This is a genomic window from Paenibacillus sp. A14, from assembly GCF_036864815.1.
Taxonomy (GTDB): domain Bacteria; phylum Bacillota; class Bacilli; order Paenibacillales; family Paenibacillaceae; genus Fontibacillus; species Fontibacillus sanfengchensis.
This window is the reverse complement of sequence record NZ_JBAGJD010000005.1, coordinates 1-230,686: the sequence shown is the minus strand read 5'-3', so window position 1 is coordinate 230,686 and position 230,686 is coordinate 1. Positions and strand designations below refer to the sequence as shown.

The window sequence follows — 230,686 nt, the reverse complement described above, 5'->3', positions numbered from 1 at the left end:
TGCGAGCGCCGATCCGCGGTAAATGTCATAGCCGGTTACCCCTACATTATCCGTGGACGCAGTCCAGGCAAGGGTTACGGTCGTATCGGTTTTGGAGGAGACAGCAAGATTGGCGGGAGCGGAAGGGGCCGCAGTATCAGGCGTGCCGTCCGGACCGTACACTTCAAATTCCCAAAGAGAATAGCCCCACTGAGTGCCCCTTTGCGTTCCGTACATCCTCACATACCGGGCGGACTTCGTTTCAAAGGAGATTTGGTCTATTCCCCCGTCCCCTTCCGTTGTGGAATAAACGGTGTCCCACTGTTGATTGTCCAAGGAGGTTTGAATTTGATAGGATTTTCCGTAAGCAATTTCCCAGTTCAGCAGGACCCCGTTTATCTCACGGACCGTTTCCAGATCGACGCTGATCCAATGCGGATCGGAATAAACGGATGACCACCTCGTTGAAGCATTCCCGTCGAACGCCATGGCCGGTGTTTTATCGGAATCCTCCACAGTGCTTGCCGCCGCCGGCTTGTTTTGGGCCAGATTGACCGCGGCCGCTCCAGCTCCCGCATTCATTGACGGTATGAGGCTAAATAGCAAACCAAATACGACCACACAGGCTAAAATCCTCTTCATTCCTTGACCTCCTATTTATGGATTACTTTTTGAAACACCTTACACTTTGTGTCTCCTGTCATTCGTTCGAAGTGCTTTAAATTTTAATTAATCTACGACACATCCCCCCTTTCACGAATTCTTTTAGTAAGCGCTATCATTTTTGATTTGACAAAAAGCGGGTGTAAGGTGCTCAAACTTATATAAATGTTTTCAATTAGGTTCGTTTGAAAACATCTAGGACGTTTGCTGCGGTTTGGTGAAATGCTTCCTGTAGTTTCGTGTCAAGGGATTGAAAGTTTATTCCGGATTGAGAGTGATAGGCGGGATGTATTGGGGATTATGCAAAGTAACGGTTAAGCGCTTGCATCCGTTGAATTATCCATAATTTATATCCTGTTATAAGGAAAGTCAATGTACTTAAATAACAAATTTAAAAAAAGTTATCATCCCCTTTCATTAAGAAGAGAAATGACCTAAGAAAAACAAGGAAAATCCTTTAATTTGGTTAAGGTCGGTCCCTTGAAAAGATGGTATGATCTGGTACCGAAAGGAGGGAACGTTCTTCACAATATGTAAGCGCTTTACCTTGTTGTTGTGAGACCATATCACTGAGGGGAGTGCCATGAATGAGTAAAAGGATGAAGCCCACCATCATGATCCTGCTCGCCGCAGCCTTGTTGATCCCGTCAAGCTGGCTTGCTCCGGATGCGCGCGCTGCGGCGCCGATCCCGGAGGCAGGCACGGTTACGGTGTATCATGAAACGTTTGAAGACGGCCGGGGAGTCGCTACCCGCGCGGAAGCGGCGGTTATTCTGTTTCGGTTTTGGAATTTGTTTTAGGGTACTCAAAAACCCGCTCTATGAGCGGGTTTTTGAGCAGCGACACACGCTTGAAGGGACGGTACCCCAATTAACGGGAATTCCTCCCGTTAATTGGGCGCCTATGCGGTTACAGAGGTGAATTAGCTGGAAAACCTCCTGCTAATTCACCTGAAATTTGGTTTCCGGCCGTTTGGGCTGCGAAATAGATGGAGTTTTTCCAGCTAAATCAGATCCAAGAGCCAATAGCGGTAAATTAACGGGAGGAATTCCCGTTAATAAGGGATTAAGTCAACCCCATATATCTAAAACTATTGATTCCGAATCATATAATCAAATGCGCCCAAGGCTGCTGTCGCGCCTGATCCCATCGAAATGATAATTTGTTTATATGGAGTATGGGTGCAGTCCCCTGCGGCGAATACGCCAGGAACGTTGGTCGCGCCGTGACTGTCTACGACAATCTCGCCCATGCGGGTGCGCTCTATCGTATCGCCTAACCAATCCGTATTCGGCACGAGACCGATTTGGACAAATACGCCCTGAAGCTCGATGTGCTTCTCTTCTCCGGTCGCACGCTCGATGTAAGTTACACCGTTTACTTTAGTGTCACCTGTGATTTCCTTCACTTGGGCGTTTTTGAGGACGGTCGTATTCGGCAAACTGTTAAGGCGATCCTGCAGTACGGAGTCGGCTTTCAATTCCGGCATAAATTCCAGCACCGTAACATGCTCCGCGATCCCGGCAAGGTCGATCGCCGCCTCAATCCCGGAGTTACCTCCGCCGACCACCGCGACATGTTTGCCCGCGAACAGAGGGCCGTCGCAATGCGGGCAGTAAGCCACGCCTTTGTTCTTGAATTCCGCTTCGCCCGGTACGCCGAGATTGCGCCAACGGGCCCCGGTGGAAATGATGACGGTCTTACTCTTCAGAACCGCACCGTTCTCCAATTCAAGTTCAACGAGTTCTTTCTTCTCCAGACGCTTCGCACGCTGTCCCTTCATGATGTCGACGCCGTATTCCTTCGTATGCTCTTCCAGGCTGGCCGCGAGCTTGGGACCTTCTGTGTACTTCACGCTGATAAAGTTCTCAATGCCCAGCGTATCGTTCACCTGACCACCGAAGCGTTCGGCTACAATCCCGGTGCGGATGCCTTTACGTGCCGCATAGATCGCTGCACTGGCACCGGCAGGCCCGCCGCCGACCACCAGCACGTCATACGGCTCTTTACCTTCGAACTCGGACGCGTCCGAAGTGCCCATTTTGCCGAGAATATCCTCAATGGGCATACGTCCGCTCTCGAAAAATTCGCCATTCAGGTGGACCGTCGGTACCGCCATAATTTCTTTGCGTTCCACTTCTTCCTTGAATGCCGCGCCGTCAATCATCGTGTGGGTGATGCCGGGATTCAGGACACTCATCATGTTCAGCGCCTGCACCACATCGGGACAATTATGGCAGGTCAGACTGACATAGGTTTCGAAGTGGTACTCGCCTTTGATGCTTTTAATCTGGTCGATAACGCTTTGTTCCACTTTGGGCGGTCTTCCGCTCACTTGCAGCAAAGCCAGCACCAAAGAGGTAAACTCATGGCCTAACGGTACTCCAGCAAAGGTAACCCCCGTATCTTCCCCTACCCGATTGACGCTAAAACTTGGAGTTCGGGGCAACGTGGTTTGTTCAACTGAAATTTTGTCCGACATGCCGGACAACTCTTGAACGAGGTCCAGCATGTCGTTGGATACAGAATCGGCTCCTGCACTGACTTTCAGCAGAACATTGCCTTCCATGAGCTGGAGGTATTGTTCCAGTTGTTGCTTTATATCTGCATCCAGTTTCATGATTTTAACGCTCCTTAGATTTTGCCTACAAGGTCAAGGCTTGGTTTCAGAGTTTCGCCGCCTTCTTTCCATTTCGCAGGGCATACTTCACCTGGATGGTTGCGTACATATTGCGCGGCTTTGACTTTGTCGATCAATGTGCTTGCATCGCGGCCGATGCCTTCCGCCGTGATCTCGATCGCTTGAACAACACCGTCCGGATCGATGATGAACGTACCGCGGTTAGCAACGCCTTCTTCTTCAACCAACACATCGAAGTTGCGGGAGATCGTATGGGAAGGGTCGCCGATCATAATGTAAGTAACTTTGCCGATCGCTTCGGAGCTGTCGTGCCAAGCTTTGTGTACATAATGTGTGTCTGTCGAAACGGAGTAAACTTCAACACCCAGATCTTTCAGCGTGGCATATTGATTTTGCAGGTCCTCAAGTTCAGTAGGGCAAACGAACGTAAAGTCAGCCGGATAGAAGCAGAAAATACTCCATTTTCCCTTAAGATCGGCCTCGGTAACCTCGATGAATTTTCCGTTTTGATAAGCTTGTGCTTTAAAAGGCAGGACTTCTTTTCCAATCAATGACATGATTTTCGTACCTCCTGGAAATTTGGTTTCGTAAAACAGCATAGAGTTAGAGATAGTGTATCCCATTCCCTTAACTTGCTATGCTTTATATTTATACTAATTATTATATGCGAACCGTTCTCAATTACAAGCAACTTCATAAAGTCTTCATGATTTAATGTGAAGTGAACAAAAAATATGCCGATTAGCTGCTTCAACATTTTCAACGCTGGTTCAAACTGTCTCCATAAAATACCGACCATGATATCGTTCATGGATATCAACTCACTTCCAAATAAGAAGATATTAAACATATTCTTGGTCTCCAAAACCAACTCCTCCGCATCCCCTATTTTGTTTGTGGCGTATGTATGAATTTCTCCGCCACCCCCCCACCCTTCTCATGGTCAAGCAGCCATTGTTTCCGGGATAGGCCTCCCCCATAACCGCCCAAATCGCCGTTCGAGTTGATCACGCGGTGACATGGAATCATGATCGCCAACTGGTTGGCTCCATTGGCTTGGGCTACGGCGCGATAAGCACTTGGCTTTCCCATCGCCGCGGCCAGGCCGGCATACGAAGCCGTCTGACCCGGCGGAATTTTGCGCAGTTGTTCCCACACCTCTTGCTGAAAAGACGAGCCCAGCAGTTTCACCGGAGTTTTGAATTCCGTTAGACAGCCTGCGAAATAATCCGTCAGCTCCCTTTCGATCGAAGCGATCGGCGGTGTGCTGCCCGGAATGATTGCGGCTTTTGTGCGTTTTCTCAAGCGCTCTATCTCGCGCTCCAGTCCTCTGCGGTCCACGAATTCGAGCAAATATAGGGCTTGTTCGTCGGCGATGGCGACCATTGGACCCAGGCGCGTATCCAACCACGAGGCCTTCAAAATCTGCTGCTCGCCCAGTTGGGCAGGCGCGGCTCCCATAATCCGCGAAAACGCGTCCCTAAACCCGCTGCCCGATTCATACCCCGTGGACAACTGCGCATCGATAACCGCGCTGCCGGACCGGATCTGCTTTAAGGCGATGCCCATGCGCCGGGCTCTCGCATATTCAACAAACGTCATTCCGAATCTTTTCTTGAACTGCCTGCGAGCCGTTGACGCATCCACGGATAATCTGCGAAAATCTTCTTCTTTCCAGCGATGTTCCGGGTTCTCTTCTACCGCTTCGACTAATTTGCGGACAAGCTCCGAGACATGGTTTGGATGAGACAAGGGGCGGCAGCGTTGACAGGGGCGGAATGAGGCCAGCAGAGCTTCCTTGGCCGTCTCATAAAATTCGCAGTTTTCAAATTTAGGCTTTCGCGCCGGGCATGTAGGTCGGCAAAATACCCCGGTTGTCTTCACCCCGACATAAAAAATCCCTTCATACTCCGACTTTTTATCGATAAGCGCCTGATAATACACTTGTTTCTTGTCGGCCGGTATCATCCTGCTCCTCCTTTTTTATGCGGTTTTGAAGGTTGAAGCACCTTCACGAGTAACAATTCCGATTATAACGTGTCCGGAGACATCGTTCCGCCGAAAATCGGGCATTGATTTTTTTGCCTTCAGCAACAAAAAGCAGTGACTCCGAAGTGTCAGAGTCACTGCTTTTTGTTGGATGCTCCCCGGTATCGTCAAGCGGCAGATGATATGGACCAGAGTTAAAGATCCGGCGGAAGACTTTCCACGGTAGTAAAAAACACATCCAGCAGCTCTACGCCAAAGGTTCCATTTACGTATTCACCGATCTTCTCCAGCTCCTCCGTACTGCCATACTCCAAGCACGGACGTCCTTCGCTCCACAACACCCTGCACGGGAACAAATCCGTCACACGCTCAATAATATAATCTTGTGCCACGGGGCCACGGCGGATTGCCATGTTCTCATGCCTCCTTCACAATAGACTTTCTCTAGTATTATTATAGGTACTTCTATTATTTTAAATTTGAACATTATTTACGGTGATGTTTATCACACCAAATCAAAAAAGCCCATTTCCAAGAGCGGAAACCGGCTTTTTTTGATCTACCCAAGCTCCTTCATCAGGATTCGTTACCAGTCGTTCCTCTGTAGGCATGGACATGGGGGATACGCCCATTCACCGTGGTATGGCCCTCAAAGTGGTGGACATGGCCTCCATTCGGCAAAGGAATAGCCGGTCCGGTCCTTCCTCGAATGATATGCTCATGCCCATCGTTAAACGAGGTAACCGCAAAATAACCATGAACATGCGGCACACCATTGGGAGCGGGTTCTGTAACCCCGGCGTAGTGGTGATCATGACCGACATCGAAGGAAGTCACGCCCTTGAACGGATGGGTATGAACCGGCCGACCGTCCCAAGACGTAATGAACAACTTATGCGAATGCTTTGAATCGTTATCATGCTGATCCATCAAATAACCCTTTACGGGAATGTTTCTCATACGTCACCTCCTCTCATACCACATCTTATGAGAAAAGGTGCGTTTGCGTACGAATTAAACGGCCGACCAGCCGCCATCCACAAATAAAGTTTGGCCTGTCGTATAGCTGGAAGCATCCGAGGCAAAATATAGGGCCGCCCCATTCAATTCTTCGGGATTTCCGGGTCTTCCCATGGGGCATAGATTATTGTACATTTTCAAAAAATCGCCTTTGTATAATGCGGCTTCCGTCATTTCCGTTCTGAACAGGCTTGGACCGATCGCATTCACGGTGATGCCGTCCTGTGCGTAGGAAGCTCCCATGGCTCTCGTTAAATTGACCACCGCTCCCTTGGACGCCGAATAGGCGTGAAGGGGCACGGCTTTACTCCCTACAAGCCCGCAAACGGAAGCCATGTTAATGATCTTCCCGTATTTTCTTTGCTTCATATACTTGACGACATGCTTGGACATGAGATAGATGCCCTTCAGGTTCGGATCGACCACGGCGTCCCATTCCGATTCCTCCAATTGATCGACCGACCCGGCCCCCGCAACGCCCGCGTTGTTCACGAGAATGTCTATTTTTGAAAATGTATCCAACACCCTGTTAACGGCCTCCCTGACCTCCTCTTCCTTCGTCACATCGCAGGGGACAGAAATCGCCTTTCTTCCGCAATCCCGGATTTTCCCGGCCTGGGCTTCCAGATGATCCGCCTTCTTATCAAGCAGCGCCACGTCGGCCCCCTGGACAGCAAAAACTCTGGCGATTTCAAAGCCAATTCCGCCGGAACCGCCTGTAACCACGGCAACTTTGCCGGTTAAATCAAACGGATTCTCCATATCGTCCATCTCCTCCTTCTGCGGGAGTATCCTCCCACCAATCCCATCTCAGATACGAATATGGCAGAAATTCATCGGGCTTCAGTTGCTCCAGCATCGTCCCTTTTAAGAGAACCGTATCGCTGACCGTGTATACACCCCCCAGCAAATTTACGACTTCCAACTCCGCCCACGGATCGTGCGGCGAATCCTGCATGCTGATTTCGACTTCCCCTTTTCGAAGCACACGAACGTCCATCGTTGTATTCTGTTTTACAAGCGTTGGCTTTAAATCGAATCCACTGCCGTCTATAGCTTGGGAGTATTTAATATTGAAGACCGCCAAATCATGGCCATAGTATTCATCGATAACCTTCTGTCCGTCTTCCGCATTCATCTTCCCGTTCAAATGGGCTCTCACCCGAAAAAAGTCGATCCCATGCCGCCTTACCGTTCCTTCCACAAGATTTCCGTCCTTCTTCATCTCTATATCCGCGATCTTCTTGGGAAAGCCGCAAATCTCTCTTCCCAGCCCCATGGCCACGTCATCGCTGATGGGCATGGACAAGCAATAGGTGCCGACCTCCCCATGATAGTCCGCCAGTACGAATAATGCCGCTTCGCTGTAAGGAAGCGAGAAGCTGGTTCTGGGATAATGTGCGACAAAAGCATGAACCAGCGGCCTACTGGCCGCTTTGAGCGGCGCCGGAAGGATCCGTTCAATGATCTCACGCCGGGTCTCCCAATAAACCGTAAGAACCTCCGCATCATAAAATGTTTTCGGTCGGTTATTGAATCTCATGATCGCCTTCGGGTCTTTCACAAAACTTCCCATCCTAGTGCCTCCCTTGCTTTAACAGGATTTTCAACACAACACCAAACTCTGGTTCAATCCCAGGATAATGTCAATATATAACAAATTATATATACAATTTATTTCTAATGTATAAAAATTATACATTAGAAATAAATTGTATATTTTTTCAAAGTATTCTGCCAACCTGGGCTTCTAACCTCATGGGGAAGCATTTCGTCAACAAATCGGCAGGATTTTCCGAAACTTAAGGATGAAGTCCCAAATACAAAGTGCTATACTTGGAAACTGACGAAAGGAACAGGATGTATTGCGGCACTTTTACATAGCGTCGTGAAGAATGACCAGCAAAGGGGATGCAGTTTTGACAACGACCGTCATTGAAATTTTTCTGATCGCCATATTGGCGGGGATCGTGGGCTCGATTCTAGGTCTGGGCGGGGGTATTATCGTTACGCCTGCGCTCACTCTGCTGTTTGGCGTCGACATTAATCATGCGATTGGGGCAAGCGTCATATCCGTGATCGCCACGTCCAGCGGTTCGGCCGTGGCGTATTTGCGCGACCGGATCACGAATTTGCGGGTCGGCATGTTTCTGGAAATCGCCACGACCGTCGGGGCGATTACGGGGGCTTTTCTCGGGGCGCTGATCGCGCCGCGGTTTTTATTTTTCATCTTCGCGGTGCTCTTGCTTTATTCGGCTTACGCCATGATCAAAAAGGGCAAGGAGGAAATCCCGGCGAACGTCAGGCTTCACCCCGTCGCGGAGAAGCTGGGGCTGCAGGGAGAGTATTACGACAAGGCGGTGGGCAAGCAGGTAGCCTACAATGTCGACCGGGTCTATGAAGGCTTCGGGGTCATGTACGGTGCGGGCGTCGTTTCAGGCTTACTGGGCATCGGCAGCGGCAGCTTTAAGGTGATGGCGATGGACGTGTTCATGAAAATGCCGCTGAAAGTATCCACGGCCACCAGCAATTTTATGATGGGGGTTACGGCGGCGGCCAGCGCGGGCATTTATTTGCTGCGCGGCGACATCATTCCGATTATCTCGGCCCCGGTAGCGCTGGGCGTTCTCGTCGGGGCAACCGTCGGGTCGCGCATCATGCAGCGGATGAAAAGCAAAACAATACGCAAGCTGTTCATTCCGGTGATGATCTATATCGCGTGCCAAATGATCTATCAGGGATGGAGGGGTTAACATGAACGAAGGCCATCCGGCGGAAAAGAAACGCGCCTTTGAAGTTGAAATCATCATTAGCAAAATGCTGCGAATCGGCGTCCTTTTGGCAGCCGCGGTGATCATCACCGGCCTGCTGCTATTCCTGGTGACTGGGGACAGCGGTTACCCGGAAGATACCTTCCCTACCGATTTTGGGGACATCATGACAGGGCTGTTCGCCCTAAAGGCGGCCGCAGTGATCCAGGCCGGACTGCTGCTGCTCATCCTGACCCCGGTGTTCCGCGTTTTCGTATCGCTGTTTGTGTTTTGGGCGGAAAAAGACTACCGTTTTGTCCTGATCACAGCAGTCGTCTTCGTCATTCTGATCGCCAGCTTCTTGCTCGGCAAAGCAGGTTGAGGTTAAACGCTGGAACAGAAATAGACCGTACCTTCCTGTGGGCGGTCTATTTTTTTGTCAGAAGTCCGTTAATATCTTTAGTAACCGTAATACTCAGGAAGGAGATTCTTCCCTTCCTTCACGCTTTTATTCACGATATCAATCAGCTCTTCCATGCTTCCATATATTTGTTCTGTGGGAATAACGTCGCCAAAGTGCTCCTCAAAAGTATGATTGGATGCACATTAATTGTTTGGTTCAAATTAACGGGAATTCTTCCCGTTAATTTGGTGCGCATGCGGCTGCAGAGGCGATTTAGCTGGAAAACCTCCCGTTAATTCGCCTGAAATTGTGTATATACGCAATTGGGCCGCGAAATAGATGGAGCTTTTCCAGCTAAATCCGATCCAAGAGCCAAGAGCGGTACATTAACGGGAGATTTTCCCGTTAATGTGTAGACTCCGGCGGTGGCACTTTAAGAAAACAGCCATAGACGCCAAAAGCCAAAGAGCTAAGGGAAAACAGACCACTTAGCTCTTTGGTTTTTACGATAACATCCTATTTTGTTGGTGAGGGTGTTCCAAAGTTTTCTTTTGGGACAGCTTCTTGTTAGTGCACTTGGCGGCACGTCGACTGGGGAGGTCCTTAGTCCTCATTCATAGATTCTCCGGGACGCGTTGAATGAAATCGGAATATACCTTGTAAGGGCTAGTAAAGGTGCCTTCTTTTCTCCCTTCTTGCCAATAATCTGTGGTAATCCCGTTCCCTGTTCTGGAAAACTTCACCCCTGTCTGAATTAAAGGCTCCAAAGCAGGGTCACTCAACAGAAACACCGTACCTGCTGTCCCCAAATATTCATTGCCTTGAGGGGATTGAATCCATTGACCCGCCAGAATGGCCTTGCCATCTTTAATCTCTATCACAGAGGTCGTATATCCATCGTAAAACGCATAAACATCGGCCCTTCCGCCCGGAAAAAAGTAGGCATGATCTTTATATGTCTTAGCCGCAAGAGGCTTAAAAGGGGTGGTAATCGGCAGCGAAATCGCTGTTGCGCGCGCAATCTGCAAATCATTCTGCTCCAACAGACGGCGATCCGTCTGGTAATCCGGGGATGTGATAAAAACAAAGCTGCGAATGGATTCATACTGAACCCGATAGCCCAGCGCCTCCGTTACAAATCGGGCGGGAACCAGCACGCGTCCTGCTTGACTTCGGGCAGGCGTCTCCATGCCGAGCGACTTCCCGTTCTTTGTGGCTGTTTTCTGATCCACGGTAATTTTTAATTCGTCCCCTGCCTTGTTTTGAACCACAGCCGTCTTGGAGCCGGGCTCCCACCTATAAGATAATCCCAAAGATGACAGCGCCCGGATCGGCAGGTATGTATAGTTGTCGATAACGGCGGGAGGAACCTCCATCCGCACAAAGTTGCCGTTCACAATCACTTCCATCTCACTGGCCGCCATTTCTGCCGCCGCAACCTGGAATGAACTTATCGCATCGATCAGCAAAATAAACAACACCGTCATTTTTTTCATCCTAATATCCCTCCAGAAACCCTATAGCGTCAACCTTACTCCGCTTCTGCACTATCCTTTCTGACAGTAGCTATCAAAAAAGTGCGTACTTCTTTTTGCCGTCCTCTCCTTTTATACTGACCTTACTTTCAGATAAAAGGAGAGAACAACATGGCTCAAGTAAAAATGTACAATCACGATCTTTGGGATCACGGCATCTCCCAAGGTTACAGCGTCAACGGAACGGTCTACATTTCGGGGCAATTTGCCCACGACATGAAGGGGGCCTTCATTGGCGAGGGCGATATCGAGGCGCAAACGCGGCAAACCCTGGAGAATCTCGACCGCGTATTGAGGGAATTCGGTGTAACCAGATCGAACCTCGCCTATGTGGAAGTTTATCTGACCAACGCGGAAGTGCATGCCGAGCCGGTCATCGGGCTGTTTAAGGAATACATGGGACAACATCGGCCAGCCGGCAGTCTCATCGGTGTATCCTCCCTGGCGTTTCCCGAGCAGTTAGTCGAAATCAGCGCTATTGCCCATACCGACTAACTCCGCTGACGGGGGCGGTGCGTGGGAAGCAGTCGTACTTTTCGAAAAAAGTGCAGCCGCTAGATTCGCGGAAATTTCAGGTCATCCCCAGCCCCCGGCATTCCGCTCAACCAGCCCTGCCAAGAAATCCAGCCATTCCGGCTGATCATTCAGGCAGGGGGCATAATGAAACTGCTCAGCCCGCCCGCCGGAAGCACAAAAGTGATCCCGTCCTTCGATATCCAGCTCATGCAGCGTCTCCAGACAATCGGCCGCAAAACCGGGGGCAAAGATCAGGAGATGGGCGACTCCGTGTTTCGCCAAACTCCCGATCACATCATCCGTGGAAGGTCCAACCCACTCCTCCGGGCCAAATCGGGATTGAAACGCTACCTGCCACTGGTCCTCCCGCCAGCCCATAGCTTCAGCGAGCAGCCGCGCCGTCTCCATGCAATGTTCAGGGTAAGGATCTCCGGTGTCCACATACCGTTTGGGAATCCCGTGAAAAGACAGCACCACCCGATCCGGCTCCCGATTCAACCGCTCCATATGGCGGAGCAAGTGCGCCTTCATCGCAGAGATATATCCCGGGTCCTTGTAATAGGGCTCCACAAACCGGAGCGCCGGAACATGCCGCTTGAGGGCCGGCGCCTTGGAACTGGCACGGCCAAGCGCGGCAAAACAGGCCTGATCATAGACGGAAGCCGTTGTTGTTGAAGAATATTGGGGAAACAGCGGGACAACGAGAACGCGGCCGATTCCCGCTTGCTCCAAGCGCTGCATGGCCTTTTCTATGCTATGGTCACTGTACGCCAGTCCCAGCTCCACTTGAAACTTCGGACCCAATCTCTCCTGTAAAGCGGATTGTTGACGAAAAGAGTTCACCAATAACGGAGACCCTTCCTCGGTCCAAATTTGTCGGTACAATCGGGCCGACTTTCGGGGCCGCGTCCGAAGGATAATTCCCTGGAGGATCGGCTGCCACAGCCAGGGACTCCGGTCAATGATTCTCCGGTCCGACAAAAATCGCCGCAAATAAGAACGCACCGCCTTCGCTTCCGGCATGGACGGCGTTCCAATTTGGGCGAGAATAACACCGATCGATGGATGGGTTGGCACAGACAACAACTCCGTTCGTATCGCTTTTTGCCTTATTTTCCACCATCCGGGCCTCCCAGGCTATTAGTCTGCTCACAAATTCGCTCTATCCCATCAATCACGAGAGGGACTAATCTCTATTTCCCTCATGTAACGAGTAATTGGAAAACAATCCTCCAAATCTTCCCCCTCCAGCGACCAATATAAAATGGTATTCACATGGATTTGCATATCTTCTTCAAGAAGATGCCTGATTCTGTTCCAGATCACAATATCAAAATCATATTCACTAAGGTGATCATTAAATGAAGATACGATAATCACCATAAGAGCAAATTTTTCTTCACTATTCAGTGAACCTTTTCCATAAAATGCAAGAAACTCTTCTAAACGGGATGAGTTCGCAACAACGTATTCCCAATCCTGACAAAACTCATCAGGCTCAGGTAACCCTAATTTTTCAATAAGGGATTCTCTTGCTGATTTACAAACATATCGGGGGCTGTTTTCCATAATTTCTCCACCTCCCTCAACCTCCGGATACGCGTTTATCCAATTGTACATACTACGATTTTTAGAGAAAGTTACTTTCCTGCAGAAGGAGTGTCGCCCGTGTCTCAAACCTTCTATGTGATTCGCCATGGTCAAGCCTCCGGCAATGAACCCGAAGCTCCCTTGACGCTTAAAGGAATTGAACAAGTGGAGCGCTTGGTAGATTTGCTGATTCAACAAGGTTTCACCGATTTTAGCCGGATTGTTACCAGCCCTTACTTGCGTGCGGGACAAACCGCGGTTCTTTTGGCACGAAGATTGGAAAAAGAAATGAAAGCCGACCCGCGATTGGTGGAACGCAATTTGGGCAGCGCCCCTGAGGATGGAAGCGTACTGCTGGACGAACTGCGGAAGCACGATGAAAATGTGGATTTGCGGTTCCCTAACGGGGAATCGAACCGGGAAGTGGCCTCAAGGGTGCTTGAACTGACGCATGAATTGCTTAATCTCAATGAAGGGTTTCTTCTGATTACGCACCGGATTTCGATGGCGCTGTTGATCCGGCAGTATGAGCCCGCTTTTTCTTTCGACCGGATGATGGCGCTCGCTAACCCTGCTGCCTATTCTATCACCCACAACAACGACGGTAACCATTTTGTAAAACGCATATTGTAAAGCCCCTTGGCAAAAAATACTTCCGAATCCCAATGAACCCCAAGGAGGTATTGGTTTGCAAGAGTTATTCAATAAAAATGTGACGAACCGGATCGCCGTAAATACGGTGGACATTTCCAATTTGGCCGTTTGCATCGAAGATGTCAGAAGAGCGGTTTTGACCCCTCTCCAGTCCCCTGAGCCGCCAACCGACTTTCACGAGCTTCGGGGCCGATTGGAAGCGGTCAAGGACAAGCTGCCCAAGCTTTATCAGGAAACGGTGGTCAAGCCCTTCCTGAGAAAATTGGACGAGCTGGGACCGCGGGGCTTCGTAGAGATTCTGATTCGTGATCCCGAACGGAATTCCAGCGCCCGATTGATGTTGGACATCGCCCAATCCATTCTCCAGCACGGCGAGGGTTACTTGCCGCTGGCCACGGATGCTTTTCAAGAGGTCGTAAGCGACCTGTACGACGGATTCCTGAGCGCCGCCGACCGTGTAGGCGTGAAGCCGCCGGACTTAAGCGTTATTCCGGCGCTTGTGAAATGGGGAAGCCCGGAAAGCGGCCCCTACACCTGGCCGATCGACGCTACCTCGGTTTTCGACCTGCAAGCCGCTATCGTCAGCCTGCCGCCCATTCATGCGAATGCCGGGGTCCTCTCCTGGTCCAGCCTGCCTCATGAGGTATGCGGCCACGACATTCTTCATGCGGATATCGGTTTGCTTGAGGAACTTTCGCAAACGGTTTGGACCGAACTAAACCGGGCCAATGTCGGTCATAATCTGCCTGATTATTGGGCGTCCCGGATCGACGAAACCGCTTCGGACGTGCTCGGCGTATTAAATGTGGGACCCGCGGCCGCCATCGGTTTGATCGGCTATTTTCGAGGGATGAATGCCGCGTTCACGGGAAATGCCGCGCTTAGAAACATAGGCCCGGCCAATGATTCCCACCCCGCCGACATTCTAAGGGGGTATTTGGGAGCCTTCGCGACCGGCCTCTTGGAATTCTCCGGAGCCCAGGAGTGGCAGCGCGTGATTCTTGCGGAAACCGACAAAGACCTTGCTTCGATTCGCCTCGAAAATCGCGCTGTCGACGCGAACGCAGCCAGGGAATCGGCCCGGATTGTGGCGGAAACGATCATGAAAGCCAAGCTGAGAAGCTTGGAGCATACCAGCCTCAGCCAGATCCAGAACTGGAGAGACCGGGATGAACAAATCATCCTTGCTTTGCGCCCTTTATTACAAACCACGGGCACGCCGCTTCCGGCTCTATACAGAGATGGTTTCTATGCGGCGCATGTCGTTGCGGCCGCCGTTACAGAAGCTCTATCCAAGAATGCAAATCCGGAAATCGTCTTCCAACGGATGGTTACCCTGCTGAAATTGATGCATGACGCCAACCCTTCGTGGGGCCCGTTGATCGTTACGCACCCTGGGGATATTTTCAGACACTTCACGTATATTCCCGTCAATGAAGCGCAGAAGGATGTGCAGCTTTATGTGTAGTATCGGAGAACAGGGAGAGTCGTTCTAACCCCGATGCTGCCAGGTAGAGATTAAACCAGCTTAGGCTGGTTTTTTGTATAGGTGAATAAACAACGGGGAAAGCGGGATGGGGTCATTGAAGGAAGATGGTCGTCAGTGGTCCTCCCCGTGAGGAACATGCCGAGTCCATTTTGCGAATGGATATTACTCACCCTCTCTAGAAAGCCTCTTCTTCATAAGGATAATTCAGCAGCGCCAGATTTTCCTTTGCCATCAACCATGTCCGATAATCTAAATGACTATTAATCAGCAAACGCCTTTGAACTCTTTTGAATAAAGGATACGAGGTGTCGTCCAAAACAAGCAAATCCAGATTGTTTAAGCGCAACAGCTTTTCAATGACTTCAAGAAATTTTACCCATCCGATCTCAAAGATGTACGATTTAAATTGAATACTAATAAAAACATTCGTATCCACCCCATACGCCTCGAGATTGGCCTGCCGATAACGCTCCATATAATCATCCTCATCTTCTAAATCAATGCCCATTGAAAAATAGGTGCACCCGACACTTACTTCTTGACCATAAGAGTGATTCCATACTTCCGCCTCATAATCGATTAATTCTACAAATAATACCTCGAACATCATATTGTAGAGCAACTTCCCCAATCCTTCTTTAGGCAAATCAAAACCCATGTTTAATGAAAAATCCATTAGGTATACCTCCGGAACCGCTCTGGTGCCCCATTAGATATCGTAGTTTGCAACGAAAAAGAGCTGATCCTGTCCAGGTTCGGCGGAATTTCCTTATCCTTGCCTCTGCTCAGAAAATGAAGATGCCTTAGAATAAGTCAGCTTTATGATATTTCCCAGGAGCATAATCGTTAAAACGATCCACCGCTTCAATCAAGAAGGGATAGCCTCGCTTAAACCTAATTATGTAGGAGGTTAACCTCGAACGTTTACGGAAAAACAGTGTTCTCGAATTGTTGAACTGGCACAGATTCCTCCTCGCACGCTGAGCTATCAGTTTACGAATTGGTCTCTATCTAAAGCTGAAAGAAGTAGTAGAGCAGAAGGAGAATGCCTATCGATCCCCATTGAAACCATCCGTGTGATTCTGGACGAAGCCAAGATTACCTACCAGAACACTAAGACATGGAAGCAGTCCGATGATACTGAATTTGAAAGTAAAAAACGAATCGAAGCCCTATACAACAGTTCTCCAAAAGACGGTAAGGTGATCTGCGGTGATGAGTTTGGCCCACTTTCTCTTCAACCTTATCGCGGTAAAAGTTAGGTTCAGCAGCACTCCGAAACGTGTTTGCGGGCACCTATACACACAAAAGAGGAGTTAAGCACTTACTCTCTGCGCTGGACTTGAGATCGAACCAGTTGTATGGCCACACTTCACAGAGTAAAAAACACACGGGTAATCTGCGCTTTTTCAGGATACTCCGCCGCCGTTACCATCGTTCCGAGCGTCTTTATTTCATCCTGAACAACTTCTCCCCGGAACATCACCATGGAGTAATTTCGAGCCTCTGAGTACAAGGATCTATCTTCTGCCATCCAGGCATATCTTAGCTGCAGAAACAAAAATAAGCGTCACGGAGCTATCTTACGCGAACAAACAAGATCAAGGTCGTCTGATAGGACACTAGTAAAAGACAAGCGGTTCCACTTGATGAATTGGAGCAGGCGCTTAGCACTTTATTAAAAATGTGTTCCCTCCCTGGTCTTCCTTTGGTTTTCTGCTGGCTACCGCCATGGCTTCTCCGTTCGCTACCGCCGCTCGCACGATTCGCTCCGTGCCCATTAGCCTCAGCCCCTCAGAATCTGACCTACTGCAGAGCTTCTTCCTTTCAACTGGTCTTTCTCTGTCGGCTGCCGCGCCAGATCCTTCAAACGAAAGTTACCGACGGTTCTGTTCTTCCGGATCCGTTCCGAGGTAAGTGCCTAAAACTTGACTAAAACAGAAAAAAATATAATATGTAATTAAGATCATATTTTTCTAATTTTAATAAATAAATGAAATCAATATGATATTGGAGGTTTTTTTTTGGAAAAATACGTAGGGCCTATGGTTTTATTGGTAACAGGATATTTATTGTTAAATCTTTCCCCAACATTAGAACCTTTATTTTTGTTTAAAATGTTCTTCGGTTTTTTCTTTTCAAACATTGAACTATACATTTTACACGCCTTGAATATTACAGGATTAATACTGGTTATTTATTCGACAGTAATGATAATTTATAAATCTGTAAAAAAATAAACTGCTTGAAGAGATGCCCTTATTTTGCCAATTTGGCAATATAAGGGCGTCTCTTTATTGATTGATATCTTCAGTAAAAGTTGTTAATTAAAAACAACAGAATCCTGATCGGAGACACCCCATTGTGATGGAGTTCTTGTAAATGTTGCATTCAAACTAAAAGGGTAGCTTAAAGTAAGACTTGTTAAAGTTGCACTTAAAGTATTCCAAGTGTGGACCCATTGCGACTTCATATAATAAGATTTTCCACTGGTTGGTTTAGTTATATAAAACCATGCATAGCCATGCATACCTTGCCCATATGCGTAGTTGTCAGCAAAAGTATAAGTTGCACCTGAATTCTGATAACTATAAAGAGAAGCACCGTTAGTATATTTGGTGTAATCTTTATCTTGCATCACGATGCCACCGTTTGTTCCTTGAGCATTAACCGATCTACCGTTTTCATCTGTAATAGCTATACCTAAAAAGTCGTACGCCGATCCTGATGTAGTATCCCAAGTATTATTTGTACCAGTATAGTCCCAGAGTACTTCAACTAAATATGTCCCAGGTTTATCAGGGTTTCTCATGAAGTAGTTAGTAACCTTCCCATCACCAGGAAGGCTTTGCGGTGAAATTGAGTCATTACCCTCCGAAGTTTGAACTTCCCATCCAAGTTTTTTTAACTCCTCTAAGCGATCTTTCTGAGTTAGTGCCCCTGATTCTCTTAGAATCTTGTTGGTTTCCCGCATCAGTTCTTCCCCCCCCCTTTCACTCGTAGGAGCTGCAATTGCTTGCGAAGAGAGAACTAACGCTGAAACAACAGTAGCCAACATAACAGACTTCAGAAGCTTTTTCATAATTTAATATCTCCTTCCTAAAATAGGTTATATATGTAATATACTACATTCATTTATATAATCCTCTTTTTTTATAAATATTTACAAGGATAAATTTAGAAATAAATTATTATTGCAGTTTTCCTCAGCTCTCTCTCCAGAACTTAATCTCTTTTCCATCGACGACTACAAATAGAGATATTGGTCGTGTTTTCATTGGATCTGCCACCGCCTCACCCCCTAAGGATCTGACCAGTTACAGGGCTCCTTCCAGGGACTCTGGTTCTTCTGCCGGCGGTTAGTCGGATCTGCTCCGTTGCCATCGGCCTCATTCCTATCACTCACTCCAACACATCCCTCTCCCAGTCCAAATTTAATCAGCGTTTTAATTGAGCTACAGGGTGTACTACATTAATCCAAACGGGGCAAAATGGAATTTTACACCCGAGCATATCAATAACGGTTTCTAAGTCAAATTCTCTCCCACTTAAGTTTTAATCATTTAACATCCAACGATGTAGAGAATCATCGGTAGAATTAAGCCTTTTTCCATGCTCCATTTTAGGCACAACTATGAACTTACACGTTTCGTCGATCGTAATATTTTGACATATGGAAATTTCATTCAAGGTTTGCAACAGGTGTTTCTTAAACATGGTTTTATTTATATTCAATGCGACCATACCATCACTCCGGTAAAATGGATATTCCATTACAATATAGGTTCCCTAAATTCGGTAGTTGATTGTTTGATTTCACCTCATACTTCCATATAGATATGGATAATTAAGACTCTTAAGATTTTCATTTGTTATAAAACTTGATTGATGTGCATCCAAATCATCGCTTACGAATAGAGTACCGCCAGCTCTTTTCATGATAGGGCTTGACCCATCGTCCAAAAGCAGCATTTCACCCTCAACTTCTCGCAGGAACTTTCCAATAACCTCAAGAAATTTCAACCAACCTAAGCCAAAATTCCTTGAGACAAATTGCACACTAATTACCCAGCTTGATTCAATACCAAAATCTTCTTTACTACACTCTAAAGTATCAGTCATGTCGTCGTCATCAAGGGTTATTGTCAAAAGAAAGTATTCACATCCTATATTTATATATCGATATCCATACCTATGCTGATACTTATTAAATGTCGGGGATTCTTTCAGAACTTGACTCAATAGCTTATAAAACAACTCCCCTAACATTCCACCATCTAAGCTTGTATTTATAAATAACGAATAGTCCATTTTTTTCACCTCTTATAAAACTTCGTTACTTTACCTTCTTCAATCCACCTTTCGTATCCAAGGTTATGTTGATACTGAAGAGCTTACCATTGCTCAATAGCTAAATCAGGATCAAGCATTTTGTCCGCACTATTTTCTTTAATAAAAAAGTAAATTAGGTCAATAAACAGTCGTAAATCCTTGTTTTGTACAATAAAGTGCCAGTTGACCATTTTGTCACCTTCTATACTGTACTCAATCCCTCTTTCCGTTACTTCTTCATCAAAATCCCACATTATCATCGGCATAATGATATTAAAACCTTTGTAATTTAGATAAATATGTATGCGATCTTCTTCTGTTATTAGCTTTAATTGGCATAAATCACTTGTATACCATAGGATGTTCTTATTTTCCTCGATTCTCCAAATCATCTTTTATGTCCCCCAGGATATATAGTAGTATAAGCGGACCTTGCGTTATAAAATGAACGAAAAAAACAGATCAATCCCGGTGGTATCTGACCATGATGGATCGACCTGTTTCGTGTAACGCGATTTCGCTAGTAGGTAGACATCTCGTACACCCTAATTCATGGTGACTTCTTACCTGCCAGATTGAACTACTGTTCAAGCTTATAACGGCTTCTATACTCGGCTATTCTGTCATGAACAACATAATAGCTTGGGTCTTCCTCGCCTATTTCCCGAGCCGATGCCGTGACAAGATCACGCAAAAAAGCCCATTCCACTCATATATTAAGTTGGAAGAGCTTATAAAAGTTTATCAAGTGTTTGAACTATTTAATGTTTAGTTTATTGGTTGTACAATCTAGTTACTGGTTATAAATAGGCTAACACAAAAATGTTGACAGCCCCTTACTTGATTTAAGACCCAAACTCTATAATGATATTTTTTACTTTTTCTAAATGTAAAACTCTGTTGAATACTTCTGCATCATTTATCCCTTCTTCTTTCCAATAATCCACTAATTTCTTATCGTTTATAATACTAAGTGCCTCTAATTTAATCTCATCTCTCAAACAATCGTGCTTTATACCTATCTCGGCTAGTAAAACTGTAAACATCCACCTGACATCCTCATAGTCATCTGTTTGGTTTTCATACTCGTTGATTAACCTTGAAACAGCTTGAATTGAAGATAAACCGTCGGATACAAACTTATCAAAATCATTTGGAACATACTCCATTAATTTCTCGCAAGTAATTTTTTCAAACATTCAACTCACCTTCCATTATCTTTTTTGCTCTTTACAAAGTACACAAACACCTCGATATCAGGGTACTTCGCTTTAAATTGTTCGATTATCGGACTACAGCTCGCACAAGGCTCACGGTCAGTGTTAACTTCAGCTATACCAAAGTTACCGCTTTTACGAATTCCTTTTTGGTAACTCTTTTCTTAATTCTTTACCTCTTCTTGCTAAATCTCCACCTATCCCTTTTGAATTTATATCTACTTTTTCTAAAGTGTAGCTGTTAGATTTATTATTACCCGTCCCCCGACCATCCCCAAGCTCCCTCTCCCGCGTCGGTCCAAGGTCATCCACCTTGGGCAATGTTTAATTGTCTGTACGCCAGATATTATAGTAATTTCAACAGGCAGTGAAAAGTCGGCATAACAGAAAACAGATCGATTAATGGTAATACCTTCCCATAACCGATCTGTTAAATGTAAAAGCAATCATTCTTCGCATAGAGCCTAACACTCCATAAGGATCGAATTTGCGCTGCTTACAGCGTAACAATTTAATAATAAAAACCTATAATGAATGTTTATAGCCAAACAGATTGAGACTTTAAATGAAAGATAGCTTCATCGTTCTTTATTATTTTTTCTTCATCAAAGTTTCCTATATTTAAATTATTACCAACTTTTTTTTCATCAAAATTTTGAATATTAATAAAACTTAGATTTTTTACCGACGCACAATAGAAATTCAATTTTTCAAAATCTATATCATTAAAGGTGATACCATCTAAACATGAATAAGCAAAACAATCGTACAATTTACAATTACAAAAATTACTGTTTATATACTCCGTTTCATTAGTCTGACATCTCCAAATTTGTGAACCTTGAAAACTACATTGAACAAATTTACTATACGAGAGATTTGCTTTAACCATGTTAATATTATTAAAAGCTACATTATCAAACTTGCAATCACACAATAGGCAATCGAAAAATTCGGTATTCTCAAAAACGTTATTCTTAAATAATGAACTTGTAATTTGGGCGTCTATAAAAGTAACTCCATTGAATGATAGATCAGAAAAGTCAACATGATCTAGTATTATCTTTTCCCCTTCTTCTCCTTTTGTATTAATATAACTCATATGCTTAGCAAACTTTTCATCCAATTCGCTTTGAGATATTTTTATCATTGACTACAACACACCTCTTTATTTCCAAATAATCTTGTCGTACAATCCTGCACTCTTTAAAGCATCTATCAATTGCCTTACATGCTCTTCTTCTACCTTTCTTGTGTTTATGATAACAAAATCCATGCCGTTTACATCAAACTCTTTTATAATATCTCGCATTGCATTAGATAATTTAAATGCTCCTGCTCTCGGATTAGTGATTTTATTTCCTTGATTATCCAAAGGGTATGATTGGAAGCTCTTTATATCATAATTAAGTCCTGTTACTTCGTCGATATAATCACCTTGGCCAATTGTGTCTCTAATTGCTCTTTTTATTATTCCCTCCTCTTCTAATTCAAGAATCACTTCTCGTTCGATTTCAGATCCCTCTGTAGTTTTCTTTTTATGTGGATCATATGCTAAATCAGCTAATTCCTCGGGTGTTCTCCCTCCGGTATATTTACCAGATTCATCATATAGATTTAACTTTCGCACTTCCCCCGCCCCCCGACCATCCCCAAGCTCCCTCTCCCGCGGCGGCCCAAGGTCATCCACCTTCGGCACCGTTAAATCGCCGGTACGCTCCGGGTTCAGGGCTGGAGGTTTCAGGGGTTCCTCGAGTTGGGACAACGTTTTGTCCACCTGTTTGGTTACTTTGGAGGAGACTTTCGCGCCGGCCTGGGCCGCCGCCTTAACCAGGGCGGCAACTTCCACCGCCTTGGCCAGCGCCCGCCCAAAACGCTGACTTTCCTCGTAGGAGGCCTTGCCGCTCAGGACTTTATCGTACAGCTCCCGGATATCCCGAAACGGCACGACAAATTCCGCGGCCGCCGCCTCGCCGATCGCAGCCTTGATGTCTTCGAAGGTCATGTCGCCGCTATAAACCGCTTTACCAAAATCGTAATAGGCGGGAACGGTTTCTGTCCAGTATTGGAGGGTTACGGGGTTCGTCTTATACGCGAATTGGGCCGCATCCCATGTGTCGGTGAGGAGCTGGCTAGCAATCCCATCGCCTACCCCTACTAGCGTCACGGAAGCCGCGAGGCCGCCGGCTTTCACATCCGGGTTATTCCAGATGCCCAGCCCTCTTTCCGCAGCCGCCAAATCCAGCAGTTCCTGCGTGATTTTCCCGTTTACCTCGAACTGATAGCGGTCTAAATGAAACATGTCCCGCCGGACGGCAGCCACGGAACTAACGGTATTGCCGATATGCTGATAGCCCGCAACAGCGACTAGGAACTCCAGATTGTATTTCCCGGTAATCTCCCCATGGTAGAGATTCATCTCTTTCAGATGTTCCTGCATTTTGCGGATATCCTTGGCCGAAACTTCTTTATTGTACTGCTCCAGAACCTGCTCCATCCGCTTGCGCTGCTCGACCGCCTTATGTACCGCTGCCTCAATTCGAGGATAATGCAGGGCAGCCCACTTCCGATACGCGGGGTTAAACAACCCGGCCGCAATGACAAATCTCAATTCGCTTTCCAAGGGCATGCGTGAGAAATCATTATTTAGTGGGTTATAGTCACAGGCGTTTAACGGCGACCCTTTGTAAAAAGAGGACAAACTTCCCCCTTCGCCATACCACTCCTCCGCTACGCCCAGATCGGCCAATCGGCTGCGCTGCTGATCCATCCGTTTATGGATGTACGCCATGTACTTCTCATTTTGATAGGTTTCATAAATTCGATAGGCCGACCGATCGCGGGCGATTTCCTCAAGCGTTCCGACGATGTCCTCCAATTCTCCCCTTGCCCACTTCTGCGCTTCAGGAGACCCGTAATCCAGCATGTCCAGCAGGGATCCGATGCGCTTATCGGCTTGGACCGGGCTTAAACGCCCCTTCAAGGAGATGTCCTGGACTTCCAGTAGCGCTCCCTTCAAAATTTGCAGCAAGGACAGCGGGGTGTTCCGCGCTTCGGCCACATTGTTCCGGCTATACCGATCGAAGCGGCTTGCCAAACCTAGCGCAAAGCTTTTTAACGTAAAAACGGCCCCCCGCTTTGCCTGCGCAAGCGCAAAGACTTCGCGTTCCGTTTGCAGGTACGCGCTAGCCACCTCGCCCAGCGCCCTCACCTTGTCGTACAGCCGGTCGTCCAACTGTTTTGCCATCCTCATCATCTCCCCAAGCTGTGCCGTCACCTCACGCACCGCGTCGCGGACCGAGGGTTCGGGATAGGAAGATTCCACCTGGCTAATCAGGCTGCTTAACCTCCCGGACAGATGGGTCAGTGAATTCTCCAGGTTCTGCCTCAAACGGCTCAAATCGCTTGATAATTGCTCTATCTTTTGGGTATCCGTTTTTTGCATCCCACTCGCCTCAACATTCCATACACCGAATTCAGGATATTTTACCAAAAACCTGAATTGGGAGGAATAGGAATAAGGTTCCGTTTGGATGGAACGCGGAGTAGGTATAATGGGTTATGGCGCGGGCTCATTAACGCCTTAGTCGGCAACCGACGGTAACACAGCCCTTCGAGGGGAGTGACTCAGCTCATTCCCAGCTCATAAGGCCTTTAATGCAGGCAACCAGTTTTTTCGCCGCTTTGGTATGCGTCGCATGCGACGGATGGTAGTTGACGGTATATCCGTCCTCCGCCGACTGCACGTCAAACTTCATCGTGGAGATGTGGGTATCCCCCGTTTCTTTCGTGTACTCGCGAACCGCTTGTTCCACCTTGGGATATAACCGGTCTCCCATGATCCCGAGCGTACAAAGGATCGTCGCACCCGCATTCTGCGCCCTGACCCGTTTCAGGAATTCGACGTATTGTCCGGCGTATTCCGCCTGTCTGTCGGCATCTTCCTTCGCGTAGGTATCATCATTCGTTCCAAGGTTAATGACGATCAGATCGGGGACAAACTGCCGGAAATCCCAGCGAAGCGATGTAGGGTCCAGAATGCCGTCAAATCTCCCCTCGGACTTGGCCACCAAGTCGTAATAATCCGGCAGAAGATGCGTCAGCAGTTTTTGATCGTTATCCGTAAATCCCGAGATTATGCCATACCCGCTATACGAAACCATGCTGTAGTCCGCCTGAAGGGCCTGGGCGGTTTGGTAGGCATAGGTTTTCGTGGCATCTTCCGTCGCCGTGGAAAAAACAGACTCCACCTTCTCATCATCCATCCCATAGCCGCAGGTGATCGAATCGCCGATAAACTCGATTTTACGCGCCTGTTCCGGGGTGGGCTTGATCCCCTCTTCGGCTTCCACCGTAATCTCCTGAATCCCCACCGTGGACATCGCCGCCTCCGACAGCTTCACGATCCTTACCGTAACCTGCTGCTTCACATCACTTTCGAAAAAAGTATACGTTTTCAAGGGTTGATTCACCAGATCATCGACAACCCGTTCTCCATTCACCTCGATGCCGATGCGGGCCAGATTCTCCTCGCCTGACGCGATATTATCGCCCTTTATCGTCACTTCCGCTTTTTTGCCATAAAACGTGAATTCCACGCCACCACCGGACAAAGCCAGCCATAGCGCATCATTGTAAACATAAGTCCGCCCCAGCCTTTTGACATGCTTTCCTGTGGCTTTAAACGTTTGGACGCCCCCGACATTGGTGCTCATATTGAACCTTCCCCCTCTAATTTAGACCGTGGCTGTATGCCGATCAATTTGTTCCATAGGTCGTCAAAATGATTTGTACGATACCATTTTATTAAATTCTCGCTTATGATCACATACTTTTTCTCGGATTGTTCCGGATGCAATTCGATGCCACCGGATGGTCCAAAAAACAAAAGTTTCACCCTCGTATGATCTTTGAACAAAATCGCCGGTATTGCTCGCACCATAGGCATTGCCTGGCTCGAAGGGGCTAAGCTCCGCCGCTTGTATCATTTCGATGACCGTGTCTGTCTCCTCTTGGGTTAAGGTTACAGGGTGGGTCATCCCGATATTGATTTCTAACACCCGATCTGCGGAAAGTTTTTCTTTAAAACGCGCGCGGCCATCCATCCGAGGATCTCCCGGATTCAAAGCAGCTCGAAACAAGCAGGATGACGCCGACCATCACCAGCATAAAACCCGCAAAACGTTCCCTACGTAACGCTAGAGCACTGGGCTCCGCGTCTTTAAACTTCCATCCAAGTTGCAGATACCATACGGATTAAGGCCGTATTGCGGCTATAAGTCCCAATATAATGAACAAAAACCCAAAAAAGCCTGCCATATAAGCCCCCTTATAAAGTCCCGCCGTCGGAGTCTACACACTAACGGGAAAAGCTCCCGTTAATTTACCGCTCTTGGCGGATTTAGCTGGAAATTCTCCATCTATTTGGCGGCCTAATTTCCGATAGACACAATTTCAGGCGAATTAACGGGAGGTTTTCCAGCTAATTCGCCTCTGCAGCCGCACACGCACCAAATTAACGGGAAGAATTCCCTTTAATTCGTACCAAACCCTTTTACATTCATAACATCTAATGGAGATGGTTTTTCCGGCTATAAGCGGGGTATACGCAAAAAGAAGGACCCGGAAAAAATTCTTCCGGATCCTCTCCATCAAGGACTTCTCATGCTCCATCGTTTAGTCCTAGGGTCAAAACTCCTCGTACTCGCTCGGATCCTGCCCCCATAACCGCCCGTCTTCGCGGCTGAAGGACGAGATGACTTCCATCTCCTCCGCCGACAGCTTGAAATCGAAAATATCAAGATTAGCCTGCTGATGCTGTACGGAGCCTGATTTCGGAATCGGAATCGCCCCGAGCTGGGTGTGCCAGCGCAAAATCACCTGAGCGCCCGTTTTTCCGTGGGCCTGTCCGATCTTGACGATTTTCTCGTGCTCCACAATATCATTCCCGCGCCCGAGCGGACTCCAGGATTCCGTCACGATGCCAAGCTCGGCATGCTTCCGCCGCTGATCGGCCTGGTCGAAGAAAGGATGCAGCTCCACCTGATTCATACTCGGAGTCACGCCAGTTTCTTGAATCAGGCGCTCCAGATGCTCGGGAAGGAAGTTGCTGACGCCGATCGACCGGATATAGCCTCGCTTCCGGGCCTCGATCATCGCCTGCCAAGCTTCCACGTACAGATCCGTCTTGGGATTGGGCCAATGGATCAGATAGAGGTCATAATAATCCAGATCGGCCCGGTACAGCGATTCCTCGATGGTCGCGAGCGCCTCTTTGTAGGCGTGACGGCGTCCCGGCAGCTTGGAACAAATCAACAGCTCTTCCCGGGGAACGGAACTCCGCTTGATCGCCTTCCCGACTGCCCCCTCGTTCTCATAGTTAAAAGCCGAGTCAATTAACCGATACCCCGCATCCATCGCGGCGGCCATCGCCTTTACGCCCTCTTCCCCCTTCAGGCTATACGTGCCAAGCCCGATCGCGGGGACCTTTAAGCCATCGTTTAGCGTATGTTCCGGGATGTTCCGATTCATTTTGAGCAGCCTCCTTACAGAAGTGATGGAATCTTAACTCCTACTATTATAAACGATGTTCAGGAGTTATTACCCCATAACCCGTACTTCAATGAGGCTAGAGAATTTCGTAATCGGCTACTCCGAGCATAAATCTTACACGATCGGCCACCTGCTCGGGTTTTCCGTTCTTTTCGCGCATCAAATCCCCGGTTCCCTTGGAAGGATCAAAGTTGATGATGTAGTAGAGACCGCTGGATTCGTTATAGTCAAAAGCGTGGACATGCTCCGAAATTTTGACGGACTTTCCGTTGCGATAACGGTATAAAGTTCCGGCCCGTTCTTCCAAATCGTAATCCGCTAAATAGTAAAGCTCGTCCGTCTGCGAATAGTATTTATTGGAACTGTAATCGACGCCTTTAAAGATTTGGTGGCTTGCCCCATTGGCATAGGCATAGAGCGTAGATTCCTCGCCTGAAATTTTGAAATAGAACAGCTTGTCTCTGTTTTCCCCTAGAGGCAAAAACAAGGAAACATCCTCATCCAGCACTTTACGGTGAACAGGTAAGCCTTCCTCCAGATCGTAAGAAACAAACGTCTTTCCTTCTTCATTGCCATAGAGCTTTTTGCCATCCGGGCTTAATGCAGCCTGTATCAGCAAGGAGCCCGAGTCCTTATCCAGCTTGACCGCGCCGGTGCGGGGCGTATAAAGATAAACCTCCGAAGCCTCGTCCAGTTTTTTCTTATAATCGGCTTCCGCCTGCTCCGGGAATTCCACCTCCGATAACGGAATTTTAGGTGCCTTGGTATAATCGGGCAATTTCTTGTAAATGATTAGGCCCGTTTTGGCGTCGACCAATAGCATGCGCTCATATCTATCCGTTACATCCACAGATTGTCCCCCGCTGAAATAATGTAGACTTCCAAAGGTGCCCAGGCTCCTTGTCTTGAGGACACTGCGTAATCTGTCCCGTTCGACCTTCTTGTCATACGCCTCTTCGGCCTTGTCAAAGCCCGATTCATCGAAAACCTCCACATCCGCTTCATAGGGCTCGCCCGTCCAGTAGTTAGTCAGCGTTCTCTTTTCTACGCTCGCATAATCCTCTTCCTTCGGTTTTATGATGGCCGCATCGCTTTCCTTGAGATCGTCGACCACCACATCGTAAAGCGTCAAATTCGTTGGCTCGGTCGCGCGATAGAAGAGCGCCCCTTCATGCACTTCCCCTACCTCATAATCCACATTAGAGATCAGTTTGACCGGGGATTTGCCGGGCATCATGCTGTAAAGATCGTTCGATCTGTTTGACGTCTTTTTCAAGTAATGGATTTCCCCGGATTTAGTATCGATATTCGATATACGGGACACATTCGTATCAATAACCGCCTGCTTATGGAAACCCCTACGTTTGGCCATTTTAAGAGTCCGTTGGTTCTGGTCATCCAGGGTTATGTAGTATAGCAGTCCAGGCTCATCGATATAGTTGTAGATGACTATCCTCTCATCGATTAAAGTTTCCTTGTCCAGATTATGTACATAAAGAGCTCCCCTGTCGTCATCCTTCAAGTAAAAGGCGAACTCACCGTCGCCGCTGATCTCGAAAAAACTCGAATTCATTTCACTGATGCCGGAAGCCAGGTCTGATCCGGGTTCACTGGCGGAGGAACTTTTGGACAAATCACGGTAAGATAAGACAGCTTTACCATCCTTCGTAATCTCCCTTACAAAAAACATCCTGCTCCGCCGTTCATTTACCTTGATCAGTCTATCTTTCATATACCTCTCCACCGAAGAGTGCGGCCACGGCCTTAATTCGTCCTCCGGCAAGGGTCCACCCAACTCGAGCGGCTGCTGCTCATCCTCTTGCATCATCATGAGCAAGTCGTCTCTGACAAAGACGACGGGACTCTCCAAGGCGGAACCTGCTCCCCATGGTTTGAAGATCCATAGCACCACCAATACGGCCACCCCCGCAAAGGCGAGGAGCAAGGAAACCGCGAGCTTTTTGTGTTGGCGTAAAACTTGCAAAACTATTCCCTCCTGTATGTATAAATGATGAAACAAAATTACATATTATAACACAATACCTTATAACCCCCTTCCCTTCCATGATTTTTTTGTCGTATTCGATCAATATATGTCATAGAATCCGCTGACAGCACAAAAAGGGACCCGGAGAAAGGCTTTCCGGATCCGCCAAGAGTAAATTTCACATTTTCATTATTTATATTCAGCCATGACAGCGTTTCGTAATTCGTTGTACTTTTGTAGTTGCTCTTTTTTTGTTGTGATTATCGCCCAATCCTTTACTTTGGAATACTTAATCCCATTATCTAGTTCCTCTCTGGATAAGGGCTGGTTTGTTTTTTCGTTAGAAGTCTCCTCGAACTTTCCGTAATAAGTAGAAATGGGTACGAAGCTGACATCCTCATCTCCCTTATATTTATATCCCTCTGGCTTTTTAAGATGTTTTAAAAAAGCAATATATTCGCCATCATCCTGCATAATATTGTAACCGCCAAAAGATAGATAATTCGGACCAAAAAAATAACTTGGTTCATAAATATAAATCTCATGTTTCCCTTCTAAATTCGCTCCTTTATAAACCTTCATGACTTCGACTTTGGTTTTGATGGTTTGCGAATAATTTAATCTGTTCTTCGTTGCTTTAACTTTAAGAATTAAGTCAGAATGATCAATCAATTCATTAAGTGAGTCTATCTCATTATTAAAATAAGTGGAAACCAAGGTCTCATCCTCTATAAGATTAAGGCGAATTTCACTTTGTTTGGTGTATTCCTGAACAGCCAGATTATTTTCAAATGACTTGGATGTTACTATTCCCACCACAATAGAGACCATTAAGATTATAACCAACAACCCGAAATATTTACGCATCGTTGTCAGCCCCCATCTTTAAGCCGCCTGCCTCGATCTCTTCCTTGAGACTCCCATTTCTCATTAAATACCTCTTATCAGCCAGGATCTCCAAATCTTCTTTATTATGACTAGCAATTAAAACTGTCGCTCCGCGTAACTTTTCTTCCAGAATAATATTCCTAATACGTTCGACGCCTTCCTCATCCAACGCATTTGTCGGCTCATCCAAGACCAGAATATCCGGCTTCTCCATAATCGCCTGTGCCATCGCTAAACGCTGTTTCATCCCTAGGGAATACTTCTTATAAACACGCGAATCCTTTGGATCTAATCCCACTCTGTTTAGAGCTTCGGATATTTCCTCATTACTTATTTTATTTTGAATCGATGCCAGAACCTTCAAATTCTCAAAGCCCGTATACCGATCCCAAAACCCGGGTGATTCAATGATCACTCCAAGTCCCTGAGGAAAAGAAAGATCTCGATGCAAAGTTTTCCCGTGAATGATAATTTCGCCTTCAGTAGGTTTTACCAAACCGCAGACTACCCTAAACAGCATGGTTTTCCCAGAACCGTTCGCTCCAAAAAAAGCGTGAATTTTATTATCCTCAAGGGTCAATTGTATATTATTTAAGACCTGTTCATTCCCTATAGTCTTACTAACATTTTTGAGTATAATCACTAAAGAGCCTCCTTAGCTAAAATATCTTGGTTTCTAATCCTCCAGCAGCCGAACAGTACGATTACTATCAAAAACGTTGCTAAATAAAAAAACGGAAAGTACAAATCAGACATTTTTATATGTAGTAAGTCTTCGGATTGCCAACCCACAATGTTTTGAGTAAAAGGGAGCCATTTTGTAAAATTTGTGTCCCCACCCCATATTCCGCCGATAAGGATAAATAGAAAATTTAAAGCAATTATCAAACTCGAACTATAAATTACATTCATAATAATGGAAAGAACATTGACAAGTAATATAGAAACAACTAATCCGAGCGTACTAAAGATGAATATTTGTAATATAAGAACCAGGAACGAGGAGATGTTAACAGGGCTTAAATTATACAGAACCCCCAAAGATAAAGTAGCGGTATATACGACTATTTGAAAGAACAAAATATATATTAGTACGGTAGTAACTTGTTGTAGAAACCACTCAATCCTTTTATTGGTTCTAGTAAAAATATAGACAGCATGTTCACCCATTTGTTTATGAATATGGTTACCAATATAGAAATTGAGTATTAATAACGGTAATAACCATATGAATAACGGAATCACCCAAGTAATACTTTCGCGATTTATATTACCGTAGGATTCCATAATGATCCCTTCTAGATCAAATCCATAATTTAATGTTCGGTAAAACGAAAACACCGCAAGCGATACTCCCCATAAAAGAAGCTTTAGCAAAAGCTTAATATCTATAAGAATTCTCATATTTGCTACTCCCAATAAATATCCTTTTCTTTTATTAAAACCAACCCCAGAACATATAATATTATAGTGGCACTAAAGCATATGCCCACATGGACCGCATCCGAGAAATTCACCTGCCCAAAGGCAGTGGAATTAGAGCTATACTTATAACTAATGGCCATATATTGATCCAATGTAATCCAGGTTGCTTTAAAAACCCACTGGACCGTTTTAATAATAAAAAGCAACACTATGGGAAGAATTATCCCCCAATAGTGTTTCCGAAAACATAACACAATAATAAAACTTGCCTCTCCTAGCAAAACAAACCCGCTTAGGAGTGTACATGTTATTAAAATACCAATCGGTAAATAGATATTAACAATAGCATTTAAAGATAATCCGCCAAATAACAGCATCGAGATCATTACCAATTGGATGATGAGTGAAACCGTCGCGGAAAATAGAAAAATTAAAAATACACTATTTAGCCACCATTTCGAAAAGTTTCCGTACTTCAACAAAACGTTACTTTTAAATAAACTGAAAACAAAATTTAGTATAAACACCAAAAACATAGGGATATATAAAAATAATACTATATTCTCGTTCATCATCCCCGTAAGCACATTTAAAAGTAGATTGTGATCCCCAACTTCATCAACTTCCACACGATGGATGGAGTAACCCCCTAAAATAACAAGAAAGAATATAAAAAAAAGGGTTAGTTTAGTTTTTAAGGCTCGTAACCAAAGTTGAAGTTGTAAATTCATAATATTAATCCACAGCCTCCATTAACGATGAATTCCCAATTCAATGCGCCGTGCTTTAAACAGGACTAGACCAGAACTAACCACAAGTAATCCGGTTATCCATAAGCACAAATCTATAAGACTTCCTTTTGTAGCAGGTGTTAGTAAGCTTGTGTAGCTTAACCGGTTTGAACCCAGTAAAGAAATAACCAGATTTAATATGGTTATAAAAAGAAACACACCTGTAAAAATAGAGAATTGGTTATAGTTAAACGTTAAGAACGCCGCAAACGCAAATATAGAGAAGAGCGATGCCATCAAACTGATTAAAACCATAAACACCATGTTATACAATAACGGATGGCCTAATCGGAGCACATCCATGATCGCCTGCGAATCATAATTTTGAATGCCAATATCATATGAAGGTAAAGCAAACCGATTATCATAACCCACTTGAGGAAATGTAATTAAACATAGAATTTGATTAATAAATAAAGGAATAAAGACTGTAAAAAAGCTCACTAAAAAAGTCACCGAAACTTTTGCCCAAAGATAAGTTTTTAAATCGGATCTTGTCAGGATGTTCTTATAAACTCCGGATCGCAAGTCAGTAATTAGAGAATTGGAATAAATCACGGGAATAATCAAAGGGAGCAGCACTAGTAGAATATTCATCATAATCTTAGTCGATGTCCCTTGTAATATTGACATTTCATAAGCTGATCGAATAAAGGTTAATTCCGATCCGTATACAATGTAACAAGCTTCTATAAAAGTTCCGATAGATATAAGAAAAAACACTAAAAATACAACCTTAAATTCTATTCGACTAAGACAATTTTTCAACTCCATCTTCCACAAATTCACCGATAAAACCCCTTTAAAATGAATTTAATGAAGCGTTCTCAAAAGAACGCTTCATTTGTTTTCAAAATAAAATTCCTCCTTTATTGGAAAATCATAGTTTGCAAACTGTAATTATAATACAATATTTACCTGTTTTTAAGTATGGGTAAACTGGACTTTTTATTTCAAAAATTTATTTTATACTATTCGTTATCCCAACTCTCCTTCTTTTAAAATCTCTTAAGCGTTTTCAATTGGGCATTGGGAAAAGTCCCAGTCAGGAATATAATAGCAAAAGATGTGGCCTTTCGAAGGGTACGATACATCATAGGTAACGGTGCAAATCAGGAGTTTTTTCATGTCTACGGACAAGGGAACCTGGTCATGATCGTGGGGGGCAGCCAAAGTAGTGCTGATCTGCGCCACTTGCTGGTAATGCTAAAACAAAAACAAGGGCCTAGGGCAGCAACGATATTAACATCTTTTTCATTCAAATCCCTTCCTCTCATATTTTGCTTATTTATGCTAAAATAGGGAGCACAAAGGAGGATGATTAAATGGGTTCATTTGGTTCGTTTATATACGCAGGAATCTTCTTTTTTCTATTATTTCTAGCAGCTATAGGAGTGGGAATCTGGGCTTTAATCAAGTATACAAGGAGAAAATAGCAATGATCCCGGGTCAGCTTTGAACGTCCTACCCTTCTAGAGCCCACTCGTAAAAGTACGGCCCGACCCTTCAAGAATAAGCATACCTCATATCGACACTCGTCTGATAATCCTGTACCCTTCCTTCAAAGATCAGTTGAAAATTGGCAAAATGGGGCAGCTCGCCGGGTTCAACCAGCGCAGGGTCTTTGTCAAAATGAAGGACCTCCCCCTCCTTCAGCACAGACGCCACAAACTGAAAGCAGAAGAAAGCATGCTTTCTCGGGATCGGTTTTTGCAGCATCACGCCAAATAATCCGATGAAATTATAGCGGTAACGTTCTTTTTGCGCGGCGACTTCCCGGATATAGCGATGCATCCTATGATATTCATCATGGGTTACAGTTAAAGCATAGATCGCACATTCCGCTTGCATAAACAGGACGGAGTGAAGATTCTCTCGGACGAATCCGCCTATAAAGGGGTTATTTGCCGTCTTTCTCCCAAAACTATATACCTCGCTCAATCCGGCATCAAAGGCAATGGAGGCATGATTATAAGGTTGTCCGGTATAGGACTTAATCATCCGGTTTAACACCGTCCCCGTATCCGTCAAAAGGAGATATATCATTGGTTCTCCGGTCAACTTCCTCACCTCAACTTACATCCTCTCGTGCGACAAGGGATTGGTTATTCCTCACTTTGGTATTCCAAAATATCGCCGGGCTGGCACTCCAAAGCCTGACAAATCGCTTCCAGAGTTGAAAAGCGGATCGCCTTGGCCTTGCCGTTTTTCAAAATAGACAGATTCGCCATGGTGATTCCGACCCTCTCCGAAAGTTCCGTTACACTCATTTTCCGCTTAGCCAGCATCACGTCAACATTGATTATGATCGCCATTGTGTTCACCTCAGACCGTTAAATCATTTTCCGATTTGATATCGATGGCATTCTTTAACAGCTTTTGAAGCACCGCCGCAAAGACCGCAATCACAAACGAGGCAAAAATAATGACCAGCCCGATCACAATCAGCCCCGGCGCATCGTCTTTCTCGGCCATCAAATAGAGAAAAGGCTCGCTTGCCGCAAACAGGATACTGATCGCGAACGCACAGTATTTTATATTTTTCAAAGTGCCGACGGCCAACTCCGAAAACGCCTGATCCTTGTCAATATAGCTCAACAGCCGAAACGCCTGAAACAAGGCGAAGTAGAACGGAATCACCGAGACGTAGATCAAGATAAACACCGGATACACCCAATAGGGAGAAAAATACTCCGCCGCCTCACCGACAATCCTGGGCAACCCCAATACGCACAAAGCAAGAACCGGAAGTCCGATCAGAACCACAACGGCCTTTAAAAACAGCGTCTCACGCTTCACCAAAAGCACCTCGCTTGAAAATTCGATAATTTGATTATACACAGAATTTATTGTTTTTCAATAAATAGTTATTAATTAACGTTAAATTATTATTGATAAAACAGAAAAACAAACCAATAAAAATGCACCCCTTAGATGGCATCGGTAGAACCTAAGGAGTGCACTTTTCAATTTTAATAGAAGGGCCTCGGGCTGATTTCGCCTCGTCGCTGGATGAGGCAGTTCCCCCCCTTCGCGGACGGGGACTTTTTCGTCTATTTGTCCATCCTCTCCGCATACACCTCAAACACCATCGCCGCCCCAAGCCTAAATCCCTGCGAAAAAGAAGCCGCCAGCTCCATCCCCTGAATCTGTTGGTACAGATCGAGCAACGCCTCGAGTTCCTTGAGGTCCTCGTCGGAAAGTTTACCTTTCCAAGCCTCTATGGACTCGGATATTTGCCGGCCCATCTGGCGATACTTCGGATCTTGGGGTACGGCCGTTTCATGGGGGATTAGGTTGCCATAGTATAGGGATTCGAGGAAGGTTGGCATAAGAACACCTCCGTTTTCTTTTTATAGTAACAAAGGTGGGGTGAGGGTGTGGTACGTGTATGCGTATAGTAGTTAACAAAAAAAGCACCTCGTGGGTGCCTATTACTGCGACTGATCGGCAAATTCTCGGGCCACCGTGATAATATAGTCGACACCTTTGGCGGGGAAGTTTTGTGAAACCGAGATTTGTCCGTCCTGCTTGACCTCTGGGATCGTAGGGTAGAACGGCTTGCTGTAGGAATCGGTCGCGAAGCCTCCACCGGCGCTTTTTTCGTAAGAAACCAGGGGGTGGATGTCAGACTTTCCTTTGGGCAAGGCGTGCCCAGTTACGTTCGCCGCGTTAATGGTGAGCCGGAAAGTGCTGTTACTTTTGGAAGTGATCGTATAGCTGTCGATGCGAAAGGCTCCGTCCTGGCTGTTGCTGTACAAATCGTTTCCGTCAAAGTTTTTGAATGGCTGCCCGGTGAGGATCTTCTCATCATCCAACACCAACACCTGCAACTTCTTATCCCAATGACTCTTTAAGTCCGCACGGTCCAGAAAAATACGAATCGGCAAAAACACGGCCCCACTCTTCAGTACAGGTTCAGTGTCCATAACCACGGTTTGTCCATCCATCTCTGCTTTGTTAGATCCGACAGTGAACTGAAACTGGTGGTCCAGCCACTCGAGTTGAGCTGTCTTGGAGGTGGTAGAATAAGCCACCTTTCCGCCGAACAACTCCTCGAAAATACGGAGTGGAACCAGTAGACGCTGGTTCTTATCCATAAACGGCGCTGCCGGTTTTGTGTACAGGATGAAGAACTTGCCGGCCTTGAGGTAAACTGCGGACTTGGAAGGCAGAGCCGAAGCGGAGGCCTCCTTAAGCTGACTAAAAGGCAAAATTATAGAGAGACAGAGCAAGGTTAAAAGTATCTTTTTCATATTAGTGATCACCTCACCGTTTTATTGTACCTTAGACGTGTTACTGCATGTTGAAGTTGCATTAACAGCCCGAGCCAGCGCTTTCATACTTTACTTAGGAACCTGATAGAATTACGATTGGGATATATTAGAAATGGGTGTAAGCGAGGGTGATGTAATGAAAATGTTTAAAAAGAAATGGTACCTGTTAGGATTCATAATAATGCTTCTCGTATCACTCTCCGCTATATTTTTACTATTACAAAGAGAAACCTATAGCAAAATAATGGACCTCCATATTGAGCAGCTAAGAGAAAAAGAAAATATTGAAGTACTTGATGTAGTAAAAAATAACGATCTTGAAGAACCCTTTGCATTTGTATCCTACAGGCAACGCCAAAAAATCGGAGCTTATGTAGTAAGGGTTATTAATGAGAGGTTAGAATACGGTATCAATATCAAGAATAGTGTGGATCCAAGCAAACCTGTCCAAGTTTATGGATCCCGAACAGGTTTCCCTATGCTAATGGTTCAGATCAATGATGATAATCTACTCAGCGAAGGCACCTATATTTATGTAACTTTCAATCAAGAAAAATGGCATCGACTAGACATGGAAAAGTTAAAAAGAAACTACATCATTTCTGGAGACTATGGTGAGGCATCAATAGGGAGGTCATCTGTTCAAATATACAATGGGAACCATGAAATGATATTTGAGAGTGGGTGAAGTTGGCCTCGAAAAGAAAATCGAGCAGATGTAAATTAGCAGTTAGTACGTGTCGCGTATAGTTTGGGGCTAGCAAAGAAGGCACCTCGTGGGTGCCTTTTAGTAACTGCTGATATTCGCTATAATTAGGGTGGGTCTGATACAGATACATCGTCTCGATATCCTCTTCCTCTGACCGGGCTGCTTGTGTTTCATCCACTAAGGAGTGCCTTCAAGGGCTTGATTTACGCGGTATTTTGCATCAAGACTATATTTCTTCAATCACCCCGTCATTTATTTTAACGTCATCACATTATCCGGTCTCTGCGCCAACGTAGAAGTGGTGACTCCCTTAGGCAAGGAATTATTAGTAGAGAGGGAATTTTTTAATTCAGTCACTAATATCAAACCGTTGAATGACTTCAATCATTTTTACATAGAGATCTTGCTGTAAATCTTCTCGGTGTTCGGTTGGCACTTGATAAAGCTCTGCCTTTATTTTTGGGGTAAAGAAATCAAGAATCTGCATTGTTGCATCGGGATCATGCAATTGCTGCGCTCTCATTAACAACTTGGTCATCATGGACACCTTCACCCTTTCATTTTTTTTGAATTTCATTCTTCAAGTCATTAATCGCCTGACATAAATCGGATATTTTTCTTTCAAATCGGATTAATAAGAATGATGTAATAGCTATGGGAAAGCCCAAATTAGCAATAAGTGTTGGAAGGTCTATTTCATTCATTTTTTTTCACTCCATTCAACTCTTGACGTAATTTCGATAGAGCATTTAAGCGATGCTTTGAAATATTTTGTTGGGATACATGCATGAGTTGGGCTATTTCCCTATCATTCAACTTTTGAACATATGCATACGACAAGATTAGCTGTTGATTTTTAGGTAGTTTCTCATAAGCTTGATATAGGAAGGGATCAGTTATGTGATATTTTAAGTTTGCTGAAGCAGGCTCAGAAGCAGGCTCAGAATCAAATACAGCCATTAATTCGGATCCAAGATTTTTTTCATTGTTATCCAGTGTCAAAATAAATCTACTGGCTTTCAATCGCCTCTTTTTGTCATAGTTAATAGAGTTGTAATGAATTAAATTGGCCATGTACTTAATAAATCTACGGTTTGCTTGATCATTCATTATAGTATTTAGACCCCCTTTTTAAGAGATCATTCCTACACTATAAAGAGATATAAAAACACATTTTTACAACCATTTTCCATCAAAGGAACAAATGTTCTGTTTTTATCTATAGATTTACCATTCCCCAGCATAGAAATAATGAAAAAGCACCAAATGTTAGGGGTAACAAAAACAATATTTTTACATTATATATACTTGTTGTATAGCATATATAATTTCTATGCTAGTGCTGAAGGTAGGACATTCGTGGTGGCAATTGATTTGGTGAGCGGCGAAGTATTGGGTTCGTCGATCGCTAAGATTCGATGTGTGGCCGGGCTGTATGACACGTATAATCCTTGAGAAAAAAACTATCCGTTCGATTCAAACAAAAATAAGCCAGCTTCAGGAGCTGGCCAAAGACTTGAGCTAAATTAAAAGAGATGAACACTAGAAATCACGATCCCGTTTTATAGTTCAATGGGACCGAATCATCAGCCCCTTCTATCTTTAATTTTCTACCCAAAATTGACAGTAGTAGAATAATGAAAACTCTCGGGTTGGATGCGCCTCACTAGCCTTTTGGCGATGTTCGGGTAATTGGCTTTGAAAAGGGGGGAGATCGAGCGGCCTTTGTTGCACTAATGGGACACGTTTAAGTTGAATCAAACAACGAAAGTCTGGACTTTGTATTTACCATACATTTGTCGTGATGTGGATAAAGGATGGTCTTCAATAATCTAAAGACCATCCTTTGTCGGTTTTAGGGGATCGTGGAGAAGCCATGTTCTTGGCGGCCTCGTTTTCTTGGGTTATTAAGCTGTCGTCCCCTTTATGGAACATTATTGCTGATCTCGGTCAGAAAACCGTTATTTGAGGCTGTATCAATTAACTGTTGAATTTCTCGATGTGCTTTGTAGTTAAACATATACCATTGGTTTACATTCGCTTCATAAATTAAAGCCTCGGGATCCTGGTCCTCATCAAATGTTTGAACTTTAGTATAAATGTCAAAACGCTTTATGCTATTCCCTTCTTGGTCTAAAAAGTCATATTGTCCAGCTTTATAGTAGTCGCCAGTTGTGAGGTAATTAAGATTCCAGGAGTAATTAGAAGGTTCTTCGACCTTTTTTCCTTTGTTTTCTACAAAAACATGATATATTGCTTCATTATAGGCATTTCCATTGATATGATTTACTATGCCGCCCATAGTCATGTGTACTTCTTGTTGCAATGTTTTCACTTTTACACCATCAATGACTAATGGCTTGTTTTCGACAGTAACTACAAAATTGCTATACCCGACATTGGAGCCAAACATCTCTGCAATAAAACGAAGTGGAACCATCACGTGCTTTTTCTTAAGATATGGTTTGGCATCAAGCGGCACCTTTTTACCATTTTTCATTGCTGTATTACTATTCAATTTCAAGACTACATTTACATTACTTCTTTTGAGCACGATTTCTGAATCTGACCAGTTGACCCTAGCTCCCAAATTCTCACTGATCACTCGCAGAGGTACCATTGTTCGATTGTCTTTAAATTCAGGCTTCACATCGGAGGAAATAGTAACACCTTCAACTTTTATCTTCATGTCTGCCGCATATGTAGGTAATGCGGTAATCGATAAAATCAATGCAGTGAATATTCCTGCGAGAAGCTTTTTCAATTACTTCACTCCTTTTATTATATTTTGCCGTACCGCTCTTCCATGGGAGCTTAACGAAGAAGTTGTAGTATTTCATTTGTTCACTGGCAACCCATATTATACCTTTTTCTGCAAGATATTACTACCCCTCCATTGCTAAAAAAGTCTCCCCAAAAAAACTGGGAGACTTTTATTGAATTTTTTATTTATAAATTTTTCAAAGACGCATACACATCAGCGTTACCAATCCATGTCTTATCCAAAATATACTTTCTCCTGTCAGGTGTGGCTACACCTAGAGGCCACTCTTCTGTCTGTACTTTATTCCCCATGGTAAAGGCAACCCAATTATTTGAGCTATTTTTATATTTCATTTCATAAGCTCTCACCTGGTCATGGAAAACACTCCATTGTTTTAGTGGTGGGGTATATCCCGTATCTTGATTAGTAGCAATGACTAATCGTGCAGAGTTAACAACATTAGTGACTGTTTCATCGAAACTTCTAAAAACCGCATCATTGACCTTGTATACAACCTTATTCTGTTCGTTTAGTTCGATTGAAAGTGTGACAATATCACCGTCATTAAAAAAATCTCCACTTTTTTCTCCTTTTTTTGTATTACCTTCTCCATTCGCAAAAATGCGCCATTTCCATGCACCATTAGGTTTAAACTCAGTTCGGTCTGCAATAGATATTCCACATTCATAACCATTAATACCCACATAGAAATTAATATAGTCATACGCTCTTGGCAAGGTTTTACTGTTTGGTAATTTTATTTTTGCTTTGAACCCTCTGTCGTTAAGATTATCAGTTTTGATTCTTACAAGCTTTGCATACTCAGTATTAAATGCCATAGTCAACCATTCCTCTCAATTAGTTTTTGATAACCCTTTTTAACGTGTTATCACTAATATAAAGAGATAATGAAAACCGATTTTACAACCACTTCCGAACCTATTTTTAAAGAGTCATATACGGTTATCTCAACATGCCATCCAATGAGTTTATTCATCTTCAATTCACTTCATTTTGAAGACATGGTACAAGTAATACCAGATGAAAAAGCAAAAACCGCTCAGTGAGCGGTTTTTGCAAGTGGATAAAGGATGGTCTTCAATAATCTAAAGACCATCCTTTGTTGATTTTAGGGGATCGTGGAGAGGCCATGTTCTTGGCGGCCTCGTTTTCTTGGGTTATTAAGCTGTCGTCCCCTTTATGGAACATTATTGCTGATCTCAGTCAGAAAGCCGTTATTTGAGGCTGTATCAATAAACTCTAGAATTTCTCGATGTGCTTTGTCGTTAAACATATACCATTGGTTTACATTCGCTTCATAAATTAAAACCTCGCGAACCTGGTCCACATCATCCATTGATCGAACTTTAGTATAAATGTCAAAACGTTTTATGCTATTCCCTTCTTGGTCTAAAAAGTCATACTGTCCAGCTTTATAGTAGTCGCCAGGTGCGAGGTGACCTGCATGCGAGGAGTAAACAGCAGGTTCTTCGACCTTCTTTCCTTTGTTTTCTACAAAAAGATTATATATTGCTTCATTATAGGCATTTCCATTGATATGATTTACTATGCCGCCCATAGTCATGTATAATTCTTGTTGCAATGTTTTTACTTTTACACCATCAATGACTAAAGGCTTGGTTTCGATAGTTACTGCAGAGTTACTGTGACTGACCATGCAGCCAAACACTTCTGCAATAAAACGAAGTGGAACCATCGTACGATGATTTTTTAAATATGGTTTGGCATCCAGTGGCACCGTTTCACCGTTTTTCACTGCTGTATTGCTATTCAGTTGCAAGATTAACTTCACCTTACTTTTTGTGAGCACGATTTTCGAATCCGACCAGTTGACCCTAGCCCCCAAATTTTCACTGATTACTCGGAGAGGCACCATTGTTCGATTGTTCTTAATTTCGGGCTTCACATCGGAGGAAATCGTAACACCGTCAACTTTTATTTGCAGGTCTGCCGCATATGTAGGTGAAGCGGTAATTGTTAAAATCAATGCAGTGAATATTCCTGCGAGAACCTTTTTCATTCTACTTCATTCCCTTTTCAACATATTTCGGCATACCATTCCTCCATGGGAGCATACGAAGAAAATAGGAGTATTATTTATGCTCGCTTCCAATCCATATTATACCTTTTCATTACAGGAATTTCTAGCGATCACTTTTAAAAAAGTGCCGAGCCCCTACTCCTCCACCCGAATCTCCACCACCGACTCCGCCAAATCCACATCCTCATGATCGAGCCGCACTTTGACCTTGCCGACTCTGCGAGCTTCGCGCCATTTTCTCAGGTCTTCTTCATTCTCCAGCTTCAACTCCGCAATTTCGCTAGCCCGATCAAACATGTACTTGCTCGTATACAGACATGTATAAATCCCTTGCCCTCCTAGAGCAATGGGCTTGTCCCGACGATCCCAACGTTCAATCGTAAATTTAACATAAAGCTCCTCTTCTGTTCCGGGGCGAGCGGGTCGCTCCGTGATCTCCCGTCTCCGAACTACCTTCCAATCCTGAACGCGGCCGAACCATTGAATCCCCGTGTCCCCTTGTCCTTGGAACTTTTTGCGCGACTGACACATCGCGATGTATTCGATTTGGGTAAGGAGCTTGTGGTCTGCGATATTCTTAAGCGGCATATGGTAGAAACGATGCGTCAAAGCCATGTCCAGTTGGGATGGCCCCCTTAGTGAACCGACAAGAACATTTTTGCCGGCAAACTTGTTGTAATAATACTCCATCGTTCCGCGGGGGCGGGTGGAACGTTCGTAGGCTTTTTCCGGGCTGTCTTGGATCATCTCGTCAAGAAGTTGCTCCATGAGATTTGTAGCATTCGGCAGAAACGGAATCGCCCCGATGTTAACTAGCTGAATGCTTTTATAAAAAGGATGCTCCCTAAATTTCACCTCATCCGGATACGGAAAAAGCACATACGCCCCAAACATACTCCGCTCGAACTCCCCGTTCCGCTGATCTTTGTACACAATCGCATCCCGATACCGATGCATCGTGTTAATATCCTCTTCCTCTGGCCCAGGCTGTTGATACTTCCTCCAGTAAGGTGTCCCTTCATAAGCTGGATTTAAGCGGTATTTTGCATCAAAAATATATTTATACTCGATCGCCGCGTCATTCTTTTTCAACGTCAGCACATTATCCGGTCTCTGCGCCAACGTAGAAGTGGTGTCTTCCTTAGGCAAGGAATTATAGTAGAGAGTAAAGACCTCGCCATTCCGCGGATTTCGATAAACCATCTTCGCCTTTTGCCCACGCTCCAGCGTCACAAAAAGACCATTACGATTCACCTTAATCAAATCCTGGCTAACCAGCTCATATTTTCGCTGCATTAACTCGTGGATTTTCAGGAAACACCAGTACTCATACAGCTGCGCCAAGTCCTTCATCGATAACCGGAACAAATCCCCTTGAATGGATAGGCCCTTCATCAGCAAAAGATAAATCCGATATACCTCCCGATACCCCGGAGCCATCTGCAAGACGAGCGTCAACGAAACCTGCCTCATATCCCCCACTTGTAAAAAGTCCTGCTGCAACAGCCGCTGTAACTGCGAACTCATCACGTCAACTTTTTTTAGTAATACGGGATCTGGACTCCCCTTCTTCGCTACGTTTGTTCTGAGTTCCTTTAACTTCGAGGTGATGCGTAGCAATGCCCAGCGAATAAACCGATTTTCCGCCGTATCAAAGTCCATATATCGTCTGGTTTCAAGCACATGGGTAGGTTGCTGCAGCCCCGGAACAAAAAGCTCCGGCCTTTTGCGCAAAAAAGCAATATTTTCCTTCCCTACCCGCTTCGCCCTCGACGCCTCCACAAGATGAGATTCGCGTCGCATTTTGTAATGGGGTGCATTTTTGATGCGTTCAATACCTTGGGTTAGCTGCCCAAAAACCTGCTGCAATATCGTAAAAAACTCCGTCACACTCTGATACCGAGTCTCTCTCAATCCCGTTAAGTGAAACGTCTTGCGAAGAAAGTCAAAAGACAGATTATAGATCTGCTCATTAACCTCCCGCAAAATCACTTCGTAATCGTGCTTGTAGTCCATTTTTGACGGAAACACTTCCAGTTGGAGCTTAAAGATTACCTCCCCATGCAGGCGAAGCTCAAGTTCCGTCAAGCCTACTTCATTTTGAAAGTTAAGCACACCCGACAAAATCCTACTGCCCAAGGGTTTAACAGCCTGCCGAAGGTGAAGATTCTCATGAAAAAAGACAATCGGTAGATCCTGCTTCTTCTCCACGACGAGTTCATAGCTTTGCGTTTCATAAAACAAGGGCTCTGCCTGATCACCAGGATTCCATGCTTGGAGGCCCATTGTCTGGTGAGAAAACACTTGAACCGAACGAATCTCTACCCTAGAAGTGGGGACCTCCACATGAAAATGGGCATCCGCCCAGACATCACCCTCCTGACGATGGAGCTGCAAAGTCTCAACGGTCGGATGAAACGGCTTCCCTTGAATATATAGATTAAAAAGATTGCTCTCGATTCGCAGCAGCTCAACCGGTGCATTACGATAACCAGTAAGAGGTGAATCCATCTTCTTCAAGCCTCCGTAACATCGAAGCGATTTTCCTTGCACTCAGCGGATACTTGGCCTGATTTAACAGATCACTGAGCTTGCGGCCCTCGAACAATAAAGCTGCATCGTCCATATAGTCGTTGACGACAAAAGAGGAGCCCACACACTCCCGCATCAAATTCAGGAGAACCCTCCGGATGGATGTGCTGCTGCCTTGAATGCGTGGCAGTATTTTTTGAAGCAACTGATGATCAAACGCCTCTTCTTCTGAAAATAACCCGAACCGCTCATTATAGAGCATATAAAAGCATACCGCATCCCGAATCCGAAACCCGACATGGGCATGGATCTCCTCTAGAATACGATTGATTTGCACTAGTACATCCGTTGTCTTCGTGATGAGTGCTTTCGATTCGGCATGATAGGCATCGACAAGCTGAAGATAGTCGCTTCTTAGGAACTGATTTGAAGTAGGCTCTGGACCTAGCTCTGAACCCGGGTCCTCATCAGGAAATTGAGCTAAAAAGATATCATTAAATTCTATCGTATTCGCCCGGTCAAGCACCTTTTTGCTAAAAGGATGTGTCGTCTCGTCCATATTGACCGTTCCGATCAAATACACATTTTCAGGAATCGACAAATTGCCATACACCGCCTGATCCTCATCCTGCACAAGTGAATTGCCGTGAATGATTGGAGCAGTTGTAATACGACCATCCTTCCATTCCTGTGTCTCCAGAATACTGAGCATATCGCTGAAGTAGTGCTCCACTCGAGCCAAGTTCATTTCATCAAGGCAAATGAAGTAGGGTTTGCTCGGGTTTTGGGATGCCTCCAACAACACTTCGGTAACGCGACCTGGACGGAATTTGCCCGACAAATCACTATAGCCGATCAGGTCGGATGGATCGCTCCAGTCTGGACGGACAGGGATCAACGTAAACTGACCATTCTGCGCAGTGGCTCCCATCGCCTCAGCAAAAAGCTTGATCAGCTTCGTTTTCCCCGTTCCCGACACGCCTGCCAGGATAACGAAGGGTTTGGTTTTGAGGGAGAGGTAGAAGTTTTCGATTAATCCGGGTGGGTATGCGAAACCTTTATGTTTAATGTACGTTTTGATACTATCAAGACGCTCGCGAACTACCTCATCATCCATTATCTCTTCCACCGTTTCCACAGGATATTCTGGATCATCTGCCTGATCTGTTTGAAGCTTCCGATCGACGTACTCTTGATAAGTCGTCATCAGTTGCTCTAAATCTGCAATTAATTGATCGTCGCTTGGAATATTAGAAGCATCATACCGCTTATAAGCGGCAGTAGATACTTGGTAATCACGACCCAAACCGGCTGAAGTGAGATGGATATTCTCATCTGTAGAAAAACCCTCAAAATCCAGGCTTTCTCTTAGTTCAATCACCTTTTGTTCTAAGAAAGCATAACCTTCCCTTTTTCCTAGATCAGTTTTTGGCTTCGTGACTCCCTGGTTAAAAGTCAAGTAAACCGCGCTCATGTCCTCCGCAAATAGATAAACAACATATTCCCCGTACTGTGTTGACTTCGTAATTCGCGTATCCATGAGTGCTATCCATGGCACCCCCGCCCAATTCCCCTTCCCCACCGATCCTTGAATTCGAATGTGCTCAGAAACAAAAGGAAGCGATCGAAGCTGTTCTGGTAGTTTTCTTCTGAATAGAGCACCTAATGGATGATTAGCAAAGGGTTCAGACTTAGCCCCATGATATGTATGTAGAATATGATCTAGGCTTTCTTTAAGAGAGAAGTTAAATCCTTGCTTAGATCCAAGCTGACTATGATACAAGTCTAATTCTCGATTTGCATAATCCTGAAGCTCAGACAACAATTCTTCCCCCTGCGACCATACTGAATCCGCAAATGTCAAAAAGGCCCCCTCCGATTGTTTAACAACAACCGAACGAAGCGCTTCTATTGGAGTTTCGAGTAAGGATTTTACTTGTGGAATACTCATGAACTCCCACCGATCTGTAACCTTCGGCGGTGGTGAGTCCACAACAAGATTTTGAGTCTCTCTATATTGGTAATAGGTCAGGAACCGTCTCGCCACATCATCAAGTTTGAGCATTTTGTCGTGTGTTTCCTGCCAGGTCTCAATCATTGCAAACACAAGCACCATTTTATAGGACTTTTGCTTTGAACGAAAAATAGAAGAAAGTTCGACTGGAAGTGACATGCTTTGTCCTCCGGGATAGTGATAGGTTTTTGGCACAATTTATTAATTAGGAATAGTTACTTTTAATTTTATTAGTTACCCCCTTCTAAATTTATCTTGACGCCAATACGGGAATAGTAGCTTAGCCCCAAAGCAGCAATTAAGATGAATTAAAGGATAGACGATAGAACACAGCCATGGGATAAAGCCAAAAGCCTATGAAGGGTACCGGCGAGCTTTGCCTGAATAAATGCCATTGATGAGATCTGCAAACTCTAAATCCCCTTGTTCAACCATCAGCATATTGGTCGAACTTATCAAGCGCATTGTTTATCAAACTTGACATAGACCATCCTCCAAGACAGCCGGCAAAGCTCACGAGGGAGCAGCGCAGTCACTAGTCGTCATATCAGTAATTTATAAAACCAATCATTCACAACTGATAAAACGATAGACTACCACTTCCAAACTGTGGTTATACTCAGTTTATATAACCAAATCCCCCTTTGAAATCCACTGTTTCTACTCCTCATGTAACTTACACTCGATCGAAATCATTTAATAAATTTAAATATAAGTCTTGTGCTAAATGAAGCCGTATCTCTGGCCTTCTATGAAATCTGGGAATTAAAAACCTTGTTTTAAAGTATTCCGTGTACTCTTGGAAGGGGAGAAACAAAAACTCTGGTTTTGATGTTTCGCCTTTTAAATATTCCTTAAAATTAGTAGCAAGTGGAGAGATGAACACTTCTCTTTTAATTCCATGTTGAAGGACTGGTGTCCTAGAATATCCTAAAATCTCCATAGTTTTTTTTATAACTCTCATTCTCCAATTTGGCCCATTACCAAATTCATGCCCGTCAGCATACTTTTCGTCTCGTTCAGATAAAAATTGACGCATTAATCTAAACACTTCCTCTGAGACATGAAAATGTCCAAACCCAGCTGTAAACCCAATTTTCTTCAATAGGAGTCTCCGACTTTCTCCTTTATCAAAATATACTCGATTGTAAACAGATGATTTTCCTAGAGCCGAAGTTGTGGTGATTAAGACTAAATCAGCCGGCTTGCTCTTCCCTTGAATAATGGTCTGCTTATCTTTATATTTACCTCCAAAATAGCCCCTTACCTCATTTGTACTTAAAACCCCTGCTAAATATTTTCCAACAAGCAGTTGGTTATATGGAGGAATGGCACCTAATACATAGGCATCCATTACATTGAATAGTCGTTCTTTACGGTCCTGAGCATTCCACCCAATATAGTCATCACGTACTTTTAAATTAAAAACAGGGTCTCCTAGAGCTATTATCCCCGCAAGCTTTCCGTTACTCCTATCCATGACTAAAAATCTCATTCTTCTTCCATAACCCTTACTCACAGGGACACTCCAAAGTAAAGTTGCTATTCTAAAGAGTCTTCCTGTCCAGTCGTTTGAGGATACTGGTATAAGCTCAGGTCTAAATTTTTCCGGGTCAATCTCTACTCCGTTTGCAAAGTAGGCATTAATAAGATATTTCCCATACTCTTTAAAAAGTTTAATATCCTCCATATGACGAGTTCGCTTTTGCTGATGATGTAGTCTTCTAATGTCCTCTTTTGATGTTAATACAGGAGGTCGAATTTGATCACCAAGAATTAAATAACCTTGCTCTTCTAGGGATTCGAATAATGTATCCTTCATTTTCTTTTTTGTTATTTTTACTCGTGAAGAAGGCAACTTTATCCCCATCCAATCTAGTCTTAAAAGACAAATAAAAAGATTAATGGACACCACCATACTGGAGGGCAGGTGGTGTCCACATTTATGCTTCAAGCATACTCTTAATCTTGTTGTACACCAACGGCAGATTCCTGGTCAATAGGTATTCATTTTCAACAAACACCTTTAATCCATTTGAATGGGCTAATAACGGATGATAGTCTCTAATATTTTTAGAATCGAATAACGAATGATAGGTACCTACAGCTATTTTCTGCTTTTGTCCATATATTGTTAGAGGAATTCCATCTTCAATTGTTGTCACTTTATACCCGTCTAATTCTAATAAGCGTTTTAATGTAATCAGTTTTTCTGACTGCTCTTTTGCCGTTTCTATTTTTGGAACGTCACCATTGAATAAATGTTTTAAAAGCGCTGCACCTATAAAGCGATCTAAATTGGAATGCCAATACTGATTTTTGTAATGCCTCATACAATTTGTACAAGATCGATCACAATTACTCGGACAATGCTCTAAAAGATCCAATGTACTGTTAATTATAAACTCAAGTTGTTGGCCTGCTTGTTCTGCATAACCAGCTCCGCCCGATAATGTATCAAAAAGATAAATATCTGCACGTAACGGCTTGTTATCGGACCCAGCTTCAATTAACCGATAGCCCGCTTGAAATTCAGTTGGGTCGATATCCAACTGTTTACTTGAGGCTAACAATAAAGCTTCAGAAATGGTTCTGAGACCATCGTGTAAGATACTTAACGTTAATCTAGAGTTTGCATCCCTAACTAATGGTGAATCAATTTGTACCCTCAGTAATAATAAGTCGGTTTGAAATTGATGACCTAATACAACTTTCTTAAAGTGGCCATCGCACTTAGGTGTAACATTGATTCCCTCACGTGGCTCAACCTCATAGGGACGATGATGCGGACCCTTTCTAGGCTTCTCGCTATTGAATACCGATGCGGCCCCACATTTAACACAGACCGAGAAACCATCATTGGTTTCATCATCCCCTTTGTTTACCATAACTAAGCGCCGATCTTTTGCATATGTGAACTTAATATTTCTACCCAATTCACCCCAATCTGTTAGATCGTCTTCAGCAAGAGGAACTGGGAATTGAGCAGACGTCGCGTAGGTATAATCCTGTTCTTGATCGCCTTCAATAATTGCTCTTCCTTCTTCAGGGTGAAACACTTCCGGAATTAGCATTTCTGATTTGATTAACTTAGAATTACAAATTGGACAACTAGTTAGGATCCTTTGGTCAGAAATTATGTCTTGTACGAAAGTACACTTTTCACAGGTGACATAGGGGCGTATATTTCTTCTAAATAACGGAGCAGCCCTGTCTGGATCTGTTACGTGTGCATTATTTGCTGTTATACCACCTGAACGATAAGTAGTTTTATCGACAACTATCTGTCGGCCAGGTGCAAATTCACTTAGTGCTTTATCTATAGATTGCTGTGGCCTCTCTTTTACAAGAACCTTGAAACCACCTTTCCTCTTTAGCCTTTCTTCAATGATAAAACTACATAAATTCGTTGGAAATGCGTAACTAGGCAAAAGCCCCTCATCAAAAAGGTAGGCTAGTAACTCATCCTTAGAATCATTGTTAGATTCGTCAATGTCCTCATTATCGTCACTATCCTCGGATACTACAGTTTTTAGATTTGAGTCAAAAGAAAGCGACTTGATTTCTAAAATGTCTACCAATTCTTTTGTTACCTCTAGTACCCAGCTAGTATTATCATTCGAGATACCTTCAGGAATCCATTTCACCAAAGACTCTAATAGGCCGTCCTTATTCCTAAGCAATTGATCATTTATCCAGGTTTTGAATGATGACAATCTAAATGGATTATTTTCATTCTTACTAAAGAAATCAGATGTAGCTCCAAGTGTTGAGAACAGACTCCTGCTGCTTTCAAACTTTACACCTTCGTCTATTAAATGATGAAAAAAAGTTTGAAAGAGAAAAGCATGCACATGTCTTCGAGCAATTTTTTCATTATTTGTTTTAATCATAGGTTGTCTTGGTGTACCAGCAACGATTTCCTCTGGGTTATGGAAATAGTAACTATCATGGGGACCCCCTTGAGCAAAAGTAATTACTGTGGAAACTGCAGACCCCCTACGTCCTGCTCGCCCAGCCCTTTGTTGATAATTTTCACGTTGAGGAGGTACATTTCTCAGACCTACAGCAACTAAAGAGCCAATATCAATTCCAACTTCCATTGTTGTTGTGCAACTCAAAATGTCAACAGGGCCATTTTCGACATCTATTAAAACATCTTGAAAACGAAGTTCATATTTTTCTGTTGTTGCAAAGACAATCCCCGCGTCCCTATTTGATAACTGGGCCGTATGCTCTTCAGCTGTAACATGTTGGGGGCGTCTACCATTAAAAAGAGCTTCAACGACCGGGTTTCTTAAATAACCCTTCCTGGATTGAATATACTTATTAGTATTAGGGTCTATTATCTCTATGTCGGCACTTCCGCAATTAACACAGCAGTTCCCAATAGCCACTGGATGAATTTGGGTGCACAGATTACACGAATACCAAGGTGATTCAGTGTCTATCGCAAGTACTACAGCATCATTTTTGACTGAAAAAGCATTACCATCGGAATCACAGAGTCGCCTTCTTAAAATATCTTGTATGGAGTCTATTTGGAATTCACAACATCCGTATTTATCTACCAATAACCGTATAATTGTTTCACTTAGTTTCCCGTCACCTACCCAGCTTTTCTGGGGATATCCTGCTGCTTCTCGCCGTACCGAAGATGAAATCAAACTTTCAGTACCAAAAGCATATTCTTCTAGTAAGCTGTTTAGAAAACCATATATAATGGCGTCTACTGCATCACTCGGAATATCAGTAGATATTGTATTTATGTCTCTATAAATATTTTTGGGCTGAGCAGCTCTTACATATCCCAATAAAGCAGATTGTAATGAATATTCCCTATTGCATATTTGACGTAACAAAGCTTTATAATAACTTGGGCTAGGAAGTGGCTGCCAATCATTTTCTAATGCCTCTTCAAGAGATCCCTCATAATCAGATTGAAATTCCCTAACATCACTTGTAAGTCTTCTACGATCATCTCCATCAAAAAACTGTAAATTAAATTCAGCGACAACAGAAATAAACGATGCATAGAGCAGCGAGTTTAACTTTGGGTTTCTGTTCTTGATTTTATTATATTTAACAACTGCTAAAGCAATTACTTGTCTAAACGTATCCCATTCAACTTCTCGAGGAATGTCCCTTGCCAGCCTGGCTGCTTTCTGCCGGCCGTCAGAGAATAGTAGTACCTTCCTCCCCCCATTAGGATTTTCAACGGTCTCAGCCAATCTAGGAGGTTGTAAAAGAAGTTGGGATTTTACTAAATTCGCAAACGGAGCTTCACCCTTTGTAACCAGATCCATTATTTTACTCCGACCACGCCACTTTTTTAGACAGATAGGACATGATTTATATACATGTTCATTGGAATCTAATTTCGAAACAGGTCTGTAGACCTTAATAAATCCATTAAAATCTTTAGGCTCTTCTCTCATTAGATGACCCGTAGTGACATCAAGCCAAGAAGGTACACAATTAGCCATTGCATCACGGTGAGGCTCTCCATCAACTAATAATTGGATCTCCCTCAGGTGATGAGGTTCGTCATCCTCTATTCCTACTTCAGTAGTCGGTTCATTAAGTAAAAAGTTATCGGTTCCTCCCCGAATATACCCTCGAATGAATGCTGCCCCACAGTCTCTATGAGTTAACAGTTCATATACACGTCCCTTTTTATTACAGTTACAATGCAGTCGAGGGGTCGTATATAAACGTCCTAATATATACTGCTCGTTTTCTTCTTCTGAAAGCCGTTCTGTACAATAAGGATTTATACATGCATATAAACCAGGTAAGCCCCTGTAGAAGAGATGCAACCTTGTTGGCAAAAATACCCGATTATCCGTTGCCCTTTTGGCATAAGCTCCTAATGCAATCAAAACCTCGGTTGCCGAGTTAGCGGTTCTTAGAGAAACATTGGGAAATAAAGAAATACTTATTTCCTTTAAAGGCACAGCCCTGCCGCTAAGAGTGATTACCATCATTTCTGCTGGTCCCCAATTTTCCAGATGATTATAAATATAATTGGGAAGTTCATCGATGCTCTTAGGTATATTACTCCAACCAAGAGTTACTCCCAACTTCTCAATTTGACTTAAAGCTAATCCGGGATCTACAGCTGCATTTTGAAAACTAGTGAGGTCCACCTTAGCCAAGGCCTCAGCTTCAAAGGTAGTACCAGGAGATGCGCCACTTCTTTTTTCTTTTACCCCCTTCACCAGCTTTATTTTAGAAAAATCACTAAGGCCTGTAAGTTCAGCAGCAAACCTTTTCGTTGCAATCTCTGCCTCTTTGCCCTCTCCCAAACTTGCACTTGTTAGGATACATTTTAATCTATCTCTACCTATTCCTAAGCGGGCCATTAACCTTCTAATTAAAAGAGCGACTTCAGCACCACCAGTGCCTCGATACATATGTGCTTCATCCAGTACAAGAATTAATTTATTGTCGACATTACTTTCTAACCATGCTTTTGTCTGATTAAAAATAGGACGCTCAATAGGCCTAATTAACATATACTCAAGCATCGAATAGTTAGTAATAAGTATGTCGGGGCATGATTGGTGCATCTCGTGTCTGGTTAATAATTCCCTATCTGAAGGCTGAGTTTTTAATCTTTTATGCCAATTCCGTTTAATATAGTTTTTACCCGATTTCACCCCAGATTGATATACTGCTTGCTCCTCCTGTTCTTTAGCAAAGAAATTAACCAAATCCTTACTCGGCCATTTCCCTTTTTCTTCAAAGATTGAAACCATCTTAGAGTCGCTTACTTGCTTCAAATAGAAATCTTCAAAGAGGGGGGCTATATGAGTATTGTTTTTTGAATTACCAAATTCCCCTGGATACGGGGTTCGTGATGTATACGATCCAAACCTGATTGGACGATTGCGGGAACCTTTTAGAATTTCCGAAGACCTCTCGTTACCAAATAATCGTCTAATTCTTCCGAGTTGGTCATTAACTAATGCGTTCATTGGGTATAATAAGATTGCTCGGCAACCGAACATATTGGCAGTATCCTGTCTATCATAAGCTTCAATCGAAAGCTCCCCAATAATCGGCATTAAAAAACTTTCCGTCTTACCAGATCCAGTACCTGTTGCTACAATAATATCCTCCCCATTACCGAGAAATGCCTCTAAAGCTTCTGACTGATGTTTGTAAGGTTTCGGAAATACCCCCACACTTGGAGAAACTTTTGAAAGCCTAGTAAGAGTATCCTTTGCTGGCTTGGGAATATCCAACTCAGTATATGCACATCCCAATTCATAACTAGGCGTTGATTCAACAAACGGCTCTTGATGGATATATCCGATCGTTTGCAAGAGTTCTCTTCGCTCATTTATTAGTGATAGATTTCTAATATGATAAGTTGATTCAAGGTATAATCTTAAAGAATCATGAAGCGCTTTCGACATCCCAAATACGCCCAACGAATCGTTTGAAGTCATTTTACTTTTCCTCTCTATAAATAATGGAATAACCCAAACTTTTTAAAAAGGAGTTGACATATTCTCTATACTCAGGATGTATATAATACTTAGGATATCCTGACTTTGACGGAACTCGGTAAGAGAAAATAGATAAAAACCTATCGACAGACGTCGGAGTATGAATTAGATTTAACCCGTTTTTGTGCCATGTAGCCCTGATTTTGGACTTATGTAATAATTGAAGTCCGTTTGTTAACCATAATATTTTCTCTTTATCCTTTACTACAAATTCTCTCTTGAGAATTCCTTTTTCAAACACACCTAAAAAATAGTACCTAGGTCTATATAAAGTTCTGCACAGCATGACCTTGGATATTCCGAAGGATGCAAAGGTATCGTAACTCAACCACATTCGCTTTGATTTATACTGCAGAGAGTTATCTGAAAGAAATACCTCAAACCTATCAAAAGAAGATAAACTTGTACTACCATATCTCTGAGCGTAATTACATTCTATTTGTGCCCAACCCAAAGTGTCTGTCGGTATCCAACCTACCCAATCATTATATAATTGCCATAAGTTTGAATCTGACAATAAATCTACTGGGATATCCTCTTTCATTAATATTCTACCTAATCCTCGCGCCTTGACCTTGGGTAATATTGAATTAATCTCTTTAGTACTGCGAGTTCCAATTACTGCAACATAGCTTTCACCAAGATATCTAGGTAGTTCAACGAATCTTACCGGAGAGGGTAACCAAAACCCATTACGAACATAAGTGCAATCTCCAATTAAGGCTAAGTTCCATAATGTCCACTTCATTAAATCAGATGAATCATTGTGTTCTTCAGATTTAATTACTTCAGTATATTTTGTCAAATTTCTTGTCTTTAGTTCCGTCCAGATTCCTTCTAATTGAGCATTAACAACATTCAGCAACTTCATAATATAGACCGGTTCCACTTTATCTCTTTCATGCAATGAAAGTTTGTTAAGGGTTATTCGCAAATATTCTGCAATAACTATATATTTTTGAATCATTTTATTCTTTAATACAGGTTTTAGGGGAAGACCAAGATATTGAAATAAGATCTCCATGCCGGCTTCTATATTTATTGCTCTCATATCATTTCCTCTTGATTTACAATTAATTCAATTAACAACTTTGAACGGTCATCTAGTTCAATCTCACTCAGAAACTCTGATAATTTGCTTTTTCTACATACATATAGCATTGGTATCAACCACCCAAATGTGGTGTTAAGTCCGACTGTTTTATAGTGCATCCGTTCACATAATAAAGAACTTATTCGTTCAGCGCTTAACACAGCTTTCCGCCACAATACTCCAATAGCAATGCTATTTGACCAATTAGGTAGTCCTAGACCTTCTTCATCTAAAAGCATAGTAGATGAATCTTGCATAACCTCATCAATAATATTTGGATTAATTTTGCCATGTACTGGTGTAACCGCAAACTTATCTCCCCATTTTAACGCATCGGTATTATAAATTGGACCAATATCAATAACCCCTTTGCTTAAAGGTAAGGCACCTGCGCCTTCAGTTATTGTTGCTAAAATTATAATTTGTAGATTTGTATTGATCCTGAGTATTCTATCCGAAATAAATTTATGAAGTGCTGCCCCATAAACCTCAAATGTAGACCTATTTATCCCTTCAATTAATATAACAATAGGGCCTGCCTTTTTATTTGGAATGAGGCTCTCAAACGCCAATTCAAATGGAGTTGGACTCATCATCCCCAATGGGATTTTTATTACGTATATTGAATCTGATACCAGTGTTTTTGCAACTGTCTCCGCTACTGTGACTGCTAATGATCCCGAAAAGGTAACCATTTGTCCCGAAATAAACGCAGAAATAAGTTCTACTGAAAGTTTTCTTGCATGAGTCAAAATAATTCCTATTTTCTTAAGATTCTCTTCCAACTTGGAAACGGACTCTTCAATCCCCGTTAATAAAATCGGATCAGAAATGTCCTTTTGGAGAAGAAGAACAACTTCTAAGCCATTCGTATCTTTAGAAATCTGCTGAGTTGTGACGGCTGTATGCGCTACACTAGAGAACGTGTTCTCCAAATCGGTCTTCATTTGGAAGAGTTGCTCTAATACTTCGGTATAGGTCTCCCTTTGCCTTTCTATTTCTTCTGCCATTTCAATAAGCTTAGTATTAAAGGAATCTAATTGTATTTGAGAGATCCTCTCGACTTCTGAAATTCGACTGATTATTTGACTATTAATTCCTGTACTGTTTTTATCGAGCTCATATATTAGTTTTTTGCATTCATCAAGCTTACTTTCTAAATTTTTTTTTAGTCCTGAAAGTTTCCTTTCATAGGTATCAACATTCTTATATTCATTGACTCTAATATCCAATTTATTTATTTCTTCTTTAAACCCACTATATTCCTTAGTTAATTTTATTACTTGTTTCGTAGTGTTATCGTTTATTACTTTAATTTGTTGCCCTATGCTTTTTATTTCAGTTTCATTTTGTTTTAAGCGCTGGTCGAACGTATTAAACTTTAATCTTTGTGTTAATTCATCATGACTAGGGGCTAGTTCTAAAAGTTCCTCAACTTCTGAGTCAGGCAAAAAAGGACTGAATTCTAACCAAGTATTTAACGCTTCACGTGTTAAAAACTCACTACCACGTTGTTGAATTAGTTTCCTCACTAGGTCTTTTAAATTTTTATCTTCGTAATGGGAGTCAAGTTCCCTTACTAGTTCTACTTTAGATTTGAAATTTAAAGCATGCCGAAAAGATTCATTTGATTGTGTCCATGCCAACCATATCTCCTTCATGAGTTCCCAGTCTTTTTCAGTCCAACGAAGTATCTTTTTACAATATTTATTTATCTTCATCTCAACTTCTTTTTCCGGTCGGAATCCATTTACTTTAGGTAGCCGTTTTAAGAGCACTGTTAATAGGGGAGTTGAAACACCCTTAATAAAATTAACTAGCTTCTCTGTTTTAACTTTAGAGATTATATTTTTTTTTTCGATAGAATAAGTTAACGTCATATCAAGGTCCTCCTTAATTCTTTCTTCTATCTTCAACAGCCTTATTTAATTCCTTTATGATAGTTATGTATTGGCTAGAAAATTCGACCGGAATTAAAGAGTTTAAAAGCTTAATAACCAGAGTTTTGTCCAAGGCACACAAATAATTAAGATACTGATTATTCCAATATGGAGCAGTCCGAATATTTCTGAATCCATTTCCCATTGAGTGTACTAATAACCACTTTACTCTCATTCGCCAATCAGCACTCATATTTATTTTCTTATCAACTTTGGTCTTAAAATTCACACAAACCCTTCCATATTCTGTAGCCTCAATTACTAAATGAGTTAAATCCATTGATAAAAAATCATTTAAAAGCGCACAAAGTTGGTCAGCAACACTTGGACCCATACTGTTGTCGACTAAGTCTCTTTCATATGTTTTATTTTCACCAGCAACTCCCCACCTGATATTTATGCTCAAACGACTTGGCACGTCTATCTTCTCCAGGATAATATTTTTCGAGTACCAACTCTTAATGAACTCATACGTTTTAGAACTATGAAGACTTACAGAAACCAACTCGTTAGTGTCATGTTTATATCCAATAAATTTTATACTAGGACTTTCTAATGATACTTTTGGTTCGTGAGAAGCAACTGCAAGCTGAATTCCGTTTTCAAACTCATTGTCAATCCAAATATTAAATTTCCCATTCTCTAATCGACCTAACGATATTAAATATGGAGTTGCTCCATTACCTCTATGTCTCGTTATTCTATTTTCACTAGAAGAATGAAAAAATATTTCGTTCCATTTCTTTGAACTTGCCGTGCCTACCACCGAAATTAGAACATCACTCTGAGGTTCTATTACTAGCGAATTATCTGGTAGTCTCGTTAAGGGTACCGGAGTAACCAATGTTATATCAGTTGGTGGAAACTCTACCTTTCTCTTCAACCTCTGCCTTACCCACGTCTGCACAGCATTGTTGTAATTTATTGGAAGATTAATGATTATTCCGGTCCAAGAGTCCAGCTTGTATAGAGATCTTATAACTAATCCCTCTGCATTCGGATACCACCCGGGGTCTGCTCCAACTTTCCATAGAATTATATATGTCTTTCCCCAAAACAATGACTGATTTTGGCGAAGTCGTCTCCCACCTTGAGGGGAATATTTAAAAACTGTAAAATTAGACAGACCCTCAATAGGCTGAATAACTCTATTGTACCAATCACCCTCGGTAAGGTTATCAACAATCAACTTATAGGCTGATTCTTTAGGATTTACTCCAATCCGTAGTCCGCCTGATTTTATTTGATTAATTGGAATAGTCCTTTCCCCTTGCTTTTCATATGGCACCTTTAAACATCCATAAGTTCTGTCTGGTTCAGGTATACCAATTTCTAAACACCAATAATATCGTTCAGTATCTTCGAATATTCGAATATATAACCCTAGCGTCCTCGAAAGCACTTCCTGTTGAACTGCCTTTAACAGTAATTTTTCAGCATAAGTACCCGGCATATATTTTTCGCACTCGGGATTAGCTTGACCAATTGCATGTGCAAAATAAACACGTTTTTTACCTTTTCGAAGTTGAACAGGAGCTTCACAGCTGGGACAAAGATAACCGTGATACTTCGATATATTTTGATCATATGCACTAATTTCTTCGTTCGTTATTGGATCAATAGCCCAGTCCATTTTTTTCTCTCTTTCTAAATTAGATTAGTACAAGAGACATATTGACTTATCTTATATATTATTCCACAACATGACTATATGATCCTTTATAAATCAAAACTTTTTTAGTAAATAATTGAAATAAATAATGACCTTCTTGTTTACTCAGTTCAGAATAATTTGCAAGGAAATTCAGAAATTGACTCACAATTGTAGAGAACTTTCATGCTCTTATAGCAAGTGCGAATATAGAATGAATAGGGAGATAGTTTCACAAAATCTATCACACCTAATATTTCATTATGAAATTGGGGACAAGGGTATGGGCAAAGTCACATATGTTACACGGAAGATGTGCTCTATAACGCCGATTCAATAAACCTTCTTCTAATTCCCCTCTTACAGGCCCGTGCGATGAAACTACTACTACTCCATCTCATCCCAAATTGCTAAAGTATCAATCACCTGAATCCTTATACGGATCAAACTCATCCGCTCCGGCCATACAAACGCCAATCGGTTTCAGCCCATGCATAACCTCATGTTTTCCCTTGCTCGTTCAGCACTTCCTGGAGCAACTGGTACACAAAAGGGCTCTCGTCCGTGCCCGCGCCGCGCAGTTCCACGCCGAAATCCCGGACGGCCGCCAGCATCTGTTCGGTGGTGATTTGGCCGCCGCTGCGGGTGCGTGTTTTCCAGTTCATTTTTCCGGCCGCTTGGGTCCGGCTCATGATTCGTCCCGCTCCGTGATAGTGATGTAGTAGGGATCTCCTTCCATCAACACAACAGTATTAAAAATAGCGTGGGACGCCACCTCTTCATGTACCCAACAAAAAAAGAGCGCCATAATAGCGCTCAGTCTTTACTGTTCCTTAGATTTGTAACACCAAAAGGCACGTGGGCGGAAGGCGAGATACTTGATACGCCCTCAATATGACTGACTTGGTCATCAAAAAAGATATGGGGCCGGAACACCTTCATTACTCTCCCTTTATCAATTCCTCCTAAGAAGAATGCATCATCAACCCGTATTCCCAAACTCCTCAAGGTAGTTACAACACGTTCATGAGCCGGTGCATTTCTAGCCGTAGCAATGGCTACTCTAATCCGGGGAATATAGGATGCGTCGTTTTGTTTTTTCTCCCATTCCCGCTGCTGTAATCGCGCAACTTCTCTAATAAATTTATTTAACGGGCCCGGCGGAAGCGCCTCATTGGCCCTTTTTTTCTCATTCTCATGGAAACCCTGCATTCCAAGTTGTTGAAATATATTCTCTGACGAATCATCGGCAATAATCCCATCAAAGTCAAAAGCAATTCGCAATTCGATCTCATCATCGTCATCGATAAACTTAGTTGGGAATACCTGTGCAGCAGGAAGTCCATTTTTTAGAGCTTCTCTGACATCACTGGGATTAGCGGAAAGGAACAGCGAGGCGTTAAAGGCCTCCATATAAACATACGGATTGGACCCTGCCACAAAAGCAGCCCGAGAAATCGAAAGACCATAGTGTTCAATTGACTTAAACACACGAAGTCCAGTATCCGGATCATTTCTTGACAGCAGCACTACCTCGACCGGCTGCTCACTCGGCTCTTGGCTATTAATCGCTAATAGCCGCTTTATCAGCGGAAAAGCAACCCCGGGTTCCAATACAACTTGTTCGTGCTCATGCTGATATTTTCGGTACTCCTCCTCTCCTTTCTCCCTGAAAACATTATCAGATTCCTCGAGGTCAAAAAGAGCACTTGAGGCAACAGCGACAACAAACTTTTCATCTATAGGAAACGGCATATGATCCCCCACGCGAGTTGTTTTGGATAGTATATCATAGAACCTTTTGACATGAAGCAAACAAGGCACGAGAAGCATCTCTCTAGATGCTTACATGAGGTTCCAACACCGCCAACTTTCTTTTCTCCAAATCCTCTCTGATCTTCCCAATCATCTTTCCAACCTCCGGACCACGATAGACCAGAGATGTCTCGAATCGGCACCACTGACTTGATGGAACTCTCACGGCAGACAGCCAGTTAAACGAGCCTTCGATAAGCACATTGGAGTCTACCCATAACGCTTTACTATGAACTTTTTTAGTTAAATAGAGCTGGACCCCATGGTCCTGCAAAATTTGTTTTGCTTTAACATAATTGACTTTAAGCTCTTTCCTAAAATAATTCAGCGCTTCGTCCGTATATACGGTTACCGTCACGCCTCGCTTCACGGCTTCATCAAACATTGCCTCGAGCTGATCGGCTTTAATGGCCGCGGAAGACAGGAAGGGCGAGATGATGTGTATCTCTTTGTTAGCCGATTGAATACAATTTCTAAGAATTTGTCTGTGATCCTCCAGTTGATGAATATGCTCGACGGGGGCGCCATAACGCGTCTTAAAATAGTCGCCTAAATCCACATTCTTTATCTCGTTTTCTTCCTTGGCGAATAAATACTTCGCAAGTAAGCCGGAAGGTGTGGAAGTACCTGAAGAAAAGATCCCCATATCCCCAAAAACAAGAAAGCTATCTCTGGCTCGGGAGACGGCAACATTTAACATATAGACCCCTTGGTCGAAATAATAATCCGATTCATGATTGCTGTCGTATACGGGAGAAAAAATGACGATCGGACGCTCATCCCCTTGCAAAGTATGCACGGTCCCCGCTTTAACCCCTTTTAATCCGGCTTGTTCCAGCTTACTTTTGAGTAATCTTTTTTGTGGGGCAAACGGGGTCACAACCGCCACGATATCTTCGAGCCGCATAAGTCCTTCTTTGGAGTAATATTCAAGAAGTTTATCCTTGTTCCGGTCGATCCAACTCACAATGACTTCGGCTTCGAGCCTATTTTCGATGCTTCCCCCTCTCTTCTCCGAAGTGCCGGGAATATGAGCATATCCCATATGCGGTAGAAAGTAATCCTCTATGGATTTTCGTTTTGGTTCAAGTTTTCCATGATAAGCCAATTCATTACAATATTCGATGATCTCAGGTACACACCTCCGATGTTCAGTTAGCCAGAATCCCCCGTCCGACGCGGAGGTGGAGTATCTCGTTTGTCTTCTGGCCATTTCCATAACGGACCCGGACGATGCCAACATGCCGGTGTTCGTAAGATAGTCAAAGGTGTTCGATTGAGTTTGGAGTTCATAACGGTTCAAGTTTCCAATATCGACATCCGTAGGAATACTCCAGACCGGTTGAATCTGCAACGTATCCCCCACAATGATCGCTTTTTTGGCCAATGCGAAAGAGGCTCCCGCAACTTCGGGCACTACCTGACCTGCCTCGTCAATGATCAGCATGTCGATATATTCATACATCGGAAGTGTTTTTCCCTCCCATGCACTGAAGAAAGCGGGGAGCATGTATAAGGTTGTGACAAAACAAGGCGTTAACTTGGCCAATCTCCGCCAAAATAAAGAACGTCCCTGTCTTCCCTTATTCCGTTTATAGCCGGGGTCCGACAGCATTCTTTCTGTTTCCAGCAGCCATTGACCTTCCCAATAATGTACAGCAAGCTTAAACGCCTCGTAACGGACCGTTTTGTCCAGGTATTCCAGAATACTTTCGGTTTTGTCCATGGAAAGGCCGGAAAGAAGCTCGTCCCACTGATTTTTTGCAGAATAATATTCCGCCAGTTCCTTCTTTATATCGCCCAATCGCTCCTCGGATTCCACTCTCTCCCTGTTCAATCTTTCAAGACCATCTTTAAACCACTGATTAATGTGGTCTTCATCAGACAACTCCGGCAGCCGATTTACTGAGCAGAAATACTGGCCTCTTAGCTGCTTTTTACGCAGCGAAACGCTCTTCACCAAAGGAAATTTAAGCAGCAAAGAAACCCACCAGGGTTCTTCCATTAAAAACTTTCTCCACTCCATACCCAGCGTCTCTAGTTCGGCTAGTTCCTCCGCTGCTCGTTTTACCTTTTCGGTACGTTCATGGATCGCATTTTGAATGCCTTCGGGATACTTTTCCTGAATCGAGCGTTCCAATTCTTGATACAGCCCATGCGTGTTAACGATATGCTGAATTTCCAATAATTTTTCAACAAGCTTGCCATGCAATAAATCGATGGCTTCCTCGACTCTTTGAATATCCTGTGCCAAGTACCGAGAGCACTTCTCCAAATAATATTGAGAAGCCTGAGCCACAAAATCATTCGTTTCATATTCCTCAAAAAAGCCCTTAGGACCGCCTTTTCCATTCATAACAGTTAAACAGTTCGCGTTCACTTGTTCACTTTTGAAAGAGGATTTCAAGTAAGCCCCGTAACTCGCAATTTCAGGAATCCATCTGCCCGCAAGGGGTTTGTCCCCTACTTCATTCACCTTTCCAAAGCTACCGATGACGTTAGTAACCGCATTATTATTTGTGGAGGAAACCACAATTATAGGTGGATCCATTTTATAGAGGGCGTGGCGGACTACGGAAGTAGCGACAATACTCTGCAGAAGTGTGGTTTTCCCTGTTCCGGGCGGACCGTTTACCGCCAGCAAATCGCCGTCTTGTAATAGAGTCGCATGATGCATGGCTTGGCGCTGGGAAGGGGATAAACTAAACTGATTGCTCATCTGACCATAATGGTTGGCGGTTAACTTCTCCGATTCCGTATCCGGCAGTGATAGTAACGGTGATTTTCCTTCAATACTCGTGATCGTTGATAGCAAGGGGGATTGAATTTGATCCCTTTTAATATAATCATAGAGATCCCGCACGTTCTTAGATGTTCCGGTAACAAGCTCATTCGAAAAAAGATAGCTTTCGTCCGATAACTGATACTGATCATGCACCCATTCCAAAGGGGGTTGTCCCGTAACGTTTTTAAATAACTCAAGCGCAAAGCCGAAATATTCATTCCAGCACTCCCGATTTACTGAATGTTCCGAAAGATATTGATCAACTTGATCAATGGTACCCAGCGGCAAAACATCCGTTTCAACGGGCTCCAGATAGTCCCTGCAGATCCACGGCGTAAATCTCGGATGAGGCTTCAAACTCCCGGATATGTCCAGCATAGCCGGAATCCACAACGGAGCTATCACTTCCGGCAATTTATAATTGATCTGACTTCCATGTTGCTTTTTCACAAAAGTAACAGTGGGACACAGCATCACATCAAAGTTGGTTTTCTTCTTATCCTTCATTTTGGAAACAAACTGCTGCACGATGTCCAAGGGGATAACCCCTTGTTCAATCGCATCATATCGAATGAGATAGCCCCCAGGCTTCATCTTTTTAAAATCAGGATCTAACTGATCCGCGTCGGCTAAGCTGCTCTTCCAATACTTCAACACGTTGATCATAGTTGCCTAACACCTTTCCATGTCTAAAAATCTGTATCTTAAGGTTAGGGTTCGACATGATCTAGGAAAATCCTTCCTGATTTGTATGATCGACAGACAATCCTCGAATCGGAGCACGTTATATTCAATGTATAATATTTCCTCCATGGAGAATAGGAGACTATGGGATGGGGTATTCTAGGACTGCTTCTAAAGGGAACGCCAACTTATGAGGAAAAATTACTACCTGTTGATTGCCGCTGTATTTTTAGTAGTATGCGATTTTCTTTTATATTTGGTGCATTCCCATAATTATGAGGTCATTTTATTTAAAGGAACGGGGTATTTTATTCCGCTGCTATTAAATGTAGGCTTTTTAATGTATATTGCCCTTCGTTTCGGTAAGTGGTGGATGTATATTTTGCCTTCCATCCTTGCTTTTGTGCTGGGTATATATTTCGTTTGGATTTTCATCTTGAATTCTGTAGTGTCTTGGCAGCACGATTCTATTCGTTCCCCACTAGGCCGAGAAACGCTTACGATTGCTCACCGATCGGCTACTTTAGGGGAAACCACCTATTTTTATGAATTTTACAAAAGCTCTTTCATGGGGTTGATCGTCAAGAAACTGGATGGTATGGATTTTGAAATCATGATTCGGGATTCTCGGGAGAAGGGTGATCTTAAAGTGCTTAATGTTAAAAGTCCTACTTGGGTTAATGAAACTACGGTTATTTTCCACACCTTAAATGGTGACCGAACGGTTGTATTGGAATGATGCCTGAACTTTCATTGTATTCCTGCTTGTTCCCAACATGAGGCCCACTACTTCCTCCCCATCAGCAAAAAAAGCCCTTCCCACCGGTTACCCAACCGCGCGGAAAGGGCTCTCTTCATTCAATCGACCATCTTATCCAACAAAAGCACGGCATGGATATAGATCTTGATACCGTCCCAAATATCCTGCAACCGCAGGGCTTCATCCGGCTGATGGGGCCTCCCTCTTCCGGCGGGGAAGGGATTCCCGATATCGGAGCGGCTAGGGCCGAACGAGACGGCATGGGGGAGTTTGCGCGCGTGCGTGGCTCCTCCCATGACATAGGTCGGCAGGTCGGTCTTCAGCCGTTGATTGGCCAAATCGGCGAGGCTGCGGACGATCGGGTCCGTTTCGGGAATATAGAAAGGCGGGTTATCCTCGATATTCGCTAACGAAAATCCATACGCCGCCCCTTTCTCCCGCATACGATCGATCAACGTCTGAGCATTGGCCGACACCGGATACCGGAGGTTGACGTTGACGACCAGTTTGCCCGCCGTTAAGCGGACAAGGCCTGTCGTATGCGTCGTTTTCCCCGATACTTCGTCCTCGGCATCCACATGAAGTCCGTGGCCGTAATAGTCGGCAAAGGCGGAGGCGATAAAGGCGGCCGCCGTCCTGGCTTTTCCCGTCAACAATCCGCATTCCAGCAGCGCCCGCGCCAGCTTGGGAATCGGGTTGATCGTCCCTTCCGGAAAAGCCGCATGCCCTCCTATGCCCTCCGTCCGGACTAAAAGTCCGTCCGTGGATTCCGTGACCGCAAAGTCATCGCCGAGCGCGGCCTGCACCTCCAAAGCCGGGAAGCCCTGGATGACCGCCGAAGCCGAATGGGGAACGACATTCGATAATTCGCCGGCCGTGAACGACAGCAAATTGCTGCCGGATACATCCGCGACAAAGTCCGCGATCAATATGCCTTTTTCCCCGTTCCCCAGCGGGAAGAAACCATCGGACACCACCGAAAAGGAAGGCGTATCCGACCGCAAATAATGCTCGACATCGCGCATGCCGGACTCTTCGTTGCACCCCAAAAACGCGGTTATCGTATGGTTCAACCGGAGGTTATGGTCGCGCAGAAATTTCAAGACATAAAGCACGCCGATCACGGCTCCTTTATTGTCCGCAGCGCCTCGGCCGAACAGGTATCCATCCTTTACGAACGGATCATAGGGGTCAAAAGACCAGCCGCTGCCTTCCGGCACAACGTCGAGATGGGAGAAAAAACTGATCGTACGCTCGCTAACCCCCGGATAAACCGCGGAAATGCCGTAATAGTCATGCTCTTTGGCCTGAAGGCCGGCCAGCGTGATCAGTTCGCGCGTCAGATCCACCGCCTGCGCACAGCCTTCGCCGAACGGATGGGCTTGTTCGGGGAAGAAGCCTTCCCCCACACTACGGATGCGCACCAAACGTTTCATCGCTTCCAGCATCTCCGCCTGATGAGCAAGAATCCACTCGTCCACGAGGGCGTCGGTAACGACTTCATGAGGCCCGGTCATCTTGCGATCCCCTGTGCACGAGCGTAGAAGGCGTCGATGCGGCGGTCGATTTCCGTCACGAGTTCGCCGGACAGCTTGAGCTCGGCACCGCGAAGATTGTCTTGCAGATGACTTTCTTTGCGGGCTCCGAAAATGACGTTAATATGTTCCCCTTTGGCCAGCAAATAGGCGACCGCCAGGCTGGTACGGCTGCAATTCAGCCCCGTGACGATATCCTCCAAACCGTCCACAAATTCCAACACGGCGGGGTACAGTTCCGGTCCCCACAAGGGATCGCCTGCGCGGGAGCTGCCCTCCGGCGCCTTATAATTCCTGTCGTATTTCCCTGTAAGCAGCCCATTGGCCAGCGGGGAATAGGCGTGAAAGCCGATGCCGTTGGCTTGGCAAAGCGGCAGGATTTCCGCCTCCACTTCACGCGACAGCATGTGATAACGCCGCTGTACCATGGAGATTTCACCGAGCTCCAGATAGCTGTTGATATGATGCGGCTCGCAGTTGGAAGCCCCGATCGCCCGGATCTTGCCTTCCTTTTTCAAATCCGTCAAGACCCCAATCGTTTCTTCGATTGGCGTCAGGAACGGCTCGACCGCCGGATTATGCGTATAATAGATATCGATATAGTCGGTATTCAGCCGTCTTAAACTCTCTTCCACCTCCACGCGGATGGTGCGGGGACTGAGATTGCGTTTTACCCGGTGACCGTCCCAAGTAAAACGATAACTTCCTTCCTCATCGCCCCACCATAACCCGCATTTGGTCGAGAGGATGGTCCGGTCGCGTCTTCCCTGAATCGCTTTGCCTACAACTTCCTCGCTATGCCCGAAACCGTATACGGGCGCCGTATCGATAATATTGACTCCCGCGTCCAGCGCGGCGTGTATCGTGCGGATCGACTCGTTATCGTCGGTATCCGGAAACTGAAAACCTCCGCCTATCCCCCATGCTCCCAAAGTGACCGCGGAAGCCTTGATGCCGGAACGCCCAATCTCCCTATATTCCAATCGAAACGCCCCCTTCCTTAAGCCTGCTTGTCCAATCGGAGAACACCGCCCACGCCGACGTTTTCGTCAGCATGTTCTTTAACGATGACGATCGTCGTATAAGAGCTTCCGGAAAAAAACTCGTCCGCCGCCGCCTGAATGTTTTTGACCAGTGCGCGCTTGGCTTCAACCGGTTTGGGAGCCGTATACACGAAGAAGGTGATTTCCTCGTAGGACCTTTTCGTAGCGTAGGCTTTGGGAAGCTGATGAAGCGACACGCTCTTCAAATGATCCGGGAGCCCCAGCGAAGTGGTTACCGCCTTGCCGATCACCTCGATAAATTGTTCCAGCTGCTCTCCTGCCAATTCCGTATTGGAAACGCCAATTACAGTTGCCATTTTATATTCCTCCTGAGTGTTATTGTTGGATGATGCGTGCACGCCTATTAGTTCAGTGGTTGCTTCACCCCGTGATAGGTTTCCAGCAGCCAGTCGGCGTATTCTTGCGACGTCATGAGGGCAATCGTTTTGTCCAGCCACTCCGTATTCTCATATCCTTCTTTTACGACAAAAACAACGCCGCCGTAATTGCTGTAGACTTCCTTCGTTTCCTCGAACAACTTCACCACTTCCGGATCGTTCATTTGATAGACCGTAATCGAAGGCGCCGTCATCGCATCCAAGTCCGGGAAAATACCGACGCGGTTTCGAGGGTCCGTTTCCACAAAATTCAGCTTTTTCGGATTCTCCTCAATGTCCAGCAGGGTCGGCAGGTCGACGCCCTCTTTCAATTTGATGAGCCCATTGGCATCAAGCAATTGCAGTTCCCTTGCCCGGTTCACCGAATCGTTGGCGATACCTACCTTGGCTCCCTCAGGAAGCTCATCGATGGATTTATATTTCTTCGAGACGAACAGGACAGGCGTAGTGAAGATTTCCGGGCCATACGCCGCCAGGTGCGTGTTTTTGCTCTCGTTGAAGCTTTTCAAGTAAGGTTTGTTCTGAAAAAAGTTGGCGTCCAGGCTGCCATCCTCGGTAGCCGTATTCAGGGCGATGTTGTCGTTGAATACCTTTGTTTCGATGTCATACCCCTCCGCCTTCAGCTTGTCGGCCACAAATTGAACATCCGGCTGCTCGCGCGCAAGGAGGCCAATGACGATTTTCTTGTGATCCGGCTTATTCGATTCCTGGCCGGAGGAAGCTTCACCGGGAGAAGACGCCGCCGCGTTCTTCGTGCTGCTGCTGGAGCAGCCGGCCAGAACAGCGCTCCATATCAAAGCTGTGACAAGCAGAATAATCGTTGTATGTTTTTTCATCGGGTCGATTCCTTTCCATCGGGTTGTAGTTGGAGATCCATTCATTTGATTTTCTTATAGAGTACATTTCCTGAAATTTGCAAAATTTCGACGATCAGAATCAGAATCAACAAGGTGCTGTACATGATTTGATCGTTGAAATTTTGATAGCCGTAGGTTAATGCGACAGCCCCCAAGCCCCCCGACCCGACCGTTCCGGCAATCGCCGTAAAGCCCAGGATGGAAACGACGGCAAACGTCATTTGTGAGACGACAAGCGGAATGGACTCTTTCACGATCACATGGTACGTAATCTGCCAATCCGAAGCGCCGAAAGATTTGGCGGCCTCGATTAGACTCGGATTGATTTCCTTGAAGCAGTTTTCCAGCAATCTGGCGATCAAGGGCGACCCCGCTACGGCAATGGAAAAAATAGCGGGCCCGATCCCGATCGACGTCCCGCAGATCAGGCGTGTCAAAGGGATAATGGCGATGATAAGAATGACGAACGGAATGGAACGAAGGACGTTAATCACGACGCTGATCGATTCATAAATGGTCCGGTTCGGGCGAAGTCCTTTCTGATCGGTCGTAATCAAGACCAGCGACAGAAGAAACCCGCAACTGACGCTTGCGGCGAACGAACCGACCAGCATGAGGATCGTTTCGCGCAGGCCCGGCAATATGATTTTCATCAGCATGGTCTGCCAGTCATACTCATACATGCTATATCTTCCTCCATTCCACGCCACGGTTGTGCAGATGCCGCTCGACGACGGGGAAGTCTTCATCGCTGACCCGGATCGTAAATGATCCGGCCACCGTATCGCGGTACTTGTTGAGGCCTCCCCAAACCACCTCAAATTTCACTCCCGACTGAATCGCAAGATCCGAGAGAATATCCTCGTTTTCGCCAACCCGCTGAATGATTTCCAGATGAGTTTGCCGCTCCGGGCGGCTGCCGTTGCTCTCTTCGCCCATAAAGTCATCCATCATGTCCCGTTTGTTCAGGAATATATCCTGCACGTCGCCAGCCACCTTCAGCTTTCCTTCACTCAGTACCCCCATTCGGTTACAGATCTGCTTCACGACGGACATCTGGTGCGTAACGACGACGATCGTAATGCCGAGCTCCTGATTGATTTTTCGCAATAAGGCCAAAATCGACTGCGTGATGTTCGGATCCAGCGCGGAGGTAGCCTCGTCGCACAGCAGAATTTTCGGATTCGTGATCAAAGCGCGCGCAATCGCTACCCTTTGCTTCTGCCCTCCGCTCAAACTTCGCGGAAGCGCGTGAATCTTATCCGAAAGCTCCACCAATTCCAGGACCTCGCGAATTTTTTGGTCCAAGTCTTTGACTTTATAGTGCAGGCATTTGACCGGAAACCGTATATTTTCATACACGGTCTTTCGCTCCAGCAAGCTGAATTGTTGAAAGACCATGCCGATCTGGCTTCGAAGCAGCCGTAGCTGCTTCTTGTTCAACGCTTGAATATCGGTGCCGTCGACCGTCACCGAGCCGGAGTCAAACCCCTCAAGGCCGTTGATACACCGCAGCAGAGTGGACTTACCGGCCCCGCTGATGCCGACCAGGCCGTAAATATCTCCGGCTTCAATCCGGAGTTGGATGCCTTGAAGCACCGGCGGCTTTCCGTCATACGTTTTGGATAGATTTTTAATTTCAATCATGGACATTCCCCTTGCCTTCGAGTACCCGAACGGCGAGTTGTCTTAAAACCGCATCCTCCATCGGCGGATTATGAAGCCCGAACCGGACGTCGCGGTACATCCGTTGCAGCGGATGCGATAACGACAAGCCGTGGATGCCGACGATCCGCATCGCTTTGTCTACCGCCGACAACGCGTTTTGCACAACCAATACTTTGGCCGCGCCAAAATCCGTGTCCCAAGCCTGTACTGCATCCAACGATGGACTTTCATATTTTCCGGCAACCGAATATAAAAAGTGTCTGGCCGACAAAATCTCCAGCTCGATCTGCCCCAACGTTTGCTGAATATTTGGAAGACTGGCGATCGGATGCTTCAAGCTGTTCGGCTGATAGCTTCGGGCAAACCGCACGGCTTCATCTCGTGCCGCTTCGGCAATCCCCAGGTATACCGCCGGAATAAACAAAATGTACGGATTAGGCTGGAACACCCTGGAATGGTTCCTTTCAATGACCTTCGCGGCAAACGGCACGTTCACATCCCGCAGCACCAAATCGTGACTGCCCGTCCCCCTCATGCCGACCGTATTCCAGGTTCGGTCAATGGATAATCCCTGCGTCCCTTTCGGGATCAGAAAATCGGATACTCCTCCCGTTTCCGGTTCGAAGGCCGAGACGATGAAATAATCCAGAACGGGCGCAAGCGAAGTAAACCGCTTCGTCCCGGTAATGGTATATCCGTCCGGCGTGCGCTGTGCCGTAGTTTGCGGAACTCCGCCGCGCGAAGGGCTTCCGGTTGCCCCTTCCGAGTCGGCCCGGTTGATCAAAGCGCCGCTGCCAAGGATCTCCCCGCACAGCGCTTCAAAATCCGCTGCCCTCCAGGGGCGAACGGCTCCCAACTGCAGCACGGTGCTCATATGCCAACCGATCGCCAGTGCTGTAGCGCCATCCGCTTGCGCGATGCGCTCCTGGAACGCGAGGAAATCGGTCAAAGAAATGCCCCCGCCCCCAAAATCGGACGGCACCGCCAAGGCCGGGTAACCGATTCTCTTCAAATCGGAGATCAGCCCGTAATTCAAGTCGTTTTCGGCATCCGCCTTTTCGGTCCCCGCCGCGTGTTGTTCCAATATGGCATCCAATCGGGCAAGCCATTCCTGCTGTTTGTCTGTGATTCCCAGTTGCTGCCGTTCTAACGGCATTGGCTGCACCCCCTTATATGCGTTGGTTGAACTTTTTTTAAAACTATAACAGCCGGGATTCCGAAATTGAATGTCCAAAAGCGATTCACGCATTGTCCAAATGTGACTTATTTTTATTATTCATATATATTTACTTGGTTTTAAGCGAAAGTTCATCTTATAATAAGGCAAAAGTCATACTTGAATCTCACTCGGGAGGTGTATTTCATATGTCGACAAAAGCTGATGAACATATCCTCAATGTACCAAATAAGTATTTCTTTACTCCGACATCCTTCGAAAAATCGAGCGGCGCCTGGCCGATCAGGATCGGGATCAGCGAAGCCAAGGTCCGTCGTCCCGCTTTCAAGAGTCCGCGCATCGAGCCGCATTACAACCTGATTTTCATCCTGGACGGCAAAGGGATATTTATCCAAAAGGGTAAAAAATACCAGCTAAAAGGGAACGATTTATTCGGCGTGTTCCCCCAAATCCCCCATGAATATTTCAGTTTCGAGTGTGATCCCATGCACTATATACGTCTGACCTTCGAGGGATCGCAGTCGGTTCAATTGCTGGAAAGAATCGGGATCAAACGCTGCACGCCTTTCAAGGTCAACGGATACACCTCGTCAGCGCTATCGCATCTTCGCGAACTCATCGTACAAGCGGAAAACACGGGAGATCGCGACCGGGACCTGATGCGCTTAAGCACCTTCCTTCAGCTGTTCCGCTCGCTGTCCCGGCATGTTCCGGACGAAATCCGCAATATCGACTGCTCGGACGAATGGCTGGAGCGGGGGCGGGAACACATGGAACTGCATTATTCGGAGGATATAAGCATCGAAACCATCGCGAGGTATGTGGGGATCGAGCGTTCTTATTTTTCAAGAAAATTCAAAACAGCCTATGGAATCACGCCGTTAAAATATTTGCAGAACATCCGGATCAATGCCGCAAAAAAACTGCTCGAAACTACGGATTTAAGCCTTGCCGCCATCGCTCCGTCCGTCGGGTATGTCGATATTTTCTCATTTTCAAAAGCTTTCAAGAAAAATACCGGCATTTCCCCCGCCGAATATCGCGCCGCCGCGAATTGGCATGTATTGCGAAATGACAAAATGAACCTGCGCTAGAATTCATGTAGGTCCGCCCCCTGCGGATTAACCTGGCATACCCCAGGCCGAAGACTGCCCGGTCCTCGGTCTTTTTCTTTATGTCCGTCCTTCGATCCGCGCAAAAAAACACCGACCACCTATGTAGGCGACTCGTGGTAGGCCAACTCCACAATTCGCCGTCGCGCATTCACGCTATCCTACATTTGGACCTCCATGCTAGCCCAAGAAAGCAATAGAACGCTTTACTTTTTTGGCGAAATCAAGCGGTTTATCGATCGACTCCCAGTGGACATACATGAGCCGCGGTTTCTCGAACAGCCAGTGGTTGTGAACCGCCGTTACTTTAATTCCGTTATTGCGAAGATTCGTCAGCAATCGGTTGACCTGATCCTGGAAAAGGGCCGTTTCCCCTAAACAAAGTGCGCGCCCTGAACTGTCCAGCGATTCGAACGAGAACAGCTGATAACGGATCAATGGGGACGTGGTTTTTCTCCCCAGAATGGTCGCATTTATTTTTCTGTTTCGGCTTACAAAACAAACGGGGCCTTTGGTGATTTCATGCTCCGTTCCGCCTAAAATCGTGGAGAATTGGTTACAAAGTCTTCTAAACCGAGGGCTTGCTTTCACTTGTTCCATCAGTCGGGTTCATCCTTTCAAGTCGTATTAAAATGCAGCTTCACTACCAGTCCGCCTCAGCCCAGAAATGAGATCGATTCCTTGGTTTTTCTGGCGAAAACGACGGGATTCTCAATGGCTTCCCAGTGCATATACATTAAGCGCGGATTTTCGTTCAGCCAGTGATTATGAAGGGCGGTTACCTTGATCCCCCGTTTGCGGAGATTTGAAATCAGGCGATTCACCTGATTCTGATGCACGGCCGTCTCGCCCAAACAAAGCGCGCGGCCCGACTTATCGAGCGACTCGAACGAAAACATTTGCATTTGAACCAAAGGGGAACGCGTTCTTCTACCCAGAATCGTCTCGCTCAGATTTGTCATCCGCGTGACAAAACAAACCGGGCCTTCTTCGATTTCGGACTCGCCTCCCAGGATCTTACCGAATTGGGCGCACAGCCGCTTAAATTGCGGGCTTACCTTTGCCATGTAAATCCTCCTTTAATCGATTTCACAACATCCTATGACTAAAGCGGAAAAGCGAACAAGGCGGATACCCAGTGAATCGCAATAAAATCGGGCGGACCCAAAAAAGACCACACCCTCATGAGGATGTGGTCTTCTAGGCTGAGGCAAAACCCCTCAATCCTTATACGGATCAAACTCATCCGCTCCGGCCATGCAAACGCCAATCGGTTTCAGCACGTGCATAACCTCAATGGTTTCCGCGTGCGCGTCCAGCACTTCCTGGAGCTTGCGGTACACAAAAGGGCTCTCGTCCGTGCCCGCGCCGCGCAGCTCCACGCCGAAATCCCGGACGGCCGCCAGCATCTGCTCGGTGGTGATTTGGCCGCCGCTGCGGGTGCGCGTTTTCCAGTTCATTTTGCCGGCCGCTTGGGTCCGGCTCATGATTCGTCCCGCTCCGTGCACGGTACTGTAATAGGCGTCCCGGTTCTCCAGGCTGTCCTTCCCCTTCACGATCACGGAGATATCCCCCATGCTGCCGCCGATGAAGCCCATTTGGCCGGGTGCGGACGGGGTCGCTCCTTTACGGACGACGACAACTTCTTTTCCGTGGTGCGTCTCTTTCCAGGCATAGTTATGATGGTTATGCACTTCAAGGTCCGCTTCCGCTCCCAAAATGGCCAACACTTGCCCGATCACATAGTCCCTTCCCGCGTAAGCGTACCGTCCGGCCAGCTTCATCGCCCGATAATACATATCGCCAACTTCACTGCTCAAATCCAGCAGCACCGGCGGCTGATCCATCTTCTCGCCCGGTGCGCTTGCGAGGAACTCTCTCCCGGCGGCCAGGTTAATAAAGCCGCTTGCCGTTTTATGTCCGAACCCCCGGCTCCCGAAATGATTGGCGATCCACAAGCGTCCGGTTCCCTTTTCCTCCAGCAAGTCTACGAAATGGTTGCCGCTGCCGACCGTGCCGAGCTGGCTTTGCGCCAACCCCTTCAGCTTGTCGTGCTCCTGCCTGCCAATCGCCTTATACACCGCCCAATCGGGGTCATCAAAAAGCGGATGGTCCACCCTTTCCTGATTCACGCGACCCATCCCGAAGGAAATCTTACGGGCGATCTCATCCATGACTTTCGATAACGTCGGCTGGATGTCTTTGGCGAACAAATTCGTTCGCACCGCCTTATTTCCACACGCAATATCATAACCGACGCCGGAAGGGGAAATTTGCCCGTCATAGACCACCACCCCGCCGATCGGCTGGCTGTACCCTTTATGATGATCCGCCATCAGCAGCGTTTGAACCACGCGGCCGGTTGCCGCGCACGTTTTCGCTTGAGCCAGCGCCCCGGAGTCCGGATTTCCCCAGACCCGCACGCCGTCGATCTCTAAATAAGCCATTCGCTTTTTCAACTCCTACAATAATGTAAAAAATAATATGAGTGCATTCCCCGACTTTAGAGCCCTTTGGCCTCACGCAGTTGATGCAGACTTTCCTTGACCGAGTCGTCAGGTTCCGTCTGTGACAAGTAAATCACGGCCTCCACCAGCCGCTCTCCCCAAGAAGCCACGCTCCATCCCTCCAGCGCCCGGATCGCCATGTTCCGGTTTCGGACCACGGGGCTGTTCAACCCGGTAAGAATCAGTTCCCCACCGATTCCCTCATACTGGTCCAAACGCTGTAAAATGTGATCCAGACAGCTATGGGCCGCATATTTTTCGCCCAGCCCCATCTCATCTGCCGGCCCCGTGGCGATGTGCTCGAGGGGGAGATGCTGGACCGCGAACTCGACCAGCTTCCGAATCCGCTCCGGATTATCCGATTTCATCAGTTGGTAGAAATGATAGTCCTGCAGGGGATTTGCGGCAAGCTGCTCATAAAAAATATTCCAAACCTCGATACCGAGCTTCTCCGCGCAAGAGGCCCCATAATAACGTTCCGACGTGCCGCCAGAACGGACGGCTTCGATCACAAGGCTCGCCCACTTGCTGTCGGCCGCAATGGATTGAGCCGCCTCCCGAAGGTCCGCACGCAGCCCTTCGGTCCATCCCGCCGACATCCGCGCCGCCCACTTGTCCTCCTCATCCGCCAACCCCAAAAAATCGCAAATCCCGAGCATAACGGACAAATGCCGCACGGTGGTACTCATTTCCCGGGCCAGTCTGACATAGTCGGACAGCACCTGCGGCGCATGCTCATAATCATCGATATCCTCCGCCGGCCCGCCGCTTAACAACGCTTCGATGATATCGGTTGCCCCGTCAAACAAGACGTCATCGACCCGATCGGCTGCGAGCGCCTCGCGCAATCCGCCGTTCCGGGCGCAGATGCAGGCCAAATATTCGTTCATGACGCTGTTTTGGCAGCCTTGGCGCAACAGCCAGTCCCGGATCTCCTCACTTGCCGGCTCCAGCCGCTCCACGAGGTGGATTTTTCCCCAGCCATGAACCTGTTTGGCCAATTCGAATAGAACCTCATTGCTGTCTTCCATGCCATTTTGGATCGCCACCGCGGCATATAGCGTAAATTCATCATGTCTCCCCAACGTCAGGAGCAGATCCTTCACATCTTCGTTCTGAAAAAGACCCAGCAAAGCGATGCCGAATTTAACGGCATTCCGATGCGCCCCATGCTCCGCCAGCCAGACCGCCTCATCAAACACGGCACCCGGCTGGATCCCGGGCATCTTCCGCACTTCCGCCAAAATATCGTCGATCATGCTGCCGATATCCGTCTCCACAAGCTCTGCATACAGCAGTTTTCGGGTCGAGTTTTTTGGCTTTCGGGAATGCTTCGCCAGCTGTCGGGCCAGTTCCTGCGCCTTCTCCTTCTTCTCGCTGGGCATAGCATGATGCCCCAAAGCTCCATCCAGGCCGCCCGCGACCCATCTGAATTTACTGCCTGCCCAGAACTCCTCATCATCCGGCAGAGAACCGTCCACGGCCTCCCCCTGATTACGAATGTACGAGTAGATGGAAGCCTTGCCCTCCCACAGAGGACGAACCGCTTTATCCAAGAAAATAACCATGTTTGCATCACCTTTTTTTCATATACTACTTTCACCACGGACCGAAACGTCTCACAGGTTCCATCATCGCTCATTCCGGCATGAAGGAACATGGTGAAAGTATTACGACCGGGTATCCCCATTAGGCAGATAATGGACTCGCAAAATGGTATACTGGAAATAAACTAATCTACCTACAAGTTCAAGGAGGGATCACTATGATCTATTGGTTGTTTCCGGGACTAAATCCCCTTTTACCGTCACTACTATTCTGTCCTATTCTGGCTATCTTGATAGGAGCATGTTCTGCGCGCTTCCATGGAAAAGTCTATTTGGGATTAGTTATCGCTTTGTTGTTACCGCTTATTTTCATTGCTGCTGACTTAAAAACCCTTAAAGTGAATATAGATGCTTGGATGATCTATGGTATTGTCTACGCCATGATTACATTTGGAGTTTACAGATTGACACTTACCAAAAACTAGAGAAATCAAGCTCTATAAGTTGAATTATTGATGTACACGTAAGGCCGCTGTATGAAATGTTCTTACGACAGGTATTCTTCAACCTTCAAGCCAAAGAATTCTTCTCCCCATGGTATTCCATTTACTTTGCCGTCTCCGTACCGGATTTCAATATAGGCGACCCTCAAATTCCATTTAATTCTTCCGATATTTATATAAGCAATAAGATAATCCCCATTCCATGAGAAATGAGGGACATGCTTGCATGAATTAATGGCATGGGGGAAGGTACTCTGTACTTAAAGAAATGATTACATCAAGAGAGTAGCGTCGCTTGCCTCGTTAGGCCATCACGGACGCTGCAGAAGGAGGCAAAGATATGGTATTCGGCAAGATCAGGAAGGATTTAAGGGTCAAATTGTACTTAATAATGGTGATTCCCCTGCTGGTCATGGGCGCCCTGATTCTTTGGACGACCCAAACATCCAGCGAGAACGCATCCCTGCTCACGATCCAGCATAACAATCAGCGGCTGACCGAAAACACGGCCAAACTGCTGGGGCAAGATGCCGACGGCATCAAGAGGTTAAACAGCCTGGCGGCGGAGGATAACGATCAATATAAAAGTCTTAGAGACGAACTTGTGAAAACAAGTCTTCAATCCGGCGCACTCTATATATATATGTATAATCATAACTCGGACGGCTGGTTTTACACGGTCGACGGAGCCCCGTGGGATGACGAGGATTACAGCCATTATGGAGATGAAATGAAGTTCGACCCGGAGGTTGAACGGCAACTCCTGAACGGCAAGACGGTCACCACCGGTATCGTCCATGACCCGACCTGGGGGCCCATGCTGTCTTCCTTCACTCCGATCAAAGACGCTGGCGGGGAAGTGATCGGCTACCTGGGCATCGATATTTCGGCCAAGGCCGTACACGAGATCACCGCGGGAACGCTGGCCGGCTCCTATCGAAAGGTCCTGCCTATTTTTGCGGCCGTCCTGATCTTGTCGCTGTTCATGATCGTCCTCTTGATGAGAGGTATTTTGAAACAAGTCGGCGATATCAAATCATGTCTTGAGCAAATGACGGGCGGTAATCTGAAGGTTGTATCCAGACGGATAACCAAAGATCAGTTGGGCGATATCAGCGAGTTTATCAATCATTTGGTATCCCAATGGACAAAGATGCTTCAGGCCATTCAACAGGGATCGCAATCCTTGCAGCAATCCTCTACATATCTTGCCCGGACGACAGACGCGAACCATCGCCAGATCGGCGAACTCTCCCGGGCGATCGAAGAAATAGCGACAGGTTCCATGAAGCAAGCCGAGGAGACGGACTATTCGGTTAGGGATTCCGAGCAGCTCGGCGGCATCATGGATGAGGTAGGATCGTATGTCAATCAGTTCTCCGATACTTCCGAGCGGTTGTCCGGCGTTCAGACTCAAGTAACCCGCGAGCATGAGCTGCTGCTGGTGAAGGGCCGCGAGAACGCGGAGAAGGTAACCGCGCTTCAGGCCATTTCTCAAGCGTTAACCGAGAAGTCCCGGCTCGCTTCATCCATCAGCGACCAAATACATAACATCCTCAAGCTGACGCAAATCCTCTCGCTCAACGCTTCGATCGAGGCGGCCCGAGCCGGAGAGGCGGGCAAAGGGTTCGCGGTCGTTGCCGGCGAGATGGGCCTGCTCGCCCGTCAATCGGAACAGTCCATTCAAGAGATCGACACGATTCTCGAATCTTTTGTGCGGGAGACCTACGAGATGGCCAGCCATTTCAACGACAACCTTGCGGCGGTTCAAGAGCAAGAGGAGCAGATTGTGGACTGCCTGCGAACCTTCGGGCAGGTCAGCGAAATATCGGCGGAGATCCAGCAGCTGGCGCGCCGGCTGGAGAGCCGTACGACGGACATGCATGCCCTCCGGCAAAATGTGGAGCACCGCTTGAGCAGTATCGCCGCGGCGAGCGAGGAAACTTCGGCGATGACGGAAGAAGTATCGGCAAGCGCGGTGGATCAGAGCCAAGCGGCGGAGGAACTGTCCAAGGTTTCCGTGCAGCTTCAAGAACTCGCCGGAGAGCTGAAGGCCTATGCCGACCGATTCCAAATCCAAAACGCTTAAACCAAGCGGAAGTGGCGAATAAAATCAGGTGAGCCCACCTGATAAGGAATAAGGCTGTATCCCGGGATTTTATCGGACCTGGGGTACAGCCTTAAATGATTTGTAGCGGTGCCATACCCAATATCATGCTATAACGAAAAATCAGTAACCCCCTTTTTATACGCATATTTCAGAGTATAATCTTCTTCTTTTCCATAGGGCATGGTAGCAATTTTTATACGGGTATAATCAAGCCGGCTCTCTCTTAAGACTCGTTTTATCAAGGCGATACTCCGTTCTTCTTCCGCAACGACGCAAAATATATTAAGAGCATATTGTTTCGGGTCGGCAATGCATTTCCCCATATCAAAGCCATCGACATAACCTAAGTCAGCGTTCGCCAGAGAGATCTCCAGGTATTCCATTACTTTATCTCTTAACCAGTAGTCGCGTTGGCTGCCTTTTGCGCTTTTTAGGGGGTACTGTACCACTAGCCAGAATTGTTCGCTCATTCAGGTCACCTGCCAATTTTCGGTTAATATATCACATATAAAGGTATACCAGCTAGCCCCCCACGTTTCTTAAGCTGTTGTTGGTCTATACCTCCAATTGGGTAACACAACCCTTTTTATAGGTGCGAACCGCCACTAGCGTCGATGACCTGACCCGTAATCCAACCGCCCTCTGAAGATGCGAGAAATGCCGCGATATCCGCAATACCCTTAGGTTCTCCCCACCTTCCGAAAATCGAGAAGCTGGCGCCGAACTGACGGCTTTCAAAGAATCCCAGGAATCTAGAGTCATCTTTCCTATAGCTACAAACTCATTTTCAGAAATATATTTTTAAATAAACAAAAAGCGTTAGCAAGCTCCGTTGGTGTTGTGGTAAGCACGGTATTGTTGATCACTGCTTTCGGCACTCAATCGGCCCTACAAAAAGTAGCAGACCAAATTGAAGAAGTGAATACCTACGATTTAAACACATATCCAATCAATATTCGAATCCATCGTTCTATGCTACGCCCACTTATTTAAAGAGCTTTGGCATCGGCTACAGTCCGAGCTCGCTTCTCGTTGAAGCCAATAACGCAACCGACCTGATCCGCGTGCGTCACTTCTTTGAACAAGAGCCGCAAGTCGAGAACATCGCAGATAAGACGGATTTAAAGAAATCGGCTGATCTTTTTTGAGAACATCCTGCTTACTACCTTTGCGGTCATTATAGCGTTACCGACGGCGGCTATATGTATGCCATTGTTGTAAAGGCACTGTCGAGCACCCATCAACAAATCCCGGATCAATTAAATCCGGTCGTGATACTGACAGCCGTTATGCTCGCATCCGTGCTCACCATTCTCTCCAACCTGCTGCTTCGGAGAAAAGTGTCTCAAATCAACATGATGGAATCCTTAAAAAGTATAGAATAATATGATGTCTCCCTAGAGACTCCCGTCACCGGATTCCCTTCGGGTCAGCCCGGTTGTCTTCTTCAGCTAGCCGCAGGCGGAGACTGGACAGCGTATCCCACTCGAATCAAAATCTTCGATAGAACGCAAAGATACACCTCATCGCTGTCCTTTTTCCATAAGTATGAAAGCGCGCCGTGGTTTAGTAAATTCACAATGCGCCCTAACTATGAACTTTTCACTTCATTTCGTTCTTTTGCAAAAAAGCTAGATTGATTCCAAAAAATAAGCTGCCGCTTTATTTCGAAGATCTTCTACTACGGACTGGATCTGTAATTTGGAAAGCCCAAGTTGATTAGATACAGCAGAAATGCCTTGGTTATCCATTAGAAGTAAGACAGCACGTTGCTCTATAGACGACAAACTTTCAATAAAACACTTCACATCAAAAAGGGTTTCATCTTGTGGAATCGCACTTATACAATCCTGTAACTTGAGCGACCGGTCAGTTGCAATTGGCGGTGCGTCTAAGGAAATACGAGATTCTATTCTTTTTACAGCCCAAGCTTCCTTGTTTTTCTGCTTCATTAGTTCTCTAAGCTGCAAAAGCATATACTCTTCAAAACTTCCATAGTACGTTTTATAAGTGCGGATTGCATATAGAAGTGCGAGACTGCTCTCTACAATACGATCCTCCAACTCGATGCCTTTAAAAGAATTTTGGCATTCCTGTAGAACAAGAGTCATGTATGAATTCAAAACATCTTCTTCAGTAATTTGTCTCATCACTTTATCTCTTTTTTGGGCAACATAGCTTTAAGTCCGTTTTTTCTTGGTTTTTTGGGTATCTTCTTAGGAGGGGTTGTGGGCAGAATCTGAGGGGTTAATGACGCCTGCCAGAATTCATCTATTTTCTCAACTAAATATCTTGCCGGTAAATTAACTCCACGTGTTTTAATTTCTTGAACTAAGTTCCAGTCTTTAATAGTTCCATTCTTGGGGACACGATAGCCCTTCTCTGTTTCCTCTAAAATTCCAATTTCAGATCCATCTGAAGTTATACCTACTTTTATTCTCTCTGGAATGTTTCTTCGTAATTTCTCATTAATGCAAAAACCCTTCTCATCCGACACTGTGATTGAAAAAATCGGTTTAGGCGGGATAGGTAAAATCCAATCATATGCGGAATACCTGTCTTCTTCATTGTGAGCAGAAAACTTCTCCATAGATCCATCTCTCCTCTTCGTAATTAAATTTGAGATTCCCTTGATTTCATTATATATTTTGAGTAACTCAAGAATCAATATCCTATAAAAATATTTATATTGAATTGTCAATATTAATTATTGTATACTCGAATTGTCAGAGATAACTCCAACTCTGTGGATTGAAAAAATATTAATATTTTTATCGTTAATCAAATCAAAAGCTATCTTAAACAGTGCCCTTCTGTTGCAGATAGCTTTTTGATTGCTACTTTGCAGACAACCTACACCAACCCCATCCCTGTATACCCCATGGCCTTGTATCCCTTGACCCTTTTCTTGAACATGTTCATTAAAATCGGAACCTGCAGGTCTACGTAATCATAGATTTGAACTTCCGTTTTATTGGAATGGGAACGGTGCAGACGGCCTGCGTATTGCTGTAATGTTCCTTTCCATGAAATGGGGTGAACTAAGAACAACGTGTCTAAGCGCGGATCATCAAATCCTTCGCCGATTAATTTGCCTGTCGCAATTAACACACGCTCTTCATGATCTTGCACGCTGGCCATTTTTTGCCGCAGTGCCTCACGCTGCTTCTTTCCCATGCCTCCGCGTAGCACAATTACATTTTTCGCAAACTTCTCCAGCCGGTTTTGAAAATATTCCACATGACTCGTACGTTCAGCCAATAGGATAGGCGATCTGCCTTGATCCAGGCATTTCAGCAAATCATCAAAAATCATTTCGTTTCTTTCCTCATCGTTGATCAGCATCTGATAAATATCCTGTATACCAGGATTGGTTAACTGCTCTGATAACCGAAAAGTCGTGTATCTAGGGATAATTTTATGTTTCATTCCGCGGGCAGCCGCCTGTGACTTCGCATCTACCCGGAAACGAACAGGCCCACATTGCATAAGAACGATGGGGTGATGTCCATCTTGGCGGATCGGTGTTGCGGTTAAGCCGAACACGTACTTTGCCTTCGCTCTTTTCAGCACCTGCTCGAAGCTAAAGGCCGACACATGGTGGCATTCGTCAACAATAATTTGGCCATATTCATTGATATATTCTTTAATCGTGCCCTTTTGATTCAAACTTTGAATGACGGCGATATCAATCTGACCGGTGCGCTTTTCTTTACCGCCGCCAATCATGCCGATCCTTTTGGGATCGATATTCAAAAATGCGCTAAGCCGCTCTTTCCACTGATCCATTAGTTCACGGCGATGGACCAGCACTAAGGTGTTTACTTTTCTTTTGGCCATGATGGATGCAGCTACCACCGTCTTACCAAAAGCGGTTGTAGCCGAGAGGACTCCTGTTTCATGAGCTAAAATCGACCTTGCGGCCGTATCCTGCAACATCGTCAGAGTTCCATTAAACGTGATGTCAGCAAGGCTTCCTGTCACTCGCTCATCGGTAATCACCGATTCAATAGCGTGTTGATGCAGAAGATCCAGAACTTCCCGCAGACATCCTCTCGGAAGCGCGATATGTTTAGGAAAATTCTCCGCACAGCTAATAACACGCGGCTTACCGAATGTAGGCAACCTCATCGCCTGAGTCTTGTAAAAATCGGGATTTTGAAAGGAGGCCAAGCGAAAAATTCGGTTGATCATGGCTGGCGGCAGGCCATTTTTCTCGACATAGATCCTATCGGATAAAACAACCCCTATCTCCGCAGGCATCGGCCCATGGATTCGTTTATCGGCATGGGAGGGTTGCCGCTGTTCCCACGGATTTTCTCCGTCGTATTCGAATCTACGTATCCAACATTAAGAATATTCCCACTGCGGGCGGCGATTTGGACAAAATCCATAACTTGTTGCCGATCTATTTTCTTTATTTGGGCCAAGAATTTCCATTGATCCTCATAAGGCTGGAAATCATCATCGACAAAAACGCTATTGCCCTTCTTTCTAGGTACTCCTTGCAAAGGGAGCGCAATTAAATTCCCAAAGCCTCCTCTTGGTAGCGTGTCCTGGTTCGGAAAAAGACGATCATAGGAACATAAACCGACCTGGTATCTTCGGCTCATCGTAATCGTTAAAATTGCGCAGCCAAGCTTTCTGGCCATACCCGCATCGATGTTCTCCATGAAAAAGATCCAAATATGTCCTCCGTCCCCCGAACGGGAACGTTCTAAAGCGGCCGGGATGTCATGCTCCCTACACACTGTCATGACAGCCGAGGCGTCTTCCCGCCAAGTTTGTTTATCGAAATCCATGGCGAGAAACCAGCATGTCTCATCCGGGAGCATCGGGTAGACCCCGATTGTACGATTGACTCTCGGATCCAAATGCTGACTAATCACTTCGTCGGTTACGGACAAAAAATCCTGGTGTGAACATTCCGAACATTTCACTTGCGGCTTCTTACAAACCACGGTCCACTCGTTTCCGCAAGCGGGGGAGTAACCCGCTCTCCCGGCTTTGTTTTCCCAACGTACCGGGTAAACGTCTTCCCGCCCTTTGAATAAACTTCGAAACAACTCTACCTTATCTGCAGGAGATGAATAATTGTGAACGGAGCTAATCGTAATGTCATCCAATACGCTACCCTTATTTTCGGTATTCGCATTTTCAGTAATTGACGAGGTCGGCTGATATTGAGATAACTCTCTCCTCAGCTTTTCATTTTCTTGTTTTAATCGTTTAATTTCCAACAATGCGAGATGAAACTTATGTTCAATGCTGTTCATATCTCCTCCGGGAATATGCAAAAAGCCCAGCTGTTCCGGGCTACTTGTCAAGATATTTGCTGTTGAACCTGCATTTTCACCGTATCCATAACCAACCCGGCAGTAGTGATACAGTAAATTTCCACGAACCTGCGTAGGGTACGAATCCCCCCGGGAATTAACATAACAACAAAAATCGTGAATTGAATGGTTCATTAACCACAGCCTTGGTGTTGGTACACACATTATAAATGGCAGTTTGGACACTCGGCAGGAAGCCGAAAACCTTCACTCGTGTAATATTCAGGATTTGTCTCATCAAATACAAAGGGGTCGCCACATGACTGGCACGCCAAAATAATCGGGTACCGTGAGCGAATGATTAGGGATTGACCTCGCTCCGTCAATAACTGTTTCCATTCCGTGTCATCCATATCATCGCTCTGTTTCAACGCTAGGATCACATTGCGTATTTCAGCCTGTACTTTTTTATATTCGATTTGTTCCCACAACGTCAAAAACGGAATATACTTTTTATTCCTGGAGCATAAAATTTTATACAAAAATAAAAATATCATGCCTCGATTCCGATCTTTCAAATACTCCATATTGAGCGGAGCTACATTATTCTCCAGCCAACGATCCCATTCTTCTAAAAACTCTTGAGCCCGTCTTTCCTTTTCGATCACCCATCCATATGGGGTAAATACAACGGTGGGGTACTTACCATTGGCCTCCGTTTTCAGAAAACCTGTCCGAATCATGTGATCCACTTTATCCATAATCTGTTGTAATGTTAAATCTTGATAATAACCAAACGAAGGGTTTCGATCTAATCCAAGTTCCAGCAACTTTCGTTCTTTGGAGCCCTTCAAAATTTTCGAGAGAAGTGTCCTTCCGCCTTCGGCGATAATGTCGTCAGCAGCTCGCAGAATAACTCGCAGTTCAGGATCCGGCAATGGCAGTATGCGTGGTTTCATTGACATTCGGATTCCCCCGTTTCTTTTCTCTAGCTTGGTCAAAACTTCGTTACTGATAGGTCTGCCTTGGCGTAATACCGTAGAAATTGTTCCAGGTCAAAAGGCACCTCCTCGCGCTCCGACCTTTCGTTAATCAGCCAGTTCTCATCCAGAGGAGAGTGCGATGGCTTCCATCTTCGGGGGGAAGCGTAGCATTAAGGCTATTTTGATCGGATAGACTCTCCATTTCTGCCCAGGTAATACCATACGGAAACCCCCACTCCGTATATCCTGCGATAAATGCAAATGTCTCATCAGACCAAGGTGCTTCGGCTTCATACCGCCTTGCTGCTCTGGTTGTGATTGCGGCTTTTTTTCTGGCGGCTTGTTTTACTCTTGTCGCACTTTTCTTGTTCCCCAATGAGGTCCGTCCTCCCTTCTTTCACTTTGCAACTGGCGAATGTCGTATTACTGAAGTCAATCCACGCACCCGCATAGGGTGCGACCAAATTCATAGATTTCAAATAACTGTTGGCCTGTATTTCAATCCACGCACCCGCATAGGGTGCGACCAAATTCATAGATTTCAAATAACTGTTGGCCTGTATTTCAATCCACGCACCCGCATAGGGTGCGACCAATGAGAACAGCAAGGAGGAAGACATAGTGGAATTTCAATCCACGCACCCGCATAGGGTGCGACGAAAACATCGAGCAAATGACGGATGAAGAATTGATTTCAATCCACGCACCCGCATAGGGTGCGACCATTTGTTGCGGCTGTTTGTAGTCTTTCTACTTCATTTCAATCCACGCACCCGCATAGGGTGCGACGTCGGAAAATAAAGGAAATCACCACTTGATGTAATTTCAATCCACGCACCCGCATAGGGTGCGACCGTGATGTGGAGGAATGGGTGCAGCATGTCTTCATTTCAATCCACGCACCCGCATAGGGTGCGACGTCAACGATTACTCCAACAGGGCCTCGGTACGAGATTTCAATCCACGCACCCGCATAGGGTGCGACGTTCTGATTTGCCCAGGAGAAACAAGAGTAATTGATTTCAATCCACGCACCCGCATAGGGTGCGACAAGGGGGCCAGAGCAAAATGACACGGTTTGTAGATTTCAATCCACGCACCCGCATAGGGTGCGACATTGATTGCGGCGTATACCTATTTCAAGATCGAGATTTCAATCCACGCACCCGCATAGGGTGCGACGTATGCAAACGGATCATAGGCGGTAAATGGCAGGGTATTTCAATCCACGCACCCGCATAGGGTGCGACCCCGGAAGAAATAGCAGAGTATTGTAAATTGAGCATTTCAATCCACGCACCCGCATAGGGTGCGACGCATTAGACGTTTCGGTTGTAAGACTCATGGGAATTTCAATCCACGCACCCGCATAGGGTGCGACTCCGATTTTCAATATAGAATAAGTAATAAAATGAAAATATTACTAAAATTGTCTCTCTAATCAGCGAATCCTCATCTTTTCATCATATAATCAGCTAACTTTTATGTAAAATAAAGTAATTTTCTTGGTGCGAATCCCCCAGGAAAATCATGTTCGCTTCATATTCGCACCAACTAATGCATGCCCCTTTACAACCAACACGGTGTTGAAAAGATATTTATTTCATCCTATTACCAAAATAATATAAATCCCCTTTTTTAGAAAGCCTTAACGCTTATATCATCACTTGAAGTCTGATCGGGTTCGCTCGTTGGTTATTTCCTTACACCACTCTGTGGCTTCTTCCTTAGCTCAACGTCCTCAACCCTATTCCCAACAAATCCGTGCTCCTACTTGGAAATATCCAAAAACCCTTCTCCAAACACATCCCGCACATCGTGGATGGTGAGAAACGCGGCTTTGTCGATGGATCTGACAATCTTTTTAAGAGTGGACACTTCTTGCTTGTTGATGACGATGTATAGGACCTCTTTCGGATTTTTCGTATAGTATCCGTGGCCTGACAGAACCGTAACTCCACGGTCCATTTGGGTGATGACCATCTCGGCGATGTCGTTCTGTTTCTCCGAAATGATAGTAACGGCCTTTCTGGGATTCAGCCCCTCAATAATGAAATCCATCACCTTCGTACCCACATATAAGATTACGATCGTCAGCATCAGCTTCTCCGCACCAATAATAAAATAGGAGGAAAAAGCCACGATCAGATCGAAAAACAACAGCGCATAGCTGATATTCCAGTCGAGATATTTATTGGCGATCCGGGCCAGAATAACGGTTCCCGCCGTCGTTCCCCCGACCCGCACAATCAGACCGATTCCGATCCCCACCAGCACGCCGGCGAAAATCGCATTAATGGTCGGCTCATGCGAATCAATCCTCCAGTTTTCCGTTAAATGCAGAAACAGCGAGTTAAAGGCAACCGCAATCACCGTATACAGCGTCGTTTGCCGATCCAGAAATTTGTAGCCGACAATCAGCAGCAAGCCATTGATCACTATATTAACTACCGAAGGCGACCACTGAAACAAGTAGTATAGAATAATCGTGACCCCTGTAACGCCCCCTTCGCCAAACTCATTCGGGATGACAAACAAATTGACGGCCAGCGCAAATAAAAAGGCACCCACAATGATAAATGCGATATCCGCAATTTTCTTTTTCATAACTTTCTAATCCTCTCTCCTCTAACTGAATCGCCGGGCGGATTTGCCGACTCTGGGGTTGCAGCACACTTAACAACCAGATCATCGTATCCACTTACTTCTATAAAGTCAATATAACTTTGACACTTTAATTCGCTATCCAATTCACACAGAAAAGGACTATACCGACATTCCAATCTAAACTGACACGTTCCTCCGCGTTCGCACGTATGCTATGATTTTTAGATCGAACCTTGAGTTACATAACATGAATTTCGGGAGGAATTTTGCATGTTGAGAAGCAGAATCTTACTCGGTCTAGTCTCTTCGGCCTTACTCCCTCTGCAAATGGTTGATGTCTCCAACATACGTTCCAACGGACATGCCCATGTATACCCGGTTGTTATCGCCGCCATACCGGTATTTCGTCTGGTCACCCGCCGAGTCTCAGGGTAACGAAACTTTATATGTTATGTACTGGTTGCATTTTAAAAAAATAAACCATGCTTTTCTGCTACCTCTAGGAAGTTCTCAGGAATTGCAAATTTCAAAGAATTCTCCAAGTCGGCAAATAAAAAAAGACCCTCTTCCCTAAGGGGTAGAAGATCTTGCTTCACTAAGTATGTAGTGTCGCCTCTTTCGTTATATCAATATCTCAAATAATTCATGCACGTAATCAAAATATGCGTCATTCCAAAAATAGCGCACGGAACGAGGAGGACATAGTTTTTCATCCAAAGTCCGACAAAAAAGAAATACAAAGGTGGCATGGATGCAATTCCTAGGATGAGTAACCAAGGAGCAACCACCCCATTATAATAAAAAATCCAAGAAATATAATAGGCTGCCAAAAACAGCATGGCCAGTCCAATATAAAGGTTGCTGTTGCGTCCTTCGACTTTGCCTATCAGAACAACCATTAGAATGACCGTTATTACTCCAAACAATCCCTCTATAATATTCAGTATATTATAGGCAGAACTGTTTTTCGTAAGCACATTATTTGCTGGAGGCACAAGCTTCCAAATTATATTAGGAAGTAGCTGTAATGCGTATAACAAAAGACCTATCAGTGAAAATTGAAATCCATAATTTTTCATAATATCCCTCTAAATTCTTTAAATATAATAACATAATCTGCCGACTGCCGAATTGACAACAACAATGGTTGTTTTAGCCTAAATTTCAATCCCCTAATGTTCAAAGCACAGTCATTAATAGCAGACTTGCATATGTTAATTTTAGGAAGGGGGTAGAGCTCATGAAACCTCGCCATAAAATTGTTGTTATTATTAAACCAGGTCAGAAGGTATTGGTAGTTGCCAAAAAGCATAGAAAGCATCGCGCTTAATGTTTTATGCGGGCACCCTTTGGTGCTCTTTTTTTTATTTCAACAAAATACCGCCCGGTAAGGGGGCGCTGTCTGGTAATCGCCTGTTACTATAAGGTGTTCGTTTTTGAGTCTTTTAAATGGAGGCGAACCACGGCTGTGAATACCACAAATCGCCACAGTGTGTTGATGAGGTACGATACGCTAAGAAGTGGATTAAAAAAAGAGAGCTTCTAAAGCTCTCTATGCGCCGGCTGCATCATCCCTTGAGGGGACAGATCCTCTGTGTACTCAAAATATGGCGACTGCACGGGCTCATGCATTTGAGCTTCCATGGGCACGGACGGCCGCTGATAGGGCTCATCTACATACATGATTCTGCGCTGAATTTGCATGAGCCCATTCACGACGCGCAGCGCGACCCAGAAAAGTACAAGGCCAACGCCAACGTACAGGAGGTATTGCTGATTATACGTCCAATCTATATGGAAATAACTAAACAAGCTGTTTTCTAAAATATCCAGCTTCATTTCATTCATCAAAATGATATGCACGGCGGGGAGTGCAATAAACCCTAATCCCAGTGAAATCGCCGTTACCATAATAACAAAGAATACCATACCTGTTACGAATCTTAGTAATACGAGCAGCAGATTCCGAATGAAGAGCCCACCCTCAAAACCTCTCACCATGCGCATGAACCAGTTCTTCCCGGGTTCAGACTGCGGATTGGAGGTATACGAAACGGAAGGAGTAGGTAAACCCAAAATTTGTCTAATCATGCTTTGTTCAAAAAGCACAATCCCATTCAACAGCTTGGCTACCCCAAAAAACAGCGGTATACTGATAAATATGGGAGTTAAAGCGATGGATAGTGCAAGTCCTGTTATCGCTACTGTAAAATAAATAATCCCTAGCGGGAGAGCTAGCAATAAATAGAGAATCGTCGCATAGGTTTTTGGATTAAAAAGCACCCAATTCACCTTGCCTGCCCGCGCCATGTCGGTCGCTTCTGTTGCCTTCATTGTTCAAACACTCCTTTTAGCCTCATATATCACGTTCAGAAATATAAGTTCATTATATCCGCCTTATTTGCGTGACATAACCGTCTTAGGGGGTGTCTGAACCTAGACTTTAGACTAGGATACGGAGGGATAACCGCCTATGAAGCCAGTTTCATTTCCAAAAACCTTGATGACAAATAGAATTCCTGCATATCTGCATGTTTTTTTCTTGTTCGGAACAAAAAAATGAAAATTCCTGCAATTCTGCAGGAATTTTCGACGACACCGGCCCGTTTCTCTAAAATCGCTATAAATACCTGCAGATTTGCATCTTTTTTCGCATTCCCTCGAGAATCGGCTTAAATACCTGCAGATTTGCATCTTTTTGGAGTTGGAAGAGTTGTAAGAGTTGGAAAGTGCGCTAGGCAACTTGATCGCCGTGGGCCCCATACGATTTTAGTGTCTGATGAGGCACTAGTTCAGCTAACCAACTTTAGCCCTACGGCAGAACCGAGAACCATAGCTATAAATAAAATTCTTAAGAAGTTTCTGGGTTCCCCGTAAAATATCATCCCGAGGACGGCTCCTCCGGAGGCGCCTATTCCGGTCCATACCGCATAAGCCGTTCCCATCGGCAGGGTTTGCATGGCCCAAGACAGAAACAAAAAGCTTAAGCCAAATCCCGCAACCAATAACAGAAACGAGACCGCATTGCGATCTTTATTTAATTTATTCATCATAAGAACCCCGGTCATTTCAAAAATTCCTGCCATGATAAGATACACCCAGCTCATGAATGACTAGCCTCCCCTTCTTGTTTTTTGCTCAGCATTTTGAGACCAATTACACCTAGCAAGAGAACGCCGACAAGTATTAGTTTTACGGGTTGAACCGAGGACCCAAAGAGAATAAGATCCGCCAGAACGGTGCCGGCTGTCCCCAACCCAACGAAGACCGCGTAAACGGTCCCCACAGGAAGGAAGCGGGAAGCCCTGATCATTAATGTGAAGCTTGTTATGATGGCTACCACGGTAGCCGCCCATTCCATCATTCCACTTGCGTGTTTCAGTCCAATGACCCATCCCACCTCAAATAATGCGGCAATAATGACAGACAACCAGGTTTTATTCATGCCTTTCACACTCCTTGTTTAAAAATATTTATTTTATGGTGCCTTGCTAAATGGGGACAAAATACAAAAAGCCCGAGGAAATTACTGTTTGTTCAACAGTGATCTCCCAGGCTTTTCTCCTTCCGTGTCACAGCCAATGCTGTGGGTTTTCTCTCGGACCAGACCAGAATAGCTGCGGAACCCTAGAAAACCTAATCTATTCTATTGGGGCAGCACAGTTTTATTTACATAGATCCTCGACAAATTTAGGCAAAACAAAAGAGGCTCTATGGAGTTCAGGTGTATAATACTTCAAATCCATACCATAGAAGTGATCCGGGCTCACAGTCAACGGATCATGTGTCTTGGATCCTATGGTGAATGTCCACATCCCGCTAGGATACGTTGGAATGTTGCATATATACAGACGGGTTGTGGGGAAAATTTCCTTGGAATCCTGAATGGCCTTGCGAATCAATTCGGCCTTAAACCAAGGGTTATCGGTTTGAGCTGCGAAAATACCGTCTTTCTTCAGTGCATTAGCAATGCCAGCGTAGAACTCTTCCGTTTCAATCAGATCTAGCTGTTGGTAGGGAGTTTTTTCCGTGTGAAGCGATTTTTTGACTTTAGCGGTGATGCCAAAAGAATTCGTTTGCTTTTCCGTAAACCAAAGTTCCAATTCAATTCCCCCCAGTAAGCTAATCCTCGTTCAAGTTTAAGCCGATTTATTCCTGTTCCTCTTGTCTGATTCCCTGCCAAAAGACATGCCATGATGCTTCAAGTCTCTTCAATGCACGCTCTTTATCACCGTAAAGCATCTCAACAAATACACTGTCCAGAATCGCCATGTAAGCGCCGGTAGCCTGTTCAATCGATACGTTTAAGCCGATGGAGCCGGGATTTTCAGCTGATGTGAAAAGAACTCTGGCTAAATCAGTCATTTTATCGACATACCCCATGCTCAACTTCATGGATTCCATTCTCAGATGGGTTGGAGGAAAAAAGGACATTCTCAAAAAGAATTTAGTCTCCTCTTCACGCTCATAACGCTCCATATACTGAATTAAAAAATCGTAAAGTTGAGTTTTAAAAGTCGATTTACTATCGGGTTTCAGATACTCTTCAACAAAGCTAAGTTCTTTCGCGGCCACATCCTGGTAAACGGCCATGAACAATTCGTCCTTGCCCTTAAAGTGATTATAGATGGATGGTTTTTTAATCCCCACTTCGGCCGAAATATCACGAAGCGAGGCACCTTCATAGCCGTTTTGCGCAAAATGGTGAAGTGCTATTTCCATAATTTTTTTTGCCGTCATACAACCCCTCCACCACAAACTAACGATCGGTAGTTAGCTTAGCATATCGAACGAGAAAATGCAACCGATCGAACATTGTATTTACGCAAAAAAGCGACCGTCATAGGTCGCTTTTCGCATTCGTGCCGGCTTAGGAATTCGGATTCTGGCGCAGATTAGCCAGTTTCTCCAAAAAGACCGCTACGGTTTCCAACGACATTGCGTCGTAACTTGTTAATAATTCCATCGCTTTCTGATCCTGCTGCTGGTGAAATAACCGATGCAGTTCGGCCAATTCGGCACCAAGCGGAGTCACCGAGAAGTAAATTTCCTTCAGGTTATCCGGCAGCTGGGTTTTCCGAATCAGGCCCTGATCCAGTAATTTGCGGGTAATTTTGGAGACGGCGCCTTTCGTTATACCCATATCGCGGGCGATATCGACCCCTTTAATGCGTTCATGCGTATCGATAACGTCCAAAACGTGCAGACCTGAGATGGATAGGTGGGGTAACAGCTCTTTTAGCCGGTCGTCGGAGATGTGCTCCATGAGCCAAAGCCGATCCTGGTTCTCGTCGTTTTCGCTGATGAGAATCCGGTACAGTGACTTTTCAATGCGGTTTTTGAGTTGAAGTAAATCATCATTTATATGGGTCATAAGGCAAGCCTACCTTGTTTTCTATTTATTATACCATGGTTTCCTAGGAAACCATTTGACAGAACGTCTTTTTCTTGCTATTATGGTTTCCATGGAAACCATATATATGGAGGGAATTTGAATGAATGAGGTCATGCAAGTCATCAGCCGGCATCGGTCCATCCGTAAGTTTAAAAATATTCCGTTGACAGGCGAGCAAATCGAAGCCATAGTCGATGCCGCGCAAATGGCTCCGTCTTCGGCGCATATGCAGCCGTTCTCGATCATCGGCGTCACCGATCAGGAACTACGGAGGAAGATCGCGGTACATGCGAAAAATCCGCCGATTGAGGAATGCGGGTACTTTTTTATTTTTTGCGCCGATCTCCATCGGATGAGGTTGGCTGCCGGCCCGGACCAACAGGAAAAAATGGGCCAAAACCTGAGCTTCTCGTATTTTTACCAAACCGCTGTGCTGAGTGCCGCGCTTGCCCTGCAGAATGCCAATGTGGCGGCCGAGTCTATGGGACTGGGAGCCGTGATGATCGGCGGAATTAACGAGGCCCTCCCCGCACTGGACGAATGGCTGGGCCTTCCGGATTTCGTCATTCCTCTGGTCGGCCTTGCAGTAGGCGTTCCCGATGAATTTCCCGAGCAAAAGCCGCGGTTGCCACGGTCCGCCGTGTTTTTTGAAAACCGGTATGATGATCGCGATCTTAAGGCAAAGGTAGAAACCTATGACCGGGAAATTGAGGAGTATTACGGCGCACGAACGAACAACAAACAAAAGGCAAGCTGGTCCGGCAAATTCGTCGCCATGCTGAACAAAGATTTGCCGTTGGGCGGGTATACGGAATACGTAAAAAGCAAGGGTTTTGACATGAAGTAGATATCCCTGAAACGCAAAAGATCTCACTTATAAATCGGAGAATATGGTGGGATTTTGCCTAAAGACTTGATTTGTAGCAATATCTTAGTACAATGGTTTTATGACTACTCAAAAATCATTGAATAATGAACACAGGGTCAAAATGTTTCAAGCATTAGCTGATGTAACAAGATTGGAAATCATACGAGTTCTATACGCCAATAAGAAGGAGATGAATTGCGGAGAAGTTGGGGACATTTGCAATACTTCGAAGTCGAATACTTCGTATCATTTGCGTACTTTAAGGGAGGCGAAATTGATTAAGGTACGAAAAGAAGCTCAAACGAAGTATACGAGTATCGACATGGAGACCTTTGAATCTTACTTGCCGGGATTTCTTGATACATTGTAGAAGGAAATTCCTTTTTTCTCTTCATTAGTTCAAAAGTTGTTTTACAACGAAACTAAGATCGATAGGAGAAGATGATTCCCATGATTAAGTTAACAGCGTTACTTTTTCTTATCATGTTTGTTATCGGTACGGATACATTTTTGATTTCTCCGCTCATCCCCACCCTTCAGAAATTGTTTCATATCCCGACCGAATATGCCGGTTGGATGGTCGGGGCCTATGCGTTGGGATATGCCATATTTGCTCTGATAGCCGGACCGCTTTCCGATGGATGGGATCGCAAAAAAGTAATGTTTTCCGGCATGGTTTGCTTCTCGGTTTCAACCATTTTATGCGGCTTTGCGACAGGATTTTGGACGATGTTTTTATTCCGTTTTTTAGCCGGAGTCAGCGCAGCATTCACAGCGCCGCAAGTCTGGGCCTCTATTCCTGCTCTGTTCCCTGCGGCAAAGACCGCCAAAGTATCAGGAATCGTAATGGCAGGCTTGGCTGCTTCCCAAGCTTTCGGCATACCGATTGGAGGCTTGCTTGCTGCAACCCATTGGTCTTATCCCTTTTTTACAATCGGTGCATGCTCGTTGCTGGTGGCTATATTCATCCCCTATGCTTTGCCCGAAATGAAACCGAAACAAGACCTAAGAACCAAGCTTCCGATATTTAAAAGATACGTCCCGCTATTCATAAGCCGAATCGCGAGAAGGTCTTTCCTGGCTCATTTCTTATTTCAATGTGGATTTTTTGCTGCCTTTTCTTTCATTGGAAAATGGATGACGGACCGCTTTCACCTTTCGGTTGATCAAGTGGGGTACGTCATGTTTTTTCTTGGCCTAGGGAATATAGTGGGAAGCTTTAGCGGTGCATATGTGATCAAAATGTTGAATCGTTTCAATACGATGGTTGTGGGCATTCTCGTCTCTATTGCATGTTTTATTGCTTTGCCTCACCTGCCATCGGTTGCGTCTTTCGAAGGGGTATACTTTTTCATATTCGCAACCATGGGCATCGTCTTTCCGCTCATCATGGGAATGCTGAATTCATTAAATCCGACAATTCGTGGCACGATCTCTAGCTTGGCCAATTCGATCATGTACGCTGCGACAGCGCTCGGCTCTTGGTTCGCCGGCTTGATTTATGCGACATTTAACGGTTTTTCCGCCGTAGGCATATTTGCGGCTATATGCTTTGCCGGTTCGTTGTTCTCTTTTATAGCAAGTGGTATTTTGACTAATCACGCTAAAACAAAAAAGGATTATGCATCATAAATGCACAGAAGAAATTCAAATGGATATTCTAAATCTTCCAAAATTCAACATCCTAAGTATAAGTGAGACTGAATATGATTTTCTAATACAAGTGGTGACGAACTCCGAGATAACAACTTCCCGTTGTTCGATAATACGCCTCCTGTCAGTGTGATTCGTGAGTGTGGCGAACAGCCCGTGGTATCGACATTTCCACCTTGATTGAAAAATTGGAGAAGGGCGAATTATAAGCCCTTTTCCACTATAATTTCCGAATACCCATTTTTTTTTGGGGGGGTTGACATCAAAGGGGGGATCGAATATATTCGTTACATACCAACCGAATGTATGAAAGGGAAGAGTGAATGGCAAGAAATAAATATCCGGAAGAAACGACCAACCAAATCCTAACCGTGGCGCTTAATCTGTTCATCCAAAAAGGCTACGAGCAGACCTCCATTCAGGATATCATCAACGGACTGGGCGGGCTGACAAAAGGGGCTATTTATCATCACTTCAAGTCGAAGGAAGAGATCATGCAGGCCGTTATCGACCATTTGTTCAAAGGTGTTGACGAGATGCTGTCCGACGTCCGGGACGACAAGGAGTTAAATGGCCTGGAGAAGCTCCGCAAGATTTCCCGCGTCTCTCTCAGCAATCCCGCCCAGAACGAGATGGCATCGGCGGCACCCAACCTTTTGCGCAATCCGAAGCTGCTGGCGGCCCAGATCGAGCACATGCTCGAAAAAGCCTTACCCGTCTATATCCAGCCCATCATCGAACAAGGTATGCGAGACGGCTCGATCCGAACCGACTATCCTAAGGAGCTTAGCGAAGTGTTGCTGATTCTCACCAACCTGTGGCTAAACCCGGCGGTTATCCAAGCTTCGCCCGAGATGCTGGTGCGCAAGGTAAGGTTTTTCGATCAAATATTGAAAGGCCTGGGGCTTGACCTGTTCGATGATCAAATGTTTCAACGATACGAGGAACTGTTTCGTTTGTCAGCTAGAGAGGACAGCAAAGATAACTAAAAAACTAAACTGCCGAAAGGCAGTATATTTTTAAATCTATACATACCATCGGTTGGTATGAATATTTGCTTCAGGTTCAAAACGCTAACGCTTATTAGAAAACATATTATAAGGAGATGTGAATGTGATGAATCAGAAATTGACAATGACCTCCCGCTCGCTGGAACGGCAAGACGGCGCTACGATGGATAAACTGACCTTTGCTCTTCTCAAAGGCATAGATGCTGATTTGTCAAAAATTACAGTCATTTACGGGAGGGAAACTAAATGAAAAAGATGATGGAACAAAGCAACGGAGGCTTTTCCAAAACAGGGCTGCTCAGAATGCGCGACGTGCTGTCACGGCATGTCGAGTCCGGGAAAATTCCAGGGCTCGTTGCCCTGGTCAGCCGGAACGGTGAGACGCACGTCGAAGCGATCGGCACGATGCGCCATGACGGTGGCGCGCCGATGCGCCGGGACACGATCTTCCGGATGGCGTCCACTTCCAAGATGGTCGGGGCCGCGCCGGTGATGATCCTACTCGACGAGTGCAAGCTGCATCTGGACGACCCAGTAGACAAATGGCTGCCCGAACTCGCCGACCGGCAGGTGCTGAAACGACCCGACGGTCCGCTGGACGACACCGTGCCGGCGCGGCGGCCGATCACCGTGCGGGATCTGCTGACCTCTACGTTCGGGCTCGGAATGGATCTGACGTTGATGGGCTCCCCGATCCAGAACGCGATCTTCGAGAATGGATTAAATGACACGCCAGGGCAGGAATTGCCCGAGCCGGATGAGTGGATGCGCCGCCTGGGTACACTCCCACTGAGCTACCAGCCCGGAGAGCGGTGGCAGTACCACCTCAGTAACGAAGTGCTCGGCGTGCTCGTTGCCAGGGTCACGGGTCAGACATTCGAGACGTTCCTGCGCGAACGTATCTTTGATCCGCTGGGGATGAAGGATACCGGCTTCTACGTGCCCGAAGGCAAAATTGACCGGCTGCCGCCTGCCTACATCCCCGATCCGCAGACCGGAGAGTTTATCGTGTGGGACGAAGCCGCAGGCGGACGCTACATTAAGCCTCCGGCGTTCCAGGCAGGCGGCGGCGGGCTGCTCTCCACCGCCGACGACTATCACGCGTTTTTACAAATGCTGCTGAACCAAGGGATGCACGGGACCGAACGGATCCTGTCCCGGCCCGCCGTCCAGTTGATGACCTCAAACCGTCTCACGCCCGAACAACAAGCATTCCGAGACGACTTGGCCAAAAATAACGTCCATTTATCGCATGGTCAAGGGCAGCACGGCGGCTGGGGCTTCGGGATGGCGGTACGCACCTACCGCGGCGACTATGCTTCCATCGGCCAGTTCGGCTGGGACGGCGGAAGCGGCACCTCGGCGTACGCCGACCCGGACAAACAGCTTACCGGCATCCTGCTCACGCAGGTCGGGATGTCCACCCCGGATTCGGCGCATCTTATCCACGACTTCTGGACCATGGTCTATCAGGCAATCGAAGACTAACACCGAGCCCGCGCCGGGTATGCCCGTCCTCAACCCACGGCACCCAACGGTCAGTCGAACCGTCAGCCTATTGTAAAATCATCAAAAAAAACCGCAAGCCCTGGGGAGAAATCCCTTACGCTTGCGGTTCTTTCGTACTAGCGGCAACTTCAGCTATCTTAAATTAATAGTGGCCTTGTCCTCATCTTGTGCCAGATTTACAATCAAACTATCTTTTGATTTAGCTACTGCGTCAGGAACTTCCATTACAACAAATCCGGTTTTTGAAGATAGCGGCTTAATACTTTCATTGCTAAGGTCTTGCTCTATCATCGTGATCGTATATTTGTACTCATATTTGTCCTGAAATATCGCCTTCATTTCGACTCCGCCAACCATTGACGTAAAGTTGTCAGCTTCCGTCCCATTATTTGTAACCGTATACTTTAAAATTAAAAACTTATTGCCCTCGTCCGCACTAGAAGAAAAGTAATCATCACTGACTTTTTGGTTGAATTCAAAGGAGTCCAGCACAACTTCCCAATCTCCCAAATTAAACTTGTCCCCTACTTTGTAGACAACCTCTTTCGGCTCTTCAGGCTCCTTAGTCGGTTCAGCTGTAACAGCGGCATCTTTTTGCTCATTATTTACGTTCTCTGCAGTGCCTTGATCCTTTGCAGAAGTATTAGCATTCTGCTTTCCTGCTGATGTAGACGCAGTACCTCCACATGCAGTAACCAGTAATAACAGTGCCACAAGTAAAATTCCCAAACTAGTCTTTCTCAAAACCTTCTCCCCCTTTTCTACATATTACCACATATTACGAGCTTTTTGGTTCCTAAGTTTCATTTTCTCCAATTTTTTGCCTTTCTTTCGTCCCAAATTTGTTAGTCACTGCCTTAACGTAATTTTGCCATTTTCTATTTCATCAAAATAAAGAGTTGCTAATGCATTGCGCAACTTTTTAATTATATGAGGATGCAAAAAAGCGACCGATTAAGGTCGCTTTTTCTCGTGCTACATATGGAGGCGAGGGGAGTTGAACCCCTGTCCGAAGGCAACGCCACATAGGCAAGCTTCGCGTGGGTGAAGTGACAGTTTTGATGTCAATCGATTTTAAATAAATCGAGGACACCTTTTGACCAATTTGGTGCCTGATCTATCTTGTAAACTAATTGATTATTCCTTATTTCCGCAATGATTGCAGGTTCAAATGTGTTATCAATAATAATGAGCTGGTCTGCTATACTAACAGCAGGCTTTAGATTCTGCAGCGATTGCCCATACCGCCAACGGATATCCTCTTCAGCAATCCAATGACCTCCCTGCTCTACACGGGAGGCCACGCGGTCAATATGCATCTGGACATCCTGAAGACCGATATAGTAAATTACTATTTCATACCCTTCTACTTTCGCCAGTTGCATATGTCTTAAGAAAAATGTACCGGATAACGTAGTCTCAACAGCGAAATGACTATTGGAGTTAATCAGAGATCGGATTCTTTTGATCGCTTCTTTGCCTGCTGATAAATCCGCACTTCGCGGATTTTCGGGATTGAGCCGTATAGCAATTTGGTCGGGATCAACAACCTCCCCGATAAAGTCCCTCATTTGCAGGCTGATTGTACTCTTGCCAGCACCGTTGGTACCCGCAAATACCGTCATCACGGGTTTATGATTATTCAATATACTCCCGCTCCATCCGCTTTCCTTGGGAATCGAAAATGATTTCGAATTTATTGCCTCCCGCATCTTCACGAATACGTCTGTTGTTTTTTATATAGTATATGGATGCTCCTGATTGCTTGGCTTGTTCACGAGCACGCTGATTGGCCTTCTTGAGTATATTCTGAAGCTGTTCCCGATCTACTGCCATAACAAGGACCTCCTTCAATGCTTACAGTTAATTGTTATACGTTATTATACACAATTAAAAAGCCAACAACCACATCAATGGCTGAAGGCTTTTCGTCTTGCTGTGGAGGCGAGGGGAGTTGAACCCCTGTCCGAAGGCAACGCCACATAGGCGAGCTTCGCGTGGGTGTAGTGACAGTTTTGATGTCACCCGAAAGCATTGCGAAGCAATGCTAGCATCGTAAGCAATACTGAGACCCCGTCATCGGATTCCCTTTCGGGTCAGCCTGATTGTCTTCTTCAGCTAGCCGCAGGCGGAGACTAAACAGCGTATCCCACTAAAGTTGGGCCCTATTCCCGGCACGTGGGCCATGCAGAGATAGAGCTAGCACGCAGGTTGAGTTTAAACTTTATAACTGTTTAATTGTTAAAACGATTGAATATGATGATAAGGAGAGAATTTCTATGGATAGGATGTTTGAAATGGAACGAAAAGTGACCAAATTCGGAAACAGCTTAGGCATAACCATGACTGACGCTTTGAAGCAAATTGGATTGGATCAAGGCGATATCGTCAACATAGATGTTAACCCGGAATCAGGAGAAATTATTATTAAGAGGTCAACAAAAGTTTCATTACCAGAAGGAGTCAGTCCAGACTTCATGAGTACTTTGTCAGATGTTATTAAGGCATATGATCAAACACTGAAAGGTCTCAAAGATAGATGACTTCAACTCGTTTTTTATCTGTCCAAGAAGTAATAGCCATTAATGTTGCAATGATACAACGTTACAGTCCAGGTGAACTATTAGGAGTTAAAGAACCAGGATTGCTTGAATCAGCAGTCCATCGTCCTCAAACTTCTGTATTTGGCGATGATGCATATCCTACGATCTTCGAGAAAGCAGCGGCTTTATTTGAATCATTTGGTCAAAATCATCCATTTCACAATGCAAATAACCGAACTGCTTTTACAGCATTGGTAATATTCTTGCGATATAATGGACTACACTTTAAAATGGATGCAAAAAAAGCCGAGGATTTTACTGTAGATATGGTTAATCATCGTTTTCATTTTCAAGAGGTGGCTTCGATTATTAAAGACCACTGTTTATTCATCCCTTGAAAGTTATCTTAAGAATAAAAGGCTGTTCTTATCTGTATATCATCACTTAGTAGCAAAAAAGCGACCGATGAAGGTCGCTTTTTTGCTACTACATATGGAGGCGAGGGGAGTCGAACCCCTGTCCGAAGGCAACGCCACATAGGCTTCTACGGGTGTAGTGACAGTTTTGATGTCACCCTAGAGACTCCCCGTCACCGGATTCCCTTCGGGTCAGCCTGATTGTCTTCTTCAGCTAGCCGCAGGCGGAGACTAGACAGCGTATCCCACTAAAGTTGGGCCCTATTCCCGGCACATGGGCGATGCAGAGATAGAGCTAGCACGCAGGTTATTAAGCTGCGAAAGCTAAGTTGTTGTTTTGTTTGCCGTTTAATTGGCTTTAGCGTTGATAAAGCGGACGCGTCCCCACTACCCGCTACCCATGCTCGATCTACCCCCGTCGAATCCAAAAACGCCCCCTTAATAAAAAGGTGGTTCCTGGTTAAACGGCCGAGCATGAATGCTTTGATCTTTCCTTTACATTCATTAGTATACCACAAGTAACGCACGATTTGCCTGGTGAATACATGGCAGCCGTGCCAAGCGGTAGAAATAATTGTAGCAATGAACCGACGGAAAAGCAAGATTCACATGAAGGCGAAAATTATCGGGATTTGTATTTTTCTTCCTTTATTAATACAGAATCATCATGATAAGATCATACCATTCCAAAAAATAATGGAGGTTAACATGAAAATCAGTAACTACCACTACAGGTCCAAAAGGAAAAAACTTCTGCTATCCAGTCTGCTCCTGATGAGCATCCTCGTTATGCCCTTCAAAGCAACTGCAGAAGCCGTGCAAGAACCCGATCTAAACTGGGTCGAGGGTTCCGGACAGCAAGTGAGGCTCACTGATATTGCTGAATTGACGCTGCCGCAAGATTATTTTTTCCTCGATAAGGACGACACAATTGCTTTTATCAAAAGTTTCCACGACCTCCCTTCCTACAATGAAATCGGATATGTGGAGCCTGCGGATGAGAATGCCGTGTGGAGCGTTTACTTCGAGTACGCCGAATCCGGCCATATCGAAGATAACGAAAAATCGGATATTGATGCCGACGAGTTGCTCAAGAGCTACGAAAGAGGGCAGGAAGAAGCAAACAAGAAGCTGCCCGAATCCAATCAATTATTTGTGGACGGCTGGTTTAAAGAGCCTGCCTATGATGAGTCCGTCCGCAGCCTCACATGGGCTCTGCTTCTACATAATAACAACGGGGAAAAAATTATTAATTACAACGTGCGCATTCTTACTCGCGTTGGATACATATCGGCCATTCTGGTCTCCACTCCTGAAAATCTGGAGGCTGACCGCAACACGTTTGAGCAAGAGCTGCTCCCTCACCTTTCGGTAACTTCCGGCAATACATACGCTGACTTCGATTCTTCCACAGACAAAAAGTCCGCCTTGGGCCTGACTGGACTCATTTTGGGGGGAGCCGGCATTGTCACGGCCAAAAGGACGGGCCTTCTTGCCATCATCGCTTTATTCGCCAAGAAGCTCTGGTTCATTATTTTGGCGCCATTCCTTTGGATCGGCAAATTATTCAAGAGAAAGAACAAGAAGGGTCACCAACAGACAGATTACCCCTCTGCTTTCGATAGCCAGGAGGACAACCGCTTCAAAACTAAATTCGATGCGGAGAACGAACAAAAAAAGCCGCCCACTTCGTTGTAATAGAAAAAAATCTCAGGACGCAAGAAAAAACCGGGAGCCGAATAGCCACTCCCGGTTTTTGTATATCATTACCGCGCCACCTTCTGCTTCTCCCGCAGCACGCGTTGAATGTCGCGCTGGGCATCGCGTTTGGCGGCGGCGTCGCGCTTGTCGTACTGCTTCTTCCCTTTGCCGAGGCCGAGGAGCAGCTTGGCGTAGCCGTTCTTGATGTAGATTTTCAGCGGCACGATCGAGTACCCTTCCTGCTTGGACAAGCCCAGCAGCTTGTTGATCTGCGCCTTGTGCATCAGCAGCTTGCGCGTCCGGGTCGGGTCGGTCGGATTGTACCGGTTCCCCTGCTCGAACGGGCTGATATGCATGTTGTGGATGTGAATCTCGCCGTTCCGGATCGTCGCGAACGCGTCTCCGATGTTCACCCGGGCGTTGCGGATCGACTTGATCTCGGTCCCGGTCAGCACCATGCCCGCTTCGTACGTATCCTCGATGAAATAGTCATGGGAAGCTTTTTTGTTCTGGGCCAGCACTTTGCCGTCATTTTTCTTCGCCATGGTTCACCCTCCTCATCATCCCTCAACGATAATTAACCTTCCACAAATCCGCATCAGCGTGCCAGACTCTAATTGTAGCAACTCCGCCGCTTAAAATCAAGAAATGCCCTTGATTTACAAGGGCAAATCCCGTTTACGGAACAGCGCGACGGCCAAAGCGAACGCCACTAGGCCAACAGCGGCCAGTACACTAAAGCTGAGGCTCAAATCCGCCGTGCCGCCAATCATCTCACTCGGCTTATACAGCGTAAAAATCGTGAAATTCCGCAGCCACTCCAGTTTTTCGCTGAACTTGCCGACCAGATCCAGGCTGAAGAAGCCGAAGGTGATCAGACCGGACAATCCTGCCGCCTTTTTCTCGTCATTCGACAGCGCCGACACCAGGAACGCAATCCCGCCGATCGCAAAAAACAGCAGGAACGCCCCCGCGTTCAATTCCACGAAACGCTCCGTATCCAGCGGATAATCCCCCCGCAAAAACCACGCGCTCCCCGCGAACCCGGCCAGCGTTGTCACCGCCAGAATCAGGAACAGCCCGGTCGTCAGCACGGCCGCCTGTGTTAAAGCCACCTTCGCCCGGGTCGTCGGCGTAGACAGCAAATAGGCCATGCCGCCTTGATCCACCAGCTTCGCCATCAACTGCGTGGACAACTGCATGCACACGATCGCCAACAGTAGGATCAGAATCAGGCCGTAATACTCGCCCGAGATGAACGACTCCGCCGTGCCGAAACCGCTCAGCCCGAACGCCCGGCCCACGCCTTCCGGCATAGAGTTCACGAGTTGGTCGATGGCGCCGGTATTTTTCGCAATGCCGGGGTACAGCCAGAACATTAGCAAGATATAGAAAGCGGATCCCACCGCGTAATTCATAAAGCTCTTCATGTAAACCTTCAGCATCTGTTTGTACAGCACGGTATTCATTTTTCCGTCCCCTTCCGGTCATAATAATTCATGAATATGTCCTCCAGGTTCTGTGTAAAAATATCGATATTACGCACCCGGTACTTCGCCGTCTCCGCCATAAACCGGTCGTAGTTGCCCTGGACGGCCACGCGAACCCGGGCGCCTTCCCGGGATTCCACCGCCAATCCGGCCGCCAAGAATGCTTCCGCATCTTCCGGGCGCTCGAAGGTCACCTCAAACAGCTTCCGTTGCATGGATTGCAGCTCGTGAATATCCTTGACCGCAATGATCACGCCATCCTTGATGATAGCGGCCCGGTCGCAGGTCCGCTCGATTTCCGGGAAGCTGTGCGAGGACATAAGAAAGGTCGTGCCGCGCGCTTTTTCCTCCAGGACGAGTTCGATAAAAATCTTCTGCATCAACGGATCGAGCCCGGAGGTTGGTTCATCCAGAATAATCACCTGCGGATCGTGCATGAAGGCGGCGACGATGCCGACTTTTTGCTTCATGCCTTTCGACATTTTGCGAATCGGCGTACGTACATCGAACTGAAGCCGGTCGATTAGCCCGTCACGCTTGGAGAGGTCCTTAACGCCCTGCATGTCGGCCATAAAGTCGAGGAACGCTTTGCCGGTCATGCCTTCGATAAAAGCGATCTCCCCCGGCAGATACCCGACGAGGGTCTGCACCTTCCCCTGATCCTTCCACGTATCCAGGCCGCCAATCATCACGGTCCCCCGGTCCGGCTTCATAAAGCCCATGATATGGCGGATCGTCGTCGACTTCCCCGCACCGTTCGGCCCCAGAAACCCGAAGACCTCCCCCCGCCGGACCGAAAAAGAAACATCGAAAATCCCCTTTCCGTTCCCAAACTTCTTCGTCAAATGCTCCACCCGCAGCACCGCATCCACCTCCACAAGGTAAAAGAAATGAAATATTATGACTAAAATATTTCATATGTTATACTATACCTGCGGTTCTATTCCGTCAATGATTTTATGAAATTATTTTATTTATATATTTCATAAATTACATAACAATCCAAAACAAGGAGCCTAAATTCATGAATGGTTTTGAGAAACGCGCCAACCTGATCAAGCAAAAAATCATGCGCACCACGTTGAACATGCTGCGAACTGCGGACCCGAAACGCCTGCGGATCGCCGATATTTCCAAAGAGGCCAAGGTATCGCAGGTCACGATTTACAACTATTTCGGGAGCAAAGAAGCCCTGCTGCGCGAAGTATTCATTCAATTCGTGGACAACGCGATCCGCGAGTTCGAGGAATATATGAACGGGGAGCATACGCTGCGGGAGAAGATCGAACATATTATTTTTCTGGAAAAAGAGGCTTACCGCGAGATTCCTCCCGGCCTGATGAAGGAGCTCATTCTCGACGATCGGGAACTGGCCCATTATGTGGAAAATCTGTACCAAGAGGTCGCCGTCCCAGTCATGATCCGCATCCTGGAAGAGGGAAAAGCCAGCGGCGAAATCTCCCCCGATGTCGCGGTGGAGCACGTACTGGCCTTCATTCAGCTCTATATGAACCAGTATGAGACCATCCTGGAGATGGCCCAGCATAGCGGGGATTTGAACGGGTTTTTGGAAGGGATCGTGCATCTGTTCTTCTACGGGATTTGCGGAAAGCCGTAAGCATAAACGGTGCTAGAATCGGCTCAAGCCTTCCCGCGCGGCAGCTTGTCGGCGTAACGCTTGCGCAGCTCGCCCAATGCTTCCAGCTTGGACAGCACCTTGTCCCGGTTCATCAGGCCAATGCTCAAAATCATCTCCTCCACCAGCAGCAGCGGGGTCACCATGGAATGGAACTCCCCCATCTCCCCCCGGCTGACGTAAAAAGCCGCCTCCACCGGCGCGCCGTACCGGAACTCCTCCCGGTCGGTGACCATCACCGCCGGGCAGCCGGTCCGCTTCACGCAATCCAGAATCACCTCGGTTTCGGGGAGCAGCCGCGTGAAATGAAACAGCACCACCACATCATCCCGCTGCACATGCGCTAGCGATTCCAGCACCTCATGCCCGCTGGCCGCCATCATCCGCACCGACATCCCGAAGCGCGACAGCCGGTAGGACAGCAGCTCGCCCAAAGCAACCGCCGGACCCGGGGCATAGACATAAATCCGCCGGGCTTCCGCCATCAGGGAGGCGGCGCGCTGAAGTTCTCCGGGCTCCGTTTTTTCCGCCGTCTCGCGCAAGTGCAGCATCGATTGCTCCAGCATCTTCATTGGCAGACTGGACGGGTCGAGCTTCGAAATCGTCTTCTCCAGCTTTAGCGCCGGCGTCGTATCAAAGGCGGAGCGCAGCTTCAGCTTGAACTCCTTGCCGTTCTCATAGCCCGCCGCCCGCCAAAACCGCGACACCGTGGCGATGCTGGTGCCCAGCCGGTCGGCGATCTCCTGCTCCGTCATAAACAGCACCTCTTCCGGGTTGCGCTCGATGAAATCGGCAATTTTCAATTGCCCGGGCGAAAACCTTTTTTTATCGGGAAATCCGGGATTCCGGTTCATGGCGATTCAGTCCTCTCCGCATCATTATTCGCATCTTCTTTCTCCAGCTTAGCAGGACTTTGTAATGTAAGTTTTTTTTCATTGTTTTCACTATGTAAAAATAATTACATCCCGTTGACACAATACCGCTACTCTTTTAATACTCCTCCTCTACACTTAAGAACAAATTCAAGTCCAAGGAGGCGTTCCCCGCATGAGTCGCAAGTCGCTCTACACCCTGACCTCATCGCAAAAAATGATGATCTTCGTGCTGTCCATGTCCCTGTACGGCCTGTCCAACATGTTCACCGAACTGATCCCTTCCCTGCGGTTAGGCCCGATCGAACTGTCCGTCGAGTACTTTGCTTTCATCCCGCTGACGCTGTGCATGCTGTTCCATCCCTTCTATGCCGCCGTTGGCGCGGCGCTGGGCGAAGTCATCTTCGGCGAGCTGATGCTCGGGCAATTCGGCGGCCTCGGCGAGCTGGAGAAATTCCTCACCTTCTCATTCGCCATGTACGTCGCGGGCCGAATCGTCCGCAATCCGCAAAACCGCACCCAGGTCGGCATCGCCGCCATGACGGGCGTCATCATCCATCAACTGTGCAGCAGCCTGGTCGACATCGGCAAAGTCTGGATCGGCGTGGAAGAATTCGAAGCCGTGCCCGGCCTGGCCGAAAGCGTCGTGCTCGTGGAGGGCGTGAGCTTTTTGAATGACGTACTGTTCTCCGGGATTTTGTTTGCCCTGCTGCCGACGCTTTATCTGGTACCCCGACTCTATGGAAAAATAGAACCCCTGCTAGGCATCAAGCCCCGCGAAAAAAGCACCCGATACGAAGCAGCCGGTGTCGTGTCACCCAAGCTGGTCCTGACCGGGATCCTGCTTGCCCTGATCGCCTTCGGCGCCGAGTCCCTGTCCGAAACGGACTGGAATTTCGGGGAGTGGGACAGCGGCTTCGCCGAACAACTCGGCGATGGCGCGATTTGGCTGAGCATCGGCGCGGCGGCCGTCGTTGCGATCATCGTGCTCCTGGCGATGCGCGCCAAAAAAGCCCGCACCGCCGCCCAAACCGGCGACACCGGAGGCGTGCCTCATGTCTAACGAACAGCGCTCCCTTTCGGCAAGCGCCATGCCCGAAAAATCTGAACCTCCAGCGATTGAAATCATCGGTGTGTCGTTTACCTATCCCGGCTCCGATCAGCCGGTGCTGAACGCGGCCACCTTAAGCGTCGAACCCGGCAGCTTCACCGCCATCATCGGCGGCAACGGCTGCGGCAAATCGACACTGTGCAAGCTGTTTAACGGGCTGATCCCGCATTATTACTCGGGGGATTTCGAAGGAGAAGTGAAGGTGGGCGGCGTCCCGTCCCAAGGCCAAAGCGTCGCCGAGCTCTCGCGCAAAGTCGGCTACGTCTACCAGGACTTCGAGAACCAGCTCGTCCGGCCCACCGTGCTGGACGAGGCCTGCTTCGCGCCGCTGAATTACGGGCTCCCGGATTACCGTGAGCGGGCCCTCCGCGCGCTGAATCTGTGCGGCCTCACGCCGCTAAGCTCCCGCTTCATCTGGGAGCTTAGCGGCGGGCAAAAGCACCTCCTCGCCCTGGCCGGCGCCCTGGCGCTTGAGCCGGACATCCTAGTCGTCGACGAGCCGGTGTCCCAGCTCGATCCCCGGCATGCGCGCCAGGTCTATGAAGTGCTGCGGCGGCTCAACCGCGCCCATGGCAAGACGGTCGTGGTGATCGAGCATCATACGGAGTTTATCGCCGATTACTGCCGGGACGTCTGCCTGATGGAGCAGGGCCGCGTGCTGTGGAAGCTGCCGGTCGCCGAGGCGCTCAATCGCCTGGACGACCTGGAGCGCCTTGGCATCCAGCCGCCCGAGGCGACCCAGACCGCGGCCCGCCTGGCGGCGCTGCGGGGAGAAGCCGCGGCCCAGCGGGCCCGCTACCCGGTGACCACCGGGGAGGCCCTGCGGCACTTCGGCGGGCTGCTGGAGGGGCGGGCGGGCGAGGCGGACGAGAGAAGCCGCGCAACCGGCGCTATCGGCACGATCAGTGCGATCGATGCGACCGATGCGATCAGCGCAAGCCCCGCAGCCCGCGAACCCCTCGGCGAGCCCGCGCCGGAGCCGCATCCGCCCGCGGCGGTGATTCGCCTGAGCCAGGCCGCGCTCAACTACCGGACGCTCCGCAAAGCGGAGCACGCCGTCCTTCGCGGCCTGACCCTGGACATCGCCGAGGGCGAGCGCGTCGCGCTGGTCGGCAACAACGGCGCGGGCAAGTCCTCCCTGCTGCGCCTGATCGCGGGCATCGCCAGGCCGTCCGGCGGCTCCGTCGAGGTCCTGGGCCTCGATACGCACAGCACGTCCGTCGAAGAACTGTCCAAACATGTCGCCTTCGTTTTCCAGAATCCCGAAGACATGTTTATCGAAGACAGCTTACGCAAAGAAGTCGCGTACTGCCTCAAAAAACGCGGTTACCCCGAAGCCGGGGCCACCGTGAAAACCATGCTCCGCAGCTTCCGCCTGGAGGAGCTACAGGACCGCGACGCCCGCCTGCTCAGCGGCGGGCAGCAGCGCCGCGTCTCGCTCGCGATCGGCGCGGCGATCCGCCCCGCGGTCATGCTGCTCGACGAGCCGACGGCCAACCTCGACCTGGCCACCCGCGAGGAGCTGCTCGGCACGCTGCGGGAGCTGGAGCGGCATGTGCGCACCGTGCTCATCGCGACGCACGACATGCAGCTCGTCAGCAGTTGGGCCACGCGCGTCATCGTCCTGCACGAGGGGCTCGTGGCGGCCGACGGGACGGCGGCCGAGGTGTTCGCCGACCCCGAGCTGATCCGCCGCGCCGGCCTGGCCCTGACGCAGAGCATGGAACTGTCGGCCGGGCTCGCGCTTCAGCCGCCGTGCGCCACGCCGCAGGAACTGGCGGCCCGATTGCACCGCATTCTCGCAGAAAAGGAGGCCCATCCCCATGGAGCTCGTCCGCAACTGGTTTAACAAGCTATCGCTGGACCGGATCCAGCTCGAACTGATGAACACGGCGTACGGCAGCGGTCACGCTTCCCTGTCCCGGCTCGATCCGCGGGGCCTGCTGATCTGGTACCTTTTTTTCGCCATCGTGCCCTGGTTCGTCAACAGCCTGCCCGTCCTGGCCGGCATGTGCCTGTTTATGATCGTCACGACGATCCTGTCGCGCGTCACACCGTTCATCATCTTCGTCCTCTGCCTTGGCCTGATCGGGCAGGTGGGCTGGCTGTTTGTGATCTCGCTGTTTTTTGGCGGGGATATCTCCTCCGCCCTGCCGCTGCTGAAGCTGACGCTCAAGCTGTCGGTCGTGTCCCTGGCCAGCATCACCGTCTTCTCCGGCATGGACCCGGAAAAAATCAGCGACGGCCTGCTAGCGCTCGGCGTCCCCGCCGCCTTTTCGTTCAGCCTGTCCTACGGCTACCGGATTCTGCCCGTACTGTTCGAGGAGTTCCGCAACGTGCTATTGTCCTACCGGCTGCGCGGCAAAGCCCCCGAACACCCGGGGCTGCTCTACTGGCGCAAGGGCGCTTATTACTTGAAGCTGCTGGTCTACGCCTTCTTCCCGCTGATGCTGGCCACCGCCAAACGGTCCCGCACCACCGTGGAAGCCCTGGAGACGCGCGGCTTCTCCTACGGCCTCAAAAACCCGGCCGCCAAAAAACTGAAGCTCTCGCACCTCCGTTTCCAAACCCGCGATCTGCTGTTCCTGTCAGGATCGGCCGCGTACGTGGCGGTGCTGTTCTGGTTCGGGTAGGCGAGGGCGGCTACACCCGCCGTCCCCGCCGTCCCCGCTGTCCTTGTCGTCCTTGCCATCCCTGCCTTCCTGCCCGCTGCCAATAGCGGCCAAAAAGGGCGTTTTTGGGAGGCCAGCACAGCTCTGAAAGCGAAATAGCGGCCCGTAAGGCACTGAAGGTTGCATCAAACCTGACAGGGTGCTACTTATTTTGAACCTTGTCGCCTCGGTGTGGCGAGTTGGATCCGGCGTGCCCCATTTTCCTAACCGCCGTCGCATGAGCAGCCTTGCCAGAAAGACGAAAATTAACGCTAACGGTTGCCACAGCCGTTATTTGTCCTGAAAACGCCGATTTCCCATTCTAACGGTCGCCACGGCGCTTATTTTCGCATAAACAGGCTGTTAAGGTGAGAATCCAGGAGAATAACGGCGCTCACAACCGTTAGAATTTCGAAAGGGCTACTTTTTGCTAAATAGCGGCTGCTACAGCCGTTAGACTCCTCTCAGGCGTTAGAACCAGCCGGAAAACCTGACCTTTTTCAGGAATTAATACTCGATTATATCAATGCAGGTAAGTCTTGAAAGGTAAAAGATAATTTCCCGAAAAAAAGGAAGACTACGCCATGCGTAAGATAGGGATCATTTTTAACCACACTCTTCTTTCATGTTAGAGTTAGTGCAACGCCAGTGCCCGTAAGGCCCCTATTTGAACAAAGAAACATCATTTCGCGCCATTCCCACTTATTTTTGCCAAAATAATAACCCAAAAGGACGCTATTTCGCGGGGAACCCGCCATTTCGAGGAAATAGCGTTCCGAACGACCTTTATCCATATAAGTGCAGAAAAAACAGCGTCACCAAAAAAGAACTAATCAACCTCACCTAAGGAGTGTTAACCCATGCGAATCGACCTGCATACCCACGCCAAATTGTCCAAGGCGACCGATTTCTCGCCCGCCTATTACGAAGAAATGATCCGGGAAGCGGTGGCGAACGGGCTGGACGCCCTAGCCCTGACGGAGCACTTCAACACGCGCCATTTTTTCGAGGTCTACGAAAATATGGACCGGATGTACCCTTACAACGGAGAGTACTATGAAGCCGGCTCCCTGAAGATCTTCCCCGGGATGGAAGTGGATATCCGCGAGACCGGCCATATCCTGCTGATCGGGCGCAAGGAGCATATTCTGGAGGCACGTCAACAGCTCGAGCCCTACACGGAAAAAGGCGGCTTCATCCCTTTCGCCGACCTTCTGACCTTAGCCGAAGCCCACCCGCTGCTCAAAATCGGCGCCCATCCGTTCCGCGAATCCACGCCGCTCCATCACCTGGACCGGTCCGATCTCCAGCGCCTTGATGCCTTCGACCTGAACGCCAAGGACATGTACGAATACGGCTGCGAGCCCAACCGCGAACACGTGGAGCGTTTTGCGGCGGAACTCGGCAAGCCGGTGACCGCGGGCAGCGACACTCACCAGTGCCTGCAGTACGGCAGCGTGTACAATGAACTCCGCCAACCGTGTCACAGCGTGGCCGACTTGAAGCAGGCCATCTCCAGCGGAGCCTATGACATCCATGTCGCCGACAGCCTGCCCCTGCAGGTTAAAGCCTCCGTCATGCTGAAAAAGCTCCTTAAGCGCCTGGCGCAACTGGAAACGACCGAAGCGGCTTTTGAGCCTGCTCACGGCACCGCTGCCAGATCTTCGTCCATCTCAGCCTCTGTTTCCTAAAAAACCAGTGAGCCTCTCCATTCTTTGGGGGGCTCACTGGTTTTTACTGTAACACGACCTCATTACTTAAAAAAATTAATACTGATATTATTTTCCATATAACTTACAATACATTTGACGATACATTTAAATGTACAGTCAATGACTCAGGCGACAGTATCAAATCATGAACTGGATGATTTCTTTTAAGGAGGATAGAAATGCAATCTAAATTAAATAGTATTACTTTATTTTCTATGCTCATTGCCATGATCCCCTTCGGTGTTTACTTTTGTTATTACTCACAAATACCTCAAACCATTCCAATACATTTCAACGATTTAGGTGTAGCAGATCGATTTGTTAATAAAGCAAGTTTTGAAGTCTTGCTTTTATGTGGCCTTGGGTTAATAGGCTTTTTCATTATGAAGCTGCTAAGTGTTGTTATCGTAGGAGTAAGCACTAAGAATAGGAAAGAAAATAGCGATAATACGCGGACAATTATGGATTACGCAGCCCTGTTCGTTACCGTTCTATTTGTCGGCATGAGTATTTATTATATTTTCATTGTAACAAAATCCACTTTTAAATAAGGAACATAGACAAGCGATTCTAGGGCCAATGAATCCGGATTTGGTGATCAAACCGCTCGCCTGCAATTTGTTCGGAACACTTCAAACGCGACCGCTGCGATCCGGTGCATCAAGGCTACACGGTTGCTCGATTCCGGTTGGAATTTGTCCATTGCGCCGCTACACTGTTTCGCCATGGCTGACAGGTTGTCCTGAAGGCTGATGAAGGATTTTGCCGGCCGATCCGACTGTAAACCGAGTTTAGCCCCCGCGGCTGCCGCCAGCCATCCCTCACCGAGGGAGCCTAAACGTAAATTTGCATCCAAGGAATGGTGCCTGCTTCCCATGAAGCGAGCTCCATTTCTTTTTTTATATAGGCTGAACTATTGATTTGCATATTAGACAGCGGTGTAAAGGGTTCTATCCACACTCTTGACCTGCAACTATGCAACTAATTGTTTGGTTCGAATTAAAGGGAATTCCTCCCGTTAATTTGGTACGTATGCGGCTGCAGAGGCGATTTAGCCGGAAAACCTCCTGTTAATTCGCCTGAAATTTTGAACATTGGCCATTGGGCCGCGAAATAGATGGAGCTTTTCCAGCTAAATCCGATCCAAGAGCCAAGAGCGGTGCATTAACGGGAGATTTTCCCGTTAATGTGTAGACTCCAATGTTGGCGCTTTATATCTACAATTGTGGATGTTGCCCAACGTATCTCCGAAGCCAGTTCACATCCTTGCCCAACGCCAATTCTTAGTTCAACCTATATGCCGAGGGAGAAGGCAGGCTTGACGAATTATTACAGCTTTCTTTGAAAAAATACTGGAATAGATACGGAGGTGGAGAGTAAGAGGAAAAAAGCGACTGTCTCCCTATCGAGGACAAATCAAGAAAATATCCATCCTTATGTGGACAAAAAGACAAATACCACAGGCCGGGGCCCCGTCATATACGGAGTCCCCGGCCTGTTTGCCCGGTTATTTTTTCTTTTTGCGCACGAACGCCGCCGTTCCGTTGCCGCCGCCCTTGCCTTTTCCTTTGCCGCCCCGCTTTTTGCGCGGGGGTGTCCCGCCTTCCTCGGCGCCACCGCCGCCAGCGCCGAGGAAGATGCCGCTCGCGGACGTCTTCTTGCGCCGCGAGCCCGAACCTGAGCCGCTGCCTTCCCCGGAGGAGCGGTAGCCTCCGGAGTCGCGGCTCAGCGAGGCCGGCCCGGCGGCGTAGCCGCCCTTGCCGGAGCCAAACCCGAAGCTCACGGCCGGAGCGGCCCCGCCGCCCCCGGCCGTGTCGCTTCCGCCGCGGGCGCCGCGCTTCCCGCGCTTGCCGCCTCCGCCGGCCGCCGCACCCGCAGCCGCGGCGCCTTTCCCGGGCTTGCCGACACCGGCACCGCCCTTGCCCTTGCCCCGCTTGCCGCCGCGCCCGGCGGCGCCGTCAAACCCTGCGCCGCCGCTCCCGCCTTCCCGGCGGCGCGGCTTCATGTCGACCAACTCGAAGTCGATCGTGTGGTCGTCCATGTTGACGCGGGCTACGCGGATTTTCACCTCGTCGCCGATCCGGAAGATCCGCGACGTCCGCTCGCCGATCAGGGCCATATGCTGCTCATGGAAGTGGTAATAATCATCCGTCATCGCACTGAGACGGATGAGCCCTTCGACCGTGTTCTCCAGCTCGATGAACATCCCGAAGCTCGTCACGCTGCTGATAATCCCGGGGAATTCCTCCCCGACCTTATCCAGCATGAACTCCGCTTTTTTGAGCTGTTCCGTATCCCGCTCGGCCTCCACGGCCACCCGCTCCCGCTCCGACGATTGCTGCGCGATTTCCTGCATGCGGCTGGCGAGATACTCCATCCGCTGCTCCGGCAGGGCTCCGCCGTGTTCGATGACCTCCCGGATAATCCGGTGGATCACAAGGTCCGGGTACCGGCGGATCGGCGACGTGAAGTGCGTGTAGAACTCCGCCGCCAGGCCGAAGTGGCCGGTGCTCTCGGCATCGTACTTCGCCTGCTTCATGGAACGGAGCATCATCGTGCTGATGACCGTCTGCTCCTTCGTGCCGTGGATATCCTCCAGCAGCGTCTGCAGGGCCCGGGGATGCACTTTATTGCCCTTCCCACCCTTGACGGTGTAGCCGAAGTTGGCCACGAACGCCATAAAATTCATCAGCTTTTCCTGGTCGGGATCTTCGTGAATCCGGTAGATGAACGGCACCTTCAGCCAGTGGAAATGCTCCGCCACCGTTTCGTTCGCCGCCAGCATGAACTCCTCGATAATCTGCTCCGCGATGGAGCGCTCTCGCTTGACGATATCGACCGGCTTGCCGCTTTCGTCCACGATCACCTTCGACTCTTCAAAGTCGAAGTCGACGGCGCCGCGGCGCATCCGGTTGCCCCGCAGCTTCAGGGCCAGTTCGCGCATGAGCTGGAACGTCTCCACCAGGTGGCTGTAGCGCTCCGTGACTTCGGGATCCTCTTCCTGGAGGATTTTGCGTACATTGGTATAAGTCATCCGCTCGGTTGTGCGAATCACACTCGTAAAAATATCATGCTTCACGACCTTCATCTGGTCGTTGAATTCCATCTCGCAGGACAGTGTGAACCGGTCCACCTTCGGATTCAGTGAGCAGATGCCGTTCGACAGCCGGTGCGGCAGCATCGGAATGACCCGGTCGACCAGATACACGCTGCAGCCGCGGTTGTACGCCTCCTGGTCCAGCTTGGAGCCTTCGCGCACATAATAGCCGACGTCCGCGATATGGACACCCAGCCGGATATGGCCGTTCGGCAGCCGCTCCACATTGACCGCGTCATCGAGATCCTTGGCGTCTTCCCCGTCGATCGTCACGATGATTTTGTCGCGGAGGTCTCTCCGGCCCTGCTTGGCGATTTCCGCCTCCTCAATCACGTCGGGCGCCTGCTGCGCCTCCGCCATGACGTCGTCGGGGAACGCCTCCGGCAGCTGATGCTTGCGGATGATCGACAAAATATCGACGCCCGGGTCATCCTTATGCCCGAGGATCTCGATGATTTCGCCTTCCGCGGCGGAACGGCCTTCCGGATAGTTAACGATCCGGGCAACGACCTTTTCCCCGTCCACGGCGCCCCCAAAGGCCTCCTGCGCCACAAAGATGTCACGGTTAATCCGCTTGTCGTCCGGAATCACGAACCCATAGGTCTCGTTGTGCTGGAACACCCCGACCACCTGGGTGATCGCCCGTTTCACGATCCGCACAACCTCGCCCTCGAGCTTGCCGCCACCCGCGCTCTTGGAGCTGATCCGCACCAGGACCGTATCGCCGTTCATCGCGCTTTTCAAATCGTTCGCGTGGATGTAAACGTCGGGATGCTCCCGGTCATCGGGGATCAGGAACGCGAAGCCTTTCGCGTGGGCTTGGAGCCGTCCCCGGACCAGATCCATCCGCTCCGGCACGCCGTAGCGGTTCGTCCGGGTCAGGATAATCTGCCCCTCCTGCTCCAGCCGGTTCAGCAGCTTCAGGAACTCTTTAAAACCGGCGGCGTCCGCAATCTGAAAATGCTCCTCCAACTCCTGGTAGGTCATCGGTTTATAGGCCGTCTCCCGCATAAAAGCGAGCAGTTCTGTCTCTGTAATCAAATTCAATAAATTCACCTCAAACCGGCTTGTCCTGTAAGCCTGGATGTTTTATATTCGTACAATCCAAGAACTTCCTATATACGTATATAACCCTAGTATACACGAATTTCACATCCGGCATCCGTTTATCCGGGAATCCGCAAACGACGAACAGGCTCCGCCCGTCTGTAATAACGGGGGAGCCTGTTCGTTATAGTGAACTTACCACTTCGGAAACGCTCATTTGCTTAACACGCTTTAACGGCCCGACCACCGACAGCACCGTGACGCCTAGGATAATGAAGAAGATCAGCAGCATTTGCCCGGCAGGAAATCTCCAAATCAAATGAAGATCGGATAACATACCGTAAATTAACGCCCTTTGCAGCAGAATGCCGAGAACCAGACCGATAAGAGCCCCGGACAACGAGTAGACAGCCGCCTCCGTGACCACCATCCGGCTCAATTGCCCCCCGGACATGCCCACCGCCCGCATTACTCCGAAATAACGGACTTTCTGAGCTACGCTAGTGTTCATCGTGTTCACAATGTTCAAAACGCTAATGAGACCGATCACCGCGACGAACCCGTATATAAACACGGCCATCGTCAAGAATGTCTGATCGTTCTCGGCGTTTCGCTGCCGGCTGTCCAAGTATTCCACGTCGGGTGTAACCAACCCTTTGATCTTCTCCACAGTCCGGGCCTCATCCCGTCCGGTAAGCTGGACATCGATCGCCCTGTATCCCGACTGTCCGGTCAGCTTCGGAAACTGTTTCTCCGTGGTGACAAACGTTGCCGCCACGGGTTCGGACGAACTGAACGGAACCGTCCGCAGCACGCCAGTCACCTTTAGTGACTGAACCCCTTGCGGCGAGTTTATTTTGACTTCATCTCCAACTTTGAGACTTAACGCCTCGGTTCTTCGGTTTTTGCTGAATATGGATACCACTGCAATGACACCGTTCTCTTCGTCCATTTTCGCTTCCGACAGCACCCCGTCGATAAGATCGTCCTTGGCCCAATTCAACTGCATTTGATCGTAGGAAATAAGCCACGATCTTTGGCTCCCTTCCGTCGTTTTTCGGTTATCGAAATCCGCTTCCGCATACCCGATCATCCGCCCGTACACATGCTTGATCCCGTCCATGCCCGTCAAAGCCTCATACGTCTCTTTGCCGATCACGCCTTCCTTGGCCGTTAGGGAAATATCCGGCGTGTAAGGTTTGGTCGTCTTTATGCTCGAATGCATAAAATCCACCAAAACCTGAAAACCCAGAAACAACACGATGCTGATGGCAATGGAAGAAGCCATTAATACCAGTGTCTTTTTCTTCATCATGGCATTATTGACCCCCAGCGCCAATTCCGCGCGGAACATCCGCGTCAGCAGACCGCGCTTCCGGCGTTTGCGCGGTTTGAATTCTTCGCTGCCGGTCACGGCGTTGACGGGGGAAATGCGGGATGCCTTTCGGGCCGGCATCAGGGAAGCGATGTAGACCGTCAGGAAACCGACGACCACCCCGGCGGCGATTCCCAATACGCTTACGCTGAACAGCGGAATGTCCGCGAACAGCTCGTCATTATAGAATTTTAGTATCGCCGAACACGCAAATGTAATGAGCATCCCGGCCAGCACCCCGAGCGGAATGGCCATCAGCGTGATCCTCAGCCCCTCCCGCCGGACCAGTTTGCGGATCTGGGATGCCGACGCCCCGATACATCTTAGAAGTCCGAACTGCCGCACGCGGTCCATGACCGAAATATTGAAGATATTGTAGATCATGACTACCCCGGCGATCAGCACAATAAAGAATAAAACCGCGCCGGTGGCGTACAAACTCATGACCATATCGCTGCCGCCCTGACCGGTTACCGCCAGCAGCCGCGTGTTAAATCCGACCCGATCCTTGGGAATACCGAGGCGGTGTATGATGTCTTTGGCGGCGTTGTTCACATTGACCCCATCCTTGAATTGGACCAGCAGGGTCACTTTCTTCTCCCCGCCAGCGATGGTCTCCGCCGCCGCGGCGGACAACAGGACCCCGGGCGAGCCCGAAGCCTTGCGGCTGCTAAGGTCACGATAAACCCCGCTTACCACGAATTCCGTTTCCTTCAGGCCGGACAGGGCCACCTGTACCTTGTCGTTCAGCCTGGCATTCAGAAACAGCGGATCGGTCGCCCACTGTTCGATCATGATCTCATTGGGCTTGACCGGAAAGTGACCTTCCAGCAGGCGGACATTCATATTTTCAGCGAACTGTTCGTCAATCGCTCCGAATTCGCTGTCCACCCCTTTCACCGTTCCCTCCTTCAGCCCGAACCATCTTCCCGTTCGCTCCACGTCGAGCCGGGCCGATACGCCCTCAATCTCCTTGGCCGTGGGTGCCTCGATCCCCAAATGATAGTTGCCGAAGTCGTGAATCACCTGGGTCTTTTCGAATTTCAGCGCTACATCGAGCATGGAAAAAATCCCCGTCACCAGCGCGACCGAAATGGCCACGCTCGCCACCGTCAGCCGGGTTTTTCGCGGGTGCGCCGATAAGTACTTTCGCACCAGCCCCAAATAGCTCTTCATTGGCTATCGCCCCCCAGTTCGGTCACGATGCCATCCTCCACGTTCAGCACCCGGTCGGCGACGGAGGCGAAGCCCGGGTTATGCGTAATCATCACCAGCGTCTGGTTGTACCGCTCCACCGACAACCTCATCAGCTTGATGACATCCTTGCTGTTTCTTGTATCAAGATTTCCCGTCGGTTCGTCGGCCAAAATGATCTTCGGCTTCGCCGCCAAAGCCCGGCCGATCGCTACTCGCTGCTGCTGTCCGCCCGAGAGCTGGCTGGGCAAGTGATGCCTTCGTTCGGCGAGCCCCAGCAGGTTGAGAAGTTCCGTCAAATAATCGGCATCGGGCTTCTTGTGGTCCAGCAGCAGCGGCAGCGTCATGTTCTCCTCCACGTTTAACTCGGGTACGAGGTTAAACGCCTGGAACACGAACCCGATATTGCGTCTGCGAAAGACGGAAAGCTCCTTCTCCTTCATCCGGAACACTTCCCTGCCGTCCAGAACCACGCTCCCCGCGCTGGGGAAATCAAGCGCCCCCAGCAAGTTCAGGAGCGTGCTCTTCCCCGAACCGGACGGCCCGACAATGGACACAAACTCCCCCTTGTTGATCGTGAACGAAGCGTTTTTGAGCGCTTCGACACGGGTTTCTCCTTGACCGTACGTTTTACTTAACCCGTTTGCTTTTAAAATTTCCATCATGGCTATCCCCCGGTCTATGATTGGTTAAGATAAGAACTTGCGCCTGCCCCATCATGTTAAACGCGGGAGCTTACCGGCCGATGAAATTCCGCTTACAAATTTGTAAGCTTCGGGAGATGGATCGTAAATTTCGCGCCTTGTCCGGGCTTACTGTCCAGTGAAATAAATCCGCCGTGCATCTCGATGATCGTCTTGGCCAGACTAAGACCGATGCCGGTGCCCTGCTTGTCCTGCGAAAAACGGCTGCGATAAAACGGATTGAACAGAAAATTGGCGTCATCAGGATGCACCCCTTCGCCGCGGTCGACCACCTCGATCTCCACCAGCAGCGGCGTTTCAGCAAGGCGCGCTGTGATTACGTCGCCCGGGGCGGAATGGTCGATCGCATTGGTCAGCAGATTGCTGACGGCCTCCAGCAGCCACTCAGGGTCGCAGGAAAAGCTCACCTGTCCGGCGCTTTCGAGATTGAGCCGTTTTTGCTCCCGCTCCAGACGAGTCTCCAGGCTGTCCGCCGCCCTGCGGATCAGCTCGTTCAACCGGACCGCCCGCTTTTGCAGTTCAATAATGCCGGCGTCCAACCGGGCCATTTTCAACAAATTCGCAATCAACCGCTGCATCCGCTCCAGTTCCTGCCCGCTTTTGTCTAGAAACCGGGTCACCGTGGCGTTGTCCACCAACTCCCCCTGCATAATTTCGTTGTACATAAACAGCGCGGACAGCGGGGTCTTGAGCTGATGGGAAATGTGCGTCATCGTGTCCTTCAAGAACAAGCGGTTCTGCTGCTCCTTATGGAGATGGGTCTGGAGGGAAGCGATCATCGTATTGATCGCCCCGGCCAGCCTGGACAAGCTACCCTCCTGGGTATCGTCGATCCGGGTCGACCTTCCCCCGTTCATGATGCGGTGCACTTCTTCCTGATACCGGTCGATCGTCCGGTACAAACGCAGGAGGAAACGCAGCACCGCAAGCAAAGCGAGCACGCCGGCAAGCGCCCAGGTCAGGCCGGTTCCGAGCGCATGAAGGCGGTATGATGACCAGACAGCCGGAAGCAGCCGCATCGCCGTGTCGGCCGTGTAGCCGGCGTCCGCGAGAATCGCCCTCCCGGCCTCGGCATCCTCCGCCTCTGCCGCTGCGGTGAATAGCGAGGCGATTTCCCCGCCGGTCAAGCCGGGATAAGCCCGCGTGATCCGCCCGGCCAGTTCGGCGTCCCGCTCCGTAAATACCCGCTGAATCCCGGCGGACTGACCGTAAACTAGCCATTGTCCCGCCAGCAAACCCGCGGCCCACACCAGCACCAGCGTCAGCAACAACGGCTTGACGCCTTTGTTGTTCAGTACGTCCATGGCCGTTCCTTTACTTCACGACATTCCATCGGTATCCCATCCCCCTGATCGTAGTTAAAAATTCTGGATTCTTCGGATCATCCTCGATCTTCTCGCGCAGCCTGCTGATATAAACCGCCAGGGTGTTGTCGTCCACGTAGCTGTCGCGGCTGCCCCACAGCCTCTCCATCATCTGCTCCTTGGTCAACACGAGCTTCGGGTTGCGCATAAACAGACAGAGCAGGCGGTACTCGGCCGCCGTCAGATCCAGGTCGATTCCGTCCTTGATCGCGCGCCCCTCCAGCAGCTTGACCGTGATTCCGTTGCTTTTCAAGGTCGCTTCCTGTTCCGGCGGAGGCTCGAAGCCCAGCCCGGAGCGCCGCCAGGCCGCATTCATTCGCGAGATCAGCTCATTCAGTTTCAACGGTTTGGTCATATAGTCGTCTCCGCCGAGATCGAGCCCCATCACGACATTGGCTTCCTCGTCCGAAGCCGTCAAAAATATAACCGGCACCTCCGAGGTTCTCCGAATTTCGCGACACAATTCGAAGCCGCTGCCATCCGGCAGCATGACATCGAGCAACACCATGTCAAACGAATCGGCCGCGATACACGCTTCCGCTTCGGCCACCCCGCGAGTCACGATTACCTCGTACCCCTGCTTCTCCAGAAAATAACGCAAACCCTCGATCAGACTCAGGTCGTCCTCCACTAGCAGTATTTTTTTCATAGACACCCCTACCCTTGTACCCAAATGCCTGCCTTGCCCGTCCTCCTATGGGATCAGCAGCTCGTCGATCGACGAGAACAAGCGGCTGTTATTTTTTACCTCCTTGCTATTTCCAATTATACAATAGCTTCCGGCTTCGGCCACCTTGTCCGCCAGATCTGCAACCCGGAGAAGTTCTTCCTCTTCGGCGGTGTCATCCGCTCTTCCTGCGAAGGCGGACGACCGCTCCTCCCAGTTCCCCGGGGAAGTTAACTGTTTTACGGTCGCTAGGTCATTCCAAGGTGTGCTTCGCATAGGCTGTGTCCTTCCGTGATGGAGCCGGGCGTAATCCGTCAGGGCGTTCCTAATTGCCGCTAGGTTCGTCCGTATATACTTCCCCGTACTGCGAAACGCCTCCAGGGTCGGCTCCAGATGGGGGGCTTTCATGGCGGCGAGGAGCAGGTGATTCTCGATGACGCTCATTTCGCAAGCGTACACGTCCAATCGTTGACGCAATACAGGAAGAAGGTAATGATCATTAACTAGTCCGCATAAAGCTTTTAGTCGCGGCGAAGCCTTCAGGCCGCTTCCCGTCAGGTCCGAGCACAACACCATTTGTTGGGTGGGACTGGCGGAAATAAAGCCCTCGCGCCGTCCGTGCAGCGCCTTAAACTCCATTCCCGAGGGCCAGGCACAACCTGGATCGAGGGAGCGCACCATCCGCTCGATCGGTTGCGAAGCACTCCGTTGATCGCGCGCATACACGCTGACAATGAGCCGGGAACGGGTGAAGACTACGGCTGCGATTTCGGCAAGACACCGGGCGATCAAATACGGTCCGCCGGCCTCCCGCAATAAGGCGGACAGGCTGCGGTAAAACGCAATGCCCCTTAGCGCGTCTTTTTGATGGCTGCAGCCGGACGTGTACGATAAGGCCCGCAACAGGATTAAACTTCTGACATCGGTCATCAGGTTAAGGTCCAGGTTGGCTTTCATGATACTCAGCTCTCTTTCCAGCCGCAGGCCGTCCGCCAGTAGGGAGGGGAAGTCCATCATGCGGCGGCATTCGTGCAACAACCGGTCGAACCGGCTCAGCGAGTCTCCGGAGAGGCTCACCCGCAGAAAGGACCTTCCTTTCGCTCGTTCCTCGTCCTGGCAGGTGGTGCAGCTTACCCGGATTTCTTCCCCGAAACCGTAAGCGGACAACCACAGGTTCATCGAGCGCGCCAAAATAGTGGCCCACGCCCATTGACCGGCCTTTAAGTCGCTGATCTCAAAATAAAGATGGCCATAATGTCCTCCGTCCATTTGCGGATACATGTAGCCGGCAATTCCGGCTATGACCGTTGGCTCGCATTCCAGCGGACGCTCAGGGGGCTCATTGGAAAGTCGGGAGGGAGATTGGACGGACAAAGGAAACGGGGGGGCGACGGTTCGCAGGGGCTGCGGAGCGACATCCGCGGGGGCGGGAATCCTGCTCGGCGAAACCGTAGCGGCGGCAACCGGAGGCTCGGTGGCAGCAATTTCGCCGCCATGGGCATCCCGGCCCGGTTTAAGACAGACGACCGCACAGCGGGAAGCGCGAAACTGCGTTTCGAAAAGCGCGCTCCAGCGTTCGCGGTCCGTCCGCTCCGCGCTTTCCCGGATGTAAGCGAAGGCGGGCAACCCGCCGAAATGCGCCTCCATAAGATAGTGCCCCAGTTTTAGCAAGCCGGCCCGGCCTCTGCCCCGGTCGATTAGCCGGGCGATGTAATTGGGGATGTCCGTGCATCCCGCCTCCGGGCCGATGCGGTCGAGCAGCGCGGATGAATATCGGACGGCCGCCTCGTGAGCCTCACCCGGACAGAAGCCGTACATGAGCGCAAGATAGGGGCGGAGCAGCGAGTTTTTGAAGACGGCTTTGCATATCTTGCCGGGACAATCGGCCGCCAAGTCGTCCATCGCCGCTTCGGTCAATCGCCTTTCCAGCCAGTAGTAAGCATTGTACTCCCCCTGGGTTCGGGGCTTGACCAGCGGGTAATTGACGCCGATAAAATCATGCCCGCTTACGGATTCGTGGACGGCCGGATAACGGCTTTCATAATAGGGAATCGCCCAGCAAGAGACCGGGTCGGATACGCTGGAGACGGCGGAGACAGCGGAGGCGTTGGCGGCGTGCCGAAACCCTTCCGTGAAGAAGCGGTCCACCGCTTCCAACACCCCGTCGTAATCCAGGTTGCCGTAGATAAACATGCAGCACCGTTCAGGGACGTAATACGTCTGGTGATACCCGATCAGTTCTTCATAAGTCACCTTGACGATTTCCGCGGGTAACCCGCCGGCCATATTTCCATACACCGAATTGGGATATAGCGTAAAAGGGGCCAGCTGAATCAGCCGATAGATCGGGGACGATAGCAAGTCCCTCACCTCGTTCAGCACGACCCCCCGGACAACCTGGCGCCCCTGTTGCTCTTCAACCCGCCATCCCTCGCGCAGAAAGATCGTTTTGTCGGCCTTAAAAGCGGGGGTGAAGATGCCTTCCAACACGAGCCGGATTTGCTCGGGCTCCCCTCGCTCCAGAACGAATTCGTAACTGGTCTTATCCTGATAGGTGGCGGCGTTCCGCCGGAGGGACCGCAGCCCCGCGGGAGGCGCGGCGGCAATGCAATGCTCGACGATATGGGAGGCTCCTTTATAGTTGATGGCCGGCGTCCCCACCGTTACATTTACGGCAATTTCTGCGCTATGGCGGTCATGAAACAGCAGGAGGGTCATCCCGCTTTCGTGCCGGAATGCCTGTCCTTCCACTTCAACGCCGGCTTGGTTCAAACCGATCTGCTCTATCAGCCGGAAATTCATCTTCATCCCCTTGCGGCTCCATAGGCTGATTCTAGCCGTTCCACCACTTTGTCCAGCTCGGGCAGCCAGCGTTCATCCCGAAACAGTTCGTAGCAGGCGTGGCAAGTATCCACTAGATTCTCTTCCAGCGGAATCGGTATGTTATGCGCTTTGATGTAATCGTAGTAGGGCTGAACGCCGTGCTTGCGGATAAAACGGTTATGCCGATCCTGTTCCGCCCGTTCGATGAGCGTGGCCATGGATTGCTCGGCGAGCGAACCCGTGAGCCGGCCGGGGACATTCGAACACATGGACCCGCAGGGGTAGACGTTCCCCTCCGGAGTGACGATCAGCATGCCGCTGTCTCGACAAGAAGTCAGGGTCCGGTTTTCGCGAATAAAATCTTCTTTCTTGAACATCTCGCGCGCGCGGCCGATCGGATAGCAGGTCTGTTCCATCAGAATCACCCCGGTGGCGGCATCCTGAATATGCTCCAGCAACCCCTTCAGACGGGAGCTGTTCTTCAGCGAGGTGCAGCCGAGCACGATCTTCACTTGCAGCTCCTTGGCCGCATTCAACACATTGGCGATATTCTCATAAGGAATGTACCGGCCGTGGAACTCGTCCGAGCTGATCTTGATATGTTTGACTCCGACGTTTCGCAGTTGATCCAGGATAGCGTAAGCCCGGTCGAAGGAGCTTCCCCAATAGCCATTGCTGGTCAGGGTGATATTCATACCCAGGGCATGGGCATAGCTGGAGAGCTCGAGAATTTCGTCCAGGTAGAGCAGCGGTTCTCCGCCGGCCACGCCCAGCATTTGCATGCCCAGCTCCCTGCCTTCCCGGACGTAGCGCATCGCCTCCTCCAACTCCATCTTCTCCTCCCGCTTCGGAGCGCAGTAATAAGTGCAAATGTCGCAGGACGCGCAGCAATTATAGGTATACAACAAAGCCAGCAAATAATAAGACATCCGTTACCCCTCCTTAAGCTGAACCTTGCGATTTTTCATGAACGAATAATATTTCAGGCCGTATTCCGTGATCAGTTTCGCATATTCGCACATCACGGGGTCGCCCCGGTCTAAATAGCAGCCGCCTCCGCACAACCGTCTGGCCCAGCAGCCGAGGCATTTCTCCTCAGGCGCATATTTCCGCTGGAATCTCTCCCAATCAATGCCATCCCTGACGTTACCGGCGCGCTCCTCCGCCTGCCGTTCCGTAAAACTGCATTTGTAAACTTCCCCTTCCGGCGTGAACTGCAGAGAGAACGCGTTGAAATAGGTACATTCGCCTTTCAGCGACCTGTTGTCGATCGACTCGTACAGATCGGTAATCGAACGGATAATTTTCGAATTCCCTCGGCGCTCCTCCTCCTTCATCACCTCTAGCAGCCCGTCGAACTGTCTCCGCAACTCCCGCAGCGAAGGCAGATCGAGCGCAAGCTCGGGCGAGTCTGATTTGACCGGGTCGACAAAAACATGATTGAACCCCATACGCCAAAGAAACTCGACATCCTCCCGCAAGGAATACACACCATGTTTCGTCAACGTCATTCTGGCGATCAGATTGTGGTATCTCCGGCCGCGAAGGACCGCCAAATTTTTGGCGATCGTCCGGAATGTCCCGCCGCCGCTTCCAAACTTGCGGTGCAGGTTATGCGTTTGTTCTCCCCCGTCAATACTGATGTTGACGTACATCATGTTCTCCGTCAGCGCCCGCAAAATCTCCTCGTCCAGAAGGGTCCCGTTGGTGGTGATGATATAATGAATGCTCTTTCCCGCCTCCCGGGCCTTTCTGTTGATATAATCGACGGCGTAAAGAAACGTCTTCTTGTTGAGCAGCGGCTCACCGCCAAAAAAGTTGACATTATACTTATCCGCTTGCCGTGCCGCATATTTGAAAAAATAATCAATGCACGCTTTCGCGGTCTCCTCCGACATCATCACCTTGTTTCGCAGCCCGTAGTCGCCGAAACAATACGCGCACTGCATATTGCAGCCCTCGGTTAGGGACAGCCACAGTTTCGTCAGCGCCTTCCCAGTAAACCAGTCATCCTTGCTCACGCTCTTCGGCTTCCGCACCTGAAGGCTCCGCGGCGCGGCCGACGCAGTGCCGGCTGCGGACAACTGGGACAGCACATCCAGGCATTCTTCGATTTCCCGAAGATCGCCCCCTTCCGCGGCGAGTACGGTCCTTGTCGCCCCTTTACCCAGGCCCGTGTTCATCAGCCGCACGGCGTCGTGAACCAGTCTGTTCGCGCCGTAAACGATCCCCGTATCCGTATCGTACAAATAATACTGTCCGTCCGCTGTATAAGGAAAATATTTCGGATCATGCATGGCGATCAGCTCCAATTGAAATATTGCTTGGCTTTTTCGGGACATTCCACCTGCATGCGGGCGTAGAACTTCAAACTCTGTTTCAATATGATTTTCGTTTTGGCGCACCAGGCTTCAGCCGGGACTTCCGGATCGCCGGTGTAAATCTCATTCTCGTAAGCGCAGCCGTCACCGCAATAGAGCTGGGCCCAGCATGCGGAGCACTTTGAAACGCGCTCCTTCTTGAACCGGTTATTCAGCAGCGCCAGCCCGGAATCTTGGATGCTTCCCAGCTTGTACTCAGGATTGCCGATGTATCTGTAACACCGGTACGCCTCCCCTTCCGGCGTGAATATAAAGGCTCCATTCTGCCAGAGAAAGCAGGAATCGGAGAACTTCTTCTTGTGAATCCTGCCCGCAAGCCGGACCAAACCGTGATAGGTATACGGCTTATCTTCCATAATGTTGGCGAAGGTCATCGCTGCGAGTCTGCCGATCTGCTGCTCGTATTCGGCAAAATCTTCATATTCGTAGATTTCGTCCTCATGAAACACCAAATTGGAATGCACCCGGTTGACTCCGGCCTCCCATAACATCTCCACCGATGGCGTCAAAAAGGGAATGTCCCGCTTGCGGACCGTAATCTGCGAGGATAGCGACGAGAACTCGCGTTTGAGCTCCGCTATATTTTGCAGAATGCGATCAAAGCTGCCCCGCCCGCTGGCGAAGGGCCGATTCCTGTTATGTATCTTCTCGATGCCGTCGATGCTGATGCTCACCAGAAAATCGTTGTCCTTGAACAAACGCAGCAGCTTGTCATTCAGGATCGTTCCGTTGGTCGTGATGTTGTACCGCACCCGGCCGCCATGACCGGACATTAATTGATTGATGTATTCGACTGTGAAAAAAAGAACCTCCTGATTCATCAAAGGTTCCCCACCGAAAAAAGCGACATCAAACAGCTTTTGGTCTCTATTCAAATGAGCGTACCAATAATCGATGCACGCCTTGGCGGTTTCCCGGGTCATCAGCATGCGGCTGTGCCCGTAATCGCCGCCGTTGCCGAAGCAGTAGGTACAGCGCAAATTGCAGTCATGGGATAAATTCAACCATAAACAACCGCCGAAGTACCCGTTTTGGGCGCTTTCATATTTTTCATCGAACAGCTCGTAGATTTTGTGTTTATGTTGCAGAAAGCCCTGCCGGTTAAAAGCTCGAATCGCCCCTACCGCCTCATTGATTTCCGCTTCCGCATATTTGGAGTTTAGCAATTCCTTCAGCTTAACCAAATCCTCTTCCCCGTAAAGGTCGTAGATGGGCGAGAGATTCAGAAGATCGTAAACCAACTTGCCGATTCGGGACATCACCCCGCTGCTTCCGTCAAATACGAAATACTCTCCACTCTCGGTGAAAGTCAAAAAAGGACTCGCCAGCATCGCAGCCCGGCCTTCCGGGCCGGCAACGGCTTGTTCCGTTCTCACAGGGATCCTCCTCCTTAAAGCTTCAGTATTTGCCGAACTCATAACCCTCCGCCCGGTGGGCCAGAACGTCATAGATGTATAATTTGAGCGAAAAAATATGGCGTTTCAACTCGCATCGCAAAGCGCGCTGCTCCCGGTTGTCCCACAGCTTGTCCGCCAGACATTCGCCCCCGCATAAATAGCGGGCCCAGCAACGGCCGCATTCCCCTTCATCCGCCAGCCTTTGCTTCAAGCTGTCGATGCTGGCCGGGTCGACCCCCTGCTCGATATCGCCCAGACAATAGTTGTCCCACATTAACATGTCGCACGGGTACATTTTGCCGTCCGGAGAAAAAGCGACCCTGCGGTTGAGCGTGCTGCAAACCTGGAGCACCGGTCTGCGGGCATGAAGCTTGTTCAGGTCCTTCAGCAGCGGATAGCAGCCTACCCGTTCGCCGGAGATCAACTTATCGAGCAGCAAATCCGCAAGCTGGTCGTACTCCCGTTTCAGTTCCTCAATTTGTTCGGGAGTGAAGCACATGTCCTCGCGATCGCTTTTGACCTCGGCGAAGTGAATGTAATTGACGCCTCGCGCGAACAGATGCCGAGCGATTTCGGACAGGTTCATATTGTAAGGGGTTACGGTAACATTAATGCGAATGATCTCGCGCTCATCCAACGCATCCCAGCGCTTCATAATTGCGTCATAGGCGCTCCCCCCGCTTCTGTCTCCTCGCAGGAAGTCATTCGTGGCCCGGTCGTGACTGTCCAGACTGATGATATAAGCCACATCGTATTGATGAAGCAACTCCAGCGCCCGCTCCGTGAGCAAGGTGCCGTTGGTGGTTGTGGCAAAGCGCATCATCTTGTTCCGTTTTCCGGCTTCCAGGGTTCCGTAGCTGGCGATCTCCTCAAACACCTTTAGGTTCATCAGCGGTTCCCCGCCAATGATGGTGACCTTGAGCTGGTCGTTGTCGCCCGCATGATCCAGCACATAATCGACGACCTCCCTCGCCCGCTCCTTGGTCATCGCCCCTCGCTTGCCATGGCTGCCGCCTTCGGCAAAGCAATATTTGCAGTTCAGGTTGCAGCCGTAAAAAACGTTGATATCGCAGCCCGCAATATTCAGGTCTCGGTCCATGTAGTCCGCTTGGACGGCCTCGATCCGCCGCTTGGCTTCGGCATCCCGCTCGGCATAGCCGCGAAGCAGTGCCGTATTGCCGTCCTCTTCCACGGCTCCCCGCTTCAGCCGGTCAACGGCGTCCTCGACCTCAGAGCCACATGCAAACATCATCAGCGAGTGGCGGAAGAAGAGATACGATTTATCCTTTACATGGATCATCTCAAGCACGATATCCATCTCCCTTCTCGGCGATTAGCCCATCCGGTACGCCAACTTAAATAGCTGAGGTTCTTTCTCATGCAAAGTGGCATAGAGCTTTAAATTCTCCCAGATGACCATGCGGGTAAACTCGCAGGAAATGTCATAGGGAGTATTCAAATCGCTGTGGTACATCCAATTCACTTGCGAGCATCCCACGCACAGATGCCGCGCCCAGCACTCAGAACATGCGGGAGGTTTCGGTTTGGCGTTATCGTACCTGTCCCAATCGATATCCGTATGGATGTTCCCGTAGTGAAACTTCGGGTCTTCAATCAATCTGTGGCATTTGTAAATCTCCCCGTCGGGCCCAACCATCAAGCTGTTTTTGGCGTAAAAAACACAGCTGTTATACTGGTGGTTATGCATCGCTTTCGCGTATTTGGTCAATGTGCCGACGTATCTTTTCCGCCGGTGGACGAAGTTGCCGTAGACTTCCCGGGCCAATCGTTCCAATTGTGGTTTCAGGAGCTCGAGATCCTCCGCGGTAACCTTGAATCTGTCGTCGGGGGAGGAGACCAAATCAAAGTTGACATTGCTGATGCCCAAATCCCACAGACTGTGCACCGTCTCGGCCAACTTCGGAACATGCTCGTGAACCAGTGTCAATCGGGCCGTAATCGGCAGACCGCTTCCTCCCAGGCGCGCGACCGACTCGCCGATCCTGTCGAAGCTGCTGCCTTTGCCGGACGCGAACGGTCTTGATCGGTCCTGGATCTCCTTGTCCCCATCAAGACTGATCGTGATTCGGAAATCATTGTCGGCAAACAGCCGCAGTAGCTCCTCATCCAGAATCGTACCGTTCGTGGTCATGGCGTAGCTGACATTCGCCCGGTCGCCGAGCACGCTGTTAATATAACTGACGGAGAACATCAACACCCGCTTGTTCATCAAGGGCTCCCCGCCGAAAAAGACGATTCTGTACTCTTCCGCTTCCTTGTCTGCCCGGGCATACCAGTAGTCGATAATTCGCTTGGCCGACTCGACCGTCATCAGCTTTCTCCGGCCCCCGTAGGCCCCGCCGCTGCCATAGCAGTAAACGCATCGCAGATTGCAATCATGCGAAATGTTCATCCACAGGGAGTCCAGTACCTTCCCCCCCTCCCAAGCTTCCAGGGAAACCTTACCGTAATGTGCCGCTTGTTTCCGCCGCTTCCTATCCATCTTCGCCGCCCACTGCCGTAACAACTCTAGCTGTCCGCGGACCAGCTCCTCCGAATAGTGGCCGCCCAGTTCACGGCACGCCTTCTCCGCGTCGGAATCGTCCAGCCGATGGACCAGCTCGAACAGCAGGTCGGAGTATTCAAACAAAGCCGTCAATTCAGGCATATAAATATACCTGGTCCCGCTGTAGTTATGCAGAGTGCATACCTCAGAATCCATGGTATTTATCATATGGGCTGCCGTTGTCCGGCTTCCCTCCCTAACCCGTATTATGGGAACCGGCTTCAACCGGCGAGTTGTCATCACCGATCGAAGCCGTCCTCTAAAAAAACAACTGCTCATTTTGCCAAAAAAAGTGGAAACGATCTGTTGGAATTAATGATAAGTTGGATCGCAAACGCTTACACAATCATCACAGACATCATCGCCACCGCAAAAAATCCATTCGTTCTTGTCCTCGTTGATTTCCTCGTTAATCGGTTTGATCAGCGCGTTGTCTTTCATGATCATTCTCCTCCTTTGATTTTTGGAATGATTGAAGCAAGTTGTTCGACAGAGCGACATGGAAAGTTATCTATCTCTTCTGGCCAGTGAAAGAAATAACTTTCACAAACAAATATTACCAAAACAATTCTACTATTTCAACCCTTTTATACTATTTTTTTGATATTAAGTTATACTATTACATTTTTTATCTTCTCGGTTGTCGGGACGTTTGAACGGATTGCGGCGGTGTGATTTCTGGTGAACTCCCAATAATCGGCGAATTCGGTGAGATGCCCGTTTTCCAGATAAAATAATTTGTCGGCGTTCTCAATTGTATGCAGCCGATGGGCAATCACGATAACCATCCGATCCTCCGCAATCTCATCGAGCAGCTCCGTGATGATGCGTTCATTCTCCGGGTCCAGAGCCGAGGTAGGCTCATCAAAAATATAAAGAGACGGATTTCTGACCAAAATTCGGGCTATGGCCACCCGTTGCCTTTCCCCGCCGGACAGATTGATGCGCTCATTGATGATCGTATGGTAGCCCTGATCGAGCGAGGAGATTTTCGCATCGAGCTTTAATCTTTGGCACGCCGCCTTAATGGCTTCGTCGCCGATTTCCGCATTTCCGCACCGGATATTCTCCAGAATGCTCGCGTTATATAAATCGATTTCTTGCGATATATAGCCGATTTGCTCTCTTAGCCGGGCCACGCCAATATGCCTGATATCCCGCGAGTTAATGATGATCTCCCCGCTTTGCGGGGCGTAAAGGCCAAGGATAAGCTTGATCAGGGTGCTTTTTCCGCCACCGGAAGGGCCTATAAAGGCAAACTTGCCCCGACCGGGCAGATGGAAACACACTCCGTTCAAAATCTTGCTGTTCCCATAGGCAAAATGTACGTCTTTGAACCGGATATCGGCGATTGGACCGCTGGGCCGTCCATCTCCCCGATCCTCGGCGGACAGCTCGTCATACTCGGCGATCCGGCCGAGTATAGGAACGATCCGCTGATATTCAATATAGCTGTTGATTAGCTCATTAACGGGGCTGATGAGCTGCTGGATATAGATGCTCAGACTGATGACGGCGCCAAGTGTCAAGTTCGTGCTCATGACCAGCCAGGTGCCATAGCCATACGTGATAGACAGACACACGACCATCAGCAAAGAAGACAGGTTATTTACTAAAGTGATATACAGGGCGTAACGCCGGTTGTCATTCAAACTTTTGCTTAAGATGAGGTCAAAACGGGAGAGAAAGTAACTTTCGGAGAGAAACGTCTTGATCGTGGCGATGGAAGTGACCGTTTGCGATACGGCCACACACATGGCGTCGTTATTTTGCTGAATATCCAGGGAGATTTTTCTGAATTTATGCTTGACGGTGAACTTCAGGAAAAAAAACAGCGCATAGACCCCGAGAATCAGCAGGCTGATCCGGGCAGACATCATAAACATACCGGCCAAAATCATAACAATCATGAATACATCCTTTATCAACGAAATGAAAATGCTGCTGATAAACTTGCTGACCCCTATGCCGTCATTGACGATACGGGAGACCACTTCCCCACCTTTCGCCGTATCGAAAAAGGTCATCGGAGCCCGCAGTACACTGCCGTACAATTTGGTCCGCAAATCATAGGTAATTTTCTCGGTGATGGTTCGAAACAGATAATCCTTTGCGAAGCCTAATGTCGGCTGACAGGCCATTACCGCTACAAATATGCCGATGCCCGCGAGCAGTCCTTCCCGGGAGCGGTTGGGCAGCACATCGTCGATCAGATACCGGGAAGCCAGGGGAGTGGCAAAAACGCATAGCGTATAGAGGACAGTCAACAGCAGACCAAGAAATTCGAGGGCCAGATACGGCTTAATCAGGAGAAAAATGTTTCTCGATATCTTATTCATCGCAACAACCCCGCTATCTTTATTGGATTTGGAGAGAGGTCAAATGCAATTTCCTGTATTTTCCTTACCTCTTAGATTAATGCAGTTGTTATAACAAGAACAAGTATTTTAACAAAATTGCCTTTTTTATCCTCCCTTTATTACGTCTCATACCACTAATCATTATTGTTTCCGAGGGTTCTTGAGAGGATTGGGCCTAGATTTCCGCCCTGCGGTGCGCCGATTTCCGTGTCCTCGAACATGTGTTTCACGACGACTCCTGCCCGGAGATCTCCTCACGTCCATGAGACCTCCCACGGTAAGACGATTCACTTTTCTTCCATCTACCCGCATCATTTACAGGCCACTACAAGCCCCCCACAGGGACTTTCACCGCCTAGTTAATCGCCATGCATGGCGCGCAAAAAAGCCCCGCTTCCTGACGGAAACGAGGCCCTGATCTAAGCTTCAATTTACTAATGGACGACAACGGCTACGACGATCGCCAATATGAAAAAGCCTGCCGCCAATCCAACAGTCACCCGTTCGAGAACGAGTTCCATACCGCGCGCCTTAGTCTTACCGAAAAGATGTTCCGCTCCTCCGGAGATGGCACCGGAAAGACCTGCGCTCTTCCCTTTTTGCAGCAGAACGACCGCAATCAGACCGATGGAGAAAATTACGAGCAGCACTTCCAAAAACATATTCATCCAAATCCACCTCCTAAGTGGGAATACATGCTATATAAAACACAGTATTTATATTTTATCACACCCTACCAACATTAACAACTCCGCTAGACAAGTAACTGAGTTTTGAAAATTTCAATGCCTTTTGTCATTTTTTGCTGGAAAATGCCGAAAATAGGACCTTTAAGTTTCTCACTATTGTACCAATATTCCCTATTTTTTCATGATACCATTAGTTATATAATTCACAAGACTCATGGAGGTCAGTTTATGTCCACAAGCAAAGTCCCATCCCAGGCCCGATTTACCGTTAAGGGGAGAGGTATGTCCTTTCAAACCAAATTGTTAATCATCATTCTCGCGATTTCCCTCCTGCCCCTACTTGCCGCCAACACGTTCCTAATCGACTATTTCGGCCGGGAAACGAAGGACAACGCCGAGAAAATTGCGAAAAAAACGTTGGAGCTCCACATCTCGAAAATTGACGAATGGATGCAGTCCAAAATTTCGGCCGTGGAAGAATTAATCAAACAGAATTCTCAATTTCAGCACGTCCAGGCCGACACGATTTTTCCGATATTAAGTATCTTGGAACAAAGCGATACCCAATCGGAGGGCTATAGTCTGATAGATCAAGGCGGTACACTCACGAATATGCAGAACATGACGGCAGACATGTCGAAGAGCGATTATTTTGTGAGAGCCAAACAAACCAAGGCCCCGGCTATTGCCGAGATGTCCTATCTCGAACCGTTGAACAAATACATCATCCCGGTGGTTGTGCCGATAAACGATAAAAGCGGCGAGTTCCTCGGCGGAGTCGCCTTCTCGGTCACGCCCGACATCCTCACAGAGCAGAGTAACAGCATTCACCTCGGCAAAACCGGTTTAGGCTATTTCGTTTCGGATACCGGCGTCTATTATAGTTACCCGGATGCGGAACGCTTCGGCAAGAATATGCAGGATTACGCCAAAAGCTCCGGAGAAAAGCTGGCAGACGAGCGTATTTTGGGCCAAAAGGAAGGTTCAATCACTTACAAGGACGACTCCGGCAAAGAGATGATCGCTTACTTTGGAACCGTTCCTACTACCCAATGGAAAATGGTCATTACCGTTCCGAAGAGCGAGATCATGGCTGAGGTTTATCAAGCCCGGACGCTGTCCATTGTGCTGGTCGCTGCCGTTATGGTGGTCGTGGTCATCGTATCCGTAATTTTGGCCAAGCTGGTGGTGAAGCCGCTCCTTGCCGCCTCCCACGTCGTCAAAAGAGTTGCCGAAGGGCATCTGGATGAACGGGTCACCGTTAAATCCCGGGATGAAATCGGCCGGATGAGCGAGAATATCAATTTGATGATCGATTCGTTATCCGGTATGGTGCAGCAAATCCATCAGACCGTCGGGCGGGTCGCCACCTCCTCGGATGAACTCGCGGCCGCATCCCGCAAGTCGGCGCAAGCCGCCATGAATATCCAGACGGATATTCAACATATGGCGAACGGATCCGCGTCCCAAGTCCAAGGCGCGGAGCAGTCGGCCCGGTCCACGGAAGAAATGGCCACCGGCGTCCAGAAGATTGCCGAGGCAGCGGGTATGATCTCGGAGCAAGCCGAAACGGTGTCGAGCGAAGTCGAATTCGGTTATGTCGAAATTCAGTCCGCCATCGAGCAGATGAACATCATTCGTCAATCGGCGGACCAAACCGCGGCGGATGTCGAACAATTCGTCAATCGCTCCAAGGAAATCGAACAGATTGTCGATGTCATTTCCGACATTTCCAATCAAACCGCGCTCCTATCCTTAAATGCTTCCATTGAAGCCGCGCGTGCCGGAGAGCATGGGCGCGGATTCTCGGTCGTTGCCGGAGAGGTTAAGAAGCTGGCGGAGCAAACCAGCCAATCTATTTCACATATCGTCGAGCTGATTCAGTTTATCCAACATTCCAGTACTCAGGTAACGGGATCCATGAGAAACAACATCACCGACATTTATAACGGAATTGACCGGATGAAAAAGGTCGGGGACTCTTTTGACCACATCCGCCAATCGATCCGTCAAGTCTCCTCGCAAATGCAGGATGTTTCGGCGACGACCGAGCAAATCTCGGCCGGAACCGAGGAGATTGCCGCCACCATGGGTGAAATGCTGACGGTGGCGCAGCGATCGGCGGAGAGCGCCCTCTCGGTAGCGCAATCCTCCACGGAACAGTCGGCAATTATGGAAGGGATCGAAAGTGCGGCGCAGAACCTCAATGTGATGATGAACGACTTGAAGGAACAGATTCAGGTTTTTAAATCCTAATACTATGCCTATGCCAAGAACAAAAGCAGCCTATCCTAGAGTGAGGATAGACTGCTTTTTTGCTTAATTCAATTTGTAAACCCGTGCCTCATAAGGACGCAGAGTCAATTGGTGGAAGTCCTCTTCGGCGGACACCTCGTAGTTGCTGATCAGCACTCCCCGGGTTTCGTACGCGATAGGTTCGCTTAGCGCAAACTCCGCCGGTTTTTCATAGAAGTTCAAGATGACCAGCAGACATTCCTTGTTCAGGGTACGGAGAAAAGCATATACCTGTTCATCCTCTGCATTCAGCAGCTTATAGTCGCCGTACACGATGATCTCGTGTTTTTTCCGCAGCTCGATTAATTTCCGGTAGTAATGCAGAACGGAGTTCGGGTCGTTCAGCGCCCGCTCCACGTTGATTTCTTTGTAATTCGGATTCACAGCGATCCACGGCGTACCGGTGGTGAATCCGGCCTGCGCTTCTCCGTTCCACTGCATCGGGGTCCGGGCGTTATCGCGTCCCTTGGCGTAGATCGACTTCAGAATGTCTTCCGACGCATGGCCTTTGCCGAGGTATTCCCGGTACATATTGAGCGTTTCGATATCCTTATATTCCTCGATCGTCTCAAACCGCACATTGGTCATCCCGATCTCTTCCCCCTGGTAAATATACGGGGTCCCTTGGAGCGTGTGCAGCAGCGTAGCCAGCATTTTGGCCGCAACATTATGATGCTCGCCGTCATGCCCGAATCTCGACAGCAATCGAGGCTGGTCGTGATTGTTCAGGTAGATGCTGTTCCAGGCTTTTCCGTGGAGTGCGGTCTGCCAGCGGCTGACAATCTCCTTGAACTTGGGCAGCTTCCAGGGCAACACCTCCCACTTGCCGGACGGCCCCGAGTCGATACCCATCAGTTCGAACTGGAACACCATATTTAGCTCCCCGCGATCCTCACCCGCAAAAAGAACCGCATCCTCCGGCGAGACATCGACCGTTTCGCCCACCGTCATAATGTCATACTTGGACAGTACCTCCCGGTTCATCTCCTGCAAAAACTCATGAACCCGCGGCCCATTGATATAATGTTCGCCGCCCCCCGACCCGTCGGCCGTGTCCGGAAGTCCGGGCACTTTGGAGATCAGGTTGATGACATCCATCCGGAAGCCGTCGATCCCTTTGTCCAGCCACCAGGTCATCATGTCGTACACCTCGCGGCGAACCTTCGGATTCTCCCAGTTCAGATCCGGCTGCTTGGTCGAAAAAAGATGCAGGTAGTATTCGTCCGTCCGGGCATCATATTGCCAGGCCGGCCCGCTGAAGAAGGAGACCCAGTCATTGGGCTCGCGGCCGTCTTTGCCCGGGCGCCAGATGTAGTAGTCGCGGTACGCGTTGTCCTTGGACTGGCGCGACTCCACGAACCAGGCATGCTCGTCGGAGCTGTGGTTCACGACGAGGTCCATGATCAGCTTCATCCCTCTCGCATGCAGCCCGGCCAGCAGCTCCTCCCAATCCGCCAACGTGCCGAATTCGCCCATAATGCCCTGGTAGTCGCTGATATCATACCCGTTGTCGTCGTTAGGGGACTCGTAAACCGGACACAGCCAGACCACGTCGACCCCCAACTGCTTGAGGTAATCCAGCTTGGATATAATTCCGCGCAAATCCCCGATCCCATCCCCATTGCTATCCATAAAACTCCGGGGATAGATTTGATACACAACGCTTTCTTTCCACCATTTTTTCTCCATTTCGCTTCTTCTCCTCTCGCGGGGTGCCCCGTTTTATCTTATTATTACCTTTTGTAGCCCTTATCTAATTGCTATAAGTCGACACTTTATGCGGTGCTTTCTACATGTGATCTACTTTCTTACCGTAAACGTTTACGTTACATACATAATTCCATTTGCCCACCGATAGTACTCTCGCGTCTTGGGTTTATATAAGACCTCAAAAGGCCGCTATGTGGACAACGGGGGTGAAAAATACCATAAGAGCGTCCGTTTAAACCACTATCGCTTCAATAGATTCGAAAAACGGGGACGTAAACGTTTACCTAAACTATAAAATACCCTTCCCTCGTTGTCAATGCGACTTGAGAGGGTGGGGCCCGTTTCTAACGGAAATGATAGCCGCTATTTTACGAAAAATAGCCCTTCCCGATTTCTGACGGACGTCATAGCGCCTATTTGCCACTCTTACCGCCAAAACGGCTGATTTTTACTATAATAGGGGCTATTATTTCCGTTAAAGCCAGTAGTGGGGCCTGTTAACCAGAAATAGCGGCTACTATTTCCGTTAGAACGGTTCAAGCCGGAACTCGTCCTACCAGCGGGCCTCCCAGTTCCACAGTCCCTGCTTCCCCGCAGCGGGGACCGGCTCCGGCAGCTTTCGCACTTCGGCCAGCTCCCATCCGTATCGCCCGAGCGCGAAGTCCCCGAACCGGTACTCTTGCCCAGCCACAACGAGAGCGCGATCTCCGCCTTCCCCGCCGGCTCCACGCTCCTTCCCGCCTTGACCAGCTTTACCGAGTTCGCCTACGTTGCCGCTTCCGCCACCTGCTCCCAGTCCGCCACCTTCGCCGACATCCAGCACGGCTGTTTCGCCATCATTGGCCATCACCGGGTAGCAGCCGGCCAACCTGCCGACCGCCACCACTGCGCCGGTCGGCAGGTTGGCCGCGGAGTAACCGGACGCCGCCAGCAGCGACCGCACCGGTTCCGCCAGGCAGGCCGCCCGATCCACCCGTTTTCCGGCATGAATCGCCAATTCCCCGCGGTAGTTCGTTTTCCAGCCCCGCGTTTCCAGGCGCTTCTCGCCTATGGCGATAAGCGTCGCCCACGGTTGGCGTATCGTAATGCAGCGCACGTGCATCGCTCCCTTCCGTTACTGTCCTCACATTCTCGTTCTTCCAACTCCTACTAATGTATAACAGAGGGCCGGGGATGACAAACCTTCGCGCCGGATGTCGTATGTCTTTTTCCCTGTTCCCCCGGAAAAATAGTCCAAAAGTTCCGTAGACATCATGGACTATTGGAACCTGCCGCACATTTGGATAAAATACCCTTAATTCGTATATCACATAAAATCACATCATATGGAGGGTAACAACGATCATGAGGAGAAATGGTCAACTTAAAGGATTTTTAAGAAAAGGCTTGATGCTGGTTTTGAGCTTTCTGATGATGACGATCGCCTTCCTGCCGGCGGGTTCCGCTCAAGCCGCCGACAGCAAGTGGATCAATGCGGTATGGAGCAAATACAAAAAATATAACACCACCGTAAATGCTTCCTACAACACCTATATGGCGCAGCTGATCAAGGACTACAATACATATTTCAAGAGTCAAAACGACCGGCTGGCGGAACTGGAGCGCATCGTATTGGAAGACCAGAAGAAGTGGAACGAGAAGTTTGAAGCGGATTGGACGGAACTTAAGGCACGGTATGAAAACAACGATGACTTAAGGGGTGAACTGCGGGAATTCGAACGCAGCATCAACCCGAATTCGCTCAGCAGCCCGATGGGAGTTTATGTACGGGCGGCCAACCGCAATTCGCTCAGCAGCACGATGGGAGTTTTCGCCCGGGCGATCAACGAGAACTCACTGAGCAGCTATATGTACGAATACAAAAAAGCGACCAACATCAATTCTTTAAGCAGCCCGGCTTATGCCCTGCACAAAACGGTGACGGACACCTACTTGTCCAGTCCGATGTATGCGTTGATGAAAAACTCCAGTACCAACTATCTTTCCAGCCCGATCTATGTCTATTCGCGCGGGAGAATCAGCAAGGCGAGTGCTCAAAAGCAATACGCCAAACTGTTTACCCAATACACGGCACAAATTTCCCAGGACTCGGCCACGTATAAGCAACAGATTGCCACGACGGCCCAATCCGCGCAGCAGAAGATTGAGGCGCTCTATCTGGATACGGTCAAACAGCTGGAAACGCAGCGGAACGAGACCTTGCAGGCCATCTCCGACAATCGCAAAAAATTGACCGGCGAAGGCTTCACCTGGGAACCGTTGCTGGTGGCCCCGGTAGAGGGCTCCACGGGAGCTTCGGCGGGATCTCAGGCGGGCAACTCGGCGAACCCTTCCGCGGAAAAAGCGCCGGATGCCAACCAGGGAACGACCGCGCAGCAGCCCTAATATCGACAACAAAGGACCGGCACCCGAGCCGGTCCTTTGTTCTGTCCGGATCGGCACCGTTCCTCCGCCGGAGGGCCACTATCCCACATGCCGGGGCATGGCCGAGCAAGTGCTTGGGATTGCCCAAGTACACCGGGGTTGTCCGTCTCCGGCGGTTCGCATTTCCGGATTCGCCATGCTTTTCGTGGCCGGGCCGCTTGGCGCGCCTGGGTCGGGAGCGGGGCCGCACGCCAGTGAGCGCGGGCCCAGGGGGCCTGCCGAATTAGCGGGAATTCCTCCCGTTAATTCGGCCAAACCCGCCGGCGGTCCACATTTACCGGGAATTCCTCCCGTTAATTCGGACCGCCAAGCCCTTTCGCCCCTATTGGCGCGGATTAGCTGGAGAAATTCCAGCTAATTGCCCCGCCAGGGGCGCCCCCCGCAACATTAACGGGAGAAATTCCCGTTAATGCCTCTCCAGCCTCTCCAGCCTCCCTCGCCTCCCTCCGCCTCCCAACCTCCCCATCCGCGGCCCCCTTTTTCCCCCATAGAACGATTTATTCCACTCTCTCTCCCTTTACGTAGATATGTTCCATGGACTTCGCGTTTTTGTTCCTTCTGGCGGTTTTTCCGGTCTGTTATCCTTGATCCATCAACATGAAATTAAGGATTAACTCAGGGAGGTTGGCGCTTTTGAAAAAGAAAGGTTGGGTCGCAGGATTCACCGCGTTTGTGCTCGTCCTGGGCTTATTGGCGGGATGCTCGGGCGGAGGAGACGGCAGCGGCGGCAATGCGTCCGGGAAAACCGGGGAGAACGCCGGCGGAAACGCCATATCGGGGAACGCGGTCACGCTAAAAATGTGGGGCGGGGTTCCGCCGGAAGCGGGGCCGCAGCAGGTCATCGACGCTTGGAACAAAGAGCATCCCGATATCCAAGTCGAGTACGTGCGCTTCGTTAATGACGACGACGGGAACCTGAAACTCGATACGGCGATGATTACCGGGCAGGATGTCGACTTGTTCGTCAATTATTCGATCTCCCAGGCGTCCAAACGGGTGGAATCGAACCTCGCCCTCGATTTGAGTCAATTCAGCGACTACAATATCGACGAGAAAATGGGGCCCGACGCGGAAAGCTGGAAGATCGACGGGAAGTATTACGGGATGCCGACCACAAAGAGCCCGTTCTTCATCGCGCTGAACAAGGATGCGCTGGACGCCGCAGGCCTGCCGGTTCCCAAGGACTGGACCTGGGACGAGCTGCGCGAATACGCCAAGAAACTGAAAACCGGCTCGAACTACGGGTTCATCCAGAACATGGAGCCGTTCGTCGACCCGATCGATTCCGTCCTGTCGCAGGAAGGATACACCAAGCCGGACGGCACCTCCAACCTGGATCACCCGCTCGTCAAAAAATGGCTGGAAACGCTCGAAACCATGATGAAGGAAGACAAGACCACACCGCCGCTCGGGGAACAGTTGACCTCCAAAATGCCGGTGGAGCAGGTCTTCCTCAGCGGAGAGGTGCCGATGCTCAATATTGGAGCGTGGCTGCTGCGCAGTTCGAACAACTTCACCGACTTCCCGCGCGATTTTAAAATCGCCTTCGCCCAGGTACCGCGGCTGGCGGACAGCGCGGACAACTATGTCACGCGCGGCGGTCTCGGCGATTACATTTCGATTAACGCCAAATCCAAGCATCAGGCGGAGGCGTGGGAATTCCTGAAATGGTATTCCGACGGCGGCATGGCGCCGATGGCCGCGGGCGGACGGCTGCCGGCCTCCAAGGATGCCAACCAGGAGGATGCGCTGACCAGCCTGCTCGGCGACAAAAAGGACACCTATGACCTCGAATCGCTCATGTACGTCATGTTCGAGGACAAAACGCCGACTTATGTGCGAAGCCTGCCGCAGGAGGTCATGGATATGCGGGCGCAGGAATACGAGAAGTTCTTCCTCGGCGCCCAGTCCCTGGACCAGACGATCCAGGCCATGGTGACGCGGCATAACGACTTTTTGAAGCAGAACAAATAAAACTAGAGGCTTGCAAGCTTAGGGGTCGTCGTTTCCGCGGCGGCCCCTTTTCCATGGCTGATTTCAAAACAGAAAGTGAGGGAGTATTTATGATCCATGAAAAAGTGGAACTGCACAATGTGGAGGAACTGGTTCGTGTGGAAGGGCGACCCGGGCTGCTGATGCAGCGCGTCCCCGAATCCGTCAGAGCCGGGTTACTGGAAAAAGGTCGCGAACAAATTCGCCGGGCCGCCCACCTGGAAATCCGCTTCGGCCTGGAAACGGGAACCGCGGCGATTACCTTGGCCAGCTTTGGCGGCATCAGCCAGGTTAAGGTGTTTTACGGCGATTATGAGGTGGAGAGCCGCCAAATCGGGGATACGCCGGCAACGATTGAAATCGCGGAGGAGGGACCGGAGCCCGGATTTCAATTCAGGCAACCTTGGTCCGGAGGGGTCCCTCGTCCCTCCTTCGGCCCCATTTGGCGGATCCTCGTACACGGCCACGAGGTCCACCTGCTCGGCCTTGAAGGCGAGGGACTCCGTCCCCCCGCTCCTCACGAACAGCCAGCCCTCCGCTATCTGGCCTACGGGACCTCGATCACCTTCGGGATCGCGGCTTCCTCGCCCGAGGTGACCTATGTCGCGCAAACGGCCTGGCGCCTCGGCTTGGACGCTTTAAACCTCGGCATGCCGGGCTCCGCGCATTGCGAGCAGGCGATCGCGGAGCATATCGCCGCCAGAGGCGATTGGGACATCGCTACGTTGTGCATCTCGGTCAATATGCTCAATCAAGGCATCCCGGCCAGCCGGTTCGCCGACCAAGCGGCGGCAATGATCCGGACGATCGCCGTCGCGCATCCCGGTAAGCCGCTGGTTTGCATCGGCCTGTTCCCGAGCTTCGCCGATCTCGGCTGGACTTGGCCGGAGCGCGAGGTGCGCTCCACCAGCGGCGAGTATCGGGCGGCGCTTCGCGACGCCGTGCAGCGCTGCGGGTTTCCGCAGGTCAAGTATGTGGCCGGCGGCGAGCTGCTGGACGATTGGCGCGGCTTGTCCCATGACCTGCTGCACCCGGCCGGCACCGGCATGGTCCAAATCGGCGAACGCCTCGCCCTGGTGTTGCGCCCTTTACTGCCCGAGGTTCCGAAGATATAGGTTCGCGTGAATCACTGAGAGGAGTATTCGTACTCTTCTTTTTTTGTATCCTCTGTATTAAAACTAAAAATGTTGGTATAATAAGAACATACGTTCTTGTTTTTATATCCTTTGGTTGTAAAATACCCTAATTATTACCCTATATATAAATAAATAACTATCACAGAGGAGGGGTTACTTTGGAAAAAAAGTATAGTACCGTTTACGAACAATACAGAAGCGAGATTTACCGCATTGGCTGGAGAATACAGTACCGTACGAAAAAAATAAGATATAGAGAACGCCCTCTCTATGAAAATAGCCAATTTCCTTCTCCTTACTTTACTCGCTCATCTGAAGAAAAAATAATGGTCAGAGATCTTATCGATCAATTACCTCCAAGAGGGAGATTTATTATAGAGAAGCTGTACTTTCAGAATCTAACCGAAGAAGAAGTCGCACAGCATCTGAATATTAGTCAACAGGCGGTGAGTAAATGCAAGAAAAAAATGATACAACTTCTATCTCAGACCGCGAATTATTGAAACTACTTGAGTCAGCCAAACAGCGGGATACGGAAGCCATGTTGAAACTCGTAGAAGTATTCAAGACAGATATCTTGCGTATCAGTAAATTTATTTATTTGCCGGAGGAGGATGCCGTGTCGGAGGTAACGCTGGAGTTCCTCGAGTATGTTCTAAATGCCGAGGTTTCTGAATTTAATGGCCCCCTTCCTCCTCCTCAAAAGAAACCAGCAGCACATGATGCGCAACGGTGTGCAGATCCCGCCAGATCCGATTGACGGCCGTGTCTTCCATCACCGCGTGCATGCCCAGATACGGGAACAGTTCGCCGGCGCAGCGGACGGCCGTGCGGGCGGCCTGTTTACTGATCCGCCCGATTTCCCGCTGGGCTTCTTCCGTCAGCGCACCGCCCTTCTCCACCTGTTCCCAGGACTCGCGAACCGCCCGGTAGAACGTATCGCGGGCTTGATTCCATTCCGTCTCCATCCGCTCGATCCGTTTGCGGACAAACGAATACCGTTCAGCTCGGGCAGCTTCCCATCCCGTCTTGTTCGCTTCCGCCAGACCGGACGCCTCGTCCAGGAAATGACGCACCAGCCCCAGGGCCATCGCCGCGAACGACGTCTCCGCAAACGGAAGGAACGGGTACCGGTAAATGGCGTGATCCCCGAACCCCTTTTGCTCCGCAAGATCAAACGTCCGCTCTTCCGGCACGAAAATCCGGTCCACCCTCATGGTATGAGACTCCGTCGCCTTCAGGCCAAAGGCGTTCCAATCCGGAACGATCTCCACCTGCTCCGGCTTAAACACAAACGAACGGACCGGTGCCTCCTCGTCAGGCTCCGCCTCTCCTGTGGCGATGCGGCAGTTTGCCGTAAACAGCGTCGCATAGGAAGACCCGCTGCAGTATTTCCACGAGCCGGTCACGGTATAGCCGCCCTCCGTCTTGCGGGCCACGCCCGAGGGTGCTCCGCTGCCGGCAACCACGGCCGCTCGGGGAGAGAACAACTCCCGTGCCACCTCCGGCTCCATATAAGCCGCAAACATGCCACCGCCCGATCCGATCGTCACCAGCCAACCCAAATTCCCGTCCAGCCAGGCGGCCTCCTCAAACACCCCCAGCGCTTCCGGAAGCGCCAGCATCCGGCCGCCCAATTCCTCCGGCACAAACAGTTTGAACCAACCAAGCTCATGAACCGCTTGTAGCAGACCAGGGTCCAGCCTTCTCGTCCGCTCCATCTCCGCCGAACAGGCGCGCGCCGTTTCCTCTGTGATCATCCCTAGTTCCCCCTCCGTATATAAGTCGCGAGCCCTTGGCGGATTCGCAAACACACCCAAACACTCCGAACGCTCCCGAACCTTGGGAAGCCTTACAATCCCTCAAGTATCGCCGGCAAATCCTTTACATGGCGAGCCAGCCACTCCATTTCCTTGGCGAACCGGACAGTCGTGTCTCCTTCCCTATCCATCTCCGCATGAATCCACCAGACGCATTCCATGTACCACAATAGCTGCATAGCCTCGGTCAAGAACCCCGGGGCCGCAGGCCGTTCTTCCGTATACCCTGCCATGAAGGCCCGGGCGAGCGAGGCATCCAACCGCCCCTGAACGTCGAGGGCGCAAGAGAGCACCGCCCGGGCCGCATCGAGCGCCGGATAATCGTAATTCAGCCGATCAAAATCAAGCACAGCCGCTACCCGGTCCTCAAAAAACAACAGGTTGTCCACCCACAAGTCCCGGTGCGCCCACCCCGTAGCAACGCCCGTAAACCGATCCATGTCCGCCCCTTCCGTCGCCCGGAGTTGGACTTCGATCTCCCGCACAAGGTGATCATCCCCCGCCGCCGAAGCCGTTTGCTTCAGGGATCGCCAAAGGCTCATCCGCTCCTCGCGGCTCGGCGGAACAAACTGCGGGCTTGCCTTCGCGCTCAGCGTCCCGTCGTTCAGCAAGTGATGCATCCGGGCCGTGACGAGGCCCAAGTCATGGATCTGCCGCTCACGGACCCGGCCGGGCGGAATCAGACTTCCCTCGCTAAACTCCATCACCAGAAAGCGTTCGCCGCCCTCGCTGGTCACAAATACCTCCCTGTGGTCCGACAGCAACCGGGGACATGGCAGCCCGCTCTCCCTTAGCCTCATCTGCTGCGAAACAGCCCGGAGCAATTCTTCCGACTTGTAAAGTCTAAACCGCTCCCTGTTGTACTGTTTGATCAGAAGCTGTCCCGCATCCGTACTCACTTTCCATTTCAGGTTTAACCATCCCCGCCGGATCGGCGTGCGTTCGAACACCTCGATCCCGAAGCGGCGGCGGAGACTATTCTCAATGTCTTCCCAAATCTGTTCTTCCGATTCCGTTGGATCCACCCGATTCACCTCACGCGGTGGTGCAATTTACTAATTTCCATCTTAGGCGACGTCCCGCCTTTTGTAAATCACCTTAAAAGCGCTCCCATCCAATAGAACAAATCTTTGTTCCTCTACAAAACAACGCAATTTACCCCAAGGCCCTCTGTCCCTTTTTCCCTATGCTATAATTGAAAAAACACCCCACCTTAAGGGAGGCGGCAGCCGAGATGCCACGAGCGTTCCGTTTTCTGATTCCCCAAAAGCTGAAGTACCGCTTGTTCGCCGCGTTTGTTTTTTTGATCCTGCTTCCCTTCTGCGCTTTGAACTTATATAACTACCAGCGGATCGAACTGCTCGTGCAGCAAAAAATCAGCCAGCAGAGTCATTATCAGCTGGAGCAGATGTACCGGACGCTGGAGGAACAGATCGGCGTGGCCTTTAAAACGCTAATTTTCCTGCAGCAGGACAGCACTGTCAAATCCGTGCTGACGCATCCCGAACAGCGCAACCCGCTGGAGAACAAGAGAATGATCGAGAGCATTTTCAACAATTTGAACAACAGCTTTTTCCTGTACAATCCCTCCGTGTACTTTACGCTTCTGGATTTAAATGAAAGCGTATACACGTCTTATTCGCCCAGAGCCGTGCTGGATTACCGGTCCATGAGGGACAATCCGGGATTCGCACGGAATTCCATGAACGGAGGCTCCTACCGCTGGGTGCCTAACGACGAAAATTACGTCCTCCGGGATATTTCGGCCAGTCCGTACCTGCTGTCGGTCTATGCTTATTTGGAGGATGCGCAAAAGACACCCTATGGCCTGGCCCGCATCAGCATCGACTACTCCTCCTGGTTTCAGTCGGCGCAGAAACAGTCGGCGCTACAGCAGGAGTATTTTCTGGTGACGAGCTCGGGGGACACGATTTCCCGGTCGGCGCAGGATAGCCGATTGTCCCACAGCGTCTTGTCCCGCATTTCCGCCCGGCCGGAGCAGAAGTATTTTATCGACAAGCCGTCCAATTCCCTGATCAACTACATTTATGTGGAATCTTTAGACTGGTACATCGTCAACCGCATCCCTCTCTCTGTGCTGTTCGTCGAGATCGAGGATTTGAAGCGGCAGTATTTTCTCACTTTCTTTTTGCTGATGGGCGTGTTCCTGGTGATGACCTTCCTTATTTCGGCGACGATTACCCGTCCGCTGTCCCATTTGCAGAACAAGATGAAGGCCGTCGTGCAGAAGAACTTGAAAATACGCCTGCCCGAACATAAATTCAGCGGCGAGATCCTGGATTTGACCCGGACCTTCAACACGATGCTGGACGATACGAACGAGTTGATCCGACGGCTGAAGGCCGAAGAACGGCTGAAAGAAGCCGTGCATTTTCAAATGCTGCTGGCCCAAACCAACCCTCATTTTTTGCTGAATACGCTTAATACGATCAAATGGATCTCCATCCGCCACCAGAATGAGGAGATTACGAACATCACGCTGTCCTTGGGCAAGCTCCTGGAAGCCAGTCTGAACACGGATAAAGATCTGATCCATCTTCAGGACGAAATGGAACTAGTCCAAGCCTACGTCCACATTCAACAGGTGAGGTACCGCGACAGGTTCGAGGTGACGTATGACTACGAAGACACCGTCCGGTATGCGCTCGTTCCGAAGCTCAGCCTACAGCCGCTGGTGGAGAACGCGATTATCCACGGGTTAAGCCCGCGGCCCGGTTCGGGGCGAATTCAAATCAGGGTCTATCAAGAAACGCCGGATCAACTGACGGTGGAAATCGCGGACAACGGCGTCGGCATGGAAAAAGCGCAAGCCGCCAAGGGAGCCCGCAGGCGACCGGGCATCGGACTCGGGAACATCCGGGAGCGATTGCGTCTTCTTTTTAAAGAGAAAGGCACAATGAAGATTTGTTCTTCCGATCAAGGCGTGACCGTCCGCTTATCGTTTCCGCTGCTGCTCTCGCCCCCTTACGCCCATGAGCCATGGAATCAAGCCCAAGGGCATTCCTAATACCGGGAGGAATATTCATGTGGAATGTACTGCTCGTCGAAGATGAAGTGTTCGTGCGGGAATCCGTGCGGGAAATTATCGCCTGGGAGGAACTCGGGTTCACGGTATCCGGGGAGGCCGGCAACGGCGCGGAAGCGCTGGAGCTGATTCGGCGGGAACCGCCCGATCTGGTCCTGACGGACATTATTATGCCCGAAATGGACGGGGTCGAGCTGTTGAAACGCAGCCGGGAAGAAGGCTACGACTCCCGCTTCGTCATGCTGACCTGCATGAGCGATTTCGAATACGTCCGCCAGGCCATGGAATACGGCGCATCGAACTATATTTTGAAGCTGTCGATGAGCGTGAACTCGCTGCGGGAGACGTTGCGAAAAATCAGCGCCGAATTGCAAAAGGATCGGGTTCAGGGAAACCGGCCGGCTGTGAGCCCGGCAAAATCGGCGTCCCGCCCGGCACTGCCGCCCCTGCTGCAAGAGAATGTGACCACCCATCCGGAAATCCAGAAAATCCTGCAGTACATCCACGTCAACTTCGCGCAGGATATCACCGTCAAATCCATGTCCCAATATGTGATGATGGGGGAGAACTACGTCAGCTCGCTTTTCAAAAAGAAAACCGGCCACACGCTCATCCATTACCTGCATCAAGTCCGGGTCAACCAAGCCAGCCGGTACCTGATCGAGACCGACCTGCCCGTACATGAGATCGGCCACCGGGTCGGATTCATGAACGACAATTACTTCATTAAAATTTTCAAACGGCTGACCTCGCACACGCCCAGCAAATACAGGCAGTTGAACAAAACGGATGATAGAACAAAACTGTAGGACGCTTTACCCGACCACCGCCGCAAATGCGCATTTCTGTCGCATGAAGTCGGTGGTTTTGTTTCTTATGCCCTTTGGGTCCCGCTGATAAGCTGTAGGGGAGATCAAGTTTAAAGGGAGTGGGGCTTTTGTGAAAACATCCTGGATGAAACGTCAGCAATATCTCGGCTACTTATTTATCGGGCCTAATATGTTGGGGGTGCTGCTGTTCTTTATTGTTCCTGCCGCGTATTCATTCTACCTCATGTTCACCGACTACAAGTTTATGAACCCGGATACGAATTTCATCGGAATGGCCAACATTCGGCGCATGCTTCAGGATGAGGTCTTCTATACCGCCATCGGGAACACGCTGTTGTTCCTACTGTCGGTTCCGCTGTCCATCGGCCTCGCTTTTATCGTCGCCGTCATGCTCAACCGTTCGGTTTTTCTCAAAAAGACGCTGCGCGCCTTGTATTTCATGCCCTACATTACAAGCGGGGTAGCCGTCGCCTTTGTCTGGATGCTGCTCTTCCACCCGAACAACGGCCCTATTAACGGCATTCTGCGCTCGCTGGGCGTGACCAATCCCCCGGGCTGGCTGTCCACAATGGACACGTCCATGTACGCCATCGACATCATCTGGATCTGGTTTATGCTCGGGTACAACATGATCATCTATCTGGCCGCCCTGCAGGAAGTATCCGGCGAACTGCTGGAAGCCGCCAAAATCGACGGAGCCCGCACCTGGCAAACGGTCCGCACCATTCTGTGGCCGCTCGTCAGCCCGACGACCTTCCTGCTGCTGATTACCGGACTGATTATGTCGATCAAGCAGTTCGGCATTATCCAGGCGATCACGCAGGGCGGGCCGGGCAACAGTACGACCGTGCTCTCGCTGTTCATCTACCAGAACGCCTTCCGTTATTACGAAATGGGCTACGCCTCCGCCATCTCCTGGGCTTTGTTCCTCATCATCCTGCTGTTCACCACGGTCCAATGGATGGGACAAAAACGCTGGGTCCACTATTAAGGAGGGAAAACCGACAATGACTAGAGCCCTGATGCAAAAAATCGTTCTCACGCTGCTTATGCTGTTTTTCAGCATCGTCATGATCGTTCCTTTCCTGTGGATGATCAGCACCTCGTTCAAAACGCCGGCGGAGGTGTTCCATTACCCGATCCGGTGGATTCCCACCGATTTCCACTGGGAGCATCATCTGAAAATATGGACAGGACCGAACAGCTTCGTGCATTATTACTTGAATTCGCTGAAAGTGGCGCTCCTCGGTACAGCCGGGGCGGTACTGCTCTCCGCCTTGGCGGCTTACGGCTTTGCGCGGATCGAATTTAAGGGCCGGAACGCGCTGTTCCTGATTTATTTGTCCATGATGATGGTTCCGCCCCAGGTTCTGTTCGTGCCCAAATTCATCATGTTCGACTGGGCCGGCATTTACAACACCCATTGGGCGCTGATTCTCCCGGGGATGTTCACGATTTTCGGCGTGTTTATGATGCGGCAGTTTTTCCTGTCGGTGCCTTACGAGATTTCCGAGGCCGCCTTTTTGGACGGAGCCGGGCATTTCCGCATCTTCTCGCAAATTATTCTGCCGATGGCCAAACCTTCGTTGGCCACGCTGGCCATCATCGATTTCTCCTGGCATTGGAACGATTACGAGAACGCACTCGTGTTTCTGATCGACCAGGATCTATTCACCGTTCCGCTCGGTCTGCAGAATTTCATTCTTGAAAATAACGTCGACTATAACGGCATGATGGCCGCGGCCACCGCCGGGATCATTCCGATGATTCTCGTCTTCCTGATCGGCCAGAAGTACATCATTGAAGGCGTGGCCAGCTCGGCGGTTAAGGGTTGAACCTAATGAGGAAGGGAGTGCTTTGGAACATGAAATTGGAAAAGGTTCATAACGATATCACCGTGGTCGGCGGAGGGCTGGCCGGCGTATGCGCCGCCGTGGCGGCGGCCCGGCTCGGGCGGAAAGTCGCCCTGGTCCACAACCGCGGGGTGCTGGGCGGCAACTCCAGCAGCGAGGTGCGGGTATGGGTCTGCGGAGCGACCGCGCACGGGATTAACCGGTACGCCCGGGAGACGGGAATCATGGGCGAAATGTTCGTCGAGAACCAGTACCGCAACCCCGACGGCAACCCGTACCTGTGGGATCTGGTTGTCCTGGAAACGGTGCGGGCCGAACTGAACATCTCGCTATATCTGAATACCGACGTGCATGAGGTCGAAGCGGAGGGGCCGGACGAAGACCGGCGAATCCGGTCGGTGACCGGCTGGATGATGGGATCGGAGCGGCGGATCACCTTCGAGAGCCCGATGTTTCTCGATTGTACGGGCGACGGACTCGTCGGGTTTCTGGCGGGAGCGCGGTACCGGATCGGCCGGGAAGCCCGGCATGAATTCGGGGAAGCGTGGGCGCCGGAGGAAGCCGATGAGATTACGCTGGGCAGCACGCTGCTGTTCTACACGAAGGACGCGGGACATCCCGTCAAATTCGTGCCGCCTTCGTTCGCCAAGGATATTACCCGAACGCCGATTCCGCTGAAGCGGATCATCCGCAGCGGGGACTCCGGCTGCCACTATTGGTGGATCGAGTGGGGCGGCGAACTGGACACGGTGCACGATAACGAGCGGATCCGCGATGAGCTGTGGTCCGTAATCTACGGCATCTGGGATTACATCAAAAATTCGGGCCGATTCGACGCGGACCGCCTGACGTTGGAATGGGTCGGCTCCCAGCCGGGCAAGCGCGAATATCGGCGATTTACGGGAGATTACGTCCTGACGCAAAACGACATTATCGCCCAGCAACGTTTTGATGACCGGGTCGCCTTCGGGGGCTGGTCCATCGACCTGCATCCGCCGCAGGGGATGTATGCCGAAGCCAGCGGCTCCAAGCATATGCACGCGGACGGCAACTACCACATCCCGTTCCGCAGCCTCTATTCCGCCAACGTGGCGAACCTGCTGTTCGCCGGGCGGAACATCAGCGCGACGCACGTCGCCTTCGGCACCACCCGGGTGATGGCCACCTGCGCCATCCTGGGGGAAGCCGCCGGAACGGCGGCCGCGCTGTGCGCCGAGCGGAACATGACGCCGAGAGAGATGTCCCGGCACCATACCCCGCTCCTGCAGCAAACGCTGCTGCGGCAGGACGCCTCCGTGCTGGGGCTCGTCAACCGCGACCCCGGCGATTTGGCCCGGCAGGCGGTCGTACGCGCCTCCTCGCATCTCTCGCGGATCGCCGTGGAGACCCCGCGGGAGGCCTACCCGCTGGAGAACGACATCGCCGTCCTGCTGCCGGCCGACCCGGGGCTACGCGGCAAGCTGGAATGGCTCGTCGACGCGGCCGGCCCGACGGAGATGACGGTCGAGGTGTGGAGCACCGGGCGACCGGAGAATTACGTTCCTGCCGCGCTAGAATACCGAGCCTCGGTGCAGGTTGCCGAGGGTCCGAAACAGTGGGTCGCGGTGGAGCTCGACTGGATGCCGGACGAAAGCCAGAACGCTTTTGTCATCGTGCGCGGCAATCCCTTGCTCCAGTTGTATCTGTCGAACTCCACAGTGACAGGCCTGCTTGCTTTTGAGCGGGGCGTAGGGTCCGGCGTATCCAAAGATTTGGAGGATCACGACGACACCCAGCCGGTCGTGGAATGGAGCATGAAGCGGCTGGCGCGCCGGCTTTTCTGCCTGCGGGCGGACTTCCCGACGGAGGCTTACCGCCCCGAACGGATCATCGATGGCTACAAGCGCCCGTATGGGGGGCCGCATATGTGGCTGTCCGGGCCGATGTCGGCGGCGACGGTGACGGCGGCGACGGTGACGGCGGCGGTGGATGCGGTGGCGCTGACGGCGGGGGGAGCGGTTACGGAGAGCGTGTCGGCGACTGAGGACGCGGTGACACCGGAGCAGCCTGCTCCCTGGATCGAGCTAAGCTGGGACCGGCCCCGGGAAATCCGGGAGCTGCACCTGATTTTCAATGACGATGTGAACGAGGACCTGATCAATCTGCATCATCACCGGACACCCTTCGAAGTCATCCCGGAACTGGCCAAATGCTACCGGATCGAGGCCCTGGCGAACGACGGAAGTTGGACCCCCGTGCTCCGCGAAACCGGCAACCGCCGGCGAAAACGGGTCCACACGCTTGCCCGCCCTTTGACCGCGGCGGCCGTTCGGCTGGTCATTGAAGAGACCCATGGCTCGGCTTACGCGGAGGTCATCGAAATCCGGGCCTATGAGTAGACGGCGGTAGTGTGCAGGCAGGCGTAGTGTGGAAGCGACCGTTGGGTGCAGAGGCCGTAGTGTGCAGGCGCCGTTGGGACCTGTTACAAAGAAATGGGGCCTTCTATGACTGCTAGCGTGGCATTAAAACTGACATGGGTGCTAACCTTGCCAGCCTTTATGAGACTTATTCGCCGGCTTTAGTGACGACGTGGCGAACTAGGCCTGGTACCCGCAGCTTCTCTTGCCGGCCGCCAAAATAACTGCCTTCTGGGCAATGACGTTGCATCAACCCTTCCTTGATGCTGCCCATTTGGGGCCAATCCGCCGCTTCGGCAAGCAACATGTCGAACTTAGATCGTCGTCTCCGCCTCTAAACCATGCTAACGGTCGCCACAGCCGTTATTTGCCCTGTTTGCGCTGAATCCAAATTCTAACGGCCGCCACGGCCCCTATTTCATATAAGTATGGCTGTTTTGGTCGAAATGAAGGTAAATAACGGTCCACACGACCGTTAAAATCCCATTACGTGATTCAATCGCAACATAACGGCTCTCACGGCCGTTAGACTTTCTAACTGCAGAACCTTGTTTAAAAGCCTGTACTTTTTTGCGAAGTTCTTTAAAAGCGATTAAGGCATCAAGCTCCGTTGTAATCATGTGTCAGGGTTAATGCAACGCAAGTGACTTTTGGGCCGTTATTTTGGCTCGATTCGGCTCCACGGCATAATAGCGGTCAAAAAGGGCCTTATTTACCTTGTACGAAACCCAGATCAGGGTTTGGGCCGCTTTTTTCCAAAAATAAGCGCCTAAAGAGCCAAATTCGACAAAATAGCGCCTTAAAAGACCCTTATTCACCTCCCCTACCTCAAAACGGAGTTGACCGCTGACAAATTTGCTCAAGTTTTCCGCACCGAAGCCTAATTGGCAGAAAAAGCGTCCAATTAGGCCGCTATTTTCGGAGAGCAGCCCGAGAAATCAGCCGGGCGTCGGCTCCAGTCCATACCTCAATTCCGGACCAACTTCACGTACGCCGTCCCCACGTTCTCCTACTCCACCTTAACCCACGATCGCATCGTTATTGGAATGGCCGCTAATTTCAAAAAATTCGGTCCCAGCTGGATAGGCGTTGGACCAGGTCGACCTGCTGGAGGCGGAGAAGTTCTCGTCATCCGAGAAATGCTCCACCTCGCCTAGCTTCTCCCCGATTTCCGCCGCGGGTACGCTTTCCTCCGTAACCCGATAACTGTCCCCCTGCCACCGGACGAAGGCATAGGCCCAATCCCCGCTGCCTGTAGCGGCCCGATCGGAGCAACCCGCGACAAGGCTCGAGAACAAAACCATAACCGCCAAAAACAGGCGTCCCAAAATTCCCACCCCGTTTCCTAAAGTAAAAGTCTGCATTTTTTACCATTGTACCTTGCATTTACTTGGGGTGGTACGTGCGAAAGGTAGAAGATTAGTTAGTGGAGTAAGGTGTTTTATCGGCGGGTTAGGAGGAACGGGCAGCGCGATTAAGCAGGGGGCCGGAATGGGCTAGGAAGTAGATTCCTGCATTTTTGCATCCTTTGCTTATGTTCTTACTTTCCGGCAACCTCGGCCCATTCCGGCCCGGTCAACTGCATACGCTGCCGACTTCCGGCTACTCGGGAGTGTGTCGCCGTCCTACTTGGAGCGAGCGCTTGCGTTTGTCCACCGGGGCGGGATCTGGATCGCCGGGCCTCCGACCGGCGGACGGACGGCCGAGCATACCGTTCTGACCGATGCCGGGCAAACCTTCGGCGTAGCCGCCCCGCTCTCCGCGCGGGGTTTGAGCCGGCCGGAAGCGACCTCGGTGGTCGGGGGCTGGATTTTTTGACGGAGCGGCCGATCTATTAGTGAGCGCGTGCTGGCCCCCAATACCAGTACAAAGAACCCCTGCAGGTAATGCAGGGGTTCTTGTCCAATCACGCATATTTGCATTCAGCGAGATCGTCCAATTAAAATTGTGTTAAATCGAGCAATATCGAATTACCGAATTGGATATATAGATAAAATTAATAAAGTGCAAAGGACTGATTTAGGTGCTTGTGGAAGTGATGTTTGGCACTTAGAGAGCTAAATGGGAAGGGTATTGGGAAATATGTCCCCAGTTCGTTTTCCGACCTACGCTTTAAAAAATATAAAAGTAAAAATGGTTATCTTCTAGTGATTGATAATAGTTTGAATCTCGTTTTGCAGTGAAGATAATAGCTCTTTCATATTTATATCGTCATTAATAGCCTTCCACAGTTGTTGATTAGCAATTTTGAAAATCTCGTCATTTTGCTCAGTACTTATTGGAATATTGGGAATATCTGACGGGGTAATACTATAAAATGCTTTCCAATTCTTATTAAGCTGACTATAGTATCCATCCCGTGACAGGAGTACGGAAAAATCGTTACTCGATTGATATGTGTTTGCAAATTCTGAACCATTGATATACTCAATAAATTTCCAACTTTCTTCCATTTTACTCGATCCGGAATAAATTCCAAAAAGGGCATTTGGCAAAATAGCTGAGGCGCTCTTAGAATAGGCTGGATCTACCGGCGCGGTGACAACGTCCCACTCGAAATCCGCATTTAATAGATCATCCATCAGATAGGAATAGTCAACCGTCATAGCTATGTTTCCGGATGTAAATGGAAAGTTACCGGGATTTTCTTCAATTTTATTAATGCTTTCTCTTGTTTTCAAAGTTCCCGCTTTAGCCCCTTCCAGAATAGGACCCAAAACATTCTCCCAACTCGAAGTATTTATTGTTGCTTGGCTTCCTGCTGTACCTATATAACGAACCCCTTGTGATGCTGCGATATCAACAGCCATACCAAACAAAGTTTTATCATAATATAGTCCTACAAAATCACTTTTATTTGTAGCAGATTTCGTTATAGTAGTAGCCAATTTAAAGACATCTTCCCAACTCACTCCATCGACTGGATAATCCACACCATATTGATCAAAAAGCCTTTTGTTATAAAATAGTGCCTTTGCTGAAAATGTTGGTGTTAAAGCATAAATGTTACCTTGACCTTTTGAGCGTAAATATTCCAGCAAATTGGGGTTTACTTCCTCAATTTTTAAATTTCTAGATTTGTTAATGTATGGATCAAGTTTCACCAACATTCCTTCAGAAATAATGGAGTCAAAAAACGTTTCCTCCACATAAACTATATCAGGTTGTTCGGTTTTTATTAACTGTTTAAGCGTTTTCTCGCTCAGTCCCTGCTTATAATAATCAGATAATGGTATGACTTCAAAATCTATATTGGGATGCTTTGCACTGAAGACATTTCCGTATTTGGTCATAAACTCATCAGTATCAAAATAAAGAACCCTGAGTGTAACATCTCTTTCCACTGGTCTATTCGCACACCCCGATTGCATCAACATAATGACCACAAGGATCACAATCCATCTTTTCATACTAAAATCTCCTTAATACAAATATTTATTAAAAAGATAATGCATTCTGTTTATTTTCCACGTACCACTTGGCTTGGGTCAAATACATGTTTTTGTAGTAACCATTTTTGCTCATCAGCTCAGAGTGTGAACCGCTTTCTATAATTTCACCATCTTTTAAAACAATAATATTATCTGCCTGTTTACAGCTCCCCAGTCTATGGGTCACAGTTATAGTAGTCATCCCTGCAGTGATCTTATAGAACAGATCTAGCATATTTGATTCAGCTATTGGATCCAGTGAAGACGTAGGTTCGTCAAAAAAAATAATTTCAGCCTCTTTAAATAGCGCTCTCGCAATTGCTATCTTTTGCCACTCCCCACCGGATAAGTCTATACCATTAGTAAATCTCTGTCTAAGCCATTTGTCTTCGATAGGAGGTTGTCGCTCTCAATTTGCTGGAGTATAGATAGCACCTTCTCATCCGAATCAAAGCTTTCCACGTCTGTTAAGCTTATATTTTCCCTAAGCTCCCGGATTTTCTCCTTAAACCGTGAGATCGTCTTGGGAGCCAGTCGAATCGTCGCCTGCTTAATGGATAGGAAGCTAAATCCGAGGAATTTGCGCCTCCATGGCCTGTCAACCGCACTTTTCTCCCGATTCACTTTTAGTTTCAGCTTTCCTTCTACAAAGCGAGTTATCGATTTCATTACACGTTCGCCTGCCCATCTACTCGCGACGAAGATGTTGCAGTCGTCTGCATAGCGGACGAATTTCAAGCCACGCTGGGAGCTCCTCCGTTTTGCACCACTCGGTTATAGGCGAGCCTAATGTTCTCTCCTTCGAGCATTCGCTCTAGCAAGTCGTTCTGTGCTTGGCGATAGGAAGGGGCGATTTGTGCCGGTGGATAGCTCGGCGCTCCAGCATACCCTGACGGCTTCACCGTTTCTCTTTGCTGGCAGCTCCCTTCCGGGATATTCGGCTGTCTTTGCTCTCCACTCGAACGCATCGGTTTCCTCTCTCCTTTCGGCTTACGCCCTTCCGCTTTCCTGCGTCCCGTACTTACGTACTATGGCCTCTGCTGACTCCTGTGGGTTCAGCGCAACCTCTCGGTTGCGGTTACGAAGTGACTTCGCATTTTTTTCCCACAGGCCTCCCCAGATAAGAGCGTCATCTTTCCGCCCGCGACCACTGGAGTCTATAAGATTAGCCCTTGGCGGCTTTGGATTTTGTTGTGTCTAGGCAACTCATCCGACTAATCCTGCCTCAAATCCAGTTCGTGTACCTTGGCCCGTGCTTTTGCCTCCGGCTTCCTTCAGATTCCACCTCGCGATGGACACCCTTGCTTTTGGCTAACGGTAGGCGCCTCGCCAGCCCCCGTTCAGGACTCTCACCCTAGAGATGACGCCCATGCTGGGCGTACAATAAATAGACCCGTCCGCTTAAGCGGACGGGTCTATTTTGTATGTGTATTGGCGCGTTATTTTGATCTTAAGAACGCTTCAGGTTGTAGAAGGATTTCAAGCCGTTGTATTGAGCCAGTTCGCCCAATTGATCTTCGATGCGGAGCAATTGGTTGTACTTCGCAATACGGTCGGTACGGGAAGGCGCACCGGTTTTGATTTGGCCGGCATTGGTAGCAACCGCGATGTCAGCGATCGTGCTGTCTTCGGACTCACCGGAACGGTGGGAGACAACCGCTGTATAACCAGCGCGTTTTGCCATTTCGATCGCGTCGAAGGTTTCAGTCAGCGTACCGATTTGGTTCACTTTGATCAGGATCGAGTTACCGATGCCGTCTTTGATCCCTTTTTCCAGACGCTCAGTGTTAGTTACGAACAAGTCGTCGCCAACGAGTTGGATTTTGTTGCCCAATTTTTCAGTGAGCAATTTCCAACCTTCCCAGTCGTCTTCAGAGCAGCCGTCTTCGATGGTGATGATCGGATATTTGTCAACCCAAGAAGACAAGAGGTCAACGAACTCAGCAGGCGTAAAGGATTTGCCTTCGCCTTCGAGATGATATTTGCCGTCTTTGAAGAATTCGGTGGAAGCTACGTCCATGCCCAGGAAAACATCTTCGCCTGGTTTGTAACCAGCTTTCGTAATAGCTTCCATAATGGAAGACAAAGCGTCTTCGTTGGAAGTGAAGTTAGGAGCAAAACCGCCTTCGTCGCCAACAGCCGTGTTCAAGCCTTTAGCTTTCAGAACGGATTTCAGGTTGTGGAAAATTTCAGCGCCGATACGAAGAGCTTCTTTGAATGTAGGAGCGCCTACAGGCAATACCATGAACTCTTGTACGTCAACGTTGTTGTCGGCATGTGCGCCGCCGTTAACGATGTTCATCATTGGAACCGGCAGTTGTTTAGCATTGAATCCGCCGAGGTAAACATACAGAGGCAGGTCCAAAGCGTCAGCTGCAGCGCGGGCTACAGCCATGGAAACGGCCAGGATGGCGTTAGCGCCGAGTTTGCCTTTGTTTGGCGTGCCGTCCAAAGCGATCATCAGTTTGTCGATGCCGAGTTGGTCCAGCGCGTCCATTCCGATCACTTCAGGAGCGATGATTTCGTTTACGTTCTCAACGGCTTTCAGAACGCCTTTGCCGAGGTAACGGGATTTGTCGTCGTCGCGAAGCTCAACCGCTTCGTGAGCGCCTGTGGAAGCGCCGGAAGGAACGATCGCGCGTCCGATGGCGCCGGATTCCAAGTATACTTCAACTTCTACTGTCGGGTTACCGCGGGAGTCGAGGACTTCGCGAGCGTATACGTCAGAGATAATAGTCATGTGTATATTCTCCTTTTGATTTTCAATTTTTTAGGATTGTACTGCTATCTATATCCAATATATCAAAATCTTAAGCCTTGCGGCCAGCAATCATCGATTGACCGGTCATTTCCGCCGGCTGCGGCAGACCCATCAGGTCGAGGAGCGTCGGTGCCACGTCGGCCAGAATGCCGCTTTCGCGCAGGATCACATTTTCGTCAGTGACGATAATCGGAACCGGGTTGGTCGTGTGCGCGGTAAACGGACGGCCGTTCTCGTCGAACACCATGTCCGCGTTGCCGTGGTCGGCGATGATCACAACGACCCCGCCTTTGGCCTTAACGGCGTCCACCACTTTGCCCACGCACTCGTCGGTCACTTCGACCGCCTTCTTCGTCGGTTCCAGCATGCCGGAGTGTCCGACCATGTCCGGGTTGGCAAAGTTCAGAATGATGGCGTCATGCTTGTCTGCTTCAATTTCCTTCACGCAGGCTTCAGCCACTTCATAAGCGCTCATTTCCGGCTTCAAGTCATAAGTCGCCACTTTCGGCGAATTGATCAGGATGCGAGTTTCGCCCGGAAGCTCCACGTCGCGCCCGCCGCTGAAAAAGAAGGTTACGTGCGGATACTTTTCCGTTTCCGCGATACGGAGCTGCTTCTTGCCTTGTTGTACCAGCACTTCGCCGAACGTGTTGTCTAGATTCTTAGGCGCATAGGCCACGAAACCTTCCACCGTTTCCGCAAACAACGTCAGGCAGACGAAGTGCAGATCCTTCGGAAATTTCGGTCCGCGGTCAAAGCCTTGGAAGTCCTTGTTCGTAAACACGTTGGACAACTGGATCGCACGGTCGGGACGGAAGTTCAGGAACACGACGGAGTCGCCAGATTCCACCAACGCGATCGGTTGGTCATGACCATCCACGATCACTGTCGGCATCACGAACTCGTCAAATACCGACTTCTCGTACGATTCCGTTACGGCCGTAACCGGATCGGTATACTTCGGACCTTCGCCGTATACCATCGCACGGTACGATTTCTCAACGCGTTCCCAGCGTTTGTCGCGGTCCATGGCATAATAGCGGCCTTGAACCGTAGCGATCTTGCCTACGCCTACTTCTTCAATCTTCGCGATCAGACGCTCGATGAAGCCTTTCGCGCTGTCCGGAGCTACGTCACGTCCGTCCAGGAAAGCATGGATATACACTTCGTGCATATCTTCTTTCTTGGCCAGGTCGAGCATCGCGAACATATGGTCGATGTGACTGTGCACCCCACCGTCGGAAAGAAGCCCGTACAAATGCAGTTTCTTGCCTTTCGATTTGGCGCTGCGAACGGCAGCAACCAGGGTTTCGTTCTGGAAGAACTCGCCTTCGCGGATCGACTTGGAAATACGAGTCAAATCCTGATAGACGATCCGTCCGGCGCCGATGTTCAAATGACCGACTTCGGAATTGCCCATTTGACCTTCAGGCAAACCTACGGCTTCGCCGCAAGCGGTCAGGGTCGTATTCGGATACTCTTTCAGGTAACGGTCGTAGTTAGGCTTGTTTGCCTGAGCGACCGCATTCCCCTCCACCGTATTCCGAAGTCCGAAGCCGTCCATGATGATCAGTGCTACTGGTTTTGGAGTGGACATCTTACTTTGCCCCCTCAACCAATTGAATATAGGAAGCCGGTTGCAGACTGGCGCCGCCCACGAGCGCGCCGTCGATGTCGCTTTGGCCCATATATTCCTTCACATTTTCCGGCTTCACGCTACCGCCGTATTGAATGCGAATTTTGTCGGCTACTTCCACACCGTACAGGTCTTTCACCAGGCTGCGGATGTAGGAGATGACTTCATTGGCATCTTCCGAAGTGGAAGATTTGCCGGTGCCGATGGCCCAGATCGGTTCGTAGGCGATAACGACTTGAGCGGCTTGCTCCGCGGACAACCCCTTCAGGGCCGCTTCGGTTTGGACCTTCACGACATCCTTCGTTTGACCCGCTTCGCGCTCTTCCAGCTTTTCGCCGACGCACGGGATTGGCGTCAATCCGTGTTTGAATGCGGCATGTACCTTCTTATTGACGATTTCATCGGTTTCGCCAAAATAAGCACGGCGCTCGGAATGTCCGATAATGACATAATCCACGCCCAGCTCTTTCAGCATTCCCCCGCTGATTTCGCCGGTGAATGCACCTTCGTCTTCAAAGTGCAGGTTTTGCGCGCCGATTTTGATCGACGTGCCTTTGGCGGCTTCCACCAAAGCCGGAAGATTCGTAAACGGAGCGCAGATCACGCTCTCTACGCCTTCAACTTCCGCTTTCCCTTTGATGCCCTCGAAGAAAGCTTTTGCTTCGGAAACGGTTTTGAACATCTTCCAGTTCCCGGCAATAATAGGTGTTCTCATGGAGCACACTCCTTCGTTAAAACTATCTTATTTATCGTTCAGAGCCACAACGCCCGGAAGCGCCTTGCCTTCCATGAATTCCAGGGAAGCGCCGCCGCCTGTAGAGATGTGGTCCATTTGGTCGGCCAGTTTGAATTTCTCTGCCGCCGCCGCGGAATCGCCGCCGCCGATAATGGTGTAGCCTGTTGTAGTAGCACAAGCTTCAGCCACTTCTTTGGTGCCGTTCGCGAAAATATCGATTTCGAAGACGCCCATCGGTCCGTTCCAAACGACCAGCTTGGAATTTTTGATGATTTCGGCATATTTCGCGCGGGTTTTCGGCCCGATGTCCACGCCTTCCCAATCCGCAGGAATGCTGTCGATGTCTGCATTTTTATGGTTGGCATCCGCGCTGAAATCGTCAGCGATGACTACGTCAACCGGCAGAACGAAGTTCTTGCCGAGCTTTTTCGCTTTCTCGATAAAACCGAGAGCTACCTCCAATTTGCTGTCATCCAGCAAGGATTGGCCGATTTCATAGCCTTGGGCTTTGAAGAAGGTATAAGCCAGGCCACCACCGATCAGAACGTTGTCGGCAATGTTCAGCAGATTGTCGATGACGTCGATTTTGTCTTTAACCTTGGAACCGCCGATGATCGCTGTGAAAGGACGGTCCGGATTCGACAAGGCCTTGCCGAGCACGGACAATTCTTTTTCCATCAAGAGACCGGATACAGCCGGCAAATGGTGAGCAATGCCTTCTGTGGAAGCATGCGCACGGTGAGCGGCACCGAATGCGTCGTTAACGAACAGATCGGCAAGCTCCGCAAATTGCTTAGCAAGCTCCGGATCGTTCTTTTCTTCACCCGGATAGAAACGAACGTTCTCAAGGACGAGAACATCGCCATTGTTCATCGCGGCAACTTTCGCTTTTACGGCATCGCCGATCGCTTCGTCCGCTTTGGCCACTTCCTTGCCCAGCAGTTCGCCAAGGCGCTTTGCAGGCAGTGTCAAACGCATATCCTCGTTCACTTGACCTTTCGGACGGCCCAAATGGCTCGCCAAAATCACTTTCGCGCCGTTTTCGATCAGATACTTGATTGTCGGCAGCGTTTCGCGAATCCGGGTATCATCGGTAATTTGGCCGTCTTGCATCGGCACATTGAAATCCACGCGGACAAACACGCGTTTGCCGGTTACTTCCACATCACGTACACTTTTCTTGTTCATCTCCACGTTCCTCCTAATAGGTAAGCGCTGCGCTTTGATACGCTCGGCACGGTCAACGCGCTGCGCATTTCCGGCTATACTACTTCGACGCTTGATTTCTCTCCTAAGCGGTACTGCTTCTCTATTTATTTTTATAAAAAGGTGTGTGTGAATGTCGATAAAACAAAAAAATCATGAACCAAAGAGGAGTCCCTTGCAAAGGTTGCTCCTCTTTGGCGTGGTTATCAAAGAAATCGGGGATTACTTAACTTTTTTTGCGAAGTATTCCAAAGTACGAACCAATTGAGCGGTGTAGGACATTTCGTTGTCGTACCAAGCAACGGTTTTAACCAGTTGTTTGTCGCCAACAGTCAGTACTTTAGTTTGCGTAGCGTCGAACAGGGAACCGAATGTCATACCTTTGATGTCCGAAGATACGATTTCGTCTTCCGTGTAGCCGTAAGTTTCTGGATCGGAAGCGGCTTTCATGGCTTCGTTTACTTCAGCTGCAGTAACTTTCTTGTCAAGAACGGTTACGAGCTCAGTCAAGGAACCAGTCGGTACAGGCACGCGTTGTGCAGCTCCGTCCAATTTGCCTTGCAGTTCCGGAATAACCAGACCGATCGCTTTTGCAGCACCAGTTGTGTTAGGGATGATGTTCTCAGCCGCTGCACGAGCGCGACGGAAGTCGCCTTTAGCATGAGGAGCATCCAGCGTGTTTTGGTCGCCAGTGTAAGCATGGATCGTAGTCATCAAGCCTTCAACGATGCCGAATTTGTCTTGAAGTACTTTAGCCATAGGAGCCAAGCAGTTAGTAGTACAAGAAGCACCGGAAATTACGGTTTCCGAACCGTCAAGGATTTCATGGTTTACGTTGTAAACGACAGTTTTCATGTCGCCTGTAGCAGGTGCGGAAATAACAACTTTCTTAGCTCCGCCTTTCAGGTGAAGTTCAGCTTTCTCTTTAGTAGTGAAGAAGCCTGTGCACTCCAGAACGATGTCTACGCCAAGCTCGCCCCAAGGCAATTCTTCAGGGTTGCGGTTAGCCAGTACTTTAACTTCTTTGCCGTTAACTTTGAAGAAGCCGTCATGAACTTCAACTTCGCCTTCAAATTTGCCTTGCGTCGTGTCATATTTCAACAAATGAGCCAACATTTTAGCGTCTGTCAGGTCATTGATTGCTACTACTTCGATGCCTTCCACGTTTTGAATACGGCGGAAAGCCAAGCGTCCGATACGTCCAAAACCGTTAATACCAACTCTTACACTCATGAATAGATCCTCCCAGTGTTCGTTTTTTTTATTAATCAAGACGGGTGAAGTACCCGTCATGAGTAAACAGGTTCAGGCTGAATCTCATTGCTTAAGATTCCGTGTTCTTGTTCATGCTCTTGATACCTTCGAGTTCCTTCATAATATCCTCGGCCGCCGCTTCGTCCGTGACAAGAATATCCTCCTGTCCGTACAGCAACACCGCCAGGATCGCCTTCGCTTTGCTTCTTCCGCCCGCGATGCCGATGACCGTTTCGGTCCGTCGAATATCTTCCAGGCGAAGACCCAGGGTTAGCATTTTGTGAACGACGGCGCCATCCGCATTAAAATAGTAACCGAATGATTCCGCAATCGCGCCCTTGTTCTGCAGTTCCTGAACTATTGACTCCTCCAGCTTGCGACGCCGGGCCATCTCCATAGCGTCTCCGATACCGTGGACGACGATCCGCGCTTTGCGGATCATTTCAACGATGTCCTGGATGTTCGGATCACCCACTAACGATTCATACGCTTCCTTGCCGAGCAAATCGGGGACATGCAGCAGACGGTAGCCCGCCCCCACCCGTTTGGCCATGCCGGAAGCAATCGTGTTTGCCTGGATTTCCAGGCTTTCCCCGAGCCCGCCCCGCGCCGGTACGAACCAGCTCTGCTTGAGCGACAAGCCCGCCGGGTGACTCAATTGCTCCGCGACTTCGGCAATCGTACTGCCGCCGGTCACGGCAACGACATCCTCGCTGCGCATAACGCCGAGCAGCGCCTTGGCTCCCGCGCGGCCAAGCTCTTTCTTGGTCAACGGGGAAGCTTCGGTGTCGCCGGGAACAATCACCACTTTGCGAAGTCCGAAGGCTTCTCGGATTCTTTCTTCCCACTCGGACAATCCGAAAATTTCCTTCACTACCGGCTCCAGATCCTCCAGCAGTTTTCTGCCCGAATCACTGATTCTCATGCCTATATTCTCGATTTCAATCAGGCCCTGAGCCTTCAGGAGATCCGTCTCGGCCCGCAACACTCGTTCCGTCATGTTCAGGGATACCGCAAGCGTTCTGCGGCCGACCACATCCGACAACAAGATCTGGTGAAGAATGGTGTACCTTTTCTTGAGAATTTCCATGAGATCAGGAAGAAGCTGCTTTTGCATTTCTAAAATAGTTCGCATGCTTTCCACTCCTGCAAGCTTCGACTTCTCTCTCCTTCTCCTTGGCCTTAAAATGTCCCGGGTTAACTTTTTAAGTCCCACCGTTATTTTAACCAATTTTTAGAGTGGTTGCAAGCCTGACGTCCGTAGAATTCTCATTCTTTGGGCGTGTTATACAAACCTGTCTAAAAACGGAGGATTGTAATGGCCAACCATTTTTAACACTTGAAAATTACAGCGGTGTAAAGGGTTCCTTTCACACGCTTGGCCTACAACTCATGGTTTGGTTCAAATTAACGGGATTTCTTCCCGTTAATTTGGTCTGTATACGGCTGCAGAAGCGATTTAGCTGGAAAACCTCCCGCTAATTCGTCTGAAATTGTGTATATCGGCAAAAGGGCTGCGAAATAGATGGAGCTTTTCCAGTTAAATCCGATCCAAGAGCCAAGAGCGGTATATTAACGGGAGATTTTCCCGGTAATGTTATAGATTCGGACGGTGGCACTTTATATCTACAATTGTGGATGTTAGCAACATATCTACGAAACCATTTCAACATCCTTACCCAACGCCAAGCAATATGAATACAATGGGATTTCCCTCTTTTTTCAAAAATTTAGCGTTCCACGTGTTTATAGTATTGCATGCAAAAATATGTAAGCAAGGAAACAAGGAGGCAACCTTAGGTGCATCATATAGCGACAAAAATTGACTATCAATATTTCTGATATTAATATAAATAGTGAGAATAATTGAATTTATTGGAAGTGGAGTTGTTAAGGTTGCGCAGCTTTCTATTACTTCTTCTTACTTTAACTTTGACGATTTTATCAAGTTGTACCGAGAAACCGTTACCCCTGGAAAATAAAGAGGCGGTCAAATTAAACATCGGCTATTTCTCTGAGCAACACTTTGATGATAGATACGCTTCTCTTCTAGCGCTGGAATATCCGAATTTAGAGTATACCATCGTTCCAACAAGCGATATCTTAAGAAGAAAAGTAACCGTAAGTGAATGGGCGGAAAGCAATGATGTGGATATGATTTATTTGCCTTCAAATCAATTTCAGCAGGCTATAAATAACGGATTACTTCAACCCCTCGACAATTATATAGATCGGGAATCATTTCCTTTGGAAAATATGGTGCCGAGTGTCGTAGATTTAACAAAACAATATGGCACCGGCAAACTGTATGGATTGCCTCCTACTTTTTACAGCAGCGCTTTAGTATATAATCAGCAGCTTTTTGATCAATACGGTGTGAACTACCCCACTGAACAGATGACATGGGAAGATATTATCGTTCTGGCTAACCGGTTTCCAAAAGGGTTATCCCTACCCTATCCGTCCCCAGCCGATTGGTTGATCGACATAGGCCAAACCGAAAATCTTCATGTTTACAATGAGCAGACGAAAACCATCTCTTTAAACACCCCGTCCTGGGCAAAAGTACTAGAGTTAATAGAAGTACCATTAAAACGCGGGAATATTGCATTTAACGACATCAATAAAAATTCCTTCATTTCAGAAAATTATGCAATGGCTGTTGTTAATTACGAGGATGTTAACAGTTTAGAGCAGCAAGGCTCCGAACTAAAATGGAAACTGGTTACCATGCCAGTCAGTCCTGCTTCTCCCCAATCCGGTCACCATGTTTCGCTAGGGGGACTCTGGTCCATTCCCAGCACTTCATCACAAGCCGACGCTGCCTGGGAGTTGATCCGATTTTTCATGTCCGATAAAGTCGCGGAGTGGGAATATCGCTCCGTATACGGCTTCTCCTCGTTAATTTCTTATACTTCCTTAGGGGATCGTGACAGAAATTTTGAAGCATTTTACAAGCTGCGGCCCATAGAGAAAAACAATGTTGTTCCCGATCCAATGTATGATCTTATAAATGAATCCGTCGAACAAATCTTGTCCGGCCATAAAACGGTCCAAGAAGTTTTAGACGAGATGCCGAGTGAGTTAAGCCAGTAAGGGGAATGGGTTGTTTTAGGAGAAATGTTGTAAATGGGGAATCCAATCTCCCTTTGTACGCTACGACATCCAACACAAAAATGACAAAGTTGACTGTACAAGGTACATTTTATAAGTCCGGTAATAAAAAGGAATCCGGGTCGTCATCAACTACGAAAAGAAATTCCGAAGCTACCTGGTACACGAAAGATGGCGTATACTCCGATTCCGGATCGTACAGCTTGAACACAGCGTCGAGAACGTATTTTTCCGGCGGAAAGTACGCTCAAGATTACGCGTCGGATAGCTGGGGGTAATCTCTAAGGGTGGGGCATCCCACCCTTCTTTCACAAAGGGGAACTATATATGCTCAGAAAAATTCGGATGTTATTATGGTTGCCGCTTATAACAATACTACTGTCAAGCTGCCAACCGCGTCAGCCGGAGGAGCCTGTTATTCTCAAAGTTGCTTATCCGTCCGCCAAGCAATTTTATGTTAACTTTGGTTATGCATTCGAAAGCAAATATCCCAACATCGATATTCAAGTGATTCCAAGCGATCCGGTATCCGAAGAAACAGGTTGGAATCGTGAAGGGGATGTTATTTACATAAATGGTATGGAGCAGTACAAGAAGGCTATTAAAAAGGGGATTTTAAAACCGATTTTTCCCCCATTAACCAATGGAACGGAATCCGGCGATCTTTCTCCGATTGTCACGTCACTTTTGGAAGCCGCATCGGACAACGGCCAGTATTATGCTCTTCCACCTACTTTTCATAGTGAGGCGCTTTATTATAACAAGAAGCTATTTGATGCTTATCATATCCCTTACCCCCGGAATGGAGTGACTTGGGAAGAGGTGTTTGCATTAGCTGAACGGTTCCCGACAGAAGATGATCAGGGGGAACCCCTTTACGGAATACAAATGAACTATTATCGCAATGTTACCATAAACTGTATTTTAAAAGCGGGTCAAACAGAAAACCTAACTTATTTGGATCCAAAAACCATGAAAGTCACGATGAATACGGATAAATGGAAGTCCATCTGGACCGCCGCGGTGAAAGCTTTTCGTGCCGGGGTAGTTTATGATCAGGGAGAAGAACTCGATTCGATGGAACACCCCAAGTTTTTAACTGAAAATGCCGCTATGACCGTCACTTCCAATGCTCTTGCCTATAATTTTGAACCGTTCTCCCATTTTGAAGATGCTACCTCAATCGACTGGGGAATGGTTACAGCTCCAGTGGATCCTTTGAATCCGGATTATATGAATTTTTACGAAATATTTGACTTTTTTGGCGTCTCCTCAAGCACAGAACACGGAGCCGAAGCGATGAAATTGGTTAAATTCATAGCTGGAGATTCGGTGAACAGCCAACTATTGGCCAGGAAGCAGCCAAATTATGGATTGCCTGCTATAACCGATTACGTGGCGCAAGTTGGGGACCATGATTTGTCTCCTCTTTACACCCTTAAAGCAAATCCCAATTATGTTGACCTGTATACCCAAGTCGATGCCGAAGTTCTCGACGCCTTTCAGGACGCTGCCCAAGGCGTATTGGATAAGCTTCTGCAAAATGAAATCACTTTGGATGAAGCCCTTGCCGAGGTGGAAGTTAAGGGACAAGAGGCCGTTGACACCGCGGTCTTTACCCTTGAGCAAAAAAAGAAAAATAACCAAGGTGACCTCCAATAAATGCCGGACCACAATACATAAAAAAAACGCCTGACGGCGTCCTTCAGTGGCTCTGACTTCTACTTTGGAGTGATTGGAGGGATGGGTTCCCATCCCCTCTCAACCTTATCCGCCCATTTCGCCGCAAACTTGTATTCTGCCTTCGGCGTCAGGGGTTTTGTTTGCTTGGCCTCGCTCTCCGTCGTTGAACAATACAACGGCGAGCGAGCCGATCGTATATCTAAATGCCACGGAACGTACAGTGTCCCAGCTTGAATCTGACGCGATGTGCAGCCTCTTGCTCGGCCTTATTGGGTTTTACTCTATTTGGCTTCCCCGCTCCAAAGCTTAACCCGGTCTTTGACGAACTGGCCATAGGCTTCCTCCATCTCTTTCACACCGGCCTTTTCCAGCTCTGCCATATACTCGTCCCAGATTCTATCGAACTGATCCGGTTTGGCCATAATGGCTTCCGGAACGCGCTTCCAGGTAATATCCTTCATTTTTGCTCCCAGAATCGTGGCTACGCTGTCGCTAGGCGGGGATATGTTATAAACCGCACCCGCTTTTCTTTCCGGGAACTCTTCCTCTTTCGGGAACAAATCTTTCCAGTGCTCGATCTTGTAAGCCGCTAACGCTTCCTTCTCCGGCTGGCTGTAAGTAGCGGTCAATAACTCTTCGTTATTCTTGGTAAAGTAATTTCTTCCGCTGGAGTCCTTGATTCCGTCCCCGTAATGAACCGTCAGGTTCCAATATAATCCAAGTCCGGATTCTTTCAGATAGCTGTTTCCTTCTTTATCCATTTTTTTCTGCGTTTCCGCAGGTACGATTCTTTTGCCGTCTTTAACGATGTAGTCTGTGCCTTCAATGCCCCAGTTAATAAGGATTTGTCCTTCTTCGGAGGCCAAGTAATCGAGGAACTTGATCGCCTTTACCGGGTCCTTGCACTTGCTGGAAATCGCTATGCCGTAACCGCCGTCAAAGCCGGCCGGCCAGAAGCTGGTATCCTTGTATTCCTTGGACATCGTCACGGGATAATGACCGTAAGTTTGGTCGAATTTTTCGGCCGATTTCAGAGCCTGTTGCGCCTCACCGTAGTCCCATGCCGGATCGATCAGGCCGAGCACCCGGCCGGAAGCGACCTTCGCTTTAAACTGGTCCGTCTTTTGAACAAAACTTTCCTTATCCAGCAAACCGATATCGTTCATATGGTTCAGCCAGCGGAAATATTCCCGTTCCTCCGGACGGCGGAAATGGTAAGTCACATCAAAAGTGTTCTGATCGACGTAATATTCACCGTCATCCGGCCCGCCTGTCGTAAAGTAGCCCATATTCGTCACCTGATACATATGCCAATCATCCGCATTGAGCGTTAACCCGATATTTTTGTTACCGTTCTCATCCGTCGGATGCTTGGCCAAATAATCCTTAATGACCTTCTCGTAATCCTGAACCGTGCGGATTTCCGGGTAACCCGCTTCTTTCACGACGCGATGCTGGAGTTGGAAGCCATACTCGGCTCTTATTTTCCGCTCGTCGACCGAGGACCAGGTCGGAATCGCGTAGATCGCTTGGTCTTCCAGGCTGTATCTGGTGCGAACGATCTTGTCGCCCAACATCTTTTTGATGTTCGGAGCGTGCTCCTCGATCAAATCCGTCAGATCGAGAACCGCACCTACGTCAACCAGCTTGCCGAGGTCCGCTTTGGCCGCGATGAGGTCCGGAACCTCGCCGGTTGCCGCCATAATCGACACCTTTTGAACGGGATCGCCCACCGCGAATTCCGCGTCCAGTATGACGCCCGTTTTTTCTGTGATCACCTTCCCTATTCGATCCTGCATATTATTCCAGTTGGAGCTGGCATCTTCGGAAAAATAGGTTAACGTAACGGGGCCGGACTTTGAGCCGCCTGCCGGATTAGCCGAATTTCCTCCATCGCCGGGCTTGTTGCTACCGCTACAGCCGACGAGCTGGCCGAGCAAGAGCACGGCCGCCAGCAGAGAGACCGCCGTTCTTTTGGATTGGATCTTCATGATAGCTAAACACTCCTTTTAAAATGATTGGGTTACGGAACGGAATCACCTTAACATACCTGCATTCAACCCATTGCAGACTCTTTCGCAAATCCTCGGCGCATTAGCTTTTCACGGCGCCCAGTGTCATGCCTTTAACAAAGTACTTCTGCAAAAACGGGTACACGACAAGAATCGGCACGGTCGCGATAATGGTGATCGCCATTTTCACGGAATCCGGCGACACTTGAGCCATCAATTGGTTCATATTATCGCCTCTGACGTTATTGGCGCTCGTCGTGGTGCTCTGCAAAACTTTCATCAACTCATACTGCAGCGTGGTCAGACTGTCGTTGGAGCCGTTGAAAAGGTAGGTGTCGAACCAGGAATTCCATTGTCCAACGGCGAGAAACAGCGCAACGGTGGCAAGCGCGGGCTTGCAGAGCGGAAGAATGACCCGCCAGTAAATCGTAAAGTCGTTCGCGCCGTCGAGTTTAGCCGATTCTTGAAGCGCATAAGGAATTCCATCGATGAACGAACGAATGACGAAAATATTGAATGCGCTTACGAGCCCCGGCAGAATATACACGGCGAACGTATTGATCAGGTCCAGGTTCCGAATCAGAATGAAGCCCGGGATCATTCCGCCGGATACGTACATCGTGATGGCCAGAAATACCGAGACAAAACGTCTTCCTTGAAAATCCTTGCGGGCCAGCGTATAGGCAACCATCGAGCCACTGACCAGGCCGGCCAAAGTTCCGACGACGGTGCGGAGTACCGAGATTTTAAACCCGGTAACAAGTCCGGTGTAACTAAAGATCAGCTTATAATTTTCCAGGGTAAATTCCCTCGGAAAAATAGTGAGTCCGCCACGAACGGTATCTACGGAATCATTTAAAGAAATAGCTAGCACATTCAGGAACGGGTACAGGGTGACAACCGTAATAATGATGATCAGCACATATACTACCGTATCGAAAATCCAGTCCCGGAGAGGCCTGGAAGCCAGCTTCGACCTCTTGGCTTTGATGTGAGCGGTAGAGGAACCGGCTGTTTCCATTTCAAAATCCCTCCTTATTACATGATGCTTTCATTGGCAAATTTCTTGAACATGCCGTTTGCGACAAACAGTAGAATCACACTAATCACCGAATTGAAGATATTAATGGCGGTACCGAAAGAATAGCGTCCCATGGACAAGCCATAATTTAACGCATATAAATCCAGCACCTCGGAATAATCGCTCACCAGATGGTTCCCTAGCAGGAATTGCTTCTCGAACCCGATCCCGACCAGGTGACCGATCGACATAATCAGCAGAACGATGATTGTCGGCCGAATGCCCGGTAGCGTGATGTGCCATATTTGCTTCAACCGGCTCGCTCCATCCACCCGTGCCGCCTCATACAATTCCGGTCCGATGCCGGAGATCGCCGCCAGATAAATAATGGCGTTCCAGCCTGTCTCCTTCCAGACATCCGCTCCGGTCACAATCCCCCAAAACAGATGGCCATTCGACATGAACTGGATCGGTTCCTTGATGATATGAAGGTTCATCAACAAAGAATTGACGACTCCGCCGTCCGTCGACAGCATCTTGGTGACGATCCCGGCCGCCACGACCCAGGATACGAAATGCGGCAGATATGAGACCGTTTGCACAAACCGTTTCATAAACTGAATGCGCACCTCGTTAAGCAGTAAAGCGAAAAATACTGGAAACACGAAGCCTGCCACAAGCCCCATAAAACTCATAGCGAGCGTATTTCTCAGCACAAGGTAGAAATGGTCGTCATGAAACAGCATTTGAAAATGCTCCAGACCGACCCATTTTTGCTCCAGAAACCCCTTGCCTGGCTTATAGTTTTGAAATGCCATCGTCCAGCCCCAAAGCGGCAAATACTGAAACACGAAAACCCAAAGTACAAAAGGAATCGACATCATATAAAGGTATTTCTGGTTTTTGAATATTTTCCATTTTTGCGGTTTGTTTCTTGGCCCGATATCGGTTTGACTTCTTGCTGTTATCGCTTTCATCAGCTTGTTCCCCCCTCTCAGCAATAATTATAAAGCGAACGCTGGTTAGGAAACATAACGCGGATTCCGCACAAATTCATTCTAAAATCTTCAATGTTTTCAGAAACAATCACTGATTTGCAAGCAAATAAACTGAATCCCCCTGACGGTGCAGCATCCGCATGACCGTACAGGGGATTCCGTTCCTTACTATGATCCGCCGGGCAAACCGCAGCTTCAGCCGGGGTTCTTCGCCGTGGATGCCACGTGCGTCAGCTTCACATAATCTATACTCACCCCGCCCCCGAGAGGCTGGATATCTATCGTGTTCTCGCCCTTTTGAAGGGTAATCTGTCCCAAAGCGACATTCTTCCACATCTTCGTTCCCGTAAATGTAGGATTCATTGCCGATCGGTTGTTCACCATAACTTTACTCTTCTTTTCACCGTTGTCCGCCTTGTAGCGAACCGTAAGCGTGTATGTTCCGGGCGCAACATTCGCCTTGATCCGCAGCTTCCCTCCCGTTCCTTCCGGACCGGTGATAGAGCCGTTCCTTGCATGACTATTCTGTCTATTCAGGGACATCCCGGCCGATTCGCTATGCTCCGCTTGATACGTAAGGCTGGAGTACAAATCCGCCGGAAGCTCATCAAGTGTAAGAACGTAGTCGTGGTGATATATCTTTTTCAGATGCTCCAAAGTATTTGTCTTACCGTCCCTTACATGTTCGCCGGTCCATGTGTTGAAGAAGTTCCAATCGGCACCATACGCCCGCAGCAAATCGGGGTCCGGAATGGGGCCATTCTCCGCCAGGGCCACGATTTTCTTATGGTTCGTCAAAGTAAGAAGATTGTCGTATTTCGCGATGTTCGGGTGGTAGTCGCCCGCAGGGTTGTAAATATCGACACTTACGATATCCACGACTTCGTCGCCAGGATACCATTCCTTCTTCTCGGAGTTCCATACCCAAATCAAATTGTTCAGCTTATGATGGTTGGTCAACCGATCATACATCAGTCTGTACAGCCGCTTCGCCGGCTCCGGGCCCTTCGCCCCCCACCAGAACCAGCCGCCTTCCGCTTCGTGCAGCGGTCTCCATAACACCGGTATATTATGATCTTGCAGGCGCTTCAACTGAACCGCGATCGCGTCAATGTCCCGAATGAGGAGCCTGTAGTCCTCCGAATCCGGATGATCGAGTGCGTATTCTACGTCAAAGGTCGTAAACTCGGTATAAAATCCTCGCCACCATTCGCGTCCGGGATCGTCGCCTCCAATCCCCTTCGGCGCGTTCCAGTGCCAGAGCAAAGACACGATACCTCCGCGTTCATGCCATTGGATCAACTTCTCGATTTCCGACGAGGTTGCGCCCTTTTCGACACGGGAAGGAGAGTAATCCATCAGGTCGCCGGATAAAATCGCCGGGGATTTGCCGGTCTGCTGCTTAATCCACTCCGCATCCTCAAACGTTTGTTGTCCGGAAATGATCTTCCGTCCATACTGGTTAAGCATATAGTTCATCAGCGCCCTTGCTTCGAGCGTCGCGTCCGGATTGGTCAATACGTCGGTCGCTTTCTCATGACCGGGTACGGGGGGGTCCGCCGGTTCTAGCTTGATATGTTCAATGCCATAGTAACCCCATCCCCGCAAAATTTTGACGGTATTGCTGCCGGCGTTCAGCATGACTTTGGTGATCATCTTTTCCGCCCGGACCGTACCTGCCGCCGGCGCATCGAGTGTCAGTTCCCCGGCTCCCGCACCATTTATCTGGATGGCCGTCACTTTGTCACCGTTCCCCTGGGGAAGATAATACCCCACACTCAGCTTATATAGGCCCCCCTCGGGGACGTTTACAGTGAATGTCGCACTTCCGACCGGCTTGGTAGCGTTTGCAACTTCCTCGAAAAAGAAGGAAATATAGCCTTCGCCGTCATACAAGGTGTCCTTCTCTTCAGGGACGCGGCCACGCTTCTCGATTCCATACCCTTCCAGAACCGCCTCTTTATAAGTAACGGTTACGGCCTTCGCCGGTTTGGCGGAAGCCTTCACGGTCGAGGAAGAAGCCGCTCCCACCCAACCGGTATACCCCATCGTCCCCAACCAGAAAAACAGTGTCAAACAAAAAACAAAGCTTGTTTTTCCCCGTTTCGCAGCCAGTGCAAAAGGTTTTTGCATCCTGTTCATTTTCTGTAATTTCCCCTCTCTTACACTTGTTTTATTGGCACCGCTTTCACTTCTGTCGTTATCTCCTCCCCCTTCGTGCTTCAAGCATAAGGCATCTCGGAAGCGGGAGACCATATCGCGAATTCCGCCGGTTTTCATTCCAAAATCACCATTCATTTCAGAAACCGCCAACGATTTTCATGAGAACCGTTCTTTTGAAAAGATGACGGCGACTGTCCCTCCATCTTTTTAAACTTGTTGTGAAAATAATTCACGTTAGAATAGCCGGCCTTTTCAGCGACTTCATATACCTTCATACCCTGTGCCAGCAGCTCCTTCGCTTTTTCGATCCGAACCCTGTCAAGATAGGTGTTGAAATATTCCCCCGTCTGATTTTTGAAAAGCTGACCCAAGTAAGAGCTGCTATAATTGAATACTTCCGAAAGCGTCTCCAGCTTTAGGTTTTCGTTATAATGCCGTTCAATATAATCGAGCATTCGCTTGATTTCATTGTCCCGGCTGGAATAATCGGCACAACGGGCCAGTCTTTCCAATATACCGGCAACATAGGTGACGAGCTCCCGGAGGGTCCGTTGGCTGGTGATGCCCGTTAAAAATTCGGACGGCCCTCCCGCATAACCTGATTCTGCCCAAAGGCGGGCAGGGACTTTTCGGGACGTTTCATTTGCGAGGTAAAAGAACTGTTCCCGAATTTCCGCCTCCCCCTTCCCCTCGGCTACCATCTGTGCAGCTGCTCCGTCCAGAAGCGACTGGATCGCCTCCGTATGTCCCACATCTACCAAATAGTAAATACGGAAGGCCAATTCCTTCTTGTCCGGCAAATTACCGCCTAGAGCAGCCGTTAGGTAGCTGGGTGGAGTCTCCGATGTAAGCAGCCTTCCTTTATCGTAGAAAAAGCTGCGTTCCAACAGGGAGCGGGCGGTCTGAAACGAATCAGGGATATCGCGCAACAGCCCCACCGTTTGGCCCGCCGCGGCATTCATCTCCCCTCGCAGCTCCTCTGCCAGGAGTTGCAGTACACGGTAAAAGCGAGCCCGTTCGACATCGCCCACAGGCGGGCTTCCAAGGAGCAGCACGATATACGAGGCAAAGGCCAGAACGACGCTGCGGGCGTCCGAGGCGTATGTCTTGGCCAACCGCTCCCGAAAGCGGCCAATTCGCTCGTCCTTCTCCGACCGGATGCCCGGAAAATCCAACATGACGACCTGATACCTCGGCCAATCCATTCCAAGCGAGCCGGACAAGGTGTCGAGGGCCCCGCCTTCCGCTTCAAACGAACCGGACAGCAGAGAATACACCAACCATTCCCGGGTGTACGTCTCCCGCTGTACCTGTTTCTCCAGTTGTTCCGCAGCCAGTCGGGCATGGAGCTTTTCAAGAAGGGCTGACATTTCCTCTTTATTAACGGGCTTGAGCAAGTACCCCTCGACGTCATACTGCAGCGCACGGCGGGCATATTCAAAGTCGGCATACCCGCTGAGCACGACCGCATGCACGTTCCATCCCCGCTGACGAATCTCTTGGAGCAGTTGCAATCCGTTCATCCCGGGCATGCGGATATCAACCACAAGCAAGTCAGGAACCACTTCTTCAAGAGACCGAAGTGCTTCTTTTCCGCTAGCCGCGGTATCCGTCACCTCATAGCCCAGCTCCTTCCACGGAATCAAGGTTTGCAGGCCAAGACGAAGTTTTGGCTCATCGTCAACGATCATCACTGAGAACATTCGATTCTCCTCCCCTAGGTATGCAAAATGAAATCCGGGTTCCCTCACCCTCTTTGCTTTCAATCGAAAGTCCCGAGCCTTCACCATAGGTAAGCCTCAGGCGGTCATGGACATTGCGGAGCCCAATCCGCTGACCGGTTTCCTCCGGTTCCTGGAGCTCTCTTACCAAGCTTTCAAGTTTCCCCGGCACAATCCCCGCCCCATCGTCCGAAATCTCCACAAGCACCTGGCCGTCTTCGCTATAGTCCGCCCGTATAGTGATAGATGTGGGGCCGTCCTCTTTCTGATCCAACCCGTGGAGAATGGAGTTCTCCACCAGCGGCTGAATGATCAGGGGAAGAATCTCGACCTCCCCAATCCCCGACGCCAGTTCCAGCTTATACTGCAGCCGGTCCTCATAACGGAATTTTTGCAGCTCCAAGTAACAGCGAACCATGGCGATCTCCTCGGAAAGCGGAATTTTTCCGTTGCCGACTTCCAAACTGCTGCGGATCAACGTGCTAAGCTGCCAGATCGCCTGCGCTATATTTTCCTCTCCCCGCAGATGGGCCTCCATCCGAATCGATTCCAGCGTATTGAACAGGAAATGGGGGTTGATTTGGCTGGCCAACATCTTAAACTTGATCTCGCTTTGCTTTTGCTCCAGCAGCCGCTTCTGCCGGTTGGTCTCCTCCACTTCCAGCATCAGTTGGCTAAGCCTGCCGACCAGAGCGTTGAACCGGTGGGACAGCTGGCCGATTTCATCTTTGCCGTCCAAGTCGAGATAAGCATTCCAGGAACCTGTTCCGACTTTGGACATATGCTTGCTCAAACGCAGCAGCCGGCCCGTTATGAGCGATGCCGATGCCTGGACGAGCAAGACGGCGACGACGAGGCAGCCTCCGATGACCAAGGCGGCAAGCCGGATAACACCGTTTGCATCACGGACGATGTCCGATACGGAAAACACCGAGATCACCCGCAAGCCGTTCCAACTGCTCTGCGGAATTAAACTGGCGATGACGACCTTGGACGCCTTCCCGTCCATGACGGCATCGAAGCTTCCTTCGCTTTGCGTAAGCATGCTGTCACCGGCGTGCACTTCGGCGAGATTTTTGCCGTACAGATTCGGCCGGTTTGCTGCCACGATATTGTTGTGGTCGTCAACGATCATGGTTTGAAAGGATTCCTGTGAAATAATCGAGTTCAGCAGGGCTGTATTAACATTGATGACAAGCACGCTTTCCTGACCGGGATCGTCGAGGCTGATTTTTCTCACCAAGCTCAGGTAGTACTTCTGATCCCGCTCATCCTGTATGAATCCCCAGCCGGCCAGCCCTTTTTTGCCCAAAGCCACCTTGTACCAATCCGCCTGTTCCGTCTTGGCATCGGGTTGCATGAACTCCCAGTTGTTCAGCATCGTCGGGTTTGGCGTATAGAGCCGGATGGCTTTTACCTCCTTGTACAGCCTCATGTAGTCCCGGATTTCCGTATATTGGCGGTAGGTCTGGATCACCTCGATGTAACTGTCGTAGCTGCGGCTCACCACCGATTTCAATCGGCTGTCATTGGAAAGTTGATAGGAGATATCGAGCGGCACCTTGATGACTTCTTCGGTCCGTTTCCGTACGCGATCCACATTGTCCGCCGCTTGCTTGAAGGCATCCTTGACCATGATTTCGCGCAGCTTGCCGGTAAAGAATACCCCGCTAACCAGCAGCGGAATAACCGCGACAGTGATAAAGGTCAGAGACAGTTTGTTCCTCAGCTTAATGTCGTTCAATACTCTGACAAAGTTCATGTCTTCCGCCCCTCGGTGTCATGAATACAAAAACGGCCCCTTTTCGACAAGGGGCTGTTTACGCTTCTTCGCAAAATTTCCTCAACGGATTAATATAGCTTAGGCAGCCGATCCAGTGTAACGGCGTATTCGTGATGATAAGCCCGGCGCAGTTCTTCCTTCGACGTGAACAACTCCGTCTTGCCGAAATCGTTGGACCAGGTCATGAACCACAGCCACGGAATTCGCGATTCCGCAAGATCGGGCACACTGGGGATGGATCCGATTTCCCCCAGAGCCACCAGTTTCTCCGTCGGCGTAATTTGGATCAACTCCTCGTACTCTTTCCGAAGGTCGGTATGCTCATGAGCCGGCGGGTACAAGTCCCTGGAGATAATATCCACTTTATCATCCCCGACATACCCTTCCGGCAGCGGCGAATTCCAAACCCAGATCAAATTGTTCAGCCCATGGAAACGGGTGTACCGGTCATACATGAGAAGATACAGCTGTTTGGCCACTTCCGGGCCCTTGCTGCCCCACCAGAACCACTCCCCTTCCGCTTCATGAAAAGGACGCCACAATATCGGAATCCGTTTGTCGCGGAATTCCTTAAGGATGTCGGCCACATAATCCATATCCGACAACAACGCCTCGTGCTCGGCGGTTCCTTCCACAATCGCCCGAGAAGCATCAAAATCGGTATGCTCCGCATAGAAGCTCTTATCCTTCCCGCCGAGCGGAGAGAACCAATGCCAGGTAAATGTGAGCAATCCTTTTTCGTTTGTCACCCAATCCCAGGCGTTTTGCAGCGTATTTTTGTTTTCATTGACTTCAAGCAAACATTCCTCGCCGCTCATTTCATAGTTAATGTTCGGGGAATAGCTCAAGAGTTCGAAACCGCAGAGGGCGGGGAGCTTCCCTGTCGCCTCTCGAATGTAATGCAGTTCCTCCTGTGTTGTGGTTTGCGTATGCTGCCCCGTGATAATGCCTTTGCCGGACAACCCGCTCAAATAATTTAATAGCGCTTTCACTTCTTCAGTTGCTTGGGGATTGCAAGGAACAGCTTGAGACATGGTAAGTCCATCCTTTCTTTTACTCCGGTAATTGATTTTAATAACATTGTTGTTATATTTGTTATTAGCACATTATTTTATCGACAAAACAAATATACTCCTTGTTAAGATAAAGGTCAATTACTACACAAAAAAACAATTTTATTTTGACTAACAAAATTTTATAGTATTGCTATTATTGTTATTTTAGTTTTCATTACAAAAGGCATTTCGATCTAAAAATTTTCAAAACTGCTTTCAAAAAAACCGAAGAACCACCCAAGTTTTACAAACCCCAATTGGTGCCTTTTAACAGCACAAAATATAACTTGCAATCCGTAAACGGATGTCCTATAATAAGTTTTGTTGTTCTTAAATCATGCGCCCGTGGTCCAATGGATATGACGTAGGCCTCCGGAGCCTGAGATCGAGGTTCGATTCCTCGCGGGCGCGCCATCTTACTTAAATGACAGACATCCGCAGCACTGAACTGGGTTGCGCAGCCTGTTATCATCATCGCCCTGAGTTTGGGCTTTTTTATTACCTAGAGTTTGACTTTCTTTGACTTTCTGTTTGAAATTGTTTATGATGAGGTTAATATTCATCGATTCCGTCAATTCTTTAATTGATTGAACCGATTGGGCTCAAGGCTGACACACGGCCTTTCCCGGGATATAAGTCTGGCGCGAACGGGCTACGGGATTCCCGACGATGCTTGGGCCAGGAAGTGGTTCTGATTTATTAAACTTGATCCATTAATGAGGAGGTTTTATCGGTGAGTTATATTCCTATGGTCGTTGAACAAAGTAACCGCGGCGAACGCGCTTACGACATTTACTCCAGACTGCTGAAGGACCGCATCATTTTCTTGGGCTCCCAGGTGAATGACGTTGTCGCCAACTCCATCATCGCTCAGATGCTGTTTCTGGACGCGGAGGATCCGGGGAAAGACATCCATTTGTACATTAACAGCCCTGGAGGTTCCATCACAGCCGGTATGGCCATTTTTGATACGATGCAATTCATTAAGTCCGACGTTTCCACCATCTGCGTGGGTCTCGCGGCTTCCATGGGCGCCTTCCTGCTGAATGCCGGTGCGCCGGGCAAACGCTACGCGCTGCCGAACAGCGAAATCATGATTCACCAACCGCTTGGCGGTGCCGAAGGCCAGGCTACGGATATCGAAATCCGGGCCCGCCGCATTCTGAAAATGCGCGACAAGCTGAACAAAATTTTGGCGGAACGGACCGGTCAGCCGTTGGAACGGATCGAAAAGGATACGGACCGCGACTACTTCATGAGCGCCGCCGAAGCCAAGGAATACGGCTTGATCGACCGCGTGATCGAGAAGGTTACGCCGCAGGGCGTGTAATCGAATAACCGCTAACGGCAAGACTGCCTCACGAGCCCTTGCGCTCGGCGGGGCAGTCTTTTTCTTGCTTTTACGCGAATTCGGTGGAAGAATAAGTACATTACTTTTTAGCCAGTTTACCCAGCAAGGAGTGAGCGAATGAAACCAGTCAAGAGAAGCAAGTTAACCGAAGTGAGCCGTCAACTGGCCGAGGTGGCCGCGGGCACCCGCAAAGCCGATCTGGTCGTGAAGAACGGAACTCTGGTCAACGTTTATACGGGAAAGCTCCAGGCGGGCACGGATGTCGCGATCGCCTGCGGAAGGATCGCTTATGTCGGCGATGCCAGCCATACGATCGGCGAGCGGACCGCGGTCATCGATGCGGCGGGACGGTTTATCGTTCCCGGGCTGCTGGACGGCCACATGCATGTCGAGAGCACGATGCTCTCGGTCACCGAATTCGCCAAAGCGGCCTTAGCCAAAGGGACGACGGGCGTGTTTATGGATCCGCATGAAATCGCCAACGTCTTCGGAGCGGACGGGGTACGCTGGATGCATGAGGAAGGTCGGGGACTGCCGCTCAAGGTATATACGACCTTCCCTTCCTGCGTTCCGGCCACGGATCATCTGGAAGATGCCGGGGCGGCCCTGGATGTCGCCGACATTGAAGACGGGATGACCTGGGATGGCGTCGAAGGCCTCGGCGAGGTCATGAACTTCCCGGGGGTCGTGTACGGCGATCCCAAAATGACTGGCGAGATCGCGGCCACGATCCGGGCCGGCAAAGCGGTCACCGGGCACTTTCCGAGCGAGGAGGAGCCGCTCCTCCAGGCTTATATCGCCTCCGGGGTGACCTCGTGCCACGAGACCGTCACGAAGGAGCAAGGGCTGCTCAAGCTGCAGCTGGGCATGCACCTGATGATCCGTGAAGGATCGGCCTGGCATGATGTGAAGGAAGTGATCAAGGTCGTGACCGAAGACCATGTCTATCCCGGCAACATCATGCTGGTGACGGACGACGTGTACCCGCAGACCCTGATTGAGAAGGGGCATATGAACCATGTCGTCCGCCGGGCCATCGAGGAAGGCGTCGATCCGGTGACCGCCATCCAGATGGGGACGATCAACACGGCGCGCTACTTCCGGGTCGACGGGGACGTCGGCGGCATCGCGCCGGGCAAATGCGCCGATCTGCTGCTGATCGGCAGCCTTGAGCGCATGGAACCGTCCACCGTGATCGCGGACGGTTCGGTGGTGTACGACGGCGGCCAGCTTCGGCTGGACTTTCCGGATTACGCGTATCCGGAGGCGGCCCGCCGGTCGGTGCACCTCGCGCGGCCGCTGGAGGCGCGGGATTTCGCGCTGCCGAGCGCGAAGCGCGGCGCGGCCGCCGGGCCGGCCGAGACCCGGGTCAATGTGATCCGGGTCATCGAGAACAGCGCGCGCACGGCCCGTGGCGAGGCGCGCCTGGCCGTCGAAGACGGCTTCATCCGCCCCAGCGTGGAGCGGGATGTCCTCGCGCTGGCCTGCATCGACCGTCACCGCGGCAGCGGCGAGATCTCGCTGGCCTTCGCCCAAGGCTTCGGCCTGAAGAGCGGTGCGGTCGCCTCGACCGTAGCGCACGACAGCCACAATCTCCTGGTCATGGGCGCCGACCCGGAGGATATGGCCTTTGCCGCCAATGAGCTCGCGCGTCTGGGCGGCGGCATGATCGCCGTATTGGACGGCCAGGTCCTGGCGGCCGTGCCGATGGCGATCGCCGGGCTCATGTCCGACCAGCCGCTTGAGGTCGTCGTCAAGCAGGTCCAGGCGCTGGAAGAAGCCTGGCGGACGCTCGGCAGCCCGCTGAACGCCCCGTTCATGACGTTTTCGCTGATCGCGCTGCCGGTCATCCCCGAGCTGCGGATCACGAACCGCGGTCTGGCGGATGTGGAGCGATTCAAGCTGATTCCTGTCGAAATCGCGGATGAAATGAACCTGCCCTAATGCGCGAAAACTCGGCATAAACGGGAATTCTTTCCGTTAAATCCGGGGATTTCGACCCTCATGTCCTAGTGTTGCAATAAGCAATTTGATCACGAAGAATAACTGGGGAAATTAAGCCTGCGCATTCTCCTTTTAGGCCGCCGGCTTCCCTATGTGAACCGTGCAGGTGGTGTGCAGGTAAATAAGGGCGTTATGCGGCGCTATTTTGTCGAATTCGGCTGGACGATGTGAAATAGCGGCTTTTTAGGGTCCTATTGTTGGAAAAAGCGGACCCAACCATCATTTTGGGGCCAGCAACAGGACAATAAGGCCCTTTTTGATCGCTATGATTCCCCCGAAGCCGAATCGGGCGGAAATAGCGCCGCAAAAGCCACTAGCGATGAACTAACCCTAACATGAAAGAAGAGGGTGGTTAAAAATGGGAGCCCCATCTTACGCAAGGCGTAGTCTTCCTTTTTTTTCGGGGAATTTTATTTTGCCTTTCCAGCTGGTACTAATGCCTGAGAGGACTCTAACGGCTGTAGCAGCCGCTATTTAACGAAAAGTAGCCCTTTCGAAATTCTAACGGTTGTGAGCGCCGTTATTCCCCTGGATTCTCGCCTTAACAGCCTGTTTATGCGAAAATAGGCGCCGTGGCGACCGTTAGAATGGGAAATTGGCGTTTACAGGACAAATAACGGCTGTGGCAACCGTTAGCGTTAATTTTCGTCTTTCTTGCAAGACTGCTCATGCGACGGCGGTTAGGGAAATGGGACACGCCGGATCCAACTCGCCACACCGAGGCGACAAGTTTCAAAATAAGTAGCACCCTGTCAGGTTTGATGCAACTTCAGTGCTCAAAAGGCCGCTATTGAGGGGGCGGCTAGAGAAGTTGGGTACGCGCCGACCCAGCTCACCACGCCGACCCAGCAAGGGGTTCCCGCTATTTTTGCGTCCATCGGATACTCAGCAAAAAAGCCTGCCGAATCGGCAGGCTTTTACTTTATTGCTAAACCTCTTTCCTCTACCTGATCCCCAGCTCAGGGAAGGAGAAATAAAACTCGGGAAAGCCGAACACGTACGGCAGATAGTCATACAATTGGAAAAAGATGACCACCCCGTTCTCCTTCAAATAGAAGTCGGGATTGTTCCCGATCGTTTCGAAACCGCCGAAATACCCCTCCGTCGCCTGCAACTGTTTGGCGATTGATGGATCAACGATGCTGCGAAATCCGGGATTCGCCCGGAGCACTTCGTCCAAGGTCAGCAGCTTGCCATCGCTCAGCCGGAAAGTTAGGCCTTCCCGGAAACTGATCCCGTGTGCTCCGCCGGTATAGGCGTATGTTTGTTCCAAGATGCTCAGCAGTCCGCCCCGGTTATAGGTCACGGTATAGTTCCCCAGGTATTCGTAAGGACTGCCGTTCGGTGACGGTTGATTCTCCTGGGCCTCCTTCAAGGAGGCTTGAACGAATTTTTCCGCTCTGGATTGCAGCAGGGCGTTGATTTTGCCCTCCGCCTCCTTGCTGCGAAGCCCGCTGACCTGCGGATACTCCACTTTGATTGTCGCTTCGGGAACATTTTTCTCAATCGTCCGCGTTTCGATCCGGATGTCATTCAAGCGGTGCGGAATCAGGTCTAGAGTCTTCCCCGCATCTTTCCAGGAGGAGGTGAAGCCCAGATGATCGGTCAGCACTTTCACCGATACATAAGGTTGCCCGTTCACGACCTTCCATTCATAAGGAAGCACCTGCGTGCTGCCGTCCACAACCGCCTTGGCCCCCGTTTCGGCGGGTTGAAGCGTTACGGTTACGTTTTGCTTCTTTAACGTATACGTGTTGGTCCCGGCATCCTGTTTGACCTTCACTTTAAGCCCCTTGCGGATCAGCTCCAACGGCAGCAGTACATCCTCCTGCCCTTGCAGCCCCTGCTGTTTCAGGCCTTTCCCTTTCAGCGTAATGTTAACCGGCTGCCCTTCGCGGATTGCAGAAGACTGCCCCTGGGGCAACAGAACGCCGGTTGGGCGCGCAGCCGGGAGGGCCGATGCTTCCAGACCCCCTATGCCATAGGGCAAAGCCAATGCAAATGCCGCAATCAGGGTACCCGTGATCTTCACAAACTTGTTCATAAGGTAGCTCACCTCTTCTTGGAGTTACCCCAATTATTTCCCCGCATGGCGAAAAACATGCTTCTTTTCCTTCCGCGCCGCCTTAAATCAGCCACCAGGAGGTTTTCTGCCTGTATATTTGTACATTTACCCGTTTCCGGGCAAAGAAAAAAAGCGTGCTTCCACGCTTTTCCCCCGACTCGGTTACTCCCGACCGCTCTTCAGCTCGGTCCAGAAACGGTCGTAAATTTGCAGTTTATCGCCGACATCGCCCAACCATTCGGTCCGGGACAATTCCTCCGGCGACAAATTGATCATTTTATCGCTATTGTATTCCTCGCTGTGGAACTCATGGGCTTTCGTATTCGGGTCGCTGTATCCGATCGATTCATAGTTTTTGGCGCTGTTCTCCGGCTCCAGCATAAAGTTGATAAACTTCTCCGCCAGTTCCTGATTTTTGGCGCCTTTCGGAATCGCGTAGTTATCGGACCAGATCGTTCCGCCTTCCTTCGGCACGACGTAAGCCACGTCCGGGTTGTCTTTGGCGATAAACGAGGCGTCACCGGACCATACCGTGCCGATCCAGCCTTCTTCCTGAATCATTTTTTGCTTAATGTTGTCCGTATCAAAGGCCAATACGTTCGGCAGCAGGTTTTTCAGGTCCTCCACCGCGGCGGTAATTTCGGCTTCATCCGTGGAGCTGTTGGATTTGCCGGCTTTTTTCAAAGCCATGCCGATCACTTCGCGGTTGTCGTCGAGCAGGAGCACCTTTCCTTTGTAGGCCGGATTCCACAGGTCTTCCCAGCTGTCGATTTCCTCTTTGACGTACTTTTTGTTGTAGGCGATCCCCGTTACGCCGGAGGTATAGACGATAGAGTATTTATTATCCGGGTCAAACGACGGATTCTTGAACGCTTCATCCATGTTCGCGAAATTCGGGATATTGCCCTTGTTCAGCGGGGACAGCAGATCCTGCTTGATCATCGTCGCGACCATGTAATCAGATGGCTGGATCAAATCATAACCACTGCCGCCGGCTTTAATTTTGGCCAGCAGGTCCTCGTTATTGGCAAACACGTCGTAGTTGATCTTGACATTGTATTCCTTCTCGAAAGCGGCAAGCACGTCCGCGTCAAAGTTGTCTGCCCAACTGTAGATATTCAGCGTCTCCTTGGAAGAACCGCCGCAACCGGATAATACCGCAAGCCCCATCGTTACCGCCAGCAACAGGCCGGCCCACTTCATTTTTTTCAATTCTCGATCTCCTCTCTTCTCCCCGCCAAAATAACCGGATCTGCGACCAATAGGGTGGTATAGCCGCTTTACCGGACGTAATAAGCGAATTTAGATTCATGTTCTTGGATATGCCACCGTCCTAGAACGGCAGGACCGATTGTTTCTTCTGCCCTTTACCTCTATTCAAAACGAATTGGGCCATGAAAATCAAGGTTACGCTCACAAGAATCAATATCGTACACAATGCGTTAATTTCCGGGGAAATACCCCGTTTGACCTGCCCGTAAATGTAAATCGGCAACGTTGTCGAGTTCGGCCCGCTCACAAAGAAACTAACCATAAAATCATCCAGCGACATCGTGAATGCGATCAAGGCCCCGGAAATAATGCCCGGCATAATTTGAGGCAGCGTCACATGGCGGAAAATTTGCCAGCCGTTGGCGCCCAAATCCTGGGCCGCTTCCTCCAGTTGTCCCCCCATGCCCGACAGGCGCGTCGTAATAATGACGAACACATAAGATATACAGAAGGTAATATGTGCGATAATTATCGTTAGTTTACCGAGCGGAATGTGAAACTGGGTAAACAACACCAACAGCGACAAACCCATAATGATATCCGGGATAATAATCGGTAAATACAGCAGCCCGCCCATGCCCGCCTTCATCCGGCGGCTGACCTTTCGCATCGTAAGCGCGGCCATCGTGCCCAGCAGGGTCGAAACCACAGTCGAGATCAAGCCGACAGTCAGCGTATTGGCAAGGGCCTCCATGACATGCCGGTTGCTGAACAGCGATGTGTACCAGTCGAACGTAAAGCCGCTCCAGTCCGCGGCCAGCCGAGAGCTGTTAAAGGAATAGACGATAATGACAGCGATGGGCACGTAAATAAAAATCATGACCAGCAGGGAATGAATCCCGAGCAGCGGATGACTTTTACTCTTCATCAGCGTCCCTCCTTGACCTTTAAATACCTGGCCGTCATGGCCTTATTGAACAAAGCGATCAGAATCAGCGAGGTGATGACGAAAATGACCGACAGCGCCGAACCGAACGGCCAATTCCGCGCCCCCAGAAACTGGCTTTGAATAATATTGCTGATCATGGCCGATTTGGCGCCGCCCAAAATATCGGTCACCACAAACATCCCCGTCGTGGAAACGTAGACCAGCACGGAGCCGGTCATGATGCCCGAGCGGGTTTGCGGCAGCGTGATGTGCCAAAAAGCCTTCCAGCCGGTAGCCCCCAGATCGCTGGCCGCCTCCAGCAGCTTCTTGTCCATCTGTTCTAGCGCCACATAAATCGGAAGCACCATAAACGGGATAAACGTATAGACCATCCCCAGCAGTACGGCGCCTTTCGTATAAAGCATTTGCAACGGCTCCTGAATGAAGCCGAGATCGATGAGCAGATTGTTGACCACGCCTTGCGTCCGGAGCAGCAGCACCCAAGCGTACGTCCGGATCAGGAAATTGATCCAGAACGGAATCGTGATTAACGCCAAGCCCCAGGTCTGCATTTTCGGACCGGCATTGGCGATATAATAGGCCAGCGGATAGCTGAGCAGCAGACATAATACCGTCGTCAAAACCGATAAGACAATCGTATCCCAATAGATCCCCAAATACAGCGGATCAAAAAACGTGGCGTAGGCATCCAGATTAAAATCGAACACGACATTGCCGAGCTCATCCCGGCCCATAAAAGAAATCCCTATCACGATCAGCATCGGAACGACCAGAAACAGGCTCAGCCACAGGAGGACCGGCATCAGGCCCAGGCTTGATTTCTTCATGACCCGATAACCACCTCATCCTCGGTATTCCAGGCCACGCCCACCTTTTCCCCAACGTTCCACGGACGATCATCGGTAAAATCAAAAGCGATGGAAACGGTCATCGGTTCGTCATCCAGCTGAACGATCAGCTTATGTATGCTCCCCAGATAGAGGACATCAAGCACTTCCCCCGTCCGCTTCGCCCCTTCCGTTCCGCGAATGGCCACCAGCTTCTCCGGACGCACGGCAAACAGCCGCCCATCCTGTGAGAAAATGTTATTCTCACCCACGAATGTAGCGGAGAACAGGGTCGTCGGTTTGGCGTAAATTTCCCGCGGCGTGCCGATCTGTTCGACCTTGCCGCCGTTCATGATCACGATCCGGTCTGACAGCATCATCGCTTCTTCCTGATCATGAGTGACGTATACAAAAGTAATCCCGAGGCTGCGCTGCAAATGCTTCAGCTCGGACTGCAAGTTTTTGCGGAGCTGCAGATCGAGCGCGCCGAGCGGCTCGTCCAGCAGCAATACCTTGGGCTTGTTCGCAATCGCCCGGGCGATCGCCACCCGCTGCTGTTGTCCTCCCGAAAGCTGATGCGGATACCTTTTGACGAGCGGGGTCAGCTGCGTCATCGCGACCGCTTCCTCCACGCGCGCCTGCTGCTCCTTTACCGGGAGCTTTTTCATTTTCAGCCCGAAGGCGATATTGTCTTCCACCGTCATATGCGGAAACAAGGCATAATGCTGAAAAACGAGGTTCAAATCCCGCCGATTCGGGGGCAAGCTCGTCAGATCAGCTCCGTCCAGCAGGATCTTCCCTTGGGTCGGTTGCTCGAATCCGGCGATCATCCGCAGAATCGTCGTCTTGCCGCAGCCGCTCGGGCCCAGCAAGGTCAGGAATTCCCCTTCCTTAATGGTGAGCGAAAGCGGATGCACAACGACTTGTCCCTGAAAGTGCTTCTCCACTTCGGACAGTTCAATCATTTATGCATCAACTCCTTTTAGTGGTGTGATCAACGTAAAACCTACCTCACTAAGAAAAAAAAGCCATATCCATTGGTATGGCTTTAGCAGGTCGATCGATTCATTTTTTGCATATTCACTATACCTTGTTTTGGCGCGGGTTACAACACTTTTCTTGCTGCGGCGCGGGGTAGAGCGGGAATTCTGCTGTAGAAATGTCACAACTTCGGAGGACTAAAAAAAATAAACCGGGTCCCCCTCCTTCATTGGGGGACCCGGTTCGAAAGCACCTTACTTCATTTCATACGTTACGCTCAGCGTCGTCTTCAATGTGACCTCGCCCGGCTCGATGGAAGTCGCTGCGCCGGAATCCGAAGAAGCCTGGGCCATCTCTTTCTGCATATAAATCGGCGTTTCGCCTCCCCCGGATTGAGTCACACTCACCACGACGCCCAACTGGCGTTTAACCGCTTTGGCGATCGCCGCGGCTTTCATGTCCGCATTCGCCATCGCCTTTTCGATCACTTGCTCCTGATATTGGTCGGGGTTCTCCGCGCTGAAACGAATATTGTCGATGCGGTTCGCTCCCGCCTGGGAGGCCGCGTCGAGAAGCTGCCCGACTTTGCTCAAATCCCGGTAAGTCACGTTTAACGTATGCTGTGCGATATATCCTTTGACCTTCTGGCCTTCTTTCTCGTTATAACTGTAATTCGGCTGTACATAAAACTGGCCGGTTTGAATGTCTTTCTCATCAATCTTCCAAGTGTCCTTCAGTAGAGTGGTCAGTTTGGCGATCTTCGCCGCATTGGCGCTCTGCGCTTCCTTCGCCGTGTCCGCCTGGGTTTCAACGCCGAACGACAAGTACGCGATATCCGGCTTCACGCTGATTTCCCCGCTGCCTACCACATTGATTACATTCCGCTGCAGGTCATTCTCCGCCGCATACACCGAAGTGGGTTTATTGATCGAGCCGCTTAAAAACGTTCCTCCGACAAGCATCGTTCCGGCAACCAGCACCGCGCCAACAGGTTTCATCCAGGTTTTCATCATAGACCCTCCATTTGAGTGGTATTTTACCTTCTAAACGCAGTACAAGAATAAATGTTGCAGCTATGGAAAAAGTTTATATAAAAATTGAACTATTTATTTACGCGCAGCTAATTTTGCCGTTAATCGAACGCTTTTCAAGCACAAAAAAATGATCCCGTTCATCCGAACGGAATCATCTCTTGTCTTTCTCTGAATCGGAAAAAAACCGGTTATTGGTTCTCCAATTCCTCTTTGCTAACCAAATTGATTAAAGCGTTTGCAGCCTGCTCAGCGTCCGCACCCTCCGCGCTTATGTAGATCTCCGTGCCGGTGCTGATGGCAAGGCTCATAATCCCCATAATACTTTTGGCATTCACTTTTTTATCGTCTTTCTCGACGAAAATTTCGGACGAGTATTTATTCGCTTCCTGAACGAAAAGCGCCGCCGGCCGGGCGTGAAGACCCGTTTTCAGACGAACGGTTACCGGGTTTTTGATCATCAAACCTTACCCCCTAATACAATTTCGATCACGTGCCCACAAATGTGAACAATTATAATTTATATCATTATAGCATACACAGCCCGCGGCACACTAGCAAAACAACTTTAGCTCCCGCGAATTTTTTCCGCCAGCTCGTCGATTTTGCGCAGCCGATGGTTCACGCCGGACTTACTGACCGTTCCCTTCAGCAGTTCTCCGACTTCCTTCAGGTTCATATCCGGATGGGCGAGCCGGACCTCGGCCACTTCACGCAGCTTGTCGGGCAGGTTTTCAAGACCCACTTCCTTCTGCAGCAGCTTGATATTATCGATTTGCCGCACCGCCGCGCCGATCGTCTTGTTCAGATTGGCCGTTTCGCAGTTGACGATCCGGTTTACGGAATTGCGCATGTCGCGCATGATCCGCACATCTTCAAACTTGAACAAAGCCTGATGCGCTCCGATAATGTTGAGCAGCTCGATGATTTTCTCGCCTTCCTTGATATAAAAAATAAAGCCCTTCTTCCGCTCGATGCAGCGTGCATTCAGATGGAACTCGTTCGCCAAGTCGACCAGCGATTTGCAATGCTCCTCATACATCGACGAAATCTCAAGGTGATAGGAAGATCCCTCCGGGTTGTTGACGGAGCCTCCCGCCAGGAAGGCCCCCCGGAGATAAGCCCGCTTACAACAGTTTTTCCGGGTTAGCTCCGGATTAATCCCCGGCGTAAAAATAAATCCCTCCGAAACGATCCGCAGTTCCTTCAAAATCTCCTGCACCCGTCCCGGAATCCGCACGATGTATACATTGTTCTTCTTGAGCCGCATTTTCTTGCGGACCAACAGTTCCGTATGAATTTGGAAATGCTTCTTCAGCAATGAATAGATCCGCCTTGCTATCGCGGCGTTTTCCGTTGAAATATCCAAAATGACCTTTTTGTTCGAAACCTGTACCGATCCGTTCATCCGGATCAAGGCGGACAATTCCGCCTGCTCGCAGCAGGAATCGGCTTCGACCATGGTCAATTCTTTTTTGGTTTGCGCCGCAAACGACAAGGAAACTCACCTCTTTCGTAAAATCCAGTTCTGCACCAACTGATAAATATGATGGCTTAATTTATCCGCATCATGCCTCAAATATCGCCGGAATAAAACGAGCGTATCGGCAATCACCTTATAGCCCCTGCCCGTAACGACATCCCAGTCGACCTGAACGGGCTTGGCGCCTTTTTCGGCGTAGAAATCCTGAACCTGGGTCGGAATCTCCCCATCGTTTACAATGACATAATCAAATAAATGATGCCCTACATGCTCATAGACGGCCTGCAAATGGTCGCTGACCGTATAATCGTCGGTCTCTCCCGGCTGTGTCATGACGTTGCAGACGAAGATTTTAATCGCATTCTCGTTCTCCAACACCGCTTCGGCCAGCTTCGGCACGAGCAAATTCGGAATGATGCTCGTGTACAAACTCCCCGGCCCGATCAGGATCGCGTCGGCTTCACGGATCGCCTCCACCGCTTCAGGCAGCGGCTCCACTTCCTCCGGCTCGAGAAAGATCCGCTTGATCTTGCCGCCGGCTTCGGGGATTTTGGACTCCCCGGTGATGATCGTCCCGTCATCCATCTCCGCATGAAGTACGACCGCCTGCCCCGCGGCGGGGAGCACCCGTCCCCGGACGGCAAACACGCGGCTAAGCTCCCGCACGGCGGTAACAAAATCGCCGGAAATATCGGTAATCGCAGCGAGTATCAGGTTGCCGAGGCTGTGCCCTGCAAGACCCGACCCCGAAGAAAACCGGTAGCTAAGCATATCCGACAGGAGCGGTTCCACATCCGCCAGCGCGGTCAATACGTTGCGGATATCCCCCGGAGGCGGCATCTGCAGCTCGCTGCGCAGGATGCCGGAGCTGCCCCCATCGTCCGCTACGGTAACAATGGCCGTGATATCGAGCGGTCTTTCTTTCAATCCGCGAAGCATGACGGATAAGCCGGTCCCCCCGCCCATCACGACGATCCGCGGCACTCTTTCTTCGTTGGCCCGATTGATCACTTCTGACTCACCTCTTGATTTTCTGAGCGGCCTCTAATGCCGGTCCCGGCCTTCGTCCCGGTGGCTGACGCGAACCGTTTCCGTTTCGCTGGTTCCGAGCATCCGGCCCAAATATTCGGCGATGGCGACCGAACGGTGTTTCCCGCCGGTACAACCGATGCCGATGATGACCTGGCTTTTTCCCTCTTTATGATATTGAGGCAGCAGAAAGTGCAGCATATCCAGCAGTTTGGTCAGGAAAGCCTGGGTTTCCGGCCACTTCATAACATATTCATATACGTCACTGTCTTGTCCGGTGTGTGGACGAAGCTGCTCGATATAATGCGGGTTCGGCAGGAACCGGACATCAAACACCAGGTCCGCGTCGATCGGTATGCCGTATTTAAATCCGAATGATGTAATATTGACGGATAGATTGCTGCTCTCCAAGTGGGAGAAGCGGGTAATAATTTTCTCCTTCAACTGCGCAGGCTTCATATTGCTCGTGTCGATCACCTGCGTGGCCGACAGTTTGAGTTCCTCCAGCATTTTGCGCTCCAAACGGATGCCGTCGAGCGGCATGCCTTCCGGAGCAAGCGGATGGCGCCGGCGGCTTTCCTTATACCGCTGGACCAGTACGGCGTCGGTGGCATCCAGGAACAGAATTTCGCTCTTGATCGTAAAATGGTCGCGTATATAAGCCAGCGACTCCGACAGGGCCGTGAAGAATTCCCGGCCGCGCAGGTCAATAACCAGCGCCACCTTGGCGATTTTCCCTTTGGACTGTTCGATCAGTTCGGCAAACTTCGGGATGAGCACCGGGGGTAAATTGTCAACGCAGAAAAAACCGAGATCTTCCAGGCTACGAACGGCCAGCGACTTACCGGCACCGGACATGCCCGTGATAATCAACAGATTGGCGACCGGGGAACCTTCTTTTTCCGGCATCCTTTTCCCTCCTCGCAATTTCTCCTAATCCTATATATATATATTATATTATACTAAAGAAATTAATCCCTATCAGGAACGGAGAAAGAGACCCGCCGCTCCTACCATACCGGCGTCGTTGCCGAGGGTCGCCGGAACGATTTGCACGCCCTTTTGAACCGGCTCCGGCGCATGCTTCGCGAAGACGCTGCGGATTTCGTTGAACAGAATATCCCCGGCTTTCGAGACGCCGCCGCCGATAATGAACAGCTCGGGATTCAGGACCACGGCCACCGAGGCCAGCGATTTCCCGAGATAGAAGGCGGCCCGGCTCACGATGCGAATCGCGAGCTCGTCGCCGGCTTTCGCTGCGTCGAACACGTCCTTCGCCATGATGTTCTCGACCAGCGAGAGGGAAGTGCGCTCGCCGCGCGCTACGGCGTCCTTGGCCATCCGGATAATGCCGGTAGCCGAGGAAACGGTCTCAAGGCAGCCCATCTGACCGCAGCCGCATTGAATTGCTTCCAGATCGGGCACCACATGCATATGTCCGAGTTCTCCGGCGAGGCCCGAGAAACCTTGATAGATTTTGCCCTCAATAATAATGCCGCCGCCGACGCCCGTTCCGAGCGTATAGCACACGCAGTTGTCGACGCCCTTGCCAGCGCCGCCCCAGGCTTCGCCCAGCGCCGCCACATTGGCGTCGTTGTCTATTTTGATCGGCTTGCCCAAACGCTTCTCCAGGAGTTCACGAATCGGAAAATCCTTCAAACCTACATTCGGCGCCAAAATGATGATCCCATCGCGCACGTTCGTGAAGCCGGCCACTCCGGCGCCGACGCCGGCTACTTGCTCCCACTCAAAAGGAGATTCTTCCACAATCAGACGGACGTAACGCTCGATATTGCTGACGATCGCTTCCCCGCCTTTGTCCGATTCGGTAGGCCCTTCATAAGTATGAAGAAGCCGGCCCTCCTCGCTGCAGATGCCGACTTTGATCGCGGTTCCGCCCAGGTCAACACCAATGTAGATTTTTTCAGACATTGTACAAGCCACCTTTTTCTATAAATAATAACGAATATTAATATACCTACGTACCCACTATAAGCGAACCCTCCCATTCGGTCAAGAGACGGCGGGTGTCCGAAAATCCAGCAGGGACAAGGCTTCCGAGCAGTATGACAACAATCACATTCATAGGAAAAAGAAACCGCCCCAGTGCCCGCATCCAGCGGGACCAAGACGGTATCGAACATGAAAACAGCGGTTTTCCGGATTCAGGACAAAATCCGCTTCTGGCCTTCCAGCGCCCGGATCGGCGCGATGTTCTGGGTAAACTCCAACGTGCCGAGGTAACGTCCATCCGTGGCGCGGACCGCAAAGTAACGGATATAGACGAACTTGTCTTTAAACGGAATCCAGAAATCTTCGGCATCCTTTTTGCCGGCCTTGAAATCGGCCAGCAGCTCATTGACGACATGAACGCTTTGCGGCGGGTGGCAGTTCTGCACCGTGCGGCCGATTACCGCTTTCGTGCGGGCAAAAATCCGCTCCTTGCCATGCGAGAAGTAACGCACCACATCGTTCTCGTCGATAAAGGTCAAGTCCACCGGCAGGTGATTCATCACGGCTTCCAACTGCTCCATCGAAAGAATGCCGGTCTCAAATTTAACGAAACCCTGCGGTATTTCGGCTTCAGCTTCAGCTTCTGCTTTGGCTTCCAATCCGGCCCCGTTACCCCCTGCTCCCCTCTCCTCGCCAGTCGTCCCGGCCCCCGGCAGCGGAACCCGTTCCGGAACCCATTCTTTCTCGGGAGCGGTCAGGCAAAAGCCGATCTGATCACTCTCCCGGGCGATCTTCAGCCACTCATCCTCCGTCAGCTTCTCCAGCGCCATCGGCAGCAGGATGTTTTCTTCCTTGAAGATCATCGCATTCACTTCCTGAATGATCCGCTCCACATCGGTGCACATCATCTCTTTGTCCCCGTTGTAGGACATCAGGTTTCTTTTGACCTCCTTGATCATGGCGCGAATCGCGTCGTCCACGCCCCACATGACCTTCGTCGGCCCATAAATCCCGTATTTCTCAAGATAGGGAAAGAGAAGATTCTCCTTCCGGCTGTAATGCTTATCGAGGTCCAGCAGCAGGTTTAAATCCTCCACCAGCTTGAAGATGATGTCCTCGCCGTCTTCTTTGCGGAGTTTGTCCAGGTGCAGGCTCAGCTTGAAATTTACCAGCTTCTCGATCTCGCGGTTTTCCAGCTTAAAGGTGTGCACCGGATGCCCCGGCTGTTCCTCCGGTTGGGAAGGACGGTGGATTTCTTCAATAGAACCCTTAAAAATCGCCGTATGCACGGAGCATAGCCGCTGTACCTCCTCCACCGGAATCCCCTCTTCTTCCATCAGCGCATGTTCCATGGCGGAGATTTCCGCCACCGTGACATCGCCCACCGCTTCCTCAAAGCGGGCCTTCACTTCCTCCACATCCTTGCCTTGGTGCAGCTCTTTGATAATTTCCTTCAACAAAGCCTGACGCCGGGTTTGTTCCGGCACGGCATGCTCCCGGTTATTGATCAGCTCGCTCATCGTTCATCCTCCTCAAATATTTAAGTCTCCAAAAGCCGGCACTGGCTCCTATTACGCACGGTCGTGATCCGATTAATGATAACAATTCTCAATACGAAAATAGCACAGCCGAACCACTCGACTTGTGATTAGAATCACTTGGTTTTACCGGGTTGCTACATGCATTAACGGGAAAATCCCCCGCTAATTTTCCATGCTCGGTCCTTGAGTCCAATTTAAATGGAAAAGCTCCATTTATTTCGCGGTCCAACCGCCAATACACGCATTTCACAGGAGGAATTTGCGGGAGATTTTCCAGCTAAATGACCTCTACTTCTGCACAGGCACGAATTAATGGGAGGAATTCCAGTTAATTCAGCGGCTATCTACGCGAACCAATCGTTCAATTTATATAGCAATGAGAGTTTCTTTTTTTCTATGAATTTGCCACAATAGAGTCGGAAAGGAATGATTCCGTATGACGAATGAGAAGACGATTCTATATATTGAAGATGAAAAAGAAATCGGAGAATGGGTACAAGAGGACTTACGGGAGCGCGGCTACGGCGTCATCTGGCTGACCAACGGAGATCGGGCTGTCGACGAGGCGGCTTCGTGCCAGTTGGTCATCCTGGATGTGATGCTGCCCGGTCTGGACGGGTTCACGGTTGGCCAGCGGCTGAAGAAACAGTATCCCGGCCTCCCGATCCTTATGCTGTCGGCCCGGACCTCCATCGACGACAAGCTGCAGGGACTGCAGTTCGCGGACGACTACCTCACGAAGCCGTTTCATCCGGACGAGCTGGCCGCCCGAGTCGAGGTGCTGCTGCGGCGCAGCGGAGCCCCTTCCGCCGAACCGCTGCAGCTCCGCCATCTGCTCATCTACGAGAAGGAGAATATCATCAAAAATCGGGAGAGCGGCGAGGAAATCGTGCTGACCGGCAAGCAGTTTCATATTTTTCAATACCTGCTGCGCCATCTCGGTCAAATTATGACCAAAGAGCAAATCTTCGAGGCAGTCTGGGGGGAACCTTATCTGGATGGTGACAAAACCCTCATGGTTCACATCCGCCATCTGCGGGAGAAGTTGGAGCGAGACCCGGCATCGCCGGAAATCATTGAGACGATCCGGGGGATCGGGTACCGGGTGCGGGCATGAAGCCTTACGTCAAAACCAAGTTCCGGAACTCCCTGCTGTCCCGTTATCTGATGATCATCGGGTTTGCCCTCGTTCTCGTTCCGATCTTGATCCCCGTCAGCTTTGCGGCTTCCTGGGGCGTCAATCGGCTGCTTTTCCCCCCGGCTCCCGGGACCGTGGAAACGGTGCGCGATTACGGCTCGGGTCTGGATCTGGAAACCATGTGGCACGGGGAGGCTCAGGCCTTGGGCGGAAAAGATCCGCAGGCGATCGACGGAAGGCTCCGGCAGTTGAAGCAGGAGTATCCCGACGCTTCCCTGTTCTGGGTCGACGGCGCGGGGCAGACCCGCCTCCAGTTGCCTGAACGGAGCGGTTTGCCGGCCAAGTGGTCGGCGGAGGACGCGGTAGCTTATATGAAAAGGGCCGTCAACGCCGATCCTTTTACGATCGTGGCCTTTATCGGCTCCAAGAAAAGTCCGGGGAACCAAGGCTTTATGGTCTTTGAGCTCCCTCGGGCCCATATGTACAAATCGTCGACCGAGCGAAACGGGGACTCCCGCTTTTACGGGTTGTTTATGTTCATGATGTTTGCGTTTTTCATCCTGATTTCCTACTTGTTCTTCCGGGATATCCGGACCCGTCTGCTTCGCCTCGAAACGGGGATGGCCCGGACCGGACCGAACGGGCTGCCGGTGCGGGTCGCCGAGGGGCGGCCGGACGAAATCGGCCGCCTGGAACAGGCGTTTAACCGGATGGTTGGTGAGCTCGGCCAGAGCCGTCAGCGGGAGCGCGAGGAGGAGGAGCTCCGCAAGAGCCTGATCGGCAATCTGTCGCATGATTTGCGTACCCCGCTGACGGTGCTCGGCGGCCAGCTTTATTCGTTCCGCAAGGAACCGCTGTCCGAACAAGGTCGTGAAGTCCTAGCGCTGATGGAAGTCAAAATCAAGGATCTCAGCACACTGATCGACCATCTTCTGTCGTACAATCTGCTCTCGAGCGGCCGGTATGCTCTGAACCCGGAGGACCGGGACGTCCTCCGCATCGTCCGCGTCAGCGCCGCAGCCTGGTACCCGCTGTGGGAAAAGGCCGGCATCGAAGCCGACATCGACCTGCCGGACGAACCGCTGATCTGGAACATTGACGAGCAGGGCTTCCGCCGCGTGCTCGACAATCTGTTCCAGAATCTGGTCCGGCATGCCGGCTCCGGCGGGTACGTCGGCATTTCGCTGGCGGAGCGGTACGGCAAGCCCGCGCTGGTGATCGCCGACCGCGGCCCCGGCCTCGGCGCCGTCTCCCCCTCCAAGGGAGCCGGCCTCGGACTACAGATCGTCGATCTGCTGCTGCGGGAAATGAAGCTGCGCCGGGAGACGGAGTCTTCGCCGGAGCGCGGCACGCGGACTTACATCTTTACGGCGGCTTCGGCCCGTTCGTAAAGTAAAATGCCTTGCGAGTAAAAGCCTGCAAATCTGCAGGCTTTTTTCTAGTGCCTCATCAGACCATCGCAGTAGGAGAAAATGAGAATACGCTGCTTCACATGTGATTTCGAGCGAGGTGCTCAATAAGTACGCAGTCTCACGTCCACAGCCATCCAAATCGTATTTAGTCCACGGCGATCAAGGTACCTAGCGCACTTCCAACCTTCAACACTTCCAACCCCAAAAGATGCAAATCTGCAGGTATTTAGGCCGATCCACGAGGGGTTGCGAAAAAAGATGCAAATCTGCAGGCATTTCTAGCGATTTTAGAGAAGCGAGCCGGTTTCGTCGAAAATTCCTGCAGATTTGCAGGAATTTTCAAATTCTTGTTCCGAACAAGAAAAAAACATGCAGATTTGCAGGAATTCTATTGTTTCAAGGTTGGCTGAGGGGTACGAGTGCCTCGAATCTTAACCAAAACTTAAACTGGGCCCCCCTTCACTCTTAACCTTCGGCAAGTATGATAGTTACCGAGGTGATACCACGTGAGTGAATTGATTATTCAAACGGAAGATTTGTCGAAAAAATACAAGGGACGCTACGCCGTCGATCATCTGAATCTGGAGATCGCCAAGGGGGACATCTACGGCTTTCTCGGCCCAAACGGCGCGGGTAAAACCACGACCATCCGCATGCTGCTCGGCTTGATCCAGCCCAGTGAAGGCTCGATTCGGATTTTTGGCCGCGACCTGCATAAGGAAAAGCTGGAGATCTTACGCCGTATCGGCTCCCTGGTCGAATATCCGTCCTATTACGGCCATCTGAGCGCGATCGACAATTTGGAAGCGATCCGCCGGATTCTGGGCACGCCGAAATCCCGAATCGACGAGGTGCTGGAGATCGTCTCTCTGACCAATGAAGCCCGCCGCCCGGTGAAGGGTTTCTCGCTCGGTATGAAGCAGCGGCTCGGCATCGCAGCCTCCCTGCTCGGCAGCCCGGATCTGCTCATTCTTGACGAGCCGACCAACGGGCTGGACCCCGCCGGGATTCATGAGATCCGCGAGTTGATCAAAAGCATGCCGAGTCAATACGGCATTACCGTCCTCGTCTCGAGCCACCTGCTCGGCGAAGTCGAGCAAATGGCCAACCGGGTCGGCATCATCCGCGAAGGGCGCATGGTGTTCCAGGACACGATCCATAACCTCAGGCTTCAGGCCTCGCACGATATGGAACTCCTGGTTTCCGAACCGGATTCGGCGCTGTGGCTGGCCCGCGATATGGGAGCCTCGGGGACCCTGAAGGAGGGGACGCTCGTCTTCCCGGGGATGAAGGATCCGCAGGTCGCCCTGCTCGTGAGAAGACTCGTCGAAAACGGGCATGACATTTACCGGGTCGAGCAAAACAAGAAATCGCTGGAAGACATTTTTATGCAGGTGATCGGGGAGGGGAGCCGGCCATGATGTTGCGCTCGTTATCCGCCGACTTTCTGAAAATCCGGCGCAAGGGGATCTGGTTCTTGATTTTCCTGGCCCCGATCGGGCTGGTGGCGATGCAGGCGCTGAACTTCGGGCTGCGGCTGGATTATCTGAAAGAACAGTATGCGGGTCACCTTTGGGAAGGGCTGATCGATAATGTGGCTGACTTCGTACCCATCGCCCTCTACCTGGGCGTCACGCTGATCAGCTCGCTCGTTGCCAACGTCGAGCATCAGATGAGCTCCTGGAAGCAGCTGCTCGCGCTGCCGATCTCGCGGACCGCAGTGTTCAGCGCCAAGTTTACGCTTTGCTTTCTGCTGCTGACGGTTTCGTGCCTGCTGCTGCCGATCGGAACCGCGCTCCTCGGTTTGGCGCTCGGCTTCGGCACGGACATCCCCGTCGGGATTTTAGTGAAAGTCGGCTTCCTTCCCTTTTTGGGAGCCTTGCCTTTATTGGCGCTCCAGCTATGGCTGTCCTTGACGTTCCGCAACCAGTCGCTGCCCGTCTCGCTCGGCGTCGCCCTGGCGCTGATCTCGCCCTTCGCCTCCCAATTGTCGGAGTTCTTTCCGCTCAATTGGTCGCGTTTTAGTTACGAAGGGCCGCATACGGAATGGTTTGTCGGAGCGGGGATCCTTACAGGCCTCATCATTATGCTCATGGGTCTGATGCATTTTAACCGAAAGGATGTGGATTAGATGGTCACCTTTTTTCGCGTCCTGTCGTCGGAACGCCTAAAAATGTCGAAATCGCGGATTTGGCTGGTTCTGCTGGCAAGTCCCGTCCTCTCGATCCTGATCGGCGTGCTCTCCAATCCGCCGGAGGGAACCGATCCGTGGACGGTGATCGCTGGAACGATGTCCATCCTCCACGGTATGTTGTTCCTGCCTATTATCTCCGGTCTGCTTCCGGCCTTCTTGTGCCGTTACGAGCATACCGGGGGCGGCTGGAAACAGCTCTTGGTTCTCCCGGTTTCCCGCACCTCCGTCTATCTGGCCAAGTTCTCCGTCGTGGCCGGCCTGCTGGCCGTCTGCCAAGTCATTTTCCTGGCCGCGATCCTGGTGGCGGGCAAGATTCAGGGCTTTGACGCCCCGATCCCTTGGAGCATGCTGATCGCTAGCCAGCTCGGTGGCTGGATCGCCTGCCTGCCGCTGGTCGCGCTGCAGCTTGGCGTCTCTTTGACCTGGGCAAGCTTTGCGGCTCCGCTGGCCATCAACGTGTCCCTGACGATTCCGAACATGCTGATCGTCAACTCCAGCACCTACGGCCCGTTCTATCCCTGGGCTCAGCCCGTTCTCGCCATGATGCCGAAAGGCATGGAGAGCTACGGGGCATTCAACCTGCCGCTGGAAAATCTGATGATCACCGTACTCGGCAGTTTCATCCTCTTCTTTGCCGCCGGCCTGATTTACTTCCGCCGGAAGGAGATTTAGGCCGGTTGTCGGCACCGATAAAAAACGTAAAGCCTCCGTCCCGGGGTCGATTACCGGAAGGAGGCTTTATTTATCGGGTCTTATTGGTTCAACGTTTCGCTCCAGTCATGCACCATGCTTCCTTCCAGGTACTTCTCGCAGTCCATCGCCGCCATACAGCCCGAACCTGCGGCCGTAATCGCTTGGCGATAGCGGATGTCCTGGACGTCGCCGCAGGCAAACACCCCGGGGATGTTCGTTTCCGTCGTCCCCGGCTTCACGACGATATAGCCTTGTTCATCGGTCCGGATCGCATCGCCCAGGAACTTCGTGTTCGGCGTATGTCCAATCGCCACGAAGACGCCGTCCGCCTCCACCAGTTCCTCCTGGTTTGTGGCATTGTTGCGCACCTGCAGGCCTTTGACCGTTCCGTTCTCCTCCGTGACGACAGCGATCGGCGTCCGATTGAGCGCCCACTCTACCTTCTCGTTGCCGCGGGCGCGATCCTGCATGATCTTGGAGGCCCGCAGTTCATCACGCCGGTGGACCAACGTCACACTGGACGCGAAACGCGTCAGGAAGCTCGCTTCCTCCATCGCCGAGTCACCGCCGCCGACCACGACGATTTTTTTTCCGCGGAAGAAAAATCCGTCGCATGTGGCGCACGTACTTACCCCACGGCCGACATTCTCCTGTTCGCCCGGAATGCCCAGATACTTGGCCGATGCCCCGGTCGAAATGATAATGCTCTCGGCCTCCAGCGTTTCGCCGCCCTCGATCCGGATCTTAAACGGGCGGTTCGAAAAGTCCACCTGTTCCACCCAGCCGCTGCGGAACTCCGCACCGAAGCGCTCGGCTTGCTTGCGCATATTGTCCATCAGCACCGGACCTTGAATCCCATCGGGGAATCCCGGGAAGTTCTCCACTTCCGTCGTTGTCGTCAATTGACCGCCCGGCTGAACTCCTTCGATGACCAGCGGTTTCAGATTCGCACGGGCCAGATAGATGGCCGCCGTAAGCCCTGCGGGGCCGGTTCCGATCACAATCGATTTGTACATGATTGCCTCCTCCTTGAATATGTAACTCGCATATTAGCTGTTCCGTTTAAGCATAATTCCTGCTGCTAGAACTCACACTTATACTAAGTTTTACCCAAGTTGGCTTCCCTTTACCCGCTTACCGGGGCCCCTTCCTTATTGAACGGAGGGGAAAATCGACTCCATTTTCTTCTTGACGCCGCATACCTCATCGATCCGCCGGGTATACCGGCGCGCCGTCGAGGCCGAAATACCGTAGCGCTCCGCCACCGCTTCGTAAGTTACCGGTCTGCGATGGATTTTGGACGTCAAATATTCCAGCGCCGCGGCCCACCCCTCAATATGTGTAATCGTCGGTGTTTCCGGGTACACTAAAGTTAAAAACTCCGCCCACAGCGTCTCCAAATCATGCTGCTGCTGGAGATCAAAGCTGCGTTTCATATGCCGCATCGCCAGATCGACGACCGCCTGCCACTCGCTTTTCCATACGGGCAGCCCTGAAGCCACCCGACTGGGGTCAACCAGCTTCGTCTGCTCCCCGGAGATGACCGGCAGCGGGTTATCCACGCCCAAATTACGAAGCACGAACAAGGCGATCTCCTTCAAATAGGAGTCTTCCTCGGGCTCGAGCAAAAAGGCCTTCAACGCCTCCTCCACTTCCCGGTCCGCAATCAGGCTGAACGCCTGAATGACCTGCAGCTTCGTTTTATAATCGCCGTGCCGCAGCGCCCAGAAGAAAGAGGACCGCACCAGCGGATTCTCCGTAATTTCGGCGGCCAGGCTTTCCGGCGTGGTGTCCCATTGTTTAAACTGCTCTTCAAAAGGAAGATGATAATGATAGCTTACGGTTTGAGCGATAGACTCCGGGTTCCCCGGGTTCTCGGATACCGCGTTGTCGCATAGCTCCAGCCATTTTAAATAATAATCCGCTACACCGCCTGATGGATCCAGCTTTTGAACCTGGCGCCACAACCGCTTCGCCTCATCGACGCGTCCGATTTGGTATGCCGCCACCGCCGCATAATGGTACAACGAAGGATCGCGGTCCATCGTCTCGTCCCGGAGCAGCCGTTTAAAATGCGTATAGGCCGCCCCGTGCTGGCCCAAAATCCCCATCGTTGTCGCCAGTTTGAACACATGCTCCTGGTGAAAAGGGACGATTTTGCTCAGGCGCTCTCCCAGCTCCAGCATAGCCCCCATTTCACCGGCGTGCTGATAGAAAATCGCCAAATTGCAAAGTCCGTGCAGATTCCCCGGCTCTCTCTCCAGCACCTCGGCAATCGTGTCCATCGCCTTTTGAAACCGGCCCAGATAGTAATAACCCAGGGCAAGATTGTTATGCGCCGCATGAAAATCCGGATGCTTCCGGACAATCTCCTCCAGCAGCTTCACCGCCTGCGCGAATTTGCCTTCCTCCAGCAGCTCGCGGGCCTGGTCATGCTCGACGACCCCTTCCATCGCCTTGATGCTCTTCAGCTTCGTTGGACGCTCCAGCTCATACTGGAGCAATTCCATCATCTCTTCCGCCTCCGTCAAAAACTGCCCGCTGGCGTCCTTCTCCAAATACGTAACCAGCGCTTCTTCCGCCGCTTCAAACATTTCCATATTCGCATAGTTATTTGCCATATAAAAATAACATTCCGTCATGCCAGGGTCGATTTCCTCCAGAACGACGGACAGTGCGGCGTTGGATGCCTCATAGTCCCCCATTTCCGACAAAATCCCCGCCATATTGCAATGGTTTACCGGATTGTTCGGTTCATACTCCACAGCTTTGCGAAAATACTTTAATGCCTTGTCGTAGTGGTAACGGTCCAATGAAGAGACAGCCCGCTCGAAGAAAAAGCCCGCATCCATCGAGATCGGCAGCACATTGTCCCGCTTCCCCTTCGGCTCTCTATTTTCTTTCAAACAAGGCACCTCCCTATTCTTACATCAATTCTTCTCTCCAACTCACAGTATACCATAGTGAAAGCTGTCCTCCCACGGAAAAAACGTGCGGAAAATAACGGTTTTTGCAAGTAAAGGAGCCTGGGCAGGGATTCATGGAAAGATATAGATTGAAAGAGCTGGGAAAATTAGGATATCGAAAAAAAGAGAGGGGAAATTTCGAATATGACGATTGTTGAGATGGAGGTAAGAGGGCTTGAGCGGAGGGGTAAATAAGCGCCTTATGCGGCGCTATTTTGTTGAATTTGGCGTTTCGGCCCAAAATAGCGGCGTTTTGGCGCCCTGCCCAGGTGGAAATCGGCCATAACCCGATTTCGGGGCCCGCAGCAGAGCAATAAGGCCCTTTTCGACCGCTAGGATTCCCGCGGAGCCGAATCGGGCTCAAATAGCGGCCGAAAAGGCACTAATGCGGCGGACGGCGAGAGCAATCCGGGGCTTCGGCGCCGTCCTCCAACAAGGCCGCTTGGCTATATTGTCAATGGAATCATCTTGCGGCTGCGCTTCTCAAAGGTGGCCAGCTCCCGCACGCCGAGTTCATGGAGGAGCGCTCTGGCCGTGTCCAGATGCTCGCTCAGCTTCATCGGGTCGTGCGCGTCCGAGCCTACCGTGAGCGGGATGCCCAGCTCCACCGCGGCCGCAAGCACCCGGCGGCTCGGGAACATCTCCGCCACCGGCTTGGACAGCCCGGAGGCGTTCAACTCCATCGCCACACCGGCCGCCCGCACCGCCTTCAAAGCGCGGCGCTCCAGCGCCGCCGTCTCCGCCTGACGGGCGTCGTCCGGCCGGTGGCCGAAGCGCTTGATGACATCCAGGTGGCCCATGATGTCATAAAACCCTGTCGCGGCGGCCTTCGCCACCGCGTCGTAGTACCGCTCGTAAACGGCGAACACATCCTGCCCTTCCCAGTGGTGAACCTGACGGAAGTCGGACACGTCCCACTCGCCGAGAAAATGCACCGATCCGATCACGTAATCCCAAGGATACGCACGAACGATACCCTCGATCTGCTCCTCCCAGCCTTCGATGTAGTCACCTTCCAGGCCGACTCTGACGTCGATTTGACCGCGATACTTCTCTTTTAAAGAGAAGGCCTCCTCCACATAGCGGGGCAGCTCTTCCATCGGCATGGCCATTTCCGGGTAGTAAGCCGCCGGATCGACATGCAGCAGCGGCATATGGTCGGACAGCCCGATCTGCGAAAGTCCGATCTCGATCCCCCGCCGCACGTACTCCTCGAGCGAGCCTACGGCATGCCCGCAGCGGGCGTGGTGCGTATGATAGTCGATCAGCATTCGCCCACCACCCGCCTAATCCCGGCGCGGCCGCTCATGGCGGCGCTCCAGTTCCCGCATGATATCGTCCAGCGGCAATTGGCGCTCGCGCAGCAGCACGAGCAGGTGGTAAATCAAGTCGCTGACCTCGTACCGCAGCTCGTCGTTGTCTCCGTTCTTCGCGGCGATGATCGATTCGGCGGTCTCTTCGCCGACTTTTTTCAAAATTTTATCCAGGCCCTTCTCGAACAAATACGTCGTGTACGCGCCTTCCGGCCGCTCCTCGTATCGCTCGGCGATCAGGCGTTCCAGTTCGGCCAGCACCGTGAATCGGGCAGTGTCGTTCCCGCCGCGCTCCGTTTGTGGAGCCGCCGGTTCGAATATCGTGTAGCCCGTCGTCCCCCGGTATGCCTCTCCAACCGCCGCCGTGCGGTAGAAGCAGTTGTCCTCCCCGGTATGGCAAGCCGGGCCTTTCCGGTCCACTTCAACAAGCAGCGTATCCCCGTCGCAGTCAAACCGCAACGCGCGGATGTGCTGGGTGTTTCCCGACGTAGCTCCTTTGTTCCACAGCTCGGACCGGGAGCGGCTCCAAAACCAGGTTTGCCCCGTTTCCACCGATTTGCGCAGCGACTCCCGGCTCATATAGGCCATCATCAGTACGTCCCGGCTCGCCGCATCCTGCACGATCGCCGGCACGAGTCCGTCCGCGTCCCACTTGATCGCCTGCTCCAGCTCTTCCAACGGCACCATCAGCCGCAACCCTTGTTGTTCCGTCATCGTATTTCCACCCCTCTCGACTTCAGATCCCGCTTCAAGTCCGGCACCGCGATCTCCTTATAGTGAAAAATCGTCGCCGCCAGCGCCGCATCCGCCAATCCTTCCGTAAACACCTCGTAAAAATCATCCGGCTTCCCGGCCCCGCCCGAGGCGATCACCGGGATCGTCACCGACCGGCTGACCTCCCGCGTCAGCGGCAGATCGAAGCCGTCCTTCGTGCCGTCCGCATCCATGCTCGTCAGCAGGATCTCGCCCGCGCCCCGCGACTCGGCTTCCCTCACCCATTCCAGCGCTTTAATGCCGGACGCCTTCCGCCCGCCGTGCGTGTAGACCTCCCATTCGCCCCACTCGGGGTTGAACTTGGCGTCCACCGCCACGACGATGCACTGGGAACCGAAGCGCCGGGCCCCGTCCGAGATCAGTTGCGGATTCAGCACCGCCGCCGTGTTGATGCCGATTTTGTCGGCTCCGGCCCGCAGGATGCGCTTCATATCGTCCACTTGCGAGATCCCGCCGCCGACCGTGAACGGAATGGCGATTTCCCCGGCGGTCTGCCGGACGACCTCGATCATCGTAGCCCGGCCCTCGTTCGAAGCCGAGATATCGAGGAACACGATTTCGTCGGCCCCCTCACGGTCATACAGCGCGGCCAGCTCGACCGGATCTCCGGCATCGCGGAGATTGACGAAGTTCACGCCTTTAACGACCCGTCCGTCCTTGACGTCCAGACACGGGATAATTCGCTTTGCCAGCATAGCTCCCCACTCCTTTTTCTAGTTCGCGCCGCCCGAAATCGCGGCGATGGCCTCAGCCAGATCGATGCTGCCAGTGTAGAGCGCCTTCCCGACAATTGCACCGCCGATTCCCTGATCCGCATAAGCCGCCAGCTTCAAAAGATCGTCTTGAACGGTCACGCCGCCCGAGGCGATCACGGTACGTCCGGAAGCTTGCGCCAGCGAGCGGATGGCCTCCACATTCGGCCCCTGCATCATCCCGTCGCGGGAGATGTCGGTAAAAATAAACGTCTCCGCCCCTTTGTCCGCCAGCTCCTTGGCCAACACCTCGGCCTGAACCTCGGACGTTTCCAGCCAGCCGCGCGTCGCCACAAAGCCGTTCCGCGCGTCGATCCCGATGGCGACCTTGTCGCCGTAGGTGCCGAGCACCGCTTCGGTAAACGCGCGGTCCTCGATCGCCGCGGTGCCGATAATGACCCGGCTGACGCCCAGGCCCAGCAGCCGCTCGACATCGGCCAGCGTCCGCAGGCCGCCGCCAACCTGTACCGGCACCTGCACGCTGCGGGCGATCTCGCCGATCAGCGCGTCGTTCACCGGGTGCCCCGCTTTCGCCCCGTCCAGATCGACCAGGTGGATAAAAGAGCCCCCCTGCGCTTCCCAGGAACGGGCCACCTCGACCGGATTTTCATTGTATACCGTTTCGCGGGCGTAATCCCCCTGCACCAAGCGTACGCATCTGCCGCCCCGGATATCGATGGCCGGATATATCACGAATGAAGACATGTCAGTTCCTCCTGCTACATAGTGTTAATTAATTTAACGGGAAAATTAACGGGAAAACCTCCCGTTAAAATTACCGCATGAGTCCCTTGGTTCCGATTAGCCGGAAAAACTCCCTCTATTTCGCGACCCAGACTCAGAAACAAATAAATTCAGGCCAATTAGCAGGAGTTTTTCCAGGTAAATCGTTTTTGCAACTGCGGAGGCCCCAAATTAACGGGAAGTATTCCCGTTAATAGCATCGATAGCCTTATCGCTGGCCGCTTTCCGCTCCCGCTCGCTCCGCCAGCGACAGGAAGTTGCGCAGCAGCCCCATCCCGAGCTCGCCGCTCTTCTCCGGGTGAAACTGCATGCCGTACACGTTCCCCCGGCCCACAATGGCCGTGACCGGGTGGCCGTAATCCGTTACGGCCAGCAGGTCCTCTTTCCGCTCCGGGAGCACATGGTAGGAGTGGACGAAGTACACGTGTCCCTCCTCCAGGCCCGCCAGGAGCGGATTGTCCGGCTGCAGGAACTCCAGCCGGTTCCAGCCCATGTGCGGCACCTTCAGGCCGCCGCGAACGCCGCCTTCCGCGCCGGCGCCGGCGCCGGCGTTGTCGCCGCCAAAGCGCACCGCCCGGCCCGGCAGCAGCCCCAGGCCCTCGTTGCGCCCATGCTCTTCGCTCTCGCCGAAGAGCAGCTGCATGCCGAGGCAGATGCCGAGCAGCGGCTTTCCGCCGGCGGCCGCCTGCCGCACCACGCCGTCCAGGCCCGAGGCGCGCAGGTGCTCCATGGCGTCGCCGAAGGCGCCGACGCCCGGCAGCAGCACGCCGTCCGCGCCGAGGATGGCGTCCGCGTCGCCCGTAACGAGCCCCTTGTAACCGAGGCGCTCGACCGCCTTGCTGACGCTGTGCAGATTGCCCATCCCGTAGTCAACAATGGCGATCGTCACCTACAGCACTCCCTTCGTCGACGGCACGCCCGTCACGCGGGGATCCAAGCTCGTCGCCTCGTCGATCGCCCGCCCGAGCGCCTTGAACACCGCCTCGATCATGTGGTGCGTATTCTGTCCGTAATGGACGATGACGTGCAGCGTAATCCGCGCCTCCAGCGCCAGCTTCCAGAGGAACTCATGGACGAGCTGCACATCGAAGCTGCCGACCCGGTCGGAAGGATACTCGGCGCGGTATTCAAAATGCGGCCGGTTGCTGACATCGATGACCACCTGCGCCAGCGCCTCATCCATCGGAATGAACACGCTGGCATAGCGCTTGATGCCCCGCTTGTCGCCGAGCGCTTCCCGCAGACACTGTCCGAGACAGATGCCGATATCTTCAACCGTGTGGTGATCGTCAATCTCAATGTCTCCGCGCGCCTGCACGGACAGATCAAAATGACCATGCTTCGTGAACAGATCCAGCATATGATTCAAAAACGGCACATCCGTTTCCAATTCGGACTTACCCGTACCGTCTACGGCGAATTGCAGCCGGATATCGGTCTCATTCGTTTTACGGCTGATTCCCGCGCGGCGCTCCCTGGCTTCCTCATGATTCGCACTATTCGCGTTATTAGTTGTCATCGTCTACCCCCGCCTTTCCTTCTTTACGCAGCCGGACTTCAATCGCCCGGGCATGGCCTTCCAGCCCTTCCCGCCGGGCAAGCTCCATGATGGTGGCGCCGTTTTGCAGCAGCGCTTCCTTGCTGTAGTAGATCAGACTCGATTTTTTGATAAAATCGTCCACATCGACCGGCGACGAAAACCGCGCCGTGCCGTTGGTCGGAATAATATGATTCGGTCCGGCAAAATAGTCCCCCACCGGCTCGGAGCTGTACGGCCCGAGGAAGATCGCCCCGGCGTTCTCGATCAAGCCGAGGTAAGCCATCGGGTCCTCCACGATCAGCTCGAAATGCTCCGGGGCGAGCCGGTTGATGACGCCGATCCCCTCTTCGATGGAATCGACGAGAATGACCGCGCCGTAGTCGCGCACGGACGCGGACGCGATGTCCCGCCGCGGCAGCTCCGCCAGCTGGCGCTCCACCTCCGCGCGGCAGGCCTGCGCAAACGCCTCGGACGGCGTCACGAGGATCGCCGACGCCATCTCGTCATGCTCGGCCTGCGACAGCAGGTCCGCCGCGACGTAGGCGGGGTCGGCGCTGTCGTCCGCCAGCACGGCGATTTCGCTCGGCCCGGCGATGCTGTCGATGTCGACGACGCCGTACACCTCGCGCTTCGCCAGCGCGACGAAGATGTTCCCCGGCCCGCAGATTTTATCGACCGGGGCGATCGTGGCCGTGCCGTAGGCCAAAGCCGCGATGGCCTGGGCCCCGCCGACCCGGTAGATCTCGTGCACGCCGGCCTCCGCCGCGGCGACGAGAATGTACGGGTCGATCCCTTCCCGTCCGCCGGTCGCCGGCGGCGTGACCATCACGATCTCCGGCACGCCGGCCACCTGCGCCGGGATGACGTTCATCAGCACCGAGGAAGGATATGCCGCCTTGCCGCCGGGTACATACACGCCGACCCGTTTCAGCGGACGGAGAATCTGCCCGAGCAGGCTACCGTCCGGCTGCAAATCCATCCACGAGTTGCGCTTCTGTCTGGCGTGAAACGCCCGGATATTCGCCGCCGCGGCCCGGATAGCCTCGACGAAGGACGCCTCCACCCGGCTGTAAGCGGCCTGAAGCTCCTCCTGCGTAACGCGCAGCCCGGCTGCCGTAAGGCGCACGCCGTCGAACTTCTCCGTGTAGCCGAGCAAGGCGGCGTCGCCCGCTTTTTTCACGTCCCGTACGATGGTCCGGACCGCTTCGTTCTGCTCTGCCGATCCGTATTCCACCTCACGGCGCAGGTCAAAATCCTGTGCTTTCACTATTTTCATTGCAAAGCCCTCCCCGGCCTTCTAACCTTCAAAACTGATCCTCAAACGTTGTTAGCGGTAATCACTTTTGCCAGCGCATCGCAAACGGCTTGAATTTCCGCGTTTTTCATCCGGTAGCTGACCCGGTTGGCGACCAGCCGGCTCGTAATCTCAAAGATGCTCTCTAACTCCACCAGCCCGTTCTCGCGAAGCGTCTGGCCGGTCTCCACCATATCGACGATCCGGTCGGCCAAGCCGATCAACGGCGCCAGCTCGATGGAACCGTTCAGCTTGATAACCTCAACCTGCTGTCCCCGCTCGCGGAAATACTGTGAAGCCACGTTCGGGTACTTGGTGGCCACCCGCTGATGAATCCCCGGCTTCCAGTCCGGCAGCGCGATGACCGACATCCGGCAGCGGGCGATTCCGAGATCCAGCAGCTCGTATACGTCCCGGTTCTCCTCCATCAACACGTCCTTGCCGACGATGCCGATATCCGCCACGCCGTACTCCACGTAAGTCGGCACATCCACCGGTTTCGCCAAAATAAACTCCATGCCGATCTCCGGCAGCGGAATTACGAGTTTGCGAGACTCGTCCACATCGGCCGGAATCCGAATTCCGGCTTCACGGAACAGAGCTGACGCTTTCTTATAGATACGCCCCTTGGGCATCGCCACTTTAATAATTTCGCTCATCTTCTTGACCTAAGTCCCCCTCCGGCTGCAACGGAGCCGATCGCCCGTTTGGGCCCGCTTCCGAGTGAGCGAGCCTCTTCTCATTAACGGGAAAAACTCCCGTTAATTCCGGCTAAAATCCCCCGCGCACCATATTTAGCAGGAAAACCTACCGCTAATTTGCCCTTCCGTCGGGATAATAGCCCAGAACGGAAGAATTAGCTGGAGGTTTCCCGTTATTGTTACGCCACGCCTACTCAAAGACAAAATAACAGGAGGTCCTCCCGTTATTTCAACCGAACCAACCGCAGCATAGCAAGCTACAGGCTAGAAACTCGTATACGTGCGAATCTCCCCGTAAGCCGGTCCGAGCGGCCCGCTCTGGATCTCCTTGGCGTCCGCATCGCCGAGCAGGTCGGCCGAACCTTCCACGCGGCGCAGGATCCCGCCGCGCCCCTCGCCCCGCAGCTGCTCCGCTTCGGCGAACGCCCGCTTCCGGTTCGCTGCGTCGTACTGCAGCAGCACCGGCAGTTCGCGATCGGCCTCGATTCCGTCGACGCCGTCGAGGATCCGGTTCGTCTTGAGCGCGAAGCCGGTCGCCGGGGCGGGACGCCCAAACTGCCGCAGCAGATTGTCGTAGCGTCCGCCGCTGCAGACGGGGAAGCCGAGCTCCGCGGCGTACCCCTCAAACGTCATCCCGGTGTAGTATGAAAAGTCGCCGATCATCGTCAGATCGATCATGACATGCTGCGCTACACCGTAATCCTCCAGCGCGTCCCATACCGCGCTGAGATGCTGCACCGCGTCCCGGGCCTGCGCGTTGCCGCTGAGCTCGAGCGCCTGCCGGCAAATCTCCTTGCCGCCGCGCAGGCGGAGAATGCCCTCGAGCTCCTCGCGCTGCCGCTTCGATAAAGACAAGCCGGCCAGCGTTTCCCGATAGCCGACATAGTCCCGGTGCAGCAACCCCTCTTTCAGAGTCTCCCGGTCCTCCTCCCGGCCCGGAATCGCCTCCTCCAGGAGTCCGTTCAGGAAGCCGACATGGCCCAGCGCAATCTTGAACGATTTCACGCCGGCCGCTTTGAGGGAAGCCACGGCCAAAGCGACTACTTCGGCATCCGCTTCGGGCGAATCGTCCCCCACCAGCTCTACGCCGGTCTGAAAGAATTCGGCTTCCCTGCCCGCCTCCTCCTCAATCGCCCGAAACACATTGGCGTGATAGGACAGGCGGAGCGGCAGCGGCTCCTCTTTCAGCATGGAGGCGACAACCCGGGCGATCGGGGCGGTCATATCCGAACGGAGGACCATGGTCGTCCCCCGGTTATTAAGCAGCTTGAACAGCTTCCGGTCGGAGGTGGAACTGGCCACGCCCACAGTATCGTAATATTCCATGGTCGGCGTCATGATTTGGCGATACCCCCACCCGGCCATACAATCCAGTACGCTCCGCTCAATCGCCCGCAGCTTCTCGGCCGCAAAGGGCAAATAATCGCGGACACCGGCCGGTTTTTCAAAGCCTTTCGGTTTCGACAAAACGCTCACCTCATTTATGCATGCTCAATCTTTTAACTTTAATATATTAAAGTGCTACCATACTACCAAACTAAAGATTATGCCATATCGTAACATATTTATTCTCGAAACGTCAACGCTCTCCCGAAGACTTCATTTCTTTATTTTTCCTTCCTTTATTTTACCCTTGAATTAGAAGATTTACATGCCCCTGTCTGTAGTCCCGCGACGGATTCCTCTTCATCAATTTTTCATTTTGCAAAAGTGGTAAAAGGTCTTAAAAAAATGAAGAATTTTGTCGATGATATCCCTAATTATATTTTTACTATAGAGGAGTGCTCGCGAGCGATGACAAAACTACACAACAAGCGCACCACCGAAAGTCAGACGAAACCGGCTAACAAAGTCGTTTTTTTCTCCATCAAAAATAAACTGATTGCGGCTTTCGCGTTCCTCCTTATCGTCCCTACCATTCTGCTCTCCACCGTTTCCTACAATACCGCCAAACAGAATGTAGACCAGCAGATGGTACAGACCGCCGAAGAGAATGTCCGGCTCCTGGACGCGCTGCTTAATGAGTATTTTGACTCAAAAAAGAAAGAAATCGAGGTGTTGTCCCAGAATGTGGACTTCACCAGCATTATTCAGCAAGGCACCCAGTCCAACCTGGGAACAAGCGAGAGTGTGCGAAAGCAGTTGCAGTTGACAAGAAAGGCTGACACCGACACGGAGATGGTGTTCGTCGGAACGAATCAAGGTCTATATATGGACTCTGCCGATGTCACCAAAATAGCAGCGGACTATAAGCCGACCGAACGGGGCTGGTACAAGCAGGCTGTAGCGGAGAAAGGAAAGGTTATCGTCACTTCCCCTTATGCTTCCGCTGTAACGGGCAATCAGGTCGTCACGCTGGCCAAATCCAGCCAGGACGGGCAAGGCGTGGTGGCCATGTCGGTGGCCATCGAGAAGCTGTCTTTGGTGACGAAGAGCGTAAAAATCGGTACGGAAGGCTACGTCTTCTTGCTTGATCAGGATAAGAAGTTCGTCTACCATCCCACGAGCGAAATCGGTTCTTCCGCCGAGAGCATCCCCGTGATTGCCAACATTTATAAAGAAAAGAGCGGAAGGCTTGATTATACGGGCGGCAATGAGGCCAAGAAGATGATTTTTACCACCAATGCGTCCACCGGCTGGAAAATCGCGGGTACCCTGTTTCAGTCCGAGGTTGCGGCGCAGGCGGCTCCGATTCTTAAATCAACGGTCGTTGTCCTTGTTGTCTCCATCATTGTGGGCGCTTTGTTCGTTTTCTTAATTATCTTTTCTATCCTGAGACCTCTCAGTCAAATCAACCGGGCTTCCCTGGCGATCAGCGAAGGGGATCTGACGCAGGATATTCATATCAAACGGAACGATGAGCTGGGGATTCTGGGGCGTAATTTTAATACCATGGCGGCTTCTCTGCGCTCTTTGCTCTATAAGGTTAACAATAATTCCATGCAGCTTGCGGCTTCCGCGGAAGAGCTCACCGCCAGCTCCGATCAAATTACGGCCTCCGGCAAGCAGGTGGCGGAGAACGCGCAAATGGTTTCGATCGGTACCGGCCAGCAGGTGACCGAAATCAGCGGTACCCGCGATGATATTAACCGGATGGCCGCTCAAATGCAGGCGATCTCCGGCAGCACGCATGACGTCGTCCAATCCGTGGAACATACGCAGCAGACGGCCGAAGAAGGCAATAACAGTGTGCAATCCGTGGTTGATCAAATGAAAGCCATCGGTGAAACCGTGAAGAAGCTGTCGCAGGAAGTATCCGGTCTGGGAGAACGCTCCAAAGAAATCGACAGCTTCACCCAAGTGATCACGGAGATTGCCAACCAGACGCATCTGCTGGCCTTGAACGCGTCCATTGAAGCGGCGCGAGCGGGTGAACAGGGCAAAGGATTTGCCGTGGTCGCCTCCGAAATCAAGAAGCTCGCGGACCAATCCGGCAGCTCCGCCAGCCATATCACCGAATCGGTAGCCGCGATTCAGCGGGATACCCAGGTGACGGCCGCCAGCATGGAGCAGGTGATCCATGAGGTGTTAAGGGGCGTGCAGATGGCGGATTCTGCGGGGGTCGCATTCGGACATATTCTCGATTCCATCACCGAAGTGACCCGCGAAATCGAACAGGTCTCCAAAGCATCCGAAGCGATGGTCGCCGGTTCGGTGAAAGTGATTAAATCCATGGAGGCTGTAGCCATGATCTCCGAGGATACCGCGGCAAGCATCGAACAAGTGGCCGCCAGCACGGAAGAACAATTGGCTTCTATGCAAGAGATCAGCGCCTCTTCGGCTCTCTTAAGCAAAATGGCGGAAGAGCTGCAGGAAACCGTAAGCAAATTTAAAGTGTAACAGCAAGCCAATTATAGAATCGTCCAGCTCCGCTGAAGTCTTAAATAACAAGGGGTGCCGATAAAGCCGTTCATCCGGCTCTATCGGCACCCCTTTAAATTATGCCTACATGTTTACATTCACGGATGCGGAAGTTGCGCTGTCCTGGATCGGCGATTCCCTTCTCTTCTTTAATGCCCCCGGGACACTGCCCAAAAACAACGCGGCGAAAGGCAGCTTTTTAAAGCAGAGATGCACGAAGACCCAGGAGAGAAGCAGCGTACAGGCCGAACCAGCCAGAATAAAAAAGAAGTAAGCGACCGCGATTTGGTCCCCCGCGAGCCGGTTGCGGAACATGCGATAAACCAGCAGGACCACCGGGTGAAACAGATAAATGGCGAAAGACAGTTCGCCCAGCCGGGTCAAAGCTTTGACCCAGAATTTGCTGCCTTTGCGGTGCACCAGGAATGCCGCCTTCATCAGAACCAGTGCCGAAAGCAACAGGTGCACGTTCCAGACGAATTCGAACGTTGTCGTTCCGGCCACGTATGCCTGGGTCCTGAGCGCGTAGTACAGCTGCACATCAATAAATGAGAGGATCAGCCAACTGCCCCAAAGCAAGACGGTGCCGGCTTTTTGCCGGGAGGTTGCCCGTTTCCAATCCGTCGTTAGCCAGGCTTTGATCGGTTCGAAATAGATCGCCACCACAGCACCGAGCATGTAGAACGACATATAGGAGGGCGCATAGCTTCCCTTGTTCGGCAGCTCAAGATAGTATTTATTCCAGAAGAAGAAGACCCACTGAACCGCCAAGCCCGCCGGAAAAATCCAAAATGCCGCCCATTTCTTATTCCGCATCCATTGCACCAAACCCAACAATAACGGGAACAAGATATAGAATTGGATGCTGATAAAAATAAAGTATAAGTGCGTATAGGCCGTCCCCGTCAGCAGCTTTACGCCCAGAGATTGCAGCAGCTGCGCAAAGGACTGGTTCAAGAAATCCTTTTGAATCCAAACCACCACGAGAAAATAACAGAAGGATACGAGAATATAGGGTAGGATGATATAGGTCAACCGTTTTTTATAAAAGCGTCCGATCAAGCTCCGGTTAACCGGCTTTTCATAATAGTTGTAGAAGAGAACGAAGCTGCTCAAAAAGATAAATGAGCTGGTACCGATTCTGAAAAAGATATTCATCCAGTTATAAAAATAAAAACCCGGCGCCCCCAATGCCTGCCACCCGGCAGCATAGGAAGTCGCGTGGACCTGGATGACGCTAAAAATCGCAAAGGCCCGAAAGATATCGAGCTGAGGCAGCCTTTCCTTCGCTTGCAGTTGCACATGATCAACTCCAGTCTGCATAGGTTTCCTGATATGACCTTTTCCGCTTCGCGCCAAACGCACGAATAGACATAAGTGAATATCATTAAGTTACCCTTTCAAGCTGAATTGAACCTGAAAATAGCTTCGCTTCGGCATTTTTGCCAAATTGCTCGCTATTATCATACCTTTAAAATCCAATTAAGGGAACGTATATAAATAAAACCGTTCTGATCGAACGAGCGTCTTTATAGTCAGGGAAGAAAAAATTACCGGCCGGTAATTCCCCGACGATCCATATTCATCAATATTTATTAGGAAGGAGCCCGCAGGCATGGAAGAACGAGAATGGGCCGCTGCCGCATGCCAGGGCGATGAGACAGCCTTTTACCATCTGGTATCCTCACAGAAAAGAAAGCTTTACGGCATCGCGTTCAGCTACTTGCGGAACGAATCCGATGCCTTGGACGCCGTTCAGGAGACGGTCTGCAAGGCTTGGGTGAAATGCAGGCAGCTCAAGGAACCGGATGCCTTTATCCCTTGGTTAATCCGCATTCTGATCCACGTTTGCATCGATGAACAGAAGCGGAGAAAACGCACCCTGTCGCTGACGGCATTGACGCAGCCTGGCTCGGGAGAAATGGTCAGCGTTCATAAGCTGGACCTGGAGATTGCCCTGGAGCGGTTAAAGCCGAAATACAGACATGTGCTGACTTTAAAATATTATCAAGATATGACCCTAACGGAGATTGCGCGGATTCTCGACCGACCGGAAGGAACCGTGAAGACCTGGCTGCACCAGGGACTGAAGCAGCTCCGGGGGCAAATGACTTGGGGCGGTGAGGTGTATTATGGCTGAGCATCAAAAAGAGGAATGGGAATTACCGCGTATGTTGGAGGATATCCGCCAAGCCGAAGCCCGGATTAGCGATCAAAACCTGGAATTGGCCATCCGCCAGGGCTTGGAACTGGGCAAAGTAAGAAGACGTAAAATTGGCCTTCGCCGGCGCATCACCCTCACTGCGGGAGCGCTGGCCTGCAGTTTGGCGGTTTTGTTCGCGTGGCAGCTCTGGCCACCAGCGGATTCGAGCCCTGGCACGGTCATGGGGAGTTCGCCAGCAGTTTCCTCCATTCCGAAGCATGTGCTGTCGATGATGCACGACGCGATGAAAAAGGCCGCCGAACAAGGCCTGTATCAGCCCATTAACAAGGCCACCGAACAAGACGGTTACCGTCTAACGGTCGATGGCGTGCTGGCAGACAAACGAACGATGATTGTTTTCGTTACCTCCGAGATTTTAAGCAATACCGTGACGGTTCAGAGCATACAAGGCAACTTTTTTAGTTCAAATAATGAACTGACGGAAAAACATGGTCTCTCATCGTTTGGCTCTAATTTAAGCTTACAGGATCAAAATATACAGAAAAAATCCTACTACTACACCTTACAGTTTAAAGATACCCCGGGTCAAATGATGTTTTCGGAGGAAGTGGAGTTAGACATCGACTCCTCCACCAAAAAATTAGAATTTAGAGTACCTATAAACATAGACAAAACCAAGTTCTCCAGCTTGGAAAAATCAGTACCTGTCCATCAATTCGCGCAAATCGGAGAACATAAGCTGGAGCTGACCCGAGCCGTTCTGAATCCTCTTAGCACCACATTGGAGTTTAAAGCAACCTCGAAAACACAAAACGAAGGTCTAAAAAATCTAAGGGATGCCAAGCTCTATCTGGGCGAGACCAGAAAGGACCAGTTCCAACCCTTTTTAATTTCTCGAGATACAATGATCGAGCTCATTAACGAAGTACCATCGTTATCAGCCATCCGTTTCGACAGTCTTTACTACACCGATTGGACCGAGTTTTCTCTCCGGGCCAAGGGGGCTAGCCAGATATCCGTATATGAGAAGGGAAAAGTTGCCATAAATACTGAGGAAAAAAAAGTAATCACACCCAACTCCCCGCTGCGGCTGCAGAAGGTCAGTTATACAAAAGATACCATCGAGGTGGTCATGGAGTATTTGTCAGATCGACTGAACCCCGAATCGTCCATCCACTTAGATACGATTTTTAGTGATCGGGACGGCAAAACTTATTCTATAGAAGGGGGCATTTTCTCGGATCCAAGCGCCCTACTTAGCCTAAAATCACAAGTATACCCTCAACCCTTAACCTTTTCATATAGGGCCGATACGGAAAAAAACATCGAACAACCCATAGAATTCCGAATCAAGCTCAAATGATACGCAAAAGGGGTTGTCTCCGCTTATGGGTAGTTCACCTACCGGGGAGACAGCCCCTTCTTTTACTTCTGAACCTTTACGCCCTTTACTCCTCGTCAAACGCCCGAATGGCTGCTGGCAATGCCTGAATAACTGCGTTTCCTACCGCAGGGAGTCCCACCAACACAGCGCTGATAATTTCTTCTCGCGTTGCCCCCAATGACTTAGCATGCTTTACATGAAAAGGAATGCCGCTTTCCAAACGCGATGCCGCAAGCACGGCAATGTAGGCCAGTTCCTCGGTTTTGGAGTCAAGCTTACCGACCTGGCCCAACTGCTGTGCCGTTTCCGTCCAAATCCGCTGATGCTCTGGGGCCTCCTTGATAAAAGTGTGAAATGCGCTGCTGACCGATGTCATCTCGCTCATTCTTGATACATCTCCTTTAAGAATGGAATAACTGCTTTATTCCAATTCCCCACTCTTATCTCGACTTCCTTCCGGATTCTTCCTTTCAATCACGCGCAGGGGATTGCCTCCCACAAACGTGCCGGGGGCCACATCTTTGTGGACCACCGAGCCTGCAGCTACCACCGCTCCGTCCCCGATCGTGACACCGGGCAAGATCGTCGTATTCGCTCCGATGAGTACCTCATCACCGATCCGCACCTCGCCCAGCCGATATTCCTTGATCAAGTACTCATGCGCGAGAATGGTCGTGTTGTACCCGATGACCGAGTTTCGACCGATCGTGATCAGCTCCGGAAAGAAGACATCCACCATCACCATCAGACCGAAGGCGGTATGTTCCCCCACTCTCATGCCGAGAATACGGCGGTAGATCCAGTTTTTCCAGGAAAGGATCGGACAATATCGGCTAAGCTGGATAAAAATAAAGTTTTTAACGCCCTTCCACGGGCTCACTGTCCGGTACAACTGCCACAACGCATTCGGCCCTTCCACCGGATACCGCGTGACCTTCCTCACTTGTTCACAGGCTCCCATCCCAATACGCCATACAAGTCGGTCATATCCTCGAGGATATAATCGGGGTTATATTTCTGGAGCACATCCACGCCCTTCAAAGACCAGGCGACTCCGGCGGCTTTCACGCCTGCCGCTTTTGCCGCCTGAATATCGGCGGCGCTGTCGCCCACCATCAGCGTCTTGTCCGGATCGGCGCCCAGGTTGCTTAGCGCGGTCAATACCGGCTCCGGATGCGGCTTGGGATGCGTCACGTCCTGAACGGTGACGATGGTGGACATATACTCTTTTAACGCGAAGTAGTCCAGGGCCCGGATGGTGGTCGGCTTAATTTTCGTCGTCACGATCCCCATGGTGATACCGCGCTCATGCAGCTGGGCGATCACTTCTTTGACCCGGGGGAACTCCCGAATCAGCGTGTCATGATGCAGGTTGTTATAAGTACGGTAGTCCGCCACCAGCTCAGTGACCTCCTCCCTGCCGGAGAAGGTCTGCATTTGCTGTTCCAGCGTTAGTCCCATATGGGGAATGATCTGTTCCCTCGAATACTTCTGCTGGGGAAAATGCTGCCCCAATACGTGCAGAAACGTATTTATAATCAGATCGTTTGTGTCGATGATCGTTCCGTCAAGATCGAATAATATGGTGTTTATCATGCAGCGGTTTCTCCTTTATCTACTCCTTGGGGGCCTGGGGCTTCTCCGATTCGCTCGAGTCGTGCTCCTCCTTCAAGTTCAACCCTTGCGCGTTTGACGCCGAATTCGCAGCCGGCTGCAAATTCTCTACCTCGCTGCTGCGTGTCGATACGATCGGATCACTATACCGCGGGAGGTTCTTAACCGTTCTGCGGCGTACAGTAATCAACACGATCGCGGCAACGATAATCAAAAGCGCCAGCAACTGCGAAATTCTCACGTTTCCATAGGTCGGGGCGAGATATCCTTGCTCAAAGCCGAGCCAGGTCATCGGCGCCCACAATCCGTTGACAAAAGAAGCAAGCCAGGACGCTCCCTGGAACGCCAGGCTGTCCGTTCTAAGCGCTTCGATAAAAAAGCGGCCAATGGAATACCAGATAAAGTAGGAAAAGAACAATTCTCCCGCCCGCAAAAACTTTTGTCTCCGCAGCACGAAGAGAAGGAGCAGGCCAACCAGGTTCCACAGCGATTCATACAAAAAGGTCGGATGATGGAACGTCCCCGCCACATTCATCTGGTTCACGATAAACGAAGGGAGATGCAGATGATCCCTTAAAAAAGCTTCCGTCGTCGGCCCGCCATAGGCCTCCTGATTGACGAAGTTGCCCCACCGGCCGATCATTTGACCGATAATGAGCCCAGGCGCACAGATATCGGCGATCCGCCAAAAGTTATACCCGCGCCGGCGAACGAAGATTACCGCACAGATGATCGCGCCGATTAAAGCGCCATAAATGGCGATACCGCCGTTCCAGATCTTAAAAATATCCAGCAGATTATTTTTATATTCGTCCCACTTAAACGCTACAAAGTAAATTCTTGCACCGATAATGGCCGAAGGGACCCCCAGCAGCAGCAGATCCATAAAAAACTCCTGCGGAATGTTGAAGCGTTTCCCTTCCCAAATGGCAAGCAGCAGTCCCATCAGGGCACCGGCTCCCAGAATCAAGCCATACCAACGCACGTCCAATCCACCGATCGAAAAAGCAATCGGGTTTAATAACAAGGTGCCCATCATTCACGCTCCTAATCCAAATCGTCCATATCTTCCGCGATCGTCTCCGTCAGCTTTGTCGTAAACTGAAGCGCGGCGTTGTAACCCATCCGTTTCAAGCGGAAGTTCATGGCGGCGACCTCAATAATAACGGCCAGATTCCGACCCGGGCGGACAGGGATCGTCACCAGCGGAACGTCGGTATCGATAATCCGCGTAGTCTCTTCATCAAGGCCCAACCGGTCGTATTGCTTCTCTTGCTGCCAGGCCTCAAGGCGCACGACAAGGGTAATTCTCTTGTTGTTTCGAATCGCCCCGGCCCCGAACAGCGTCATGACGTTGATGATCCCGACACCGCGGATTTCCAGGAGATGGCGGATCAGTTCCGGCGCTGTCCCGTGGAGCTGGTTATCCGACGTTTGGCGGATTTCCACCGCATCGTCGGCAATGAGCCGGTGGCCGCGTTTCACGAGTTCCAGCGCCGTCTCACTCTTCCCGATGCCGCTGCTGCCGGTAATCAGCATGCCGACCCCGTACACATCCACGAGCACTCCATGGATCGTCGCCGTCGGCGCCAGTTTCCGCTCCAGGAAACTGGTAATCCGGCTGGACAGAATCGTGGTTGCCATGCTGCTGCGCAGTACGGGAATATTCTTCTCCGAGCTGATGTCGATCAACTCCTGGGGAACCTCCCAGGATCTTGTGACGATAATGCACGGCGTCTCTTCACTGCTGCAAAGGCGCTCCATCCGGTCCTTCCGCTCCGCAAGCGGAAGCATTTCATAGAACGCCAGCTCGGTCTTCCCCAGAATCTGTACCCGTTCCGGCGGATGATACTCGAAATAACCGGCCATCTCCAAACCCGGACGATACAGATCGTCAACCGTAATGGCCCGTTTCAGACCCTGTTCTCCGGAAACTACCTCCAGCCCGAATTGGTTGACCAATTCGGATACTTTTACTTTTTTCGCCATGCTGCTCTTCCTTTCCCAAACGGCCTTACGGGTCCATAGCTAACCAACTGAAAAGCCAGCTCTATTCCGAAATCGGCCTGCAATAATATGTAAAGAAAAACCGCAACCTTTTACATCTCGTTGTCATTGTATTCATCGTAAAGGAAATTCCTCCGTAAATCAATCACGGGGCCGCACCTCCATAAAAAAACCGCCCCAAAAAGGGGCGGTTTGCTCAGTTCGCAGCTTATCGATTAGGAAAAGAATACGTTCAATTCGGATTCCTTATCGAAGATATGGATTTTGTTCATATCGATCGCCAATTTCACGTTGTCGCCTTCACGCGTGTTGGAACGACCGTCCACACGAGCGATCAACGGAGAGGTGCTGTTCAAGTACAACAGCATTTCGTGACCGAGGTTCTCAGTAACGTCTACCGTTGCGTTGAAGACCGTATTCGGGGAACCTTCCAAGAAGATAGGTTCTTCGTGGATGTCTTCCGGACGAACGCCCATGATGACTTCCTTACCGTTCACATAGCCTTTTTCTTTCAGAGTTACGGCTTTCCCTTGCGGTACTTCCACCTTCATGTTGTCGGCTTGGAAGTATACGGCACCGTTTTGCTCAACGATCTTACCGTTGATGAAGTTCATGGTTGGGGATCCGATGAATCCGGCAACGAAAATATTTTGCGGTTGGTTGTACAGTTCTTCCGGAGAAGCTGCTTGTTGAATGATACCGTCTTGCATAACGACGATACGGTCACCCATCGTCATGGCCTCGGTTTGATCATGCGTTACGTAGATACAAGTCGTTTCAAGACGCTTAACCAGCTTCGTGATTTCCGCGCGCATTTGACCGCGCAGCTTGGCATCCAAGTTCGAGAGCGGTTCGTCCATGAGGAAGACTTGAGGATCGCGGACAATCGCGCGGCCCAAGGCAACCCGTTGACGCTGACCACCGGAGAGAGCTTTCGGTTTGCGATCAAGCAGATGTTCGATATCGAGAATCTTCGCAGCTTCACGAACGCGTTGATCGATTTCTTCCTTTTTCACCTTGCGCAATTTCAGACCGAACGCCATGTTTTGGTATACGTTCATGTGCGGGTACAAAGCGTAGGATTGGAATACCATCGCGATATCGCGGTCTTTCGGAGCTACATCGTTCACGACGCGGTCGCCGATATACAATTTACCTTCGGAGATCTCTTCCAGACCTGCGATCATCCGGAGTGTTGTAGATTTACCGCAACCGGAAGGACCTACCAATACGAGGAACTCCTTATCGGCGATATCCAGGTTAACGTCAATTACGGTTGCTTTGTCAGCACCCGGGTATTTTTTGTAGATGTGTTCTAAGCGTACGCCTGCCATATTTTTAGCCTCCTAAATAAATGATAATTAAAGGGATATGCAAAAATGTAATCGGATTCAATTCATGCTTCTATCTTACCTTCCTGGGCAAGAAAGCGCTATACACAAACTGCACAAAAATCCTAAGCCCTTTTTGTCAATTTGTACAATAACAACCCCAGCTTGACCAAAACCGCATCCTGAAAGCTTCGGACATCCAGCCCGGTCTCCTGTTTAAATTTATCGATCCGGTACAACAGCGTATTGCGGTGGATGTATAACCGTTTCGCCGTTTCACTCACATTGCAATCCAATTGAAAAAAAGTCTGCAGCGTCTTTCTCGTCTCTTCATCTTTTAATAGTTCCGACTGCCGTCCGATTTCCTCCACAAATTGCACACGCTGATTGTCAGGGATGCTATAAATCAACCGCTCCAGGCGAAGCTTCCAGGGAAAATAAATATGCTCCGTGACATAAAACACCCTGCCGAGTTGAAGGGTTTCGCGCAAAGACACCGCTACCGCAGCCATATGCCTGTCTCCGGTAAACGGATCGCCCGCCGCCAATTGAAGGCCTCCGCCAACCCACTCATTGGTGATCAGTTCGTACAGCCCCTGACATAATGCATCCAACATGTCCCGTTCCGCTTCCTGGGTTGGCTCGCTTTCCTCGCGAAAATCCTGGAGAATGGCTTCATTGACCAGGATCAGCCAATCCTCTTTAATTGGGAGCAATACGATCTCCCCGCCAAAATAACTGCGCAGCAATTTATTCAGTTTAGCAAACTGGATACCGTCACCCGAGCTATGCTCAACGCTTAGCAAAAAAGGAAGCATCGTCCCTTGCAGATGCGTTTTCAAGCTCATATGATCCGGTACCGGGCATTCCAACTCCCCGCGATCGATTTGATCTTGAAGCCAATCTCCCATCTCCACACTGCGGGCTTCGTCTTCCCGTCTGGACGGCCCTGATGGCTTCGACTCCTGTCCATTATAGGCATACGTCAGCAATAGCTCGATCAGCTGTATTTCCCGCTCCGAAAGCTCTGCGATCTCCACTTCAAATACTTGAACTGTGGATAAACCCGAACTCCACCGCCCGAGCCATTTCCCATTATTCCGAATTACGCCGGAATGAGGTTGGCCTGAGGCCACCGTCATTTCGTTCCATGCCTGAAGCTCCATTTCCGTCAGTTGCAGCGGAGCCCCAAGGATCTGCTCAATCTGTTGTTTCAGCAAGTTCATATTCGTCATGGAGTGCCTTTCCTATCCTAATTTGAAGATTCAAAATCATTGTATCATATCATGGCGAAATTTTAACTTTCACCGCATTTGTAATGGCGATCACAAACTTCAATATGGGGCGGTCTTATGCTGGGATCTGACGAAAGGAAAGGAGATGTTTGCAACCATGAAGGTACCAGGCAATAAAGCGCAAAACGGATTCCTCAAGGGCATTTTGATCGCTACTTTAATCATCAGCTTTACCATATTAATTACCGGGGGATATTGGATTTTTAAGACGCAAGCCCCTACACCGCTAAAGATGGTAGACAGTCAAGGTCAAACCTTAACGACTCAAGACCAAATCGCAGGCGGGCAGGCCGTTTTCCAAAAGTACGGGCTCATGGATTACGCCACCGTGCTGGGCCACGGCTCCTATCTGGGCCCTGATTATACCGCCGAGGCATTAAAAATCGTCACCGATGCGATGCACAATCATTATGCTCAAACCGAGTACGGGCAATCTTACGATGAACTTAGCAAAGACCGGCAAACCGTTATTTTTGAAAAAGTGAAAGAAGAAGTGAAGCAAAACCGTTACGAGAAAGGAACCGAAGTACTGACCCTTACGGACGGACAGGTTGAAGGCTTAAAGCAGGTTCGCGCGCATTACGAGAAGGTGTTTACGGAAGGGGACGGGCTAGGCATCGCTCCGAATCTGATTCAGGATAGCAGTATGCCCGCGGAAGATCGCGCCTATATCGGCTCGGGAAATATGCGGCAGCAAATCGCCGATTTCTTCTTTTGGACCGCATGGCTTTCGGCAGCCCAAAGACCGGGGGATACGATCACTTACACCAACAACTGGCCTTACTTTGAAGATGCGGGCAACACGATGTCCTACTCCGCTGTTCTATGGAGCGGCGTCAGTGTCACCTTGCTGATCCTTGCCATCGGTTTTATTTTGTTCATCTATAACCGCTACAAATTGCATATGCACGAAGCATATACACCCGATAAGTTTCCAACCTTTAATCTATATAACATGCCGGTGACCTCAAGCCAGGTCAAAACAGGGAAGTTCTTCCTTATAGTTACTCTGTTATTCCTGATCCAATCCGGCTTTGGCGGGCTACTCGCCCATTATTATTCCGAACCTAACCAATTTTACGGTATGGACTGGATCGCCAGCTTATTCCCGTTCAATATCGCCAAGTCCTATCATCTGCAGCTCGTTATTTTGTGGGTTGCTACAGCTTGGCTGGGGATGGGGATTTATGTAGCTCCTCTCGTCGGCGGGAAAGAACCGAAACGTCAAGGTCTGTTGGTGGATATTCTGTTCTGGGCATTAGTTGTTCTGACAGCCGGCAGTACAATTGGCGAATGGTTAGGTGTAAAAGGGCATCTGGGAAACCTGTGGTTCTGGCTCGGACACCAAGGCTGGGAGTACCTGGAGTTAGGCCGCTTCTGGCAGATCTTACTCGTCATTGGGATGACGATCTGGCTGTATATCGTATTCCGCGCGATTCGCTCTGCACTCCGGAAAGAAACGGATAAAGGCGGGCTAACTCATCTGTTGTTTTACTCTGCCATAGCGGTTCCCTTCTTTTATATTTTTGCTTTCTTTTTCAATCCAACTACTTCGTTTACGTATGCAGACTTTTGGAGATGGTGGATTATCCACCTCTGGGTGGAAGGCATATTTGAGGTATTTGCCGTAGTCGTTATTGGCTTCCTGATGGTACGAATGAATCTGGTTACGAAGCAATCCACGATTCGCTCCTTGCTGTTCCAGTTTATTTTGCTTATGGGCGGCGGGGTACTAGGAATAGGACATCACTATTATTACAATGGGTCTTCTGAAATCTGGATCGCCCTGGGTGCCGTATTCTCCGCCTTGGAGGTCATTCCGCTGACCTTGCTGATCCTGGAAGCTTACGACCAATATAAAGTGATGAAAGATGGAGGAACGGCCTTCCCCTATACCTCCTCCTTCCGTTTCCTGGTCTCTACAGCAGTCTGGAACTTGATCGGGGCAGGCGTGCTTGGCTTCCTGATCAATCTGCCGGCTGTCAGCTATTTTGAGCACGGTTCTACCTTAACGACCGCACATGCTCACGGCTCGATGATGGGGGTCTACGGAATGTTCGCCATCGCCGTCCTACTCTACACGTTACGCAATATCGTTGAGCCGGATAAATGGAATGATAAGCTGCTGCGCCTGTCGTGTTGGGGACTTAATATCGGCTTAACCGGAATGATTGTGATCACATTGTTGCCCATTGGGTTCATGCAATTAAAGCATGCTTTTGACTTCGGTTTCTGGTCGGCGCGCCACTTCTCTTTCTATCAGCAGGGAGACGTAAATCTGCTCCTTTGGCTGCGGATGATTCCGGATACGATCTTCATCGTCCTAGGGATTTTGCCGCTGCTATACGCGGTCATTCGCTCCATGTTTCACTTGCGCAAACCGAATGTGGCAGAAGAGCAAATATTCGACTAATGATTCTACCCAAACCGGTTCCTGGCTTTGTGATCAGGTTGGATCCGGTTTGGGTATTTTCTTTGCCAATATGTAATACACCATGTGATGCCTCACACAAAGCCGTGTTTTCTCTACCCCCTATAATAATCTTAAAGTTAACTTATTTAAATTTAAATAGGGAGGATTCCAAGATGGAGCTTTCCGTAGATGACCTGCGGTGCATCACCCTGCTTCATGACCTGGATAATGAAGAGATGACCCGGTTTCGCAACATGGCCATTCCGCGCATGATCTCACGTAAACAAGCGGTTTTTCACGAAGGTGAACAGGTCGAAGCCATTTATTTTATATTGCATGGACTCATTAAAGCTTATAAAACGGATGAGAAAGGGAACGAGCAGATCATTTCCTTGTTAAAAGCCGGAGATATGTTTCCCTACACGGGGCAATTTGATTCCGACTTGTATCCGACCACGTGTATGGCCCTGGTGGATACAAAGCTTCTGGCCGTGCCGATTCGCTCCTTCGAGCTTATGCTGGCGAGTACCCCCAGTATCGCCTTTAAAATGATGTCCGCCATGGGAAGTAAAATCCGTGAGCTGATGGATAAGCTTCAAGGATTTACCCACCGCAGTGTAGAGGATCGGGGCATTTCCCTGTTAATTAAACTGGCCGAGGAATATGGGATTGAACGGGATGGAGGAATCTATGTGGGAGTCCCCATGACTCACCAGGAAATTGCCAGCATTATCGGCCTAGCCCGGGAATCGGTCACTCGCCTGCTGAACAGCCTTCGCAAGGAAGGCATGGTGATTGTAAGCCGCAAAGGCTTTTACGTAAAAAACCTGCTGGCCTTAAAGGAACGCGTATGCGTCAAAGAAAACTGTGATCATTGCCGGCAACTAAAGCTTTACAACCGTTAAAACACCACCAAGATATTGCCCCGAAAAACAGCGGGAAATCAATACAAAAAAAGATCGCCAATCAAATGATTGACGATCTTTCGACATGAGCCATGAAGGACTCGAACCTTCGACACCCTGATTAAAAGTCAGGTGCTCTACCAACTGAGCTAATGGCTCAAAAACTGGTGGAGGCTGATGGATTCGAACCACCGAACTCGTAAGAGAACAGATTTACAGTCTGCTGCGTTTGGCCACTTCGCTAAGCCTCCAGGTTTAAAAGGTGGCTCGGGACGGAATCGAACCGCCGACACGAGGATTTTCAGTCCTCTGCTCTACCGACTGAGCTACCGAGCCATATGAAATTGGCAAAAAAATAAAGTGGTTAAGTTAGTAACTTTCCCACTTCGCTGTGGAAATATAGTTGTAATAAATGGCGGAGCCGACGGGATTCGAACCCGCGGTCTCCTGCGTGACAGGCAGGCATGTTAGGCCTCTACACCACGGCTCCGCATTGGTGAAAGTGGTGCCGGCGAGAGGACTTGAACCCCCAACCTACTGATTACAAGTCAGTTGCTCTACCAATTGAGCTACACCGGCATATCAAGTTGTAAATCTATAATGGTGGAGGCTGAGGGGATCGAACCCCCGACCCTCTGCTTGTAAGGCAGATGCTCTCCCAGCTGAGCTAAGCCTCCGAAAATATGGTAGCGGCGGAGGGGATCGAACCCCCGACCTCACGGGTATGAACCGTACGCTCTAGCCAGCTGAGCTACGCCGCCATATCAGATTTTACAAATGGCGGAGAGAGAGGGATTCGAACCCTCGCACCGCTTACGCAGTCTAACCCCTTAGCAGAGGGTCCCCTTATAGCCACTTGGGTATCTCTCCAAAGCCATAATTCAAGGTTAATCCTTGAAAACTGGATACGAAACGTGCTTTGCGTTTTAGTCTCCTCAAGTGCTCAGATCGGCTTGCTCAGCCTGACGCCACTTTTTGGAGTTATTTTTGGATAAGCCCTCGACCGATTAGTACCTGTCAGCTCCATGCATTGCTGCACTTCCACCCCAGGCCTATCAACCTCGTCGTCTTCAAGGGGTCTTACTAATTGGGAAATCTCATCTTGAGGGGG

General features: G+C 49.9%; 202 protein-coding genes, 9 tRNA genes, 1 rRNA gene, 1 other RNA gene, 7 pseudogenes, 1 CRISPR repeat array and 1 riboswitch (1 of these 222 cut by a window edge). Of the genes and pseudogenes, 55 read left to right on the top strand and 165 right to left on the bottom strand.

Going from position 1 to position 230,686, the window contains the following annotated elements; translation table 11 throughout:
• Positions 1-621, bottom strand: the beginning of a protein-coding gene (locus tag V4U88_RS15580) for a cellulase family glycosylhydrolase (RefSeq protein WP_334074169.1). The gene continues 2,628 nt to the left of window position 1, outside the view; 621 of the gene's 3,249 nt are visible here — the first part of the coding sequence; the start codon lies at positions 619-621; its stop codon lies beyond the left edge, outside the window.
• Between the two features lie 608 nt (positions 622-1,229).
• Here V4U88_RS15580 and V4U88_RS15575 point away from each other — a divergent pair.
• Positions 1,230-1,442, top strand: coding sequence for a hypothetical protein (locus V4U88_RS15575; protein ID WP_334074168.1), 213 nt, complete (start codon positions 1,230-1,232; stop codon positions 1,440-1,442).
• 290 nt (positions 1,443-1,732) lie between these two features.
• Here V4U88_RS15575 and ahpF read toward each other — a convergent pair whose 3' ends face one another.
• From ahpF to V4U88_RS15540, 7 genes are all read right to left on the bottom strand, one after another.
• Complete coding sequence (gene ahpF / locus V4U88_RS15570; RefSeq protein WP_334074167.1) at positions 1,733-3,262, bottom strand: alkyl hydroperoxide reductase subunit F; 1,530 nt, start codon at positions 3,260-3,262, stop codon at positions 1,733-1,735.
• Positions 3,263-3,276: 14 nt separating this feature from the next.
• Positions 3,277-3,840 (bottom strand): alkyl hydroperoxide reductase subunit C, encoded by a 564-nt coding sequence (ahpC, locus tag V4U88_RS15565; protein ID WP_334074166.1) that lies wholly within the window; start codon positions 3,838-3,840, stop codon positions 3,277-3,279.
• Between the two features lie 328 nt (positions 3,841-4,168).
• Complete coding sequence (locus V4U88_RS15560) at positions 4,169-5,251, bottom strand: bifunctional transcriptional activator/DNA repair enzyme AdaA (RefSeq protein ID WP_334074165.1); 1,083 nt, start codon at positions 5,249-5,251, stop codon at positions 4,169-4,171.
• 215 nt (positions 5,252-5,466) lie between these two features.
• Positions 5,467-5,685 carry a hypothetical protein gene (locus V4U88_RS15555; protein WP_334074164.1) on the bottom strand — a complete coding sequence of 73 codons (219 nt, stop codon included), beginning with the start codon at positions 5,683-5,685 and terminating at the stop codon, positions 5,467-5,469.
• 163 nt (positions 5,686-5,848) lie between these two features.
• Entirely contained in the window at positions 5,849-6,232 is a 384-nt protein-coding gene (locus V4U88_RS15550) for a YmaF family protein (RefSeq protein WP_334074163.1), read from the bottom strand.
• 54 nt (positions 6,233-6,286) lie between these two features.
• A complete protein-coding gene (locus tag V4U88_RS15545; RefSeq protein ID WP_334074162.1) occupies positions 6,287-7,054 on the bottom strand; it encodes an SDR family NAD(P)-dependent oxidoreductase in 768 nt (255 codons plus the stop codon).
• Complete coding sequence (locus V4U88_RS15540; RefSeq protein ID WP_334074161.1) at positions 7,038-7,868, bottom strand: acetoacetate decarboxylase family protein; 831 nt, start codon at positions 7,866-7,868, stop codon at positions 7,038-7,040. The genes V4U88_RS15545 and V4U88_RS15540 overlap by 17 nt, the downstream gene beginning before the upstream one ends.
• Positions 7,869-8,211: 343 nt before the next feature.
• Between V4U88_RS15540 and V4U88_RS15535 the strand changes: the two genes are divergently transcribed.
• Together V4U88_RS15535 and V4U88_RS15530 are read left to right on the top strand one after the other, a co-directional pair.
• Entirely contained in the window at positions 8,212-9,045 is an 834-nt protein-coding gene (locus V4U88_RS15535) for a sulfite exporter TauE/SafE family protein (RefSeq protein ID WP_334074160.1), read from the top strand.
• A 1-nt stretch (position 9,046) separates the two neighbouring features.
• Positions 9,047-9,424 (top strand): DUF1634 domain-containing protein, encoded by a 378-nt coding sequence (locus tag V4U88_RS15530; RefSeq protein ID WP_334074159.1) that lies wholly within the window; start codon positions 9,047-9,049, stop codon positions 9,422-9,424.
• A gap of 635 nt (positions 9,425-10,059) precedes the next feature.
• On the opposite strand, the gene V4U88_RS15525 is transcribed toward V4U88_RS15530, so the two are convergent.
• The gene (locus V4U88_RS15525; protein WP_334074158.1) at positions 10,060-10,941 is read right to left on the bottom strand and encodes a copper amine oxidase N-terminal domain-containing protein; all 882 of its coding nucleotides are present in this window, start codon (positions 10,939-10,941) and stop codon (positions 10,060-10,062) included.
• 150 nt (positions 10,942-11,091) lie between these two features.
• On the opposite strand from V4U88_RS15525, the gene V4U88_RS15520 reads away from it, so the two are divergent.
• Entirely contained in the window at positions 11,092-11,475 is a 384-nt protein-coding gene (locus tag V4U88_RS15520) for a RidA family protein (RefSeq protein WP_334074157.1), read from the top strand.
• Between the two features lie 81 nt (positions 11,476-11,556).
• On the opposite strand, the gene hemH is transcribed toward V4U88_RS15520, so the two are convergent.
• Both hemH and V4U88_RS15510 read right to left on the bottom strand, forming a co-directional pair.
• Positions 11,557-12,573, bottom strand: a complete 1,017-nt coding sequence (gene hemH, locus V4U88_RS15515) for a ferrochelatase (RefSeq protein ID WP_334074156.1) — start codon at positions 12,571-12,573, stop codon at positions 11,557-11,559.
• A 93-nt stretch (positions 12,574-12,666) separates the two neighbouring features.
• The gene (locus V4U88_RS15510) at positions 12,667-13,116 is read right to left on the bottom strand and encodes a hypothetical protein (RefSeq protein WP_334074155.1); all 450 of its coding nucleotides are present in this window, start codon (positions 13,114-13,116) and stop codon (positions 12,667-12,669) included.
• 48 nt (positions 13,117-13,164) lie between these two features.
• On the opposite strand from V4U88_RS15510, the gene V4U88_RS15505 reads away from it, so the two are divergent.
• Together V4U88_RS15505 and V4U88_RS15500 are read left to right on the top strand one after the other, a co-directional pair.
• Entirely contained in the window at positions 13,165-13,719 is a 555-nt protein-coding gene (locus tag V4U88_RS15505) for a histidine phosphatase family protein (protein ID WP_334074154.1), read from the top strand.
• 55 nt (positions 13,720-13,774) lie between these two features.
• Positions 13,775-15,208, top strand: a complete 1,434-nt coding sequence (locus tag V4U88_RS15500; protein ID WP_334074153.1) for a hypothetical protein — start codon at positions 13,775-13,777, stop codon at positions 15,206-15,208.
• Positions 15,209-15,404: 196 nt separating this feature from the next.
• On the opposite strand, the gene V4U88_RS15495 is transcribed toward V4U88_RS15500, so the two are convergent.
• Positions 15,405-15,905, bottom strand: a complete 501-nt coding sequence (locus V4U88_RS15495) for a hypothetical protein (protein WP_334074152.1) — start codon at positions 15,903-15,905, stop codon at positions 15,405-15,407.
• A 400-nt stretch (positions 15,906-16,305) separates the two neighbouring features.
• Here V4U88_RS15495 and V4U88_RS15490 point away from each other — a divergent pair, with 400 nt between their 5' ends.
• Positions 16,306-16,491, top strand: coding sequence for a hypothetical protein (locus V4U88_RS15490; protein WP_334074151.1), 186 nt, complete (start codon positions 16,306-16,308; stop codon positions 16,489-16,491).
• Positions 16,492-16,601: 110 nt separating this feature from the next.
• Here the strand turns inward: V4U88_RS15490 and V4U88_RS15485 are convergent, their stop codons facing one another.
• From V4U88_RS15485 to V4U88_RS15385, 22 genes are all read right to left on the bottom strand, one after another.
• Entirely contained in the window at positions 16,602-16,745 is a 144-nt protein-coding gene (locus V4U88_RS15485) for a hypothetical protein (RefSeq protein WP_334074150.1), read from the bottom strand.
• 807 nt (positions 16,746-17,552) lie between these two features.
• Positions 17,553-18,311: a hypothetical protein gene (locus V4U88_RS15480; protein ID WP_334074149.1), complete on the bottom strand. Its 759-nt coding sequence runs from the start codon at positions 18,309-18,311 to the stop codon at positions 17,553-17,555.
• A 734-nt stretch (positions 18,312-19,045) separates the two neighbouring features.
• Positions 19,046-19,540 (bottom strand): hypothetical protein, encoded by a 495-nt coding sequence (locus V4U88_RS15475; RefSeq protein WP_334074148.1) that lies wholly within the window; start codon positions 19,538-19,540, stop codon positions 19,046-19,048.
• Positions 19,541-19,623: 83 nt separating this feature from the next.
• Complete coding sequence (locus V4U88_RS15470) at positions 19,624-19,953, bottom strand: hypothetical protein (RefSeq protein ID WP_334074147.1); 330 nt, start codon at positions 19,951-19,953, stop codon at positions 19,624-19,626.
• A 453-nt stretch (positions 19,954-20,406) separates the two neighbouring features.
• The gene (locus tag V4U88_RS15465) at positions 20,407-20,760 is read right to left on the bottom strand and encodes a hypothetical protein (protein WP_334074146.1); all 354 of its coding nucleotides are present in this window, start codon (positions 20,758-20,760) and stop codon (positions 20,407-20,409) included.
• A 5-nt stretch (positions 20,761-20,765) separates the two neighbouring features.
• Complete coding sequence (locus V4U88_RS27025; RefSeq protein WP_148455872.1) at positions 20,766-20,897, bottom strand: deaminase domain-containing protein; 132 nt, start codon at positions 20,895-20,897, stop codon at positions 20,766-20,768.
• Between the two features lie 419 nt (positions 20,898-21,316).
• On the bottom strand, positions 21,317-21,928 hold the full coding sequence (locus V4U88_RS15460) for a pentapeptide repeat-containing protein (RefSeq protein ID WP_334074145.1): 612 nt from the start codon (positions 21,926-21,928) through the stop codon (positions 21,317-21,319).
• Positions 21,929-21,946: 18 nt separating this feature from the next.
• Complete coding sequence (locus V4U88_RS15455; protein ID WP_334074144.1) at positions 21,947-24,223, bottom strand: hypothetical protein; 2,277 nt, start codon at positions 24,221-24,223, stop codon at positions 21,947-21,949.
• Between the two features lie 187 nt (positions 24,224-24,410).
• Positions 24,411-25,493 carry an SGNH/GDSL hydrolase family protein gene (locus V4U88_RS15450; protein WP_334074143.1) on the bottom strand — a complete coding sequence of 361 codons (1,083 nt, stop codon included), beginning with the start codon at positions 25,491-25,493 and terminating at the stop codon, positions 24,411-24,413.
• Between the two features lie 63 nt (positions 25,494-25,556).
• Positions 25,557-25,883 carry a hypothetical protein gene (locus tag V4U88_RS15445; protein ID WP_334074142.1) on the bottom strand — a complete coding sequence of 109 codons (327 nt, stop codon included), beginning with the start codon at positions 25,881-25,883 and terminating at the stop codon, positions 25,557-25,559.
• A gap of 583 nt (positions 25,884-26,466) precedes the next feature.
• Positions 26,467-27,309, bottom strand: a complete 843-nt coding sequence (locus V4U88_RS15440; RefSeq protein ID WP_334074141.1) for an aldo/keto reductase — start codon at positions 27,307-27,309, stop codon at positions 26,467-26,469.
• Positions 27,310-27,406: 97 nt separating this feature from the next.
• Entirely contained in the window at positions 27,407-29,314 is a 1,908-nt protein-coding gene (locus V4U88_RS15435) for a hypothetical protein (protein WP_334074140.1), read from the bottom strand.
• A gap of 192 nt (positions 29,315-29,506) precedes the next feature.
• On the bottom strand, positions 29,507-30,184 hold the full coding sequence (locus V4U88_RS15430; protein WP_334074139.1) for a hypothetical protein: 678 nt from the start codon (positions 30,182-30,184) through the stop codon (positions 29,507-29,509).
• Positions 30,177-30,848, bottom strand: coding sequence for an ATP-binding cassette domain-containing protein (locus tag V4U88_RS15425; RefSeq protein WP_334074138.1), 672 nt, complete (start codon positions 30,846-30,848; stop codon positions 30,177-30,179). Before V4U88_RS15425 ends, V4U88_RS15430 begins: the two co-directional genes overlap by 8 nt.
• Positions 30,848-31,609: a hypothetical protein gene (locus V4U88_RS15420; protein ID WP_334074137.1), complete on the bottom strand. Its 762-nt coding sequence runs from the start codon at positions 31,607-31,609 to the stop codon at positions 30,848-30,850. Before V4U88_RS15420 ends, V4U88_RS15425 begins: the two co-directional genes overlap by 1 nt.
• Before the next feature lie 5 nt (positions 31,610-31,614).
• The gene (locus V4U88_RS15415) at positions 31,615-32,361 is read right to left on the bottom strand and encodes a hypothetical protein (protein WP_334074136.1); all 747 of its coding nucleotides are present in this window, start codon (positions 32,359-32,361) and stop codon (positions 31,615-31,617) included.
• A gap of 21 nt (positions 32,362-32,382) precedes the next feature.
• Positions 32,383-33,210, bottom strand: coding sequence for a hypothetical protein (locus V4U88_RS15410; RefSeq protein WP_334074135.1), 828 nt, complete (start codon positions 33,208-33,210; stop codon positions 32,383-32,385).
• A 717-nt stretch (positions 33,211-33,927) separates the two neighbouring features.
• Positions 33,928-34,467, bottom strand: a complete 540-nt coding sequence (locus V4U88_RS15405; protein ID WP_334074134.1) for a hypothetical protein — start codon at positions 34,465-34,467, stop codon at positions 33,928-33,930.
• A gap of 59 nt (positions 34,468-34,526) precedes the next feature.
• On the bottom strand, positions 34,527-34,736 hold the full coding sequence (locus tag V4U88_RS15400; RefSeq protein ID WP_334074133.1) for a helix-turn-helix domain-containing protein: 210 nt from the start codon (positions 34,734-34,736) through the stop codon (positions 34,527-34,529).
• Between the two features lie 10 nt (positions 34,737-34,746).
• Positions 34,747-35,223 carry a DUF2975 domain-containing protein gene (locus tag V4U88_RS15395; protein WP_334074362.1) on the bottom strand — a complete coding sequence of 159 codons (477 nt, stop codon included), beginning with the start codon at positions 35,221-35,223 and terminating at the stop codon, positions 34,747-34,749.
• Positions 35,224-35,474: 251 nt separating this feature from the next.
• Positions 35,475-35,753: a DUF6809 family protein gene (locus tag V4U88_RS15390; RefSeq protein ID WP_334074132.1), complete on the bottom strand. Its 279-nt coding sequence runs from the start codon at positions 35,751-35,753 to the stop codon at positions 35,475-35,477.
• 102 nt (positions 35,754-35,855) lie between these two features.
• Entirely contained in the window at positions 35,856-36,677 is an 822-nt protein-coding gene (locus tag V4U88_RS15385; RefSeq protein ID WP_334074131.1) for a copper amine oxidase N-terminal domain-containing protein, read from the bottom strand.
• Between the two features lie 133 nt (positions 36,678-36,810).
• Between V4U88_RS15385 and V4U88_RS15380 the strand changes: the two genes are divergently transcribed.
• Positions 36,811-37,386, top strand: coding sequence for a hypothetical protein (locus V4U88_RS15380; RefSeq protein WP_334074130.1), 576 nt, complete (start codon positions 36,811-36,813; stop codon positions 37,384-37,386).
• Between the two features lie 370 nt (positions 37,387-37,756).
• Here the strand turns inward: V4U88_RS15380 and V4U88_RS15375 are convergent, their stop codons facing one another.
• The 16 genes and pseudogenes from V4U88_RS15375 to V4U88_RS15300 all read right to left on the bottom strand — a co-directional run bounded on the left by V4U88_RS15375 (position 37,757) and on the right by V4U88_RS15300 (position 64,246).
• Positions 37,757-37,948: a helix-turn-helix domain-containing protein gene (locus V4U88_RS15375; protein WP_334074129.1), complete on the bottom strand. Its 192-nt coding sequence runs from the start codon at positions 37,946-37,948 to the stop codon at positions 37,757-37,759.
• A gap of 16 nt (positions 37,949-37,964) precedes the next feature.
• A complete protein-coding gene (locus tag V4U88_RS15370) occupies positions 37,965-38,111 on the bottom strand; it encodes a YvrJ family protein (RefSeq protein ID WP_334074128.1) in 147 nt (48 codons plus the stop codon).
• Positions 38,104-38,517: a sigma-70 family RNA polymerase sigma factor gene (locus V4U88_RS15365; RefSeq protein WP_334074127.1), complete on the bottom strand. Its 414-nt coding sequence runs from the start codon at positions 38,515-38,517 to the stop codon at positions 38,104-38,106. The genes V4U88_RS15370 and V4U88_RS15365 overlap by 8 nt, the downstream gene beginning before the upstream one ends.
• 814 nt (positions 38,518-39,331) lie before the next feature.
• On the bottom strand, positions 39,332-40,171 hold the full coding sequence (locus tag V4U88_RS15360) for a copper amine oxidase N-terminal domain-containing protein (protein WP_334074126.1): 840 nt from the start codon (positions 40,169-40,171) through the stop codon (positions 39,332-39,334).
• A 185-nt stretch (positions 40,172-40,356) separates the two neighbouring features.
• On the bottom strand, positions 40,357-41,010 hold the full coding sequence (locus tag V4U88_RS15355; RefSeq protein WP_334074125.1) for a hypothetical protein: 654 nt from the start codon (positions 41,008-41,010) through the stop codon (positions 40,357-40,359).
• 359 nt (positions 41,011-41,369) lie between these two features.
• Entirely contained in the window at positions 41,370-42,212 is an 843-nt protein-coding gene (locus V4U88_RS15350; protein WP_334074124.1) for a copper amine oxidase N-terminal domain-containing protein, read from the bottom strand.
• A gap of 156 nt (positions 42,213-42,368) precedes the next feature.
• Positions 42,369-44,744, bottom strand: coding sequence for a DUF2357 domain-containing protein (locus V4U88_RS15345; protein ID WP_334074123.1), 2,376 nt, complete (start codon positions 44,742-44,744; stop codon positions 42,369-42,371).
• Complete coding sequence (locus V4U88_RS15340) at positions 44,716-46,938, bottom strand: MrcB family domain-containing protein (protein WP_334074122.1); 2,223 nt, start codon at positions 46,936-46,938, stop codon at positions 44,716-44,718. Before V4U88_RS15340 ends, V4U88_RS15345 begins: the two co-directional genes overlap by 29 nt.
• A gap of 517 nt (positions 46,939-47,455) precedes the next feature.
• The gene (locus V4U88_RS15335) at positions 47,456-48,697 is read right to left on the bottom strand and encodes a Druantia anti-phage system protein DruA (protein WP_334074121.1); all 1,242 of its coding nucleotides are present in this window, start codon (positions 48,695-48,697) and stop codon (positions 47,456-47,458) included.
• Positions 48,698-48,722: 25 nt separating this feature from the next.
• Complete coding sequence (locus V4U88_RS15330) at positions 48,723-54,236, bottom strand: DEAD/DEAH box helicase (RefSeq protein ID WP_334074120.1); 5,514 nt, start codon at positions 54,234-54,236, stop codon at positions 48,723-48,725.
• Between the two features lies 1 nt (position 54,237).
• Positions 54,238-55,347 (bottom strand): hypothetical protein, encoded by a 1,110-nt coding sequence (locus tag V4U88_RS15325; protein WP_334074119.1) that lies wholly within the window; start codon positions 55,345-55,347, stop codon positions 54,238-54,240.
• Positions 55,344-57,269, bottom strand: coding sequence for a hypothetical protein (locus V4U88_RS15320; RefSeq protein WP_334074118.1), 1,926 nt, complete (start codon positions 57,267-57,269; stop codon positions 55,344-55,346). Before V4U88_RS15320 ends, V4U88_RS15325 begins: the two co-directional genes overlap by 4 nt.
• 13 nt (positions 57,270-57,282) lie before the next feature.
• Positions 57,283-58,962: a competence protein CoiA family protein gene (locus V4U88_RS15315; protein WP_334074117.1), complete on the bottom strand. Its 1,680-nt coding sequence runs from the start codon at positions 58,960-58,962 to the stop codon at positions 57,283-57,285.
• Between the two features lie 436 nt (positions 58,963-59,398).
• Positions 59,399-59,693: pseudogene (locus tag V4U88_RS15310) on the bottom strand (RtcB family protein); the annotation flags it as partial.
• A gap of 103 nt (positions 59,694-59,796) precedes the next feature.
• Positions 59,797-60,735, bottom strand: a complete 939-nt coding sequence (locus V4U88_RS15305) for a 5'-nucleotidase (RefSeq protein WP_334074361.1) — start codon at positions 60,733-60,735, stop codon at positions 59,797-59,799.
• A gap of 82 nt (positions 60,736-60,817) precedes the next feature.
• Positions 60,818-64,246 (bottom strand): AAA domain-containing protein, encoded by a 3,429-nt coding sequence (locus tag V4U88_RS15300; protein WP_334074116.1) that lies wholly within the window; start codon positions 64,244-64,246, stop codon positions 60,818-60,820.
• A 208-nt stretch (positions 64,247-64,454) separates the two neighbouring features.
• Between V4U88_RS15300 and V4U88_RS15295 the strand changes: the two genes are divergently transcribed.
• Complete coding sequence (locus tag V4U88_RS15295; RefSeq protein WP_334074115.1) at positions 64,455-65,003, top strand: hypothetical protein; 549 nt, start codon at positions 64,455-64,457, stop codon at positions 65,001-65,003.
• 119 nt (positions 65,004-65,122) lie between these two features.
• Here V4U88_RS15295 and V4U88_RS15290 read toward each other — a convergent pair whose 3' ends face one another.
• From V4U88_RS15290 to V4U88_RS15260, 7 genes are read right to left on the bottom strand one after another with little or no spacing between them, the layout of a single operon-like run.
• Positions 65,123-66,541, bottom strand: coding sequence for a Sapep family Mn(2+)-dependent dipeptidase (locus V4U88_RS15290; protein ID WP_334074114.1), 1,419 nt, complete (start codon positions 66,539-66,541; stop codon positions 65,123-65,125).
• On the bottom strand, positions 66,538-67,542 hold the full coding sequence (locus tag V4U88_RS15285; protein WP_334074113.1) for an aldo/keto reductase: 1,005 nt from the start codon (positions 67,540-67,542) through the stop codon (positions 66,538-66,540). Before V4U88_RS15285 ends, V4U88_RS15290 begins: the two co-directional genes overlap by 4 nt.
• Positions 67,543-67,559: 17 nt before the next feature.
• The gene (locus V4U88_RS15280) at positions 67,560-67,919 is read right to left on the bottom strand and encodes a tautomerase family protein (protein ID WP_334074112.1); all 360 of its coding nucleotides are present in this window, start codon (positions 67,917-67,919) and stop codon (positions 67,560-67,562) included.
• A gap of 47 nt (positions 67,920-67,966) precedes the next feature.
• The gene (locus V4U88_RS15275; protein ID WP_334074111.1) at positions 67,967-68,836 is read right to left on the bottom strand and encodes a MetQ/NlpA family ABC transporter substrate-binding protein; all 870 of its coding nucleotides are present in this window, start codon (positions 68,834-68,836) and stop codon (positions 67,967-67,969) included.
• A 41-nt stretch (positions 68,837-68,877) separates the two neighbouring features.
• Positions 68,878-69,540: a methionine ABC transporter permease gene (locus V4U88_RS15270; RefSeq protein ID WP_334074110.1), complete on the bottom strand. Its 663-nt coding sequence runs from the start codon at positions 69,538-69,540 to the stop codon at positions 68,878-68,880.
• Between the two features lies 1 nt (position 69,541).
• On the bottom strand, positions 69,542-70,504 hold the full coding sequence (locus V4U88_RS15265; protein ID WP_334074109.1) for a methionine ABC transporter ATP-binding protein: 963 nt from the start codon (positions 70,502-70,504) through the stop codon (positions 69,542-69,544).
• Complete coding sequence (locus tag V4U88_RS15260; RefSeq protein WP_334074108.1) at positions 70,497-71,681, bottom strand: acyl-CoA dehydrogenase family protein; 1,185 nt, start codon at positions 71,679-71,681, stop codon at positions 70,497-70,499. The genes V4U88_RS15265 and V4U88_RS15260 overlap by 8 nt, the downstream gene beginning before the upstream one ends.
• Before the next feature lie 209 nt (positions 71,682-71,890).
• Here V4U88_RS15260 and V4U88_RS15255 point away from each other — a divergent pair, with 209 nt between their 5' ends.
• On the top strand, positions 71,891-72,796 hold the full coding sequence (locus tag V4U88_RS15255) for an AraC family transcriptional regulator (RefSeq protein WP_334074107.1): 906 nt from the start codon (positions 71,891-71,893) through the stop codon (positions 72,794-72,796).
• A gap of 198 nt (positions 72,797-72,994) precedes the next feature.
• Here the strand turns inward: V4U88_RS15255 and V4U88_RS15250 are convergent, their stop codons facing one another.
• From V4U88_RS15250 to V4U88_RS15235, 4 genes are all read right to left on the bottom strand, one after another.
• Entirely contained in the window at positions 72,995-73,414 is a 420-nt protein-coding gene (locus V4U88_RS15250) for a DUF1259 domain-containing protein (protein ID WP_148454851.1), read from the bottom strand.
• 56 nt (positions 73,415-73,470) lie between these two features.
• Positions 73,471-73,881 (bottom strand): DUF1259 domain-containing protein, encoded by a 411-nt coding sequence (locus tag V4U88_RS15245; protein WP_148454849.1) that lies wholly within the window; start codon positions 73,879-73,881, stop codon positions 73,471-73,473.
• Between the two features lie 153 nt (positions 73,882-74,034).
• Positions 74,035-75,261, bottom strand: coding sequence for an RtcB family protein (locus V4U88_RS15240; protein ID WP_334074106.1), 1,227 nt, complete (start codon positions 75,259-75,261; stop codon positions 74,035-74,037).
• A gap of 56 nt (positions 75,262-75,317) precedes the next feature.
• Positions 75,318-76,889, bottom strand: coding sequence for a limonene hydroxylase (locus tag V4U88_RS15235; RefSeq protein ID WP_334074105.1), 1,572 nt, complete (start codon positions 76,887-76,889; stop codon positions 75,318-75,320).
• A 197-nt stretch (positions 76,890-77,086) separates the two neighbouring features.
• On the opposite strand from V4U88_RS15235, the gene V4U88_RS15230 reads away from it, so the two are divergent.
• Both V4U88_RS15230 and V4U88_RS15225 read left to right on the top strand, forming a co-directional pair.
• Positions 77,087-77,353, top strand: a complete 267-nt coding sequence (locus V4U88_RS15230; protein WP_334074104.1) for a hypothetical protein — start codon at positions 77,087-77,089, stop codon at positions 77,351-77,353.
• Between the two features lie 358 nt (positions 77,354-77,711).
• Positions 77,712-79,460 (top strand): methyl-accepting chemotaxis protein, encoded by a 1,749-nt coding sequence (locus V4U88_RS15225; RefSeq protein WP_334074103.1) that lies wholly within the window; start codon positions 77,712-77,714, stop codon positions 79,458-79,460.
• A gap of 128 nt (positions 79,461-79,588) precedes the next feature.
• Here the strand turns inward: V4U88_RS15225 and V4U88_RS15220 are convergent, their stop codons facing one another.
• Positions 79,589-79,951: a hypothetical protein gene (locus V4U88_RS15220; RefSeq protein WP_334074102.1), complete on the bottom strand. Its 363-nt coding sequence runs from the start codon at positions 79,949-79,951 to the stop codon at positions 79,589-79,591.
• 116 nt (positions 79,952-80,067) lie between these two features.
• A pseudogene (locus V4U88_RS15215) lies at positions 80,068-80,208 on the bottom strand (SDR family oxidoreductase); the annotation flags it as partial.
• Between the two features lie 29 nt (positions 80,209-80,237).
• Here V4U88_RS15215 and V4U88_RS15210 point away from each other — a divergent pair.
• Positions 80,238-80,866, top strand: a pseudogene (locus V4U88_RS15210) (FtsX-like permease family protein); the annotation flags it as partial.
• Positions 80,867-81,112: 246 nt separating this feature from the next.
• Here the strand turns inward: V4U88_RS15210 and V4U88_RS15205 are convergent.
• From V4U88_RS15205 to V4U88_RS15140, 15 genes and pseudogenes are all read right to left on the bottom strand, one after another.
• Positions 81,113-81,631 carry an RNA polymerase subunit sigma-70 gene (locus V4U88_RS15205; RefSeq protein ID WP_334074101.1) on the bottom strand — a complete coding sequence of 173 codons (519 nt, stop codon included), beginning with the start codon at positions 81,629-81,631 and terminating at the stop codon, positions 81,113-81,115.
• Positions 81,631-82,071, bottom strand: coding sequence for a hypothetical protein (locus V4U88_RS15200; RefSeq protein WP_334074100.1), 441 nt, complete (start codon positions 82,069-82,071; stop codon positions 81,631-81,633). Before V4U88_RS15200 ends, V4U88_RS15205 begins: the two co-directional genes overlap by 1 nt.
• A 263-nt stretch (positions 82,072-82,334) precedes the next feature.
• Positions 82,335-83,675: a DEAD/DEAH box helicase family protein gene (locus tag V4U88_RS15195; RefSeq protein ID WP_334074099.1), complete on the bottom strand. Its 1,341-nt coding sequence runs from the start codon at positions 83,673-83,675 to the stop codon at positions 82,335-82,337.
• Between the two features lie 53 nt (positions 83,676-83,728).
• Positions 83,729-84,757, bottom strand: coding sequence for a TOTE conflict system archaeo-eukaryotic primase domain-containing protein (locus V4U88_RS15190; protein ID WP_334074098.1), 1,029 nt, complete (start codon positions 84,755-84,757; stop codon positions 83,729-83,731).
• Positions 84,758-84,981: 224 nt separating this feature from the next.
• Positions 84,982-85,722, bottom strand: a complete 741-nt coding sequence (locus tag V4U88_RS15185) for an RQC-minor-1 family DNA-binding protein (protein WP_334074097.1) — start codon at positions 85,720-85,722, stop codon at positions 84,982-84,984.
• A 127-nt stretch (positions 85,723-85,849) separates the two neighbouring features.
• The gene (locus V4U88_RS15180; protein ID WP_334074096.1) at positions 85,850-86,116 is read right to left on the bottom strand and encodes a hypothetical protein; all 267 of its coding nucleotides are present in this window, start codon (positions 86,114-86,116) and stop codon (positions 85,850-85,852) included.
• A gap of 53 nt (positions 86,117-86,169) precedes the next feature.
• Positions 86,170-87,121: a CRISPR direct-repeat array (repeat unit 32 nt; unit sequence ATTTCAATCCACGCACCCGCATAGGGTGCGAC).
• Between the two features lie 389 nt (positions 87,122-87,510).
• Positions 87,511-88,347 (bottom strand): YitT family protein, encoded by an 837-nt coding sequence (locus V4U88_RS15175; protein ID WP_334074095.1) that lies wholly within the window; start codon positions 88,345-88,347, stop codon positions 87,511-87,513.
• A 626-nt stretch (positions 88,348-88,973) separates the two neighbouring features.
• On the bottom strand, positions 88,974-89,426 hold the full coding sequence (locus V4U88_RS15170) for a hypothetical protein (RefSeq protein ID WP_334074094.1): 453 nt from the start codon (positions 89,424-89,426) through the stop codon (positions 88,974-88,976).
• A 463-nt stretch (positions 89,427-89,889) separates the two neighbouring features.
• A complete protein-coding gene (locus V4U88_RS15165; RefSeq protein WP_334074093.1) occupies positions 89,890-90,681 on the bottom strand; it encodes a sensor domain-containing protein in 792 nt (263 codons plus the stop codon).
• Positions 90,682-91,139: 458 nt separating this feature from the next.
• A complete protein-coding gene (locus V4U88_RS15160; RefSeq protein WP_334074092.1) occupies positions 91,140-91,454 on the bottom strand; it encodes a DMT family transporter in 315 nt (104 codons plus the stop codon).
• Positions 91,451-91,792, bottom strand: coding sequence for a DMT family transporter (locus tag V4U88_RS15155; RefSeq protein WP_334074091.1), 342 nt, complete (start codon positions 91,790-91,792; stop codon positions 91,451-91,453). Before V4U88_RS15155 ends, V4U88_RS15160 begins: the two co-directional genes overlap by 4 nt.
• A 101-nt stretch (positions 91,793-91,893) precedes the next feature.
• Positions 91,894-91,989: riboswitch (guanidine-I (ykkC/yxkD leader) on the bottom strand.
• Positions 91,990-92,012: 23 nt separating this feature from the next.
• Positions 92,013-92,330: pseudogene (locus tag V4U88_RS15150) on the bottom strand (spermidine synthase); the annotation flags it as partial.
• Positions 92,328-92,450, bottom strand: a pseudogene (locus V4U88_RS27020) (spermidine synthase); the annotation flags it as partial. The pseudogenes V4U88_RS15150 and V4U88_RS27020, both read right to left, overlap by 3 nt.
• A 46-nt stretch (positions 92,451-92,496) precedes the next feature.
• Positions 92,497-93,087 carry a TetR/AcrR family transcriptional regulator gene (locus V4U88_RS15145; RefSeq protein WP_334074089.1) on the bottom strand — a complete coding sequence of 197 codons (591 nt, stop codon included), beginning with the start codon at positions 93,085-93,087 and terminating at the stop codon, positions 92,497-92,499.
• Between the two features lie 130 nt (positions 93,088-93,217).
• Positions 93,218-93,721 (bottom strand): MarR family transcriptional regulator, encoded by a 504-nt coding sequence (locus V4U88_RS15140; protein WP_334074088.1) that lies wholly within the window; start codon positions 93,719-93,721, stop codon positions 93,218-93,220.
• A gap of 121 nt (positions 93,722-93,842) precedes the next feature.
• Here V4U88_RS15140 and V4U88_RS15135 point away from each other — a divergent pair, with 121 nt between their 5' ends.
• The 6 genes from V4U88_RS15135 (at position 93,843) to V4U88_RS15110 (ending at position 98,761) form a co-directional block, all read left to right on the top strand.
• Entirely contained in the window at positions 93,843-94,589 is a 747-nt protein-coding gene (locus V4U88_RS15135) for an NADPH-dependent oxidoreductase (protein WP_334074087.1), read from the top strand.
• Positions 94,590-94,689: 100 nt separating this feature from the next.
• A complete protein-coding gene (locus tag V4U88_RS15130; RefSeq protein ID WP_334074086.1) occupies positions 94,690-94,980 on the top strand; it encodes an ArsR/SmtB family transcription factor in 291 nt (96 codons plus the stop codon).
• 80 nt (positions 94,981-95,060) lie between these two features.
• The gene (locus V4U88_RS15125; protein ID WP_334074085.1) at positions 95,061-96,242 is read left to right on the top strand and encodes an MFS transporter; all 1,182 of its coding nucleotides are present in this window, start codon (positions 95,061-95,063) and stop codon (positions 96,240-96,242) included.
• Between the two features lie 344 nt (positions 96,243-96,586).
• On the top strand, positions 96,587-97,252 hold the full coding sequence (locus V4U88_RS15120; protein WP_334074084.1) for a TetR/AcrR family transcriptional regulator: 666 nt from the start codon (positions 96,587-96,589) through the stop codon (positions 97,250-97,252).
• Positions 97,253-97,379: 127 nt separating this feature from the next.
• Positions 97,380-97,523, top strand: coding sequence for a hypothetical protein (locus tag V4U88_RS15115; protein ID WP_334074378.1), 144 nt, complete (start codon positions 97,380-97,382; stop codon positions 97,521-97,523).
• A gap of 8 nt (positions 97,524-97,531) precedes the next feature.
• Entirely contained in the window at positions 97,532-98,761 is a 1,230-nt protein-coding gene (locus V4U88_RS15110; protein ID WP_334074360.1) for a serine hydrolase domain-containing protein, read from the top strand.
• A 153-nt stretch (positions 98,762-98,914) separates the two neighbouring features.
• Here the strand turns inward: V4U88_RS15110 and V4U88_RS15105 are convergent, their stop codons facing one another.
• The 3 genes from V4U88_RS15105 to V4U88_RS15095 all read right to left on the bottom strand — a co-directional run bounded on the left by V4U88_RS15105 (position 98,915) and on the right by V4U88_RS15095 (position 100,618).
• A complete protein-coding gene (locus tag V4U88_RS15105) occupies positions 98,915-99,526 on the bottom strand; it encodes a DUF4352 domain-containing protein (protein WP_334074083.1) in 612 nt (203 codons plus the stop codon).
• A gap of 320 nt (positions 99,527-99,846) precedes the next feature.
• Positions 99,847-100,407, bottom strand: coding sequence for a hypothetical protein (locus tag V4U88_RS15100; protein ID WP_334074082.1), 561 nt, complete (start codon positions 100,405-100,407; stop codon positions 99,847-99,849).
• 13 nt (positions 100,408-100,420) lie between these two features.
• Entirely contained in the window at positions 100,421-100,618 is a 198-nt protein-coding gene (locus tag V4U88_RS15095) for a hypothetical protein (protein ID WP_334074081.1), read from the bottom strand.
• Positions 100,619-101,079: 461 nt separating this feature from the next.
• Here V4U88_RS15095 and V4U88_RS15090 point away from each other — a divergent pair, with 461 nt between their 5' ends.
• The gene (locus V4U88_RS15090) at positions 101,080-101,325 is read left to right on the top strand and encodes an AbrB/MazE/SpoVT family DNA-binding domain-containing protein (RefSeq protein ID WP_442951889.1); all 246 of its coding nucleotides are present in this window, start codon (positions 101,080-101,082) and stop codon (positions 101,323-101,325) included.
• Positions 101,322-101,723, top strand: coding sequence for a type II toxin-antitoxin system death-on-curing family toxin (locus tag V4U88_RS15085; RefSeq protein ID WP_334074079.1), 402 nt, complete (start codon positions 101,322-101,324; stop codon positions 101,721-101,723). Before V4U88_RS15090 ends, V4U88_RS15085 begins: the two co-directional genes overlap by 4 nt.
• Positions 101,724-101,815: 92 nt before the next feature.
• Here V4U88_RS15085 and ssrA read toward each other — a convergent pair.
• Positions 101,816-102,179, bottom strand: a transfer-messenger RNA (tmRNA) gene (ssrA, locus tag V4U88_RS15080).
• Positions 102,180-102,515: 336 nt separating this feature from the next.
• Here ssrA and V4U88_RS15075 point away from each other — a divergent pair.
• Positions 102,516-103,439: a DUF2167 domain-containing protein gene (locus tag V4U88_RS15075; RefSeq protein ID WP_334074078.1), complete on the top strand. Its 924-nt coding sequence runs from the start codon at positions 102,516-102,518 to the stop codon at positions 103,437-103,439.
• Positions 103,440-103,507: 68 nt separating this feature from the next.
• Here V4U88_RS15075 and smpB read toward each other — a convergent pair whose 3' ends face one another.
• From smpB to V4U88_RS15060, 3 genes are all read right to left on the bottom strand, one after another.
• Entirely contained in the window at positions 103,508-103,987 is a 480-nt protein-coding gene (gene smpB / locus V4U88_RS15070) for an SsrA-binding protein SmpB (protein WP_334074077.1), read from the bottom strand.
• 114 nt (positions 103,988-104,101) lie between these two features.
• On the bottom strand, positions 104,102-104,911 hold the full coding sequence (locus tag V4U88_RS15065) for an ABC transporter permease subunit (RefSeq protein ID WP_334074076.1): 810 nt from the start codon (positions 104,909-104,911) through the stop codon (positions 104,102-104,104).
• Positions 104,908-105,795 carry an ABC transporter ATP-binding protein gene (locus V4U88_RS15060; protein ID WP_334074359.1) on the bottom strand — a complete coding sequence of 296 codons (888 nt, stop codon included), beginning with the start codon at positions 105,793-105,795 and terminating at the stop codon, positions 104,908-104,910. The genes V4U88_RS15065 and V4U88_RS15060 overlap by 4 nt, the downstream gene beginning before the upstream one ends.
• Positions 105,796-105,956: 161 nt before the next feature.
• On the opposite strand from V4U88_RS15060, the gene V4U88_RS15055 reads away from it, so the two are divergent.
• Positions 105,957-106,550: a TetR/AcrR family transcriptional regulator gene (locus V4U88_RS15055; RefSeq protein ID WP_334074075.1), complete on the top strand. Its 594-nt coding sequence runs from the start codon at positions 105,957-105,959 to the stop codon at positions 106,548-106,550.
• Positions 106,551-106,573: 23 nt separating this feature from the next.
• On the opposite strand, the gene V4U88_RS15050 is transcribed toward V4U88_RS15055, so the two are convergent.
• Positions 106,574-107,422, bottom strand: coding sequence for a MurR/RpiR family transcriptional regulator (locus V4U88_RS15050; protein WP_334074074.1), 849 nt, complete (start codon positions 107,420-107,422; stop codon positions 106,574-106,576).
• A gap of 193 nt (positions 107,423-107,615) precedes the next feature.
• Between V4U88_RS15050 and V4U88_RS15045 the strand changes: the two genes are divergently transcribed.
• The 6 genes and pseudogenes from V4U88_RS15045 to V4U88_RS15020 form a co-directional block, all read left to right on the top strand.
• A complete protein-coding gene (locus tag V4U88_RS15045; RefSeq protein WP_334074073.1) occupies positions 107,616-108,503 on the top strand; it encodes a cell division protein FtsQ in 888 nt (295 codons plus the stop codon).
• Complete coding sequence (locus V4U88_RS15040; protein ID WP_416367283.1) at positions 108,496-110,400, top strand: ABC transporter ATP-binding protein; 1,905 nt, start codon at positions 108,496-108,498, stop codon at positions 110,398-110,400. Before V4U88_RS15045 ends, V4U88_RS15040 begins: the two co-directional genes overlap by 8 nt.
• Complete coding sequence (locus tag V4U88_RS15035; protein ID WP_334074072.1) at positions 110,375-111,184, top strand: energy-coupling factor transporter transmembrane component T family protein; 810 nt, start codon at positions 110,375-110,377, stop codon at positions 111,182-111,184. Before V4U88_RS15040 ends, V4U88_RS15035 begins: the two co-directional genes overlap by 26 nt.
• An 878-nt stretch (positions 111,185-112,062) precedes the next feature.
• Positions 112,063-112,893, top strand: a complete 831-nt coding sequence (locus tag V4U88_RS15030; protein ID WP_334074071.1) for a PHP domain-containing protein — start codon at positions 112,063-112,065, stop codon at positions 112,891-112,893.
• A gap of 200 nt (positions 112,894-113,093) precedes the next feature.
• Positions 113,094-113,465 carry a DUF1648 domain-containing protein gene (locus V4U88_RS15025; protein ID WP_334074070.1) on the top strand — a complete coding sequence of 124 codons (372 nt, stop codon included), beginning with the start codon at positions 113,094-113,096 and terminating at the stop codon, positions 113,463-113,465.
• A gap of 37 nt (positions 113,466-113,502) precedes the next feature.
• A pseudogene (locus V4U88_RS15020) lies at positions 113,503-113,641 on the top strand (IS1380 family transposase); the annotation flags it as partial.
• A gap of 780 nt (positions 113,642-114,421) precedes the next feature.
• Here V4U88_RS15020 and rnr read toward each other — a convergent pair.
• The 14 genes from rnr to secG all read right to left on the bottom strand — a co-directional run bounded on the left by rnr (position 114,422) and on the right by secG (position 134,557).
• Positions 114,422-117,052 (bottom strand): ribonuclease R, encoded by a 2,631-nt coding sequence (gene rnr, locus V4U88_RS15015; RefSeq protein WP_334074069.1) that lies wholly within the window; start codon positions 117,050-117,052, stop codon positions 114,422-114,424.
• 190 nt (positions 117,053-117,242) lie between these two features.
• Positions 117,243-119,609, bottom strand: coding sequence for an ABC transporter permease (locus V4U88_RS15010; RefSeq protein WP_334074068.1), 2,367 nt, complete (start codon positions 119,607-119,609; stop codon positions 117,243-117,245).
• Positions 119,606-120,289, bottom strand: a complete 684-nt coding sequence (locus tag V4U88_RS15005; RefSeq protein WP_334074357.1) for an ABC transporter ATP-binding protein — start codon at positions 120,287-120,289, stop codon at positions 119,606-119,608. The genes V4U88_RS15010 and V4U88_RS15005 overlap by 4 nt, the downstream gene beginning before the upstream one ends.
• Before the next feature lie 95 nt (positions 120,290-120,384).
• Positions 120,385-121,635: a sensor histidine kinase gene (locus V4U88_RS15000; RefSeq protein WP_334074067.1), complete on the bottom strand. Its 1,251-nt coding sequence runs from the start codon at positions 121,633-121,635 to the stop codon at positions 120,385-120,387.
• Between the two features lie 10 nt (positions 121,636-121,645).
• Entirely contained in the window at positions 121,646-122,344 is a 699-nt protein-coding gene (locus V4U88_RS14995) for a response regulator transcription factor (RefSeq protein WP_334074066.1), read from the bottom strand.
• Between the two features lie 45 nt (positions 122,345-122,389).
• Positions 122,390-125,170 carry an insulinase family protein gene (locus tag V4U88_RS14990; protein WP_334074065.1) on the bottom strand — a complete coding sequence of 927 codons (2,781 nt, stop codon included), beginning with the start codon at positions 125,168-125,170 and terminating at the stop codon, positions 122,390-122,392.
• Positions 125,167-126,114, bottom strand: coding sequence for a radical SAM protein (locus V4U88_RS14985; RefSeq protein ID WP_334074064.1), 948 nt, complete (start codon positions 126,112-126,114; stop codon positions 125,167-125,169). The genes V4U88_RS14990 and V4U88_RS14985 overlap by 4 nt, the downstream gene beginning before the upstream one ends.
• A 3-nt stretch (positions 126,115-126,117) precedes the next feature.
• A complete protein-coding gene (locus V4U88_RS14980) occupies positions 126,118-127,527 on the bottom strand; it encodes a radical SAM/SPASM domain-containing protein (RefSeq protein ID WP_334074063.1) in 1,410 nt (469 codons plus the stop codon).
• Positions 127,488-128,942, bottom strand: a complete 1,455-nt coding sequence (locus V4U88_RS14975; RefSeq protein ID WP_334074062.1) for a radical SAM/SPASM domain-containing protein — start codon at positions 128,940-128,942, stop codon at positions 127,488-127,490. The genes V4U88_RS14980 and V4U88_RS14975 overlap by 40 nt, the downstream gene beginning before the upstream one ends.
• A gap of 22 nt (positions 128,943-128,964) precedes the next feature.
• Positions 128,965-130,263, bottom strand: a complete 1,299-nt coding sequence (locus V4U88_RS14970) for a radical SAM/SPASM domain-containing protein (protein WP_334074356.1) — start codon at positions 130,261-130,263, stop codon at positions 128,965-128,967.
• 33 nt (positions 130,264-130,296) lie between these two features.
• Entirely contained in the window at positions 130,297-131,685 is a 1,389-nt protein-coding gene (locus V4U88_RS14965) for a radical SAM/SPASM domain-containing protein (RefSeq protein WP_334074061.1), read from the bottom strand.
• Positions 131,686-131,841: 156 nt separating this feature from the next.
• The gene (locus V4U88_RS14960; RefSeq protein WP_334074060.1) at positions 131,842-131,970 is read right to left on the bottom strand and encodes a hypothetical protein; all 129 of its coding nucleotides are present in this window, start codon (positions 131,968-131,970) and stop codon (positions 131,842-131,844) included.
• A gap of 170 nt (positions 131,971-132,140) precedes the next feature.
• Positions 132,141-133,868: an ABC transporter ATP-binding protein gene (locus V4U88_RS14955; protein ID WP_334074059.1), complete on the bottom strand. Its 1,728-nt coding sequence runs from the start codon at positions 133,866-133,868 to the stop codon at positions 132,141-132,143.
• 455 nt (positions 133,869-134,323) lie between these two features.
• Positions 134,324-134,557 (bottom strand): preprotein translocase subunit SecG, encoded by a 234-nt coding sequence (secG, locus tag V4U88_RS14950; RefSeq protein ID WP_334074058.1) that lies wholly within the window; start codon positions 134,555-134,557, stop codon positions 134,324-134,326.
• Between the two features lie 249 nt (positions 134,558-134,806).
• Between secG and V4U88_RS14945 the strand changes: the two genes are divergently transcribed.
• Entirely contained in the window at positions 134,807-136,834 is a 2,028-nt protein-coding gene (locus V4U88_RS14945; protein ID WP_334074057.1) for a methyl-accepting chemotaxis protein, read from the top strand.
• 63 nt (positions 136,835-136,897) lie between these two features.
• Here V4U88_RS14945 and V4U88_RS14940 read toward each other — a convergent pair whose 3' ends face one another.
• Together V4U88_RS14940 and V4U88_RS14935 are read right to left on the bottom strand one after the other, a co-directional pair.
• Positions 136,898-138,562: a glycoside hydrolase family 13 protein gene (locus V4U88_RS14940; RefSeq protein WP_334074056.1), complete on the bottom strand. Its 1,665-nt coding sequence runs from the start codon at positions 138,560-138,562 to the stop codon at positions 136,898-136,900.
• Between the two features lie 574 nt (positions 138,563-139,136).
• Positions 139,137-139,685, bottom strand: a complete 549-nt coding sequence (locus tag V4U88_RS14935; protein ID WP_334074055.1) for an ASCH domain-containing protein — start codon at positions 139,683-139,685, stop codon at positions 139,137-139,139.
• Between the two features lie 284 nt (positions 139,686-139,969).
• Here V4U88_RS14935 and V4U88_RS14930 point away from each other — a divergent pair, with 284 nt between their 5' ends.
• The 4 genes from V4U88_RS14930 to V4U88_RS14915 all read left to right on the top strand — a co-directional run bounded on the left by V4U88_RS14930 (position 139,970) and on the right by V4U88_RS14915 (position 144,638).
• Entirely contained in the window at positions 139,970-140,968 is a 999-nt protein-coding gene (locus V4U88_RS14930; protein ID WP_334074054.1) for a hypothetical protein, read from the top strand.
• A gap of 672 nt (positions 140,969-141,640) precedes the next feature.
• Positions 141,641-142,981: an ABC transporter substrate-binding protein gene (locus V4U88_RS14925; protein WP_334074053.1), complete on the top strand. Its 1,341-nt coding sequence runs from the start codon at positions 141,641-141,643 to the stop codon at positions 142,979-142,981.
• Positions 142,982-143,070: 89 nt separating this feature from the next.
• On the top strand, positions 143,071-144,114 hold the full coding sequence (locus V4U88_RS14920) for a GDSL-type esterase/lipase family protein (RefSeq protein WP_334074052.1): 1,044 nt from the start codon (positions 143,071-143,073) through the stop codon (positions 144,112-144,114).
• Positions 144,115-144,293: 179 nt separating this feature from the next.
• The gene (locus V4U88_RS14915; protein ID WP_334074051.1) at positions 144,294-144,638 is read left to right on the top strand and encodes a sigma factor-like helix-turn-helix DNA-binding protein; all 345 of its coding nucleotides are present in this window, start codon (positions 144,294-144,296) and stop codon (positions 144,636-144,638) included.
• 174 nt (positions 144,639-144,812) lie between these two features.
• Here V4U88_RS14915 and V4U88_RS14910 read toward each other — a convergent pair whose 3' ends face one another.
• Complete coding sequence (locus V4U88_RS14910) at positions 144,813-145,895, bottom strand: acyl-CoA dehydrogenase family protein (protein ID WP_334074050.1); 1,083 nt, start codon at positions 145,893-145,895, stop codon at positions 144,813-144,815.
• A gap of 92 nt (positions 145,896-145,987) precedes the next feature.
• Positions 145,988-146,980 (bottom strand): phosphotransferase, encoded by a 993-nt coding sequence (locus V4U88_RS14905; RefSeq protein ID WP_334074049.1) that lies wholly within the window; start codon positions 146,978-146,980, stop codon positions 145,988-145,990.
• A 209-nt stretch (positions 146,981-147,189) separates the two neighbouring features.
• Here V4U88_RS14905 and V4U88_RS14900 point away from each other — a divergent pair, with 209 nt between their 5' ends.
• The 5 genes from V4U88_RS14900 to V4U88_RS14880 all read left to right on the top strand — a co-directional run bounded on the left by V4U88_RS14900 (position 147,190) and on the right by V4U88_RS14880 (position 154,062).
• Positions 147,190-148,983, top strand: a complete 1,794-nt coding sequence (locus tag V4U88_RS14900) for a cache domain-containing sensor histidine kinase (RefSeq protein WP_334074048.1) — start codon at positions 147,190-147,192, stop codon at positions 148,981-148,983.
• Between the two features lie 17 nt (positions 148,984-149,000).
• On the top strand, positions 149,001-149,810 hold the full coding sequence (locus V4U88_RS14895) for a response regulator transcription factor (protein ID WP_334074047.1): 810 nt from the start codon (positions 149,001-149,003) through the stop codon (positions 149,808-149,810).
• A gap of 130 nt (positions 149,811-149,940) precedes the next feature.
• A complete protein-coding gene (locus V4U88_RS14890; RefSeq protein ID WP_334074046.1) occupies positions 149,941-150,822 on the top strand; it encodes a carbohydrate ABC transporter permease in 882 nt (293 codons plus the stop codon).
• 16 nt (positions 150,823-150,838) lie between these two features.
• On the top strand, positions 150,839-151,666 hold the full coding sequence (locus V4U88_RS14885) for a carbohydrate ABC transporter permease (protein ID WP_334074045.1): 828 nt from the start codon (positions 150,839-150,841) through the stop codon (positions 151,664-151,666).
• Positions 151,667-151,695: 29 nt separating this feature from the next.
• On the top strand, positions 151,696-154,062 hold the full coding sequence (locus V4U88_RS14880; protein WP_334074044.1) for an FAD-dependent oxidoreductase: 2,367 nt from the start codon (positions 151,696-151,698) through the stop codon (positions 154,060-154,062).
• A 166-nt stretch (positions 154,063-154,228) separates the two neighbouring features.
• On the opposite strand, the gene V4U88_RS14875 is transcribed toward V4U88_RS14880, so the two are convergent.
• The 4 genes from V4U88_RS14875 to V4U88_RS14860 form a co-directional block, all read right to left on the bottom strand.
• The gene (locus V4U88_RS14875; RefSeq protein ID WP_334074043.1) at positions 154,229-154,387 is read right to left on the bottom strand and encodes a hypothetical protein; all 159 of its coding nucleotides are present in this window, start codon (positions 154,385-154,387) and stop codon (positions 154,229-154,231) included.
• A gap of 106 nt (positions 154,388-154,493) precedes the next feature.
• Positions 154,494-154,700, bottom strand: coding sequence for a hypothetical protein (locus tag V4U88_RS14870; protein WP_334074042.1), 207 nt, complete (start codon positions 154,698-154,700; stop codon positions 154,494-154,496).
• 9 nt (positions 154,701-154,709) lie between these two features.
• Complete coding sequence (locus V4U88_RS14865; protein ID WP_334074041.1) at positions 154,710-154,943, bottom strand: hypothetical protein; 234 nt, start codon at positions 154,941-154,943, stop codon at positions 154,710-154,712.
• A 156-nt stretch (positions 154,944-155,099) separates the two neighbouring features.
• Positions 155,100-155,417 (bottom strand): hypothetical protein, encoded by a 318-nt coding sequence (locus V4U88_RS14860; protein WP_334074040.1) that lies wholly within the window; start codon positions 155,415-155,417, stop codon positions 155,100-155,102.
• Positions 155,418-155,709: 292 nt separating this feature from the next.
• On the opposite strand from V4U88_RS14860, the gene V4U88_RS14855 reads away from it, so the two are divergent.
• Entirely contained in the window at positions 155,710-155,898 is a 189-nt protein-coding gene (locus tag V4U88_RS14855; protein WP_334074039.1) for a hypothetical protein, read from the top strand.
• A gap of 326 nt (positions 155,899-156,224) precedes the next feature.
• Here V4U88_RS14855 and V4U88_RS14850 read toward each other — a convergent pair whose 3' ends face one another.
• The 10 genes and pseudogenes from V4U88_RS14850 to V4U88_RS14815 form a co-directional block, all read right to left on the bottom strand.
• The gene (locus V4U88_RS14850; protein WP_334074038.1) at positions 156,225-157,490 is read right to left on the bottom strand and encodes an ABC transporter substrate-binding protein; all 1,266 of its coding nucleotides are present in this window, start codon (positions 157,488-157,490) and stop codon (positions 156,225-156,227) included.
• Between the two features lie 28 nt (positions 157,491-157,518).
• On the bottom strand, positions 157,519-157,830 hold the full coding sequence (locus tag V4U88_RS27015) for a hypothetical protein (RefSeq protein ID WP_416367284.1): 312 nt from the start codon (positions 157,828-157,830) through the stop codon (positions 157,519-157,521).
• A gap of 161 nt (positions 157,831-157,991) precedes the next feature.
• Positions 157,992-158,261: pseudogene (locus tag V4U88_RS27010) on the bottom strand (group II intron reverse transcriptase/maturase); the annotation flags it as partial.
• Positions 158,246-158,479, bottom strand: a complete 234-nt coding sequence (locus tag V4U88_RS27005) for a hypothetical protein (RefSeq protein ID WP_416367280.1) — start codon at positions 158,477-158,479, stop codon at positions 158,246-158,248. The gene V4U88_RS27005 and the pseudogene V4U88_RS27010, both read right to left, overlap by 16 nt.
• Before the next feature lie 482 nt (positions 158,480-158,961).
• A complete protein-coding gene (eno, locus tag V4U88_RS14840) occupies positions 158,962-160,251 on the bottom strand; it encodes a phosphopyruvate hydratase (protein ID WP_334074037.1) in 1,290 nt (429 codons plus the stop codon).
• 70 nt (positions 160,252-160,321) lie between these two features.
• The gene (gene gpmI, locus V4U88_RS14835) at positions 160,322-161,869 is read right to left on the bottom strand and encodes a 2,3-bisphosphoglycerate-independent phosphoglycerate mutase (RefSeq protein ID WP_334074036.1); all 1,548 of its coding nucleotides are present in this window, start codon (positions 161,867-161,869) and stop codon (positions 160,322-160,324) included.
• Between the two features lies 1 nt (position 161,870).
• Entirely contained in the window at positions 161,871-162,623 is a 753-nt protein-coding gene (gene tpiA, locus V4U88_RS14830; RefSeq protein ID WP_334074035.1) for a triose-phosphate isomerase, read from the bottom strand.
• 27 nt (positions 162,624-162,650) lie between these two features.
• Positions 162,651-163,832, bottom strand: a complete 1,182-nt coding sequence (locus V4U88_RS14825; protein WP_334074034.1) for a phosphoglycerate kinase — start codon at positions 163,830-163,832, stop codon at positions 162,651-162,653.
• Positions 163,833-164,072: 240 nt separating this feature from the next.
• Entirely contained in the window at positions 164,073-165,083 is a 1,011-nt protein-coding gene (gene gap / locus V4U88_RS14820; protein ID WP_334074033.1) for a type I glyceraldehyde-3-phosphate dehydrogenase, read from the bottom strand.
• 91 nt (positions 165,084-165,174) lie between these two features.
• A complete protein-coding gene (locus V4U88_RS14815; RefSeq protein ID WP_334074032.1) occupies positions 165,175-166,239 on the bottom strand; it encodes a sugar-binding transcriptional regulator in 1,065 nt (354 codons plus the stop codon).
• A 761-nt stretch (positions 166,240-167,000) separates the two neighbouring features.
• Between V4U88_RS14815 and V4U88_RS14810 the strand changes: the two genes are divergently transcribed.
• Positions 167,001-168,200, top strand: coding sequence for an ABC transporter substrate-binding protein (locus tag V4U88_RS14810; RefSeq protein WP_334074031.1), 1,200 nt, complete (start codon positions 167,001-167,003; stop codon positions 168,198-168,200).
• 345 nt (positions 168,201-168,545) lie between these two features.
• The gene (locus V4U88_RS14805) at positions 168,546-169,880 is read left to right on the top strand and encodes an ABC transporter substrate-binding protein (protein WP_334074030.1); all 1,335 of its coding nucleotides are present in this window, start codon (positions 168,546-168,548) and stop codon (positions 169,878-169,880) included.
• Between the two features lie 302 nt (positions 169,881-170,182).
• Here the strand turns inward: V4U88_RS14805 and V4U88_RS14800 are convergent, their stop codons facing one another.
• The 7 genes from V4U88_RS14800 to V4U88_RS14770 form a co-directional block, all read right to left on the bottom strand.
• Complete coding sequence (locus V4U88_RS14800; protein ID WP_334074029.1) at positions 170,183-171,892, bottom strand: ABC transporter substrate-binding protein; 1,710 nt, start codon at positions 171,890-171,892, stop codon at positions 170,183-170,185.
• A gap of 103 nt (positions 171,893-171,995) precedes the next feature.
• On the bottom strand, positions 171,996-172,934 hold the full coding sequence (locus V4U88_RS14795) for a carbohydrate ABC transporter permease (RefSeq protein ID WP_334074028.1): 939 nt from the start codon (positions 172,932-172,934) through the stop codon (positions 171,996-171,998).
• Between the two features lie 17 nt (positions 172,935-172,951).
• Positions 172,952-173,911: an ABC transporter permease gene (locus tag V4U88_RS14790; RefSeq protein ID WP_334074027.1), complete on the bottom strand. Its 960-nt coding sequence runs from the start codon at positions 173,909-173,911 to the stop codon at positions 172,952-172,954.
• Positions 173,912-174,127: 216 nt separating this feature from the next.
• Positions 174,128-175,981 carry a glycosyl hydrolase gene (locus V4U88_RS14785; RefSeq protein ID WP_442951891.1) on the bottom strand — a complete coding sequence of 618 codons (1,854 nt, stop codon included), beginning with the start codon at positions 175,979-175,981 and terminating at the stop codon, positions 174,128-174,130.
• A 245-nt stretch (positions 175,982-176,226) separates the two neighbouring features.
• The gene (locus V4U88_RS14780) at positions 176,227-177,798 is read right to left on the bottom strand and encodes a response regulator transcription factor (RefSeq protein ID WP_334074025.1); all 1,572 of its coding nucleotides are present in this window, start codon (positions 177,796-177,798) and stop codon (positions 176,227-176,229) included.
• Complete coding sequence (locus V4U88_RS14775) at positions 177,776-179,578, bottom strand: sensor histidine kinase (RefSeq protein WP_334074024.1); 1,803 nt, start codon at positions 179,576-179,578, stop codon at positions 177,776-177,778. The genes V4U88_RS14780 and V4U88_RS14775 overlap by 23 nt, the downstream gene beginning before the upstream one ends.
• 89 nt (positions 179,579-179,667) lie before the next feature.
• Positions 179,668-180,633, bottom strand: a complete 966-nt coding sequence (locus tag V4U88_RS14770) for a glycosyl hydrolase (protein WP_334074023.1) — start codon at positions 180,631-180,633, stop codon at positions 179,668-179,670.
• A 360-nt stretch (positions 180,634-180,993) separates the two neighbouring features.
• Between V4U88_RS14770 and V4U88_RS14765 the strand changes: the two genes are divergently transcribed.
• From V4U88_RS14765 to ade, 3 genes are all read left to right on the top strand, one after another.
• Positions 180,994-181,068 (top strand) — tRNA-Arg (locus tag V4U88_RS14765).
• A gap of 319 nt (positions 181,069-181,387) precedes the next feature.
• Positions 181,388-181,984 carry an ATP-dependent Clp endopeptidase proteolytic subunit ClpP gene (clpP, locus tag V4U88_RS14760; protein ID WP_334074022.1) on the top strand — a complete coding sequence of 199 codons (597 nt, stop codon included), beginning with the start codon at positions 181,388-181,390 and terminating at the stop codon, positions 181,982-181,984.
• Positions 181,985-182,122: 138 nt separating this feature from the next.
• Positions 182,123-183,949, top strand: coding sequence for an adenine deaminase (gene ade / locus V4U88_RS14755; protein WP_334074021.1), 1,827 nt, complete (start codon positions 182,123-182,125; stop codon positions 183,947-183,949).
• 1,003 nt (positions 183,950-184,952) lie between these two features.
• Here the strand turns inward: ade and V4U88_RS14750 are convergent.
• The 12 genes from V4U88_RS14750 to V4U88_RS14695 all read right to left on the bottom strand — a co-directional run bounded on the left by V4U88_RS14750 (position 184,953) and on the right by V4U88_RS14695 (position 197,059).
• Positions 184,953-186,053: a PdaC/SigV domain-containing protein gene (locus tag V4U88_RS14750; protein WP_334074020.1), complete on the bottom strand. Its 1,101-nt coding sequence runs from the start codon at positions 186,051-186,053 to the stop codon at positions 184,953-184,955.
• A gap of 183 nt (positions 186,054-186,236) precedes the next feature.
• On the bottom strand, positions 186,237-187,286 hold the full coding sequence (locus V4U88_RS14745) for an ABC transporter substrate-binding protein (protein WP_334074019.1): 1,050 nt from the start codon (positions 187,284-187,286) through the stop codon (positions 186,237-186,239).
• A 121-nt stretch (positions 187,287-187,407) separates the two neighbouring features.
• Positions 187,408-188,214, bottom strand: coding sequence for an ABC transporter permease (locus V4U88_RS14740; protein ID WP_334074018.1), 807 nt, complete (start codon positions 188,212-188,214; stop codon positions 187,408-187,410).
• A complete protein-coding gene (locus V4U88_RS14735) occupies positions 188,214-189,062 on the bottom strand; it encodes an ABC transporter permease (RefSeq protein WP_334074017.1) in 849 nt (282 codons plus the stop codon). Before V4U88_RS14735 ends, V4U88_RS14740 begins: the two co-directional genes overlap by 1 nt.
• Positions 189,059-190,027 (bottom strand): ABC transporter ATP-binding protein, encoded by a 969-nt coding sequence (locus V4U88_RS14730; RefSeq protein ID WP_334074016.1) that lies wholly within the window; start codon positions 190,025-190,027, stop codon positions 189,059-189,061. The genes V4U88_RS14735 and V4U88_RS14730 overlap by 4 nt, the downstream gene beginning before the upstream one ends.
• Before the next feature lie 270 nt (positions 190,028-190,297).
• Positions 190,298-191,053: an SIMPL domain-containing protein gene (locus tag V4U88_RS14725; protein WP_334074355.1), complete on the bottom strand. Its 756-nt coding sequence runs from the start codon at positions 191,051-191,053 to the stop codon at positions 190,298-190,300.
• Positions 191,054-191,265: 212 nt separating this feature from the next.
• Positions 191,266-191,535, bottom strand: coding sequence for an HPr family phosphocarrier protein (locus V4U88_RS14720; RefSeq protein WP_114497387.1), 270 nt, complete (start codon positions 191,533-191,535; stop codon positions 191,266-191,268).
• 107 nt (positions 191,536-191,642) lie between these two features.
• On the bottom strand, positions 191,643-192,572 hold the full coding sequence (whiA, locus tag V4U88_RS14715) for a DNA-binding protein WhiA (protein ID WP_334074015.1): 930 nt from the start codon (positions 192,570-192,572) through the stop codon (positions 191,643-191,645).
• Between the two features lie 6 nt (positions 192,573-192,578).
• Positions 192,579-193,523, bottom strand: coding sequence for a gluconeogenesis factor YvcK family protein (locus tag V4U88_RS14710; protein WP_334074354.1), 945 nt, complete (start codon positions 193,521-193,523; stop codon positions 192,579-192,581).
• 78 nt (positions 193,524-193,601) lie between these two features.
• The gene (gene rapZ, locus V4U88_RS14705) at positions 193,602-194,495 is read right to left on the bottom strand and encodes an RNase adapter RapZ (RefSeq protein ID WP_334074014.1); all 894 of its coding nucleotides are present in this window, start codon (positions 194,493-194,495) and stop codon (positions 193,602-193,604) included.
• Between the two features lie 72 nt (positions 194,496-194,567).
• Positions 194,568-195,518, bottom strand: coding sequence for an ROK family glucokinase (locus tag V4U88_RS14700; RefSeq protein WP_334074013.1), 951 nt, complete (start codon positions 195,516-195,518; stop codon positions 194,568-194,570).
• 233 nt (positions 195,519-195,751) lie between these two features.
• Positions 195,752-197,059, bottom strand: coding sequence for a DUF438 domain-containing protein (locus tag V4U88_RS14695; RefSeq protein WP_334074012.1), 1,308 nt, complete (start codon positions 197,057-197,059; stop codon positions 195,752-195,754).
• 457 nt (positions 197,060-197,516) lie between these two features.
• On the opposite strand from V4U88_RS14695, the gene V4U88_RS14690 reads away from it, so the two are divergent.
• The 5 genes from V4U88_RS14690 (at position 197,517) to V4U88_RS14670 (ending at position 202,496) form a co-directional block, all read left to right on the top strand.
• The gene (locus V4U88_RS14690) at positions 197,517-198,197 is read left to right on the top strand and encodes a response regulator transcription factor (protein WP_334074011.1); all 681 of its coding nucleotides are present in this window, start codon (positions 197,517-197,519) and stop codon (positions 198,195-198,197) included.
• A complete protein-coding gene (locus tag V4U88_RS14685) occupies positions 198,194-199,609 on the top strand; it encodes a sensor histidine kinase (RefSeq protein WP_334074010.1) in 1,416 nt (471 codons plus the stop codon). Before V4U88_RS14690 ends, V4U88_RS14685 begins: the two co-directional genes overlap by 4 nt.
• Before the next feature lie 527 nt (positions 199,610-200,136).
• Positions 200,137-201,051: an ABC transporter ATP-binding protein gene (locus V4U88_RS14680; protein ID WP_334074009.1), complete on the top strand. Its 915-nt coding sequence runs from the start codon at positions 200,137-200,139 to the stop codon at positions 201,049-201,051.
• The gene (locus V4U88_RS14675) at positions 201,048-201,761 is read left to right on the top strand and encodes an ABC transporter permease (protein ID WP_334074008.1); all 714 of its coding nucleotides are present in this window, start codon (positions 201,048-201,050) and stop codon (positions 201,759-201,761) included. The genes V4U88_RS14680 and V4U88_RS14675 overlap by 4 nt, the downstream gene beginning before the upstream one ends.
• Positions 201,762-202,496, top strand: coding sequence for an ABC transporter permease (locus tag V4U88_RS14670; RefSeq protein ID WP_334074007.1), 735 nt, complete (start codon positions 201,762-201,764; stop codon positions 202,494-202,496). It abuts the gene before it with no gap.
• 80 nt (positions 202,497-202,576) lie between these two features.
• Here the strand turns inward: V4U88_RS14670 and trxB are convergent, their stop codons facing one another.
• The 11 genes from trxB to V4U88_RS14615 all read right to left on the bottom strand — a co-directional run bounded on the left by trxB (position 202,577) and on the right by V4U88_RS14615 (position 214,068).
• Positions 202,577-203,533: a thioredoxin-disulfide reductase gene (gene trxB, locus V4U88_RS14665; protein ID WP_334074006.1), complete on the bottom strand. Its 957-nt coding sequence runs from the start codon at positions 203,531-203,533 to the stop codon at positions 202,577-202,579.
• A 135-nt stretch (positions 203,534-203,668) separates the two neighbouring features.
• Positions 203,669-205,423, bottom strand: a complete 1,755-nt coding sequence (locus V4U88_RS14660) for a tetratricopeptide repeat protein (protein ID WP_416367279.1) — start codon at positions 205,421-205,423, stop codon at positions 203,669-203,671.
• Positions 205,424-205,929: 506 nt separating this feature from the next.
• Positions 205,930-206,754: a histidinol-phosphatase HisJ gene (gene hisJ, locus V4U88_RS14655; RefSeq protein WP_334074005.1), complete on the bottom strand. Its 825-nt coding sequence runs from the start codon at positions 206,752-206,754 to the stop codon at positions 205,930-205,932.
• A gap of 15 nt (positions 206,755-206,769) precedes the next feature.
• A complete protein-coding gene (gene hisIE / locus V4U88_RS14650; RefSeq protein WP_334074004.1) occupies positions 206,770-207,510 on the bottom strand; it encodes a bifunctional phosphoribosyl-AMP cyclohydrolase/phosphoribosyl-ATP diphosphatase HisIE in 741 nt (246 codons plus the stop codon).
• Entirely contained in the window at positions 207,507-208,265 is a 759-nt protein-coding gene (hisF, locus tag V4U88_RS14645; protein ID WP_334074003.1) for an imidazole glycerol phosphate synthase subunit HisF, read from the bottom strand. The genes hisIE and hisF overlap by 4 nt, the downstream gene beginning before the upstream one ends.
• Positions 208,266-208,283: 18 nt before the next feature.
• The gene (gene hisA, locus V4U88_RS14640; RefSeq protein WP_334074002.1) at positions 208,284-209,027 is read right to left on the bottom strand and encodes a 1-(5-phosphoribosyl)-5-[(5-phosphoribosylamino)methylideneamino]imidazole-4-carboxamide isomerase; all 744 of its coding nucleotides are present in this window, start codon (positions 209,025-209,027) and stop codon (positions 208,284-208,286) included.
• Between the two features lie 247 nt (positions 209,028-209,274).
• Positions 209,275-209,955, bottom strand: a complete 681-nt coding sequence (gene hisH / locus V4U88_RS14635; RefSeq protein WP_334074001.1) for an imidazole glycerol phosphate synthase subunit HisH — start codon at positions 209,953-209,955, stop codon at positions 209,275-209,277.
• On the bottom strand, positions 209,956-210,585 hold the full coding sequence (hisB, locus tag V4U88_RS14630; protein WP_334074000.1) for an imidazoleglycerol-phosphate dehydratase HisB: 630 nt from the start codon (positions 210,583-210,585) through the stop codon (positions 209,956-209,958). It lies immediately after the preceding gene.
• Positions 210,575-211,882, bottom strand: coding sequence for a histidinol dehydrogenase (gene hisD, locus V4U88_RS14625; RefSeq protein ID WP_334073999.1), 1,308 nt, complete (start codon positions 211,880-211,882; stop codon positions 210,575-210,577). The genes hisB and hisD overlap by 11 nt, the downstream gene beginning before the upstream one ends.
• Before the next feature lie 41 nt (positions 211,883-211,923).
• Positions 211,924-212,559, bottom strand: coding sequence for an ATP phosphoribosyltransferase (gene hisG, locus V4U88_RS14620; RefSeq protein WP_334073998.1), 636 nt, complete (start codon positions 212,557-212,559; stop codon positions 211,924-211,926).
• Between the two features lie 306 nt (positions 212,560-212,865).
• On the bottom strand, positions 212,866-214,068 hold the full coding sequence (locus V4U88_RS14615; RefSeq protein ID WP_334073997.1) for an ATP phosphoribosyltransferase regulatory subunit: 1,203 nt from the start codon (positions 214,066-214,068) through the stop codon (positions 212,866-212,868).
• Positions 214,069-214,395: 327 nt separating this feature from the next.
• Between V4U88_RS14615 and V4U88_RS14610 the strand changes: the two genes are divergently transcribed.
• Positions 214,396-216,441, top strand: a complete 2,046-nt coding sequence (locus V4U88_RS14610; RefSeq protein ID WP_334073996.1) for a methyl-accepting chemotaxis protein — start codon at positions 214,396-214,398, stop codon at positions 216,439-216,441.
• Between the two features lie 105 nt (positions 216,442-216,546).
• Here V4U88_RS14610 and V4U88_RS14605 read toward each other — a convergent pair whose 3' ends face one another.
• Complete coding sequence (locus tag V4U88_RS14605; protein ID WP_334073995.1) at positions 216,547-217,785, bottom strand: acyltransferase; 1,239 nt, start codon at positions 217,783-217,785, stop codon at positions 216,547-216,549.
• Between the two features lie 292 nt (positions 217,786-218,077).
• Here V4U88_RS14605 and V4U88_RS14600 point away from each other — a divergent pair, with 292 nt between their 5' ends.
• Complete coding sequence (locus V4U88_RS14600; RefSeq protein ID WP_334073994.1) at positions 218,078-218,602, top strand: sigma-70 family RNA polymerase sigma factor; 525 nt, start codon at positions 218,078-218,080, stop codon at positions 218,600-218,602.
• Entirely contained in the window at positions 218,595-219,989 is a 1,395-nt protein-coding gene (locus V4U88_RS14595) for a DUF4179 domain-containing protein (protein WP_334073993.1), read from the top strand. The genes V4U88_RS14600 and V4U88_RS14595 overlap by 8 nt, the downstream gene beginning before the upstream one ends.
• 85 nt (positions 219,990-220,074) lie before the next feature.
• On the opposite strand, the gene V4U88_RS14590 is transcribed toward V4U88_RS14595, so the two are convergent.
• The 7 genes from V4U88_RS14590 to V4U88_RS14560 form a co-directional block, all read right to left on the bottom strand.
• Complete coding sequence (locus V4U88_RS14590; protein ID WP_334073992.1) at positions 220,075-220,395, bottom strand: carboxymuconolactone decarboxylase family protein; 321 nt, start codon at positions 220,393-220,395, stop codon at positions 220,075-220,077.
• 36 nt (positions 220,396-220,431) lie between these two features.
• Positions 220,432-220,953 (bottom strand): acyltransferase, encoded by a 522-nt coding sequence (locus tag V4U88_RS14585; protein ID WP_334073991.1) that lies wholly within the window; start codon positions 220,951-220,953, stop codon positions 220,432-220,434.
• Entirely contained in the window at positions 220,950-221,606 is a 657-nt protein-coding gene (gene ppaX, locus V4U88_RS14580; RefSeq protein ID WP_334073990.1) for a pyrophosphatase PpaX, read from the bottom strand. The genes V4U88_RS14585 and ppaX overlap by 4 nt, the downstream gene beginning before the upstream one ends.
• A gap of 19 nt (positions 221,607-221,625) precedes the next feature.
• Positions 221,626-222,660 carry a prolipoprotein diacylglyceryl transferase gene (gene lgt, locus V4U88_RS14575; protein ID WP_334074352.1) on the bottom strand — a complete coding sequence of 345 codons (1,035 nt, stop codon included), beginning with the start codon at positions 222,658-222,660 and terminating at the stop codon, positions 221,626-221,628.
• Positions 222,661-222,671: 11 nt separating this feature from the next.
• Positions 222,672-223,613, bottom strand: coding sequence for an HPr(Ser) kinase/phosphatase (gene hprK, locus V4U88_RS14570; RefSeq protein WP_334073989.1), 942 nt, complete (start codon positions 223,611-223,613; stop codon positions 222,672-222,674).
• A 233-nt stretch (positions 223,614-223,846) separates the two neighbouring features.
• On the bottom strand, positions 223,847-224,965 hold the full coding sequence (locus V4U88_RS14565; RefSeq protein WP_334073988.1) for an ABC transporter ATP-binding protein: 1,119 nt from the start codon (positions 224,963-224,965) through the stop codon (positions 223,847-223,849).
• 122 nt (positions 224,966-225,087) lie between these two features.
• Positions 225,088-226,197: a PucR family transcriptional regulator gene (locus tag V4U88_RS14560; protein WP_334073987.1), complete on the bottom strand. Its 1,110-nt coding sequence runs from the start codon at positions 226,195-226,197 to the stop codon at positions 225,088-225,090.
• A 157-nt stretch (positions 226,198-226,354) separates the two neighbouring features.
• Here V4U88_RS14560 and V4U88_RS14555 point away from each other — a divergent pair, with 157 nt between their 5' ends.
• Positions 226,355-228,670: a nitric-oxide reductase large subunit gene (locus V4U88_RS14555; protein ID WP_334073986.1), complete on the top strand. Its 2,316-nt coding sequence runs from the start codon at positions 226,355-226,357 to the stop codon at positions 228,668-228,670.
• Positions 228,671-228,843: 173 nt separating this feature from the next.
• Positions 228,844-229,575, top strand: a complete 732-nt coding sequence (locus V4U88_RS14550; RefSeq protein WP_334073985.1) for a Crp/Fnr family transcriptional regulator — start codon at positions 228,844-228,846, stop codon at positions 229,573-229,575.
• Between the two features lie 86 nt (positions 229,576-229,661).
• Here V4U88_RS14550 and V4U88_RS14545 read toward each other — a convergent pair.
• From V4U88_RS14545 to V4U88_RS14505, 9 genes are all read right to left on the bottom strand, one after another.
• A tRNA-Lys gene (locus V4U88_RS14545) sits at positions 229,662-229,734 on the bottom strand.
• 6 nt (positions 229,735-229,740) lie between these two features.
• A tRNA-Tyr gene (locus V4U88_RS14540) sits at positions 229,741-229,826 on the bottom strand.
• A gap of 12 nt (positions 229,827-229,838) precedes the next feature.
• A tRNA-Phe gene (locus V4U88_RS14535) sits at positions 229,839-229,911 on the bottom strand.
• A gap of 77 nt (positions 229,912-229,988) precedes the next feature.
• A tRNA-Asp gene (locus tag V4U88_RS14530) sits at positions 229,989-230,065 on the bottom strand.
• A 13-nt stretch (positions 230,066-230,078) separates the two neighbouring features.
• Positions 230,079-230,154 (bottom strand) — tRNA-Thr (locus tag V4U88_RS14525).
• A gap of 22 nt (positions 230,155-230,176) precedes the next feature.
• Positions 230,177-230,252: transfer RNA gene (locus V4U88_RS14520), tRNA-Val, on the bottom strand.
• A gap of 7 nt (positions 230,253-230,259) precedes the next feature.
• Positions 230,260-230,336: transfer RNA gene (locus V4U88_RS14515), tRNA-Met, on the bottom strand.
• Positions 230,337-230,353: 17 nt separating this feature from the next.
• Positions 230,354-230,445: transfer RNA gene (locus tag V4U88_RS14510), tRNA-Ser, on the bottom strand.
• A gap of 117 nt (positions 230,446-230,562) precedes the next feature.
• A 23S ribosomal RNA gene (locus V4U88_RS14505) occupies positions 230,563-230,686 on the bottom strand; the annotation flags it as partial.

Excerpts from the sequence above, each read along its gene's own strand:
- V4U88_RS15560 (WP_334074165.1), bottom strand. The coding sequence starts at position 5,251 with ATGATACCGGCCGACAAGAAACAAGTGTATTATCAGGCGCTTATCGAT.
- V4U88_RS15205 (WP_334074101.1), bottom strand. The coding sequence starts at position 81,631 with ATGAGACAAATTACTGAAGAAGATGTTTTGAATTCATACATGACTCTT.
- V4U88_RS14605 (WP_334073995.1), bottom strand. The coding sequence starts at position 217,785 with ATGCAGACTGGAGTTGATCATGTGCAACTGCAAGCGAAGGAAAGGCTG.
- V4U88_RS15120 (WP_334074084.1), top strand. The coding sequence starts at position 96,587 with ATGGCAAGAAATAAATATCCGGAAGAAACGACCAACCAAATCCTAACC.
- V4U88_RS15420 (WP_334074137.1), bottom strand. The coding sequence starts at position 31,609 with ATGAGAATTCTTATAGATATTAAGCTTTTGCTAAAGCTTCTTTTATGG.
- V4U88_RS15260 (WP_334074108.1), bottom strand. The coding sequence starts at position 71,681 with ATGCCGTTAGAACGGCAGCAACTGGGAATCACAGACAAACAGCAGGAA.
- V4U88_RS14565 (WP_334073988.1), bottom strand. The coding sequence starts at position 224,965 with ATGGCAGGCGTACGCTTAGAACACATCTACAAAAAATACCCGGGTGCT.
- lgt (WP_334074352.1), bottom strand. The coding sequence starts at position 222,660 with ATGGGCACCTTGTTATTAAACCCGATTGCTTTTTCGATCGGTGGATTG.
- V4U88_RS14965 (WP_334074061.1), bottom strand. The coding sequence starts at position 131,685 with ATGGATTCTGAGGTATGCACTCTGCATAACTACAGCGGGACCAGGTAT.
- V4U88_RS14695 (WP_334074012.1), bottom strand. The coding sequence starts at position 197,059 with ATGAGCGAGCTGATCAATAACCGGGAGCATGCCGTGCCGGAACAAACC.
- V4U88_RS14740 (WP_334074018.1), bottom strand. The coding sequence starts at position 188,214 with ATGAAGAGTAAAAGTCATCCGCTGCTCGGGATTCATTCCCTGCTGGTC.
- V4U88_RS15220 (WP_334074102.1), bottom strand. The coding sequence starts at position 79,951 with ATGAGCGAACAATTCTGGCTAGTGGTACAGTACCCCCTAAAAAGCGCA.
- V4U88_RS15065 (WP_334074076.1), bottom strand. The coding sequence starts at position 104,911 with ATGAATACCGTGCTGTACAAACAGATGCTGAAGGTTTACATGAAGAGC.
- V4U88_RS15000 (WP_334074067.1), bottom strand. The coding sequence starts at position 121,635 with ATGGACGTACTGAACAACAAAGGCGTCAAGCCGTTGTTGCTGACGCTG.
- gpmI (WP_334074036.1), bottom strand. The coding sequence starts at position 161,869 with ATGTCCACTCCAAAACCAGTAGCACTGATCATCATGGACGGCTTCGGA.
- V4U88_RS14970 (WP_334074356.1), bottom strand. The coding sequence starts at position 130,263 with ATGATCCATGTAAAGGATAAATCGTATCTCTTCTTCCGCCACTCGCTG.
- V4U88_RS15175 (WP_334074095.1), bottom strand. The coding sequence starts at position 88,347 with ATGAAAAAGAAAATTGCGGATATCGCATTTATCATTGTGGGTGCCTTT.
- V4U88_RS15315 (WP_334074117.1), bottom strand. The coding sequence starts at position 58,962 with ATGGACTGGGCTATTGATCCAATAACGAACGAAGAAATTAGTGCATAT.
- V4U88_RS15095 (WP_334074081.1), bottom strand. The coding sequence starts at position 100,618 with ATGGCAGTAGATCGGGAACAGCTTCAGAATATACTCAAGAAGGCCAAT.
- V4U88_RS14900 (WP_334074048.1), top strand. The coding sequence starts at position 147,190 with ATGCCACGAGCGTTCCGTTTTCTGATTCCCCAAAAGCTGAAGTACCGC.
- V4U88_RS14875 (WP_334074043.1), bottom strand. The coding sequence starts at position 154,387 with ATGTTGCTTGCCGAAGCGGCGGATTGGCCCCAAATGGGCAGCATCAAG.
- V4U88_RS15235 (WP_334074105.1), bottom strand. The coding sequence starts at position 76,889 with ATGGTTATTTTCTTGGATAAAGCGGTTCGTCCTCTGTGGGAGGGCAAG.
- V4U88_RS14560 (WP_334073987.1), bottom strand. The coding sequence starts at position 226,197 with ATGACGAATATGAACTTGCTGAAACAACAGATTGAGCAGATCCTTGGG.
- V4U88_RS15340 (WP_334074122.1), bottom strand. The coding sequence starts at position 46,938 with ATGTCACTTCCAGTCGAACTTTCTTCTATTTTTCGTTCAAAGCAAAAG.
- V4U88_RS14995 (WP_334074066.1), bottom strand. The coding sequence starts at position 122,344 with ATGAAAAAAATACTGCTAGTGGAGGACGACCTGAGTCTGATCGAGGGT.
- V4U88_RS15440 (WP_334074141.1), bottom strand. The coding sequence starts at position 27,309 with ATGAATCGGAACATCCCGGAACATACGCTAAACGATGGCTTAAAGGTC.
- V4U88_RS15320 (WP_334074118.1), bottom strand. The coding sequence starts at position 57,269 with ATGACGTTAACTTATTCTATCGAAAAAAAAAATATAATCTCTAAAGTT.
- V4U88_RS15165 (WP_334074093.1), bottom strand. The coding sequence starts at position 90,681 with ATGAAGGCAACAGAAGCGACCGACATGGCGCGGGCAGGCAAGGTGAAT.
- V4U88_RS15375 (WP_334074129.1), bottom strand. The coding sequence starts at position 37,948 with ATGATGACCAAGTTGTTAATGAGAGCGCAGCAATTGCATGATCCCGAT.
- V4U88_RS14910 (WP_334074050.1), bottom strand. The coding sequence starts at position 145,895 with ATGATCACAGAGGAAACGGCGCGCGCCTGTTCGGCGGAGATGGAGCGG.
- V4U88_RS14725 (WP_334074355.1), bottom strand. The coding sequence starts at position 191,053 with ATGAAAACCTGGATGAAACCTGTTGGCGCGGTGCTGGTTGCCGGAACG.
- V4U88_RS15090 (WP_442951889.1), top strand. The coding sequence starts at position 101,080 with ATGGAACGAAAAGTGACCAAATTCGGAAACAGCTTAGGCATAACCATG.
- V4U88_RS14990 (WP_334074065.1), bottom strand. The coding sequence starts at position 125,170 with ATGAAGATGAATTTCCGGCTGATAGAGCAGATCGGTTTGAACCAAGCC.
- V4U88_RS15280 (WP_334074112.1), bottom strand. The coding sequence starts at position 67,919 with ATGGCAACTGTAATTGGCGTTTCCAATACGGAATTGGCAGGAGAGCAG.
- V4U88_RS15415 (WP_334074136.1), bottom strand. The coding sequence starts at position 32,361 with ATGAATTTACAACTTCAACTTTGGTTACGAGCCTTAAAAACTAAACTA.
- hisJ (WP_334074005.1), bottom strand. The coding sequence starts at position 206,754 with ATGCTGATCGACTATCATACGCACCACGCCCGCTGCGGGCATGCCGTA.
- V4U88_RS14590 (WP_334073992.1), bottom strand. The coding sequence starts at position 220,395 with ATGAGCGAGATGACATCGGTCAGCAGCGCATTTCACACTTTTATCAAG.
- V4U88_RS14960 (WP_334074060.1), bottom strand. The coding sequence starts at position 131,970 with ATGAAAGACAACGCGCTGATCAAACCGATTAACGAGGAAATCAACGAG.
- V4U88_RS14885 (WP_334074045.1), top strand. The coding sequence starts at position 150,839 with ATGACTAGAGCCCTGATGCAAAAAATCGTTCTCACGCTGCTTATGCTG.
- V4U88_RS15170 (WP_334074094.1), bottom strand. The coding sequence starts at position 89,426 with ATGAAAAATTATGGATTTCAATTTTCACTGATAGGTCTTTTGTTATAC.
- V4U88_RS15225 (WP_334074103.1), top strand. The coding sequence starts at position 77,712 with ATGGTATTCGGCAAGATCAGGAAGGATTTAAGGGTCAAATTGTACTTA.
- eno (WP_334074037.1), bottom strand. The coding sequence starts at position 160,251 with ATGACTATTATCTCTGACGTATACGCTCGCGAAGTCCTCGACTCCCGC.
- hprK (WP_334073989.1), bottom strand. The coding sequence starts at position 223,613 with ATGGCGAAAAAAGTAAAAGTATCCGAATTGGTCAACCAATTCGGGCTG.
- V4U88_RS15240 (WP_334074106.1), bottom strand. The coding sequence starts at position 75,261 with ATGGCTTATTTAGAGATCGACGGCGTGCGGGTCTGGGGAAATCCGGAC.
- V4U88_RS15530 (WP_334074159.1), top strand. The coding sequence starts at position 9,047 with ATGAACGAAGGCCATCCGGCGGAAAAGAAACGCGCCTTTGAAGTTGAA.
- rapZ (WP_334074014.1), bottom strand. The coding sequence starts at position 194,495 with ATGCCGGAAAAAGAAGGTTCCCCGGTCGCCAATCTGTTGATTATCACG.
- V4U88_RS15335 (WP_334074121.1), bottom strand. The coding sequence starts at position 48,697 with ATGGTGGTGTCCATTAATCTTTTTATTTGTCTTTTAAGACTAGATTGG.
- ppaX (WP_334073990.1), bottom strand. The coding sequence starts at position 221,606 with ATGATAAACACCATATTATTCGATCTTGACGGAACGATCATCGACACA.
- V4U88_RS15200 (WP_334074100.1), bottom strand. The coding sequence starts at position 82,071 with ATGGAGAAGTTTTCTGCTCACAATGAAGAAGACAGGTATTCCGCATAT.
- V4U88_RS15305 (WP_334074361.1), bottom strand. The coding sequence starts at position 60,735 with ATGCCGTTTCCTATAGATGAAAAGTTTGTTGTCGCTGTTGCCTCAAGT.
- hisD (WP_334073999.1), bottom strand. The coding sequence starts at position 211,882 with ATGAAAATAGTGAAAGCACAGGATTTTGACCTGCGCCGTGAGGTGGAA.
- V4U88_RS14550 (WP_334073985.1), top strand. The coding sequence starts at position 228,844 with ATGGAGCTTTCCGTAGATGACCTGCGGTGCATCACCCTGCTTCATGAC.
- V4U88_RS15275 (WP_334074111.1), bottom strand. The coding sequence starts at position 68,836 with ATGAAAAAACATACAACGATTATTCTGCTTGTCACAGCTTTGATATGG.
- V4U88_RS14850 (WP_334074038.1), bottom strand. The coding sequence starts at position 157,490 with ATGAAAAGATGGATTGTGATCCTTGTGGTCATTATGTTGATGCAATCG.
- V4U88_RS14690 (WP_334074011.1), top strand. The coding sequence starts at position 197,517 with ATGACGAATGAGAAGACGATTCTATATATTGAAGATGAAAAAGAAATC.
- V4U88_RS14685 (WP_334074010.1), top strand. The coding sequence starts at position 198,194 with ATGAAGCCTTACGTCAAAACCAAGTTCCGGAACTCCCTGCTGTCCCGT.
- V4U88_RS15035 (WP_334074072.1), top strand. The coding sequence starts at position 110,375 with ATGGAGCTCGTCCGCAACTGGTTTAACAAGCTATCGCTGGACCGGATC.
- V4U88_RS15055 (WP_334074075.1), top strand. The coding sequence starts at position 105,957 with ATGAATGGTTTTGAGAAACGCGCCAACCTGATCAAGCAAAAAATCATG.
- V4U88_RS15455 (WP_334074144.1), bottom strand. The coding sequence starts at position 24,223 with ATGCAAAAAACGGATACCCAAAAGATAGAGCAATTATCAAGCGATTTG.
- V4U88_RS15130 (WP_334074086.1), top strand. The coding sequence starts at position 94,690 with ATGACTACTCAAAAATCATTGAATAATGAACACAGGGTCAAAATGTTT.
- V4U88_RS15030 (WP_334074071.1), top strand. The coding sequence starts at position 112,063 with ATGCGAATCGACCTGCATACCCACGCCAAATTGTCCAAGGCGACCGAT.
- smpB (WP_334074077.1), bottom strand. The coding sequence starts at position 103,987 with ATGGCGAAGAAAAATGACGGCAAAGTGCTGGCCCAGAACAAAAAAGCT.
- V4U88_RS14750 (WP_334074020.1), bottom strand. The coding sequence starts at position 186,053 with ATGAACAAGTTTGTGAAGATCACGGGTACCCTGATTGCGGCATTTGCA.
- ahpC (WP_334074166.1), bottom strand. The coding sequence starts at position 3,840 with ATGTCATTGATTGGAAAAGAAGTCCTGCCTTTTAAAGCACAAGCTTAT.
- V4U88_RS15050 (WP_334074074.1), bottom strand. The coding sequence starts at position 107,422 with ATGAACCGGAATCCCGGATTTCCCGATAAAAAAAGGTTTTCGCCCGGG.
- V4U88_RS14805 (WP_334074030.1), top strand. The coding sequence starts at position 168,546 with ATGCTCAGAAAAATTCGGATGTTATTATGGTTGCCGCTTATAACAATA.
- V4U88_RS15250 (WP_148454851.1), bottom strand. The coding sequence starts at position 73,414 with ATGGAACAAGTGAAAGCAAGCCCTCGGTTTAGAAGACTTTGTAACCAA.
- V4U88_RS15110 (WP_334074360.1), top strand. The coding sequence starts at position 97,532 with ATGGAACAAAGCAACGGAGGCTTTTCCAAAACAGGGCTGCTCAGAATG.
- V4U88_RS15255 (WP_334074107.1), top strand. The coding sequence starts at position 71,891 with ATGTCGACAAAAGCTGATGAACATATCCTCAATGTACCAAATAAGTAT.
- ade (WP_334074021.1), top strand. The coding sequence starts at position 182,123 with ATGAAACCAGTCAAGAGAAGCAAGTTAACCGAAGTGAGCCGTCAACTG.
- V4U88_RS14940 (WP_334074056.1), bottom strand. The coding sequence starts at position 138,562 with ATGGAGAAAAAATGGTGGAAAGAAAGCGTTGTGTATCAAATCTATCCC.
- V4U88_RS15480 (WP_334074149.1), bottom strand. The coding sequence starts at position 18,311 with ATGAAAAAGCTTCTGAAGTCTGTTATGTTGGCTACTGTTGTTTCAGCG.
- V4U88_RS14595 (WP_334073993.1), top strand. The coding sequence starts at position 218,595 with ATGGCTGAGCATCAAAAAGAGGAATGGGAATTACCGCGTATGTTGGAG.
- V4U88_RS14870 (WP_334074042.1), bottom strand. The coding sequence starts at position 154,700 with ATGATTACAACGGAGCTTGATGCCTTAATCGCTTTTAAAGAACTTCGC.
- V4U88_RS14790 (WP_334074027.1), bottom strand. The coding sequence starts at position 173,911 with ATGAAAGCGATAACAGCAAGAAGTCAAACCGATATCGGGCCAAGAAAC.
- V4U88_RS15510 (WP_334074155.1), bottom strand. The coding sequence starts at position 13,116 with ATGTACAATTGGATAAACGCGTATCCGGAGGTTGAGGGAGGTGGAGAA.
- V4U88_RS14735 (WP_334074017.1), bottom strand. The coding sequence starts at position 189,062 with ATGAAGAAATCAAGCCTGGGCCTGATGCCGGTCCTCCTGTGGCTGAGC.
- V4U88_RS15115 (WP_334074378.1), top strand. The coding sequence starts at position 97,380 with ATGAATCAGAAATTGACAATGACCTCCCGCTCGCTGGAACGGCAAGAC.
- V4U88_RS14935 (WP_334074055.1), bottom strand. The coding sequence starts at position 139,685 with ATGCACGTGCGCTGCATTACGATACGCCAACCGTGGGCGACGCTTATC.
- V4U88_RS14730 (WP_334074016.1), bottom strand. The coding sequence starts at position 190,027 with ATGATTGAACTGTCCGAAGTGGAGAAGCACTTTCAGGGACAAGTCGTT.
- V4U88_RS15045 (WP_334074073.1), top strand. The coding sequence starts at position 107,616 with ATGAGTCGCAAGTCGCTCTACACCCTGACCTCATCGCAAAAAATGATG.
- V4U88_RS15295 (WP_334074115.1), top strand. The coding sequence starts at position 64,455 with ATGAGGAAAAATTACTACCTGTTGATTGCCGCTGTATTTTTAGTAGTA.
- V4U88_RS14785 (WP_442951891.1), bottom strand. The coding sequence starts at position 175,981 with ATGGGGTATACCGGTTGGGTGGGAGCGGCTTCTTCCTCGACCGTGAAG.
- V4U88_RS15540 (WP_334074161.1), bottom strand. The coding sequence starts at position 7,868 with ATGGGAAGTTTTGTGAAAGACCCGAAGGCGATCATGAGATTCAATAAC.
- hisB (WP_334074000.1), bottom strand. The coding sequence starts at position 210,585 with ATGACAACTAATAACGCGAATAGTGCGAATCATGAGGAAGCCAGGGAG.
- V4U88_RS15495 (WP_334074152.1), bottom strand. The coding sequence starts at position 15,905 with ATGGATTTTTCATTAAACATGGGTTTTGATTTGCCTAAAGAAGGATTG.
- V4U88_RS14825 (WP_334074034.1), bottom strand. The coding sequence starts at position 163,832 with ATGAACAAGAAAAGTGTACGTGATGTGGAAGTAACCGGCAAACGCGTG.
- V4U88_RS15100 (WP_334074082.1), bottom strand. The coding sequence starts at position 100,407 with ATGACGGTATTTGCGGGTACCAACGGTGCTGGCAAGAGTACAATCAGC.
- V4U88_RS15345 (WP_334074123.1), bottom strand. The coding sequence starts at position 44,744 with ATGGATTCACCTCTTACTGGTTATCGTAATGCACCGGTTGAGCTGCTG.
- V4U88_RS15010 (WP_334074068.1), bottom strand. The coding sequence starts at position 119,609 with ATGAAGAGCTATTTGGGGCTGGTGCGAAAGTACTTATCGGCGCACCCG.
- V4U88_RS15370 (WP_334074128.1), bottom strand. The coding sequence starts at position 38,111 with ATGAATGAAATAGACCTTCCAACACTTATTGCTAATTTGGGCTTTCCC.
- V4U88_RS15270 (WP_334074110.1), bottom strand. The coding sequence starts at position 69,540 with ATGTATGAGTATGACTGGCAGACCATGCTGATGAAAATCATATTGCCG.
- hisF (WP_334074003.1), bottom strand. The coding sequence starts at position 208,265 with ATGCTGGCAAAGCGAATTATCCCGTGTCTGGACGTCAAGGACGGACGG.
- V4U88_RS15325 (WP_334074119.1), bottom strand. The coding sequence starts at position 55,347 with ATGAGAGCAATAAATATAGAAGCCGGCATGGAGATCTTATTTCAATAT.
- V4U88_RS14675 (WP_334074008.1), top strand. The coding sequence starts at position 201,048 with ATGATGTTGCGCTCGTTATCCGCCGACTTTCTGAAAATCCGGCGCAAG.
- V4U88_RS15085 (WP_334074079.1), top strand. The coding sequence starts at position 101,322 with ATGACTTCAACTCGTTTTTTATCTGTCCAAGAAGTAATAGCCATTAAT.
- V4U88_RS15525 (WP_334074158.1), bottom strand. The coding sequence starts at position 10,941 with ATGAAAAAAATGACGGTGTTGTTTATTTTGCTGATCGATGCGATAAGT.
- V4U88_RS14720 (WP_114497387.1), bottom strand. The coding sequence starts at position 191,535 with ATGATCAAAAACCCGGTAACCGTTCGTCTGAAAACGGGTCTTCACGCC.
- V4U88_RS15390 (WP_334074132.1), bottom strand. The coding sequence starts at position 35,753 with ATGCCAACCTTCCTCGAATCCCTATACTATGGCAACCTAATCCCCCAT.
- V4U88_RS14955 (WP_334074059.1), bottom strand. The coding sequence starts at position 133,868 with ATGAATAAGATATCGAGAAACATTTTTCTCCTGATTAAGCCGTATCTG.
- V4U88_RS15445 (WP_334074142.1), bottom strand. The coding sequence starts at position 25,883 with ATGGATGGCCGCGCGCGTTTTAAAGAAAAACTTTCCGCAGATCGGGTG.
- V4U88_RS27005 (WP_416367280.1), bottom strand. The coding sequence starts at position 158,479 with ATGCGTTCGAGTGGAGAGCAAAGACAGCCGAATATCCCGGAAGGGAGC.
- V4U88_RS15385 (WP_334074131.1), bottom strand. The coding sequence starts at position 36,677 with ATGAAAAAGATACTTTTAACCTTGCTCTGTCTCTCTATAATTTTGCCT.
- V4U88_RS15300 (WP_334074116.1), bottom strand. The coding sequence starts at position 64,246 with ATGATCAACGTGTTGAAGTATTGGAAGAGCAGCTTAGCCGACGCGGAT.
- V4U88_RS15330 (WP_334074120.1), bottom strand. The coding sequence starts at position 54,236 with ATGACTTCAAACGATTCGTTGGGCGTATTTGGGATGTCGAAAGCGCTT.
- V4U88_RS15040 (WP_416367283.1), top strand. The coding sequence starts at position 108,496 with ATGTCTAACGAACAGCGCTCCCTTTCGGCAAGCGCCATGCCCGAAAAA.
- V4U88_RS15545 (WP_334074162.1), bottom strand. The coding sequence starts at position 7,054 with ATGGAGAATCCGTTTGATTTAACCGGCAAAGTTGCCGTGGTTACAGGC.
- V4U88_RS14600 (WP_334073994.1), top strand. The coding sequence starts at position 218,078 with ATGGAAGAACGAGAATGGGCCGCTGCCGCATGCCAGGGCGATGAGACA.
- secG (WP_334074058.1), bottom strand. The coding sequence starts at position 134,557 with ATGAATATGTTTTTGGAAGTGCTGCTCGTAATTTTCTCCATCGGTCTG.
- V4U88_RS14985 (WP_334074064.1), bottom strand. The coding sequence starts at position 126,114 with ATGTCTTATTATTTGCTGGCTTTGTTGTATACCTATAATTGCTGCGCG.
- V4U88_RS15365 (WP_334074127.1), bottom strand. The coding sequence starts at position 38,517 with ATGAATGATCAAGCAAACCGTAGATTTATTAAGTACATGGCCAATTTA.
- V4U88_RS15135 (WP_334074087.1), top strand. The coding sequence starts at position 93,843 with ATGAATGAGGTCATGCAAGTCATCAGCCGGCATCGGTCCATCCGTAAG.
- V4U88_RS14780 (WP_334074025.1), bottom strand. The coding sequence starts at position 177,798 with ATGTTCTCAGTGATGATCGTTGACGATGAGCCAAAACTTCGTCTTGGC.
- V4U88_RS15195 (WP_334074099.1), bottom strand. The coding sequence starts at position 83,675 with ATGATCAACCGAATTTTTCGCTTGGCCTCCTTTCAAAATCCCGATTTT.
- gap (WP_334074033.1), bottom strand. The coding sequence starts at position 165,083 with ATGAGTGTAAGAGTTGGTATTAACGGTTTTGGACGTATCGGACGCTTG.
- V4U88_RS15140 (WP_334074088.1), bottom strand. The coding sequence starts at position 93,721 with ATGACCCATATAAATGATGATTTACTTCAACTCAAAAACCGCATTGAA.
- V4U88_RS15465 (WP_334074146.1), bottom strand. The coding sequence starts at position 20,760 with ATGTTTGAAAAAATTACTTGCGAGAAATTAATGGAGTATGTTCCAAAT.
- V4U88_RS15355 (WP_334074125.1), bottom strand. The coding sequence starts at position 41,010 with ATGGCATTTAATACTGAGTATGCAAAGCTTGTAAGAATCAAAACTGAT.
- V4U88_RS14880 (WP_334074044.1), top strand. The coding sequence starts at position 151,696 with ATGAAATTGGAAAAGGTTCATAACGATATCACCGTGGTCGGCGGAGGG.
- hisA (WP_334074002.1), bottom strand. The coding sequence starts at position 209,027 with ATGTCTTCATTCGTGATATATCCGGCCATCGATATCCGGGGCGGCAGA.
- V4U88_RS15555 (WP_334074164.1), bottom strand. The coding sequence starts at position 5,685 with ATGGCAATCCGCCGTGGCCCCGTGGCACAAGATTATATTATTGAGCGT.
- V4U88_RS14775 (WP_334074024.1), bottom strand. The coding sequence starts at position 179,578 with ATGAACTTTGTCAGAGTATTGAACGACATTAAGCTGAGGAACAAACTG.
- V4U88_RS15460 (WP_334074145.1), bottom strand. The coding sequence starts at position 21,928 with ATGATAAAAATATCTCAAAGCGAATTGGATGAAAAGTTTGCTAAGCAT.
- V4U88_RS15265 (WP_334074109.1), bottom strand. The coding sequence starts at position 70,504 with ATGATTGAAATTAAAAATCTATCCAAAACGTATGACGGAAAGCCGCCG.
- V4U88_RS15400 (WP_334074133.1), bottom strand. The coding sequence starts at position 34,736 with ATGGCGATCATAATCAATGTTGACGTGATGCTGGCTAAGCGGAAAATG.
- V4U88_RS14895 (WP_334074047.1), top strand. The coding sequence starts at position 149,001 with ATGTGGAATGTACTGCTCGTCGAAGATGAAGTGTTCGTGCGGGAATCC.
- V4U88_RS15380 (WP_334074130.1), top strand. The coding sequence starts at position 36,811 with ATGGGTGTAAGCGAGGGTGATGTAATGAAAATGTTTAAAAAGAAATGG.
- V4U88_RS15290 (WP_334074114.1), bottom strand. The coding sequence starts at position 66,541 with ATGACCGGGCCTCATGAAGTCGTTACCGACGCCCTCGTGGACGAGTGG.
- V4U88_RS14555 (WP_334073986.1), top strand. The coding sequence starts at position 226,355 with ATGAAGGTACCAGGCAATAAAGCGCAAAACGGATTCCTCAAGGGCATT.
- V4U88_RS14700 (WP_334074013.1), bottom strand. The coding sequence starts at position 195,518 with ATGTCTGAAAAAATCTACATTGGTGTTGACCTGGGCGGAACCGCGATC.
- V4U88_RS15550 (WP_334074163.1), bottom strand. The coding sequence starts at position 6,232 with ATGAGAAACATTCCCGTAAAGGGTTATTTGATGGATCAGCATGATAAC.
- V4U88_RS15190 (WP_334074098.1), bottom strand. The coding sequence starts at position 84,757 with ATGAACAGCATTGAACATAAGTTTCATCTCGCATTGTTGGAAATTAAA.
- V4U88_RS15005 (WP_334074357.1), bottom strand. The coding sequence starts at position 120,289 with ATGGAAATTTTAAAAGCAAACGGGTTAAGTAAAACGTACGGTCAAGGA.
- hisG (WP_334073998.1), bottom strand. The coding sequence starts at position 212,559 with ATGAGCGAAATTATTAAAGTGGCGATGCCCAAGGGGCGTATCTATAAG.
- V4U88_RS15025 (WP_334074070.1), top strand. The coding sequence starts at position 113,094 with ATGCAATCTAAATTAAATAGTATTACTTTATTTTCTATGCTCATTGCC.
- V4U88_RS15520 (WP_334074157.1), top strand. The coding sequence starts at position 11,092 with ATGGCTCAAGTAAAAATGTACAATCACGATCTTTGGGATCACGGCATC.
- V4U88_RS14980 (WP_334074063.1), bottom strand. The coding sequence starts at position 127,527 with ATGTCCCGAAAAAGCCAAGCAATATTTCAATTGGAGCTGATCGCCATG.
- V4U88_RS15185 (WP_334074097.1), bottom strand. The coding sequence starts at position 85,722 with ATGTCAATGAAACCACGCATACTGCCATTGCCGGATCCTGAACTGCGA.
- ahpF (WP_334074167.1), bottom strand. The coding sequence starts at position 3,262 with ATGAAACTGGATGCAGATATAAAGCAACAACTGGAACAATACCTCCAG.
- V4U88_RS14610 (WP_334073996.1), top strand. The coding sequence starts at position 214,396 with ATGACAAAACTACACAACAAGCGCACCACCGAAAGTCAGACGAAACCG.
- V4U88_RS15470 (WP_334074147.1), bottom strand. The coding sequence starts at position 19,953 with ATGATTTGGAGAATCGAGGAAAATAAGAACATCCTATGGTATACAAGT.
- V4U88_RS15430 (WP_334074139.1), bottom strand. The coding sequence starts at position 30,184 with ATGCGTAAATATTTCGGGTTGTTGGTTATAATCTTAATGGTCTCTATT.
- V4U88_RS15575 (WP_334074168.1), top strand. The coding sequence starts at position 1,230 with ATGAGTAAAAGGATGAAGCCCACCATCATGATCCTGCTCGCCGCAGCC.
- V4U88_RS15160 (WP_334074092.1), bottom strand. The coding sequence starts at position 91,454 with ATGAGCTGGGTGTATCTTATCATGGCAGGAATTTTTGAAATGACCGGG.
- V4U88_RS15230 (WP_334074104.1), top strand. The coding sequence starts at position 77,087 with ATGATCTATTGGTTGTTTCCGGGACTAAATCCCCTTTTACCGTCACTA.
- V4U88_RS15075 (WP_334074078.1), top strand. The coding sequence starts at position 102,516 with ATGAGCATCCTCGTTATGCCCTTCAAAGCAACTGCAGAAGCCGTGCAA.
- V4U88_RS14770 (WP_334074023.1), bottom strand. The coding sequence starts at position 180,633 with ATGTCTCAAGCTGTTCCTTGCAATCCCCAAGCAACTGAAGAAGTGAAA.
- V4U88_RS15155 (WP_334074091.1), bottom strand. The coding sequence starts at position 91,792 with ATGAATAAAACCTGGTTGTCTGTCATTATTGCCGCATTATTTGAGGTG.
- V4U88_RS15245 (WP_148454849.1), bottom strand. The coding sequence starts at position 73,881 with ATGGCAAAGGTAAGCCCGCAATTTAAGCGGCTGTGCGCCCAATTCGGT.
- tpiA (WP_334074035.1), bottom strand. The coding sequence starts at position 162,623 with ATGAGAACACCTATTATTGCCGGGAACTGGAAGATGTTCAAAACCGTT.
- V4U88_RS15125 (WP_334074085.1), top strand. The coding sequence starts at position 95,061 with ATGATTAAGTTAACAGCGTTACTTTTTCTTATCATGTTTGTTATCGGT.
- V4U88_RS15350 (WP_334074124.1), bottom strand. The coding sequence starts at position 42,212 with ATGAAAAAGGTTCTCGCAGGAATATTCACTGCATTGATTTTAACAATT.
- V4U88_RS15405 (WP_334074134.1), bottom strand. The coding sequence starts at position 34,467 with ATGATATATCTCCTTTTGACGGATACGGGGACGGTGTTAAACCGGATG.
- V4U88_RS15450 (WP_334074143.1), bottom strand. The coding sequence starts at position 25,493 with ATGAGCACCAATGTCGGGGGCGTCCAAACGTTTAAAGCCACAGGAAAG.
- V4U88_RS14795 (WP_334074028.1), bottom strand. The coding sequence starts at position 172,934 with ATGGAAACAGCCGGTTCCTCTACCGCTCACATCAAAGCCAAGAGGTCG.
- V4U88_RS14670 (WP_334074007.1), top strand. The coding sequence starts at position 201,762 with ATGGTCACCTTTTTTCGCGTCCTGTCGTCGGAACGCCTAAAAATGTCG.
- trxB (WP_334074006.1), bottom strand. The coding sequence starts at position 203,533 with ATGTACAAATCGATTGTGATCGGAACCGGCCCCGCAGGGCTTACGGCG.
- V4U88_RS15475 (WP_334074148.1), bottom strand. The coding sequence starts at position 19,540 with ATGGACTATTCGTTATTTATAAATACAAGCTTAGATGGTGGAATGTTA.
- V4U88_RS14710 (WP_334074354.1), bottom strand. The coding sequence starts at position 193,523 with ATGGGCGGGGGGACCGGCTTATCCGTCATGCTTCGCGGATTGAAAGAA.
- V4U88_RS14800 (WP_334074029.1), bottom strand. The coding sequence starts at position 171,892 with ATGAAGATCCAATCCAAAAGAACGGCGGTCTCTCTGCTGGCGGCCGTG.
- V4U88_RS15145 (WP_334074089.1), bottom strand. The coding sequence starts at position 93,087 with ATGACGGCAAAAAAAATTATGGAAATAGCACTTCACCATTTTGCGCAA.
- V4U88_RS14945 (WP_334074057.1), top strand. The coding sequence starts at position 134,807 with ATGTCCACAAGCAAAGTCCCATCCCAGGCCCGATTTACCGTTAAGGGG.
- hisIE (WP_334074004.1), bottom strand. The coding sequence starts at position 207,510 with ATGACGGAACAACAAGGGTTGCGGCTGATGGTGCCGTTGGAAGAGCTG.
- V4U88_RS14920 (WP_334074052.1), top strand. The coding sequence starts at position 143,071 with ATGATCCATGAAAAAGTGGAACTGCACAATGTGGAGGAACTGGTTCGT.
- V4U88_RS14815 (WP_334074032.1), bottom strand. The coding sequence starts at position 166,239 with ATGCGAACTATTTTAGAAATGCAAAAGCAGCTTCTTCCTGATCTCATG.